This window comes from Bhargavaea sp. GQ12, from assembly GCF_059758705.1.
Genome location: NZ_JCAXEU010000004.1, coordinates 1 through 222532, shown reverse-complemented (window position 1 = coordinate 222532; position 222532 = coordinate 1). Strand labels below are relative to the sequence as shown.

At 54.9% G+C, this 222532-nt stretch carries 246 protein-coding genes, 6 tRNA genes, 1 pseudogene and 2 riboswitches (1 of these 255 cut by a window edge); of the genes and pseudogenes, 179 read left to right on the top strand and 74 right to left on the bottom strand.

What is annotated here, in order from left to right:
- From nagE to AC6CHQ_RS05775, 25 genes are all read left to right on the top strand, one after another.
- Positions 1-145 carry the 3' end of an N-acetylglucosamine-specific PTS transporter subunit IIBC gene (gene nagE, locus AC6CHQ_RS05895; RefSeq protein WP_498081125.1) on the top strand. It extends 1307 nt beyond the left edge of the window, so only the last 145 of its 1452 coding nucleotides appear in the window; its start codon lies beyond the left edge, outside the window; the stop codon is at positions 143-145.
- Positions 146-171: 26 nt separating this feature from the next.
- Positions 172-444, top strand: coding sequence for an HPr family phosphocarrier protein (locus AC6CHQ_RS05890; protein WP_498081124.1), 273 nt, complete (start codon positions 172-174; stop codon positions 442-444).
- A 102-nt stretch (positions 445-546) separates the two neighbouring features.
- Positions 547-672, top strand: a complete 126-nt coding sequence (locus tag AC6CHQ_RS05885; RefSeq protein ID WP_424237514.1) for a hypothetical protein — start codon at positions 547-549, stop codon at positions 670-672.
- Positions 673-705: 33 nt separating this feature from the next.
- The gene (locus AC6CHQ_RS05880) at positions 706-1077 is read left to right on the top strand and encodes a PaaI family thioesterase (RefSeq protein ID WP_498081123.1); all 372 of its coding nucleotides are present in this window, start codon (positions 706-708) and stop codon (positions 1075-1077) included.
- A 26-nt stretch (positions 1078-1103) separates the two neighbouring features.
- The gene (locus AC6CHQ_RS05875) at positions 1104-1904 is read left to right on the top strand and encodes an alpha/beta fold hydrolase (protein ID WP_498081122.1); all 801 of its coding nucleotides are present in this window, start codon (positions 1104-1106) and stop codon (positions 1902-1904) included.
- Positions 1905-2119: 215 nt separating this feature from the next.
- Entirely contained in the window at positions 2120-2839 is a 720-nt protein-coding gene (locus tag AC6CHQ_RS05870; protein WP_251238756.1) for a GntR family transcriptional regulator, read from the top strand.
- A gap of 28 nt (positions 2840-2867) precedes the next feature.
- Positions 2868-3422 (top strand): dihydrofolate reductase family protein, encoded by a 555-nt coding sequence (locus AC6CHQ_RS05865; RefSeq protein WP_498081121.1) that lies wholly within the window; start codon positions 2868-2870, stop codon positions 3420-3422.
- Positions 3423-3569: 147 nt separating this feature from the next.
- The gene (gene phnG, locus AC6CHQ_RS05860; RefSeq protein ID WP_251238754.1) at positions 3570-3992 is read left to right on the top strand and encodes a phosphonate C-P lyase system protein PhnG; all 423 of its coding nucleotides are present in this window, start codon (positions 3570-3572) and stop codon (positions 3990-3992) included.
- A 13-nt stretch (positions 3993-4005) separates the two neighbouring features.
- Entirely contained in the window at positions 4006-4614 is a 609-nt protein-coding gene (gene phnH, locus AC6CHQ_RS05855; protein ID WP_498081120.1) for a phosphonate C-P lyase system protein PhnH, read from the top strand.
- Positions 4602-5711 (top strand): carbon-phosphorus lyase complex subunit PhnI, encoded by a 1110-nt coding sequence (locus AC6CHQ_RS05850; protein WP_498081119.1) that lies wholly within the window; start codon positions 4602-4604, stop codon positions 5709-5711. The genes phnH and AC6CHQ_RS05850 overlap by 13 nt, the downstream gene beginning before the upstream one ends.
- Positions 5701-6567: an alpha-D-ribose 1-methylphosphonate 5-phosphate C-P-lyase PhnJ gene (locus AC6CHQ_RS05845; RefSeq protein ID WP_424237521.1), complete on the top strand. Its 867-nt coding sequence runs from the start codon at positions 5701-5703 to the stop codon at positions 6565-6567. Before AC6CHQ_RS05850 ends, AC6CHQ_RS05845 begins: the two co-directional genes overlap by 11 nt.
- The gene (locus tag AC6CHQ_RS05840) at positions 6554-7402 is read left to right on the top strand and encodes an ATP-binding cassette domain-containing protein (protein ID WP_251238750.1); all 849 of its coding nucleotides are present in this window, start codon (positions 6554-6556) and stop codon (positions 7400-7402) included. The genes AC6CHQ_RS05845 and AC6CHQ_RS05840 overlap by 14 nt, the downstream gene beginning before the upstream one ends.
- Before the next feature lie 15 nt (positions 7403-7417).
- Entirely contained in the window at positions 7418-8599 is a 1182-nt protein-coding gene (phnM, locus tag AC6CHQ_RS05835) for a phosphonate metabolism protein PhnM (RefSeq protein WP_498081118.1), read from the top strand.
- 15 nt (positions 8600-8614) lie between these two features.
- Entirely contained in the window at positions 8615-9328 is a 714-nt protein-coding gene (locus AC6CHQ_RS05830) for a phosphonate C-P lyase system protein PhnL (RefSeq protein ID WP_498081117.1), read from the top strand.
- The gene (locus AC6CHQ_RS05825; RefSeq protein WP_498081116.1) at positions 9325-10146 is read left to right on the top strand and encodes a PHP domain-containing protein; all 822 of its coding nucleotides are present in this window, start codon (positions 9325-9327) and stop codon (positions 10144-10146) included. Before AC6CHQ_RS05830 ends, AC6CHQ_RS05825 begins: the two co-directional genes overlap by 4 nt.
- A gap of 123 nt (positions 10147-10269) precedes the next feature.
- Complete coding sequence (locus AC6CHQ_RS05820; protein WP_498081115.1) at positions 10270-11295, top strand: PhnD/SsuA/transferrin family substrate-binding protein; 1026 nt, start codon at positions 10270-10272, stop codon at positions 11293-11295.
- Positions 11296-11386: 91 nt separating this feature from the next.
- A complete protein-coding gene (gene phnC / locus AC6CHQ_RS05815; RefSeq protein WP_498081114.1) occupies positions 11387-12163 on the top strand; it encodes a phosphonate ABC transporter ATP-binding protein in 777 nt (258 codons plus the stop codon).
- 14 nt (positions 12164-12177) lie between these two features.
- Entirely contained in the window at positions 12178-12963 is a 786-nt protein-coding gene (locus AC6CHQ_RS05810; RefSeq protein WP_498081113.1) for a PhnE/PtxC family ABC transporter permease, read from the top strand.
- Positions 12964-13815 carry an ABC transporter permease subunit gene (locus AC6CHQ_RS05805; RefSeq protein WP_498081112.1) on the top strand — a complete coding sequence of 284 codons (852 nt, stop codon included), beginning with the start codon at positions 12964-12966 and terminating at the stop codon, positions 13813-13815.
- 155 nt (positions 13816-13970) lie between these two features.
- Positions 13971-14474 (top strand): methylated-DNA--[protein]-cysteine S-methyltransferase, encoded by a 504-nt coding sequence (locus AC6CHQ_RS05800; protein ID WP_498081140.1) that lies wholly within the window; start codon positions 13971-13973, stop codon positions 14472-14474.
- Positions 14475-14868: 394 nt separating this feature from the next.
- Positions 14869-16203, top strand: coding sequence for a type I glutamate--ammonia ligase (gene glnA, locus AC6CHQ_RS05795; RefSeq protein WP_498081111.1), 1335 nt, complete (start codon positions 14869-14871; stop codon positions 16201-16203).
- 31 nt (positions 16204-16234) lie between these two features.
- A complete protein-coding gene (locus tag AC6CHQ_RS05790; RefSeq protein WP_498081110.1) occupies positions 16235-16534 on the top strand; it encodes a rhodanese-like domain-containing protein in 300 nt (99 codons plus the stop codon).
- A 259-nt stretch (positions 16535-16793) separates the two neighbouring features.
- Positions 16794-17519, top strand: a complete 726-nt coding sequence (locus AC6CHQ_RS05785) for an N-acetylmuramoyl-L-alanine amidase (RefSeq protein ID WP_092052740.1) — start codon at positions 16794-16796, stop codon at positions 17517-17519.
- A gap of 72 nt (positions 17520-17591) precedes the next feature.
- Positions 17592-18704: an iron-sulfur carrier protein/transcriptional regulator SalA gene (gene salA / locus AC6CHQ_RS05780; RefSeq protein ID WP_498081109.1), complete on the top strand. Its 1113-nt coding sequence runs from the start codon at positions 17592-17594 to the stop codon at positions 18702-18704.
- 205 nt (positions 18705-18909) lie between these two features.
- Positions 18910-19371, top strand: coding sequence for a GNAT family N-acetyltransferase (locus tag AC6CHQ_RS05775; protein ID WP_498081108.1), 462 nt, complete (start codon positions 18910-18912; stop codon positions 19369-19371).
- A gap of 31 nt (positions 19372-19402) precedes the next feature.
- Here the strand turns inward: AC6CHQ_RS05775 and AC6CHQ_RS05770 are convergent, their stop codons facing one another.
- On the bottom strand, positions 19403-19846 hold the full coding sequence (locus AC6CHQ_RS05770; protein WP_498081139.1) for a DinB family protein: 444 nt from the start codon (positions 19844-19846) through the stop codon (positions 19403-19405).
- Positions 19847-19949: 103 nt separating this feature from the next.
- Positions 19950-20567 carry a spore germination lipoprotein GerD gene (gene gerD, locus AC6CHQ_RS05765; protein ID WP_498081107.1) on the bottom strand — a complete coding sequence of 206 codons (618 nt, stop codon included), beginning with the start codon at positions 20565-20567 and terminating at the stop codon, positions 19950-19952.
- 131 nt (positions 20568-20698) lie between these two features.
- Between gerD and AC6CHQ_RS05760 the strand changes: the two genes are divergently transcribed.
- On the top strand, positions 20699-21412 hold the full coding sequence (locus AC6CHQ_RS05760) for a KinB-signaling pathway activation protein (protein WP_251238739.1): 714 nt from the start codon (positions 20699-20701) through the stop codon (positions 21410-21412).
- 42 nt (positions 21413-21454) lie between these two features.
- On the opposite strand, the gene AC6CHQ_RS05755 is transcribed toward AC6CHQ_RS05760, so the two are convergent.
- Positions 21455-22111, bottom strand: a complete 657-nt coding sequence (locus AC6CHQ_RS05755) for a polysaccharide deacetylase family protein (RefSeq protein WP_498081106.1) — start codon at positions 22109-22111, stop codon at positions 21455-21457.
- Between the two features lie 194 nt (positions 22112-22305).
- On the opposite strand from AC6CHQ_RS05755, the gene AC6CHQ_RS05750 reads away from it, so the two are divergent.
- The 15 genes from AC6CHQ_RS05750 to AC6CHQ_RS05680 all read left to right on the top strand — a co-directional run bounded on the left by AC6CHQ_RS05750 (position 22306) and on the right by AC6CHQ_RS05680 (position 35774).
- Positions 22306-22380, top strand: a tRNA-Asn gene (locus AC6CHQ_RS05750).
- Between the two features lie 20 nt (positions 22381-22400).
- Positions 22401-22473, top strand: a tRNA-Thr gene (locus AC6CHQ_RS05745).
- Positions 22474-22640: 167 nt separating this feature from the next.
- Positions 22641-23243 (top strand): lysozyme inhibitor LprI family protein, encoded by a 603-nt coding sequence (locus tag AC6CHQ_RS05740; protein WP_498081105.1) that lies wholly within the window; start codon positions 22641-22643, stop codon positions 23241-23243.
- A gap of 127 nt (positions 23244-23370) precedes the next feature.
- The gene (locus AC6CHQ_RS05735; RefSeq protein WP_498081104.1) at positions 23371-23844 is read left to right on the top strand and encodes a RidA family protein; all 474 of its coding nucleotides are present in this window, start codon (positions 23371-23373) and stop codon (positions 23842-23844) included.
- Between the two features lie 148 nt (positions 23845-23992).
- On the top strand, positions 23993-25150 hold the full coding sequence (locus AC6CHQ_RS05730; RefSeq protein WP_498081103.1) for an AAA family ATPase: 1158 nt from the start codon (positions 23993-23995) through the stop codon (positions 25148-25150).
- 11 nt (positions 25151-25161) lie between these two features.
- Positions 25162-26568: a vWA domain-containing protein gene (locus AC6CHQ_RS05725; RefSeq protein ID WP_498081102.1), complete on the top strand. Its 1407-nt coding sequence runs from the start codon at positions 25162-25164 to the stop codon at positions 26566-26568.
- Positions 26569-26636: 68 nt separating this feature from the next.
- Complete coding sequence (locus tag AC6CHQ_RS05720; RefSeq protein WP_092052705.1) at positions 26637-27071, top strand: YugN family protein; 435 nt, start codon at positions 26637-26639, stop codon at positions 27069-27071.
- A 295-nt stretch (positions 27072-27366) separates the two neighbouring features.
- The gene (locus tag AC6CHQ_RS05715) at positions 27367-28473 is read left to right on the top strand and encodes a D-TA family PLP-dependent enzyme (RefSeq protein ID WP_498081101.1); all 1107 of its coding nucleotides are present in this window, start codon (positions 27367-27369) and stop codon (positions 28471-28473) included.
- A gap of 99 nt (positions 28474-28572) precedes the next feature.
- Positions 28573-28684: riboswitch (SAM riboswitch) on the top strand.
- Positions 28685-28754: 70 nt separating this feature from the next.
- A riboswitch (SAM riboswitch) is annotated at positions 28755-28862 on the top strand.
- 80 nt (positions 28863-28942) lie between these two features.
- Positions 28943-29935, top strand: a complete 993-nt coding sequence (locus AC6CHQ_RS05710; RefSeq protein WP_498081100.1) for an aliphatic sulfonate ABC transporter substrate-binding protein — start codon at positions 28943-28945, stop codon at positions 29933-29935.
- A 6-nt stretch (positions 29936-29941) separates the two neighbouring features.
- Positions 29942-30775 (top strand): ABC transporter permease, encoded by an 834-nt coding sequence (locus AC6CHQ_RS05705; protein ID WP_498081099.1) that lies wholly within the window; start codon positions 29942-29944, stop codon positions 30773-30775.
- Positions 30776-30789: 14 nt separating this feature from the next.
- Positions 30790-31518 carry an ABC transporter ATP-binding protein gene (locus AC6CHQ_RS05700; protein ID WP_424237542.1) on the top strand — a complete coding sequence of 243 codons (729 nt, stop codon included), beginning with the start codon at positions 30790-30792 and terminating at the stop codon, positions 31516-31518.
- Between the two features lie 14 nt (positions 31519-31532).
- Positions 31533-33230, top strand: a complete 1698-nt coding sequence (gene acsA / locus AC6CHQ_RS05695; protein ID WP_498081098.1) for an acetate--CoA ligase — start codon at positions 31533-31535, stop codon at positions 33228-33230.
- Positions 33227-34045, top strand: a complete 819-nt coding sequence (locus tag AC6CHQ_RS05690; protein ID WP_498081097.1) for a MetQ/NlpA family ABC transporter substrate-binding protein — start codon at positions 33227-33229, stop codon at positions 34043-34045. Before acsA ends, AC6CHQ_RS05690 begins: the two co-directional genes overlap by 4 nt.
- An 11-nt stretch (positions 34046-34056) precedes the next feature.
- Complete coding sequence (locus AC6CHQ_RS05685; protein WP_092052682.1) at positions 34057-35106, top strand: methionine ABC transporter ATP-binding protein; 1050 nt, start codon at positions 34057-34059, stop codon at positions 35104-35106.
- 2 nt (positions 35107-35108) lie between these two features.
- Positions 35109-35774 (top strand): methionine ABC transporter permease, encoded by a 666-nt coding sequence (locus AC6CHQ_RS05680; protein WP_498081096.1) that lies wholly within the window; start codon positions 35109-35111, stop codon positions 35772-35774.
- Here AC6CHQ_RS05680 and AC6CHQ_RS05675 read toward each other — a convergent pair.
- Complete coding sequence (locus tag AC6CHQ_RS05675; RefSeq protein ID WP_498081095.1) at positions 35771-35932, bottom strand: hypothetical protein; 162 nt, start codon at positions 35930-35932, stop codon at positions 35771-35773. The two genes, AC6CHQ_RS05680 and AC6CHQ_RS05675, sit on opposite strands and share 4 nt — an antisense overlap.
- A gap of 33 nt (positions 35933-35965) precedes the next feature.
- Entirely contained in the window at positions 35966-36568 is a 603-nt protein-coding gene (locus tag AC6CHQ_RS05670) for an HD domain-containing protein (protein ID WP_498081094.1), read from the bottom strand.
- Positions 36569-36649: 81 nt separating this feature from the next.
- On the opposite strand from AC6CHQ_RS05670, the gene AC6CHQ_RS05665 reads away from it, so the two are divergent.
- The 5 genes from AC6CHQ_RS05665 (at position 36650) to AC6CHQ_RS05645 (ending at position 38198) form a co-directional block, all read left to right on the top strand.
- Positions 36650-37510: a pirin family protein gene (locus AC6CHQ_RS05665; RefSeq protein WP_498081093.1), complete on the top strand. Its 861-nt coding sequence runs from the start codon at positions 36650-36652 to the stop codon at positions 37508-37510.
- 304 nt (positions 37511-37814) lie between these two features.
- Positions 37815-37886 (top strand) — tRNA-Glu (locus AC6CHQ_RS05660).
- A gap of 5 nt (positions 37887-37891) precedes the next feature.
- Positions 37892-37975 (top strand) — tRNA-Tyr (locus AC6CHQ_RS05655).
- 60 nt (positions 37976-38035) lie between these two features.
- Positions 38036-38110: transfer RNA gene (locus AC6CHQ_RS05650), tRNA-Gln, on the top strand.
- A gap of 15 nt (positions 38111-38125) precedes the next feature.
- Positions 38126-38198: transfer RNA gene (locus AC6CHQ_RS05645), tRNA-Lys, on the top strand.
- Between the two features lie 47 nt (positions 38199-38245).
- On the opposite strand, the gene AC6CHQ_RS05640 is transcribed toward AC6CHQ_RS05645, so the two are convergent.
- Positions 38246-38929: a hypothetical protein gene (locus tag AC6CHQ_RS05640; RefSeq protein WP_498081092.1), complete on the bottom strand. Its 684-nt coding sequence runs from the start codon at positions 38927-38929 to the stop codon at positions 38246-38248.
- Between the two features lie 164 nt (positions 38930-39093).
- Between AC6CHQ_RS05640 and codA the strand changes: the two genes are divergently transcribed.
- Positions 39094-40353: a cytosine deaminase gene (gene codA, locus AC6CHQ_RS05635; RefSeq protein WP_498081091.1), complete on the top strand. Its 1260-nt coding sequence runs from the start codon at positions 39094-39096 to the stop codon at positions 40351-40353.
- Positions 40354-40386: 33 nt separating this feature from the next.
- Positions 40387-40962, top strand: coding sequence for a GNAT family N-acetyltransferase (locus tag AC6CHQ_RS05630; protein ID WP_498081090.1), 576 nt, complete (start codon positions 40387-40389; stop codon positions 40960-40962).
- A 40-nt stretch (positions 40963-41002) separates the two neighbouring features.
- Here AC6CHQ_RS05630 and AC6CHQ_RS05625 read toward each other — a convergent pair whose 3' ends face one another.
- Entirely contained in the window at positions 41003-41158 is a 156-nt protein-coding gene (locus AC6CHQ_RS05625; protein WP_498081089.1) for a hypothetical protein, read from the bottom strand.
- A 101-nt stretch (positions 41159-41259) separates the two neighbouring features.
- Here AC6CHQ_RS05625 and AC6CHQ_RS05620 point away from each other — a divergent pair, with 101 nt between their 5' ends.
- Positions 41260-41967, top strand: a complete 708-nt coding sequence (locus tag AC6CHQ_RS05620; RefSeq protein ID WP_498081088.1) for a DNA alkylation repair protein — start codon at positions 41260-41262, stop codon at positions 41965-41967.
- Between the two features lie 54 nt (positions 41968-42021).
- Here AC6CHQ_RS05620 and AC6CHQ_RS05615 read toward each other — a convergent pair whose 3' ends face one another.
- Positions 42022-42477 carry a VOC family protein gene (locus tag AC6CHQ_RS05615; protein ID WP_092052654.1) on the bottom strand — a complete coding sequence of 152 codons (456 nt, stop codon included), beginning with the start codon at positions 42475-42477 and terminating at the stop codon, positions 42022-42024.
- A gap of 154 nt (positions 42478-42631) precedes the next feature.
- Between AC6CHQ_RS05615 and rocF the strand changes: the two genes are divergently transcribed.
- The 3 genes from rocF to AC6CHQ_RS05600 all read left to right on the top strand — a co-directional run bounded on the left by rocF (position 42632) and on the right by AC6CHQ_RS05600 (position 44976).
- The gene (gene rocF / locus AC6CHQ_RS05610; RefSeq protein WP_498081087.1) at positions 42632-43537 is read left to right on the top strand and encodes an arginase; all 906 of its coding nucleotides are present in this window, start codon (positions 42632-42634) and stop codon (positions 43535-43537) included.
- Positions 43538-43755: 218 nt separating this feature from the next.
- Complete coding sequence (sigW, locus tag AC6CHQ_RS05605) at positions 43756-44319, top strand: RNA polymerase sigma factor SigW (RefSeq protein WP_092052647.1); 564 nt, start codon at positions 43756-43758, stop codon at positions 44317-44319.
- Positions 44320-44331: 12 nt separating this feature from the next.
- Entirely contained in the window at positions 44332-44976 is a 645-nt protein-coding gene (locus AC6CHQ_RS05600; RefSeq protein ID WP_498081086.1) for a zf-HC2 domain-containing protein, read from the top strand.
- Positions 44977-45133: 157 nt separating this feature from the next.
- Here the strand turns inward: AC6CHQ_RS05600 and AC6CHQ_RS05595 are convergent, their stop codons facing one another.
- Entirely contained in the window at positions 45134-46720 is a 1587-nt protein-coding gene (locus AC6CHQ_RS05595; protein ID WP_498081085.1) for a SulP family inorganic anion transporter, read from the bottom strand.
- A gap of 295 nt (positions 46721-47015) precedes the next feature.
- Here AC6CHQ_RS05595 and cdaA point away from each other — a divergent pair, with 295 nt between their 5' ends.
- The 10 genes from cdaA to AC6CHQ_RS05545 all read left to right on the top strand — a co-directional run bounded on the left by cdaA (position 47016) and on the right by AC6CHQ_RS05545 (position 58649).
- Positions 47016-47849 carry a diadenylate cyclase CdaA gene (gene cdaA / locus AC6CHQ_RS05590; protein WP_498081138.1) on the top strand — a complete coding sequence of 278 codons (834 nt, stop codon included), beginning with the start codon at positions 47016-47018 and terminating at the stop codon, positions 47847-47849.
- A gap of 1 nt (position 47850) precedes the next feature.
- The gene (locus AC6CHQ_RS05585; RefSeq protein WP_498081084.1) at positions 47851-49236 is read left to right on the top strand and encodes a CdaR family protein; all 1386 of its coding nucleotides are present in this window, start codon (positions 47851-47853) and stop codon (positions 49234-49236) included.
- Positions 49237-49273: 37 nt separating this feature from the next.
- Positions 49274-50626: a phosphoglucosamine mutase gene (gene glmM / locus AC6CHQ_RS05580; protein ID WP_498081083.1), complete on the top strand. Its 1353-nt coding sequence runs from the start codon at positions 49274-49276 to the stop codon at positions 50624-50626.
- 116 nt (positions 50627-50742) lie between these two features.
- Positions 50743-51480 (top strand): hypothetical protein, encoded by a 738-nt coding sequence (locus AC6CHQ_RS05575; protein ID WP_498081082.1) that lies wholly within the window; start codon positions 50743-50745, stop codon positions 51478-51480.
- Between the two features lie 243 nt (positions 51481-51723).
- A complete protein-coding gene (locus AC6CHQ_RS05570) occupies positions 51724-52818 on the top strand; it encodes a carbohydrate kinase (RefSeq protein WP_498081081.1) in 1095 nt (364 codons plus the stop codon).
- Complete coding sequence (locus AC6CHQ_RS05565; RefSeq protein WP_498081080.1) at positions 52815-53732, top strand: pseudouridine-5'-phosphate glycosidase; 918 nt, start codon at positions 52815-52817, stop codon at positions 53730-53732. Before AC6CHQ_RS05570 ends, AC6CHQ_RS05565 begins: the two co-directional genes overlap by 4 nt.
- Positions 53733-53901: 169 nt before the next feature.
- A complete protein-coding gene (locus tag AC6CHQ_RS05560) occupies positions 53902-54192 on the top strand; it encodes a YesK family protein (protein ID WP_498081079.1) in 291 nt (96 codons plus the stop codon).
- Positions 54193-54350: 158 nt separating this feature from the next.
- Positions 54351-54917 (top strand): TetR/AcrR family transcriptional regulator, encoded by a 567-nt coding sequence (locus tag AC6CHQ_RS05555; protein ID WP_498081078.1) that lies wholly within the window; start codon positions 54351-54353, stop codon positions 54915-54917.
- Between the two features lie 101 nt (positions 54918-55018).
- Complete coding sequence (locus AC6CHQ_RS05550) at positions 55019-58111, top strand: MMPL family transporter (protein ID WP_498081077.1); 3093 nt, start codon at positions 55019-55021, stop codon at positions 58109-58111.
- Positions 58112-58217: 106 nt separating this feature from the next.
- Positions 58218-58649, top strand: a complete 432-nt coding sequence (locus AC6CHQ_RS05545; RefSeq protein ID WP_498081076.1) for a VOC family protein — start codon at positions 58218-58220, stop codon at positions 58647-58649.
- Here the strand turns inward: AC6CHQ_RS05545 and AC6CHQ_RS05540 are convergent.
- Positions 58633-59055, bottom strand: coding sequence for a hypothetical protein (locus AC6CHQ_RS05540; RefSeq protein ID WP_498081075.1), 423 nt, complete (start codon positions 59053-59055; stop codon positions 58633-58635). The genes AC6CHQ_RS05545 and AC6CHQ_RS05540 overlap by 17 nt on opposite strands.
- Positions 59056-59180: 125 nt before the next feature.
- On the opposite strand from AC6CHQ_RS05540, the gene AC6CHQ_RS05535 reads away from it, so the two are divergent.
- Genes AC6CHQ_RS05535 through AC6CHQ_RS05525 form a run of 3 tightly spaced genes read left to right on the top strand, consistent with a single transcriptional unit; the run spans position 59181 to position 61114 of the window.
- Positions 59181-60047, top strand: a complete 867-nt coding sequence (locus AC6CHQ_RS05535) for a DUF4037 domain-containing protein (RefSeq protein ID WP_498081074.1) — start codon at positions 59181-59183, stop codon at positions 60045-60047.
- Positions 60025-60681 carry an HAD family hydrolase gene (locus AC6CHQ_RS05530; protein ID WP_498081073.1) on the top strand — a complete coding sequence of 219 codons (657 nt, stop codon included), beginning with the start codon at positions 60025-60027 and terminating at the stop codon, positions 60679-60681. Before AC6CHQ_RS05535 ends, AC6CHQ_RS05530 begins: the two co-directional genes overlap by 23 nt.
- A gap of 25 nt (positions 60682-60706) precedes the next feature.
- On the top strand, positions 60707-61114 hold the full coding sequence (locus AC6CHQ_RS05525; RefSeq protein ID WP_498081072.1) for a VOC family protein: 408 nt from the start codon (positions 60707-60709) through the stop codon (positions 61112-61114).
- Between the two features lie 17 nt (positions 61115-61131).
- Here the strand turns inward: AC6CHQ_RS05525 and AC6CHQ_RS05520 are convergent, their stop codons facing one another.
- Entirely contained in the window at positions 61132-61563 is a 432-nt protein-coding gene (locus AC6CHQ_RS05520; protein ID WP_251238706.1) for a hypothetical protein, read from the bottom strand.
- A 128-nt stretch (positions 61564-61691) separates the two neighbouring features.
- On the opposite strand from AC6CHQ_RS05520, the gene AC6CHQ_RS05515 reads away from it, so the two are divergent.
- From AC6CHQ_RS05515 to AC6CHQ_RS05505, 3 genes are all read left to right on the top strand, one after another.
- The gene (locus tag AC6CHQ_RS05515; protein ID WP_498081071.1) at positions 61692-62261 is read left to right on the top strand and encodes an HIT family protein; all 570 of its coding nucleotides are present in this window, start codon (positions 61692-61694) and stop codon (positions 62259-62261) included.
- Entirely contained in the window at positions 62258-62785 is a 528-nt protein-coding gene (locus AC6CHQ_RS05510; RefSeq protein WP_251238704.1) for a GNAT family N-acetyltransferase, read from the top strand. Before AC6CHQ_RS05515 ends, AC6CHQ_RS05510 begins: the two co-directional genes overlap by 4 nt.
- A gap of 66 nt (positions 62786-62851) precedes the next feature.
- Positions 62852-62989 (top strand): hypothetical protein, encoded by a 138-nt coding sequence (locus AC6CHQ_RS05505; RefSeq protein WP_177168336.1) that lies wholly within the window; start codon positions 62852-62854, stop codon positions 62987-62989.
- A gap of 132 nt (positions 62990-63121) precedes the next feature.
- On the opposite strand, the gene AC6CHQ_RS05500 is transcribed toward AC6CHQ_RS05505, so the two are convergent.
- The 5 genes from AC6CHQ_RS05500 to AC6CHQ_RS05480 all read right to left on the bottom strand — a co-directional run bounded on the left by AC6CHQ_RS05500 (position 63122) and on the right by AC6CHQ_RS05480 (position 67414).
- Positions 63122-63562, bottom strand: coding sequence for a YtoQ family protein (locus tag AC6CHQ_RS05500; RefSeq protein ID WP_092052587.1), 441 nt, complete (start codon positions 63560-63562; stop codon positions 63122-63124).
- 110 nt (positions 63563-63672) lie between these two features.
- Entirely contained in the window at positions 63673-64008 is a 336-nt protein-coding gene (locus AC6CHQ_RS05495; protein ID WP_498081070.1) for a hypothetical protein, read from the bottom strand.
- A 123-nt stretch (positions 64009-64131) separates the two neighbouring features.
- Positions 64132-66549 carry a heavy metal translocating P-type ATPase gene (locus tag AC6CHQ_RS05490; protein ID WP_498081069.1) on the bottom strand — a complete coding sequence of 806 codons (2418 nt, stop codon included), beginning with the start codon at positions 66547-66549 and terminating at the stop codon, positions 64132-64134.
- 54 nt (positions 66550-66603) lie between these two features.
- Complete coding sequence (copZ, locus tag AC6CHQ_RS05485; RefSeq protein WP_251238701.1) at positions 66604-66807, bottom strand: copper chaperone CopZ; 204 nt, start codon at positions 66805-66807, stop codon at positions 66604-66606.
- Between the two features lie 160 nt (positions 66808-66967).
- Positions 66968-67414, bottom strand: coding sequence for a CopY/TcrY family copper transport repressor (locus AC6CHQ_RS05480; RefSeq protein WP_251238700.1), 447 nt, complete (start codon positions 67412-67414; stop codon positions 66968-66970).
- A gap of 179 nt (positions 67415-67593) precedes the next feature.
- Between AC6CHQ_RS05480 and uvsE the strand changes: the two genes are divergently transcribed.
- The 3 genes from uvsE (at position 67594) to AC6CHQ_RS05465 (ending at position 69866) form a co-directional block, all read left to right on the top strand.
- On the top strand, positions 67594-68493 hold the full coding sequence (gene uvsE, locus AC6CHQ_RS05475) for a UV DNA damage repair endonuclease UvsE (protein WP_251238699.1): 900 nt from the start codon (positions 67594-67596) through the stop codon (positions 68491-68493).
- A gap of 253 nt (positions 68494-68746) precedes the next feature.
- Positions 68747-69490 (top strand): class I SAM-dependent methyltransferase, encoded by a 744-nt coding sequence (locus AC6CHQ_RS05470; protein ID WP_251238698.1) that lies wholly within the window; start codon positions 68747-68749, stop codon positions 69488-69490.
- Positions 69491-69503: 13 nt separating this feature from the next.
- Positions 69504-69866 (top strand): hypothetical protein, encoded by a 363-nt coding sequence (locus tag AC6CHQ_RS05465; RefSeq protein ID WP_092052563.1) that lies wholly within the window; start codon positions 69504-69506, stop codon positions 69864-69866.
- Positions 69867-70656: 790 nt separating this feature from the next.
- Here AC6CHQ_RS05465 and AC6CHQ_RS05460 read toward each other — a convergent pair.
- The 4 genes from AC6CHQ_RS05460 to AC6CHQ_RS05445 all read right to left on the bottom strand — a co-directional run bounded on the left by AC6CHQ_RS05460 (position 70657) and on the right by AC6CHQ_RS05445 (position 73627).
- Complete coding sequence (locus AC6CHQ_RS05460) at positions 70657-70989, bottom strand: hypothetical protein (protein ID WP_498081068.1); 333 nt, start codon at positions 70987-70989, stop codon at positions 70657-70659.
- Positions 70986-71738, bottom strand: a complete 753-nt coding sequence (locus AC6CHQ_RS05455) for a class I SAM-dependent methyltransferase (protein WP_498081067.1) — start codon at positions 71736-71738, stop codon at positions 70986-70988. Before AC6CHQ_RS05455 ends, AC6CHQ_RS05460 begins: the two co-directional genes overlap by 4 nt.
- Complete coding sequence (locus AC6CHQ_RS05450) at positions 71722-72276, bottom strand: DUF5412 family protein (RefSeq protein WP_498081066.1); 555 nt, start codon at positions 72274-72276, stop codon at positions 71722-71724. The genes AC6CHQ_RS05455 and AC6CHQ_RS05450 overlap by 17 nt, the downstream gene beginning before the upstream one ends.
- 142 nt (positions 72277-72418) lie before the next feature.
- On the bottom strand, positions 72419-73627 hold the full coding sequence (locus AC6CHQ_RS05445) for an MFS transporter (protein WP_498081065.1): 1209 nt from the start codon (positions 73625-73627) through the stop codon (positions 72419-72421).
- Between the two features lie 350 nt (positions 73628-73977).
- Between AC6CHQ_RS05445 and AC6CHQ_RS05440 the strand changes: the two genes are divergently transcribed.
- The 3 genes from AC6CHQ_RS05440 to AC6CHQ_RS05430 are packed head-to-tail and all read left to right on the top strand — an operon-like array spanning position 73978 to position 75199.
- The gene (locus AC6CHQ_RS05440) at positions 73978-74457 is read left to right on the top strand and encodes a DUF2975 domain-containing protein (protein WP_498081064.1); all 480 of its coding nucleotides are present in this window, start codon (positions 73978-73980) and stop codon (positions 74455-74457) included.
- A gap of 28 nt (positions 74458-74485) precedes the next feature.
- Complete coding sequence (locus AC6CHQ_RS05435) at positions 74486-74977, top strand: DUF2975 domain-containing protein (protein ID WP_498081063.1); 492 nt, start codon at positions 74486-74488, stop codon at positions 74975-74977.
- A gap of 12 nt (positions 74978-74989) precedes the next feature.
- Positions 74990-75199, top strand: a complete 210-nt coding sequence (locus AC6CHQ_RS05430) for a helix-turn-helix domain-containing protein (protein WP_498081062.1) — start codon at positions 74990-74992, stop codon at positions 75197-75199.
- A 286-nt stretch (positions 75200-75485) separates the two neighbouring features.
- Here the strand turns inward: AC6CHQ_RS05430 and AC6CHQ_RS05425 are convergent, their stop codons facing one another.
- On the bottom strand, positions 75486-76052 hold the full coding sequence (locus tag AC6CHQ_RS05425) for a recombinase family protein (RefSeq protein WP_498081061.1): 567 nt from the start codon (positions 76050-76052) through the stop codon (positions 75486-75488).
- A gap of 212 nt (positions 76053-76264) precedes the next feature.
- On the opposite strand from AC6CHQ_RS05425, the gene AC6CHQ_RS05420 reads away from it, so the two are divergent.
- The 7 genes from AC6CHQ_RS05420 (at position 76265) to AC6CHQ_RS05390 (ending at position 81279) form a co-directional block, all read left to right on the top strand.
- Positions 76265-77470 (top strand): acyl-CoA dehydrogenase family protein, encoded by a 1206-nt coding sequence (locus AC6CHQ_RS05420; RefSeq protein ID WP_498081060.1) that lies wholly within the window; start codon positions 76265-76267, stop codon positions 77468-77470.
- 55 nt (positions 77471-77525) lie between these two features.
- Positions 77526-78587 carry a catechol 2,3-dioxygenase gene (locus AC6CHQ_RS05415; protein ID WP_498081059.1) on the top strand — a complete coding sequence of 354 codons (1062 nt, stop codon included), beginning with the start codon at positions 77526-77528 and terminating at the stop codon, positions 78585-78587.
- A gap of 45 nt (positions 78588-78632) precedes the next feature.
- Entirely contained in the window at positions 78633-79469 is an 837-nt protein-coding gene (locus tag AC6CHQ_RS05410) for an alpha/beta fold hydrolase (protein ID WP_498081058.1), read from the top strand.
- A 108-nt stretch (positions 79470-79577) separates the two neighbouring features.
- Complete coding sequence (locus AC6CHQ_RS05405) at positions 79578-79997, top strand: hypothetical protein (protein ID WP_498081057.1); 420 nt, start codon at positions 79578-79580, stop codon at positions 79995-79997.
- A gap of 458 nt (positions 79998-80455) precedes the next feature.
- On the top strand, positions 80456-80689 hold the full coding sequence (locus AC6CHQ_RS05400; RefSeq protein ID WP_498081056.1) for a hypothetical protein: 234 nt from the start codon (positions 80456-80458) through the stop codon (positions 80687-80689).
- Between the two features lie 69 nt (positions 80690-80758).
- A complete protein-coding gene (locus AC6CHQ_RS05395) occupies positions 80759-81064 on the top strand; it encodes a hypothetical protein (RefSeq protein ID WP_498081055.1) in 306 nt (101 codons plus the stop codon).
- Positions 81061-81279: a hypothetical protein gene (locus tag AC6CHQ_RS05390; protein ID WP_498081054.1), complete on the top strand. Its 219-nt coding sequence runs from the start codon at positions 81061-81063 to the stop codon at positions 81277-81279. The genes AC6CHQ_RS05395 and AC6CHQ_RS05390 overlap by 4 nt, the downstream gene beginning before the upstream one ends.
- Before the next feature lie 43 nt (positions 81280-81322).
- Here the strand turns inward: AC6CHQ_RS05390 and AC6CHQ_RS05385 are convergent, their stop codons facing one another.
- Positions 81323-83146, bottom strand: a complete 1824-nt coding sequence (locus tag AC6CHQ_RS05385; protein ID WP_498081137.1) for a XylR N-terminal domain-containing protein — start codon at positions 83144-83146, stop codon at positions 81323-81325.
- A 291-nt stretch (positions 83147-83437) separates the two neighbouring features.
- Here AC6CHQ_RS05385 and AC6CHQ_RS05380 point away from each other — a divergent pair, with 291 nt between their 5' ends.
- The 6 genes from AC6CHQ_RS05380 to AC6CHQ_RS05355 all read left to right on the top strand — a co-directional run bounded on the left by AC6CHQ_RS05380 (position 83438) and on the right by AC6CHQ_RS05355 (position 87547).
- Complete coding sequence (locus AC6CHQ_RS05380; RefSeq protein WP_498081053.1) at positions 83438-83917, top strand: flavin reductase family protein; 480 nt, start codon at positions 83438-83440, stop codon at positions 83915-83917.
- A 16-nt stretch (positions 83918-83933) separates the two neighbouring features.
- The gene (locus AC6CHQ_RS05375; RefSeq protein WP_498081052.1) at positions 83934-84761 is read left to right on the top strand and encodes an adenylyltransferase/cytidyltransferase family protein; all 828 of its coding nucleotides are present in this window, start codon (positions 83934-83936) and stop codon (positions 84759-84761) included.
- Positions 84762-84772: 11 nt separating this feature from the next.
- Positions 84773-85549, top strand: a complete 777-nt coding sequence (locus AC6CHQ_RS05370; protein ID WP_498081051.1) for a 2-keto-4-pentenoate hydratase — start codon at positions 84773-84775, stop codon at positions 85547-85549.
- A gap of 113 nt (positions 85550-85662) precedes the next feature.
- Complete coding sequence (locus AC6CHQ_RS05365; protein ID WP_498081050.1) at positions 85663-86475, top strand: undecaprenyl-diphosphate phosphatase; 813 nt, start codon at positions 85663-85665, stop codon at positions 86473-86475.
- Positions 86476-86809: 334 nt separating this feature from the next.
- Complete coding sequence (locus tag AC6CHQ_RS05360) at positions 86810-87136, top strand: SRPBCC family protein (RefSeq protein ID WP_251238686.1); 327 nt, start codon at positions 86810-86812, stop codon at positions 87134-87136.
- Between the two features lie 15 nt (positions 87137-87151).
- Entirely contained in the window at positions 87152-87547 is a 396-nt protein-coding gene (locus AC6CHQ_RS05355; RefSeq protein WP_251238685.1) for a VOC family protein, read from the top strand.
- Between the two features lie 83 nt (positions 87548-87630).
- Here AC6CHQ_RS05355 and AC6CHQ_RS05350 read toward each other — a convergent pair whose 3' ends face one another.
- A complete protein-coding gene (locus tag AC6CHQ_RS05350) occupies positions 87631-88557 on the bottom strand; it encodes a DUF5655 domain-containing protein (protein ID WP_251238684.1) in 927 nt (308 codons plus the stop codon).
- Positions 88558-88780: 223 nt separating this feature from the next.
- Between AC6CHQ_RS05350 and AC6CHQ_RS05345 the strand changes: the two genes are divergently transcribed.
- Together AC6CHQ_RS05345 and AC6CHQ_RS05340 are read left to right on the top strand one after the other, a co-directional pair.
- The gene (locus AC6CHQ_RS05345) at positions 88781-89107 is read left to right on the top strand and encodes a nucleoside triphosphate pyrophosphohydrolase (protein ID WP_251238683.1); all 327 of its coding nucleotides are present in this window, start codon (positions 88781-88783) and stop codon (positions 89105-89107) included.
- On the top strand, positions 89100-91559 hold the full coding sequence (locus tag AC6CHQ_RS05340) for a DEAD/DEAH box helicase family protein (protein ID WP_251238682.1): 2460 nt from the start codon (positions 89100-89102) through the stop codon (positions 91557-91559). Before AC6CHQ_RS05345 ends, AC6CHQ_RS05340 begins: the two co-directional genes overlap by 8 nt.
- Positions 91560-91574: 15 nt before the next feature.
- Here AC6CHQ_RS05340 and AC6CHQ_RS05335 read toward each other — a convergent pair whose 3' ends face one another.
- On the bottom strand, positions 91575-92096 hold the full coding sequence (locus tag AC6CHQ_RS05335) for a hypothetical protein (protein WP_251238681.1): 522 nt from the start codon (positions 92094-92096) through the stop codon (positions 91575-91577).
- Positions 92097-92308: 212 nt separating this feature from the next.
- Between AC6CHQ_RS05335 and AC6CHQ_RS05330 the strand changes: the two genes are divergently transcribed.
- A complete protein-coding gene (locus AC6CHQ_RS05330; protein ID WP_251238680.1) occupies positions 92309-93154 on the top strand; it encodes a DUF1835 domain-containing protein in 846 nt (281 codons plus the stop codon).
- 49 nt (positions 93155-93203) lie between these two features.
- Here AC6CHQ_RS05330 and AC6CHQ_RS05325 read toward each other — a convergent pair whose 3' ends face one another.
- Together AC6CHQ_RS05325 and AC6CHQ_RS05320 are read right to left on the bottom strand one after the other, a co-directional pair.
- Complete coding sequence (locus AC6CHQ_RS05325) at positions 93204-93923, bottom strand: DUF6843 domain-containing protein (RefSeq protein ID WP_251238679.1); 720 nt, start codon at positions 93921-93923, stop codon at positions 93204-93206.
- A gap of 156 nt (positions 93924-94079) precedes the next feature.
- On the bottom strand, positions 94080-96191 hold the full coding sequence (locus AC6CHQ_RS05320; protein WP_251238678.1) for a catalase: 2112 nt from the start codon (positions 96189-96191) through the stop codon (positions 94080-94082).
- A gap of 159 nt (positions 96192-96350) precedes the next feature.
- Here AC6CHQ_RS05320 and AC6CHQ_RS05315 point away from each other — a divergent pair, with 159 nt between their 5' ends.
- The 4 genes from AC6CHQ_RS05315 to AC6CHQ_RS05300 all read left to right on the top strand — a co-directional run bounded on the left by AC6CHQ_RS05315 (position 96351) and on the right by AC6CHQ_RS05300 (position 100813).
- Entirely contained in the window at positions 96351-96656 is a 306-nt protein-coding gene (locus AC6CHQ_RS05315) for a monooxygenase (protein ID WP_251238677.1), read from the top strand.
- Between the two features lie 286 nt (positions 96657-96942).
- Entirely contained in the window at positions 96943-98493 is a 1551-nt protein-coding gene (locus AC6CHQ_RS05310) for a spore germination protein (RefSeq protein WP_251238676.1), read from the top strand.
- Complete coding sequence (locus AC6CHQ_RS05305) at positions 98490-99581, top strand: GerAB/ArcD/ProY family transporter (protein WP_498081049.1); 1092 nt, start codon at positions 98490-98492, stop codon at positions 99579-99581. Before AC6CHQ_RS05310 ends, AC6CHQ_RS05305 begins: the two co-directional genes overlap by 4 nt.
- Positions 99578-100813 carry a Ger(x)C family spore germination protein gene (locus tag AC6CHQ_RS05300; protein ID WP_251238674.1) on the top strand — a complete coding sequence of 412 codons (1236 nt, stop codon included), beginning with the start codon at positions 99578-99580 and terminating at the stop codon, positions 100811-100813. Before AC6CHQ_RS05305 ends, AC6CHQ_RS05300 begins: the two co-directional genes overlap by 4 nt.
- Positions 100814-100901: 88 nt before the next feature.
- Here the strand turns inward: AC6CHQ_RS05300 and AC6CHQ_RS05295 are convergent, their stop codons facing one another.
- From AC6CHQ_RS05295 to AC6CHQ_RS05280, 4 genes are all read right to left on the bottom strand, one after another.
- Positions 100902-101105: an alpha/beta-type small acid-soluble spore protein gene (locus AC6CHQ_RS05295; protein WP_092052450.1), complete on the bottom strand. Its 204-nt coding sequence runs from the start codon at positions 101103-101105 to the stop codon at positions 100902-100904.
- Positions 101106-101179: 74 nt separating this feature from the next.
- On the bottom strand, positions 101180-102106 hold the full coding sequence (locus tag AC6CHQ_RS05290) for a DsbA family protein (RefSeq protein ID WP_251238673.1): 927 nt from the start codon (positions 102104-102106) through the stop codon (positions 101180-101182).
- Complete coding sequence (locus tag AC6CHQ_RS05285) at positions 102106-102447, bottom strand: winged helix-turn-helix transcriptional regulator (RefSeq protein ID WP_251238672.1); 342 nt, start codon at positions 102445-102447, stop codon at positions 102106-102108. The genes AC6CHQ_RS05290 and AC6CHQ_RS05285 overlap by 1 nt, the downstream gene beginning before the upstream one ends.
- 232 nt (positions 102448-102679) lie before the next feature.
- The gene (locus AC6CHQ_RS05280; RefSeq protein WP_251238671.1) at positions 102680-104146 is read right to left on the bottom strand and encodes a SulP family inorganic anion transporter; all 1467 of its coding nucleotides are present in this window, start codon (positions 104144-104146) and stop codon (positions 102680-102682) included.
- A 124-nt stretch (positions 104147-104270) separates the two neighbouring features.
- On the opposite strand from AC6CHQ_RS05280, the gene AC6CHQ_RS05275 reads away from it, so the two are divergent.
- The 8 genes from AC6CHQ_RS05275 (at position 104271) to fosB (ending at position 108606) form a co-directional block, all read left to right on the top strand.
- Positions 104271-104825, top strand: coding sequence for a recombinase family protein (locus AC6CHQ_RS05275; RefSeq protein WP_251238670.1), 555 nt, complete (start codon positions 104271-104273; stop codon positions 104823-104825).
- 153 nt (positions 104826-104978) lie between these two features.
- Positions 104979-105287, top strand: coding sequence for an ArsR/SmtB family transcription factor (locus AC6CHQ_RS05270; protein WP_251238669.1), 309 nt, complete (start codon positions 104979-104981; stop codon positions 105285-105287).
- 25 nt (positions 105288-105312) lie between these two features.
- On the top strand, positions 105313-105735 hold the full coding sequence (gene arsC, locus AC6CHQ_RS05265) for an arsenate reductase (thioredoxin) (protein ID WP_251238668.1): 423 nt from the start codon (positions 105313-105315) through the stop codon (positions 105733-105735).
- Positions 105732-106013 (top strand): Fe-S cluster assembly protein HesB, encoded by a 282-nt coding sequence (locus tag AC6CHQ_RS05260; protein ID WP_251238667.1) that lies wholly within the window; start codon positions 105732-105734, stop codon positions 106011-106013. The genes arsC and AC6CHQ_RS05260 overlap by 4 nt, the downstream gene beginning before the upstream one ends.
- Positions 106013-106231 (top strand): hypothetical protein, encoded by a 219-nt coding sequence (locus tag AC6CHQ_RS05255; protein WP_251238666.1) that lies wholly within the window; start codon positions 106013-106015, stop codon positions 106229-106231. The genes AC6CHQ_RS05260 and AC6CHQ_RS05255 overlap by 1 nt, the downstream gene beginning before the upstream one ends.
- A 4-nt stretch (positions 106232-106235) precedes the next feature.
- Entirely contained in the window at positions 106236-107528 is a 1293-nt protein-coding gene (locus AC6CHQ_RS05250) for an FAD-dependent oxidoreductase (protein ID WP_251238665.1), read from the top strand.
- A 13-nt stretch (positions 107529-107541) separates the two neighbouring features.
- Positions 107542-108018 carry a GNAT family N-acetyltransferase gene (locus AC6CHQ_RS05245; RefSeq protein WP_092052413.1) on the top strand — a complete coding sequence of 159 codons (477 nt, stop codon included), beginning with the start codon at positions 107542-107544 and terminating at the stop codon, positions 108016-108018.
- Between the two features lie 165 nt (positions 108019-108183).
- On the top strand, positions 108184-108606 hold the full coding sequence (gene fosB, locus AC6CHQ_RS05240; protein WP_498081048.1) for a metallothiol transferase FosB: 423 nt from the start codon (positions 108184-108186) through the stop codon (positions 108604-108606).
- A gap of 180 nt (positions 108607-108786) precedes the next feature.
- Here fosB and AC6CHQ_RS05235 read toward each other — a convergent pair whose 3' ends face one another.
- The 3 genes from AC6CHQ_RS05235 to queF all read right to left on the bottom strand — a co-directional run bounded on the left by AC6CHQ_RS05235 (position 108787) and on the right by queF (position 110609).
- Positions 108787-109323, bottom strand: coding sequence for a VUT family protein (locus AC6CHQ_RS05235; protein WP_157294343.1), 537 nt, complete (start codon positions 109321-109323; stop codon positions 108787-108789).
- The gene (gene queC, locus AC6CHQ_RS05230) at positions 109320-110021 is read right to left on the bottom strand and encodes a 7-cyano-7-deazaguanine synthase QueC (RefSeq protein ID WP_251238664.1); all 702 of its coding nucleotides are present in this window, start codon (positions 110019-110021) and stop codon (positions 109320-109322) included. Before queC ends, AC6CHQ_RS05235 begins: the two co-directional genes overlap by 4 nt.
- A gap of 87 nt (positions 110022-110108) precedes the next feature.
- Positions 110109-110609 carry a preQ(1) synthase gene (gene queF, locus AC6CHQ_RS05225; RefSeq protein WP_251238663.1) on the bottom strand — a complete coding sequence of 167 codons (501 nt, stop codon included), beginning with the start codon at positions 110607-110609 and terminating at the stop codon, positions 110109-110111.
- Positions 110610-110885: 276 nt separating this feature from the next.
- On the opposite strand from queF, the gene AC6CHQ_RS05220 reads away from it, so the two are divergent.
- The 3 genes from AC6CHQ_RS05220 (at position 110886) to AC6CHQ_RS05210 (ending at position 112618) form a co-directional block, all read left to right on the top strand.
- On the top strand, positions 110886-111629 hold the full coding sequence (locus tag AC6CHQ_RS05220; RefSeq protein ID WP_251238662.1) for a pirin family protein: 744 nt from the start codon (positions 110886-110888) through the stop codon (positions 111627-111629).
- Between the two features lie 121 nt (positions 111630-111750).
- The gene (locus AC6CHQ_RS05215; protein WP_092052394.1) at positions 111751-112068 is read left to right on the top strand and encodes a PadR family transcriptional regulator; all 318 of its coding nucleotides are present in this window, start codon (positions 111751-111753) and stop codon (positions 112066-112068) included.
- Entirely contained in the window at positions 112055-112618 is a 564-nt protein-coding gene (locus AC6CHQ_RS05210; protein ID WP_498081047.1) for a DUF2812 domain-containing protein, read from the top strand. Before AC6CHQ_RS05215 ends, AC6CHQ_RS05210 begins: the two co-directional genes overlap by 14 nt.
- Positions 112619-112666: 48 nt before the next feature.
- Here AC6CHQ_RS05210 and AC6CHQ_RS05205 read toward each other — a convergent pair whose 3' ends face one another.
- Positions 112667-112996, bottom strand: coding sequence for a DUF3817 domain-containing protein (locus tag AC6CHQ_RS05205; RefSeq protein ID WP_251238660.1), 330 nt, complete (start codon positions 112994-112996; stop codon positions 112667-112669).
- Between the two features lie 153 nt (positions 112997-113149).
- On the opposite strand from AC6CHQ_RS05205, the gene AC6CHQ_RS05200 reads away from it, so the two are divergent.
- Complete coding sequence (locus AC6CHQ_RS05200) at positions 113150-113887, top strand: SDR family NAD(P)-dependent oxidoreductase (protein ID WP_251238659.1); 738 nt, start codon at positions 113150-113152, stop codon at positions 113885-113887.
- 46 nt (positions 113888-113933) lie between these two features.
- Here AC6CHQ_RS05200 and AC6CHQ_RS05195 read toward each other — a convergent pair whose 3' ends face one another.
- Positions 113934-114890 (bottom strand): arsenic resistance protein, encoded by a 957-nt coding sequence (locus AC6CHQ_RS05195; protein WP_498081046.1) that lies wholly within the window; start codon positions 114888-114890, stop codon positions 113934-113936.
- Positions 114891-115096: 206 nt separating this feature from the next.
- A complete protein-coding gene (locus AC6CHQ_RS05190; RefSeq protein ID WP_251238657.1) occupies positions 115097-115360 on the bottom strand; it encodes a hypothetical protein in 264 nt (87 codons plus the stop codon).
- A gap of 164 nt (positions 115361-115524) precedes the next feature.
- Between AC6CHQ_RS05190 and AC6CHQ_RS05185 the strand changes: the two genes are divergently transcribed.
- The 3 genes from AC6CHQ_RS05185 to AC6CHQ_RS05175 all read left to right on the top strand — a co-directional run bounded on the left by AC6CHQ_RS05185 (position 115525) and on the right by AC6CHQ_RS05175 (position 118794).
- The gene (locus AC6CHQ_RS05185) at positions 115525-117096 is read left to right on the top strand and encodes an amidohydrolase (protein WP_498081045.1); all 1572 of its coding nucleotides are present in this window, start codon (positions 115525-115527) and stop codon (positions 117094-117096) included.
- 284 nt (positions 117097-117380) lie between these two features.
- The gene (locus tag AC6CHQ_RS05180; RefSeq protein ID WP_498081044.1) at positions 117381-118601 is read left to right on the top strand and encodes a phosphotransferase; all 1221 of its coding nucleotides are present in this window, start codon (positions 117381-117383) and stop codon (positions 118599-118601) included.
- A gap of 4 nt (positions 118602-118605) precedes the next feature.
- Positions 118606-118794 carry a hypothetical protein gene (locus AC6CHQ_RS05175; protein ID WP_498081043.1) on the top strand — a complete coding sequence of 63 codons (189 nt, stop codon included), beginning with the start codon at positions 118606-118608 and terminating at the stop codon, positions 118792-118794.
- A 128-nt stretch (positions 118795-118922) separates the two neighbouring features.
- Here AC6CHQ_RS05175 and AC6CHQ_RS05170 read toward each other — a convergent pair whose 3' ends face one another.
- Positions 118923-119078 carry a YfhE family protein gene (locus AC6CHQ_RS05170; RefSeq protein ID WP_498081042.1) on the bottom strand — a complete coding sequence of 52 codons (156 nt, stop codon included), beginning with the start codon at positions 119076-119078 and terminating at the stop codon, positions 118923-118925.
- Between the two features lie 87 nt (positions 119079-119165).
- Here AC6CHQ_RS05170 and AC6CHQ_RS05165 point away from each other — a divergent pair, with 87 nt between their 5' ends.
- A complete protein-coding gene (locus AC6CHQ_RS05165; protein WP_498081041.1) occupies positions 119166-119363 on the top strand; it encodes a YwbE family protein in 198 nt (65 codons plus the stop codon).
- 144 nt (positions 119364-119507) lie between these two features.
- A complete protein-coding gene (locus tag AC6CHQ_RS05160; RefSeq protein ID WP_498081040.1) occupies positions 119508-120143 on the top strand; it encodes a DUF4352 domain-containing protein in 636 nt (211 codons plus the stop codon).
- A gap of 386 nt (positions 120144-120529) precedes the next feature.
- Here the strand turns inward: AC6CHQ_RS05160 and AC6CHQ_RS05155 are convergent, their stop codons facing one another.
- Complete coding sequence (locus AC6CHQ_RS05155) at positions 120530-120718, bottom strand: hypothetical protein (protein ID WP_498081039.1); 189 nt, start codon at positions 120716-120718, stop codon at positions 120530-120532.
- A gap of 13 nt (positions 120719-120731) precedes the next feature.
- Entirely contained in the window at positions 120732-120923 is a 192-nt protein-coding gene (locus AC6CHQ_RS05150; RefSeq protein ID WP_251238649.1) for a hypothetical protein, read from the bottom strand.
- A 171-nt stretch (positions 120924-121094) separates the two neighbouring features.
- On the opposite strand from AC6CHQ_RS05150, the gene AC6CHQ_RS05145 reads away from it, so the two are divergent.
- The 13 genes from AC6CHQ_RS05145 (at position 121095) to ssuE (ending at position 131202) form a co-directional block, all read left to right on the top strand.
- Positions 121095-122240, top strand: coding sequence for a substrate-binding domain-containing protein (locus AC6CHQ_RS05145; RefSeq protein ID WP_498081038.1), 1146 nt, complete (start codon positions 121095-121097; stop codon positions 122238-122240).
- A gap of 113 nt (positions 122241-122353) precedes the next feature.
- On the top strand, positions 122354-122572 hold the full coding sequence (locus AC6CHQ_RS05140) for a helix-turn-helix transcriptional regulator (protein WP_498081037.1): 219 nt from the start codon (positions 122354-122356) through the stop codon (positions 122570-122572).
- Positions 122569-122772, top strand: a complete 204-nt coding sequence (locus AC6CHQ_RS05135; protein WP_498081036.1) for a hypothetical protein — start codon at positions 122569-122571, stop codon at positions 122770-122772. The genes AC6CHQ_RS05140 and AC6CHQ_RS05135 overlap by 4 nt, the downstream gene beginning before the upstream one ends.
- Positions 122773-122943: 171 nt before the next feature.
- Positions 122944-123222 carry a DUF3784 domain-containing protein gene (locus AC6CHQ_RS05130; RefSeq protein WP_251238645.1) on the top strand — a complete coding sequence of 93 codons (279 nt, stop codon included), beginning with the start codon at positions 122944-122946 and terminating at the stop codon, positions 123220-123222.
- An 89-nt stretch (positions 123223-123311) separates the two neighbouring features.
- A complete protein-coding gene (locus AC6CHQ_RS05125) occupies positions 123312-124331 on the top strand; it encodes an NAD(P)H-dependent flavin oxidoreductase (RefSeq protein ID WP_251238644.1) in 1020 nt (339 codons plus the stop codon).
- The gene (locus AC6CHQ_RS05120) at positions 124328-124684 is read left to right on the top strand and encodes a cupin domain-containing protein (protein ID WP_498081035.1); all 357 of its coding nucleotides are present in this window, start codon (positions 124328-124330) and stop codon (positions 124682-124684) included. The genes AC6CHQ_RS05125 and AC6CHQ_RS05120 overlap by 4 nt, the downstream gene beginning before the upstream one ends.
- Before the next feature lie 124 nt (positions 124685-124808).
- Positions 124809-126446: a choice-of-anchor I family protein gene (locus AC6CHQ_RS05115; protein WP_498081034.1), complete on the top strand. Its 1638-nt coding sequence runs from the start codon at positions 124809-124811 to the stop codon at positions 126444-126446.
- Between the two features lie 184 nt (positions 126447-126630).
- The gene (locus tag AC6CHQ_RS05110) at positions 126631-127416 is read left to right on the top strand and encodes an amino acid ABC transporter ATP-binding protein (protein ID WP_251238641.1); all 786 of its coding nucleotides are present in this window, start codon (positions 126631-126633) and stop codon (positions 127414-127416) included.
- Between the two features lie 40 nt (positions 127417-127456).
- On the top strand, positions 127457-128128 hold the full coding sequence (locus AC6CHQ_RS05105) for an amino acid ABC transporter permease (RefSeq protein ID WP_251238640.1): 672 nt from the start codon (positions 127457-127459) through the stop codon (positions 128126-128128).
- Between the two features lie 21 nt (positions 128129-128149).
- Positions 128150-128950, top strand: coding sequence for a transporter substrate-binding domain-containing protein (locus AC6CHQ_RS05100; protein WP_498081033.1), 801 nt, complete (start codon positions 128150-128152; stop codon positions 128948-128950).
- Positions 128951-128968: 18 nt separating this feature from the next.
- Positions 128969-130300: an LLM class flavin-dependent oxidoreductase gene (locus AC6CHQ_RS05095; RefSeq protein ID WP_498081032.1), complete on the top strand. Its 1332-nt coding sequence runs from the start codon at positions 128969-128971 to the stop codon at positions 130298-130300.
- Between the two features lie 81 nt (positions 130301-130381).
- Positions 130382-130642 carry a glutaredoxin family protein gene (locus AC6CHQ_RS05090; RefSeq protein ID WP_251238637.1) on the top strand — a complete coding sequence of 87 codons (261 nt, stop codon included), beginning with the start codon at positions 130382-130384 and terminating at the stop codon, positions 130640-130642.
- Positions 130643-130659: 17 nt separating this feature from the next.
- Positions 130660-131202, top strand: coding sequence for an NADPH-dependent FMN reductase (gene ssuE, locus AC6CHQ_RS05085; protein WP_251238636.1), 543 nt, complete (start codon positions 130660-130662; stop codon positions 131200-131202).
- 58 nt (positions 131203-131260) lie between these two features.
- Here the strand turns inward: ssuE and AC6CHQ_RS05080 are convergent, their stop codons facing one another.
- The 3 genes from AC6CHQ_RS05080 to AC6CHQ_RS05070 form a co-directional block, all read right to left on the bottom strand.
- Entirely contained in the window at positions 131261-131896 is a 636-nt protein-coding gene (locus AC6CHQ_RS05080) for an O-methyltransferase (RefSeq protein ID WP_498081031.1), read from the bottom strand.
- A gap of 132 nt (positions 131897-132028) precedes the next feature.
- On the bottom strand, positions 132029-132934 hold the full coding sequence (locus AC6CHQ_RS05075) for a hypothetical protein (protein ID WP_251238634.1): 906 nt from the start codon (positions 132932-132934) through the stop codon (positions 132029-132031).
- On the bottom strand, positions 132934-133251 hold the full coding sequence (locus AC6CHQ_RS05070; protein WP_092052301.1) for a YbjQ family protein: 318 nt from the start codon (positions 133249-133251) through the stop codon (positions 132934-132936). The genes AC6CHQ_RS05075 and AC6CHQ_RS05070 overlap by 1 nt, the downstream gene beginning before the upstream one ends.
- A 406-nt stretch (positions 133252-133657) precedes the next feature.
- Between AC6CHQ_RS05070 and AC6CHQ_RS05065 the strand changes: the two genes are divergently transcribed.
- Positions 133658-134332 (top strand): C40 family peptidase, encoded by a 675-nt coding sequence (locus AC6CHQ_RS05065; protein ID WP_251238633.1) that lies wholly within the window; start codon positions 133658-133660, stop codon positions 134330-134332.
- A 65-nt stretch (positions 134333-134397) separates the two neighbouring features.
- Here the strand turns inward: AC6CHQ_RS05065 and AC6CHQ_RS05060 are convergent, their stop codons facing one another.
- Positions 134398-135279: a DMT family transporter gene (locus AC6CHQ_RS05060; protein WP_498081030.1), complete on the bottom strand. Its 882-nt coding sequence runs from the start codon at positions 135277-135279 to the stop codon at positions 134398-134400.
- A 522-nt stretch (positions 135280-135801) separates the two neighbouring features.
- Positions 135802-136173, bottom strand: coding sequence for a VOC family protein (locus AC6CHQ_RS05055; RefSeq protein WP_498081029.1), 372 nt, complete (start codon positions 136171-136173; stop codon positions 135802-135804).
- A gap of 934 nt (positions 136174-137107) precedes the next feature.
- Here AC6CHQ_RS05055 and AC6CHQ_RS05050 point away from each other — a divergent pair.
- Both AC6CHQ_RS05050 and AC6CHQ_RS05045 read left to right on the top strand, forming a co-directional pair.
- A complete protein-coding gene (locus AC6CHQ_RS05050) occupies positions 137108-139693 on the top strand; it encodes a DEAD/DEAH box helicase family protein (protein ID WP_498081028.1) in 2586 nt (861 codons plus the stop codon).
- Between the two features lie 336 nt (positions 139694-140029).
- Complete coding sequence (locus AC6CHQ_RS05045) at positions 140030-140575, top strand: GNAT family N-acetyltransferase (RefSeq protein ID WP_498081027.1); 546 nt, start codon at positions 140030-140032, stop codon at positions 140573-140575.
- A gap of 55 nt (positions 140576-140630) precedes the next feature.
- Here the strand turns inward: AC6CHQ_RS05045 and AC6CHQ_RS05040 are convergent, their stop codons facing one another.
- The 3 genes from AC6CHQ_RS05040 to AC6CHQ_RS05030 form a co-directional block, all read right to left on the bottom strand.
- Entirely contained in the window at positions 140631-141344 is a 714-nt protein-coding gene (locus AC6CHQ_RS05040) for a Crp/Fnr family transcriptional regulator (protein ID WP_498081026.1), read from the bottom strand.
- 113 nt (positions 141345-141457) lie between these two features.
- On the bottom strand, positions 141458-143362 hold the full coding sequence (locus tag AC6CHQ_RS05035) for a heavy metal translocating P-type ATPase (RefSeq protein WP_498081025.1): 1905 nt from the start codon (positions 143360-143362) through the stop codon (positions 141458-141460).
- A 34-nt stretch (positions 143363-143396) separates the two neighbouring features.
- Complete coding sequence (locus AC6CHQ_RS05030) at positions 143397-143618, bottom strand: heavy-metal-associated domain-containing protein (protein ID WP_092055475.1); 222 nt, start codon at positions 143616-143618, stop codon at positions 143397-143399.
- A 158-nt stretch (positions 143619-143776) separates the two neighbouring features.
- On the opposite strand from AC6CHQ_RS05030, the gene AC6CHQ_RS05025 reads away from it, so the two are divergent.
- Genes AC6CHQ_RS05025 through AC6CHQ_RS05015 form a run of 3 tightly spaced genes read left to right on the top strand, consistent with a single transcriptional unit; the run spans position 143777 to position 146676 of the window.
- Positions 143777-144826 (top strand): GGDEF domain-containing protein, encoded by a 1050-nt coding sequence (locus tag AC6CHQ_RS05025; RefSeq protein WP_498081024.1) that lies wholly within the window; start codon positions 143777-143779, stop codon positions 144824-144826.
- Positions 144827-144866: 40 nt separating this feature from the next.
- A complete protein-coding gene (locus AC6CHQ_RS05020) occupies positions 144867-145937 on the top strand; it encodes a GGDEF domain-containing protein (RefSeq protein ID WP_498081023.1) in 1071 nt (356 codons plus the stop codon).
- A 55-nt stretch (positions 145938-145992) separates the two neighbouring features.
- Positions 145993-146676 (top strand): phosphoribosylaminoimidazolesuccinocarboxamide synthase, encoded by a 684-nt coding sequence (locus AC6CHQ_RS05015; protein ID WP_251238625.1) that lies wholly within the window; start codon positions 145993-145995, stop codon positions 146674-146676.
- Positions 146677-146747: 71 nt separating this feature from the next.
- Here the strand turns inward: AC6CHQ_RS05015 and AC6CHQ_RS05010 are convergent, their stop codons facing one another.
- Complete coding sequence (locus tag AC6CHQ_RS05010; RefSeq protein WP_498081022.1) at positions 146748-147635, bottom strand: TetR/AcrR family transcriptional regulator; 888 nt, start codon at positions 147633-147635, stop codon at positions 146748-146750.
- A 163-nt stretch (positions 147636-147798) separates the two neighbouring features.
- On the opposite strand from AC6CHQ_RS05010, the gene AC6CHQ_RS05005 reads away from it, so the two are divergent.
- Both AC6CHQ_RS05005 and AC6CHQ_RS05000 read left to right on the top strand, forming a co-directional pair.
- On the top strand, positions 147799-150963 hold the full coding sequence (locus tag AC6CHQ_RS05005; RefSeq protein WP_498081021.1) for an efflux RND transporter permease subunit: 3165 nt from the start codon (positions 147799-147801) through the stop codon (positions 150961-150963).
- Between the two features lie 467 nt (positions 150964-151430).
- The gene (locus AC6CHQ_RS05000) at positions 151431-151988 is read left to right on the top strand and encodes a superoxide dismutase family protein (protein WP_498081020.1); all 558 of its coding nucleotides are present in this window, start codon (positions 151431-151433) and stop codon (positions 151986-151988) included.
- Between the two features lie 45 nt (positions 151989-152033).
- On the opposite strand, the gene AC6CHQ_RS04995 is transcribed toward AC6CHQ_RS05000, so the two are convergent.
- Positions 152034-153173 carry a CAP domain-containing protein gene (locus AC6CHQ_RS04995; RefSeq protein WP_251238622.1) on the bottom strand — a complete coding sequence of 380 codons (1140 nt, stop codon included), beginning with the start codon at positions 153171-153173 and terminating at the stop codon, positions 152034-152036.
- A gap of 128 nt (positions 153174-153301) precedes the next feature.
- Here AC6CHQ_RS04995 and AC6CHQ_RS04990 point away from each other — a divergent pair, with 128 nt between their 5' ends.
- Positions 153302-154264, top strand: coding sequence for a bile acid:sodium symporter family protein (locus AC6CHQ_RS04990; RefSeq protein ID WP_498081019.1), 963 nt, complete (start codon positions 153302-153304; stop codon positions 154262-154264).
- Positions 154265-154315: 51 nt separating this feature from the next.
- On the opposite strand, the gene AC6CHQ_RS04985 is transcribed toward AC6CHQ_RS04990, so the two are convergent.
- Positions 154316-155098, bottom strand: a complete 783-nt coding sequence (locus AC6CHQ_RS04985; protein ID WP_092055165.1) for an RsiV family protein — start codon at positions 155096-155098, stop codon at positions 154316-154318.
- Between the two features lie 271 nt (positions 155099-155369).
- A complete protein-coding gene (locus AC6CHQ_RS04980) occupies positions 155370-156515 on the bottom strand; it encodes a zinc-dependent alcohol dehydrogenase (protein ID WP_498081018.1) in 1146 nt (381 codons plus the stop codon).
- A 236-nt stretch (positions 156516-156751) separates the two neighbouring features.
- Here AC6CHQ_RS04980 and AC6CHQ_RS04975 point away from each other — a divergent pair, with 236 nt between their 5' ends.
- From AC6CHQ_RS04975 to AC6CHQ_RS04950, 6 genes are all read left to right on the top strand, one after another.
- Positions 156752-157393, top strand: a complete 642-nt coding sequence (locus AC6CHQ_RS04975) for a pentapeptide repeat-containing protein (RefSeq protein ID WP_498081017.1) — start codon at positions 156752-156754, stop codon at positions 157391-157393.
- Between the two features lie 18 nt (positions 157394-157411).
- The gene (locus AC6CHQ_RS04970; RefSeq protein ID WP_424237648.1) at positions 157412-157783 is read left to right on the top strand and encodes an iron chaperone; all 372 of its coding nucleotides are present in this window, start codon (positions 157412-157414) and stop codon (positions 157781-157783) included.
- A 76-nt stretch (positions 157784-157859) separates the two neighbouring features.
- Positions 157860-158327, top strand: coding sequence for a hypothetical protein (locus tag AC6CHQ_RS04965; protein ID WP_424237649.1), 468 nt, complete (start codon positions 157860-157862; stop codon positions 158325-158327).
- A gap of 214 nt (positions 158328-158541) precedes the next feature.
- Positions 158542-159453 (top strand): EamA family transporter, encoded by a 912-nt coding sequence (locus tag AC6CHQ_RS04960; RefSeq protein ID WP_251238619.1) that lies wholly within the window; start codon positions 158542-158544, stop codon positions 159451-159453.
- A gap of 178 nt (positions 159454-159631) precedes the next feature.
- The gene (locus tag AC6CHQ_RS04955; RefSeq protein ID WP_092055177.1) at positions 159632-159820 is read left to right on the top strand and encodes a hypothetical protein; all 189 of its coding nucleotides are present in this window, start codon (positions 159632-159634) and stop codon (positions 159818-159820) included.
- Positions 159821-159850: 30 nt separating this feature from the next.
- Positions 159851-160015, top strand: coding sequence for a hypothetical protein (locus AC6CHQ_RS04950; protein ID WP_251238618.1), 165 nt, complete (start codon positions 159851-159853; stop codon positions 160013-160015).
- A gap of 35 nt (positions 160016-160050) precedes the next feature.
- Here the strand turns inward: AC6CHQ_RS04950 and AC6CHQ_RS04945 are convergent, their stop codons facing one another.
- From AC6CHQ_RS04945 to AC6CHQ_RS04930, 4 genes are all read right to left on the bottom strand, one after another.
- Complete coding sequence (locus AC6CHQ_RS04945; protein ID WP_498081016.1) at positions 160051-160944, bottom strand: ABC transporter permease subunit; 894 nt, start codon at positions 160942-160944, stop codon at positions 160051-160053.
- The gene (locus AC6CHQ_RS04940; RefSeq protein WP_251238616.1) at positions 160941-161876 is read right to left on the bottom strand and encodes an ABC transporter permease subunit; all 936 of its coding nucleotides are present in this window, start codon (positions 161874-161876) and stop codon (positions 160941-160943) included. The genes AC6CHQ_RS04945 and AC6CHQ_RS04940 overlap by 4 nt, the downstream gene beginning before the upstream one ends.
- 141 nt (positions 161877-162017) lie before the next feature.
- On the bottom strand, positions 162018-164168 hold the full coding sequence (locus tag AC6CHQ_RS04935) for an MMPL family transporter (RefSeq protein ID WP_498081015.1): 2151 nt from the start codon (positions 164166-164168) through the stop codon (positions 162018-162020).
- A gap of 267 nt (positions 164169-164435) precedes the next feature.
- Entirely contained in the window at positions 164436-164933 is a 498-nt protein-coding gene (locus AC6CHQ_RS04930) for a CarD family transcriptional regulator (RefSeq protein ID WP_251238614.1), read from the bottom strand.
- A 145-nt stretch (positions 164934-165078) separates the two neighbouring features.
- Between AC6CHQ_RS04930 and AC6CHQ_RS04925 the strand changes: the two genes are divergently transcribed.
- Together AC6CHQ_RS04925 and AC6CHQ_RS04920 are read left to right on the top strand one after the other, a co-directional pair.
- Positions 165079-165519 carry a MarR family winged helix-turn-helix transcriptional regulator gene (locus AC6CHQ_RS04925; protein WP_251238613.1) on the top strand — a complete coding sequence of 147 codons (441 nt, stop codon included), beginning with the start codon at positions 165079-165081 and terminating at the stop codon, positions 165517-165519.
- A gap of 29 nt (positions 165520-165548) precedes the next feature.
- The gene (locus tag AC6CHQ_RS04920) at positions 165549-165770 is read left to right on the top strand and encodes a hypothetical protein (protein ID WP_092055191.1); all 222 of its coding nucleotides are present in this window, start codon (positions 165549-165551) and stop codon (positions 165768-165770) included.
- 56 nt (positions 165771-165826) lie between these two features.
- Here the strand turns inward: AC6CHQ_RS04920 and AC6CHQ_RS04915 are convergent, their stop codons facing one another.
- Positions 165827-166027 carry a cold-shock protein gene (locus tag AC6CHQ_RS04915; RefSeq protein WP_092055193.1) on the bottom strand — a complete coding sequence of 67 codons (201 nt, stop codon included), beginning with the start codon at positions 166025-166027 and terminating at the stop codon, positions 165827-165829.
- 275 nt (positions 166028-166302) lie between these two features.
- Here AC6CHQ_RS04915 and AC6CHQ_RS04910 point away from each other — a divergent pair, with 275 nt between their 5' ends.
- Together AC6CHQ_RS04910 and floT are read left to right on the top strand one after the other, a co-directional pair.
- Entirely contained in the window at positions 166303-166845 is a 543-nt protein-coding gene (locus tag AC6CHQ_RS04910) for an NfeD family protein (protein WP_424237652.1), read from the top strand.
- A 50-nt stretch (positions 166846-166895) separates the two neighbouring features.
- Entirely contained in the window at positions 166896-168461 is a 1566-nt protein-coding gene (gene floT / locus AC6CHQ_RS04905) for a flotillin lipid rafts scaffold protein FloT (protein ID WP_498081014.1), read from the top strand.
- A gap of 133 nt (positions 168462-168594) precedes the next feature.
- Here the strand turns inward: floT and AC6CHQ_RS04900 are convergent, their stop codons facing one another.
- A complete protein-coding gene (locus AC6CHQ_RS04900) occupies positions 168595-169023 on the bottom strand; it encodes a GtrA family protein (RefSeq protein ID WP_251238610.1) in 429 nt (142 codons plus the stop codon).
- Positions 169024-169232: 209 nt separating this feature from the next.
- Here AC6CHQ_RS04900 and AC6CHQ_RS04895 point away from each other — a divergent pair, with 209 nt between their 5' ends.
- From AC6CHQ_RS04895 to AC6CHQ_RS04885, 3 genes are read left to right on the top strand one after another with little or no spacing between them, the layout of a single operon-like run.
- Positions 169233-169931, top strand: a complete 699-nt coding sequence (locus tag AC6CHQ_RS04895; RefSeq protein ID WP_251238609.1) for an ABC transporter ATP-binding protein — start codon at positions 169233-169235, stop codon at positions 169929-169931.
- Complete coding sequence (locus tag AC6CHQ_RS04890) at positions 169921-171198, top strand: ABC transporter permease (RefSeq protein ID WP_251238608.1); 1278 nt, start codon at positions 169921-169923, stop codon at positions 171196-171198. The genes AC6CHQ_RS04895 and AC6CHQ_RS04890 overlap by 11 nt, the downstream gene beginning before the upstream one ends.
- A 3-nt stretch (positions 171199-171201) precedes the next feature.
- On the top strand, positions 171202-171609 hold the full coding sequence (locus tag AC6CHQ_RS04885) for a hypothetical protein (RefSeq protein ID WP_498081013.1): 408 nt from the start codon (positions 171202-171204) through the stop codon (positions 171607-171609).
- Positions 171610-171680: 71 nt separating this feature from the next.
- Here AC6CHQ_RS04885 and AC6CHQ_RS04880 read toward each other — a convergent pair whose 3' ends face one another.
- Entirely contained in the window at positions 171681-172133 is a 453-nt protein-coding gene (locus AC6CHQ_RS04880; RefSeq protein WP_498081012.1) for a GNAT family N-acetyltransferase, read from the bottom strand.
- A 178-nt stretch (positions 172134-172311) separates the two neighbouring features.
- On the opposite strand from AC6CHQ_RS04880, the gene fumC reads away from it, so the two are divergent.
- The 4 genes from fumC to AC6CHQ_RS04860 all read left to right on the top strand — a co-directional run bounded on the left by fumC (position 172312) and on the right by AC6CHQ_RS04860 (position 176017).
- Entirely contained in the window at positions 172312-173694 is a 1383-nt protein-coding gene (gene fumC / locus AC6CHQ_RS04875; protein ID WP_498081011.1) for a class II fumarate hydratase, read from the top strand.
- Between the two features lie 329 nt (positions 173695-174023).
- The gene (locus tag AC6CHQ_RS04870) at positions 174024-174572 is read left to right on the top strand and encodes a PCYCGC motif-containing (lipo)protein (protein ID WP_251240718.1); all 549 of its coding nucleotides are present in this window, start codon (positions 174024-174026) and stop codon (positions 174570-174572) included.
- 180 nt (positions 174573-174752) lie between these two features.
- Entirely contained in the window at positions 174753-175412 is a 660-nt protein-coding gene (locus AC6CHQ_RS04865; RefSeq protein WP_498081010.1) for a Dph6-related ATP pyrophosphatase, read from the top strand.
- Positions 175409-176017 (top strand): tetratricopeptide repeat protein, encoded by a 609-nt coding sequence (locus AC6CHQ_RS04860; RefSeq protein ID WP_498081009.1) that lies wholly within the window; start codon positions 175409-175411, stop codon positions 176015-176017. Before AC6CHQ_RS04865 ends, AC6CHQ_RS04860 begins: the two co-directional genes overlap by 4 nt.
- 48 nt (positions 176018-176065) lie before the next feature.
- Here AC6CHQ_RS04860 and AC6CHQ_RS04855 read toward each other — a convergent pair whose 3' ends face one another.
- From AC6CHQ_RS04855 to nfsA, 4 genes are all read right to left on the bottom strand, one after another.
- Complete coding sequence (locus AC6CHQ_RS04855; RefSeq protein WP_498081007.1) at positions 176066-176431, bottom strand: helix-turn-helix domain-containing protein; 366 nt, start codon at positions 176429-176431, stop codon at positions 176066-176068.
- A gap of 118 nt (positions 176432-176549) precedes the next feature.
- Positions 176550-177368 carry a purine-nucleoside phosphorylase gene (locus tag AC6CHQ_RS04850; RefSeq protein WP_498081006.1) on the bottom strand — a complete coding sequence of 273 codons (819 nt, stop codon included), beginning with the start codon at positions 177366-177368 and terminating at the stop codon, positions 176550-176552.
- An 82-nt stretch (positions 177369-177450) separates the two neighbouring features.
- Complete coding sequence (locus AC6CHQ_RS04845; RefSeq protein WP_498081005.1) at positions 177451-178629, bottom strand: class I SAM-dependent methyltransferase; 1179 nt, start codon at positions 178627-178629, stop codon at positions 177451-177453.
- 46 nt (positions 178630-178675) lie between these two features.
- Positions 178676-179407 carry an oxygen-insensitive NADPH nitroreductase gene (gene nfsA / locus AC6CHQ_RS04840; protein ID WP_251240723.1) on the bottom strand — a complete coding sequence of 244 codons (732 nt, stop codon included), beginning with the start codon at positions 179405-179407 and terminating at the stop codon, positions 178676-178678.
- Between the two features lie 128 nt (positions 179408-179535).
- Here nfsA and AC6CHQ_RS04835 point away from each other — a divergent pair, with 128 nt between their 5' ends.
- Together AC6CHQ_RS04835 and AC6CHQ_RS04830 are read left to right on the top strand one after the other, a co-directional pair.
- Positions 179536-181125 carry an FMN-binding glutamate synthase family protein gene (locus tag AC6CHQ_RS04835; RefSeq protein WP_251240724.1) on the top strand — a complete coding sequence of 530 codons (1590 nt, stop codon included), beginning with the start codon at positions 179536-179538 and terminating at the stop codon, positions 181123-181125.
- Positions 181126-181230: 105 nt separating this feature from the next.
- Entirely contained in the window at positions 181231-182895 is a 1665-nt protein-coding gene (locus AC6CHQ_RS04830; protein ID WP_349773667.1) for an AMP-binding protein, read from the top strand.
- Positions 182896-183080: 185 nt separating this feature from the next.
- Here the strand turns inward: AC6CHQ_RS04830 and AC6CHQ_RS04825 are convergent, their stop codons facing one another.
- Positions 183081-183452, bottom strand: coding sequence for a DUF2188 domain-containing protein (locus AC6CHQ_RS04825; RefSeq protein WP_424237662.1), 372 nt, complete (start codon positions 183450-183452; stop codon positions 183081-183083).
- A 321-nt stretch (positions 183453-183773) separates the two neighbouring features.
- Between AC6CHQ_RS04825 and putP the strand changes: the two genes are divergently transcribed.
- Positions 183774-185261 carry a sodium/proline symporter PutP gene (gene putP / locus AC6CHQ_RS04820; protein ID WP_251239524.1) on the top strand — a complete coding sequence of 496 codons (1488 nt, stop codon included), beginning with the start codon at positions 183774-183776 and terminating at the stop codon, positions 185259-185261.
- An 86-nt stretch (positions 185262-185347) separates the two neighbouring features.
- Here the strand turns inward: putP and AC6CHQ_RS04815 are convergent, their stop codons facing one another.
- Positions 185348-186916 carry a BCCT family transporter gene (locus AC6CHQ_RS04815; RefSeq protein ID WP_092055238.1) on the bottom strand — a complete coding sequence of 523 codons (1569 nt, stop codon included), beginning with the start codon at positions 186914-186916 and terminating at the stop codon, positions 185348-185350.
- 166 nt (positions 186917-187082) lie between these two features.
- Here AC6CHQ_RS04815 and AC6CHQ_RS04810 point away from each other — a divergent pair, with 166 nt between their 5' ends.
- The gene (locus AC6CHQ_RS04810; protein WP_424237664.1) at positions 187083-187784 is read left to right on the top strand and encodes a VOC family protein; all 702 of its coding nucleotides are present in this window, start codon (positions 187083-187085) and stop codon (positions 187782-187784) included.
- Positions 187785-187838: 54 nt separating this feature from the next.
- Positions 187839-189122 (top strand): GTPase HflX, encoded by a 1284-nt coding sequence (gene hflX, locus AC6CHQ_RS04805; RefSeq protein ID WP_424237665.1) that lies wholly within the window; start codon positions 187839-187841, stop codon positions 189120-189122.
- 64 nt (positions 189123-189186) lie between these two features.
- Here hflX and AC6CHQ_RS04800 read toward each other — a convergent pair whose 3' ends face one another.
- Together AC6CHQ_RS04800 and AC6CHQ_RS04795 are read right to left on the bottom strand one after the other, a co-directional pair.
- Positions 189187-190785: a glutathione ABC transporter substrate-binding protein gene (locus AC6CHQ_RS04800; protein ID WP_498081004.1), complete on the bottom strand. Its 1599-nt coding sequence runs from the start codon at positions 190783-190785 to the stop codon at positions 189187-189189.
- Positions 190786-191003: 218 nt separating this feature from the next.
- Positions 191004-192638, bottom strand: a complete 1635-nt coding sequence (locus AC6CHQ_RS04795) for a glutathione ABC transporter substrate-binding protein (RefSeq protein WP_498081003.1) — start codon at positions 192636-192638, stop codon at positions 191004-191006.
- A 322-nt stretch (positions 192639-192960) separates the two neighbouring features.
- Between AC6CHQ_RS04795 and nikC the strand changes: the two genes are divergently transcribed.
- Genes nikC through AC6CHQ_RS04775 form a run of 4 tightly spaced genes read left to right on the top strand, consistent with a single transcriptional unit; the run spans position 192961 to position 196875 of the window.
- Positions 192961-193854, top strand: a complete 894-nt coding sequence (gene nikC / locus AC6CHQ_RS04790) for a nickel transporter permease (RefSeq protein ID WP_498081002.1) — start codon at positions 192961-192963, stop codon at positions 193852-193854.
- A 15-nt stretch (positions 193855-193869) separates the two neighbouring features.
- A complete protein-coding gene (locus AC6CHQ_RS04785; protein WP_092055254.1) occupies positions 193870-194811 on the top strand; it encodes an ABC transporter permease in 942 nt (313 codons plus the stop codon).
- A 35-nt stretch (positions 194812-194846) separates the two neighbouring features.
- Positions 194847-195872 (top strand): ABC transporter ATP-binding protein, encoded by a 1026-nt coding sequence (locus tag AC6CHQ_RS04780; RefSeq protein WP_092055256.1) that lies wholly within the window; start codon positions 194847-194849, stop codon positions 195870-195872.
- Positions 195844-196875, top strand: coding sequence for an ABC transporter ATP-binding protein (locus AC6CHQ_RS04775; RefSeq protein WP_432803569.1), 1032 nt, complete (start codon positions 195844-195846; stop codon positions 196873-196875). Before AC6CHQ_RS04780 ends, AC6CHQ_RS04775 begins: the two co-directional genes overlap by 29 nt.
- 218 nt (positions 196876-197093) lie before the next feature.
- Here the strand turns inward: AC6CHQ_RS04775 and AC6CHQ_RS04770 are convergent, their stop codons facing one another.
- Both AC6CHQ_RS04770 and AC6CHQ_RS04765 read right to left on the bottom strand, forming a co-directional pair.
- A complete protein-coding gene (locus AC6CHQ_RS04770) occupies positions 197094-198155 on the bottom strand; it encodes a permease (RefSeq protein ID WP_498081001.1) in 1062 nt (353 codons plus the stop codon).
- Positions 198156-198258: 103 nt separating this feature from the next.
- Entirely contained in the window at positions 198259-199977 is a 1719-nt protein-coding gene (locus AC6CHQ_RS04765; RefSeq protein ID WP_092055262.1) for an ABC transporter ATP-binding protein, read from the bottom strand.
- A 164-nt stretch (positions 199978-200141) separates the two neighbouring features.
- On the opposite strand from AC6CHQ_RS04765, the gene AC6CHQ_RS04760 reads away from it, so the two are divergent.
- The 12 genes and pseudogenes from AC6CHQ_RS04760 to AC6CHQ_RS04705 form a co-directional block, all read left to right on the top strand.
- Positions 200142-201011 (top strand): DUF6612 family protein, encoded by an 870-nt coding sequence (locus AC6CHQ_RS04760; protein ID WP_498081000.1) that lies wholly within the window; start codon positions 200142-200144, stop codon positions 201009-201011.
- Positions 201012-201295: 284 nt separating this feature from the next.
- Complete coding sequence (locus tag AC6CHQ_RS04755) at positions 201296-202246, top strand: ABC transporter permease (protein WP_092055267.1); 951 nt, start codon at positions 201296-201298, stop codon at positions 202244-202246.
- Positions 202239-203189 (top strand): iron chelate uptake ABC transporter family permease subunit, encoded by a 951-nt coding sequence (locus AC6CHQ_RS04750; RefSeq protein WP_092055270.1) that lies wholly within the window; start codon positions 202239-202241, stop codon positions 203187-203189. The genes AC6CHQ_RS04755 and AC6CHQ_RS04750 overlap by 8 nt, the downstream gene beginning before the upstream one ends.
- Positions 203186-203947 carry an iron ABC transporter ATP-binding protein gene (locus AC6CHQ_RS04745; protein WP_251239513.1) on the top strand — a complete coding sequence of 254 codons (762 nt, stop codon included), beginning with the start codon at positions 203186-203188 and terminating at the stop codon, positions 203945-203947. Before AC6CHQ_RS04750 ends, AC6CHQ_RS04745 begins: the two co-directional genes overlap by 4 nt.
- Before the next feature lie 42 nt (positions 203948-203989).
- The gene (locus AC6CHQ_RS04740) at positions 203990-204961 is read left to right on the top strand and encodes a siderophore ABC transporter substrate-binding protein (protein WP_498080999.1); all 972 of its coding nucleotides are present in this window, start codon (positions 203990-203992) and stop codon (positions 204959-204961) included.
- 163 nt (positions 204962-205124) lie between these two features.
- Complete coding sequence (locus AC6CHQ_RS04735) at positions 205125-205727, top strand: phosphatase PAP2 family protein (RefSeq protein ID WP_251239511.1); 603 nt, start codon at positions 205125-205127, stop codon at positions 205725-205727.
- A gap of 73 nt (positions 205728-205800) precedes the next feature.
- Positions 205801-206469: a uracil-DNA glycosylase gene (locus AC6CHQ_RS04730; protein ID WP_498080998.1), complete on the top strand. Its 669-nt coding sequence runs from the start codon at positions 205801-205803 to the stop codon at positions 206467-206469.
- Between the two features lie 12 nt (positions 206470-206481).
- On the top strand, positions 206482-208179 hold the full coding sequence (locus tag AC6CHQ_RS04725) for a putative bifunctional diguanylate cyclase/phosphodiesterase (RefSeq protein WP_498080997.1): 1698 nt from the start codon (positions 206482-206484) through the stop codon (positions 208177-208179).
- 162 nt (positions 208180-208341) lie between these two features.
- Positions 208342-209151: a zinc transporter ZupT gene (gene zupT, locus AC6CHQ_RS04720; RefSeq protein ID WP_498080996.1), complete on the top strand. Its 810-nt coding sequence runs from the start codon at positions 208342-208344 to the stop codon at positions 209149-209151.
- A gap of 81 nt (positions 209152-209232) precedes the next feature.
- Entirely contained in the window at positions 209233-210456 is a 1224-nt protein-coding gene (locus tag AC6CHQ_RS04715) for an MFS transporter (protein ID WP_498080995.1), read from the top strand.
- 47 nt (positions 210457-210503) lie between these two features.
- Entirely contained in the window at positions 210504-210848 is a 345-nt protein-coding gene (locus tag AC6CHQ_RS04710) for a DUF6054 family protein (RefSeq protein WP_498080994.1), read from the top strand.
- A gap of 138 nt (positions 210849-210986) precedes the next feature.
- Positions 210987-211181 (top strand): annotated as a pseudogene (locus AC6CHQ_RS04705) (hypothetical protein); the annotation flags it as partial.
- 30 nt (positions 211182-211211) lie between these two features.
- Here the strand turns inward: AC6CHQ_RS04705 and AC6CHQ_RS04700 are convergent.
- Genes AC6CHQ_RS04700 through AC6CHQ_RS04685 form a run of 4 tightly spaced genes read right to left on the bottom strand, consistent with a single transcriptional unit; the run spans position 211212 to position 213464 of the window.
- Positions 211212-211724, bottom strand: coding sequence for a GNAT family N-acetyltransferase (locus AC6CHQ_RS04700; protein ID WP_498080993.1), 513 nt, complete (start codon positions 211722-211724; stop codon positions 211212-211214).
- 34 nt (positions 211725-211758) lie between these two features.
- Positions 211759-212328 (bottom strand): DUF7010 family protein, encoded by a 570-nt coding sequence (locus AC6CHQ_RS04695; protein WP_498080992.1) that lies wholly within the window; start codon positions 212326-212328, stop codon positions 211759-211761.
- 36 nt (positions 212329-212364) lie between these two features.
- Positions 212365-213156, bottom strand: a complete 792-nt coding sequence (locus tag AC6CHQ_RS04690) for an SGNH/GDSL hydrolase family protein (protein WP_498080991.1) — start codon at positions 213154-213156, stop codon at positions 212365-212367.
- Positions 213153-213464 (bottom strand): nucleotide pyrophosphohydrolase, encoded by a 312-nt coding sequence (locus AC6CHQ_RS04685; protein ID WP_498080990.1) that lies wholly within the window; start codon positions 213462-213464, stop codon positions 213153-213155. Before AC6CHQ_RS04685 ends, AC6CHQ_RS04690 begins: the two co-directional genes overlap by 4 nt.
- A gap of 101 nt (positions 213465-213565) precedes the next feature.
- Here AC6CHQ_RS04685 and AC6CHQ_RS04680 point away from each other — a divergent pair, with 101 nt between their 5' ends.
- The 5 genes from AC6CHQ_RS04680 (at position 213566) to AC6CHQ_RS04660 (ending at position 217677) form a co-directional block, all read left to right on the top strand.
- Positions 213566-214159: a DNA-3-methyladenine glycosylase gene (locus tag AC6CHQ_RS04680; RefSeq protein WP_498080989.1), complete on the top strand. Its 594-nt coding sequence runs from the start codon at positions 213566-213568 to the stop codon at positions 214157-214159.
- 60 nt (positions 214160-214219) lie between these two features.
- On the top strand, positions 214220-214738 hold the full coding sequence (locus AC6CHQ_RS04675; protein WP_498080988.1) for a type 1 glutamine amidotransferase domain-containing protein: 519 nt from the start codon (positions 214220-214222) through the stop codon (positions 214736-214738).
- Between the two features lie 210 nt (positions 214739-214948).
- Positions 214949-215281, top strand: coding sequence for an ArsR/SmtB family transcription factor (locus AC6CHQ_RS04670; RefSeq protein ID WP_498080987.1), 333 nt, complete (start codon positions 214949-214951; stop codon positions 215279-215281).
- On the top strand, positions 215278-216573 hold the full coding sequence (locus tag AC6CHQ_RS04665) for an arsenic transporter (protein WP_498080986.1): 1296 nt from the start codon (positions 215278-215280) through the stop codon (positions 216571-216573). The genes AC6CHQ_RS04670 and AC6CHQ_RS04665 overlap by 4 nt, the downstream gene beginning before the upstream one ends.
- A gap of 312 nt (positions 216574-216885) precedes the next feature.
- Entirely contained in the window at positions 216886-217677 is a 792-nt protein-coding gene (locus AC6CHQ_RS04660) for an alpha/beta fold hydrolase (protein ID WP_498080985.1), read from the top strand.
- Positions 217678-217800: 123 nt separating this feature from the next.
- Here AC6CHQ_RS04660 and hmpA read toward each other — a convergent pair whose 3' ends face one another.
- A complete protein-coding gene (hmpA, locus tag AC6CHQ_RS04655) occupies positions 217801-218985 on the bottom strand; it encodes an NO-inducible flavohemoprotein (protein ID WP_498080984.1) in 1185 nt (394 codons plus the stop codon).
- Between the two features lie 221 nt (positions 218986-219206).
- On the opposite strand from hmpA, the gene AC6CHQ_RS04650 reads away from it, so the two are divergent.
- From AC6CHQ_RS04650 to AC6CHQ_RS04640, 3 genes are all read left to right on the top strand, one after another.
- Positions 219207-219650 (top strand): RrF2 family transcriptional regulator, encoded by a 444-nt coding sequence (locus tag AC6CHQ_RS04650; protein WP_498080983.1) that lies wholly within the window; start codon positions 219207-219209, stop codon positions 219648-219650.
- Between the two features lie 49 nt (positions 219651-219699).
- Complete coding sequence (locus AC6CHQ_RS04645) at positions 219700-220629, top strand: manganese-dependent inorganic pyrophosphatase (RefSeq protein ID WP_498080982.1); 930 nt, start codon at positions 219700-219702, stop codon at positions 220627-220629.
- Positions 220630-220763: 134 nt separating this feature from the next.
- On the top strand, positions 220764-221630 hold the full coding sequence (locus tag AC6CHQ_RS04640) for a YitT family protein (RefSeq protein WP_498080981.1): 867 nt from the start codon (positions 220764-220766) through the stop codon (positions 221628-221630).
- 48 nt (positions 221631-221678) lie between these two features.
- On the opposite strand, the gene AC6CHQ_RS04635 is transcribed toward AC6CHQ_RS04640, so the two are convergent.
- Positions 221679-222467: an AAA family ATPase gene (locus AC6CHQ_RS04635; RefSeq protein WP_498080980.1), complete on the bottom strand. Its 789-nt coding sequence runs from the start codon at positions 222465-222467 to the stop codon at positions 221679-221681.
- Between the last annotated feature and the right edge of the window lie 65 nt (positions 222468-222532).

Here is a 222532-nt window from a genome sequence, read left to right as displayed (position 1 = left end):
GGACAAAGTCGACCAGCAGAAAATCAAATCCACCGGCGTACCGGGCATCAATGTCGTCGGCAAGCACAACATACAAGTAATCGTCGGCACGAGCGTCCAGTTTGTCGCCGATGAAGTCAAGAAACTCAATAATAAGAACGGATAATACACGTACCAACGGAGGCGTTCCATATGCAAAAGTCATTTAAAATCACAGCACCCGAGGGGCTTCATGCCCGTCCCGCCACTCAGCTTGTTTCGGCGGTCAACTCGCTGGACGCTGACATTCAGCTGATCCACGGCAGCAAGTCGGCCAACCTGAAGTCCATCATGGGCGTCATGGCACAGGCCGTCCCGCACGGCGCGGTCGTCACGGTCACCGCGGAAGGCGCCGACGCCGAAAAGGCGATCGAGAAAGTGACGGAGGTATTCGTCTCCCAGTCGCTCGGTGAAGAAACGGAATAAGAGTGAAGCGCTGCGGCAGTTGCTGCGGCGCTTTTTCTATGGTCAGCTGAATTTCCGATCGTGTGATCATGACAGAATAATTTAAAGGTGGTTCATCGGGTTATGGAGAAGTGGATTAAAGCAGTCATCGCAGTTTCTTTGCTGATCTTGGCAATAAACAGCTTTTTTATCGTGGGTTATCTAAAGAACATCACAGAGCTGATCGCGGGATTACTGAATGTGGTCTGAGGGTCAGGAGCTCTTGAAACAGGGGGGGATATCATGTGGATCCAACAGCCGTTTGATGAATTTCTGGGTTATACATACAACCGCCTGTCAGAGGAGGAAGTCGAGGTCGGGCTTGAAGTGAAGGACCTGTACGTGAACAGTGCCGGTGTCATCCATGGGGGCATCATCTCATCGCTTGCCGACGTGGCGATGTCGAACCTGATCCCGGCCGATGAAAACGGCGTCCAGCAGATGGTCACTGTTGATTTGAATGTGTCCTTTCTTAGGGCGGCAAGGGGGCAGTCACTGCGAGCGGTGGCGCGGCTGGAAAAGGACGGTCGCACACTTGTCCATGCGGTTTGCAAGGTCTATGACGAACAGGAGCGCCCCGTCGCCTCGGCAAAGGGGGTTTTTTGCAGGATATAAGGGAAAAGAAGTCGTGAGGTGATGGCATGCCCACATTCAAAAACGGAGACGTCTCTCTTTATTATGAAGAGCAGGGAAGCGGGGAACCGCTGATCATGCTGCACGGTCTCACGATGAATCATCTCCACTTCACTGTGGATATGGCCAGGCTGCGCCGGCACTTTTGTGTGATCGCCCTGGATGCGCGCGGCCACGGGAAGTCGGACAAGCCGGACGGCTATACGATCGGCGACCATATTAGCGATGTGCTTGCGCTCATGGACCATCTTGGGCTCGAGAAAACCGATCTGCTCGGGGTGTCGATGGGCAGCTATATTGCGCAGGGGGTTGCAATCCGGGCACCGGAGCGGGTGGAGCGGCTGATCCTGGTGTCGACAAAATCTCACGGGACCACGTCTTCCTCGCAGGCGCTTTTCGAGCGCCATGCGGAAGAACTGGAAGGGCTGGACTTCCGGGAAAAAATGAATGCCGCGTCCAAGTACATGTTCCGGAATCTGCTGGAAGTGGCAGACATCATGCAGAATGACGATCTGAACGTGCGGCTTACCAGAGAGCAGCAAAAAGCGGCGAATGAAGCGCTGAACGGATTTGACTTCAGGCCGGAACTCGGCATGGTCCGGGCAAAGACGCTCGTGATCGCCGGAAGCCATGACGGGCTCAACCCGCCGGAGGCCGGCCGTGAGACGGCGGCACTTATACCGGATTCCGTCTTCATGGAATTCCGGGAGTCCGGCCATCTGCCGAACATCGAGGAGCCCCGGCTGTTTTACTCCGTCGTAAAGGAGTTTCTCGATGATGACGGGGGCAATCCACCTCGGGGTTGGTGACCGGCGGATGTGAGTTTGAAGAAAGCAGTCCTCAGTTTGAAGATTACACCTCTGAGTTTGAAGAATACAGTCCCGAGTTTGAAGATTACACCCGTTCCACCCGAGATAAAGACGTTTCGAAGCCCCTCCGGCTCCGGAACGTCTTTTTGCTGTCAGTTTCGGAATACCGGTTCGTTCAGGTATGATAATGAAAAACCGCACGAGGAGCGAGAAAGATGGAAATCGAGAAAGAGGCACTGATCATCGACGAACTGTTTGAACTGCTGGAAAGCGGAACAATCCGGCCTGGCGGGAAGCTCCCGTCCGAAAATACATTGGCCGACCAGTATCGGGTGCCCCGCTATACCGTCCGGAATGCGCTCAACCATCTGGAGGAGCGGGGCCTGATTGAATCCGTGCAGGGGAAGGGCCGCTTCCTCAAGCCGGGTCCGGCCAGGATTCGGATCCCGCTCAGCGGCAAGACAAGCTTTACGGAGAAGATGAAGGAACTCGGCCGTACGCTGGAAACCACGGTCGTATCCTGTGAACGGAGTGACAACGGAGAAGCGGCACGGATTCTTGCGGCCTCTCCAGGAGACCCGGTCTGGCGGATCGGAAGGCTGCGCGTGGTGGACGGGGAGCCGATTGCGATCCACTACTCCCATGTGCTCCAGTTCAGGTTTCCCGAAATCGGAGCGGACGGGCCGGGCATCCGGTCGATGTTCGCATACTACCGGGAGCACGGCTACGGGGACTTCAAGAGCGGCAAGACCCTCATGAGCGTCGTCTTCCCCTCATCCCGCGAGCAGGAACTGCTCCGCTGCAGCCGCCTTGTCCCTCTCCTCGCCCTTGAGAGCAGCTGCCTGGACGGGCGTTCCGGCGATATGCTGGAATACACGCGGATCCTGTACCGGAGCGATACCTTCAAATACGATATTTCCGACATACAGGAATAGTGGAGCGGAAAGAAAGGGGAGCAGTCTAATGTCCGAACACGGAACGAGAAGGGTCCTGTTGGATCTGGCAGTCTCACTCGACGGGTTTATCGAAGGGAAAAATGGCGAAACGGACTGGTGCATCATGGAGCCCGATATGAGTTTCGATGAATTCCTCGACGGGATCGATACGATCCTTTATGGAAGGAAGAGCTATGACATGTGGGGCCAGTACGTCCCGGAAGAAGGGGCCTCCGAAGAAGAGCACGGCTTCTGGGAACGGATTCACAGCAAGGAAAAGATCGTGTTCTCAAGAACAAGGAACGGCGATGATGCGGTTTACGTCCATGAGGACATCCCGGGCACGGTCGCAAAGCTGAAGGCACAGCCGGGCAGGGACATCTGGCTGTACGGCGGAGCGGGACTGATCACCACCTTTATCAACGCGGGGCTCGTGGACGAATTCAGATTGTCCGTCCATCCCGTCGTGCTTGGCGAAGGCAAGCCGCTGTTCACAGATATTAGAGAGCGGCTGAACCTGAAACTGGACGGGACACGCACATTCACATCAGGCGTGGTCCAGCTGATCTATCATCGGAATTGAATTGTAATGTTGGCAAAACGGACTTCCGGAAAACCGGAGGTCCGTTTTTTTGATTGGCATACATCTTTACATTTCTTAACACAGCCTTAACCCGCGCTAAGTTGTTGCCAAGTTAGGATGAAATCAGCAGAGGAGGGAGAACCCGAAATGAAGCGCAGACGCATGACTGAAATCCTGATCGAAGGGAACCCGGAGCTGGCGGACCGGCTCGCATCTGAAATCAGGCATCACTATCCCGTACGGGAACTGGTCGCCCCCCGACAGGGCCTGACGATGATCAAGATGAGGGAGACGGCCAAACAGTCTCTGTTTTACCTGGGCGAAGTACTCGTGACAGAAGCCAAGGTCGAGGTTGGCGACCACATTGGGGTCGGCATCGTCGCGGGTGTCCGGGAAAAGCTGGCCGGTGATCTGGCGGTAATCGACGCGGCTTGCCGGGCCGGGCTGTCCGAGACGGCCGGATGGACCGCAATGCTTGAGGCGGAAGAGATCAGGCTGGCGGACCGGAAACACAGGGAGCTGGCAGCACTGGAAAAGACAAAAGTCCAATTCGACACGATGGAAGAGTGAGGGGGAGATCGCAATGCAACTTGATTCAGTGCATGACATCCAGAAAGTTTACCGTGAACTACTGCAGTGCATGGCCAGACCCGGGAAGGTCGCAGACATCCGGGAATCGGCGGCGAAGGCCGATTTTGTCCGGGAGTGCCATCCGGCGACGTTCCTCTTGATCCAGACAGTACTGGACGCGGAAGTCACATTCCATGTGCTCGGGGACCGTTCTGACGTCATACGCCGGAAGATCGCGGATTATACGTTTGCCGGGCACACTTCTGCTGAAGAAGCGGACTATATCATTGCACCGGCAGGGACCGGAGAACCGGAACTGCTGGAGGCGATTCGCGGCTGTAAGTCAGGCACTCTTGAGAACCCGCACCAGTCGGCCACGTGGATCATCGAGACCGGGACACTGGGAGGCTCTTCAGATTGGAAGTTGTCCGGTCCCGGCATCCGGGATGAAGCGCACGCTCCAATTGCCCTCAGTGAAGCATTTGTCCGCACACGGAACATGAAAACACAGGAGTTCCCGACGGGCATCGACCTCATCTTCACGGACGGCGACGGGAGCATCTCCTGCATCCCGCGCACGACGGCCATCACGGCGAAGGAGGAATCGGCATGGGCTATGTAGCGGTCAAAGGCGGGACGGATGCGATTGAAGCTTCCATCGACCGTCTGAAATACGAACGACTCAAAGGCGGCGAGCAGGTAGAGGTATCCGCGATCCTGTCTTCGATGAGGCTGCTGATCGATCAGGTCATGTCGGAAGCGAGCCTCTACGCTCCGGAGCTTGCGGCTCTCGCCATCAAGCAGGCGGAGGGCAGCATGGAGGAAGCGGTATTTCTTCTTCGGGCGCACCGCTCGACGCTGCCGCGGCTGTATTACAGCGAGACGGTGGAACCGGAGCGAATGCGTGTGGAGCGCCGGATCTCGGCAAGCTTCAAGGACATCCCCGGCGGACAGCTGCTCGGAGCGACCCATGACTACACGCATCGCCTGATCGATTTTTCCCTCCTCGAAGAATCGGAAAAAGAACGAAAGCAGTGGCTGGAGCAATATGAAGCGGAACTGTCCGCGCTGGAAAAGGCGACCGGCGACGGCACATACCCGAAAGTGGTGGAGTACCTGAGGGAAGAGGGGCTGTTCGAGACGTTCGAACCGGACGACACCGAGCCGGATGACGTCACGAAGAATGTCTTCCAGTTCCCCGCATCGCGCAGCGAGCGCCTGCAGATCCTCACGCGCGGACAGACCGGTGCGATCACGGCGCTCGGCTATGCTTCGCTCAGGGGTTACGGCCAGGTTCACCCGACCGTCGGGGAAGTCCGAATGGGACAACTGCCCATCACGGTCCCGGCGCACGGGGGAGATGGGGAGGACGATTCGTATTACATCGGATCGGTCCGTGCGACCGAGGTCGAGTCGTTTGTTCCGATGCCTACAAAAGGACCGGACGGCAAGCAGGAGCTCCGGTTCGAGATCGGCTACGGCATCTGCTACGGGCAGAACGAGACGAAGGCGATCGCCATGAGCATCCTGGACCAGTGCCTGGAGCATCCGGAAAGCGACGCCCCGTCCCATGACGAGGAGTTTGTCCTGCTCCACGTGGACACGGTGGAATCGACCGGATTCATCTCGCACCTGAAGATGCCGCACTACGTCACATTCCAGTCCAAGCTGGACAGCGTGCGCAACACGAGGAAAGGAAGGGACGCACATGAAAGCTGAACCGCAATTCGCCTTCCTGGATGAAGGCTCGAAAAAAGAGATCCGCAGGGCGACGCTGAAGGCGGTCGCCATACCGGGCTACCAGGTGCCGTTTGCCTCACGCGAGATGCCGATGGCGCGCGGCTGGGGAACGGGGGGCCTTCAGCTCACCTGCTCTCTAGTCGGCAAAGACGATGTGCTGAAAGTGATCGACCAGGGAGCCGATGAATCGGTCAACGCCGTCAGCATCAAAAAGCTGATCCGTGCGACGACGGGCATCCCGGTGACCGAGCGGACGGAGGAAGCATCACTGATCCAGTCACGCCACCGGATCCCTGAGGTCCCACTCACTGAAGAGCAAATCCTCGTGCTGCAGGTGCCGATGCCCGAACCGCTCCGCAAATATGAGAAAAAAGAATCCATCACGAAACGCCTTCACGCCGAGAGCGAATACAGCGGCGCGTGGCTCATGCTGTTCGAGCAGATCATGAAATACGGGCGAACGACGACGGGCGCCGACCACCCGGTCCTCGTCAACGGCCGTTACGTCATGGCCCCGAGCCCGATTCCACGTTTTGATAATCCTAAGATGGACCATTCCGAAGCATTGATTCTGCTCGGAGCCGGCAGGGAGAAGAAAATTTACGCGGTTCCGCCGTATACCGAGATCCGCTCCCTTGCCTTTGAAGACCACCCATTCGAGGGAGAAGACTTTTCCGGGAAGTCCTGCCGATTCTGCGGTGCAACGGGTGTCTTCCTGGATGAACTCTACATCCAAGAAACCGGCATGACGGAGCATCAGTGCAACGACACGAGCCACTGTGCGGACCGGCTCGAGCGCCAGGAAGAAAAAGAGGTGCAGCATGCAACGATTTGAAGAACGCCCCCTCCTCAAAGTGGAAAACCTGACCAAACAGTTTGGCCCGGGATGCGGTGAATGCAGCCAGCCCGGAAGGCCGGGACTCATCAAGAACTACTGCCCGTCCTGCGGCACGGTCTATGCCTGCAGCGACGTCTCCCTCGATGTGTACCCGGGAGAGATCCTCGGCATCGTCGGAGAGAGCGGCAGCGGAAAGTCGACCCTCATGCAATGTCTGTATTTTGACCAGGACGTCACATCCGGCACGCTGACGATCGACGATCCGGAACTGGCCGGGGAGAATTTGTTCGACGTCTCCTCCCAGCGCAAGCGGTATATCCGCAACCACAAATACGGCATGGTCTACCAGAACCCGGTAAAGGGCCTCCGGATGGACTTTTCCTCCATCAGCAACATCGCGGAAAAGCAGATCGCCGCGGGCGGCCGGCATGTCGGGCAGATGCAGTCCGCCGGGGAACGGCTCCTGGACGTCGTCAGCATCCCGCTGTTCCGGATGAAGGAAGAGCCGCGGAACTTCTCGGGCGGCATGCAGCAGCGGGTCCAGATCGCCAAGGCCCTTTCGAACGATCCGCCGATCCTGTTCCTCGACGAAGTGACGACAGGCCTTGACCTGTCGGTTCAGGCGGCCGTCATCGACCTGATCAAGCAGATCCAGCGCGACCTCGGCATCTCGATGATTGTCGTGTCACACGACTTGGCGGTGATCCGGATGCTCGCCGACCGGACACTTGTCATGCTGAACGGCCGGGTGATCGAGTCCGGCCTGACCGACCAGATCCTTGAAGACCCCAATCACGCATATACCCAGCAGCTGGTTTACTCGCTGCTGTAGGGAGGACGAAACCACATGCACATTCTGCATAACGGAAAGATCATTCTGGAAGACCGGATTCTTGAGGGAATGGCAGTTCTTGTCGAGGGAGACCGCATCGCCGACATCGTCCCGGAAGAGGAAATCGCACATTGGCCGGATGCGGAGCTGTTTGATGCCAATGGCGGCTACATCACGCCGGGATTCGTCGACATCCATTCGGACTATATCGAGACAATCGCGTCTCCGCGCCCCACAAGCATGATGGACTTTAACATGGCCCTGCGGGAAGCGGAAAAAATCCTGATCAACCACGGGATCACAACGATGTTCCATTCGCTGTCCTTCTACAAGGAAGACCTGTTTGCCCATAAACCGATCCGGCAGCCGGAAAACGTCCAGCGTCTTGTGGATGCCATCAGTTCGCAGCGCGACGGGCTCCATCTGATCCGCCACCGTCTTCACGCCCGCTTTGAGGTCGACAACATCGATGAAGTGGACACACTGATCCAAAACATCCAGGACGGGAAGGTCCATCTCCTGTCGTTCATGGACCACACGCCGGGACAGGGCCAGTACCGGGACCTTGAGATGTACCGGAACACCATGAAGGGCTACCGGGACATCTCGGACGAGGACGTGGGCGTCCTGATCGCCGAGCGCACGAGCCGCGAGCAGATGACGATCGAGCGCATCCAGGAAGTCGCCGAAATCGCAATCGCCCAGGGCATCGCGGTCGCCTCCCACGACGACGATCATGAAAAGAAGCTCGAGCTTGTCCGTTCGTACGGCACGACGATCAGCGAGTTCCCGATCACCCTGGATGTCGCAAAAAAAGCGAATGAACTGGGAATGGCGACGATCGTCGGCGCGCCAAACGTCCTCATGGGCGGCTCGCATTCAGGCAATTTGTCGGCTGCGGAAGCGATCCAGGAAGGCTGCGCGGACATCCTGTGCAGCGACTACTATCCGGCTGCCCTCCTGCATTCGATCTTCAAGCTGCACGACGAGTGCGGCCTGCCGCTCCACGAAGGATTTGCAAAAGTGACGATCCGACCGGCACAGGCCGTCAACATGGAACAGGAAATCGGTTCGGTCTGCCCGGGGAAAAAAGCGGATCTGCTCATTATCGAGCGGATGGACGACGGTTACCCGATGCTGAGCGCGACGATGGTCAACGGCGTGGTCGTCACCCGGACGAATTACCGGAAAAGCTGAGAGGAGGGGGACAATTTGGTCATGCTTGAAGTGAAAGATTTCGGCAAGCGGTTCACGAGCCACCATTTGAATACCACGAGGAAGGCGGTTGAAGGCATCAGCTTCAGCCTGGAGCAGGGCGGTTTCATCGGCATCGTCGGCAAGAGCGGAAGCGGCAAGTCAACGATCCTGAAAAGCATCTACCGGACTTATCTGCCCGATGAGGGGGAGATCTGGTTCGACTCTGAGCGGTTCGGCAGGATCGACCTGATGAAGGCGGAGGAGCGTCAGATCATCTGGCTGAGAAAGCATGAGATCGGCTACGTCTCGCAGTTCCTGAACGTTATGCCGCGTACAACGGCGAGGGAACTCGTCGAGCAGGCGCTCCTCGGGATGGGTGAATCGCCCGAGGCGGCTGCCATCAAGGCCGAACAGTCGCTCCGCCATTTCGATCTGGATGAGCGGCTGTGGGACACCTTCCCGAACACGTTCTCTGGCGGTGAGAAGCTTCGCCTGAACATCGCGATTGCGACGGTAAAAAAGCCGCGCCTTCTGCTGCTTGATGAACCGACCGCAAGCCTGGATTACCAATCCAAGCTGAAAGTCCGTGAAGTGATCGAGAAGCTCAAGGCGGACGGCACGACGCTCGTCGGCATCTTCCACGACCTTGAGTTCATGGAGGGGCTGTGCGACTGCGTGTATGACATGAATGAGAAGGCCCTTCGCGGAATGCCGGAGGTGCAGCGATGAAGGCGGATCTTCATGTCCACAGCCGGTATTCCGACGGGGCCGATTCGGTCCGGGAAGTGCTGCAGTGCGCAGCGGAAGCCGGAATCACCCACCTCAGTTTTGTCGACCACGACACGACGGATGGCCTGGAAGAGGCGCTTGCTTTAGGTGAAGAGTACGGGGTGACCGTCATCCCGGGTATCGAAATCTCAGCCTATGATTTTAAACGAAAGCGCAAAGTCCATATGCTGGGCTACAACTACGGAAGTGATGCCCGCCATCTCCGCGCCCTCTGTCGGCCGCTCCTGGAGCGGCGTCACCGGCACACACTGGAGCAGGCCGAGAAAATCCGGGAGACCGGCCTCCGGCTTGACGAGGAGCAGGTGCTCGCCATGGTTCCGGAAGGCGGCATCGTCTACAAGCAGCACCTGATGGACCTGCTGACGGCCCAGCCTTTTGAATCTGCAGACTACCAGCAGCTGTACCGCGCCCTGTTCAAGGACGGAGGGCCCGCCTCGGGGGACATCCGGTACATCGACGTGTTCGATGCCGTGCGTGCCATCAAAGCAGACGGCGGCTTCGCGGTCATCGCCCATCCCGGACAGCTTGATTCCTACGGGCTGATCCCGGAACTTGCAGCTGCAGGGCTCGACGGCATCGAACGCCATCACCCGGACCACACGCCGGAAGATTACGAACGTGTGGACCGGCTTGCAGCCGAATTCAGCCTGTTCACGACAGGCGGTTCTGATTTCCACGGGCGGTATGGCACTCCTGTCGAGCTTGGTGAATTCACCAGCCCTGACAACCCGCTGTTAATGTCGTGTAAACATTCTTAAAACAGTCTAAAGAAGCGCGCCAACCCATAGCCCCGCGGCCCGCTTCCGTGCTTCAATGAAGCTGAACCATACAGGATCTGCAGAATGGAAAAAGCCAAAACATCTGGAAAAGGGGATTGAATGATGAAAAAACGTTTCGGGCTGCTGCTTGCCGCTGCAGCGACTGCCGCACTTTTGGGAGCTTGTTCAGAAGGCGATGCAGAAAGCAATGATCAGGGAGATGACGTTGTCGACATCGTCTGGTATCCGAACGAATCCGGGAACGACCTGAAAGGCGCGCGCGATGCCATCGGTGCAGCGGTCGGGGAAGCCACCGGCAAAGAAGTCAAACACCACCTGACAACGGACTACGCCATCGCCATCGAAACGATCGTCAACAACAATGCCGAACTCGCCTTCATGGGCGCGCAGGGCTATATCGAGGCCAAAGAAGGCAACGATGCCATCGAACCGCTGGCCGTTCCGACAGGCCCGTCCGGCACGCTGGATGATGCCAAGTACCACTCCTGGATCGCGGTCGAGAAGGAAAACGCGGACGAATATAAGGACGGCGACGGATTCACGATCGACCCGATCGAAGGAAAGTCCTTCTCCTTCGTTTCCAACAGCTCGACTTCGGGCTTTGTCGTTCCATCCTCATCGATCCTGAACCACTTCTCCGACAAAGGGCTGAGCGAGGAAGACCTGATGGAGAGCGGTCCGTTCTTTGAACAGGTCCAGTTCGGCGGCTCCCACCAGGGTTCGGCTGTGAACCTGCTCAAAGGAACGGTTGATGCAGCAGCATTCTGCGATACTTGTGTGGATAACTACGTAGAAGTGGCCGAAGGAGAGGAAAACACGCCGGGTTCGGTCTACCGGGTCAAGGATGATGCAGCCGAGCCATTCCACACCGTGCCGGGTGAAGAATTCGTCCTCGTCAGCGTGACGCCTGTCCTGAACGCACCGTTTGTCGCCAACACGGATGTGCTGAGCGAAGAGGACTTCACTAAGATCCGTGACGCCTTCACCTCTGATGAAATGGCTGAAAACGAGGGAGTCTTCGTACCGGAAGACTCGGGAGAATCCGGCCTCTTCAAGAAATCGGACGGCGAACGTTTCGTGGAAGTGGAAGACAGCTGGTTCGACCCGATCCGCGAACTTTCCAACTAAGTTGATTGGTTCCCGGCCCGCGGGCACGGCTTTTTACCGGCCGGCGGGTCATTTTGCCAAGGCTATCTTAATAAGCAAAGGAGTTTTTTCAGTGGCATTACTGGTAGTGAACGGTCTGATGAAGTCATACCAGCCGGGCAATCCGATTCTGAAGGATGTCTCATTCTCCGTGGAAGCAGGGGAGTTTGTCGCGGTGATCGGCCCTTCGGGGGCGGGGAAATCCACGATGCTGCGCTGCCTGAACCGGATGGTCGACATCGGGGAGGGGCAGGTGTTCTTTGACGGCAAGGATGTCGGCGCGCAAAACAAAAAAGGCCTTCGGGACGTCCGCAAACACATCGGCATGGTTTTCCAGCATTATAACCTCGTCCCAAGGCTGACCGTCATCGAAAATGTCCTGCACGGTCGATTCGGATACAAGTCGACCCTGCAGGGGGTCCTCGGACGGTTCACGGAAGCGGAAAAGCGGAAGGCGTTTGAGCTTCTGGAAAAGCTCGGCATCGCCGAACACGCCTATAAGCGGTGCGACCAGCTGAGCGGCGGCCAGCAGCAGCGCGTCGGCATCTGCCGGGCGCTGATCCAGGATCCGAAAATCATCCTCTGCGATGAGCCGATCGCCTCGCTCGACCCGAACTCGTCCAAGGTGATCATGGACCATTTGAAGACGATCTCCATCGAGTTCGGCATCACGTGCATCGTCAACCTCCACCAAGTGGACGTGGCGAAGGACTATGCCAACCGGATCATCGGACTGAAAAAAGGCGAAGTCGTCTTTGACGGACCGAGCCCGCTGCTCACAGAGCGTTTCACCGATGAAATCTACGGCATGAAAACTGTCGTGGAGACCCGCGAACTGATCACTGTCTGAGGAGTCTGCCGCACATGAATGAAACCGTACTGAAAAAACGAAAATTCCAGATGACGCTGCTTTTTCTCGGAGTCATCGTCCTCACGTATCTGTCCGCATGGATCACCGACTACGGCTTCATCACCAGCCTTGAGGCGGTTCCCGGAGCGATGGCGTGGATGGCCTCCAACCTGCTTGTTAACGGGGAGGCGCTCGGCAAGCTGCCGGATATCATGGATAAGCTGATCGAGACCGTCTTTATGTCGATCGCCGCCACAACAATCGCCGCTGCACTGTCGCTGTTCCTTGCAATAATGGGTTCGAAGACGACGATGGTGAACCGGGCGTTCGGGAACTTCTCCCGCTTTGTCGCCTCGCTGTCGCGGAACATCCCGGTCGTGGCCTGGTCACTGATCCTTCTTCTTTCCTTTGGACAAAACTCTGTGACCGGATTCCTCGCACTGTTCGTCGGCACGGTCGGTTTCCTGACCCGGGCCTTTATCGAGACGATCGACGAAGCGGCACTTGGATCCGTCGAGGCGCTCCGGGCGACAGGCGCGACCTACTGGCAGATCGTCAGCAAGGCCGTCGTACCGCAGGGGCTCCCGCAGATGGTCAGCTGGGTGCTGTTCATGATCGAAACGAACATCCGCAGCGCGACACTTGTCGGTATCCTGACGGGCACGGGAATCGGCTACATGTTCGACATGTACTACAAGACGATGAACTACGAGGTGGTCGCGCTGATCACGATCACGATCGTACTGGCGGTCATCCTGATCGAGCTCCTCTCGACTAGAATCCGGAAGGTGATCCTGTAAATGCAGCAGATAACCCAACAACCGTCCGTCATCCGGCGCACACGGGCGGGCAAGATCAATATCCGCTCGGGCAACCGGGTCAGCCTGGTCCTGCGATCGACGCTCTGGGCATTGGGCGCACTGACGGTCCTCGCCTTCTTCTTCTTTGACTACACCGGCTTCCGGCCGCTTCAGGCGATCCCGGAAACCCTCTATAACCTGAAAGCGATGTTCCTTGAACCGAAACTCAGTCACTTCGGCTGGGGCGAGGCGGCTAGGCAGGTCGCGATCACGCTCGGACTCGGGGCGCTGGCCACAGTGTTCGGCGCAGTATTCGCCTTTTTCCTCGCGCTCGGCGCTGCGGAGAACCTGAGTGTTCCGTGGCTGTCCAAATCGATCCGTGTCGTCGTCGCGTTTGTCCGAGCGGTGCCGACAGTCCTGTGGGTCCTGATCTTCGCCATTGCGGCAGGGCTCGGCAGCGAGGCGGCCGTCCTCGGGATGCTGTTCCACTCGGTCGCCTATCTCGTGAAGGCCTTTTCGGAGGCGTTCGAGGAAGTCGATCCGAAGATCCTGGAGGCACTTCGCTCCACGGGTGCCGGGTGGTGGCAGACCGTCGTCCACGGCGTCGTGCCGTCCACATTCACCTATCTCCTGTCCTGGACCTTCCTCCGCTTCGAGATCAACTTCTCAGTGGCCGTCGCGATGGGCGCGGCCGCCGGAGCGGGCGGCATCGGATTCGAGCTCTTCATGGCTTCGGGCTTCTACTTCGACCTGCGTGAAGTCGGCATGATCACGTATATGATCCTGGCCATCGCCATCGTGCTCGAAGTGTTCTCAACACGCCTCAAGAGCCGGGTGTACTCGGCTGACTAAGCAGTACCCTCCCCTCTGTTATGAGGGGATTTTCATTTGGGTCACACGGGCAATTTCCGACAACCTTCGATTCATTTCCCGGGAAATATGTCGAGGGATCCCGAAAGTCATTGAGGTATAATGAAGGGACCTACAATAAAAGGGGAGGACGAATGATGGAAACGATCCGCTGGTCACAGCTCCAACAGGGGGACTGGGACCTCATCATCGCAGCGACGGACAAGGGACTCTGCTGGATCGGCTCAGAAGGGCGCGGTTTTGATGAGCTGGAACAATGGGCTGCCGCGCGTCGTCCAGGAGCTGAACTGGTCCGTGACGACGGGGCGCTTGACCTGTACAGGACACAGCTGGAGGAGTATTTTGACGGCAGCCGGACAGAGTTTGACATGCCGGTCGACCTCGGCGGCACCCCGTTCCAGCAGAAGGTCTGGCAGGCGCTCCGGGAAATCCCGTGCGGCAAAACCGTGACATATTCCGATATTGCGGAGCGCATCGGACGCCCGACCGCCGTCCGTGCTGTCGCCGCCGCCATCGGAGCCAACCCGGTGCTCATGCTCGTTCCGTGCCACCGGGTGATCGGCAAGAACGGCAAACTGACCGGTTTCCGAGGCGGCCTGTCGATGAAAAAACGGCTGCTTGCACTGGAAACGGGGGAGTAAGCGGGAAAAGCAGCGAAAGACCAGGAAAATCGGCTGAGAGTCCAGGCGGAGATCACGAAAGACCAGGCGATTCCCATGAGAGTCCAAGCAGAGACAACGAAAGACCTGAAACATTCATCAGTCGACGCTTGTCCGGACTCTTTCCCTGTGCTATTCTGATTGCCCGCTCCCTTTTTCATCCGCAGGAAGAATTAGGTAAATAAAACGCTTCCAATTTCATCCTTTTCCCATTTATGGGGAAGGGATTTTGTTTTACCTATTAGTTGGAAAAGAAAATCTCATTTCTTCAATAAAATTCCTGAAAATGTTCTTGCGTATGCCCTACTGCGACAGTATGATAAAAAAATGTGATGGCCGGGCGCCGTTGCAATACTGTAAAAGGAGAGTGGCTGAAATGGGTAAGTATACACGCGATGACATCTGGAAGTTTGTTGAGGTAGACAATGTGAATTTCATCCGCCTTCAATTCACCGACGTGCTCGGCACGATCAAAAACGTGGAGATCCCAGTCAGCCAGCTCGACAAGGCGCTCGACAACAAGATGATGTTCGACGGCTCTTCGATCGAAGGCTTTGTGAGGATCGAGGAATCCGATATGTATCTGTTTCCTGACCTCGACACGTGGATGGTATTCCCGTGGACAACAGGCAAGGGCAAGGTCGCGCGGCTGATCTGCGACATCTCCAAGGCGGACGGCACGCCGTTCGAGGGGGATCCGCGGAATAACCTGAAGCGCGTCCTGAAAGAGATGGAAGAAATGGGCTTCACCCACTTCAACCTCGGGCCGGAGCCGGAATTTTTCCTGTTCAAGCTCGACCATAATCTGCAACCGACGCTAGAGCTCAATGACAACGGCGGCTACTTCGACCTCGCGCCGACCGACCTCGGCGAGAACTGCCGCCGGGACATCGTGCTCGAGCTGGAAGAGATGGGCTTCGAGATCGAGGCGTCCCACCACGAAGTGGCACCGGGCCAGCATGAAATTGACTTCAAGTATGCGGACGCACTTGCCGCATGTGACAATATCCAGACATTCAAGCTCGTCGTCAAGACGATCGCGCGCAAGCACGGCCTGCATGCGACATTCATGCCGAAGCCGCTGTTCGGTGTCGCGGGATCCGGCATGCACTGCAACATCTCCCTTTTCAAGGGAGAAGAGAACGCGTTCTTCGACGAAGAAGGCCAGATGAAGCTGAGCGAAACCGCCTATAAATTCATGGCAGGCGTTCTCGAACACGTCCGCAGCTTCACGGCGGTCACGAATCCGACCGTCAACTCGTACAAGCGGCTCGTGCCGGGCTATGAGGCTCCGAGCTACGTGGCATGGAGCGCGCAGAACCGCAGCCCGCTCGTCCGTATCCCGGCTTCGCGCGGCCTGTCGACCCGGATCGAAGTCCGCTCCGTCGACCCGTCGGCAAACCCGTACTTGGCGCTGGCAGTTATCCTGAAGGCCGGTCTCGACGGCATCAAGCGGGACCTCGACGTCCCGGCCCCGGTCAACCGGAACCTGTATGAGATGACACCGGATGAGCTGGAGGAGGCCGGCATCGGCACGCTGCCGACCGACCTCGACCACGCGCTCAACGCCCTCCAGGACGACGAGACCATCATCGCCGCGCTCGGCAGCCATATCTACAACAACTACATGGCCGCCAAACGCATGGAGTGGGAACAATACCGCATGACCGTCCACCCTTGGGAGCGCGAGCAGTACATGAAGATGTACTGATACGTTACAATAAACCCCAGGAGGGATTGCCATGAACGAAATTTCAACGAAAGACCTGGAAGCCCGCCTCGACGCAGGCGAACAGCCGAACATGATCGACGTCCGCGAAGACGAGGAAGTCGCGGCCGGCATGATCCCGGGCGCGATCCACATCCCGCTCCAGGAAATTCCCGAGCGGCTCGGGGAACTGGATGCGGACAAGGAATACATCATCATCTGCCGCTCCGGCAACCGCAGCTCGATGGCCTGCAATTTCCTTGACGGCAACGGCTACAACGTAACGAATATGACCGGCGGCATGCTGGCGTGGGAAGGCGAAGTCATCGCCTGACCGACGGAACCGGCGCACCTTTAGGGTGTGCCGGTTATTTGTTAGGGACGGAAACCCGAGAGGGCCGGGGGTTGGTGATATTTCCCGGATCGGTGATGATATTTCCCGGGACATTGATGATCTTTCACCACCCCTTATTGATCTTTCGCCCGCAACCTCCCCGGCCAGCCCGAAAAGAACCCGTACCGCCCGTCTTCCGTCCAAGCATAGCCGGTCCAGCTCGGGCGTATGATGATGAAAAAGGCGGTGACCGTTACGCATGGGGAAGTTGAAGAGGCGGGTTGTGGTTCTTGCATTTATCCTGATCGCGTCCGCGGCGTTCCTGGCATATGAGACGTTCGCGTCGGACCGCGACTTTTTCCTGCCGGAGCCGATGGGCGGGGTGAAGGTCGTGATCGATCCGGGACACGGCGGACCGGACGGGGGCGCGTCTTCGGGAGATATCATCGAAGGCGATATTAACCTCGCAATTGCGAAGGAATTGGAAAAGCAGCTGAAGAAAAAGGGCGCGACTGTCATCATGACACGAACGAAAAGCGGGGATGCGCTCGCGGAGCGGGAGCCGGGGAAGGATTTCCCTTCGATCCGTGCCCGGAAGATGGCGGATCTGAAGCTTCGGGAACAGATTGCGATCGATGAGGAGCCTGATATGTTCCTGAGCATCCACGGAAACGCCGTGCCGGAGGAAAAGTGGCGCGGGGCGCAGGTGTTTTACCACCATGAAGGGCATCCGAAAAGTGAGCTTCTGGCAAAGGCGGTGCAGGGGTCGATCGTCGAGAACGTGAAGAACACGGAGCGGGAGGCGCTCGCCGTCCGTCAGGTGTACCTGCTGAAGAAAGTGCCGACACCGGCAGTGCTGATCGAGACCGGTTTCCTGAGCAATCCGGAGGAGCGCGGCCTGCTGACGGACGCGGGCTACCAGAAGAAAATGGCCTCCGCGATCGCGGACGGCGTATCGGATTATCTGTCGCAGGACGTCCAGTGAGCCGTCTGCTCGATTCGGCATTTCCCTATGGTATACTGTAGGTAGAAATGACCGGATTGGGAGTGTCTGAAATTGATTAATGAACAACAAATCCGGGAACTGGTCGGAGCACTTCAGGACCCGTTCCTTCATCGTACATTGGACGAGACCGGCGGCATCACCGAAGTCTCGATCAAAGAAGAAAAAGAGCATGCGAGCGTCAAGCTTGCGATTGCCAAGATCAACAACGCCGAACAGATGCAGCTCCAGATGAAAGTCGTCGACACGCTGAAAAAGGCCGGCGTGAAGACGGTCGGCATCCGTTTCGAAGAACTGCCGGCTGAGAAGCTCGAACAGTTCCGCGGCACGGCGGACGTTTCCGAGGCACAGGATATCCTGTCTCCACTGAATAAAGTGCAGATCATCTCGGTCGCATCCGGCAAGGGCGGCGTCGGCAAGTCGACGGTTTCCGTCAACCTTGCCGTCGCGCTTGCTCGTATGGGTAAAAAAGTCGGCCTCGTCGATGCCGATATCTACGGCTTCAGCGTACCGAACATGATGGGCATCGAGCAGAACCCGGTTGTCCGCGGCAACTCGATCATCCCGGTTGAGCGATTTGGCGTGAAGGTCATCTCGATGGACTTCTTCGTCGACCAGAACGCGCCCGTCGTCTGGCGCGGCCCGATGCTCGGAAAGGTGCTTGACCAGTTCTTCCGCGACGTGGAGTGGGGCGACCTTGACTTCCTCCTCCTCGACCTGCCTCCGGGCACGGGCGACGTGGCACTGGACGTCCACCAAATGCTGCCGACTTCGAAGGAACTGATCGTCACGACGCCTCACCCGACAGCCGCATTTGTCGCGGCGCGCGCGGGTGCGATGGCGCTCAAAACAGAACACGAAATTCTCGGCGTCGTCGAGAACATGTCGTGGTACGAGTCCAAGTCTGGCGAGAAGGAGTACGTCTTCGGCAAGGGCGGCGGCCCGAAACTGGCCGAAGAGCTCCGCACCGAACTGCTCGGCCAGATCCCGCTCGGCCAGCCGGACTGGGACGAAAACGACTTCGCCCCGTCCGTCTACGGCGAAGACCATCCGACAGGGAAGCTTTACGGTGAAATCGCCTCTAATATCGTGGCGAAGCTCGGCAAGGACAGCGAGCCTGCGCAAAACGAAGGCCCGGTCAGCCCGTTTGACCCTAAGAATAACTGATTTGACTCAGCAGCCGCTGCACCCGATGGGGGTGCGGCGGCTTTTGCTTTCATCACTTTCAACGTGCGAATCGTCACATTCGGAAGCCTATTCGTCACTTTCAGGGGGCGAATCGTCACTTTCGCAACCGCAGCCCTTTCCTGAAAGAGGAGCGAAGCCGCCCGCCGTCGAATGGTTCTTCATGCTTGGAAAGGGTGAACGAGATATGGAAATCCGTCCAATAGGCGAACAGGAATCCAAGGAGATCACGGGCTGGGCGTATCCGCCGCCGTACGATTTCTACAATATGGACGGAGAAGGGGCGGAGGAGCTCATAGGGTATGCAGCCGTCTTCGAAGATGGACGCCTCGTCGGCTTTTACTGCACAGGGGAGGAGGCCCGGGTGCCGGCGGGATACGGGGCAGGCGCCTATCCGGAAGGGGACGGAATCATCGATATCGGCCTCGGAATGAAGCCGGAGCGGACCGGCCGCGGGGAAGGGATGGCGTTTTTCACATACATCCTTGACCATTTGAGGGCGATCCGGTCACCCGCAGCCTTCCGTCTCACCGTGGCCGAATTTAACGAACGCGCCATCCGACTGTACCGGAAAGCCAGGTTCCGGGAGACCGGCACATTCACCCGTGGCGATACGCGGTTCATTGTCATGACAAAAGCGGAAATATAAAAATGGGGTTCCGGGCAGCCGGAACCCCGCTTTATTCGGTATCCAGCGCCTGCCGGATCTGCCGGAAGTGGTGCTGGTCGTGTGCAATCATTCCTTCAAAATATTCCCCGAGCGTCATCCGGCCTGAACCGATTTGGAATTCGCGGCTCCAGTCACCGTCCGGCAGATCGCGCAGTGCACCAATCAGCTGCCGGCGGACCGAGACCAACTCGTCTATTGTTTCATCCCGGCTTCGCTCGCGGCTATTCCGTGCGGAGCGTGCATTCAGCTTATCCGCATCCGGTCCCTCCGGCAATGGATCGCTCCCGAATAAATACGGTAGCCGCTGCTCCAGGATAAACCGGTCCCACGGTGCGAAATGACCGGCTACTTCCGCGATGGACCACTGGCCCGGACCGAGCTGCCGCCGCCATTCTTCTTCGGACAACCTGCTGAGCGACTGCATGAAACGGACAGATTCCTCGTTGTGCCAGATGATTTTCTGATGCGAGCATGATGCTTTCCCCTTTGTCTCCGATTATAAAGAAAACGGCCAAAAAGGACGCTCCCGGTATTTTCCGGATCGTCCTTTTTTGATGTCAGGAGCCTCCGCCCCCGCCGCCACTTTCTTCTTTTTTGCCGCTGCCTTCACCGCCGCCTCCGCTTTCACCGCCGCCCCCGCCGCCTTCTTTCTTGCCGGCTTCCTCGATCAGTTTCTGCCACTTTGAGGCGAGGGTTGGGGAATTGATCGTCTCTTCGACGACTTTTTTCATCTCCTCGCGCATGTCAGAGGATTTCATGACTTCACCGAGGGTCTTCTGCATTTCCGCCTGTCCGAACAAGGACTCCAGGTCCTTTTGAAAATCGGGATCTTTCATGAGCTGTTTCATGACGTCCTGTTGCTGCTCCTGCATCGATTTCGCAATGGTTTCCTTGAACTTCGGGTCCTCGAACTGCTTTTTCCAGAACTCCTTGCCCTTGTCTGACAGCATCGTTTCCTCGATTGAGGTCTTTACTTCCTCCTGTTCGAGGGCGACCATGTCCTTGAACTCCGGATCGGAGAGAAGATCGCGGATCGCTTTTTTGCCGTCCTCGGTCTGGAGGGCGTCGGTCACCATTTTTTTTGTCTCTTCATAGTTCGGGGCGGCCTGCCCGCCTCCGCATCCCGAAAGAAGGAGAAGAGCGAGTCCGGCCGGGAGGAACCGCTTCACACGCATCAAATCCTTTCCCGCCATCGTTTCAATTATTGTTCACAATTTGGCGCAGACTATGCGTGCGCAAAATAGATTTTTCGTGGCATCGTTGATACACTGAAGAATGGAAATGAAAAACGGAGGCTTAATCTGACGTGACAATACGCAACTGGTTTAAATTTTTCCTCAACGCACTTTTGATCGGGGGCGGCATCACCGGCCTCGTCGGTCTGATCGTGCGCTGGAACGATACGTTTTCTCCATTTATCCAGTCCGGGGAATATGGCGAATTCATCGCGGCATTTCTCTGGATGGTCTTTCTTGGTTTCACGATGAGCGTCGTGGCACAGATGGGCTTTTTCGCTTATCTGACGGTCCACCAGTTCGGCGTGAACATCTTCCGTTCCCTGACTCTATGGAATTGGGTGCAGATGCTTATCATCGCGGTCGTTTTGTTCGACCTCGTGTTCTTCCGCTTTGACATCACACAGGGCGACGGAAGCCGGACCGCCCTTTACCTGATGCTGCTCTTCTTCCTGATCGCCGTGCCTGCGCTGACAGCATGGCTGAAGGTGAAGATGACGGGCAAAAAGCACGTCCTCATTTCGTCGCTCTTTTTCATGATCGTCATCACGACGCTTGAATGGCTTCCTGCGCTGATGGTCCGGAGCGGCAACATCGACCAGTGGGTCACCATCCTGTTGTTCCCGCTCCTGGCCGTGAATATGTACCAGCTGCTCATGCTGCCGAAGTACAATGCCAAATCGGAAGAAGACATCAAAAAGCGCCAGGAGCGCCGCGAAGCCCGCAAACGGGCCGAAGCTGCTTCCGGCAATCCGAAACAAAAGAAAAAGCGGACCGCCCAGTGATGGGGGCCGCTGACACCCGGCAGATGCCGGGTGTTTTCTTGTTTACGGGAACTTCCTTTCCTTCGTCTCCACGCCGAACAGGACATCTTCGATGGCCAGGAATTCATTGGCTGACAGAAGTTCCGAAACTTTTTTCAGGTCGGTCCGCGCCTCCTGATGATGCTGGACCGACAAAATCAGGCCTTCCCGTTTTTTCGGCAGCTTGCCGCCATCCCATCTCATGGTCGACCCGAGCGCGTTCACCTCGGCTTTGAATAATTGATTTTGGAGTTTTTTCGGGAATTCTTCGTCGGATGTCCGGAAATAAAGCGGCTTGCGGCTGAAGTGAGCCTCGTAAATGGCAATCTGCTCATCCAACAGCTTCGGCTCGTCTTCATACAGTTTGCCTTCAGCTCCAAGCAGTCCGACCGGGATGTTCCGGTCGATCATCAGCTTGACCAGGTCCGGAGAGCGCTCCAGCCAGGCCGGATCGGCGAAGATGAGCGGATAAGGCGCCTGCAGTTCCTCAAGCCACGCCTTCACTTCCGAATCGCCGAACGACAGGTCGACCGTCACAGCGGCGCCGTGGCTGCCCTGCACGATCACATCAGGCTCCTGGGTGATGTTGAACACCGGAATGAGCGGCCCGCCGCCCGAAGACCGGACGAGCACAAATGCAGTAAACAGGAAAAACAGCCCAAACAGCAACAACTTCTTCAATTGGGGGCGCCCCTTTCCGTGAAACTCGCTCTTCTAGCTTATGCGGGGCAGGGGACGGGCATGAGCGTCGAGGAAGCAGTATAGAAACCGGGTAATCAGGACAAACTGAAACAGGTTCGGCAAACAAAAAAATAGGGTTGAAACGTACCGACCTCCTGTGTATAATGATATCTGTCGGTACGATATTTCAATATTCCGCAGTAGCTCAGTGGTAGAGCAATCGGCTGTTAACCGATCGGTCGTAGGTTCGAGTCCTACCTGCGGAGCCATTTTTATTTTCACTTAAAATGCTTCCATAGCTCAGTAGGCAGAGTGCTTCCATGGTAAGGAAGAGGTCGCCGGTTCGAGCCCGGCTGGAAGCTTACACGAAACGCCTGTCCCGTTTGGGGCAGGCGTTTTTCTTTATGAACTTGAACCCCTATTGATCTGGAAATCTACTAGAATTGGAGGGTTGAGGGATTGAAATAGAGAAGAATAAAAAAGTGATGCAATCTGTAAAATGAAACTTATAAGGGTTGGGGGCGCAGATATGAGAAAAGGCGAGTTAATGATCATACTAACGGCAGCCATGATAATCCTGGGGGCCTGCAACAGTCCCTCTACTAAAACGGATATCGAAATGGTTGATCAATCATCAACCAGTGGGACGTCAACGGTTGTTCGAGCGGACTTACCGGATGATGACACAACCATCGAACAAGAAGAGATTACATCAGAAAGCACTGAAACCAATCAAACGAACGGTCAGGAAGAAACGGCCAGCCATGCCGGCGAAATTAGCATCAAAGAGGAATACCTCCAGAAGCTGAGTGATGCAAAGGCCAAAGCGGACCAGCTAAAGGAAACCGATTCATCCACCTACGCCTTGAAAAAGGTGGCCAACGACAAGTGGGAGATTTGGGATGAACTGCTGAATGAGATCTACGGGGTTTTGCAGGAACAGCTGCCGCAAGACGAGATGGACCGACTAAGAGAAGAACAGAGAGAGTGGATCAAGTATAGAGATGAAACTGCATTGGAAGCATCGCTGAAATTCAAAGGCGGAACGCAGGAGCACCTGGAATATGTAATGGTTCTGGCCCAGCTTACCGAAGAACGATGCTATGAATTGGTTGAGGATTACATGAAGTGATTTTATCGCGGGAAAACGCTTGTCCCATTTGGGGCAGGCGGTTTTCTTGTTTGTGGGTTCTGATTAGACTTGATACTGTTTAATCTGAGCGCGTTTGTACGGATATAAAGATTGGGGGAGAAACGGAATGGATCGGATTGAAAATCGTTTGAATGAACTTGGCCTGGAGCTTCCGGAGGCTGTGGCGCCACTGTACAGTTATGTCCCGGTCACGATTCACCAGGGAACGGCATATGTAAGCGGCCAGGTTCCAAGGATCGGTGGGCACGTGCCTTATCCGGGGAAGGTCGGCAAAGACGTGACGGTTGAGCAGGCCCGTGAACTCGCCGAATACTGCGTGCTGAAAGGGCTTAGTGCTCTGAAAGCTAAAGTTGGAAGTCTCGACCGGGTGGAACGGGTGTTGAAGGTGACCGGCTTTGTCCAGACGGCACCGGGCTTTTATGAACCGTCGAAAGTCCTCGATGCGGCTTCCGAGCTGCTGGTGAAGATTTTCGGCGAGAAAGGGCGTCATGCCCGCTCTGCCATTGGTGTGGCGGAACTGCCGGACAATACCCCGGTTGAGATTGAGTTTATCTTTGCGGTAGATATTCCGGCAGAATAAATGTGGACCCAAAACGCTTGTCCCAAGGGATCGAGCGTTTTTCTATTGCCGTCAACAGACCCTTTGGCTTACTGCTTTCCAGATTAGGGAATGAGAAAGGTGGAAACGCTGATTGATACAGACAGCATGAGACAGGAGCAGTGGTGAGATGGAAAACAATCTTACAAAAATAGATGAAATTAAAGATGCGTTGAATGCGAGGTTCCAGGAGCGCGAAGCCGAGATCGAGGCGATCCTGGTCGCGGCGCTGGCGCGGCAGCATATCCTCATGATCGGTCCGGCCGGCACGGCGAAATCCGCGCTGGTCATGGAGCTTTCAAAGATGATTCAAGGGACACAGTATTTCCAGTGGCTGCTGACGAGGTTCAGCACGCCGGAGGAGCTGTTCGGCCCTTTGTCGCTGAAGGATTTGGAGCAGGGTGTCTACAAGCGGAATACGAAAAACAAGATGCCGGAGGCGCATGTGGCATTTCTTGACGAGATTTTCAAAGCGAACAGCGCGATCCTGAACAGCCTGCTGACTCTGCTGAATGAGCGGGTCTTTTACAATGACGGCACTCCTGTGCAGGTGCCGCTCATGTCGGTGATCGGGGCATCCAATGAATTTCCGGAGGACGGGGAGGGGCTTGAAGCCCTGTTCGACCGCTTCCTTTTACGCTTTGAAGTAGATTACATCGCCGATGAGGCGAATTTCATTGCGATGATGAAAGACTCGGGCCAGCATCAGCAGAGGCCGACGATGACTCTGGAGGAGCTGATCGATCTTCAGCACATGACGGATCAGGTCGCCATCCAGGACGAAGTCTATACGGCCCTGTTGAAAATCCGGAACGAGCTGCGGGATGAAGGGATCCGCCCTTCCGACCGCAGGTTCAAGCAGTCGCTGTCCCTCCTGCAGGCGAGGGCGCTGATCAACAAGCGCCAGACTGTATTGCCGGAAGACCTGATCCTCCTCGAACATTCCCTATGGGAGACGACCGACCAGAAAGAGACCGTCTGCATCATCGTGCGCAGGCACGCCCAGGACTCACTGGTCAAAACGCTTGATTCGATGAAGCGTGAGGCGAAGGATATCTTCGGGCGGGTCAGGAAAGACCCGTCGGCCGAGTATGGCATGGAAGCGTCCCAGAAGCTGAAAAAGCTTGAGGCTGACCTGGACCAGTTGAAAGTGCGCCATGAAGGCAGAGGCGAAGAAATCGACACGGTTCTCCTGAAAGTGAAGTCAATGCAGCAGGAACTCGCCGTGAACTCGATGTATGAAGGCGATAATGGCCAGGATACGTCCGGGATCTACTACAGAATGTGAGGCGATGCCGGATGAGTAAGCTGGACTTCGAAGAAAATATCTCTGTCCTGAACACAGACGCCTTCGACAAGAGGCGGTTCAAGGAAATCATGGAGATGTCGAAGGGGCTCCAAGAACTCAGGGATGATGCGGTCATGCCGACTTTTGAGCCGCTGCTCGGAGACATCTGGGCATCCCTGTACAAAATGAAGCCTTCCATCACGGAAGAGGACGCGGTCGGATCCCTTGCGGCCAACAAGCAGATCATGCAGGCGATCATGGCCGATCCGTCATTTGAATCGTTCCGGCATTTCACCCGGTTAAACGACTGGGCCTCCGCGATCAGCACACTCAAAACCGGTGAAAAGACCCACCAGTGGCTGGTTATGCAGACGGAAAAAGACAAGAGCCTGCGGGAGCAACTCAGGAATGTACGTGAACAGGCCAGCCGGCAGCAAGAGGAGCTAAATCCGGAAGCCCTTGCAGAAAGCCTGGAAGAATTCAACGAGAAGCTCAAGGAGACGATTGAATTCAATCTGGAAAGCTTCCAGCAATCGATGGATCAGGCGCGGGACGAGGCCCAGCAGGCCGGTGAATGGCTGAAGTCTCTCCTGGGCGGTAGCCGAGCGGGAAGCGGCGATGCGGAACTGAGGAAAGTCCCGTTGCGCGACAAGATCTACCTAGCGGAGAAAATTTCAACCGACCGCAGGCTGAAGGAAATTGCGGACTGGGCGGGACGGTTCAAGCAGACGGCCCGCAAAAAGCAGAAGACGAAGCAGACCGAGTCGGTGGCCAGGCAGGGTGTCACGACCGGGATTGACGTTGAAAACTTGCTGCCGGTCGAACTCAGCCTCTATACGCATCCGCTGACGAAGATGGATTTCCTCAGGCGCTTTTCTGAAAGGCAGACGATGCAATTTGAACTCAAAGGCCCCGAACATCTGAATAAAGGTCCAATCGTCATCTGCCTGGACCAGTCGGACAGCATGAGGGAGCTGGACACCCAGTCAAAAGGGTTTGTTCTCGCTCTGATGTCGATTGCGAAAAGACAGAAGCGGGACCTGTGCCTGATTTTGTTTTCATCCCAGGTCCGGCAGTTTGAATTCAGCAAAGGTGACATCAGCGCCTCTCAGATCGTCCGGCTCGCAGAAGCATTTCTTGGAGGCGGGACAAAATTCGAGCTTCCCCTTGGGGAAGCCTTGGAGGTCATCGGCGAAAGCCGATTTAAAGAGGCCGACCTCGTGTTTGTCACAGACGGGGAAGATCAGGTAACGGACGAATTCCTAGAGCAATTTCACCAATTAAAACGTGAGAAGGCTTTCCAGGTACTCTCTCTGCTCATCGGCACCAATCCGGAATCAGTCGAACCGTTTACCGACCGGGTGGTCCAGGTCAGTGATTTCAACGAAGAAGGCAGCTTTACCGCCTTTGAAGTCTAAGCTGAACGGGTATGCTCTCCTTTCCTTTTGTAAATGCTGAAAAGGAACAACACAGAGGAGGAGACAGCATGCTGAAGCTTCAGACACAACTTGAAGGGAAAGAGGCATCTTACGGCATTGTGAGCGACTGCATTCGTGACCTCGGCTATCATATGGGCGGAAACTGGGACTATGACCATGGCTGCTTTGACTATACCCTGTGCCAGGAAGGCGGAGAAACCATCTATGTCCGCCTTCCGTTCGTCGTCGTGGACGGCCAGCTGGATCACCCGTTTGCTACCATCAAGTTCGGCACGCCTTATGTGATCAAGCATGTGGTGCATGTAGGCCTGGATCATGACGGAAGTTCTTTGATGGATGCAACCGGCTTTAGCCAGTTCCAGAGTCCGGTTGATAAAGACGGGAACATCACCGATAAAAACAGGTGGATTCACGCAGGAGAAATGGCCGTGGAAGATCTCATGGACTGCATGCATTCGCAGGGATTATTGAAAACGAGCTGATATCGAAAACGCCCGTCCCGAGTGGACAGGCGTTTTTTCGTGTTGGGTGCCGCGAGGTTGTGTACTTTCGGGAAACGTTAGTGTGCTTTCGCGGGCGGATGGTGTACTTTCGGGAGCGTTTAGTGTACTTTCGCCAGCACTTGGTGTACTTTCGTGGCCGCTTAGTGTACTTTCGCGCCCACGCAACAGCTAGCCAGGCGACAAATCAGCCACCCCCCGACCTGTTCCATTGCCAAGCACTACATATTTGGGAGACAATGTTAATAGACTATTCAAACAAAAGGGGGAAGGGGATATGAACGTCAAGGAACTGGACACACCTGCACTGCTGATAGACCAAGAAATTCTTCACGAAAATATCCGCTTGATGCAAGCATACGCCGATGCAAACGGTGTGAAGCTACGGCCCCATACGAAGACACACAAGATGCCATATGTGGCCAGGCTGCAGGAGGAGGCAGGGGCATCAGGTATCACTGTCGCCAAAGCCGGCGAAGCGGAAGTGATGGCGGCACGGGGTCTGAACAATATATTCATCGCCAATCAGGTCGTCGGCAAGACAAAGCTCGAGCGGATCCGGAAACTGGCGGAGACGGCCGATGTTTCATTCGGTGTGGACAGCCCGGTCCAGATCAGACAGATTGAAGAGGTGTTTAGTGGTGCGCAGAAGCCGGCGCAGGTGCTTGTGGAAATCGAAGTCGGGGAGAAGCGGTCGGGGGTCATCGAGGAAAGAGATTTTCGTGTGTTGCTGGAAGAAATCCGCAGAAGTGAACACGTCCGCTTCCGCGGAGTCTTTTCCCACGACGGGCATACGTACAAAGCGGAAAATGCAGAACAATGCCGGGAACTTTTTGAGGAAGCCTCGGCACGGACGCTGCGGTTCGCGGAAATCGCCCGGAATGAGGGGATGGATCCGGAAACCGTGAGCATCGGTTCGACACCGCCATTTTTGCTTGGCTTCGATATCCCTGATGGCATTACAGAAATCCGACCTGGCACGTACGTTTTCATGGATGCGTCCCAGTCAAATGTACTCGGCCATTACGGCCGCTGCGCCGCCACGATCCTAACGACCGTCATCAGCAAGCCGACCCGCGAGCGCGTGATCACTGACGTCGGGGCGAAAGGCATCACCGCCCAGACCCGGAACACCGGCATCACAACCACAAAAGGGCTCGGTAAGATAAAAGAGTTCGACGGGGTCTACCTTGATGGTGTGTTCGACGAGCACGCCATCATCTACAACGAGGCCTTCAGCCGCCAGGTGGAGATCGGCGACAAAGTCCGGATCATCCCGAACCACATCTGCCCGGTGTGCAACCTGCATGAACGCGCCTGGCTTGTCTCCGGCAGTGAAGTCGTGGAAGAAATTCCGGTCGAGGCCAGGGGAAAACTGGGCTAATCCGACCAACGTCCTAAATTTCGGACTATTTGACCATTTATAAAAACTCGAGTTGACCAATGGGGATTCATCCTGTAAGATGGCAATCAAATCAAAATATTCTTATCAAGAGCGGCGGAGGGAACTGGCCCGACGATGCCCGGCAACCTTCAGGCGATGCCTGAAAGGTGCCACATCCAGCCGGACATCCATCTGTCCGGGAAGATAAGAGAGAACGGGACATTCGGCCTCTCTGATCATTCAGGGAGGCTTTTCGTATCCCATCAAAACTGAATAACAAATTCTTATCAAGAGCGGCGGAGGGACTGGCCCGACGATGCCCGGCAACCACCAGACGATGTCTGGAAAGGTGCTAATTCCTGTGGGAAGCAATTCCCAAGAGATAAGAAGAGGACGGAACACCCGCGCTCTCTTCTTAGAAGAGGGCGTTTTTTTAATCCGTACATACAACGAAGGGGAGAGGACAAACATGAAAAATACGAAAATCAAACTGCTCGGACTGACAGCGGCGGCACTATTGGCACTTGCGGGATGCTCATCATCCAACGCGGAGGAAGATGGGAACCCGGACAAGATCCGGGTCGACTACGCGCATTATTCGCCGACGAGTCTCGTACTGAAAAAGTTCGGTTGGCTGGAAGAGGAATTTGAGGAAGACGGCATCAAGGTCGAGTGGGCATTTAGCCAGGGCAGCAACAAGGCACTGGAATTCCTCAACAGCAACAGCGTCGACTTCGGTTCGGCAGCTGGAGCGGCTTCACTCATGTCCAAGGCGAACGGGGCGCCGATCCAGAACGTCTACATCGCTTCGAAGCCGGAATGGACGGCACTTGTCACAGATCCGGACTCCGGAATCGAGAGTGTGGAAGACCTAAAGGGCAAGAAAATCGCAGCGACGCTCGGCACGGATCCATACATCTTCCTGCTGCGCGCGCTGGATGAAGCAGGCCTGTCCGCTGATGACGTGGAGATCGTGAACCTGCAGCACGGCGACGGTGCAAGTTCCCTGACGACCGGAGCGGTCGATGCCTGGGCGGGCCTTGATCCGCATATGGCTCGGCTCGAAGTCGAGTCCGGCTCGGAGCTGTTCTACCGGAACGAAGACTTCAACACCTACAGCTTCCTGAACGTCCGTGAAGAGTTCGCGGAAAAGTATCCGGAGCATGTCGGGCGGGTGATCGAAGCTTACGAGAAGGCGCGCCAGTGGGTGCTCGACAACCCGGAAGAGGCGGCAGAACTGCTTGCGGAAGAGGCGGAGATCCCCCTTGAAGTCGCAGAAATCCAGATGGAGCGCAATGACTTCTCCGAACCTGTTCCGGGCGATGCGCAGCGTGAAGCCCTGATTGAAGCCGGGCGGATCCTGCAGGAAGGCGAAGTCATCAAGCCGGACGCGGATGTGGAGAAACTGACCGATGAACTGATCGACCCGGCATTCGCTGAGAAGGCGATCGGAGAGGAGTGACCGGACATGGTAAAACAGGCGATCTCAATTCCCGGCACAAGCCGGCAGACCAAGGAAAAAGCAAACGCCAAAACGGGGGGCGCCCAGAAAGTGTTGCTAGGAGGGATCCTGCCGCTGGTCATCGTCATCGTATGGGAGGCGCTCAGCCGGGCGGGGGTCTTCCCGTCCTACCAGCTGCCGGCGCCGAGCGTGATTTTGTCTACCATCACCGGAATGGTACAGGACGGTTCCCTCTGGAGCCATGTCGGCATCACGGTCTACCGGGTGTTCGCAGGCTTCCTGATCGGGGCGCTTGTCGCGGTTGTCCTCGGATCCGTCGTCGGGTTCTACAAAAAGGCGGAGCATGTGCTTGACCCGACCATCCAGGCTTTCCGCTCGATTCCGTCCCTTGCATGGGTTCCGCTTTTCATCCTCTGGATGGGGATCGGAGAGCCGTCCAAGGTGACGATGATCGCGGTCGGCGTGTTCTTTCCGGTTTACCTGAACACGGTGAGCGGTATCGCCGGCGTTGACCGAAAGCTGATCGAAGTCGGCCGCATGTATGGCCTGAATGCCTATCAGCTCGTCACGCGAGTCATCCTGCCGGCGGCGCTCCCGTCGTTCCTCACGGGGCTCCGGAGCGGGCTCGGACTCGGCTGGATGTTCGTCGTCGCAGCCGAACTGATGGGCGCAAGCCAGGGACTCGGCTACCTGCTCGTCGTCGGCCAGAACACGCTGTCGCCTGAGACGATCATCGCAAGCATCATCCTGTTCGCCGTGATCGGCAAGTTGTCCGACTGGGTTCTGAAAATCATCGAAGAGCGCGCGCTGCACTACCAGGACCGCGCGGTTCAATCATAAAGGGGGGCTTGGCCATGGCACTTGAACTGAAAAACGTCGGCCGCACATTCGACGGCCAGACAGCGGTGCGGAACGTGAACCTGTCCGCGGGAGAGGGCGAGATCATCGGACTTCTCGGTACAAGCGGCTGCGGGAAAAGCACGCTGCTCCGGGCGATTTCGGGACTGGACGGAAACTATGACGGAGAGATCCGCCTGAACGGCGAATTGGTGGATGGCGTGCAGGAGTCCGCGGGATTCATCTTCCAGGAGCCGAGGCTGTTCCCATGGCTGACGGTATTGGAGAACGCCACATTCGGGTTGTCCGGCAAGACCGGGGACAAGGAGAAAAAAGGACGTGAAATCCTCAGGAAAGTCGGACTCGGAGACAGCGAAAATCTTTATCCGAAAGAGCTGTCCGGCGGCATGGCGCAGCGCGTGGCGATTGCCCGTGCTCTCGTCACTTCCCCCGAGGTCCTGCTCCTGGACGAACCGTTCAGCGCGCTGGACGCCTTCACGAAGATGCAGCTGCAGGATCTCCTGCTCGACATCTGGAAAGAGGCGGGCACGACGATGGTGCTCGTCACCCACGACATCGACGAAGCCCTTTACCTGTGCGACAGGATTGTCATCCTTCGCGGCAGACCGGGGGAGATCGTGAGTGAAATCAACGTCGGGGAGCCGCGGCCGAGACCGCGCGGCAGCATCCGGCTTGCAGAACTGAAGACGGACATACTCGAGAACCTGGACCTGAGCCGGTCCTGAGAGGAGGAAACAGCATGACAATCGTAAAAGAAAAAGTCCTTGCGCCGCTGCCGGGCAACTATAACCTGGAGAACTATGACGAAATCCGCCGCACATTCACCTGGGAAGATGCCTCTTCCGAACTGTTCTGGAAGGCCGGGAAGGTTAACGCGGCCTATGCCACGGTCGACCGCCATGTCGACGAGGGCTACGGCGACAAGATTGCCCTTCATTACGCCAACGGGGATGAACGTCGGTCGCTGACATTCCGCGAGGTCAAGGAAAAGACGGACCACTATGCGCGGGTTCTGAAAAAGAACGGCGTGAAAAAAGGTGATCGGGTCTTTGTCTTCCTGCCGAAAACACCGGAATGCTACATCGCCATTTTGTCTGTCATCAAGATCGGCGCCATCGCCGGCCCGCTGTTTGAAGCGTTTATGGAAGAAGCGGTAAAGGACCGGATCAACGACTGCAGCGGCACGCTGCTCATCACCGACCGGGAGCTCGGCAAGCGCGTCCCGCGGGAAGAGATCCCGTCGCTTGAAACGGTTCTTTATGCGGATGAGATTGAAGCAGAGGAAATCGTAACGGTTCCGGGCGAGGAGCTGACCGAATGGGTCGGGCCTGAAGACGGCATGCTGATCCACTACACGAGCGGCTCCACCGGCAAGCCGAAGGGTGTCCTTCATGCGCACCGTGCCGTTTCCCACCATTATGTCTCGGGCAAATGGGTGCTCGATGTGAAGGATGACGACGTCTACTGGTGCACGTCCCACCCGGGCTGGGTGACCGGCAGCGTCTACGGCCTGTTCGCACCGTGGCTCAACCGGGCGACGGTCATCATCCAGGGCGGCCGCTTCAAGGCTGAAGACTGGTACCGCCTCATCGAGGAATTCGGCGTGACGATCTGGTACAGCGCGCCGACCGCCTTCCGGATGCTGCTGTCAAAGGGAGATGCGCTCAAACAGTTCGACCTTTCATCACTCCGTCACATCCTGAGCGTCGGCGAACCGCTGAACCCGGAAGTCATCCACTGGGCGTGGAACGAACTCGGCGTCCGCATTCACGACACATGGTGGATGACCGAAACCGGAGGACACCTGATCGTGAACCTGCCGGCCGAGCCGATCAAGCCCGGCTCGATGGGCCGCCCGTTCCCGGGCATCACCGTCGGCATCCTGGACGAAAACGGACGGGAACTGCCGCGCGGCGAAGTCGGCCAACTGGCGATTCGGACTCCATGGGCCGGCCTCATGAAGGAAATCTGGGGGAACAAAGACCGCTTCGACGCCTACTTTAAATACGAAGGCTGGTACCTGTCAGGCGACCTCGCCTACCAGGACGAGGACGACTACGTCTTCTTCCAGAGCCGCGACGATGACATGATCAACTCCTCCGGCGAACGCATCGGCCCGTTCGAAGTCGAAAGCAAGCTGATCGAGCACCCGGCCGTCGCTGAAGCCGGCGTCATCGGCAAGCCCGACCCGGTCCGCGGAGAAATCGTCAAAGCGTTCATCACGCTCCGCACGGGCTTCAGAGAGTCGGCCGAGCTGCTCGAAGACATCCGTGTATTCGTCAGGCAGGGCCTCGCCGCACATGCCGCTCCGCGCGAGATCGAAGTCATGGAAGAGCTGCCGAAAACAGTGATTTCCGGCAAGATCCTCCGCCGTGAGCTGAAGGCGCTGGAAGTTCAGCGGGCCGGGGAAGCGTCAGACAAAAGGGGGACGTCATGAATAAAAAAGTTGGAATCATCTTAACCGCTTTATTGCTGCTTGCAGGATGCTCAAGTTCAACTGCTTCCGAAGATAGTGAAGAACGGACCATAAAAATTGGCGTGACCGGCGGGCCTCCGGAGCAAATCACAGAAATAGTGAAGGAAGAAGCTGCAAAGGAAGGCATCGATTTGGAAGTGGTTAAATTTAATGACTATATCACGCCGAATAGGGCTTTAAGCAGCGGAGAGCTGGAACTGAACATGTTCCAGACCAAGCAGTTCCTGGAGAACTATATCGAGGATCGTAAGGATGCCCTCGCGATAGTCGGGACGACTTACAATAGTACGTATGGGATTTACTCCGAAAAATACGAGAGTCTTGATGAAATACCTGACGGCGCAACATTGGGCGTGATCAATGATCCCGTGAATGTCGGCCGCTCCCTCCTTCTGTATGAAGAGGTGGAATTGCTCCAGGTAGAGCAGACAGGCGGGCTCCCGAAGATGAAGGATATTAAGGAGAACCCCAAGAAATTCAAGTTCACGGAAATAGAAGGGCCACTTATGCTGCGCACACTGGGCAGCATCGATGCGGGCGTCGTGGCAAGCACACATGCGATCGATCAGGGGATCAATCCATTGGAAGAAGCGATCTATCTGGAGACCGGCATGGAATTCCCGATGGTGGTTGCGGCCAAGGAAGAGGACAAAGACGACCCTGATTATAAAAGAATTACGGAATTGTACCATTCGGATGCCGTAAAAGAGTTTATAGAAGAGAGATATGAAAACGTGATTGTTGTGACAGACGACCCTTTCCAACTGGATGAATAGGGGGAAATGCAATGATTGAACTGAAAAACATCAGCAAGACGTTTCATGATCGAAAAACAAAAGTGGATGCGTTGAAAAACATCAATATTGAGATTAATGAAGGGGAAATCTTCGGGATCATCGGATTCAGCGGAGCGGGCAAAAGCACGCTGCTCCGGATCATTAATCTTCTCGAAGAACCGACATCCGGTGAGGTGTCGATCAATGGGAGAAATTTACTGACCCTGAAGGAAAGGGAATTGCGGAATGTCAGGAAAAAGATCGGCATCATTTTTCAGCAATTTCACTTACTCTCCTCCTATAACGTATTTGATAATGTAGCTGAGATCTTGCGGATGAATGGTGTGTCGAAACAGGAGATCAATAAAAAGGTTAAAGATTTACTGTTGCTTGTTGGTCTGGAAGATAAGGCGAACCAATATCCGGCCAATCTTTCGGGCGGGCAAAAACAGCGCGTTGGGATTGCCCGGGCGTTGGCGATGGATCCGGATATCCTCCTGTGCGATGAGGCAACATCTGCTTTAGATCCGAAAACGACGGATTCCATTTTGAAATTGCTGCTGGATATTAATAAAAAGCTCGGTCTGACCATCGTTTTGATTACCCATGAGATGGATGTCATTAAAAAAGTCTGTGACCGGGTTGCCGTTATGGAAAAGGGAGAAATCGTTGAACAGGGGACTGTGCTCGATATTTTCAGCAATCCTGTTCAAGAAACGACCAATCATTTTGTAGGGAACGTTTACGAAAACATGATTACAGAGGAGATGCTGTCCGCGTTGCGGGGAGATGACCCATCCTATATTCTGCGGCTGGCATTCCGCGGGGATTCGGCTCTGGATCCCGTTTTGAGTGAGGTGGCTTCCAGCTACTCCGTCACTTCAAATATCGTCCATGGTTCCATTACGTATTTAAAGGGAACGCCGCTGGGGATTTTGTTCGTACATCTATCGGGTGATGCCGACAAATTAAAACAGGCCATTTCTTACCTCGAAGAAAAGGTATACCGTGTGGAAGTCATCAGGGAAATCAGCGGGAAGCCTAAGGAGGTATTGGTATAGCCATGTTGGATCGAATGGATGAGCTGGCTCCGTTGTTTGGCATCTCTTTATACGAGACGCTTGTCATGGTCATTGTTTCGCTGGTCATTGCGACCATCATCGGAATTCCTCTGGGGGTCCTGCTGGTCGTTACGAGGCCGAATCATTTATACCCCAACAAATGGATCTTCCAATTGTTAAACACAATCGTCAACATTATCCGGTCGCTTCCGTTTATCATCTTGATGCTTGCGATCATCCCGTTTACGGAGCTGATAGTCGGAACTTCCATCGGGATCCGGGGGGCCATTGTACCGCTCATCGTCTATATTGCCCCATACATTGCCAGACTCGTTGAAACAGCTTTCCTGGAAGTCAATTATGGAATCATCGAGGCGTATAGAGGGATGGGAGCTTCACGTTTTCAAATTGTCATCAGGATCATGCTGAGGGAAGCACGACCGGGAATCTTGCTTTGCATGACCATTGCCTTAATCGGTTTGATCGGCGCCACTGCAATGGCGGGTGTGATCGGGACAGGCGGACTCGGTGACCTGGCACTCAGATACGGCTATCAGCAATGGGATTTGCCGGTCATGTTTGGCACCGTCATTATCCTGATCGTACTCGTGCAGATCATCCAGTCCCTGGGGAACTATTTTGCAAAGAAATTGAAGATGTCGGCCTAATTGAACCCGGACGCAGTGAGATGTGCATTCGTCACTTTCAGGACGTGAATCGTCACTTTCAAGACGCGATTCGTCACTTTCAGGACGTGATTCGTCACTTTCACGGGCCGATTCGTCACTTTCGAGCCGCCAATCGTCACTTTCACTAAAATAGGCATCATCCGATTCGCTTTGGATGATGCCTCTCTTAATTAGCGCTTCCCGTCCCATTCATCCTGAAACTCCGCCAGAAACGCCTCCATATACCGGTGCCTTTCTTCCGCGATCCGCCTGGCTTCTTCCGTGTTCATCAGGTCCTTCAGCTTCAGCAATTTCTCATGAAAATGCGCGATGGAAGTGCCTGTGTCGCGGCCCGGGTCATGGATTGCCTGTCCCCGGTTGCCGCCGAAGGCGAATGTTCGTGCGATTCCGATGGCGCCGATCGCATCCAGCCGGTCGGCGTCCTGGACGACCATTCCCTCGATGGTTGATGGGCGCTTTGAGCCGTTCTTGCTGAAGGAGACTTCGTCGATAATCGTGCAGACAGTCTCAGCCTGGGCGGGCAAAACACCGTGCTCCTCCATGAACGCCCGCGCGTTCGGCAGCCCGTTGCCGGTGCCGAACAATTTCGGGTCGTCCGCATCATGGAGCATCGCAGCGAGCCCTACCAGTTCCCGGTCGGCACGTTCCGCTTCCGCGAGCCTCATTGCCATCCGGTACACCCGGAGCGTATGGTGGACGTCGTGCCCGGTCGCGTCCTCGCCGAACAGTCCGCTGATCCGTTCCAAAGCCGCCTTATATAAAGCCGGGTTCATCCGATCTCCCCCTTATGAGCAGTTCTCTCCATTCTACCATCCGCAAAGGAGTAAGATGGAAACACCAGGGGAGGGATTTCGATGCAACATTTCCAGCGTGATATAAAAGACCATTGGCGGGTGCGTTATCAGAACCCCGGCTTCCCGCATGTCCAGCAGGGCTGGGTGCTGCCGCCGGGGCAGGAGAAGTCGTTCGATCCGTTTATTGTCATGGCGGAAGACTGGTTCAAGCGGGGGACGTTCTCCGACCATCCGCACCGCGGTTTCCAGACGATCACCTACGTGATCGACGGCCGGCTCGAGCATATCGACAATGCCGGCGGCTATTCGGTGCTGGACGCAGGAGACGTGCAGTATATGAACGCCGGGTCCGGCGCCCGCCATGCGGAGGAGGCGTACGAGGACGACCTCATCCATACGCTACAGCTATGGCTGAATCTGCCGGAGCGGCTGAAGGGGTCAGATTCCTTCTATCAGAACATCCGAGTGGAAGACGCACCTGTTGCCGAGTTGGACGGCGGCGCGGTCAGGGTTTATTCCGGTGATGTTGCAGGCGTGAAAGGACCGATGGAAAGCCTCGTGCCGATCACGATGGCGGAAGTCTCGCTCCGGGAAGGCGCCGAGTACAAACACGTCCTGCCGGAAAACCACAACGGCTTTCTTTATGTGCTGGCTGGGGAACTGGTTGCGGGAGAATCCGGAACCGTCCTGTCAAAGACGGATATCGCCACGCTCACCTTCAATGAAGAAGGGGAGGAGTCAGCGCCAAGCGAACTGAAAATCCGAGCCAACAGCAGGACCCGCGCGCTGATCTATTCCGGCGTCCCGCTCCGCGAGAACGTCGTCGCCCATGGCCCGTTCGTCATGAATTCCGAAGACGAGATCCGCCAGGCTTTCTTCGACTACCAAGCCGGCAAATTCGGTCCGCCTGCTGTTAAATAAGGAATTAACAAGGCCCCGCCGGCGCGCGGGGTTTTGCAGTTGCAGAAAAGGGAAACGTTGCAGTAATGAGCTGAGACGTTGCGTTAATCAGCTGAGACGTTGCCATAACAGGATGAAACGTTGCCATACTAAGTTGAGGCGTTGCCATATGAGTAAAACGTTGCGATATAGTGGAGAAGCATCGCTGAATACCGCGAAAAACGCAGACGATAAAGCCGATCCAAAAATAAATATTCCGACTTCAAAAAATGGGTTGCATGGTCAGTTTTTCTTTGCTAATATAAACGTTGTCCGATTGAGACACGGCCCCTTGGTCAAGCGGTTAAGACACCGCCCTTTCACGGCGGTAACACGGGTTCGAATCCCGTAGGGGTCATATACGGAGGGGTAGCGAAGTGGCTAAACGCGGCGGACTGTAAATCCGCTCCTTCGGGTTCGGCAGTTCGAATCTGCCCCCCTCCACCACTTTTTATGTTTAAAATGCCCGTTCCCGGGTAACATTAAAAAGGCAACACTTCATAGCGTTGGGGTATAGCCAAGCGGTAAGGCAACGGACTTTGACTCCGTCATTCGTTGGTTCGAATCCAGCTACCCCAGCCATTTTTTTATTTTCATGAGCCATTAGCTCAGTTGGTAGAGCATCTGACTTTTAATCAGAGGGTCGCAGGTTCGAGCCCTGCATGGCTCATAACGGAACGCCTTCCCGGCAGCGGGAAGGCGTTTTTTCGTGTTTCTTTATGAATTCTCCATCCCGCCCATCTTGCGCTCCTTTCGATCCTCTTCGTCTTCCTTGCTGTCCCGCCTGACTTCCTGACCATCATCGGCTTCATTCATTTCCTCTGTGGCTTCTTCCATCTCTTCCATCTGCTCTTCGATTTCCTCCATCTCTTCCTGGTATTCCTCTTCAACCTCGGTGGTGGAAGGGAGGAACGGTTCGGTATTGTAGTCGACGCGCTTGCCGTAACGGAGCATCTCATAGATGATCATGCCGTTGTTGGGCATGCCGTTGATTGTTTTCATCGGAATGACATCGAACAGCACATAATAGAACTGGTAAAACAGGAACCGGTTCCAGAAGGTCACGTTCTCCGTGACGACATCGTTGGCCAGCAGCGCGTTCAGAATAAGCGCGGGAACAGCGTTGATCAGAATCGGCCCTGCGTATAGAAAGACATAAGCGAACTTGCCTTTTCGTTTCAGGTCATCATAAGAAAACCAGCTGTACAGATGATAATATTTGCGAACATCAAAAATCCAAAATTTGAATAACCGCGGACCTGACCCGATTGTCAGGCGGGGGTTCACTACGCCGAAGAGAGCGCCCGTAATGACATAGCCCAGCTCGCGCTGAAAGACGACGACCGGCAAAATGATAAATGCCGAGATAATCAGTGAAATCAGATCCTGAAGGCCGAACATCGGCATTCCCCCTTTCCGTCCGAGGACTCTACCCCTTCTCATACCCTTAAAACATCGGTGTATGACTGCCGTTTAATGGGAAGGCGTGTCCGAAGGGGCCAGGCGGGATTCCCTGTGCGAGATTGCTATAATGGATAGGAGATATTTGAGAGGGGGATTCGACGGTGATTCTGAATAACGCGAAGCTGTATGGCCAGGATGGCCTGTGGACAATCGATATTGAGGATGGACGGATCCTGTCGGTGACCGCCGCCGGAGAGACGGACGTATCGGGCAAGGATGTAAGAGACCTGGAAGGTAAACTGGTCCTGCCGCCTTATGTAGAGCCGCATATCCACCTCGACTACGTATTCACGGCAGGCACGCCGCGCTGGAGCAAGTCGGGTTCGGTCTTCGAGGGAATCGAAATCTGGGCAGAGCGCAAACAGCTGTTGAATGAAACAAAGGATGACCTGAAAAAGCGGGCGCTCCGGGCGATCGAGCTCCAGGTGAAGAGCGGCATCCAGCACGTCAGGACACATGTCGACGTCAGTGATCCGACACTCAAGGGCATGGAAGCGCTTCTTGAAGTGAAGGAGGAAGTGAAGCCATGGGTGGACCTCCAGCTTGTGGCGTTCCCTCAGGAAGGGCTGTACACGAAGCCGGAAGGCGAAGAGCTGCTGATCCGCGCAATCGAGATGGGCGCGGACGTCATCGGCGGCATCCCTCACTATGAGCTCACCCGTGAAGATGGCGTGAAATCGGTGATCCGGGCGCTTGAACTCGCAGAGGAGTACGGCAAGCTCGTTGATATCCACTGCGACGAGATCGACGATGACCAGTCGCGATACTTGGAAGTGCTGGCGGGAGAAGCGCTCCGCCGCGGCATGGGCGACCGGGTGACTGCAAGCCACACCACTGCGATGGCATCCTACAGCAACGCCTACACGTACAAGCTGTTCCAGACATTGAAACAGGCCGGCATCCATTTCGTGTCGCTGCCGAAGGCAAACCTGCATCTGCAGGGCCGCTTTGACGCCCATCCGGTCCGCCGCGGAGTGACCAGGGTCAAGGAAATGCTCGCGGAAGACATCAACGTCTGCTTCGGGCTGGATTCGATCGTGGACCCGTGGTACCCGCTCGGTAACGGCGAGCTGATGAGTGTCGTCGACGCAGGCCTCCACGCCTGCCACATGACCGATTATGCTCATATCGTGAAGGCGCTTGACCTGGTCAGTGTCAACGGGGCGAAGGCACTTCATCTCGGTGACGAAGAATACGGCGTGAAGGAAGGCAACCCGGCCAATCTCATCGTCATCAACGCCGACTCGGAATACGAAGCGGTCCGCACGCAGGCACCGGTTCTCCTGTCGATCCGGAACGGCGAAATGATCACAGAAACACAGCCGGCTGTAACAGAAACGACGTTCCGGCCGGAAGCATAAGCATAAGCTTAATCTGAAGAGAGAGGTGGACCCGTGAAGGTTCTCGAGTTGAATGGCGTCAGGCTCAGGAAGTTGGAGCGCAAAGATTTCGATGCGCTCTGGGAACTGTATTCACCGGATATCTTCTTTTTTATGCTGAACCAGGTCGAGACGAAAGACCGTTTTGACCAGTGGCTTGAAACCGGGATTACCGCGATGGAGACCGGGGACAGCTGCCTGGCGTTTGCAGTGGAGGACGCGGGTACGGAAGACATGATGGGGACGACCCGGATCTTCGGCATCGATCCGTTCAACAAGCTGTGCGAGATAGGCTCCACGTTCTACGGCAAGGAATACCAGCGAACCCATGTAAACACCACATCGAAGTACCTGTTGCTCCGCCACTGCTTCGAAGAAATGGATATGATCCGGGTCCAGTTCAAGACCGACTCGGAAAACGGACGGTCGCAAAAAGCGCTCGAGCGGATCGGGGCGAAGCTTGAAGGCGTCATGCGGAACGAACGCATCCGCTCCAACGGCAACCCGCGCGACGTCCATCTCTACTCGATCATCGACCGCGAATGGCCGGAAGTGAAACGGCGCTTGGAGCGGCTGATGGCCAGGGATTGAAGAAACCGGCATACCATCCGTAAAAGGAGGCATGCCGGTTTCATTTTCCGGTCAGATCATTTAATTTGGCTTCGATTCTGTCCAGCTGCTCTTTCCGTTTTCTGCGGGATCGGCTGAACAGCACAACAGCCGCGATGATGCCTGCAACAACTGCCAGGTAAAAAGTGATGACTAAAAGGTCACCCAGGTTGGTCAATGATCCCATCTCCCTTATCATATTGTTTATAGCCTAACTCACAAGCTGAATATGGAAAAGACTAGAAGCGATCAAAACAGGCGGGAAGGGAGTCATCCAATATGGATTTCGAAACAGTCATGCAGGAACTTGAATCCCTGGGCAAGGAACGCACGAAAAAGATGTACATGTCCAACGGCGCGCATGAGCCGCTTTTCGGTGTGGCGACCGGTGCGATGAAGCCGATGAAGAGAGCGATCAAGATCGATCAGAAGCTTGCTGAGGAACTGTACGCGACGGGCAATTATGATGCCATGTACTTCGCGGGGGTTATTGCCGATCCGAAGGCGATGACGGAAGCGGATTTTGACCGGTGGATGGATGCGGCGTATTTCTACATGCTGTCCGACTATGTGGTGGCCGTCACGCTTTCCGAGTCGCCTCTGGCACAGGAGATCGCCGACAAATGGATCGCAAGCGGCGAGGAGCTCAAGATGTCTGCGGGCTGGAGCTGTTATTGCTGGCTGCTCGGCAGCCGAAAGGACGATGAATTCTCCGAGGATAAGCTTTCATGGATGATGGAAACCGTGAAAAACGAGATTCATGATGCGCCGGAGCGGACCAAGTCGGCGATGAACAACTTCCTGTATACGGTAGGAATCTCTTACAGTCCTCTTAGTGAACAGGCACTCGAAACCGCACGGGAAGTCGGCACCGTCGAGCTGAAGCGGCCCAACAAAAAAAGCAGTTTCCTGAACGCCTCCGAAAACATCCGGAAGGACCTGGACAAAGGAAGGCTCGGATTCAAGCGAAGATATGTCCGGTGCTGAGACCGAAAAAAGCCTGTATCTGGGAGGAGGCGCCTCCTCAGATACAGGCTTTTATTATGTGTTCAGCTTTTCCCACTCGCTCAGTGTCATCCGTTCCGTCAGCTTGTTCGGATTGTCCATCTTGCATATGAACTCCAGGCTGTTGCCGTCCGGGTCGTTAAAGTGGATCTTGGCATGGGCATAGTCCTCTTGTGGCATCACAAACGGTTCGTCCGGACCAAATCCGAATGCCTCCCTTGGCTCGTATCCCCTTTCTCTTAACCAGCTGACAGCACCTTTCAACCCCTCGAGCGATACCTGGAAGGCGATGTGCCGGATAGATGGGTGATAGTCCAATTCGACTTTCTCAGATTGCCATAGACCCAGCCAGCTTTTGTCTTTTTCGATCCACAGAAAGGCCAGCCCCTCTCCGTGGGTGTGTGCAATTTCCAGCCCGAGGCCGGTGTAAAACTTAAGCGAGCGTTCCAGGTCACTGACCGGCAGATGGGCTTCATACAGTCCCATGATCATGCTTGGAATTTCCCCCTTTTTCCATGGTGTACACGACCATTATAACGGAACAGACTGACTCTTCCGATGAATAATTATCCTATTCTTTGTCCGGTTGAGCCATCTGCCTCTTTCAATTCATAATAGTAGCAAGATGTGAAAAGGGGGATGCAGCATGAACAGTCAGAAAGAAATTTCCATCATCGGAGTTCCGGCGGATTTCGGACAGAGCCGGCGCGGGGTAGACATGGGGCCGAGCGCAATCCGCTACGCGGGTGTCGTGGAGCGGATCGAGGCGTTGGGGCATATCGTAATGGATGAAGGGGATATTCCGGTCGACATGGATGCGCCGCGCGAAGTGTCGGGCACGAACCTGAAGAACCTGAAGGCAGTCACCGAAGGGAACCGGAAACTAGCCGAAAAGGTGTCTGAGACGGTCCGCGGCGGACGTTTCCCGCTGGTCCTAGGCGGCGATCACAGCATCGCGATCGGGACGTTGGCCGGACTGAACGAGCACTACAGCAACCTCGGGGTCATCTGGTATGACGCTCACACCGACCTGAATACAGCAGAGACGTCACCATCCGGGAACATCCACGGCATGCCGCTGGCCGTCGCGATGGGACTCGGCCACGGGGACCTGACCTCGATCGGCAGCGGGCCGAAGGTGAAGCCGGAAAATATCGTCGTCATCGGCGCGCGCTCCATCGATCCGGGAGAGCGTGAACTGGTAAAGGAAAAGGGCATCCGTGTGTATACGATGCATGAGATCGACCGGGACGGCATGACAGCAATCATGCAGGATGCCATCCGCTATCTGGAAGATCGAGGTGTCGACGGCGTGCACCTGTCGCTTGACCTGGACGGGCTGGATCCGCTTTACACTCCTGGTGTCGGCACTCCGGTGCAGGGCGGCCTCAGCTACCGGGAAAGCCACCTGGCGATGGAAATGCTCCACTCGGTCGGACGCATCACTTCAGCTGAATTTGTAGAAGTGAATCCGATCCTCGATGAGCGCAATAAAACAGCAAACGTCGCCGTCGGCCTGATGGGCTCATTGTTCGGCGAAACCTTGATTTAAAGGCGTTTTGAGCCGGTTCCCGACCAAGGGGACCGGTATTGTACTTTTTCAAGATTTTTAGATTTTCCTTTGATACAATGAAGTCAATAAGTGGGATTACAGTGTACGGTAAGACATGGGTGTTCTGAATTCAAACTTTTTCACAGAAAAAGTGAAACCCTTTGAAGCGCCCGTCCGTATACCAATTAGCCGCATGAAGCGGGGGGAAATCGAGAACAATGGAAGACATCGTCAAAAAAAGAATTAAACAAGTCCTGAAGGGGGACCAGTCGGCTTTCGAAGAAATCGTTTCCCTCTATCAGAACCGGCTTTACCAAGTATGCTATCGGATGCTGGGCAATCGGCATGAAGCCGAGGATATCGCGCAGGAGGCGTTCATCAGGGCGTACATCAACCTGCACACGTTCGACCAGAAGCGGAAGTTCTCTACATGGCTGTACCGCATCGCGACCAACCTCTGCATCGACCGGATCCGCAAGAAAAAACCGGATACGTTCCTTGACGCACCGGTGCCGGGGACCGACGGGCTGGATCATTACTCCAGCCTCGCCCATGATGCGCCGCTGCCGGAAGAGGAAGTCGAGAAGATGGAACAGCAGGAGCGGGTCCAGTATGAGATCAGCCGCCTGCCGGACAAATACCGGTCGGCGATTGTCCTGCGCTACATCGAGGAACTTCCGCTCCAGGAGATCAGCGAAATCCTTGAGCTGCCGCTGGGCACAGTGAAGACACGCATACATAGGGGCCGCGAAGCCCTTAGGAAACAAATGAAGAAGTTGTAGGAGGGAACCGGGATGAAACCGTGTCCGGAAGAATTTGTCCAGTACATGCATGATTATCTGGACGGGGAAATCACCCGCCGGGACGAACAGATTCTGAAAGAGCATCTCGAGCAATGTCCGGCCTGCCAGGAACATATGGACCAGCTTAGCCGTTCGGTCGCATTTCTGAGCAGCGCCTCGCACATCGAGGCACCCGAAGGATTTAGCAGCCGCATTATGGCCTCGCTGCCGAAAGAGCGCCAGAGTGCAGGCTTGCGCCGTTGGTTCGGCCGTCATCCGATGCTTGCCGCAGTGGCTATGTTCATGCTCCTTGCCGGGATTACCCTGTTCTCTAATTTCAATACATCCGACGGGCAGCTCGCCGTGTCCACACAGCCAAATCTCGTCGTCGAGGGGAACAAAGTCATCGTCCCCGAAGGCGAAAAGGTTGAAGGCGACCTTTTTGTGAGAAACGGTGAACTGCATATTGAAGGGGAGGTCGAAGGTGACGTCACCGTCATCAACGGCTCCAAATATATGGCCTCCACGGCCGTCGTTTCCGGCCGGATCGAAGAAATCGACCGGGCCTTCGAATGGCTCTGGTACACGATCAAGTCCGGCATCAAAGATGGCCTGTCCGTCTTTGAAGGCCCGGATGCCGGTGATGAGGAAGAGTAAGGCAAGCGCGCTGTAGGGCGCGCTCTGTGACTGCAGGCTTTGCCTGCAGTTTTTCATTTGCACCGATCAGGGGAAGTGACGAAAGACCAGACACCACGTCCAGAGTCGGACACACACCTAAAAAATCCGCCGCCCCATTCCGGGTCGGCGGATTTCTTTATTTCACCATATTCTCCGCACCGATCTTTTCATAAAGACCGCTTTTTCTCAGGAGGATTTTCTTCTCGTCCGGGATGCCCTGGAAAAGGAGGCGCACTCCCTGGCGTTCGGCGAGGTCATGTGCGAAGGAGAGGGCTGCGACGCCGCCCGCATCCAGCGCGGAAAGCCCGTGGAGCCGCAGCATCAGGACGTCGGAGCGGGTTTCCAGCAGTTTCTCGATTTCTTGTTCGAACACCTGGGCCGTACCGAAGAAGAGCGGGCCTTCCACTCTGGCCGTTCGTAACGACGATTCTTTCGGGATGCCGCTGTAGATATAGTCATCCGGCGTTGCCTCTGCCGGCCGGACTTTCAGCTTGCCGCTCATCTTTTTGAGGAAGGCGAGAACGGCGAGGAGGAAGCCGACCTGGACGCCGACGGTCAGGTTGACGAAGACGGTCAGAAGGAACGTCACCCACAACACAGCCGAGTCGCCGGTCTTCAGGTGGGAAATCTTAATGAACGAACGCAGGCCGCTCATGTTCCAGGCGACGAGCATGAGGATCGGCGCCATGCTGGCGAGCGGCACATGCGAGGCGAACGGCGCAAACAGCAACAGGACAAGCAGGACAAATACGCTCTGGACGACACCGGACAGCGGGCTGACGGCTCCCGCCCGGATGTTGGTTGCGGTGCGGGCGATGGCGCCGGTCGCCGGGATCCCGCCAAAAAGCGGGGCGGCCATGTTCGCAATTCCCTGTCCGAACAGTTCGCGGTTGGATGCAGACTTTTTGCCTCCGGCCATGTTATCGGCGACGACTGCGGACAGCAGCGACTCGATCGCACCGAGCGCCGCGATGATCAGGGCCGGCTGCCAGAGTTGGAGAATTTTGCTCCCGGTGATTTCGGGAAGACGGAACTCCGGCAACTGTTGTGGAATACCGCCATAGGCCGTCCCGATCGTCGGGAGGTGTCCTGGGTAGAAGATCACCGACACAAGTGTCGGGATCAGAAGGGCGGCCAGAAAAAGAGGGACGCGCGGCGCGATGCGGGGCAGGATCACGATGACCGCGAGCCCGATCGCCGCGGTCAGGAACGCATACCCGTTAAATGTGCCGAAGTTTCGCAGGAGTTCCCACATGTTCTCGTGGAAAAATTCCTTTCTTTCCACGCCCTTGAGGCCGAAGAAGTTGCCGATCTGGCCGGTAAAGATCGTGACGGCGATTCCCGCGGTGAACCCGATTGTCACCGCCCGCGGGACAAAGTGGATCAGGTCCCCGATCTTCAGAAACGACATGATGACAAGGAAAATTCCTGCCATGAAGCCGGCTACGAGCAGGTCCGAGTAGCCGTACTCCAGGACGATCGCGAGCAGGATCGGGATGAACGCGCCTGTCGGTCCTGCAATCTGGAAGCGGGAACCGCCGAGAAGCGCCACAAGAAGACCGGCGATCACTGTCGTATAGATACCGTATTCCGGCTTTACTCCGGAAGCGATCGCAAACGCCATGCCAAGCGGGATAGCGACAATCCCGACAGTGATGCCGGCGAGAATGTCCTTCCTTGCCGTTTGGCCATTCAGCGACTCGAAACGGCCCAAGTTCCTCATGATGATTCACACTCCGTTATATGATTTGAACGGGAACCTTTAATAAAGTCCCGATAATATACATGAATCATTATAAGTTAAAATGAGGAAATATGAAACAATATTATAGTACTATAGTTACAGCGCAACTACGCGGACAGCCCCATCAGCTTCCGCCCGGATCGCCGTGAAACAGAACCGTTCCGCCCGTCTTGCAATAGCCGTCTCCAACATCAAAAGGATATCGTTAAGGCGAGCGGGAGAACCATCCGGTATGGTATACTATCCGATATGCAAGCGTTTAGAAAAGGCGGGGATGCCTGTGGCGTTCTTTGAGCGTTTTACGGACCTGACATGGGTGGAAGTCCTGGTGAATATCCTGGACATTCTTCTGGTCTGGTACGTTCTTTATAAACTGATTACCATCATCAAGGGCACGAAGGCTGTCCAGCTGCTTAAAGGCGTGTTCGTCGTAGTCATCGCCTGGTTCGTCACGAAGGAACTCGGCCTGACGACGATGTACTGGATCATGGAGCAGGTGCTGACGTGGGGGTTCCTCGCAGTCATCATCATCTTCCAGCCGGAGCTCCGGCGCGCGCTCGAGCAGATCGGGCGCGGCAAGCTGTTTTCCAGGAGCAGCCTGGCGGAGGAAGAGGAACGGGACCGTCTTGTCGAGGCCGCCACGAAGTCGGTCGGCTATATGGCGAAGCGGCGCATCGGCGCGCTGATTTCGATCGAACGGGAGACCGGGCTGTCCGAGTACATCGAGACCGGTATCCCAATGAACTCGGAGCTGACTTCAGAACTCCTCATCAATATTTTCATCCCGAATACGCCGCTCCATGACGGGGCGGTCATCATCCAGCAGAACCGCATCGCCGCAGCGGGATGCTATCTGCCGCTTTCGGAAAGCCCGTTCATCTCTAAGGAGCTCGGCACGCGCCACCGCGCGGCGCTGGGGCTCAGCGAGGTGACGGACGCGATTACGATCGTCGTTTCCGAAGAGACGGGTGCCGTCAGCCTGACACGCAACGGCGATCTTCACCGCAACCTGCCGCCTGAGGAGTTCGAGACACTGCTCCGGAAGATGTGGTTCGGCCCTGCGCCTGAACCGCAGGCCGCCTCCAAGCGGAAACGGGGAGGGAAGTAGTATGGATAAGTTCATGGACAATCCGTGGTTTATCCGCGGCATCGCCCTGTTCTTTGCCGTTCTGATGTTCTTCGTTGTGCAGTCGGATGAAGAGCAGGGCAGCCGCGCAGCCGGCGGGACGGATATCGCCGTCCTGAAGGATGTGCCGGTGGAAGTGTATTTTGACGATGAAAATACTGTTGTCACGGGCGTGCCCGAGACCGTCAGCATGACGATCGAAGGGCCGGGCAACCTTGTCCGCACGACCCGTTCACTCAAAGACTTCACCCTGTTCGTCGACCTGCGCACGCTCACGATGGGCGCGCACAATGTCCGCGTGCAGACTGAGAATATTTCCGACAAGCTCGAGGTCTCCATTGATCCTGATACGGTCGATGTCGTCATCGAGGAGCGGATCAGCCGGGAGTTCAGGGTCGATCCTGAGATGAACGAACGGCTGCTTGCGGAAAACCATGTTATCAATTCACTTGAGGCGGATCCGTCGACCGTCATGGTCACCGGCGCCAAAAGCGTAGTTGAGTCGATCAGCTTCGTGAAGGCGTCGGTAACGGCGGACCCCGGAGTGGACGGGCCTCTTGAGCAGCAGGCAAGTGTCCGCGTACTTGACCGCGATCTGAATAAAATGAATGTCCTTGTCGAGCCGGCGGAAGTGACAGTCAGGGCCGACATCTCCGAGTATTCACGCTCTGTGCCAGTCTCGCTTCAGCAGTCCGGCACGCCTGGAGAAGATGTCACCATCGACGCCATCAACACGGCGACGGAGTCCGTCAAGCTGTTCGGCCCGAGGAACGTCCTGGATGAAATCGGGGAGCTTCCTGTCCCGGTCGATGTTTCAAAAGTGACCGCCAGCGGGAAATTGACCGTGGAACTCAAAAAACCGGCCGGCGTGACAAAGGTTTCGCCCGGCTCGATCGACGTCGATATCCGGGCGACGGTCAACGACAGCGATGAGGAAACAGCGGAAGCGCCGGATGAAACGGAAGAGCAGGTCGCCGATGCTGAACCGCCGGCGGAACCGGGAGAGACGGAAAGCCCGGCAGGCGGAACATCCGGCAACGGAGACACTGCCCAGAACAGCGGCACAGAAGACGGCGGGGATGCCGATGAAGAGGCGTCCGGAACACTTGAAGGGCTTGCAGTGGAAGTCCGGGGTCTTGAGGAAGGGCAGACCGGAGAGGTCATCCAGCCTGAAGGGCCGCTCTCCCTCAAGATCCAGGGGCCCAAAAGTGCCGTGGACAGCGCCAAATCCGGTGACTTTAAGCTATTCGTCAATGCAGGCGGCGTGAGCGAAGAAGAAGCTTCGCTCGTCGTGCATGTGGACGGGCCTTCCGGGATCAAAGCCGAACCGGCTCCCGGGCGGGTCACGGTCCGCATCGCCACTGCTTGAATACTATTGAACGTCAACAGTGAAGGAGAGAGTCATGATGGGTAAATACTTCGGAACAGACGGGGTGCGCGGTGTCGCCAATGAAGGCCTGACACCTGAACTTGCATTCAAGCTCGGCCGCTACGGCGGATATATCCTCACAAAACACGCATCCGGCAAACCGCAGGTGCTGATTGGACGCGATACACGCATTTCGGGCCAGATGCTCGAGAACGCCCTTGTGGCGGGACTTCTGTCGATCGGGGCGGATGTCATGCTCCTGGGCGTCATCAGCACGCCGGGCGTCGCTTATCTGACACGCGCGATGAGCGCGGATGCGGGTGTCATGATTTCCGCATCACATAACCCGGTCGAAGATAATGGCATCAAGTTCTTCGGCGGTGACGGCTACAAACTGAGCGATGAACAGGAAGCGGAAATCGAGGAACTCCTCGATAAGGAAACTGATGAACTGCCGCGTCCGGTCGGTGCCCATCTCGGCACGGTCACCGATTACAAGGAAGGCGGGCAAAAGTACATCCAGTACCTTAAGCAGACGGTCGATGAGGAATTCACGGGCATCCATGTTGCGCTTGACTGCGCGCACGGCGCCACATCGTCCCTCGCGACGCACCTGTTCGCTGACCTGGATGCAGACATCTCGTCGATGGGCTCTTCGCCGAACGGCCTGAACATCAACGACGGCTGCGGCTCGACCCATCCCGAAGTTCTGGCCGGGTTCGTCCAAGAAAAGGATGCGGACATCGGTCTCGCCTTTGACGGCGACGGTGACCGCCTGATCGCGGTCGACGAAAATGGCCAGATCGTCAATGGAGACCAGATCATGTTTATCCTGGCGCGCCACCTGAAAGAGGAAGGCCGTCTGAACAAGGACACGGTCGTCTCGACGATCATGAGCAACCTCGGGTTCTACAAGGCGATCGGAAACTATGACGTGAAGAGTGTCAAGACCGCAGTCGGCGACCGCTATGTCGTTGAAGAAATGAAAAAGAACGACTTCAACCTCGGCGGCGAGCAGTCCGGCCACATCATCATGCTCGACTACAACACGACCGGCGACGGCCTGCTGACCGCGCTCCAGCTCGTGAACGTCCTGAAGATGACCGGCCGCACGCTGTCGGACCTCGCATCGGATGTCCAGATGTACCCTCAGGAACTGGTGAATGTCCGCGTCACCGATAAGCATGCGGTCACGGACAACGCCAAAGTCGCCGCGGTCATCTCGGAAGTCGAGAAAGACATGGCGGGCAACGGCCGTGTGCTCGTCCGCCCTTCGGGCACCGAGCCGCTCGTGCGCGTCATGGTCGAAGCCCAGAGCGAAGAAGAGGCCGCCAGCTACGTCAGCCGCATCGCGGAAGTCGTGCGCGGAGAGATGGGCCTGGAAGCTTAATCGAATGAATCAGAGATCCGTCCGGAAAGAATTCCGGGCGGGTCTTTTTCATTCCGGTCGGAACGGGTAAAGAAGACGGAAAGAAGGAATGACTTCCGGGGAAGGAGCGGATGAGGATGGCGAAGTTAAGCTGGATCGCCCTGCCCGTCGCTATCCTGCTGGTGTTCGGAGCTTGCGGGCCGTCGGACGGGCAGGAGGAGACGCAGACGAATGATGACCCTGAACAGGTGAAGCAGGATGTGCTGGGGGATGTATGGGAGAGGGTCATGCAGGAATCCGGTGCCGAACCGAAGCTCCCGAGGGATCTGGAGACCGGCGACCAATATTTGACTGCCAGGGTGGCTGTGAATGCCGAAGGGTATGAAGTGTATTACTATCTGATGGATCAGCCTGTTCCCGTGGACGATCCGCAGCTGGAAGACCAGGCCCCTTATCTCATTGCGGATGCCATTGTCTTTGACAGTGCAGAGGGCGCGCGGGCAGGCGTAAACTATGAGCCCGAGATTCAGGCTGGGCAGCCTGCCGATCTCGGCACCGGCATCACCGGGTATATGGATGCCGGTGCCGGAAACATCCATCTCGTGTGGCATGAAGGACGATGGTCATTCCTCGTGCATCAGCGAAACAGTGAAGAAGCCGGGGACGAGATGATGCAGCTGGCACGGGATATTGTTGAAAAGCTGGAACAGAAGCGGCTGCCGGCCCCGCAGGAAGTTGGTGCCGGCACATTCGACATGAAGGGTGATGGCGCTGCAGCGCACAATCTGCAATGGCAGGCCGAGAACGTCGTGTATTCGGTCCGCTCAAGAGATCATCTCCAGCTGATCGACATCGTGGCCAATATGAATGAATAAAGAACTGTCCGCTTTATAGGGTTCGGTTCAGTTCAGCATAAGCAGGGTCTTTTATTAAACTGTCCGCTTTATAGGGTTCGGTTCATGGAGCCGGACGGTTTTTTCAAACAGGAAGTGGGCATGGTGAAGTAAGCAAGTGCCGCTTAGAATTTCGAACAATTGTTTACCTTTAAAACACTTGACGCATTTAAAGGCATAAGTTTATAATATAAACAAATGTTATTAAGAAAGGAGTGCGGGGGGATGAATGATAAAGAAGCGGCGATTGTTGAGCTGATCCGGCGGAACCCGTACCTTTCCCAGCAGGATATGGCAGAGACGCTTGGAATCTCGAGGCCTGCGCTGGCGAACCTGATATCCGGCCTGATGCGGCGCGGCATCATCCGGGGACGTGCTTATATCCTTTCTGAGGAAAACCGCGTCGTCGCGATTGGCGGGGCAAACGTCGACCGGAAGTTCCACCTCAAGGCATCCGTACAGGCGGGAACATCCAACCCGTCGACGGTCACCTCCTCGGTCGGAGGCGTGGCGCGAAACGTCGCGGAAAATATCGGGCGCCTTGGCCATCCGGTGACTCTTCTGACGGTCGCAGGCAATGACGCTGACTGGCAGCGCATTGAGCAGGCCACCGCGCCTCATGTGGAACTCGCACACACTGCGCTTCTTCCGGGGAGGACGACCGGCTCGTATTCCGCTGTCCTGGACCCTGACGGTGAGATGGCAATCGCGCTGGCCGATATGGACGTGTATGACGAACTGTCACCGGAATACATCGACGCCCATGCACCGGTCGTTCAGGGAGCGGCGCTCGCCGTGATCGACCTGAACTGCCCGAAGGAGACCGTCGCCCATGTGCAGGAGCTGTCCCGCCAGAGCGGAACTGAACTCGCGATTGTTCCGGTGTCGTCACCGAAGATGGACAGGATGCCGGACGATCTTGAAGGTGTCACCTGGTTTATCTGCAACCGGGACGAGGCGGAAGCCTATACCGGCATTTCGGTTAACGACGATGATTCCTGGAAAGAAGCGGTTCGGCTCTTATTGGAAAAAGGGGTCGTGAATGCAATTGTGACGGCCGGTTCAAAAGGGGTCATGGCGGGCAATGCGGACGGGATCCGGCATTACCCGGCAATCAGCAGTGTCCATGTGGAAGATGTGACCGGGGCGGGCGACGCGTTCGTTTCCGGTGTGCTCCACGGACACCTGACCGGCATGGCCTTTGAAGACAGAATTCGCTGCGGGCTCCTGAACGCGGCAAAGACACTTGCTTCAGGCGCAACGGTGCGCCCGGAGCTCTCGGCACAACAACTTAAAACTGAAATGGAGGAACTCCGATGAAACAATATCTCGAATTTTCCAAGGAAGTCAAAGAAGCGATTGAAGCAGGCAAGCCGATTGTGGCGCTTGAGTCGACGATCATCTCCCACGGTATGCCGTACCCTCAGAACGTACAGACAGCACGTGAAGTTGAGCAGATCGTCCGCGATGGCGGTGCGGTTCCTGCGACAATGGCACTGATCGACGGCAAGATCAAAATCGGCCTGTCCGATGACGAGCTTGAAATGTTCGGTAACGCAGACAACGTTGCAAAAGCATCCCGCCGTGACATCGGCTATTTGCTTGCAACGAAACAACTCGGCGCTACAACAGTCGCAGCGACAATGATCTGCGCAGATCTCGCCGGCATCCGGGTATTCGTGACCGGCGGTATCGGCGGCGTGCACCGTGGTGCCGAAACGACGATGGACATTTCCGCGGACCTTGATGAACTCGGCAAGACAAATGTCGCCGTCGTCTGCGCGGGAGCGAAGTCGATCCTCGACATCGGCCTCACACTCGAATACCTCGAAACAAAAGGTGTTCCGGTTGTCGGCTACGGCACGGACGAGCTGCCGGCATTCTTTACGCGCAAGAGCGGCTTCCCGCTCAGCATCAGCACGGACAGCGCAGAAGAAGTGGCGGGAATGCTGAAGGCGAAGTGGGATCTCGGCCTCGAAGGCGGAGCGGTCATCGCGAACCCGATTCCGGAAGAAGACGCACTCGACGATGACTTCATCAACGGCATCATCGAAAATGCCCTCAAGGAAGCGGAAGCGAACGGCATCTCCGGCAAAGAAACGACACCGTTCCTGCTTGGCAAAGTAAAGGAACTCACTGAAGGCAAGAGCCTCGTCGCCAACATCGCGCTCGTCAAACACAACGCAAAAGTCGGCACGGGAATTGCCGTTGCGTATAACGAACTGAACAACTGATTTTGGAAAAGCCGTCCGGATGGGCGGCTTTTGCTTTTGGGTGCGTGCCGGTGAACCCCATATCGGGTGAATCAACGGAGAGATTTTTGAATAATGTGTGTTATGTTTGTACAATGATCTTGAGAGGCGGGGAAGGGCAGAAACATCAGGTGGATATAGGGGGGATATGGTGGCAGGCTTTGAGGTTTTTATTTATATCGCACTGGGAGTGACACTGCTTTTGGTGATCGCGTCCATCATTCTGCAAAAGTCGATGCCGGCAAAGAAAACTCAACTTCTCAAATTTGGGTACTTGGGTCTTCTTGTAATCAGCATCGGAATATTGATTTTCAGCTTCTATATCGGTGCCTGGGAAGGGATCGGATATGGATTTATGGCCGTTTCCATTTTCGTCGGTACTGTATTGGGCGTTCTTATAAACAGCATGGTCAATTCCGTTATTCTCAGCAAAAATAAATAACGGATTGGCTTTTTCTTTCGGGTGAGAATTCCCAAATCGGGATGGGTGTATCTGCAGGCTTCATCGGTCATGCCTCTTGCAATTATGAAGAAGCGGATTATAATAGTGGAATGAACGTTCATTCCGGACCGTCATGCCGGAAGAACAGGAGGGGTCTTATGGCGGAAAACAAGCATGAAAATATACTGAGGGCCGCGCAGAAGCTGTTTGCCGAGCGCGGATATGACGGGACGACGGTGCCGATGATCGCAGAAGAGGCGAAGGTCGGCGCGGGGACGATTTACCGATATTTTGAGAACAAGCAGAAGCTTGTCAACGAGCTGTTCCGCGGCTCCGTGGCGCAGTTTGCGGCAACGCTCCAGGCCGGTTTTCCGGAGCAGAAGGATTTCAGGGAAAAGTTCCGGCACGTCTTTTACCAACTGATCCGCTATTCCCGCGAGCAGCCTGAAGCTTTCAGGTTCATCAACGCGACGGTAAACGCCTATTTCCTCGATGAGCAGAGCAAGTCGGATTTCGAAGGCTTCATGGACTTTATCGAACGCCATCTCGATGAGGGGAAAGAAGCAGGTCTGCTGCGCAATCTGCCGTCACAGGCATTTATCGCCATCGTCTACGGGACGATTTTTCATCTGTCCCGGACGTTCGAAGACGGAATACTGCAGCCGGAGGATGAACTGCTGGCAGGCATTGAGAAAAGTTGTTGGGATGCCATCAGCGCAGACTGATGGCTTTCCCGGATGAAGCGGAATGAATACTCATTCCGGAAAAACCCAAAACGGAATGAACATTCATTCCACTTTGTGCACTATAGACGAAAGGTGATCCAATGATGAAAACAAAGACAGCAAGAATTACGGCACTCGTACTATGGCTGGCGGCCACAGTGCTGGCCGTCGTCACGATGCCGGACATGGAGCAGCTGGTCCGGGAAAAAGGGCAAATCACGATTCCCGATTCATTCCAGAGTGTCGTCGCTGATGAGATGGCGAAAGATTTGAGCGGTGACGGTGACCGCTATGAGCTGATCGCCGTCTTTAACAGCGGCAATGGGGAGGCGCTGACCGAAACCCAGAAAGAAGAGATCCGGTCGGTCATCGAAGGGCTGGAATCGGAAAGGGAAGATCTCGGCATCACCGATCTGCTGACGCCGTTTGACAGCGAGCAGGCGGAGGCACAGCTTGCATCCGAAGACGGAACGACCTACCTGACCCAGATCTCGGTCGACCAGAAGCAGGGCGAGCTCAAGGACGTACGGACAGACATCCGGGAAGCGGTTCAGGCGGACGGCATCGACACGTATCTGACCGGGGCCGGACTGATTTCCGATGACTTCTCGAGCTCGACTCAGGACGGAGTGAAAAAGACCGAACTGATCGCTGTCATCTTTATCGTGCTCATTCTGATCGCAGTGTTCCGCTCGCCGGTCGTGCCGTTTATCTCGCTGCTCGGCGTCGGGGTGTCGTACCTAGTCTCGCTCGGCGTCGTCACACAGATGGTCGATAAGTGGGACTTCCCGTTCTCGAACTTCACGCAAGTGTTCCTTGTGGTCATCCTGTTCGGAATCGGGACCGACTATAACATCTTGCTGTTTACGCGCTTCAAGGAGGAACTGAGCCGCCAGGAAAGCAAGGTCGCCGCCCTTCTTGAAACGTATCGGACCGCAGGGAAGACGGTGCTCTACAGCGGTGTCGCAGTCATGATCGGCGTGGCGGTGCTCGCACTTGCCGAGTTCTCGCTGTATCAGTCGACATCTGCGATCGGCATTGGCGTCGCGGTGCTGCTGCTTGTTCTCATGACGCTGAATCCGTTCTTTATGGCACTGCTCGGCCGGAAGATGTTCTGGCCTTCCAAGAAGTTCGAGGGGCACGGCGACAGCAAGCTCTGGCATTTCCTGTCCAAACAGTCGGTGCTCAGGCCGTTTCTCGCACTGCTGTTCACACTCGCGGTCTGTGTGCCGTTCATCCTCCTGCATGACGGGACGCTGAACTACAATGACCTGTATGAAGTGGATGACAAATATGAGTCCAAGCAGGGTATCAACGTCATTGAAAAGCATTTTGAACCGGGCTTCTCGTCTCCGGCGACCATTATGATCCATACAGATGAACCGATGGATTCGCAGGAAGCGCTGAAGACATTGGATGAACTGGCCGGCAAGATCGGCAAGGTCGATGGTGTCTCCAAAGTGCTGGCACCGACCCGTCCGGCAGGCGAGCGCATCGGAGAGCTGTATATCGATGACCAGTCGAGGACGCTCAACAGCGGACTCGGCGACGCAAAGTCGGGCGTCGAGGAAATTCGCGGGGGCCTGACCGATGCGGAAGGGCAGGTCGGCAGCGGAAGCAGCACCGACCTCTCGAATGTCCAGCGCCTGATCGACGGCACCGGCGAACTCAGAAGGGGTGCCGCGTCGCTCCAGGATGCGCTCGGCCAGGTAACGACAGGGATGCAGAATGGTGCATCCGGTGCCGGCGAGATCCGTCAGGGCCTCTCCTCGGTAAATGAAAATGTGCAGACCCTCCAAAACGGTGTCGCCGAGCTTCACAGCGGTTACACCGCAATCGAATCGGGCCTCGGTTCGTTCACGGAGTACTTTAATGGCATCCGTGAGGCGGTGGCCGGTGCCCAGGGCGCGTTCGGCCAGATCGAGGCTTCACTGAACGCCTTGATCGAGAGCAATCCGGACATGGCGCAGGATCCGAATGTCCAGCAGGCACTCGGAACGGCCAAAGTGGCTCAGGAACAGCTGGGCGGCCTGACCGCGCAATTGGACGAGATGACACCACAGTATGAGGGCGCGCTTGCCCGCTTCCGTGAAGCGAACGCGTCGCTCCAGTCCGTGGAAGACGGCCTTGCTGCCCTGCAGACAGGGGTAGGCCAGCTGCAGTCGGGTGCATCTGAACTGGAATCTGGCTTGAATGACGGGGCAGCCGGTGCCGGGCGCATCCAGCAGGAATCCGGCGGACTCGCAACCGGTCTGGATACAGTCAATAACGGTCAGCAGCAGCTGATGGCCGGACTTTCCGACCTTCAGGAAAAGATGGGCCAGCTCCAGTCGGGGCTTGCCGCAAGCACGGAAGGCCTCGGGCAGGTCAGCGAAGGGTTGGAAGAAGCACAGAGCTACCTCGGCGGCCTGAGCGACTCGGAAGCGTCCGGAACATTCTTCGTTCCGGAAGACATTCTGGAAGGCGGGGACTTCCAGGAGGCGCTCGACATGTACATGTCGCCTGACCGGAAGACCGCCCGGATGACGGTCATCCTCGACGTCAACCCGTTCTCCGCAGAAGCGATGGATGTCGTCCAGGTGGTCCGTGATCAGGCACAATCGGCGATAAAAGGCACCGAACTGGCGGATGCGGACATGGCCGTCGGCGGCAAGTCTTCGCAGAATGCTGACCTTCAGGAAATGTCGGCGGGAGACTTTAGCCGGACCGCGGCAATCATGCTGATCGGCATTGCGATTGTGCTGATCTTCATCACACGCTCCGTTCTCCAGCCGATTTTCATCATCGTCTCGCTGATCTTGGCTTACTTCCCGGCACTCGGCGCGACGGAGATGCTGAGCAGCTGGTTCCTCGGAATGGGCGAACTTGGCTGGAACGTTCCGTTCTTCAGCTTTATCATGATCGTCGCACTGGGCGTCGACTACAGCATCTTCCTCATGATGCGCTATAAGGAAACCGACGGCGATCCGAAGCGCGCGATCGTCGACGCGTCCCGCCACATGGGCAGCGTCGTCATCTCGGCCGCAATCATCCTCGGGGGCACCTTCGCCGCACTGATCCCGTCGGGTATCCTGACGCTCATTCAGGTAGCGATTGTTGTCATCGTAGGACTCGTGCTCCTGGCCTTTGTCATGATGCCGATCTTGCTTCCGGCACTGATTGCGCTGTCGAACAGGACGAAAGAAGAGAATTAAGTGAGAAAGCCTCCGAACCGTTAGTGGTTTGGAGGCTTTTGCTGTCAGAAGGAGAACTGGAAAGGGAAAGAGAATGTTACTGAACAAGGTTTCAGGGGGGATGCAAGTGAGCGGACAATTGTTGAGAGTGGGGACCATCTACATTCCGGTGATGGATGTGGACCGTTCGTCAAGATGGTACGAGGATCACCTGGATGCGGAAATCAGTTACCGGGATGAGGACAAAGCGATCATCAACCTTGCGGGACAAAGCTTCTTTCTTGTGAAAGCGGCGGAAGGTGAGCGGGCGAACTTCACCGATATCCACGGTGAGGAGCGGTTTTCGCTGACCTTTGAAGTGGACGGCCTGGAGGCTCTCGAGTCGATTCACCAGGAATTCACGGATAAAGGAATCCGCGTTGGTGACATCGAGGACCGGGGCCATGCCGGGCGAAACTTCGTGTTTGCCGATCCGGACGGCAACCGGTTCGACGTATGGAGTGAACTGAGCCCGGTCTATAAAGAACTCATTCAGCAGAGTTTCAGATCCAACGCCTGATCAGTGCGCCGACGACCCATCCGAACACGGCGTGGGCGAGCGTCCACCAGATCCACGCCTCGCCGTCCGAGAAATCGGGCGGCTGCCCGGAAAGTGCGGTGAGTGAAAACAGCAGTCCGCCGCCGATGGAATAGACCGCGACATACGGCAGGATCTGCTTTTCCATCCCGAACGGCCGGAGCAGGAAATACAGCACGACCGCGCTTACGATGCAGGTGATGTTGTGGAACATGAACCCGACCAGCCAGACCGGTTCCCATGTGTTCACGACAGGTATGTAGTCAAAGTTGAACAGAAGCACGTACGCCGGGCTCCCGGTTACCCATTGGATCACCTTCATGACCGCGATCAGTACCAAACCCGCGATGAATCCGATGAGTGCCAGCTTTCCGATCGTTTTTATCATTTGGCCACCCCGCACTTAATAGAATAGTTTTCTATTCCCCGGAGAGGGCCGGGAAAACGCTTGTTGTGACGAAGAAATGCACAGATGAGTTTAGTGGAAGTCAATCATGAAGGGAGTTGGGGAGGATGGATCATCAGACGGAATGGAGACTGGACGCAGCCAGAAACCTCGCGGAGAAGCTAAAAGGGAAAGCCGGCATCCGGGCGATACTGGTCGGCGGCTCCGCAGCGCGGGGCTATTCTGACGTGTACTCGGACCTGGAACTGATCGCTTATTGGGACCGGCAGCCCAACAAAGAAGAAAAGCGTGCCATCGCCGGGGAACTGGGTGCAGTCCACCGGTATCCGAAAATCGACCACGGCCATGAGAGCGCCCTTGAGATCGAAGGCTTTCCTGTGGACCTCTGGCATAAATCTGTGTCGGAGGAAGAGGGGATCCTGGACCGGGTTCTCGTTGAGTCCAGCACAGACCTTGGAGCAAATAATATCATCGACACAGTACGCACAGGCCTCCCCCTGTATGGGGAAGAGCTGGTCCGGAAGTGGCAAGAAAGGACAGACCAGTACCCGGACGAACTGGCCCGCCGCTTCCTGGACGAATACCTGCCTCACTTCCATCTGCGCCAGCTCCACTTCGCTGCCCGCCGCAATAATCCCGCGGCCTTCTACAACATCATGAGCAACATCCAATCCAGTCTCTTCATCGTTCTGCTCGCGCTGAACGGCTCTTACTTCCCGACCTACAAATGGATGTTCAAGCGGCTTCACGAACTTCCGGTCAAGCCGGAAAACCTGGAGTGGCGGCTGAGGGAGATGTACAGGGAGTCCCCGACTGAGGCTGCTGCAAGAATGCAGGAAGTGCTTGAAGAAACGTTGCAGCTTGTGGAAGCGCAGTATCCGGATCTTGATACCGAATTTGCCAGGTACGGCGTGGACCAGCCCGTGCCGGAGCGGTTTTCCGACAGTCCGCTTGGGCGAAATCAAAAAAGATAAGGAGAGGATCCGCATCTACAAAACCATTATCTTTGATGTCGACGGAACACTGATTGATACGGAAAAAGCCGTCTTGGGTTCGCTTCAAAAAATGCTGAAAGAAGACTACGGCAAACAGATGCAGCTGGAAGAGTTGGCGTTTGTTCTTGGAATTCCGGGGTCCAGGTCACTGCCCAAGCTGGATATCATGGATATCGAGCAGGCGAACAAGCGCTGGAATCGTTTCATGAAAGAGTTCTATCATGAAATCGAGGTGTTCGATGGGATTAAGGAAGTACTGGGGACCTTGGAGGACCGGGACCTGGTACTCGGCATCGTGACTTCAAAAACGAATCAGGAAATCATAGACGACTTCGAGCCGTTCGGGCTTTCGGGTTATATGACGCACACAGTCTCCGCCGATGACACCGTAAAACACAAACCCAACCCGGATCCACTATTGAAGTTTCTTGAGATTTCAAGCGCCGATCCTAAGACGGCGATCTACATAGGGGACACGGTTTACGACTATGAATGTGCACGGGATGCCGGCATCGACTTCGGTCTGGCCTTGTGGGGCTGCAAACATCCGGAGAAGATTTCCGCGACGTACAACTTTGAGAAACCCCAGGATATCATGCGCATACTGGAGTAAGAGGACTCTTCAAGGGGAGAGTTGAATGGATGACCAAAATGGCAAAACGATTCGGGTTCACCTATATTGCAACGATTTGGAGAGGATGAAGTGGTTTTATACTGAAATCCTTCATTTAAATCTTATCTGGGAAAGTGAAAACTCGATTGCCTTTAAGATAGGTGAGCATCAATTAAGTATTGGTTTCCATAAGGATTTCGAGCCATTAACTCCTTCATTTTCAATTCAACCAGGATGGGAGGGAGGTACAGTACCAAGGACAGGCTGGTCGATAGAGTGTGAACAAGAGGATTTTAATGAAATTGTGCGCTCGGTGATTAATCATGGTGTAACAAGCTATTTTAATAAACCCGAATGGAAAGGCTATTGGAGCTTTCCCATATTAGACCCTATGAATCATACAATCGAAATTACTTGTACAGAAAATGTTTAAGGTTTGATGGGAACGCATTAATCTTTTTCCCGGAATAGCCATCCCAGCACCGCACCGTAAAGCGCATGTCCCGCGAGCCACCAGGCGAGAGACACCCAGTCGGCAGGTGACGGAGTGCGGCCGGAAAAGGAAGTGACCGGCCAGATCAAGGCGCCGATCAGCGTATTCACAGTGACGAGCCAGACGATGATGCGGTTGCCGAGCATCCGCATCCGCCGGATGAGCCATAAGAGAATTGTCGCGAGGATGACCGAGACGATCAGATGGAAGAGGAATTCTACAGATGCCGGATAGGTGAAGGCGTTCACGCCCGGTATATAGTCGACATTCATGAGGAGCGTATACACACGCCGGCCGCTCTGTTCCTCAACCGCCCACAAAAAAGCCCCGAGCAGGATACCGCTGATAATGCCGGCTCCGATGCCATGCCAAATCCACATCCGACTCATTCCGGTCACCTCCCATCTTTCTCCAATTGTACAGGAATGGGAGATGATTGGGAACTGGGGCAGCGGGAGGAGGTCCGCCGGCGATTTCGTCATTCAGACCTTAGGTTTCCGCATTCGGATGCTTAATCTTGTCATTCACAGTTGGCTTCAAAGTGAATGACGAAACTGGAGAGCGGAATGACGAGATTACCGGCACGAATGACGAGACTACCGGCACGAATGACGAAATTGCCAATCCGAATGACGAAATTGGAGAGACAATCAACTGGTTTGAAAGGGGAATAGCTATGCCGACCTGTATTTTTTGCGACATCATCAATAGGCAAGCCGAGGGGCATATCATCTATGAGGACGACCTCGTCTGCTGTTTCCTTGATAAGTACCCGATCAACCCGGGGCACATCCTCATCGTGCCAAAGCGGCATGCGGTAGAGTTCACTGATGTGGATCCGGACAGCCTGCATGCGGTGATCCTTGCCGCGCAAAAGGCTGCGAAGGCAATCGAATCATCCTTTGGGACGGACGGCATCACCGTCATGCAGAACAACGGGATATTCAAAGATGTGGAGCATTATCATATGCACATCGTTCCGCGGTACAAAGGGGACGGATTCGGCTGGGTTGAGCCTGATATTGATGTGTCTTCAATCGATTTTGACTCCCTTGAAAAGAAGATCAGAGGAGCTATGGCAGAATGAGGCTGGAGACTGCCCGATGTGTATTGGAGCCGCCGGAGGCTGGTGATCTGGAGGCGGTCAAATCACTTTATGGAAGTGAGCAGGTGCGTGCATATCTGGGCGGAATAAGAACTGGCGCTGAAGTGGAGCGGGCCTTCGCTGACATACTGGAGAATCCCGATAGTTACTGGTTGGTTCGCCATAAGGATGACGGGGTATTCATGGGCACCGTCTCACTGGACCTTCACCATGACGGGGAGGCCCAGGAGGTCTCTTATCAGCTTCTGCCGAAGTTTTGGGGCAGGGGCCTCGGGAGTGAAGTAGCAGGCGAAGTCATCCGCCATGCCTTCTGCAACCTTGGGCAGAATCGGTTGCTTGCAGAAACTCAAACTGCCAACACTGTCTCCCGCCGGTTGCTGGAGCGGCTTGGGATGAAAGAGGAGAGACGAGTGGAACGATTCGGGGAACAGCAGGTGATCTATTCGCTGAGTCGGGAAAGTTTCAGGAAGGATGATCCGCAGCCGATTTCGTCATTCGAGCTCTAGGTTTCATCATTCATCGGCTCAATCTCGTCATTCCCTCGGTTGATTTCGTCATTCGTGGCTATATTTGTGGTGAATGACGAAACTGGAGGACGGAATGACGAGATTACCGGCACGAATGACGAAATTGCCAATCTGAATGACGAAATCGGTAACCATAAAAAAGCCGTCCGGCGCCTGCCGGACGGCTTCATCTGTCTACATTAAATCCAATCATTCACATAGGCCATCAGCCCGAGCACCGCTCCGACTGCACCACCAAAGAAGATGAAATAACGGGTGCGGATGTCAGCGAGGCTGAACGATTTATTCTCATTCTCCATAATTGGATGCCTCCACTTAGTCAAAGATATACTTGAGCGCTTTGATCGCCTGGTCGCAGTTTTCCACGGTGGCGCTTGCCTTGCGGGAAAGTTCCTTTAGCGCGTGGATGTGCTGCTCCGGACGGATAAGGATGAGCGGCTTGCCGAGCGCGACCGCAGCGCTTGCGTCCATTGCGGTGTTCCATTGCTTGTATTTCTCACCGAACAGCGCGATGACGAGATCTGACTTCTGCATGAGCACCTCGGTGCGCAGGTTGTTGAAGCTCGATGCCGCCCAGTCTTTGTAGAACGGTCCCGGCTGCTCGCCGATGATCTCTTCGCCGATGTTGTCGGAGCGGTCATGGTTCTCCTGAGGCCCGACAAAGTCGATCGGCAGATTCAGGGCAGCTACTTTCTGTTTGATTTCATCCCGCCAGGACGAGTGGATCTCTCCGGCCAAATACACAGTCAAACGCATATGTATCCCCTCCACAGAAAATTCAGTCTGATTCATTGTATCATGAATGGCTGAGCGATGGCGAAATTAGAACCACACAGCAGACTGCATGAGTGGCTTTCCTGCTTCACTCAGATGGAGATAGCAACGATATAAATGTACCCGGCCACCATAAGGAGGATCAACGCGATTCCTGTCCACGCAATGTGCAGAATGCCATACGAATGAAGGACGAGAAGGATATAGAATGTGATGGCGAGCCCGATTACGGCCACATCGTAGAAACGAAAATCGAGGAAAAGCAGAATCACCCTGATGAGAAGGAGAGTTGCGAGCGCTCCTGATACCGTTCCGATGAATCTGGGTACCCGCAGGCTGTGGAATAGCCAATCAATCAAGAAACCGCCGACCGAACTGATCAGTGCCGAAAAGACCAACAGAATAATCAGGTTTAGGTAGATGAACACTTCACACTTGCCTCCTTACCTTCACCAGGGTCATTCATGACTGTATGTACAGGACGATCCATCAAGGACAGGGTTACAGAAACACCCAATTTAAAAAGCACCCAAAGCGGGTGCTCGTAATCGTTATTTCGATAACTTCACTCTCTGCAGCCGAAGCGCGTTCAGGACGACTGACACGGAGCTGAATGCCATCGCGGCGCCCGCGACCCAAGGGGCGAGGAGGCCTGCTGCGGCAATCGGGATGCCGGCGCTGTTGTAGGCAAATGCCCAGAACAGGTTCTGTTTGATGTTGCGCATCGTTTTGCGGCTCATCAGGATGGCGTCTGCGATGCTGTTCAGGTCGCCGCGGATCAGTGTGATGTCGGCGGCTTCCATCGCGACGTCCGTGCCTGTGCCGATTGCCATGCCGACATCTGCGGTGGCAAGGGCGGGGGCGTCGTTGATGCCGTCGCCGACCATGGCGACTTTCTTGCCTTGTTGCTGGAGCTTCTCGACTTCCTTCGCTTTGCCTTCCGGAAGCACTTCGGCGATGACCGCATCGACGCCGACCTGTTTTCCGATCGTCTGAGCCGTGCGTTCGTTGTCGCCGGTCATCATGATGACCTGAATGCCCATGTCCTTCAGGCGTTTGATGGCTTCGACGGACGTTTCCTTGACGGTGTCGGCGACGGCGACCATCCCGGCGTACTGGCCGTTGATGGCAGCGGTCATGGCCGTCTTGCCTTCGCGCTCCAATTCTTCCATGACAGGGAGGACTGACTGCACATCGATGCCGTATTCCTGCATCAGTTTGCGTGTGCCGATGATAACTCCTTGTCCGTCGACGGTCGCGATGACGCCATGGCCAGGAACCGCTTCGAAGAATTGCACAGCGCCGAGCGTGACTCCTCTATCCGTGACGCCCTGTACAATAGCTTCAGCCAGCGGGTGTTCGGACTGCTTCTCGGCCGCGCCGATCAGCGAGAGGAAGGCCGCTTCATCTTGGCCGTCCGCCACACGGACATCGGTCAGCACGGGCTTGCCGTGAGTGACCGTACCGGTCTTGTCGACGACGACCGTATCGATGCCTTGTGTTTGCTCAAGGTGTTCGCCTCCCTTGAACAGGATGCCGTATTCGGCTGCCCGACCGGAGCCCGCCATGATGGAGGTCGGGGTCGCAAGTCCGAGGGCACATGGGCAGGCGATGACCAGGATGGCGATCAGCACTTCAAGGGCCGGCGTGAATTCGCCCGGCTGGACGAAGAAAAACCAGGCGAGAAATGCCAGGACGGCGATGCCGACGACGATCGGGACAAAGATTCCTGAAATCTTATCCGCCATGCGTTGAATCGGCGCCTTGGAGCCTTGTGCATCTTCGACGACTTTGATGATCTGGGCGAGCGCGGTGTCGCGCCCGACCTTGGTCGCGGTCATCTTAATGAACCCGTTTTTGTTGATGGTGGATCCGAAAAGCGCGTCTCCGGCCTGCTTGTCGACCGGAAGGCTCTCGCCGGACAGCATCGATTCATCCACAGCCGTGCTGCCTTCGAGCATATCACCGTCGACCGGAATCTTTTCGCCAGGCTTCACGAGGATCGTGTCATCGACAATGACTTCATCAAGCGGAATGTCTTTTTCCGTTCCATCTCTCAGGACGGTCGCGGTCTTGGCCTGGAGTCCCATGAGCTTCTTGATTGCCTCGGATGAACGTCCTTTTGCTTTCGCTTCAAACAGTTTCCCGAGGACGATCAGCGTGATAAGCACGGCACTTGTCTCAAAGTATAAGTGCGGCGCATGACCGGTTCCCGCAGTCGCGATCGCCTGATAGACACTGTAGAAGTAAGCGGCGGAGGTGCCCATCGCGACGAGAACGTCCATGTTCGCGCTGCCGTTGCGGAGTGCCTTATAGGCGCCCACATAGAACTGCTTGCCGATGATGAACTGGACCGGAGTGGCAAGCGCCATCTGCACCCACGGATTCATCAGGATCTCCGGCACGTACATGAACGACGTGAAGGAGAAGTGTGCAAACATCGTCCAGAGCAGCGGCAGGGAAAGGATCAGGGAAGCGATGAATTTGTGCTGCTGATCTTTGATGTGCTGTTCCCGGTAATCAACCGGCTCCTCGCCGTCCTGCTTCTGATGCGCCCCGTAACCGAGCTTTTCCACTTTCTCAATGATATCCCGGATGGATACTTCAGAAGGGTTGTATTCAATGGTTGCCCGTTCAAGGGCCAGGTTGACGTTTGCCGACGCCACGCCGTCCATCCTGTTCAGCCCTTTTTCGACGCGTGTCGAGCACGCGGCGCACGTCATTCCGGTAATCTCGAATTCTGCTTTCTGTTTGACGACCCCGTAGCCGAGGGCTTCGATTTTCTTCTCGAAATCTGCTTCGCTCAGTTTGGCCGGATCATATGTGATCGAGGAGCTCTCGAGGGCCAGGTTGACGGACGCCTGCTCGACGCCTTCCATCCTGTTCAGCCCTTTTTCGATGCGGGTTGCACAAGCCGCGCACGTCATCCCGGTGATCTGGATGTTGGCTTCTTTCGCTGAAACAGTCATCTTCGTTCCACCTTTCTCTCATACCACTAAGGGGTATGTTTTTGATAAAAGAAATCAGGCTACGTCGTAACCCTGCTCAATGGTCTCTTTGATCGCTGTTGGGGAACTCGTCGCTTCGTCGTAGGAGACGGACACTTGTGCGTTCTGCAGATCCACCTTCACCTGCCGGACACCCGGGAGTTCCCCGACGCTTCCTTCAATAGCATTTACACAATGGCCGCACGACATGCCGCGGACCCCAAGAGTCGTTTCTTTCATTATAAATCCTCCTTGATTGTTTACAAACTTGTCAGCTTCTGAGCCGTTGTTTGCGTTTGTAAACGTGAATTTTCAAGTGTATTTCATACATACGAGTAGGGGGTATACAAATGGCAGAAAAGAGGTCCTATTACACAACACGTAATAAGACAGTTGAAATTCAATGATGGTGGACATTGCAATGGCACTGCCCGGGAACGCAATTGCACGGAACCTCTTCCACGGCGTGTGCCTTCTTCGCCTCGAGAACTTCCTGGAGAAGGGCGATGTCCCGATGGCTTAGCGTAGCCTCTGACAGAACACCCGCTATCGTCTTTCCGACTTCTTTATTGCACACATGGCTGAAAAACTCACCCAGCGAATGGCGGACAAATTCGTTCTCGCCGACTTTCGCGGAATACAGGTACCGCCGTCCTTCCGTTTCGGTGTTCAGCATCCCTTTATTGACGAGCCGCCCGATGAAGGTTTTGGTCGTTCCCGGCTTCCAGCCCATCTTCTTCACCAAAATCTCGATGATCTCTTTGCTGGATACCTTGCCATGTGCCCAGATGACCCGCATGACTTCCCATTCGGAATCGGTCACTTTGAAATCTGTTTCCGTGCTCATCGGCAACGCTCCCTTCAAGAACATGTAGCTTTGATTCAAGTTTACGTTTGTAAACGAAGGAAGTCAAGGACAAATGCCCGGCTGATTTTAAAGGAGGAGAAATTGCCATCCCCCGGTAAAATCATGATGAAGGGGTAAAGATATTCAAGAGACGCAGGACCGGATGGGAGGACGGCAGCATGAAAGTGGGCTATGCCTGCATCAATACAACTTTAAAAGGCGGCTTCCGCACGTGCCGCGTGGCGACAGTGGAGAAGGAGGGCGAGCGAATTCTTAAAGAGTTGACGCTCGCCAATCTGCGCCACACAAAGAAAATCATCGGGTGGAACATCGTGCACGGCATCGGATTTTACCGTCTGAGCAGCGACCTGATCGTACTCGCGACGCATCCGGTGAACACGTGGGACTGGGCGAATGACCCCGACGTGCAGGAAGTCTGCGGGGAGATCAAAGCCCTTCGGGACAAATTCAATCTGCGGATTTCCATGCATCCAGGCCAGTACTCGGTGCTGAACTCACCCAACCCTGAAGTCGTCAGGAAAACGCATGAGGACCTCGAGCACCATGCGACGCTCATGGAACTGACCGGGGCGGAGGACATGATCCTCCATCTCGGCGGGAAATACGGCGATCCGGAAGCTGCGCTTGGGCGGTTGATTGACGAGACGGAGCGGCTCCCGGATTGGATCCGCACTAAGTTGCGCTATGAGAACGACGACCGGACGTATAACCTGTCCGATGTTTTGTATGTCTGCGAAGCGGCCGGCATCCCAGCCTGCTTCGACATCCACCACCACCGCTGCCATCCGGCGGACGAACCGCTGGACGAGCTGCTGCCTCGCGTCTGGAAAACGTGGGAGCGGGTGGGCATACCGAAGATCCACATCAGTTCCGGACGCGACCGCCCTGACGACCGTCCGCACCATAACTACATCGTGCCCGAAGACCTCGACTGGCTGCTTGAGGAACTGGACGGAAAGGACGTCGACATCATGGTCGAGGCGAAGATGAAGGAACAGGCGGCACTCGGCGTGATCGAAATGCTGAAGGAGCGGGGGATCGAGGTGAATCAGCCGTAAGCGGGGAGAGGCCGCGGCGTTCGGGAGCTTAGTGTACTTTCACGAGCAGGTTGTGTACTTTCGGGACCGCTTTGTGTACTTTCGCGGGTCGATGGTGTACTTTTGAGGACCGTTAGTGTACTTTCAGCAAAATCGTCGATCAGAAAAGGACCATCAATGGCGATGGTCCTTTTTGCATGGCCTTTCATAAAGTGGTGCAGGGATCTTAGGAATCGTAAGATAGACGTAAACCATATGCGAAGGGGGAATCCATATGAGTCATGAGGAGCGTTTTTACGACAAAGTCGGAAAGATAAATGGATGGGATTTTGGTGATTTAAAAGTATTCTCCGAAGGGGTGGAATGGGACTTTGTTCAAGAGGTGAAGAGCAGGTGCAACCAGACTGATATGCTGTTGGATATCGGCACGGGCGGCGGAGAATATCTGTTGAAGCTTTCCCCTTCACTGCTTTTGGCAATCGGAATTGACTTATCCAACGAAATGATCAAAACAGCCAAAACGAACCTTCGGAATTCAACTGTTTCCAACGTCAGGTTCTTTCAAATGCCAGCTGAGGCGCTGCAATTTCCGGATGAATTGTTTGATATGGTTACGAGCCGCCACGCTCCTTTTTCTTCGAATGAAGTCTATCGTGTGTTAAAGGCCGGCGGACTTTTTATGACACAGCAGGTAAGTGAATCCGATAAATCGAATATCAAAAAGGCATTTGGCCGTGGCCAGTCCCTGGATGAAAAAGATAGAACACTACAAGAACGGTACATACAAGAGTTGCAGGTGGCCGGGTTTTCCCATGTCCAGGCATTTGAATATGATGCGACGGAATACTATGAGCGGCCTGAAGATCTGCTTTTCTTATTGAAGCATACCCCCATCGTTCCGGACTTCGGCCGGGATCAGAATGACTTCAAGGTCCTGAATGAGTTTATTGAAACAAACACAACTGAAAAGGGAATCCGGACAAATTCCAAAAGGTTTTTGATTATCGCGAAGAAATAAAGGAGGGGGATAGATGGGTGCCAAGAAAATAGGCGGAGTGCTCCTGATTATTCTGATCATCGGATACTTCATCTATGATATTTCCAAGAACACAACCTATGAAGAACTGGTCACTGAGCTGATTGATGAGAACGAAACGGTCGAACAGATCTCGTTTTATAGCGATGTTCCCTATATGACGAGCACGGTACATACGGCAATCCATGATCAGGACCTGATCAGCGAGATCATGACAACCGATATGAAGATGAAAAGAATCTCACCCTATGAACTCCCGGCAATCACCAGTACGATGGTGATCCAAACCGATCGGCAAGATTACAAGGTCGGCTTTGATGCAAACAGCATCATGATCGGTTCGATCGCTACATGGTGACGGACGACTATTTGAATGCCATTGAAAGAGTTTTAATAAGAGAAGATCTGGATTGGGAAATCATCGAATACACACCGTTCATCTGGTAAAAGGGGCTGTCCGAAAAGTATATTTCCAACATAAAAAGCAAACAGCAGTGGCTCTGGTCGCTTTCCGGGGGCGTTGCCTCAGCCGGCGCCAGTACGCAGACTGGCGTCTGTGCGCATCGCAAAGCGTTGCGCAACATCCGGAGTCTTCGGCTAACGCTATTCCCGCAGGACAGGGAAGCTTCCTCGAACAAGCCTCGCACGAAGGAAATGCGAAGCATTTTCGAGGAGTCTCCCGACGCCACTGCTGCTTGCCATAGATACAAGTATTTAATTACTTATTGGACAGCCCCTTGTTGATGATGTTCATTTGTGTCGAGACTCAGCAATTAAACCTCTTTGTTCTTGTGTGGACTGTCCCACAGCCAGGTTGCCACCCGGACAAACGCCAAGATGAATACGGACTTCATCAGATTAGAGATCCAGTTTACTGAACCAAACTGAACCCAGTCATAGACAACAAAAAACAGAAACAACAGTATGGAAAATATGATGAAAATGCGGGCTTTGCGTTTCATAAAAATCCTCCAAAGAGCTGCGATATAAAACGATGTACGGCGATAATAACTAGAGCAAGATAAATAAACTTGTTCTTTATTAGCAGTGAAATTCCCTCCGGCTTTAAAATTCAGCAGGTTGCAACCTTTGATAATATGAATGCACCGAGTATTTAAAACGTCTCCCTGCTGGCCGAATCGTCCCGTTTAAATAAACGATATAGAAAAGTTAATAGAGCGAGGAGTGCGGTGACTCCGGTCGAAATAAGAATGCCGATATCCCGGTAGCTCCAGTACCCCGACCAATAGGGCACCCATCAGGATAGTGTCCAGAAATTTGAAGCCTTTATGGTCAAAGACGGTATCCAGGTCTTTTGCAATCGTCTTGTTTAAGATCTCCCGGACAAGGCCAAGGGCGAGCAACACAAGAATCGCTTCCAACTCTGAAGTGCGTTGGAACACCATGACGATTGCGGAGACCGCTGACAGGTAAAACAAAAGCTCTAAGGTGATTTTCCATTGGTTGGCGGTGATGATCATGATTCATCTCTCCGGCAAACACACACCATCTGGCCGCTTTCCGCTTGCAAGGGGCGCCCACTCCAGTCCCCGTACATGTTCTCCAGCCGGAAGCCGTGCTGCCGGAGGAGCCGTTCCAGTTCGAGCGGATAGGTGTAGCGGAGTGAGATGGCATCCTGGCCGAGTGGTGCGCCGTCTTCGGTGAACTTCTCCGTCGTGCAATGAAGGATCTGTGTGACGGGGTCATAGGTCTCGGTGTGAACCTCTCGTATCCGGCAACCGCCGGTTTCCGCATCCTCTTCATAACGGTCCGGTACGGCGAGTTCCGATGGCACGGGATTCCGCGTGTCGAAGATGAACCGGCCGCCTGGCTCGAGATGGCGCCGGACGCTTTCCATCATCCGGTCCTGATCCTCATTCGTAAGAAAGTGCTGGAACGAGTTGCCCGCCATGACGATGAGGAGTGCGGAAACAGAAAGGTCGAGTGATCGGCAGTCCTGCTGGAGGAAGCGGACGGGCAGTCCTTGTTCCGCCGCTTTCTCCCGGGCACGCTCGAGCATCCCCTCATGCAGGTCGACGCCGGTCACTTCATAACCGGCTTCTGCGACCGGGAGCGAAATCCTGCCTGTGCCGCATGCTAGGTCGATGACCACTGAACCGGGTGCGGGCAAGTGCCCAAGAATGAACCGGGTATCTGCGTCGTAACCGCCGTACTGCCTGTCATACTGAAGCGGATCATTATAGATTTCCAGGTTATCCGTTGTCTTCATGGAATCCCTTCCCCTCAATGCAAGTTTCATAGTTTCTCTTCACCAAAAAGCTTCCACAAGCCTTCCCGGTGTCATGATAGAGTTCCTTATCGACCTCAAGTTCAGTGCTGCGGTTGGATTCAGGATAGCCCGGCTCTTCATTCGTGACGGATAGGAGGCCTTCATCCGCCCATTGGACATCAAAGCGGCTGTTGGCTTCCGCGTAGTAGACGGTTTTTGGCTTGCCGCCTTCCGCCGTAACATCCACCCAGACCGTAACGCCGCCGGCCGCTCCGCCATACGGACGATAAAAGGCGCTTGCGGTGTATCGGCCGGAAGGGGAATCAAGCGGCTCCATGTAGGATTCTCCTCCGCTGCGGTCGAACGGCTGGAATTGCGTTTCATAAATCAAAAGACCGGTGGCGACTGCCGCGAGTCCCAGAAATGCGGAGAGCATCCCTTTTGTAACCTTCTTCCGCGCAAGCAGCCGGACCAGCAGCAAGATGCCGGCCAGAGCGGCACAAAGTACAAATAGTGAGATCAGCAGAAAGCTTCCCATCTTTATCCCCCAAATCCCCCTGTTATTTCCACTATACTGTAATATCAGAGTTCAATGTAGAGGAAATTGGAATCATTCCGACAAAAAGCCCCCGCCGGATCACTTTAATATGATCGGTGGGGGCTTCATTGTTTTTTGGTACTCATGCACTTTCCGCTTCAAAGTACCCGGCCTTCTTGCGGTCAAATACCGATACGGAAAGGGCAATGGCAAGCACAATTGCAATTAGCGCAAAGACGATTGCGGCCCCTTGCACGCTAAACCATTCCGCGAAAAGGCCAAGCAGGAGGGTGAAGGCAATCTGCAGGACGTTCTGGAAGATCATAGCCAGGCTGCCGACTCTTCCCATGAGCGCGGTCGGCACGTTGCGCTGGTAGAACGTGTCGTAGCCGGCGTTGCTGAAGGCCATGAAGATGCCGAGCAGGATGAAGGAGATCATCGCCGGATAAAAGCCGGCTGAGCTATAGAATGCCGCATACGCCGCCATCGTCAGTACAGTTCCGAATCCGAGATAGGCCTGCAGGGACAGCTTCTTCGCGAATGCGGCGGAAAGTGATGCCCCGATGAGGGACCCGGCTCCCGCAATGCTTACGAGCAGCCCGTACTTCTGGTCACCGAGTGCCAGGTCCTGTTTGATGAACGTCACTTCCTGGGAGTCGAGTGCGAATGCCAGCATGAGCGCGATTTGGAATATCAGATAGATGCGGAAGAAAAAAGGCTCCGATCGGATAAAACGGGTGACTTCACCGAAGTCATCTCGCACCATCCGCCATCCAAACCGTCCGGAGGGGGCACCCGTTTCTTTTGGTACCGGCAGAAGCGCAATGGCTGCGGCACAAAGAAAGAATGTTGCGCTGTTCAGGAAAACCGTCCATGTCGTCCCGACAGTCAAGATCAGAACACCGGCAAGTGCCGGGCCGATCAGGAACGCACCGGAATTCATCATCCCCATGAACGAATTGAATCGCTTGCGATCACCTTCCGGGACAAGCTTCGTGATGACGAATGTCGAACTTGGCCCGAAAAACGTCCCTGTCGCGTTGGTCAGGAAGACAAGCAGGTAGACAATCCAGATCGATCCGGCGAACGGCATCATGAAGACAAGCAGTCCCCGGATGAGGTCGGAGGCGATCATGAGCCGCTTCTTGTCGGAGCGGTCAATCACCGATCCGGCGAACAGGCTCATCAGAACTCGCGCCGACGGTCCAACGACATAGAGAAGGGCGACTGCCGCTGCCGAACCGGTCATGTCGAGCACAAGCAGATTCAGCGCGATCAGATAAATCCAGTTGCCGAACTGAGACACCCCGATGCCTCCGATCAACAACCCGTATAACGTACTCCGCCTCATCCCCATCCCCCCGGAAAAACGTGTTAACCCAACTATACTGCAAGGACAGAAGGATAAGGAGATAGGATTATTGCAATTTTAATACATCGGATAGCTTCCGAACGTGCAATCTGGGCGGTCGAATATGCAAACTCGCAGCTCCAACGTGCAGACTCGCGGCCCCAACGTGCAATCTTAAGCACCGAACGTGCAAACTCACCCGTCGGCCCTTCAACGTGCTGCTGCCCGACGAGGGTGCAGCATGTTTGTGGTGTTGGGGAAAAGTTTTTTCGTTTTCCAATCATTATTTATTGATATTCGATATACATTTATCTATAATCGAGAAGAATCAATGGGAAGAGGTGTGCTTGATGAAGAGGGGATCGACGTTATTCCTGAAGCTCACTTTGGTGGTGATGGGCCTGCCGGTGCTTGCGGTCGCCCTTCAACTTAGCATCGAAGTATCGCTTGACCTGATCCGCGGAGAAGCACTGCCATTTGCGGATTGGGGACTGTTTGCCGTATTGGCCGGATCGGCGGTGCCTTACCTTATGGCGTTGCGCGAGGCGTGGCGGCTGCTGGGGCTGATTGACAACAGGGAGGCGTTCTCGGAGCCTGCCATCCTGGCATTGCGGAAGATCCGTCACTGTGCCGCGATTGTCGCCGTCATGTTTGCACTCGGCTTTCCCGTATTCGTCGAGCTTTCCCGGATTGAAGAAGCCCCCGGCCTGGTCGTCATCGGCATGGGCATCGTCGGGATTTCGGTCGTAATCGCCGTTTTCTCGGCGGTACTCGGGCATCTTCTGAAACAGGCCATCTCCATCCAGGCGGAAAATGAATTGATTGTCTGATCCATCAATAAGAAACGAGGTGCACGATATGAAAAAAGGTTCTACGTTGCTTCTGAGGCTTGCAGTCATCGTAATAGGCATTCCGGTGCTCCTGATTGCGGTCCTGATCCTTCCGAAAATTGTCCTGGAAACAATGGGCTATATCGGCGAAGGGATGCAGCTGCCTTGGATCGTCCTCAGCCTGATGGCGATCATGTACATTTCGGCCATCCCGTTTTACATGGCCCTTTACCAGGCATTGAAGCTCCTGGGCTACATCGACCGAAACGAAGCGTTCTCGGAGCTGTCGGTCGAGTCGCTCAAGAAAATCCGCAACTATGCCTTCACGATTAGCGCCCTGTATGCGGCGGGACTGCCGTTCATCTTCATGATCGCGGAATGGGATGACGCCCCCGGCCTTGCCCTGCTTGGGTTGGTCATCGTCGGCGCGTCGCTCGTGATCGCCGTCTTCGCCGCGGTGCTCCAGAGGCTGCTGAAACAGGCGATCGACATCAAACACGAAAACGATCTGACGGTCTGAGGAGGGAGCCAAATGCCAATTATTATTAATCTCGACGTCATGCTCGCCAAGCGCAAGATGAGCGTCACCGAACTCTCCGGAAAAGTCGGCGTCACGATGGCCAACCTGTCCATCCTGAAAAACGGCAAGGCCAAGGCCGTCCGCTTCTCGACGCTCGAAGCCATCTGCAAGGCGCTCGACTGCCAGCCAGGGGATATCTTGGAGTACCGGGAAGAGGAATAGGAGCCGGGCGCATGGCATGGTGTACTTTCGGGCACGGATGGTGTACTTTCAAGGACTCTTGGTGTACTTTCGCGAGCCGATCGTGTACGTTCACCACATATAGAGGAATCATGAGGAAAGGGACCATCCGCGACGGATGGTCCCTTTGTGATGGAGTTCATTAAGTGGAGCATGGTCGAATGACGAAATCGGCGACACGAATGACGAAACTGTGGCCACGAATGACGAAATCGGCGACACGAATGACGAAACTGCACGCCTGAATGACGAGATCGCGGCCGCAGACTTAAGACGGCTCTCCCGGCAGCTTATCACGTCCGGACACCCCCGGAAACTCGATCACCTGCGCAGAAGCCGGCCGCTCGTACAAACTCATGAGCTCCACCGGTGTCTTCCTCAAGCGGTAGCTCATCGTCACGCGGTCCCACTCAGCGCCGAACTTGATTTCGTATTCATCCCGGAGCGCGCGCATCATGAATTCCAGGTACGTCATGTCATTCCGATTTTCCCTCGAATACACCTTTTCCGGCGTGATGATCCGGATGCCCCGGGCCATCATCAGGCCCATCATCGTGTCCCAGTCGAACTTGATGCCGAGCCCGAATGAGTGGATGTGCCGCGTGACGATGGCGTCAAACTCGCCCATGTCGGCCCAGCGCAACAGTTCCATCGCGGCTTCATTTCGCTTGTAGCTGCTCGCTTCATAAAACAGGTCATAGTCGCAGCGCCCCTCGACCATGCGCAAGAGGAGCTCTTCGTTGTCATCGGCCGAGGCGTGGAGCGGCGCGCGCCCCCAATAGGTCGAGCGGACATATACGGCGGCTTTCCGGATTGGCGGCAGTTGAATGGTCATAGCTGATCTCCTCCAATAGATTCTGAGATGAACCTAGTGTGGGAGATTCAGCGGGGGATTATACATGACCATGTGACAGACCTCTTTCGTACATATCGTGCGAAAATAATCGGAATCTTCATACAAACAGTGGGTACTCTTGTTTCTTCGGCCTCCCTATACTATGACATAAGCTATTCGGTTGATAGCGCTTACAAATGAGGAGGAGACGTATGAGACAACCTAACGTACTTCAGAAGCCCTTGGAACGTGAAGAGCTATTGCGCAGAGCAAAGGAACTTGGTGAACTGGCGGAACAGCATTCCCTACAGTCGGATAAAGACGGAAAACTGCCGGATGTCGTCATAGAGAAAATGAAAGAAGCGGAATTCCATATGCTGATGCGGCCGAAAACATACGGTGGCCAGGAACTGGACTTCAAGACGTTCGGCGATATTATCCGGACGGTCGCGTACCACAGCGTGCCCGCCGCATGGATCACTTACTTCGCGATCATCCATGAAACATGGCCGGCGTTTCTCCCGAAAGAGGGCCGGGACAAGCTCTTCGGCAGAGGGGAGCTCATGGCGGACGTGTTCGCGCCGGTCGGTCAGGTCGAGGATGCGGACGACGGGGAAGGATACATCGTCAGCGGGACTTGGAACTTCTGCAGTGGCGTTCTTTGGTGTGACTGGATCGCACTCGGTGCCATCCACAAGATGCGGGACGGGGAAAATCCTGAACTGAGCCTGTTCATCGTCCACAAAGACGACACCGAAATCATCGAGAACTGGGACACGCTCGGCCTCCGGGGAACCGGCAGCAATGCGGTCAAGCTGGACAAAGTGTATGTGGCACCGCACATGGTCTTCCCGATCAGCCGGGTTGTCCAGGGCGCAACCGCGCCTGACGGTAACTATGAGCCGGACTACCAGATCTTCAACGTCCCTTATCTCGCCTACTTCCTGTCCGGATTCGCGCAGGTGGCCATCGGCGGCCTGAACCGACTCGTCGACGATTACATCGAGAAGACAAAAGGCCGCGTCCGGATCTACAACAACAAGAAAAACGAGAAAGACGGAAGCAGCGGCCAGCGGAATATCGGCGAGATCAAGATGGAATTCAACGCGCTCAAAAACATCGCGGATGAACTGCTTGAAAAGCTCCAGGGCTACCGGGCAGAGGGCACCCGTGTCCTAGAAGAGGAAGAGCGCGAGCAGCTGTTCGCGATGCGCGGATACGTCGCGAAAAATTCCGCGGAACTGGCCACACGCATCATCATCAACCTCGGGGGCAACGCGCTCTACCGGAATGGCCAGTCCGAACGGTTTGTCCGTGACCTGATCGCGGTCGCCGCGCACCCGACACACCTGTACGAAGATGCCATGGTCGGCTACGGCAAGACGATCCTCGGCTTCGACGGCCACCCGATGTGGTAAGCCGCAACCTTTAATCCTGAATCGAATCCAATCAACCAAAATAGGGGGAGTTCACATGAAGCGAGAAGAACCATTGTTTGATGTCGCGCAACTGGCGCACCTGGAGATCTACAGCCCGAAAATCGAGGAGTCCGTGGCGTTCTTCAGAGAGATTCTCGGGATGAGCGTTGCGGCACGCGAAGGGAAGTCCGTCTACATGCGTGCCTATGAGGATCACTATCACAACACGCTGAAGATCACGGACCACCATGAAGCGGGCCTCGGCCACCTGTCGCTGCGGGCGACTTCGCCGAATGCGCTGGAGCGCCGGGTGAAGGAACTCGAGGAAAAGGGCTACGGCATCGGCTGGATCGACGGGGATATCGGCCATGGGCCGGCCTACCAGTTCAAGTCGCCTGATGGCCACCTCATGGAGATCTTCTATGAAGTGGAATACTTTGAAGCGCCCGAAGAAGAAAAGACGAAGCTCCTGAACCGTCCGCAGCGCCGCCCGAACATCGGCGTGCCGGTCCGCCGGCTGGACCACATCAACCTGCTGTCCAGCAACCCGCGCGAAACCGTCGAATTCCTGGAAGCGCTGCTCGGCTTCAAGGTCAATGAGCGCATCCTGGACGAGGACAACAACGACATCGCGGCTTGGACGAGTGTCACGAACCTCGCGCACGACATTGCGGTCATGGGCGACGCGCTCGGCGAAAAAGGCCGCCTGCACCACATCTGCTACTGGTACGGCTATCCGCAGTCGCTGACGGACGTCGCGGACCTCCTGATCGAACGCGGCTTCGAGATCGAAGCAGGACCGCTCAAGCACGGCGTCTCCCAGGCCTCCTGCCTCTACGTCTGCGAACCGGGCGGCAACCGTGTGGAACTGTTTGGCGACGCGGGCTACCTCATCTTTGACCCGGACTGGAAAACCGTCGAGTGGAAAGGAAAAGACCTTGAGAAAGCCATCATCTGGCAGGGCGCTGCTGAACTGCCTGCTGACTTCTTCCGCTACGGGACACCAGTACGCGAAGAGAAAGTGCCGGCCATCGCCGGACAGACGCCGATCGAGGAAGAGACCGAAGACGTCCGCTCCGTGACGGTAGAAGAGTCGAAAGAACAGGCGAACGTTTAATAAACGCAACAACCAAAGCAGCAAAAGCAGAAGGAGGCTATTCTCTTGGTCGCAACTGAGGAACTGACTGAAAAACGCATGAAGATCAACGGCATCGAGACGAATTATCTCGAAGCGGGCTCCGGCACGGAAACGATGATCCTGATCCACGGCTCCGGCCCGGGGGTCTCCGCCTACGCCAACTGGCGACTGGTCATCCCGCGCCTGAGCGAATCGCTTCACGTATTCGCCCCGGACGTGGTCGGATTCGGCAAAACCGCCAAACTGGAGAAGGACGAGTATTCCCTCGACAACTGGGTCAACCACCTGATCGGCTTTATCGAGGAAGTGGCGGACGGCCCTGTGTACCTCGTCGGCAACTCGTTCGGCGGAGCGATGGCGCTCCACATTGCCCACAGACGTCCAGATCTCGTCAAGAAGCTGATCCTGATGGGCTCCGTAGGGGTGGAGCACAAGGTCTCTTACGGCCTCAGCAAAGTGTGGGGATACGACCCGAGCATCGAAAACATGCGCCATCTGATTGAACTGTTCTCCTATGATGAAGCCGCGGCAAAGAACGAAGAACTCGTCCGTTTGCGCTACGAGGCAAGCATGGAACCTGAGACGAAGGAAGCCTTCCACGCCATGTTCTATGAGAACCAGCAGGAGCGGGTGAACGAACTCTCGCTGTCAGAAGAAGAACTCAAAAATCTGAAGACCGAGACCCTGCTTTTCCACGGACTCAACGACCAGGTCATCCTGTTCGAAGACACCAGCTACAAGCTTGTGCAACTGCTGCCCAATGCGGAACTCCACCTCTTCAACCAATGCGGACACTGGACGCAGATCGAGAAAACAGAGCCGTTCATCAACCACATCCTGGCGTTTGTAAACGGGAAATAAACAGAGGAAAGACCGCCAAATCGGCTATGATTTGGCGGTCTTTTCATTGGGTGGGGGGATGGGTGAATCAATCAACTATGGTAAAATTATGGAAAGGAGGCGTTGCCTTTGCTAAGATTCCTTTCTGCTTCAGGATCCGCAATTATATTCACGGCATTGCTGTGCTTGTTTCAATACACACCAAAAGGCGAGGTGGAGCCCGGAGTCTACCATTTCGGACTGGGCGAACTGTTTACGATTAATCTGATTTATATCGCACCGATCTATTTAACGTTGGGAATCGGCGTGTCCTGGACGGCTGATCAGTACATCAGCGGCAAGTTCGGGAAACTGAGGGCATATGTTCTGAGTGGAGCCGGAATCACGGGACTGATCGCGATTCTGACGATGCAGGATGACTTCATTCTTCCGGCACTCCTGCTCTCTGGCCTGCTTGGAGCTGCCGCTGCGCTGGTTTACTGGCTGACCGAATTATGGGTGGGCCGGATATGTAAGAAGAGCCGACACGTGCATCGTGTTCGGGCATAGCCAGGTGATTGGGAGGGGGGAAGAATAGATGGGCGCTGATCGCAGGAACCGGAGAAAGTGGCCATTCAGCTTTTTCGGCTTAGGTTATTTGGTTGTGGGAACCATCTTAAATTTGCTGTTCGGTCCAGGCCCATTTGTGCCTTCCATATGGTCTTACTTAACCGTTGCCATCGTAGCGGTGTTGATAGATATTGTGATCTTCCTCTATAAAAAAATCAGATCAACAGGGAAAAGGCCTAAGGAGAGATGAGAATTGGAGTTTTTGATAACAGTCGCTGCAATTGGAGGAATAATATTTATTGTGTTTATTGTTGCTTACGCAAATGCATTAAAAAGTACTAACAAAAAGAAATAATTATTGGGCTAAGTTTTCATATAAGGGAGTGCGGGATAAAAGCCGTCTTTTGCTTAAAGGCAAGGTGCATGCGAAATGGTATTGAGGATGTGGGGGTGGTGGCATGAAGAAAGATATTAAGATTGGTTATTATGAGCTGGATGCGAGAGGAAAGTTTATCCGATCGCTTTGGAGTGGCTTTTTAGCTTTGCTTTTTCTGTATTGGGCTGTTTGGTGTGTACCTGCACATCCTTCGTTAGACAATGAGTTTATTAAAGTAGAGGTTCCGATTTTAACTACGCTGCTTTACCTCGCAAGCTTAGTCTATAAGTACAGAAAGTGGAAAAAAGAATCTTAAAGCAAGTTCAAACGTCCAGTTGACCAGCACCCGCATTTGGGGGAGTACATAAAAAATGGGGATGAAGCCATGTGGATTCTATTAGGTGTTTTCGCGATCGCGTCAACAATGACAAATCTTTATCTGTATCGAGCAGGGAAGGATGATAGGCTGGCCATGGCGATGGGGTTATCGCTCACAGCTTTGACCCTTTGTGCAGAATATAGCCTGGTATCCGATTGGGTGGAAGCGGAAGACTGGGCAGCGCTGATGGATGTCGTGCCTGGCATGGAACGGGCGTTATGGGGGCTGACCATCATTTCGATTTTGCTGAATATCTCGCCGCTTCTTTTGGAGCTAAGAGGCAAGCCAGTTAAAGGGAGGAGGTTTGGGTGAGCCTGCTGTATCTCAACATAGCGGTTGCATTGATTGCTTTGGTGCTGAAGATGACGCTCGACTTATTTTCAATCGGCGTGGTCTTCTTTGTCCTGCCGATCATCTTCTCGCTTTATGGCCTTCAACTCATCAAAAACCACAAGAGAAAAGAAAGTTATATTATTATAGGAATCACTACCACCTTAACGCTGCTTGCGCTGAGCAGTTTCCAGTAATCAAAGGCCTGCCGATCCCTCACAATTCGGCAGGCTTTCGTGTTTAGATCTTCCCCTTTGCCTTCAGCACATTCAGCGCCATGTAGACGGAAAACAGGCGCTTGGTGTCGTCGAGTTCGACGTCGAGGAGTTCGCTGATTTTGCCGAGGCGGTAGCGCAGGCCGCTGATTGACATGGAGATGGCTTTGGCGGTGGCGTTGATGTTCATGCCGTTCTCGATGTAGTCACGGAGCGTGGTGATCAGCTCCAGGCTTTTGTCTTCCTTCAGCAGCACGCCAAGCTGGTTGTTGACGAACCGGTCCAGCGTCTTTTCGTTGGAAATCTTGAAAAGGATGCTTTCGACGCCAAGCTCCTCGTAGTACAGAATCCACTTGTCGTCGCTTTTCGCATTCAGCGCGGTCAGCGTCTCGCTGTACAGGACGGGCAGTTCCTCGAGGCTATCCGCCACGGAGCTGGCGCCGACGTAGAAGGACAGGCCCTTAAAGCGTTTTTCGCAATGCTTCAGCAGTTTGTTGATGAAGGTTGTCCGGTCGGCAAAGCAGTTCAGGCAGCTGGAATAGTCGATGACGATCAGGATGTTCCCGGAGCGGTGGGAGACGATCGCGTTGATGCCCCGCTCCTTCAGGAACAGATTCAGGTGGCGGAAAAGCTTTTCGCTGATCTCCACTTCCGAGCTCAGGTCGGCTTGGTCGATGTTCCGTTCGAGCGTCAGCATCCAGTAGTCCGACTCCAGGTCCAGTTCCAGGTAACGGGCGACCTGATACAGTTCCTCCTTGTCCATCTTTTCATCCAGGATATCGCTCAAAAAGCTCCGCCTGATGTTCTGTTCCGTCTGGAGCTTGATGTTCTCGTTCATCAGGATGATGGAGGAAGTGAGTGATGCCTGGTCGATGATCATGCGTTCCAGTTCAGTGGGTTCCTGGCCGTTATGGTAGAGGAACGAGCAGAATCCCTTGATCTCGTTTTCGAACAGGATCGGGGTCCTGAGAATCCCCCGGCCGTGGGAAAGCTGCGTGAAGCAGGTTGTGTCCGTCCCGAGCGTCTTCAGGTCCAGATTGAGGTCGATGTCCCCGGAGCGGGCGATGATCCGGTGCTTTTCGTCCTCGATGAATGTAGGCAGCCCCGCCTTCTCGCAAAGGAGGTCCGTAATCTTCTGGAGCTCCTGCGTGGACAGCAGTTCCTCGATCAGCTCCTTGTGGATGTCATTGGCCTTCGTCAGATAGTCCCGCTCCGTCTTCAGCTTGGCCGTGACCTCGTCCAGTTCCTTGATCATGCTCGAAGACTGGTAGTAGCGATATTCGTTCCGGTCCTCTTCGTCCCATTTTTCGACCGGCATGCAGACGATCTCGCAGCGCTCGTGTCCCATCGCCTCGCACTTCGTTTCCTTCACGAGGATCGGCTTCTGCAGGGCGGTGGACAGGTAGCCGCTCGCATACCCGCACAGCGTATGGCAGACGGGCTCGTCGCTCAGCCTGTTGGTCCGCTTGTATTCATCCGCTTCGTACGACTTGGACCAGAGCGCCTTGATGTAGTCGACATGGCCGTCTTCGCCGAACCGGATATCGTCCACGATGACCTCGTCCAGGTAGCCGTGGATCACATGGAATTTGGGGCCGGCTTCGACCAGCTCCGTCTCGTCTTTCCACTCGAAATTCCGGACCTTTTCGCCCTCGCTCACGCCCGTGTGCCAGCCGTAACGGATGAACACGCCTTTCGCCCGGTCTTCGCCGATGCTTGCGACGAGCTCCCGCTTCAGGGCGGACAGCGCCGTCACGGGAATGCTGATCAGCCGGTCATGGAAGATCTTCATCGTCTGTTCCGTGGGCAGTTCAAACACGTCATGAAGCTTCGCTTTGTTTGCCATCATTTTCAATCATATCCACTCCTTTGATCTGAACGCTCTTACTAACGGATTGCCGGGGGAATTCGTGTCTTTCATACGAAGAATCCGTCCAACTTGGTAGTTTTCGTGGGTAAACGACGACTGACGGAGGTGGTAGGATGTATGTAATCAAATCAGAGTCCTTGATTTATCGGAGTAGTTGGTAGCGGTTACATTATAGTTCGGAACATATTTTTTTACAACATGTTGTCTGTAAATTTGAAATGTTGAGTATTTAGTCGCATGGACTCTGATCAAACCAAGGAGGGGATTGGAATGGATGATCGTCAGTTCAGAAATGCAATGGGGAAGTTTGCCACCGGAGTCAATGTAATCGCAACGGAAACGGACGGGGAAGCGTATGGAATGACCGCCAATGCGTTCATGTCCGTATCGCTCGACCCGAAGCTGATCGTGATCTCGATCGGCCATCAGGCCAAGATGCTGGAGCGCATTCGTCAGAGCGGCAAGTTCTCGGTGAACGTCCTTTCCTGTGAGCAGCAGGAAGTGTCCATGATTTTCGCCGGCCAGAAAAAGACCGAGGAACAATTTGAATTCGAGCGCCTCGGGGACACGCCGGTCGTGAAGGGCGCGCTTTGCCAGCTGTCGTGCGAAGTCTACAACGAACATACGGAAGGGGACCATGTGCTCTTTATCGGCAAGGTGAATGACATGGCCCTGGCGGACGGGGATCCGCTCATCTTCAACTGCGGCAAGTACCGCCGCCTCGAAGAATTCGCCGAAGCTGTCCAGTAAAAAAGGGGTGGAAGGCATGGAGATCATCATCCTGAACGAAGCCAATCTCGCCGACTGGCAGGAAAAAGCGCGCCCGAACGTCATCGCACTCGGCTTTTTCGACGGCGTACACAAAGGGCACCAGAAAGTCATCAAGACGGCCAGGCGCAAAGCCGACCGGGCCGGCGTTCTGCTGGATGTGATGAGCTTCTTTCCTCATCCCAAGACGGTGCTGTCCGGCGGCAAGGTGAAGGTGGACTATCTGATCCCGCTCGAGGAAAAAGCGCGGCTCCTGGAAGAGATGGGCGTCGACCGGTTCTATATCGTCACATTCACGAAAGCCTTCGCCTCACTGAGTCCTGAAGCCTATGTGGAGCAGTACCTGCTCAAGTTCGGCACGGTCCATGCGGTCGCAGGCTACGACTTTTCGTACGGGTTCAAGGGAGTGGGGACGATCGACCGCCTGTTCGCGGACTCGGGCGGCCGGATCGGAGTGTCAAAGGTGGAGGAAGTCCAGTACCGCCGCGAGAAGATCAGCTCGACCCGCATCCGGGCTGCGATACTTGATGGACGGATCGCTGAAGTGAGGCAGCTGCTCGGCAGATGCTACACGACACGCGCTGAAGTGTCGGGAGGAAGTCTCAAGCTCAAGGAGTACTATATGCTGCCGCGGAGCGGCATCTATGACGTCCGGATCGGCACGGGGAGCGCGTGGCATGACTCGCAGATCTACGTGGACAGCGACCGGCAGACCATCTCGTTTATGAAAAAATGCTTGCTGAAGCACATTGACCAACAGGAAATCGCCATCGAGTGGCAGAGGTGGGTAGCCAACCATTCCCTCTACCACTCCGTGGCGCAATAGGGGGCAGGAACATGCTGGCTACAGAACAACTCGGAAATCAGATCTACCGCGCGGAGAAGACCGGGCAGCCGATTGCGCCGCTGACGGAAACCTATCCGGACCTCACGCCGGACCAGGCGTATGCCGCGCAGTTGGAATACGTGCGGAAACGGCAGGCGGACGGAGCGGTCGTCAAAGGCAAGAAGATCGGCCTCACGAGCAAGGCGATGCAGGACATGCTCGGTGTCGACCGGCCGGACTACGGCCACCTGTTCGACGACATGATCTTCACGGAAGGCGAGCCTGTCGATACAAGCCGTCTGATCGCGCCGAGGGTGGAGTTCGAGATCGCCTTTGTCCTGAAAGAGGACATTGACGGCGCCAACGCGTCGCTGGAGACTGTTGCGAATGCCATCGATTACGTCGTGCCGGCAGCCGAGATCATCGACAGCCGGATCAAAGATTGGAAAATCAAGTTCGAGGACACCGTCGCCGACAACGGTTCTTCTGCCGGAGCGGTGTTCGGGAAACAGCAGGTGAAGCTGGACGAGATCGACCTTCCGTCGGTAAAGATGGAAGTCTTCAAGAACGGCGAGAAACTGGATGAAGGCTTCGGCTCCGCCGTGCTCGGAAACCCGCTCGAAGCCGTCGTCTGGCTGGCAAAGGCCCTTCACGAGTACGGCATCCCGCTGAAAGCCGGGGAAGCGGTGCTTGCAGGCGCCCTCACGAAAGCGGTCGACGTCCAGCCGGGTGACCGGTTCAAGGCGACGTTTGAAAATCTTGGCGATGTGGACGTTTCGTTTTCCTGAAACACACAATTAAACAGTCATGACAAAAAGCCTTCGAATCCCGAAGGCTTTTCGTAGTTTCTTCCACCGGGAATGTTGTATAAAATGGGGAGGGGTTTTACAAGGAGGACAACATGGAAACAGATTTGATATTGATCATCAAGATGATCGTGATCGGGCTCGTCCAGGGTTTTACCGAACCGATTCCGGTATCGTCCAGCGGCCATGTCATGGTGGCGAGCGAACTGCTCGGGCTGGGGGAGCAGGGCTTCACGTTCGCGATCCTGACCAATACCGCTTCGCTGCTCGCCATCCTGTTTATCTACCGGCAGGATATCGCAAGGCTCGCGGTCAACTCGCTGAACTACCTGAAAACGAAAGATGACCGATACAAGAGCGATTTCCGCTTTGTCTGCTTTATCGTCATCGGCACCATTCCCGCAGGCGCCCTCGGCTTTTTGCTGAACGACTACATCGCGGAAAACGTCAGCATGACGGTGATCGCGATCATGCTGTTCATCACGGGGATCGCCCTGTGGCTGATCCGCAATATGAAAGGCACCAAAGGGGAAGGCGACCTGACGGTAAAGGACGCCATCCTCGTCGGATTCGGTCAGGCTGCGGCACTGACACCGGGCATCAGCCGCTCCGGCGCGACCATCATCTCGGCAATCGCCGTCGGCATGAAACAGGAAACCGCACTCCGGTTCTCATTCATGCTCTACATCCCCGTGAGCCTCGGCGGCCTGGTGCTGGGCGTTGAGGATTTCATGGATGAACCGAACAAAGCGGACCTGATGATCCCTTATCTCGCCGCATTTGTCGCGACCCTGTTCATGACCTACTTTGCGCTCAAGTGGTTCATGGGCGTCATGAAAAGCGGGAAGCTCGTCTACTTTACATACTACTGCTTTATCGCAGGGATCCTGCTGCTGATCTTTTTCTGATAGGTGAAATAAAAAAGGAGTCTCTTCGAACGGCCTGATTTCAGGCGTTTCGGAGGGACTTCCTTTTCTATGGCGGCCTTTTCCTTCAGCTCATTCTCGGGATTTATATAGAAGAAATCTTGGATTCAGAAAGGGCTTCACCAACCCCGAGTCGAATTGGACAGGGAAGTACTTGGGCAGGAGGACGGAGGGACAGCGTTGAGTATTGAGTTCGAAGTGGAACGGGATTTCCGTGTGCAGAAGGAGCGGCTGTATGACGCGCTGCTAGATCTGGAGGCCGCGGAACATTGGATGCAGGGGGCTCGTCGGGATCGAGCGTCAGGACGTCGGACCGATGCGGGAAGGCAGCACCTGGATCGAGACGAGGAAGATGTACGGGTCAAAAGCGTCCGAGCATTTCGAAGTCGTGGAACTCGTGCCCAACGAGAAGATCGTGCTGAAAGTCGACGGGACAAAAGGCACGACAGGGAAGGGGGAGTACCTCTTCACGTATCGGGTCGGCGGGACGGGCGACCAGTCCAACGTCCACCTGCACGGCGAGATCGGAGGGCTCACCGGCCTGACGAAGATGTTCGGCAAGATGATGGCCGGCCCATTCAAGAAAGCCACGGCGAAAGACCTGGATGCACTAAAGGATTATCTGGAATCCAACCAGGGATAGGAAGGGGAATGCAAGATGGGGAAAGTCGTACACTTTGAGATCCACGTTAACGATATGGAGCAGGCGAAGAAATTCTACGGGGAAGTATTCGGATGGACGTTCGAAGACTGGAGCGAATACGCTGGCATGCCGTACTTCGGGGCCGTGACCGGAAGCAAGGAGGAACACGGCATCGACGGCGCCCTCATGCAGCGCCAGAGCCCGCCGCCGTCCCCAGGCCAGCCGCTCAGCGGATTCGCCTGCACGATGGGCGTTGAGGACTACGACGCCACGGAAGAAAAGATTCTCGCAAACGGCGGCACCGTCGCCCTCCCGAAATACGCCCTCCCCGGCATGGCCTGGCAAGGCTACTACACCGACCCGGAAGGCAACCTCTTTGGGATTCATCAGACGGATGAGAATGCGAAATAAATAAAACAAAAACCGCCGAGAAGTACGGCGGTTTTTCTGATATAGGTCATCAGCATGAACTATAGTCTTTACTTCGAATTCAGTTAACTAACATCGTATGCCATATCTATAAGGCGTTTAGCCTTTTCAATATCCTCATCGTCAGAAATAACAACTTCCAAATCACCCGTACCGTAATGCCCGATGTTAGTTACATCACGGGTAAAGCCTTCTTCTAATGTAATTGTGTCGGGTTTAACTTTCAAATAAAGTAGTATCTTTACTGAATGAGGATGTATTTCTACACAAGCAAAATTCTTGATGCGTTTAAATGCAATATAATGTTTAAGGATTTTTATCTGGACATCATCACCAAGTGCCAACATATATGCTTTTATCGTTTCAAATCTATCACTTAATTCCATATTAGCTTGCTCCAAATAATCAGAAACAGTTTTTACTTTAGTACTTCGGTTTATTGCGCTTGTTGCCTTATTAACCTCCTCACTTATATGAACTGTTTGTGCGGTTGTAGCGTTTACTAGATCAAGTAAAATAAAGCCATCGTTGTAGTGCTTGTATTGGTAGAGCTCAATATTTCTGTTTATTTGTTGCACAGCGTGTTCATCGTATTTAGTAAAACCCCCAGCAATACAAAGTAGACGGGGACTACTCCAATCAATGGAATCTGCAACTGCTTCCCCGTACTTACGTAAAGTCATTAGTTCAAATTCCGCTTTATGATCAAGTAACCAATCTAAGTAGAAGAGTCCTTGATTAATCACGTTTTCATTAACTGAACGCTTATATTCAATAATTACTGGTGAATGATTCTCATCTATGCCTAGAGTATCTATCCGTCCAGCATGACGTTTTCCAGTACTATATTCGGAAGCTAAAAAGCGTACGCCTAAAAAGGTTTCAAGGTGCCGCTCCATCATGTGTTGTAAGGATTTCTCTACCGCAACAGATTGTCCTTCTAATTCATCTACGGATTCCCCGTTAAGCCTAAACAATTTAATATCTCCCAAAATAGAACACTCCTTATGGAAAAGATTATACCATTATTAATTTGTGGTTTTAACTTGAGTGAATTCCGCATTTGCCATAGACACCAAAATTTTAAGAGGGAAGTCGAAGGTTTTTCTGTTGGTACCGTATGAATACAGAAGGGTTAAGGCCTTTTTTCGGTCCCGTTCAAGAAAACCCTCTATAATGGAAGAAAAGCAACAGATGATTGAGGAGGAACCAAACATGCCCATCCACAACAAACTCGTACGTGACCGGATTCCGGAGATCATCGAACTGGCAGGCAAGGAACCAAAAACACGGATCCTGAATGATGACGAATACATGCAGGAACTGAGGAAGAAAATCGGAGAAGAATACGAAGAATACCTCGCAGCAGAGAACGCAGTCGCGGCCGTCGAGGAGCTCGCAGATATGCTCGAACTTATCTACGCAACCGCCGCCGCACACGGCGCTACCCCTCACCAACTGGACATGATCCGTGAGGAAAAGGCGAAGAAGCGGGGCGTGTTTGATGAGAAGATCTATCTGATCGAGGTAGTTGATGACTAAGCTGCAACTCATCACGTCCGAGCTTATCCGGCATCTAGAAAAACTGTCGGGTGATGCGGAGGAGATCCACTGGATGACCGCCTTCACGATGAAGTCGGGTGTCCGGAAGGTGTTGCCGTTTCTGAAAGCGGCTTCAAATCGTGGTTCTTCAATTAAGCTTCTAACGGGTGATTATCTGTACATCTCCCAGCCGGAAGCATTGGAGCTCTTGCTCAAGGAGCTTCCTGAGGCCGAGATTAGGTTATGGAAGAGCGGCGGAGCCAGCTTTCATCCGAAGGCGTACCTGTTCCGGGGGAGAGAGGATAATCATCACCTCATCGTCGGCTCATCGAATCTGTCGAAGTCGGCACTGACTTCAGGAGTCGAGTGGAATCTGTTGGCCCCTTCAAAAGCGGATAACCAGGTGTTCGAAGAGGCGGAAGATCAGTTTCTGAAGTTGTTTTACCATGAGTCGACAATCTCGCTAAACCCTGAGACTCTCGCGGAGTATAAGGAGAATCATCGGGAAGCCAATCGCCAACGGCCATTCAGTATGGCCTGGTCAGCGGAAGAAGAGACCGAGATGATGCTTGGGCCGGGTGAAGCCCAGGAAATCGCGGAAAGCGGCGTTGACTATGAAACGAAACCTGCCTCCGCCGAACCGCTGCAGCCCCGTCCCGCCCAGCAGATGGCTCTGGATGCGCTAGAAACGACGATGGAAGAGGAGTATGATCGGGCGATGGTCGTACTCGCGACTGGGCTTGGTAAGACGTACCTTGCCGCATTCTTTGCCAGGAAGTTCAAGAGGGTACTTTTCATCGCTCACAGAGAAGAGATTCTCCGGCAGGCACAGCAATCCTTTCTGCATGTTCATCAGGACAAAACTAGCGGTTTCTTTAATGCTGCCGAAAAAGAAACGGAAGCGGACTTTGTCTTCGCTTCCGTCTATACGCTCGGCAGCCGCCATAACATGGAGCGGTTCAAGCCGGATAACTTCGATTTGATTGTCGTCGATGAGTTTCATCATGCCGCGGCGCCTACATATGAGCGTGTAATCGAGTACTTCCAACCGAAGTTCCTGCTTGGCATCACTGCCACACCGGACCGGATGGACAACAAGGACGTTTATGCCATCTGCGACGGGAATGTCGCTATCTCGATTCATTTCCTGGAGGCGATTGAGCGCGGCTGGCTTTCGCCGTTCCGGTATTATGGCGTCTATGACGACACCGACTACTCGCAGATTACCTGGCGGGGAACCCGTTATGACGAAGAGGAATTGCTCGCGCTACAGCTCAGGGAAGACTTTGCGCAAAAGATCTTCCAAGGATATATGGAGCACAGGCAGACCCGTACTATCGTGTTCTGCTCATCTGTCCGCCAGGCCACTTTCATGAACGACTATTTCCGCAGACAGGGAATTCGTTCGATGGTGCTGCACGGTCAGACGCCTGCAGAAGAGCGACGGAAAGCCACCGACCGCCTTGAATTAGGTGAACTGGAAGCCATCTTCACTGTTGACCTGTTTAATGAAGGCGTCGACATACCGAAGGTGGATACACTGCTCTTTATCCGCCCGACCGAATCACTTACAGTCTACACACAGCAGATCGGCCGCGGGCTTCGGCTGGCAGACGGGAAGTCCCACTGCGTCATCATCGACTTTATCGGCAACTACCGGAACGCGGATGTGAAGCTCGCGGTCTTTGATGAAACAGGAGAGTACGGAGAAAAGCGTGGCCGCTTTGCAGAACCGGCCGTGCCGGAAGTTTGTGAGTTCAATCTTGACCTTCAGGTTATCAATCTGCTTAAGGAGATGGCACGAAAACGCGTGCCCCGGAGGGATGCGCTCATCGCAGCCTACTTTGATCTGAAACGGGAGCTAGGCAGGCGACCGGAATACCTGGAATTTCACCTGCAGGCAGATGCCGACTCTAAGGCAGTTAAGCAGGAATTCGGAAGCTACTTTGGCATGCTGACGTATGCCGGAGAACTGAGCGAGGAAGAAATGCAGGTCTGGGAGAGGTATAAGGACTGGTTTATCGAAGTCGAGAAGACAGAGATGAATAAAAGCTATAAGATGGTCGTTCTATTATACATGCTTTCAAGAGGTCCAAAGCATTGGACATATCCCGTAGCACCTGAAGAGGTTGCGCCGTTCTTCCATCGGTATCTTACTGAAAAGGAATACCGGAAAAAGGTTGACCTCGACAGCAAAAAAGGTCAGGGTCTAATTGAGTATAATGAGAGTAGAGTATCAATACTTATTGCGGAAATGCCGATGACAATGTGGAGCGGGAGTGAGAAGGCAGATATGGTGATTTTCGAAGAGAATCGCTTCTCGATTCAACTCCCTCAGCCTTCCGGAGAACAAGTTGCTCTCCTCTATGACTGGACTGAACAGACAGCGAATTTTCGGTTACATGAGCATTTTGAGCGAAAGATGAAGAAAAGAAAAGCGGGCGTCCAGTAACATGGATGCCCGCTTTTAATCGATTTCCGGCCGTATTCCCCAAGCATCCACAATGCTGGAGTAGAAAAATAGTGGGTTCTTAGAGTTGGGATGATAAGTGGAGTTCTGAAACAACGTTTCCCTGATCTCGTTTGAGGTGTCCTTGCCCGACACGTAGAGCCTCGGGTAGTCGAGCATCAGGTGCTGCCTGATCTCCTCTACTGTGGCAAGGCCTCCCCGATGCTTGAGGATTTCGATCAAGATGCGGAGCGGCAGTTCATCTGGCCAGATACTCCAGAGACCTGAGCCGATTCCTTTGGGTGCATAAAAGAGGTCATAGCTGTCCCATCTGAACGTGCCCCTAAAGATCTCGCAGTCGCTTGAATGGCGATAGATGATGTTGCGGATGATGGCTTCCTCATCCTGATAGTGCCGGATGGCCGGTTCGTGGTTGCGGACATATGTATAGATGTTATCCAGGTGGCAGATGGGTCCGTGTGCTTTAATGGCATCCTGGATGGCTGTCAGGATGGCTTGCTGGTTGGACTGGATGGACATTGTTATACCTCCTTCCCTTTGAAGAACTTCTTCGCGGTCTTCTTATGTACATCATATCTGAAGTATCGGAATTTTTCCTGGACAGGTTTTGTTGGCGTCTTCGGGCAGAAGATGCTTGGCCGACCCAAAGCGTTCTGGTTAGAAGAGAATAAATGGAACGTTTCTATCGCCGCCCCCGTAAAGATAGAGAGTTATTGAAGGGGGATTTTGTGATGATTCATATTGTCTTCGGCGAATCTGCCGCCGGTGCGCTCCGACATGCATTCAGAAAGACAGACGACGAAGTCATCGGCTTTCCGGGGGATTTGTCGGTGGGACCGATCGACGGCATTGACAGGCCTGCGGGGATTGCCCGGCGGTTTGATTGGGAACGGGAAACGTTCCATGAAATGTTTCGCGGACCGGACGGCAGTGAAGCCGTGTTTCGGAATGCGGTGGAGCGGCTGGCGGGTCTTCCTGACGGGGTGCGGGTGACGGTCTGGACATGCGAGAATGCAACCGAACAGATCGGCCTCAGGCTGGCCTGTTATTTGTTGAGAGGCCGGGAGGTGGACGTGCAGACGGTCAATACCCATCGGGCGATGCTCGAGGCTCCCGGTGTGCCCGGCGTGACAGTCGAGATCCGTCATTCGGGTGAGCTGTCCACTGAGCAGCTGCGTTCATTCTATAAGACGCATTGCGAAGCTTTGCCGGAGGCGCGACGGCATTTGCTTGCCGAGGAGGGGGAAGCCCTTCTCAATACACCCGGCCTGGTGCGCTCGTGGCAGGATGGCTCCATCGTCCATGCTCCCGAATCGCGGGATGATGCATTCATCCTTTCCTGTGTGGAACGGGGACTGGACCAGTCGGACGGGGAGTGGGTGCTGGCCATCCGGGTCGTCGGCGAGGCGATGGGGCATGCAATCCAGACGGTCAGCGACGGATGGTTCGAGTCGCGGATCCGGGCCCTTGTCCGGAGCGGCCGGCTGGAAGCGGAGGGGGATCTGGAGTCGATCAGGATGTACAAGGTGCGGCTGGCGGGACGGCAACCGCAATCCGATCAAGCGGTTCTTAGATGAGGGACCGTTTTTCGTATTGCGCGTTCTCTCGTACAGCGGCAGCCGCTCCCTACCGCGGAATCTCAAGTGCGGGGCATCCCTCAGTTAACACGTCCTCGTCACCGATTAGTTGGTAATAGTAGGTCCGCTCCGGCTTGCCTTCTTCCTTCATCGAACCATTGGCCCCGAACCGGATCTTTTCCTGTGGAAGTTCCTGCATGGTGTTTCCGGCTTGATCCACATAAAATGCCCTGGATCGGTATGAACCTGAGTGTTCTTCGCTCACCCAGCCGAAGTCCATCGGGGAGGACGTATCGATGATTCCGTCTTCGGGGACGTGATAGACGATTTCATTGTCTTCGATTTTCAGGGGTGGGGCGCCTTCGACCTCATAGTTGACCAGGACGCATCCTTCGAAGCCCATCGGCAGAAGATAGGTCTGGTCGGCGCCTTTTTGGCTGGAGACTAGGAATAGGAAGAAAGGCCCGGCAACCAATATGACCGATGCCGAGATGCCTGCCCAGCGTGTGAAGCGTCCGGTTTGATCATGCCAAAGGCCAATGAAAAGAACATAGACGAGGAACGCCAGTCCTGCCGTCGCTGCCGAATAAAAACCGAATCTGAAGAAAGACATCATGAAATAACCGAGAAGCAGCGTCACGGCGCTTCCTGATAGAAACGGCAGCACTCCGGTTTGCAGATACTTGCGAATGAACTTACGGGCAGCAAACCCGATTCCGGCGCTGACGAGCACTGAAAAGGCGACGACATACAGAATGGATAAGTACAAGGACACCCACACTCCTGTTCCGCATCAGTTTGTTTGTTGGATGTAACTGTAAACGTCCGGACGCGGCGGCAGGTTCCCTGTAGGCTTTGGGAATCTGTGCGTACAATAAAAAACTGCCTCAGACCAGCTTCCGCCGAAATCTGAGACAGTCCGTTCTTACGTCCGATTCCAAAACCTCATCGTCCCGATTGCCTCCACAAACTCCTCGCCAAAGTTCGGGTTATCCGCCGCGAAGACGACGCCGGCGAGGTTGTTTTGCGGGGTGGCCTGGACGAAGTTGTTCGCGTCCGAGGCGACGCCGATCGGCTTGAAGTGGGTGTAGGCGACGCGGATGAAGTCGACCGTGTCCCGGTTGAATTTGTCCTGGTTTTTGGCGCTGCCGCCGACGACGTAAAGCGAGTCGACGAGGTACGGGCTGTACGTGATGAAGGTTTCGTCGACCTTGAGTGTCGAGCCGTCGGATGCCTGGACCGGGTTGAGGGTGTCGGAGATGATGGCGACAAAGACACCGTTCTCCTTCAGGGTTGCCAGGGTCTGGCCGACTTCTTGGCTGTCGTAGCCATCACCGATGATGACGCCGACTTTCTGGGTGGCCGCATATTTCGGCGTGCTGTATTGGCTGAGGGAGTTGTAGCGTTCTTCGGCGTCCACTTGGGAGTTGTTCGAGCGCCGGACACCGATGTTGTCGGCGACGACGGCGGCCATGCCTTCGTCGACCTTGGCGAGGATGTCGACGTTCTGTTCGCGCACGGAGACGTTCCTGCACCGGCCGAGCTGGTAGCTGAGCGCCTCGATCGTGTGCTGCTTCTCGATCGGGGTGAGGGAGTTCCAGAAGATCCTCGGCTGCGAGAACCAGTCATTGAACGACTCGCTCCGGGCCCGGATCTTATGGCCTTCGACATACTGAGGATAGTACTCGTAGCCGCCTTCCTCGACCGGGACGGTGTACGGGGTGTTGTCCGCGAGCGAGTTCTGGTGGTAGTTCACCTGATCCGTGTCGATCCGGTAGCGCATGTAGCCGCGCCGGGTGTTGTTCGTGAACGGACAGAGCGGACGGTTGATCGGGAGGTCCTGGAAATTGTTGCTGCCGAGCCGGTGGTACTGGGTGTCCTGGTAGGCCATGAGGCGGCCCTGCAGGACCGGGTCGTTCGAGAAGTCGATGCCCGGCACGACGTTACCCGGGTTGAAGGCGACCTGCTCGGACTCGGCGTGTTCGTTCGAGATGTTGCGGTTGAGCGTCATCTTGCCGATCAGCTTGACCGGGACGATCTCCTCCGGCCAGAACTTCGCCGGATCGAGCACGTCAAAGTCGAATTTGAACTCGTCTTCCATCGAGATCAGCTGGACGCCGAGCTCATATTCCGGATAGTAACCCTTGTCGATCGCCTCGCGGAGGTCGCGGCGGTGGAAGTCCGGATCGAGCCCGCCGATTTTGATCGCTTCATCCTGAAGCAGCGAGTGGACGCCGAGCACCGGCTTCCAGACAAACCGCACGAATGTCGCGACGCCTTCCGCGTTCACGAACAGGTACGTGTTGATCGACCACGACTCCATCATCCGGTAGCTTCGGAGGATGCCGCGGTCCGACATGACCCATAGGGTCATGTGGAGGGCTTCCTGATTGTTCGCCACATAGTCCCAGAACCGGTCGTGGGCGCCGGTCGCAGTCGGGATGCCGTCATCCGACTTGGCCTGGTAGGCGTGGATCACATCCGGGAACTTCATGGCGTCCTGGTTGATCAGGACCGGCATCGCGATCGTCGTCAGGTCATAGTTGCCTTCCTCGGTGTAGAACTTCACGCCCTTGCATCGGAGGTCGCGCGCGGTGTCGTAAGAGCCCCGAGGACCCTGCACGGTGGAGAAGCGGACGAACGTCGGTGTCTTCTTGCCTGGCTCCTGGAGGAAGCCGGCTTTCGTGAACTCTGCCATCGACTCATAGCACTCGAACTCGCCATACGCGCCGTAGCCCCGCGCGTGGACGACCCGCTCCGGAATCTCCTCACGCAGGAAGTGGGTCATCTTCTCGAAGTACTGATAATCCTGCCGGAGCGCCGGGCCGCGGACGCCTGCCTTCAGCTGCTCGGAGTCGCCGGCCCGCTTCACCGATGCGTTCGTCGTCATCGGATTGCCGGTGTTCCGGATGCGGTACTCGTCTAGTTGCTCCTGCTTGGGATTGTCGGGACCTTCGAACGCTTCCAGGCCTTTGTAGTCGTCGCTGCCTTCGCCGCCCTGGCCTTCGTTTTCCGGCCCTGGAGGAAACCGATCCATGTCATCACCCGTCCTTTCATTTTCCATTCGCCTGTAAATGTATGCGGAAGGGAAGGGCAATATTCTCTTCACCGGAAGGCTTTCCAAGCAAATGGCTGATGATTCAGGGAAATGGGTGTGCGGGGAGGTATAATGGAAAAAGGAAATGGAGGTTATCATATGCCAGTACTGCTGCAAGTTGATTTCAAGACAGACGGGCCATTTGGCAAGGAAATGTCCGAAGCCTATGCGGACCTTGCAAAAAGCATCACCGGAGAACCGGGCTTCCTGTGGAAAATCTGGACGGAAAACGAAGAAAACAAGGAAGCCGGCGGCATCTACCTGTTCGATACGAAACAGCACGCCGAGGACTACCTCACGATGCACATCGCCCGCCTCGAAAGCTTCGGCATCACCGGCATCCGCGGAAGGATCTTTGATGTTAATGGCCCGCTGACGGAGATGACATCGGGACCTGTAAAGTGAATGGTAAGTTTATTCGTAATGATTTCGCCTTACATGATTTGGATTGAAGCGGAAGGCGGTGACTCCAGCGGGAATAGCATGAGCTGAAGACCCCGCAGGAGCGAAGTGACGAGGAGGCTAAAGCCATGCCCGCGGAAAGCCGCCTGGAGCGGAAATTCCGATTGTAGTGATTCCGGCACCTTGCCGGAATCACTTTTTTTGCCCAAAACTCTGAGAAAATGGTTAACTGAAAGTTTTTCAGTGCATCCTTCATCTATGAATCCAGCCCTACAGGGGAGGCGCAAAGATGAGTGATTTCCTTAAAAAGCTGTTCAGCGATCCTGCAGAGGGCAGTGTCCCCATGAATCAGGTCCCGAAAGAGCCCTTTTCCGATCAGCTTGATGACAATATCAGGCAGCTGGAAGAGCTGTTTCTCGTGCCCAAAAATGACGCCCTGAAGTCCAGAGCGATGAAGATTCCTTCCGTCAACCGCCGCGCGACGGTGCTGTTTGTCGCGGGGGCGGCAGACACCGACATGATCAATGACCATGTGATCAGGCCCCTCCTGGCGTCGCGACTGGACGGGGAAGGGCAACTGGTCGGCGAAATCAAAGACAACATCCTGACGGTCTCCGGCAGCGAGGTGATTGCCGACTTCCGGGAAGCGGTCCGGCGGCTGATCAACGGCAGCGCGATTATCCTGATTGACGGCGAGAAAAGTGCCATCGCGGCGGATACCGCTGGATTCGAGAAGCGCTCTGTTGGCGAACCGACCCGGGAAATCGTCGTCAAGGGGCCAAACCATGCTTTCGTGGAAGCGGTTGACGTCAACAAATCGCTGATCCGCAGGCAGCTGAAAGATCACCGGCTCGTATCCGAGACCGTGACCGTCGGGAACGAATCCCCGCAGGACGTGTCGGTCCTGTACCTGGATAACATTGCTGATAAGGAACTTGTCCGGAACGTGAAGGACCGCCTTGCGAAAGTGGACAAGGATGCGATCCTGACGCTGGCCGCCCTGGAGGAACTGATCGAGGAACGCCCTTACTCACTGTTCCCGTCGACGGTGACGACGGAGCGGCCGGACCGGGCCAGTTCCTTCTTGCTGGAAGGCCATGTCGTGCTCCTCATGGACAACTCGCCCGATGCGCTCATCGCACCGATCACGTTCTGGTCGCTGTTCCATACGGCGGAAGACCATTTCCTGCGATGGGCATACGGGAACTTCGCGCGGATTATGCGGCTCATTGCGCTATTTATTGCCCTGCTTGTACCGGCGCTTTATCTGGCTGTCATCACATTCCACCCGGAGATGATTCCGACCGACCTGCTGTTGGCAATCGCAGGGACGCGGGAAAGGGTGCCATTCCCGTCGTTTCTGGAGCTGCTTCTCCTGGAAATCACGTTCGAAATCTTGAGGGAGGCTGGTCTCCGGGTGCCGACGCCTCTCGGGCCTACGATGGGGATTGTCGGCGCCCTGATCCTCGGGCAGGCAGCGGTTGAGGCCAATCTGGTCAGCCCGTTGCTGGTCGTTGTGATCGCCATCACCGGTCTGTCTTCCTTCGCCTTGCCGGATCTCGGTCTCAGCGTCATGGTCCGCCTCCTGCGTTTCGGCTTTTTGTTCGCCGCCCACTTGCTTGGTTTTGTCGGGATTGCCCTCGGATTTGCGGCTCTGCTGGCTTATGCCGTGTCGATCAAATCTTTCGGCGTGCCGTTTTTCTCTCCGCTCACTCCTCATATGCCGTCTTCCCGGGACCTGTTTTTACGGCCCATTCTTAAGAAGCAATGGCAGCGTCCCGAGTCACTGAGTCCGCAGGAGGACAAGCGGGTTGAACAGAGAGGAGGGGACGGCTCATGATCCGGGTATCCGACGGAAAAATCGGGGGCAGGGAGTTTTTCGCCATCTTGTACGCGATGATGGCGATCCGCGTCACGAACTCCACACCTAATCTTCTGCTGGACACGGGACTCACGGCCGCCTGGGTGATGCCGCTGCTTTCCGCTGCGTTTTTATTCGGACCCTTGCTGCTACTGCTTCCATTAATGAAGAAACATAACACCGGCCTGATTGAGTTACTCAACAACCTGACCGGAAACTTGTTCGGGCGGTTGATTACACTCGCCCTGTTTGTGGCCATCTTCTCTTCGACCTCGATCAATGGCCGGAACTATGTGGACATCGTCACCACGATGTATTATGCGGAGACATCCGTCCTTTACCTGTTGGTGGTGCTGATTCTTGGCGCATCGTTCTTTATCGCCCATAGGGGGCTTGAGGCGATCGGCAGGATGGCACTGTTCGTCGTTCCGATTTTCCTGCTGACCTCGATTCTGCTGGTTGCCGGCGTTGCGGAGCAACTCAACTATCTGTACGTGTTTCCGATCGCAGGATCGGGAGCGGGAGAGTTGTTCAAGGGAAGTTTGACGTACAGCGCATTCTATGGAGACATCATCCTCGTCGGCATTTTGTATACCTATGTGCGGACACATCGGGCGTTCCAGAAAGCGGCGATTTGGGGGCTGTGGGTACCGGCGGTCAAAATGGCCGTGTTTCTCGCGGTCTTTGTGATGATGTTTGACTATCCTGCCGTGCAGAACATCGCATATCCATATCATCATCTGACGCGTATGGCGACGCTTGGTTCGTTGGCCAATCATGTGGAATCGATCTTCCTGGCACTCTGGTTTGTCGGGTCCGCCCTCCACTTCGCCATATACCTTTATCTGTCCGCTTACCTGCTTGGAAAAGCGATCGGCTACAAGAAGTTTGAACTGCTTTTACTACCGCTTGCGGGAACCGCAGTCGTGCTGGGCATGATTCCGGACAACAATCTTCAGGGAGAGCGTTGGAGGACGCTGCTTCTCGAGGTCAGCTCAGGGATGTTCCTGCTGTTGCCCGTTCTGTTATGGATATTGGACCGTTTCGGAAAGAAGGGGAAGCAATGAGAAGGATCGGATGGAAAGTCGGGATGTTGTTTGCGGTTTTATTCCTGGCAGGTTGCGGGGAGCGGCTGGAACTGGAGCAGCAGGCATTCGTCGTCGCAATAGGACTCGACAAAGGGGAAAAGAGAAATCTGATTGACGTGACCTTCCAGATCTCCAACCCACAGGTCAATACGTCCCAGGCGGCGGAAGCGCAGACCGAACCTCCGTCAGACATCGTCACGATCACCGCCCCGGATCTGCTGTCCGCCAAGGAGCTGGCGCAGTCCTCCTTATCGAGGAAGATCACCTTCAGCCATCTGAAGACGATCATCATAGGAGAAGAACTGGCGAGGGACGATCTGTTCAAACATGTAATCGGTTCGGCCATCATCGATCCTGAGATGAGAAGGGAAGCGATGATGATCATCTCGAAAGAGCCGGCGCAGGACTTTATCCATCAAAACAAGCCGACGATGGAAACGCGTCCTCACAAGTATTACGCATTCATGGAGGGAAACTGGGAGCATACCGGCTATGTGCCGCTTTCCGACCTGAACACCTTCTACCAGAGGACGGATGGTGAACTGTTTTTGGCGGCATATGCCACTGCCCAAACAGAGCCGGAGGTGCAAGAGGACGACGACGCGTACTTGGCAGGTGAGGTGCCTCAGCTTTCGGGGTACCCTGTCCAGATGATGGGCTCAGCCATCTTACAAAAAGGCCGCATGATCGGAACGCTGGATGGGGAAGAAACCCGTTTTTCACTCCTTCTAAGAAGAAAGAACCTGATCGAGTCGATGACTGCCAGCTTCCCCGACCCTACGAAAGAGGAATACCGGCTGACCGTTGTGTTCAGCAGAACAGAAAATACCAAGATCCGCATCGATACAGACAGGTCCCCGGCCAAGATTGATGTGAATGTCCCCCTAAAGATGCGCATCAATTCCAACCTCTCTCTGCAGGACTTTACACGCAACGAAAAAAAGCAGAAGAAACTGGTCAAATCCGTCGAAGAACGATTGGAGAAAAAGTCCGATGAGCTGATCGCAAAGCTGCAGGAAGAATACGGGGGAGAGCCGTTTGTCTGGTACGCGGCCGCCAGAAAGAACTTCTGGACGATGAAGGAGTTTGAAGACTATGGCTGGGACCGGCAATTTGCCGAAGCCGATGTCGACATCAAATTTGTTGTTGAAATCGAAAGCTTCGGCGAGCAGATCCGCCCGCCGAGTCTGAAAAAGGATGAAACCGAATAGGAAAAACAAAACCGCCGGAAGGGTTGAAGGCCCTCCGGCGGTTCTTGTTTACATAGCGGATTAAAGTTCAGGACAGACTAAGGGCGGGTTACTGGCCGCCGTTTTTCATTTGCTGCTGGGCTTGGGCGATCAGGCGCTTCGTGATTTCTCCGCCGACGGAACCGTTGGCACGCGCTGTCGCATTTTCACCCAGCTGGACGCCGAATTCTTGTGCAATCTCTTCCTTCATCTGGTCGAGTGCCTGGCGTACGCCCGGTACAACGAGTTTGTTGGAATTGTTGTTGTTTGGCATGTTTGTCTCGCCTCCTTTGTGCAGTTAGAATAACCGCTGGAGACAAAACGATTCGATGAGATATTTTCCAGTGCTTACTTCAGCAGGAAAATCGTTTCGCCGAGCACCTCTTCCGTTTCAAAAGAGCCTTCAGGAAGCTCGCTCGCGACGAAGCTGTCCACTTCGGCCTGCTGGATATTGTAGAGGACTTCAATCTCTTTGGAGAAGAGCCGCTTTTCTTTCCCCAGGACGGCCTGGAGTTTCGGTGTGTCCGCGGCGACCGGCGCACCTTCGGTAAGGACTTGTTTCAGGGCTTCTTCGTATGCCTCGAGCGGGCGGGCACCGACGATTTTCACGCCCTGCTGTTCCTTGTTCACGAGGACGATTGTCGGGAAACCGCGGGCGCCGAGCGTGGCCGCCTTACGGAAGTCCTCTTGGAGAAGCTGCTGCGCTTCTGGTGTTTCGGATTCCTTCACGATGGCGTCTCCATCAAGGCCGAGTCCGTCGACAATTTCCTTCAGGACGCCGGCGTCGGAAATGTTGCGGTTAAAGGCGAACAGTTCCTCGCGGGCACGGCGCAGGAAAACAGGCGCAAGAGACGGGTCGTATTTTTGGACGGTCTTGAACACGCGGGACGGGATGAACGATGATGTGACAGGATCCGTGTGCCAGAGCGAGCCGTCGATCGGCATCCGGCTGTGCTCGCCGACCTCCCGCCAATGGGACGCGACGTCTGCCGGCCCGGAAATCCCGTTGGCGCGGTCGGCGAATCCGTCCCATTTCTCGAGCAGGCCGCCCATGACCGTATGGACGTTCAGGTGGTCGGCATAGCGCTCGGTGAATGCGCGGAACTGAGGCTCAAGCGCCCAGCAGTGCGAGCAGATCGGGTCGGTCACATAGTACAGGTCGACTTTTTCCTTTGGCTTGCTGAAGTCGAGCATTTGAAAGCCGGTCGTGTTTTCCTCTCCCGGCACGCCGCATACGCCGGTTTCCATGTCGCAGATCAGATTGTTCTTGTTCATCATAGTTCCTCCTTTGTTGGGGTGAGTTGGACGTCGAGATGCTGTTGGGCCCATTCCTGGATCGGCTTCAGGCTTTCAGCGAGCGCCGCGCCTTTGTCGGTCAGTCGGTAACGGATGCTGACAGACGGTTCCTGGTGGACGGTCTTTTCGATGAGGCCGGCTTCGGCCAGTTCGGTGAGCTTGAGCGAAAGTGCACGGGGCGTCATGCCCGTGAGGTCCTGCTTCATCTCCGAGAAGTGTGCGGCATGGTTTTCGCGCGACCACAGATAGTGGACCAGCTGGCCGTTCCACTTCTTGCCGAGGATCTGGAACGCGGCCTCCATATAGGGACAGGTCTGCAAGGGCACTCCTCCTTTGGTGTAATTGCGATGTTGTATACTTAGTATATCAAGTATAAAAAATATATCAAGAGGTGTGATTACGAAAGATCATCGTCGGTGAGGCGGGTGAGTTTGCACATTCGCCCTTCGAGATTGCATAATCACACCCCGAGACTGCACGTTCGACCTGCGAGATTACACGTTCACAACAAAAGAAGCATGCAGCCCGGCCCGGCTGCATGCTGTTTAGCGCTTATTCGGTTGTGGCCGCGATGGCCGTTTCGTTCGTGTAGACGGCCTGCCTGTCGATGATCCGCCGGCTGGAGGCGTTCAGGCCCTGGATGGTGACGTCGTTGCCGTTTTCCCTGAGTTTCAGGACGGCCTTGTCGATCGCGCCGACCGCCGAGTCATCCCATACATGGGAGTCAGTGAAGTCGATGCGGATGTCCTGATCTTTCTCCGTCAGGTCGATGCCTGCGAGGAAGTCCTCGACCGAGGCGAAGAACAGCTGGCCCTGCACGCTGTAAAGGATGCCGGCGTCCGTCAGCTTTTTCTCGACCTTGATCTTGGAGATTTTGACAACGAAGAAGATCGCGCTCAGGATCACGCCGGCGATGACGCCTTTGGACAGGTCGTGTGTAGCCACGACGATTCCCATTGTGACGACCATGACCGCAGCGTCCGTTTTCGGCGCTTTCCTGAGGTAGGAGAACGAGCCCCAGTCGAACGTGCCGATCGATACCATGATCATGATGCCGACCAGGACCGGCATCGGAATCTGGACGACGAGGTCGCCGAGGACGATGATCAGGAACATGAGCAGAAGTCCCGCCGTCAGCGTGGACAGCCTGCCGCGCCCGCCGCTTTTCACGTTGATGACCGATTGGCCGATCATCGCGCAGCCCGCCATGCCGCCGAAGAATCCGTTGATGACGTTCGCGATGCCCTGGCCGCGCGCTTCTTTGTTTTTGTTGCTTCCCGTGTCCGTCATGTCGTCGACGATCTGTGAAGTGAGGAGTGACTCCAGCAGACCGACGATCGCGAGTGCGAGCGAGTATGGGAAGATGATCGCGAGTGTTTCCAGGTTAAATGGAACGTTCGGGATGAGGAATGCCGGAAGAGTCTGCGAAATCGTACCAAGATCGCCGACCGTACGGAGCTCGAGCCCCGAGAAGATCGCCACTGCCGTCAGGATGACGATCGCGATCAGCGGAGCGGGAATCGCGCGGAAAAACCGCGGGACGATATAAACGATCGCGAGCGTAATCGCGACAAATACATAGGTCATATTATTGATGCCAAGGAAATGCGGCACCTGCGCCATGAAGATCAGGATCGCCAGCGAGTTGACGAAGCCGATCATGACGGCACGCGGGATGAACTTCATCAGCTTCGCGATCTTCAGCACACCGAAGAGGATCTGGATGACCCCGGTGAGGATCGTTGCTGCAAGAAGGTAGTCCAGCCCGTGCTCGCGGACAAGCGGCACCATGAGAAGCGCCATCGCGCCGGTCGCCGCGGAGATCATACCAGGCCGGCCGCCGACAAAGGCGATGATGACCGCGATGCAGAAGGAGGCATATAAGCCGACCATCGGATCCACGCCTGCTATGATGGAAAAGGCGATCGCCTCGGGAATCAGGGCAAGGGCGACTACGGTCCCCGCCAGGATGTCCCCGCGGACGTTGCCGAACCATTCTTTCTTTAGAGTATCTATCAATCGGTACACCTCTTTATTGTAATCTGACTGACACATTCTAACATCGTTTGTTCCAAAAGGGAACCCTTTTGGACCTGGATTCGTTTATAATGGGAACGAAGCTTTTCCGGAAAGGAAGTCTATAATGAACTACGCATATATCCGTTGCCTGCCGTCCGACCGTGATATGGCAGCGCAAAAGGAGACGCTCAGTACCCATCCTGTCGATGAATGGGTGAAGGAAGAGGAGTACCAGATCAATGATGCGCTGGATGCGCTTCTGGAACGGGTCGGAGCAGGTGATGTAATTTACGTCCAATCGCTCGTCACGCTCGCCCATTCGCCGGCGCATCTTATGGTGGTGCTCGAGCAGGTGTCCGAGAAAAAGGCCGTGATCCGGTTCCACCGCGAGGAGATCGACTCCGATCAGCCGCTCTCGTTGAATCTGGAGCAGATGGTGCGCATGTTCACGGAGTTCCAGTCTGAAACGGTGAGCCTCGCGACCAAGACCGGCATCGACCGTGCGCGGGAAAAGGGCGTCTCCACCGGACGCCCGCGAAAAAAGGACAAAAACGTTCGCGAAGCACTCCGGATGTACCGCTCCAACCTGTATACGTTGGCAGAAATCCGCGAGAAAACGAACATCTCGAAAACGACGCTCTACCGTTATCTCGCATTGGAGAAGGACGGGGACGAATGAGGAAAGCACACGGGGCTGCCGCGTGCTTTTTCGTTTTGGGGCAGGAGTGGCGGCGAAAGTACACAACCGTAATATATAAGCATTTAATTATTTACAGATGAATTCCGCAGGTGTACTCTATACATAAGCAAACAGTTATATAAGGAGGCCCACATGGATATTCAGCTGATGGAGAAGCAATTAAAGGCGCTCGCTGACAGCAACCGGCTGAAGGTGCTTTCCTGCCTGAAGAGCGGGGAAGTGTGCGTCTGTGAGTTTGTCGATGTGCTCGGCATTTCACAGCCGGCCGTCAGCCAGCATCTGCGCAAGCTGAAGGAAGCCGGCATTGTCAGCGAGCGCAAAAGGGGCACGTGGAAGCATTACCGGCTGGCGGAAGAACTGACGCCGGTTGTCCGGACAGTCATTGATGAGCTTGAAGCGACCGAAGCCTGCGTGTGCGGCTCCGCTGAAGTTTCATGCTGAGCCGATATCAGAGGAGGAACCGATCATGACGAAAAAACTGCTTTATTTCCTGTGCACGGGCAACTCGTGCCGCAGCCAGATTGCCGAAGGATTCGGCAAGAAGTACCTCGGGGACGAATGGGAAGTGAAAAGCGCGGGTGTCGAGGCGCACGGGCTGAATCCAAGAGCCGTTGAGACGATGGCCGAAGCGGGAATCGACATCTCCGGGCAGACGTCCGATATTCTCGATATGGAAACGATGAATCGCTCGGACTTTATCGTGACGCTGTGCGGCGACGCCGCGGACCGCTGCCCGATCACGCCGCCGTCGATCCGCCGGGAGCACTGGGGCTTTGACGATCCGGCAAAAGCGACCGGTACGGAAGAAGAAATCATGGCGGAATTCCGCCGCGTTCGCGACGAGATTGGCGAGCGCATCCGGAAGTTTGCGGAGGAGGAATCGAAATGAATGTCTCACCAGAAGGAAAAGCGTTTCTGACAGAGGTACAGGCCAAACAGCCTGACAAGACGATCCGTTTCTACGGCGTCCCGGGATGCTGCGGCGTCAACATGGGCGCTGAGCTTGCGGTGCCTGCCGACGGAGATGAACAGATGGAACTGGAAGGGATCCGGTTCGCCGTCGATCCGCAGGTGAAGGCAATGCTGGCGGACGTGACGGTCCACGCGGAAGAAAACGAAGGGGAGATGGGGCTGATGCTGGTCGGCTACCAGCCCGGGAGCTGCTGATGGTCGTCAAGAACGCGGGCGCACTGTCGCCGGACTACTTCTTGTCATACCTGCGGCTGCTCCTGTCCACCCGGGCTGGTTCCTTGGAAGAAGCGAAGAAGCTGACCGAAGAGCAGTTTTTCCGGGGCGACCTGAACCGCTACGGAGTGTACACGAAAGCGGCCTATGAAGAGGCCCTGAAGCGAATCTGCAATGACCCCATCCAAGAAGAGGTGTAGACGTATGGAATTGAAAATCATCCAACCCGCTGCCTGCTGTGATCCGTCCACGGGATGCTGCGAGCCGGATCTGCCAGTTGCAATCATCGGAGCGGGCCCGATTGGCCTCGCGGCTGCCGCCCACCTGAAAGAGCGTGGCGTGCCGTTCTTCATTCTGGAAAAAGGGAGCATCGCCGAAAATGTACGCACGTGGGAACATGTCACGCTGTTCTCCCCGTGGCGGTACAATGTCGACGAAGCAGCGGGACGTCTGCTTGAACAAACAGGCTGGCAGAAGCCGGAACCGGAAAAGCTGCCGACCGGAGTGGAGCTGATCGGGGAATACTTGGAGCCGCTTGCGAAGCTGCTCGCACCGGATATTTGGGAACGCCATGAAGTCGTCGCGATTGCCCGGGACGGGATCGACCGTATGAAGTCGGCCGGACGAGCTTCGAAGCCGTTCCTGATCTATGCGGAAACACCCGACGGCACGAGGGAAATGAAGGCCGGAGCGGTGATCGACGCAACCGGCACCTGGGGCAATCCGAATCCTGCCCTCAGCACCGGCGTCTTGCTGAAGGCCGAGAAGGAGCTTGCGGACCGCATCGATTACGGGATTCCGGACGTTCTTGCGCATGAGGAGCAGTATGCGGACCGCCGCATCGCCGTGGTCGGCGGCGGACATTCGGCCATCAATTCCCTGCTGAGTCTGATGAAGCTCAAGGATCGGCATCCGGAGACGCAGATTACCTGGATACTTCGCAAAAAGCGCGTGGAAGACGCATTCGGCGGCGGACAAGATGACGAGCTCGAAGCCCGCGGGGAACTCGGCAGCCGGATCGCCGGATACGTGCGGGACGGCCGGGTTGAAGTGGTCACTCCGTTCCGGATCACAGGAATCCGGGAAGCGGACGGCATCGTGCTTTCATCAGACGGCAAGGACCTGGCACCGTTTGACCGGCTGATCGTCAACACGGGCAGCCGTCCGGAATTCGGTTTCCACCGAGAGCTCCGGTTTGAATCGGAAGCAATCACCGAGGCCGTGCCTGCACTGGCACCGCTGATCGACCCGAACCTCCACAGCTGCGGAAGCGTCCCGGCGCACGGTGAGAAAGAGCTCCGCCAACCGGAGGAAGGCTTCTACATCGTCGGCTCGAAATCGTACGGCCGCGCACCGACCTTCCTGATGGCGACCGGCTATGAGCAAGTCCGCTCGGTGGCGGCATCTCTTGCCGGAGACCGGGAAGCCGCGGATAATGTACAGTTGGTGCTGCCGGAAACCGGCGTCTGCCATAGTGGCGCCGGCGGCTGCTGCTGAGGGGAGCGCGCCTATGATCCGGAAGGTGAGAAGTGAAGATTTCGAGGACGTGCTGGAGATTTACCGGGAAGGCATGGCTACGGGCATCGCGACATTCGAGACCCGTGTGCCTTCCGAAGATGGCTGGGACCGGAAATTCCATCCTGAGCTCCGGTTTGTCTATGAAGACGGCGGAAAGATCCTCGGCTGGGTGTCGCTCACGCCGTTCTCCGCGCGTAACGCATACCGCGGTGTCGGTGAAGTGAGTGTTTACGTAAAGCATGGGGCGGGGGGATCCGGCATCGGCACAAGCCTGCTGCGCCATCTTGAAGAAGAAGCGCGCCGGGCAGGATATTGGACACTGCAGGCCGCCATCTTCGAAGAGAATACCGCAAGTATCCGTCTGCATGAAAAGTGCGGGTTCCGCATCGTCGGCGTGCGTGAGAAAATCGCGATGCGCGACGGCGTTTGGCACAATAATGTGCTTATGGAGAAAAGGATCGTGGAATGAATGGAAGAAGCATGCGGCCCAGGGAGGCTGCATGCTTCTATTTTGAGGGGCGGAATTCGCGAGATTGCACATTCGTGTCTCGAGTTTACACAATCATGGAGCGAGATTACATATTCACGCCGTGAGACTACACATTCATAATGGAGGCAGGGAGGAGGAGCGAAGGTGACCATCAAGGGAATCAATCATTATTTGTTTTCGGTGTCCAACCTGGAGCGGTCGATTAAGTTTTACAGCGATGTGTTCGGGGCGAAGCTGCTTGTCAAGGGCAGATCTACTGCCTATTTTGACCTGAACGGGATGTGGCTGGCGCTCAATGAGGAGCCGGACATTCCTCGGAATGAAATCCATGAGTCGTATACACACATTGCCTTCACGGTTGATGAAGCTGACTTCGACGGCGAGGTCACCAGGCTCAGGGAGCTCGGCGTGAACATCCTGCCGGGCCGTGAACGGAATGAGCGGGACCGCAAGTCCGTTTACTTTACCGACCCGGACGGCCACAAGTTCGAGTTCCATACCGGGACACTGGAAGATCGGCTGGATTATTACCGGCAGGAAAAGCCACACATGACGTTTTATGAATGAAAATAAGCATGCAGCCCGTGTCGGGCGGCATGCTTATTTTTTGTCTGTGGGAGCGGGATTTTTCATGAAAGTACACTAAGGCAGCGCGAAAGTACACTAAGCGTCTGCGAAAGTACAGTAAGCTTGACCGAAAGTACACCATCGCCTGTTAAAAGTACACTATCCCGCCGCCCCCTCACATCAGGACTGAACCGGTACCGCACGGAATCCGCGCATCTGGCCAAGGATCAGTGCGCCGACGGTCTGGACGGCGGACTTCGCGATCACCTGGCTGAGGATGGCGACCGGGACGGCTTCCCACGGGATGAATCCGGCGCCGATCGGGCTCATGCCGACGATGACGAAGACGGCCGAGTCCAGGATGCCGCCGACGATGCCGCTGTAGAACACGCGCCAGACGAACGACACTTTCAGGCGCGAGTAGATTTCCGTATCCGCCGACTCGGCGATGATAAATGCGAGCGCCGAAGCGGCGACGATTGCCAGCGTGTCCCCAAGGATAAAGGAGACCGTCGCGGACAGGACGAGCGCGATCACAATAAACATGTAGGTCTTCTTGCGGCCGTACTTGTTCTGGACGAGGTCGCGGAAGATGAACGTTGCCCCGGCAAACAGGGTGCCTACCGGGATGATGAAAATCCCGAATTCAAGCGGCATGAGCGCTGCGGTGGCGACGTTGGCGATGACAATCGAGATGAGGTAAAGGAAGATTCTCATGGCAGCGCCACCTCCTCAGCCGATCCGCCCGCCGGGAGTACGGTTCCGCTTTTCTTTACAAGGAAGGTTTCAAGGCCTTTCCTGCGCAGGCGGCACGCCGGGCACTCGCCGCAGCCGTCGGCCTGGATGCCGTTGTAGCAGGTGAGCGTCTTCGTGCGGACGTAGTCGAGCTTGCCGAGCCGGTCGGACAGTTCCCAGACCTGGGATTTGTCGAGCCACATGAGCGGCGTGTGAATGACGAACTGGTCGTCCATTGCGAGGTTGAGCGTGACGTTCAGCGATTTCACGAATGCATCGCGGCAGTCGGGATAGCCGCTGAAGTCGGTCTCGGAGACGCCTGTGACGATATGCTTCGCGCCGATCTGGCGGGCAAGGATCCCTGCGAATGAGAAGAAAAGCAGGTTCCGTCCCGGCACAAAGGTGGACGGGAGCCCCCCGTCATCGCCGTCAGCGACTTCAATCCCGGTATCCGTCAGCGCACTTGGCGCGAGCTGGCTGATCAGCGACATGTCGAGGACGTGGTGCTTCACCCCAAGTTCTCCCGCGATGTTTTTGGCACATTCCACCTCGAGGGCATGGCGCTGGCCGTAGTTGAATGTCACGGCCTCCACTTCGGCAAATTGTTCCAGTGCCCAGAACAGGCAGGTCGTGCTGTCCTGGCCGCCGCTGAACACGACGACCGCTTTTTCTTGTTTCACAATAAATGATCTCCTTTGAGTGAAAACAGCGGCGCTGTTTCCCTTAGTTTTTTAGAGAAGGTCGCTAAGAACTTCTTCCGGGGCGGGTCAGCGGTTTGTGATCGTCTCCGGGTTCATGTCGTGGTTCATCAGACGGTAGCTGGCGATCTCCTCATACTTCGTTCCCGGACGGCCGTAGTTGCACCACGGGTCGATCGAGATGCCGCCGCGAGGGGTGAACTTGCCCCAAACCTCGATGTAGCGCGGGTCGAGCAGCTTGATGAGGTCGTTCATGATGATGTTCACGCAGTCCTCGTGGAAATCGCCGTGGTTGCGGAAGCTGAACAGGTACAGCTTCAGCGACTTGCTTTCGACGAGTTTTTTGTCCGGGATGAACGAGATGTACATCGTCGCAAAGTCGGGCTGTCCGGTGATCGGGCACAGGCTCGTGAATTCCGGGCAGTTGAACTTCACGAAATAATCGCGGTTCGAGTGGAGATTATCCACCGCCTCCAGCACTTCCGGCGCGTATTCCATTGAGTATTGGGTATTCTGATTCCCCAGCAGGGTCAGATCCTTTAATCCTTGTTCTTGGCTTCTGCCAGACATAATAAAAAAGCCTCCTTGTGGTCATGCGCCCGGCATGCTCAAGAGAGGCTTTAGCGTTCCCATAAAAAACAAAAAGCCGTGTCCGGCATGGACATGGCTTGAATCGTCATGAATCCATAGTTTTTTATAGAGGGTATCCGCTATGAACCTCTCCCGGCGAGTCCGGGCATTTAGTTGTCGTTATTATGATATAGAAAATTATCGCTCCGGGCAAGTTTGTTTTGTCCGCGAGGTTCCTGAGATACACTTCATCTAACAACTTCTGGGGGGAGAACGATGGACATTTACCGGGGCAGCCAGGCATTTCCGGCGGGCGGCAAGTTTTTCAGCCTTAAGGTGAACCGTCCTGGCCTGGTCAATCAAGACAGAGACAGCGATGACTATTCATTCGGGCCATTGGCGCGGTTTGACCATGCCACCATCAAGAAAGGCACGAAGATCAAGATGCATGAGCATGTGAACGATGAGATTCTGAGCTACATCGGATCCGGGCGGTTGCTGCACCGGGATTCTGACGGGCAGGAAGAGATGCTGGAGCCGGGCCGGCACATGATGATGAACGCGGGCAAGAGCTTTTTCCACGAGGAGTCGGCACCGCACGAAGACGTTGAGATGCTGCAGATCCTGATCCGTCCGGAAAAGGCGGACTTGGAACCGCTCGTCCGGTTCTGGGAAGCAGGCGAACCTGGAGACGACGGCTGGACGCTCATCGGCGGGCCATCGGATTCAGGTGCGCCGCTTGAGATCCGCCAGCGAGTGGCCGTTTATGAAGCGAAGGCGGATGCCGGAGCGGAACTGACCGTACCGGACGTGCATGGATACACGCCGTGGCTATATGTGTTCGAAGGCAGTATCCGGGTAGGCGGGGAAGTCCTCGGAAAAGGGGACGGGGTGAGCGGTACTGCGGGTGAGCTATCAGAACTCGAGATTCTTGAGACCGCAGTGCTTGTGCTGTTCCTCGTGGACTTAGATGCCGAAATGACCGATACAGGCACGATCAGCGGAATGAAGAGAATGTGAAACCAGGCAGCCAGCCCAATCGGACTGGCTGCTTTTTTTTCTGAATATAGATTGACTACTCAGTTGAACTGAACTATTATTAAGTCAGGCTATATAGTTGGACTGAATAGAGGTTGAAGCGATGAAACATCCATTATTGCCGTTGTCTGAAACGATGCATTACATTTTATTGGCTCTGCGTGAGCCGCTCCACGGTTATGCCGTCATGCAGAAAATCGAAGAAATGAGTCATGGTTCCGTTATTTTGGCGGCTGGTACGTTATACGGGGCGATCGAAAACTTGAGTAAACACGGTTGGATCGAGCCTGTGGGGAAGTCAGGTCGGAGAAAGATTTATGGGATTACTGCTGAAGGTCTCGAAGTGTTGAAGGTTGAACAAAAAAGGCTGTTGCACATTTTATCCTTGTACGAAGGAAGTGAGCCGGATGAAGAGGTTTAAGCTGTTCTTCAATATCGAAAAAGAAGAGCAATGGCTGAACGGGCAACTGCAAGAAGGTTATCGCTGTACAGGAATTAGCGGATTGGGCATCTACACCTTTGAAAAAACGGATAAGAACTATGTGATGCGGCTTGATTACCAGGGGCATTTAAGCAAGGAGAAGTTCGGGGAGTATAAAGGGATGTACGAGGACTTTGGCTGGGATTACATTGACGGTTCTACACTCAGCGGCATCCGGTACTGGCAAAAAGAATCGGCTGATCAAGATGTGATCTTCTCAGATCGCCAATCACAGGGCAGTTATTACAAGCGGCTGATGAACTATTCGCTGTGGCTGGGCATGCTCTGTCTGTTTTATTCGTTGATGCTCTACACGGATTCAAATCTGTACCACGAAGGCCTTTGGAGCATGGAAGGCTCCTTGTTCTTGAAAGCATTTCTGTTTGAAACCCCGTTTGTCCTGTTGAAGTTGCTGCCGGCGCTGATGGTTGTTCTGTTGGGGATCAGCTATTATCAGGCTTACCGGAAGTACTCAATATTAAAGGTTTAATGAAAAAGGCAGCCTGTCCACGGAGGACGGCTGCCTTTCCTATATGGATCACGAGACCACCTGAATACTGGTCTCTTCCTCTCGTTCCTTCTGCATTTTCTTGAACTTCCGGTCGAGGAAGAAGTTCGCGAATGGTACGAATGCGGCTGCGACGCCAAGCACCGACCAGATGATGTTCCAGCGAACCACGATCTGTGCCAGGAGGAGGGCAAGGACGTACGTGACGAAGATGCCGCCGTGGATCGCGCCGACAATCGAGACGGCAAGCGGCATGCCCGCCATGTATTTCATCGGCATCGCGATGAACAGCAGGACCAGCAGCGACACACCGTCAGCAATCCCCACGGCCCGCACAAATTTCAGTGCAGAGATGGACAATGGATACTCCTCCTTTCGTTTTGTTTCTTTCAGTATAGGGGAAACTCAGAAACGTGTCCCGGTCGGGATGCTCCGTTTTGAGCAGAAGCTTTGACGATTTGGTGAAAAAGAGTTATCTTGAATTCGAGGGATATAATAAAGGAGTGTTGCGGAATGGGTAAACTTGATGGAAAAGTGGCATTGGTGACAGGCGGCGCGTCCGGAATCGGAAAAGCATCGGCCCTTCTGTTCGCAAAGGAAGGCGCGAAAATCGTCATCGCTGACCTGAACGAAGAAAAAGGCCAGGAAGTGATGGAAGAACTCACGAACTCCGGCACGGAAGCACTGTTCGTGAAGACGAACGTCACGAGCGAAGACGACGTCCAGAACCTGTTCAAGGAAGCGGCAGAGCAGTTCGGCCAAGTCGATGTCGTCTTCAACAACGCGGGCATCGGCGTCAACAAGCCGTCTGATGAGCTCACATACGAAGAATGGCGCCGGACGGTCAGTGTCGACCTCGACGGGGTCTTCCTCGTTGCGCGCGAAGCATTGCGCGGTTTCCTGAAAACCGGCGGCGGTGTCATGGTCAATACCGCTTCGATGTACGGCCATGTCGGCGTCGCACAAAACGCGCCGTATGCGGCAGCGAAGGGCGGCGTCGTCAACCTTACACGCGGGCTGGCGGTCGAATATGCGGACCGCAACATCCGCGTCAACGCCATCTGCCCGGGCTTCATCGACACGCCGATCATTCCGGAAGACATGAAGCAAGGCCTGCGTGATGCCACACCAGTGGGCCGTCTTGGTGAAGCGGACGAAATCGCGAAAGCGGTCCTGTTCCTCGCGTCCGACGACTCCAGCTTTATGACAGGCTCAAGCCTGATCGTCGACGGCGGATACACAGCGCAGTAATAGAACGGCAACAAGCCCCCGAACCGATTTGGTTAGGGGGCTTGTTTCATTTAACCAGCTTGGGCACCCATCGGATGTAGAGGAGTTCACCGGCAAGCTCCACAATCGTCTGCGTGACAATGACGGCCGCGACCAATGTGCTTGCGTCACCAGGAAGTGCCAGGGCGAGGGGGAGAACGACAAGCGAATTACGGGTGGACCCGCTAAACACCAGCGCGCGGCCGGCCCCGGTGTCGAGTCCCATTCGTTTGGCGATGAATCTGGAAATGACCGGCATGATGACCATGAAGGCGATATAGAGTGGAATGACTTTTATGATTTCGTCCGCAAACGTCGAGACCTTGCCGATCTGGGAAGCGACGACGACAAAAAGAGTCAGCGCCATGAACGGGACGGGCAGCCATGCCGACAGGTTAATCAGACGTTCACCAGCCGATGATTTTCTCGCCCACAGCTGGACGGCAATGGCGATGCCGAGCGGAATTACAATCAGGCCAAAAAACGCCTCCAGGAACGGCCCGGATTGGACGATGCCTGCCGCGGAATCTCCCAAGAAGAGCCAGAGGTAGACCGGCAACAGAATCATTTGTGTCATGAAGAGGATCGGTGTCGACATCAGGACCAGCTTTTCGTTTCCCCTGCCGAGCGCCGTGAACACAATGACATAATCAATGCAGGGTGTCAGCAAAACCAGGAAAAACCCAAGAAGCAGCGGCGGGTGATCCGGCAGGAATCTGGAAAGGAGCCACACTACTACCGGGACTGCAATATAATTCGTGAGCAATACCGCGGCGAGATAACGCCGATTATTGAACGCATCTTTCAGCGACACAAACGGGATCTGCGAGAACATGCTGTACATGAGGATGGCGATAATGATTGTGATGGAACCGCCGATCCGGCTGGCAAGTTCAGGTGCCATGAAGCCGAAAAAGAACGCGGCGGCAAGGACAACGATGTAAAGCAGTACCTGGTTATTTTCTAATTTCTCTCTGTTCAGCATTCGTGATGATCCCCCAGTAGCGATGTACTGTAGCAACTGTATCATAAGCATGCTTGAGCCAGGGCGCCTTGGGAAATGCGACAAAAAAGAGCCTCCGCTTCCTCTTTGAAAGGATTCGGAGACTCTCCATTAAAATATATATGTTTTTCATACGCGAACTTCCAGAAGTCGTGTGCGAACCCAATTGGCACTTCTGAATGCGCGAATCAGTCCTTTCCCCCGGCCGTTCGGCGTTTCAACATTTCACCGGATTGGAGATCGAACCGTTCGACAGTCCGTTCTCCGGACTGTCGATGAAAGACGACTTTCATGAGGCAAGCTTCTTTATGGCTGAACGCATGGACCGTCACGTAATTCTTTTCTTCATACATATGGATAGGAACGTAGCCATAGAGCTTCTTCTGCTCATCCATCCAGTCTGCCGTCAAGCTGTCGGTCAGTGTGGCGATGGACCTTTGGTCTTCTTCCATAATCCTCTCCCTTTCGAGGGAACGCTTAGTAAGCTTATAGGTCTTATAGATAGAAGTAAAGTTTAAAGGAGCAAGCAGGTAACAATTCGCCTTAATCCATTCACACTTTACCTGTCTGAAAAGTGCTACACTAAAAGAAAAATCGGTTCATTGGAGGAATGGGTATGAAGACGCTCTGGCACGGGGGAACGTTTGTGACGATGGAACAGGAAGGGCACGCGGTCAAGGCGGTGCTCGTGGAGGACGGCCGTATTATCGCGACCGGTACATATGAAGAGCTGAAGGATCAGGCAGACCGGGAGGAAAATGTCGGCGGGGCAGTTGTCTATCCGGGGTTTGTCGATACGCACATGCACCTGATCGGCCACGGCCGGCAGCTGCTGAGCAACAATTTGTCCGCGGTGACGTCATCGGAGGAGTTGCTCGCGATTATGCGAAGGGCGGCGGATGCGGTGCCGGAAGGCTCGTGGGTGCTCGGCGAGGGCTGGGATGAGAACCTGTTCCCGGACCGCCATATCCCGACGCTTGCGGAACTGGATGCCGTGACGGACAAGCCGATGATGCTGAAGCGGACTTGCCGGCATATGATCCTCGCGAACTCGGCGGCGCTGGAGCTTGCGGGCATCACGAAGGAGACACCAGACCCGGAGGGCGGCGTCATCGTGCGTGACGCGGATGGACACCCGACCGGTTTCCTGAAAGAGGATGCGCAGGATCTGGTCGAGTCGATTGTCCCGCACCCTACTGAGGAAGCGATCCGTGCTGCGCTTGAAGCGGCGGTCGATGACCTTGTATCGATGGGGCTGACAGGGGGCCATACGGATGACCTCGGTTACTTTGGCGGCTATGAGAATCCGATGAAGGCGTTCCATGAAGTGCTGGGAGAGGGCAAGCGAAAGTTCCGCGCGCATCTCCTGCGCCGCTCGACCGTGTTCGAGGACATGATGAAAGCGGATGTGGCTTACAGCACGTGGGCGGAGCCCGGTGCGATGAAGTTCTTTATCGACGGTGCGCTCGGCGGCAAGACCGCGGCGCTGTCGGAGGATTACTCGGATGACCCGGGCAACCGCGGCACATTCGTTGTCACCCAGGAGGAGACGGAAGAACTGGTGCGCCTAGCGCGGAGCCACGGCGAGGCGATCGCGGTGCACGTCATCGGTGACGCGGCAGCGGAGATGGCAATTGAAGCGATCGAGAAGTACCCGTGCCCGGCAGGCAAGCGCGACCGTCTGATCCATGTGTGCGTGCTGCGCGAGGATCTGGTGGATCGTATGGAGAAGCTCCCGGTCATCCTCGACATCCAGCCGATCTTCGTCGGCTCGGACTTCCCATGGGCGGAAGATCGGCTCGGACCGGAGCGGCTTGAGTGGGCCTATGCATGGAAAAAGCTGATGGACCGCGGGTTCATCTGCGGAGGTGGTTCCGATACCCCTGTTGATTCCCCGGACCCACTCCTTGGCATCTATACCGCAGTTGCCCGCAAGCTTCCGAACGACCCGAAAGAGGGCGGCTACCTGCCCGAAGAGAAGCTTTCCCGCTACGAGGCGCTTCGCCTTTATACGACCGAGGCGGCAAAAGTGCTCGGCCAACAAGACATCCGCGGCAAGATCGCCCCGGGCCACTTTGCCGACTTCACCGTCATCGATGCCGACCTGGAGCGAGTGGCCGAAGACGATATTGTGAAGGCGAATGTCCTGATGACCGTGGTTGACGGGAATGTGCAGTTCAGGAAGTGAGTGCGGGCGGAAGAGGGAGCGGTAGGGCGGCGTAACACTCGCGCGGTGTTCCGTAACATTCACGCCCTGACGGCTCACGTCTATTCCGTTCCCGCCACTCGGCAGAAGGATCTCGACACTCACGGGTCCAATCTCGCCACTCAATGATGGAATCCCGACACTCACCAGTCGGATCCCGCCACTCGCGGGAATCCCGGAATGTTCACATGAATGGCTACACTCAACACCACAACCAGACGGCCGGACCCTCGGGGGTCGGCTGCCCAACAATAGGAGGGATGGCCATGGCCTCAGCGGCGCGGCCGATCCGCAATTATTTGCCGGGGCTGCTCGTCCTGGCGGGCGGGCTATACACGGTGTATTACTACTATATGTATTGGCTTCGGGTCTACGGGGCGCTTTGCATTCCTGGTTACGGAGATCCAATCAAAGTGGAAGTGACACGGGGAATCTGGATTAGGCTGGATGCGATCCTGTTCCCGACGGTGTTCGGGGTGATTCTGGCGCTGCTCGGGGTCATGCTCATCTGGAAAAAGAAATTCGGGGCGGCGGTTGTTGCGCTTGTGCTGAGCGCGACGGTCATCAACTGGCCGGCTTTCATCATGATTGCCGGAGGTGCCCTGCTCGGCCTGCTGTTCTGGAGGAAGACCCTGTTGCCGACCATCGATCTTCCCGATAAGACGATGGAATGGCTAAATGAGGAGACAGGGGCACCCGTCCTGAAATCGTTCCGGCGACTGCCGTCGGAACGGCTTGTCTACTCGTTCCGCAGCGGGGACGGCGTAAACTTTGTCGTGAAAGAAATGGTCTCGGCCAAAGAGGCGGAGCGGGAATTGAATGCCCTGACTGCCGCGGCTGACCGCGAAATTCCTGTCCCGGAAGCGAAAGCCATCGACGGCCGTTTCCTCCTGATGTTGCAACTGGACGGGTTCCCGTTTTTACAGCCGCTCGATTTTGAGGCTTGGATTGATGAAATTGCGGGTATATTATCCAACACCCACTCGGCCCATATTCCGGAAATTCAGGCAAGCCGGCGGGATGCGGAGCCGTTCATTCCCGGATGGGCCTTTGACCGGGCCAACTGGGAGCAGGCTGCCCGGATTTTCCGGGAGGAGGCAGCTGACGCCTCATCGGTCTTTATCCACGGTGACTTTGAACCGGCCAACGTGCTGTTCCGTGACGGCCGTGTGAGCGGCGTGACCGGATGGACCCATGCGGGAAGCGGTCCGGCCCAGCTGGACGTCGGCCGCATGCGGGTTGCGCTCGAGCTGATCCATGGAGGGAATGTGGCGGACCGGTTCCTGGGGACGTATAAAAATTTGTCGAAAAACCGAGGCTTTGAATACAGCCGCTACTGGGACCTTTTGGCGGTATATGGCTGGCTGGAACAGGATCCGGGGGACATTGCCTCCCACTGGAGACGGTTTGGCATCACCACTCTTTCTGAGGATGAAGTGATGCGCCGCCTTGAACGGTTTGTGAAATTCATGACAGATAAGGAGTGAGGCAGTGAAGGATATCGGGATCCTTCTTCTGTTTATCGTCCTCGGTGCCATCATTGCCGTGACGGGAGCCGGAGCCGAATCCATGATGCTTAGAATCGGTTCCACGCTGCTTGCAGGTTTGCTTGGAGTGGTGGCACTGATCGCGGGGATTCAGACTGTGGCCGGAAACAAGGAGAAATACAGCAAAAGGTAAAAAATTCAGTTTATTTGATTATTTCTCCGGTGAATAGGGAATGCTTCACGATAAGTCGTTCCGCTGGTGCGGGGCGGCTTTGCTGTGCCCGCGAAAAGGCCGCCATCCTGCACGGGTGGCGGCTGCTTTCATTTTCCCTGTTGGCGGTTGCCCGGTTGACTTTCTTTTTTGCCAGCGGCATCCGCACGCTTGAACTCATCCTGATACAGCACTTCCTGCGTGTCGCGGAGGCCGTTGTTCGTCTCGGCCATGCGCTCATGCGGTTCACGATTTCCTTTCTTCAATCCAACCACTCCCTTCGAATCCATAGGTTCTCCCGTTACAGAACCGCTTAAACGTGGTACAACGTAGTAAGGAAGGAGCGGATTTGAATGAAAGACGGCAAAACCCGCGCGGACGTGAAGCCCGGCCAGCGTGTGAAAATCGTACTCAAGAAAGATCAGCGGACGGGCGCGCTGACTGAAGGTATTGTGAAGGACCTTCTTACAAATTCACCGACCCACCCTCACGGCATCAAGGTACGCCTGGAGGACGGACAGGTCGGGCGAGTCAAGGAAATTAGCGAATAACGGGAATGGCGCATGCGGACAGCCGCATGCGTTTTTTCAATCCTTAACAAACTCCTTAAATGCGCTTCATATGCCCTTCATACGGGCGGGGTATGGTGGGACCAAACAGGGCAGAAGGATTCACGGACACAGGGAGGATGCGAAATGAGACGGCTGTTGGTGATCGGGCTTGCGACGTTGTTCTTTTCGGGATGCATGATGGATGTGACCGCGCCGGTGGAACAGGCGCCGCCGGATCAGCAGGTGGAGGCGGCTGTCCTTCAGGAGAAATCAATGTTGGAGATGCCGGCCTATTACGGGGACTACCGGCCTAATCCGCATGTACCCGATGACCGGCAGCTCAGGAAACCCGGCCAGGTAATGAGCGACAGCCGCGGTGAATTGCAAGTGCTGAAGGCGACCGGCGAGCAGAAGCAGCTGAGTGCGGGTCCGGCGGAAGTGACCGTACGCGATGCTAAGATCCTCCGATATGAGCCTGACTCCAGCCTGACGGCCCATTACCGCAAGTTTACACATGAGCCGGAATTCACACTGGTTAAGCTGTTTGTCGAGGTCCGGAATACAGGAGAGGAGCCGGTCCGATTCGATCCGGTGGATGAGATTGTGGCAGACACGGGCGAAACACTGCTCTGGGAAGAGGAGATTTACCAGGAAGGACTTGGGGGCGAGATTGCACCGGGTGAGGTAAAGGCCGGGAACATCGGTTTTGTTTTGCGGGAAGAGGGGACGGACGTGCTGACCATCCACGCGGACGGCATTGAATTCGAGATTGGATTCTAGAATACACGGACGGGGACTTGCATGTAATGAACAGAGGAGGCGCATTCGATGAGCTTCATACGGCGATTCCTGTTCCGCAGGATGGCACAGGAAACCTGGGAGCCTGCCCGCTTCCGGAAAAAGAAAGTGGGCATCCCAATCAGGCGCAGGGGATGACGGGGGACGGACGCATGCAGGCGGCATGCGTTTTTTTATGCTTTGGTCATTGAGCGGCGCGAAATAGCCATTGCGACGCGAACTCGAGGGTTGCCGTCGTGAACTTGCGTGATGCGGTCGCGAAATCCCGGGTTGCCGCCGCGAATTTGTCCCATGGCGACGCGGATATGCAAGTTGCCGTCGCGAAACACACGGCCACACAAAAACCCGCATGTTCCTGACATGCGGGTTCACGCCGGGCGCTGCTTCCTGATCTTTCGCTCGGTGATCCAGTTGCCGATGACTCCAGTCCAGAGGAGGCCGAGGAACCACCAGCGGTAATCATCGTAAAAACTCCGCCCGATATCGAAAAACGCCAAAACGATCGGAATCACGCCGATGATCATCAACGCAAAAAAGAAATTGCTCAGTCTTTTCATGTAATCACCTTCTTTAGGATACGTTACGCTGCTTCGAATTTTTCCTGTCAATCAGCCAGTTGCCGATCAGGCCGGTCCAGAGTGCGCCGAGGAACCACCAGCGGTAATCATTGTAAAAGCCCCGTCCGATATCGAGGAACGCGAAGACCACTGCAAGGACGCCGACCAGTGACAGGATTCGGAAAAAGATGCTCAGTTTTTTCATGTAATCACCTTTTCGCGGATGGCTTGGCGGGCTCGCGCACAGATTTCTATGCACACTCCCTTCCCGCTTCCATCCAATACTCTTGTTCTTATTCTACACGAAATAAGGATTGCGGGGCGGCACCCTTTATGCAATAGTTGGAAATATCAATGGGCAATGGGGGTACCTTTTATGAAGCGAGCGGGGCAGGTGTTGGGGTTTATCGGGATTGTGATCTTCATTTTGTTCCTGTCGGCGCCTTTGCTGTTTATGGTGCTGTTCGCCGGTGGCCAGGCGTGGTTCCCGGTAACGGTTGCGGGTGTGCTGGCGGTGATTCTTTGGTTCGGCTTTATGGTATTTGGAGTCCGGCGGAAAAAGATCGTGCTCGGCATCCCGCTGGCACTTATAGGCATCGGCTTTCTCATCGCATCACCATCGCTTTACAAACTGACCAAGCCGGCCGTGCATGCTGACGGTGTGGACCTGTATGAGTACGCGCCGTTCGTGGAGGGAACCAAGGCGGTGTCGCTGAATGCGCCTGCCTCTTTTAAGATGGAAGGCGATCTGCCCGTAATCGACGGCGCTACGGCGCTTTATCCGCTGTACGCTTCATTCGCACAGGCGGTGTATCCAGAGAAGGACTATCAACCGTACATGAGTGAAGTGATGTCGAACCGGACCGGTCAGGCTTACGAGAGCCTGATCAACGGTGAAGTGGACCTGATCTTCGTTGCCGGCCCCTCGGATGCCCAGCTGGAGCGGGCGAGGCGGGCAGGAAAAGAACTCAAGCTGACGCCGATCGGCAGGGAGGCATTCGTCTTTTTCGTGAACGAAGATAATCCGGTTGAAAGTCTCTCCCAGGAGGAGATTCGCGGTATCTACTCCGGTGAGATCACCAACTGGAAGGACGTCGGGGGCCGGAGCAAGGAGATCCGCGCCTACCAGCGGCCGCCTGACAGTGGCAGCCAGACGGCACTTGAAGCATTCATGGGAGACACACCGATCATGGCGGCCCCAACCGAACAGACCGCGGACCTCATGAGCGGCATCATCGAAGACGTCGCCGACTACCGCAACTACGGCGGCGCAATCGGCTACACATTCCGGTTTTATTCCCAAACCATGCTTGGGAATGACAAGGTTCGGCTGCTCGCTGTCGACGGCGTGGAGCCGACGGCAGACAACATCCGCTCCGGCGACTATCCGATCGTCAATGAACTGTACGCCATTACCGCAGGCACCGACAATCCGAACGTCGGGCCGTTCATCGACTGGATCCTGTCGGAGGAAGGGCAGGAGATTGTGGAGAGGACGGGGTATGTGGGAATCCAACATTAAATCAGAAACACTAACCCGGTCACTGTTGGCCGGGATTTTTTGCATGTCAGGTTGTCGTATATAAATGACATATGTATAATATAAGTGACAAGTATCCGCTTGGAGGGACTTTTGTGAAAGACGTGATACTGAAGAACGCGGTAAAGCTGAAACGGGTCGAACGGGGGGATCTCACCCAGAGGGAACTGGCCAAGCAGGTCGGTGTGACACGGCAGACAATGAATCTGATCGAAGCCCAGAAATACAATCCGACGATCAAGGTCTGTCTGCAGATTGCGAAGGTGCTGGATGCAAAATTGGATGAACTGTTCTGGATGGAGGATGAGGCATGAAAGGGTTATTCACATATTTCCCTGCAGTTGGCCTGCTGCTGCTCCTTTTTATTCTTGAGGACTCAATTCTGAAATGGATCGCGATCGCTGCCGGAGCGGTGCTGATTGCCGTGGCCAAGTGGCAGCGTTCCAAGATGAAGGAAGAAGAGATTGAATACGACGATCGGGTCAATGCGAATATCACCAAGTGGTCTCTCTGAACGCTGTTTGTAACGAATGCTCTGCTGCTCGGATGGCTTGCCTTGGATATTCAAGGCACGTTGCCTGTGGACTTGTCTTCGGACACCCTATTCGTATATGTGCTGATTTCCTTGTTCGTGCCTTTTTATATCATCCCGGCTATTGCAAAAAGATTTTAAGGAGGAAGACGGATGACCGTAGATTTGATTGTAATCGGACTGATTTTCCTTGTCTTGGGGTATTTGATCGGTGTAAAGAAAATGACTTTTCTGCTTGCAGGATTTAATGAGCAGCGTGTACAAGACAAGGAAAAACTCGGCCTGCTTGTCGGCGGCGCACAGGGAGCTTTGGGAACCATCATGCTGATTGCCGGCTTGCTTGGTGCAGCGCCTGCCCAGCCGTTTATCGTCGGGAGTGTGATTGTGCTGCTGGTGTTCGTTGTCTTTGTGAATGTCAAAATGGTGGGATGAAGAAATCGGCCTGTTTTCCTGCCGAAGAGAAGGATAGCCGGAGCCGAAAGTTGAATAGCGTACGGGGAAGCAATTGAGGAGGGACAGTCATGGACCATTCATGGTGGAAAGCACTCGAGATGGACTATCCGATCATCCAGGCGCCGATGGCCGGTTCGACCACGCCGGAGTTTGTCGCGGCGTGCCTGGAGGCGGGGATTCTCGGTTCGCTTGGTGCGGGTTATATGACGGCGGAGGAAACGCGGTCGGCAATCCGAAAGATCCGGAATCTCTCTGATAAGCCGTTCAACGTCAATCTGTTCGTGCCGGAGCGTCCGGAGCGGGACGAGGCGGTGATCGGAGAGGCGCAACGGGCGCTGGCACCTTTTCGGGAGGAGCTCGGGCTGTCCGGGGAAACTCCGGCGCTGAGCGAGAGCGAGTTTTCGCGCCAGGTGGACGTCTTGATCGACGAAGGCGTTGAGGTCGTATCATTTACGTTCGGGCTGCCCGGTGAAGAGACGGTGCGGAAGCTGAAAGACGCCGGCGCCTTGCTGATGGGTACGGCGACATCTCCGGAAGAGGCTGTGGAAGCGGAGCGGAACGGGATGGACGCGGTTGTGCTGCAGGGCAAGGAAGCGGGCGGCCACCGGGGTGCGTTTATCGGAGATGACCGCTTCCTGACGCTCCGTGAACTGCTGGGCCAGGCCAAACTGACGGTGCCGGTCATCGCCGCCGGGGGTATCCATGACGCGGAGACGGTCCGAGCGGCGCTGGGTGCCGGTGCTTCCGCCGTCCAGGTCGGGACTGCGCTGCTCGTCACGGAAGAAAGCGGCGCGAACGCCCTACATAAGGAAGCGATCCTGAACTCCTCGGAAGGCGAGACGGTGATCACCAAGGCATTCAGCGGCAAAAACGCGCGCGGGCTCAACAACCGTTTTATCGAGGAAATGGCAGAAGCCGCCATCGCTCCGTATCCGATCCAGAACGATTTGACCAAACCGATCCGCTCTGCAGCCGGCAAGCAGGGCAAAGCGGGCCTGCTGTCGCTCTGGTCGGGTGAAAACGGATGGAAAGCCAGGCGAGGCAAGGTTTCCGAAATCGTCAGAAGACTGATCGGTGAAGAGCAATGAAATTCTTTGGATTTGATGCGGACACAGCTAAGCCTGTCACACATGGCGGATCCGACTTTGCCATCCAGCCGTTTGTCCGCTCCGGAGGCCGCTTTCAGACCGCACTGATGACACTCGGGGAAAAAGGCGTCATCGGGTATCATCAGGCAGCCGTCCCGCAGCTGCTGATCGTGCTGAGTGGCAACGGCACCGTCTGCAATGAAGAAAAGCGGTACGTCCCTGTCCGGGAAGGCTCGGCTGTCTTTTGGGACAAGGGCGAGTGGCATGAGACCCGCTCGGAAAAAGGGATGACCGCCCTTGTCATCGAAGGGGAGGGACTAGAGGAAAACGACGTCCTCCTGGAAATACATTGAATCCATCCTTCCGCTCACTGCGGAGGGATTTTCTAATGGACGGATCTTTAACACGCCCTCAACAAACTCTCAACATTCGATTGATACGCTCTCCATTGAATGCATTTGAGTGGGGGGAACCGGAGTGAAGTTCAGGAATATCGTATGGACGGGTGTGGCCGCCGCCGGGCTGCTGATTGCGGGCGGACAAAGCTATAAGGTACTCGGGGAGAAGCCGGCATTTTATCAGTATCAGGGCGGTCATCTGATTGCCACGCAGATCGGGCAGTACGACAGCGGTTCGGGTGAAGGCGGGACGGAGATCCTTGCCTACGACGAGAAGCTGAAGCGGGCGTTCGTGACGAACGGGGAAGAGTCGGCAATCGATGTGGTGTCATTCGAGCGGCTGGAATCGGGCGTATCCAAGCACATGAAGCGGCTTGACCGCATCCATCTCGCCGAATTTGATATCCGCGATGTGGACGACATCACGAGTGTGGCTGTACACCCTGAACGGGACCTGGTCGCTCTGTCGGTCGTCAGCGATCCGAAGACCGACCCGGGCTATGTTGTATTGCTGACGAAGGACGGAAAATTCGTCGATAACATCAAGGTTGGCGCGCTGCCGGACATGGTGACGTTCACGCCGGACGGCAAAAAATTGCTCGTTGCCAACGAAGGCGAACCGGCAGATGACTATTCGGTCGATCCGGAAGGCAGCATTTCCGTCATCGACCTGGACACACTCGCTGCTAAGACGCTGACGTTTGAAGGCGCGCCGCTGGATGACAAGGTCCGCGTCTCTTCAGAAGGAAGCGTCCTTCAGCAACTGGAGCCGGAGTACATCACGGTATCCGACGACAGCAAAACAGCGTTCGTGACGCTCCAGGAAAACAACGCGATTGCGACGGTCGATCTGGAGAACGAAACGATCATCGATGTCAAAGGGCTCGGCGTGAAGAATCACTCGCTCCCGGGCAATGAACTCGACGGGAAAGAAAATGGCGAGACGAAACTGGAGCGGCTTCCGCTCCTCGGTCTTTATATGCCGGATGCGATCGATACGTTCACAGCCGGCGGCGAGACCTACATCGTGACGCCGAACGAAGGCGACGCGAGGGACTATGATGCGTATTCCGAAGAAGCCGATATCGGCGACATTGCGGACCTGATCAGGCTTAACGTAGATCATTACAAAGGATTCAACCAGAAGCAGCTGGACCGCCTTGTGGACAAGGGGCTGCTGGATGAATTGGCAGATACGAAAATTACGCTTGAGAACGGTTTAAACGAAGATGGCGAATACGAGGCGCTCTATACATACGGCGGACGCAGCTTCTCCATCTTTGACGCCGAAACGATGGAACTCGTCTATGACAGCGGAAATGAGTTTGAAAAGATCACCTCAAAGGCGCTTCCGGAATTCTTCAATACGACAAACGATGAAATAGCGTATGATGACCGCAGTTCTTCCAAAGGACCGGAACCGGAAACCGTCGTCACCGGTGACATCAACGGCAAGACGTATGCCTTCATCGCCCTGGAGCGCACGAGCGGCATCATGGTGTATGACCTGAGCCGTCCGGAAAAACCGAAGTTTGTGACGTTCATCACGAGCCGCGACTTTAGTGAAGACGTGAAGGGGGATGTCTCTCCGGAAGGCCTGCAATTTATCCCGGCCGATGCCAGTCCGACCGGCAAGCCGCTGCTTGCTGCGACCCATGAAGTATCAGGGACGGTTGCGGTATATGAGTTTGAATCAACCAAAGGGAAAAAGAAATAAATAGTGGAGTTTAAATTTGTCCCTGCTGCAGTGCAAAAACTGCAGTGGGGTTTTCTTTTATTCCAATAAAACGCTTACATTTATAAAGTGGGAAAATTTCATTGACGATAATGAAATATCACACTATACTAACTGCTATTAAACCTACTAACCTTATCGGGTTAATTGTAGTAGGAGGAATCACATGATTAAGGTCACGGATCTGAAAAAGAGCTTTAACGGCACAGAGGTGCTGAAAGGCATAAATTTTGAAGTGAATGATGGGGAAGTGGTGGTCATCATCGGGCCTTCGGGGTCCGGCAAGTCCACAATGCTCCGCTGTCTTAACTTTCTCGAGCGCCCCGACTCCGGTCTGATCCAGATCGGCGATCAGACGGTTGATGCCAAATCCGCCAAGCGTGCAGACATCAACCGTCTGCGTATGCAGACGTCCATGGTGTTCCAGCACTATAACCTGTTCAAGAACAAGACGGCTCTCCAAAATGTGGCGCATGCGCTGATCGTCGCCAAAAAGATGAAAAAGAGCGACGCATATGAACAAAGCCGGGCATTGCTGAAGGAAGTCGGGCTGTCGGATAAAGAGGACAACTATCCGGTCGCCCTGTCCGGCGGCCAGCAGCAGCGTGTCGGGATTGCCCGTGCGCTTGCGGTCAGCCCGTATGCCATCCTGTTCGATGAGCCGACCTCCTCACTTGACCCTGAATGGGTGGGGGAAGTGCTCCGGGTCATCGCCCGCATTGCAGAAGAACGGAAAACGATGGTGATCGTCACCCACGAAATGGAGTTCGCCCGCGAAATCGCGGACCGAGTCGTGTTCATGGCGGATGGGTTTGTGGTCGAGGAAGGCGCGCCCGAAGAAATCTTCGACCACCCGAAAAACGAGCGGACAAAGAAATTCCTGCAAAGCTACAGAAACTCGTCTGCCCGCCGGGAGGCGACCCCGGCAAGCAGCAGCGCCGGGGTGGTCTGATGGCTCAGCGCGTTAATTTAATGGTTGGCGGTGTGTGTATATGAATTTTGACCTCGGTTACATGATTGAAATTATCCCGGAACTGCTTAAGTATTTGCCGATGACGCTGTATCTCGCGATTACATCGATGATCATCGCGGTGATGATCGGCGTGATACTTGCATTGATCCTGGTAAACAAAACGCCGGGCATTCTGCAGATTGCCAAAGTATATATCTCCTTTTTCCGCGGCACTCCTGCTCTTGTCCAACTGCTATTGATTTACTTTGGTCTTCCTCAGCTGTTCCCTGCAATGAATGAAATGTCCGCCGCGACTGCCGCGATCATCGCGTTCAGTCTGAACACCTCTGCCTATCTCGCCGAGATCTTCCGGGCGGGACTTCAATCGGTCGACAAGGGACAGGCGGAGGCTGCAGTGTCGGTCGGCATGACCTACGCGCAAGCCATGAGAGGGATCGTCATTCCCCAGGCCGTGCGTAACGCCATCCCGGCAACCGGAAACATCTTCATCGGGCTGATCAAAAACTCGTCGCTCGCGTTTACGATCGGCGTCACGGAACTGTTGGCTCAAGGCAAGCTGATGGCGACGGCCAACCTGAGATTCTTCGAGGCATATCTCGCTGTCGGCCTCATCTATTGGGCGCTGACAATTATGTACAACTGGCTCCAGCAATGGTATGAACACCGGATCGGCAAGCCGTACCGGGTCTGAAACTAAAGGGGGATTTATCCAATGAAAAAACTTAAATACACGCTGGTCCTTCTTGCGATGGTTGCTCTTCTTGCGGCATGCGGAAGCAGCGAGGCAAGCGAAAGCGGAGACTCCGATCAAAAGGTCGTCAAGATCGGCGCGACACCTGACGGGTACCCGCAGTATTTCAAGGAAGACGGCGAACTCAAAGGCTTCAGCGTCGATGTCATCGAAGCGATCTATGAGGAACTGGGCTACGAAGTCCAGTGGGAAGTGACGGACTGGACCGGCGTGCTCGCGAGCATGGAGACCGGCAAGATTGACACGGTCGCCAACTTCGCAGCTACGCCTGAGCGGGGAGAGAAGTACAACTTCTCCGATCCGTACTACAACTCGAAGGCTGTATTGGCAACCGGTGAAGACCAGGCTGAAATCTCATTTGACGAACTGAAAAAAGGACAGATCGCCGTCATCATGGGAACCAACTATCCGAACGTCCTGACGGCGGCTTATCCGGATGAAGAGTTTGACTTCGTCACGTACGAATCGGCGGATGTCGTCTATTCCGATGTAGGCAGCGGGAAAATCGATGCATTCGTCCATGGCAGGGAAATCCTCGCGGCGCAGGTCAATGAAAAAGGCCTGCCGCTCCGTGTGGTCGGCGAGCCGTTCGGCGATCAGCCGGTGGCACTGCCGTTCAAGAAAACCGAAGAGGGCGACAAGATGATCGAAGAGGTCAACGGGGCGCTCGAGAAGCTCCGCGAGGACAGCACAATCTCCGAGCTGTCGGAGAAATGGTACGGCATGGACCTGCTTGAAGACAGCAACACGGCACAGAACTAAGGAAGAAGGGAATCGGACATGACGAAAAAACAGATCAATCTCGGGATTCTGCTTTATGGCCCGGGTGCCCATATGAATTCCTGGAAAGCACCGGACGTTCCGGCTGACGGCAGCATCAACCTCGACCATTACGTGAACATCACGAAGAAAGCGGAGAATGCCGGCTTTGCATTTGCGTTTATCGCGGACGGGCTTTATATCGATGAGAAGTCGATTCCGCATTTCCAGAACCGCTTCGAGCCGCTGACGCTCCTGTCGGCACTCGCCATGGTCACATCGAAAATCGGCCTCGTCGGAACGGTCTCGACGACGTACAGCGAGCCATTTAACATTGCCCGCCAGTTCGCGTCGCTCGACAAGCTCAGCGGCGGCCGCGCCGGCTGGAATGTCGTGACCTCCCCACTCGAGGGCAGCGCGGAAAACTTCAACCGGGGCAACCACCCGGAGCACGCCCTCCGATATGAGATGGCTGCCGAGTATGTTGACGTCGTCCAAGGGCTGTGGGACTCGTGGGAAGACGATGCCTTTGTCCGGGACCGTGAAACCGGCAAGTTCTCCGACTTCTCCAAGATGCACAGGCTCAATCATAAAGGCAAGTTCTTCAAGGCGCAGGGCCCGCTCAACATCCAGCGCTCCGAACAGGGCCAACCGGTCATCTTCCAGGCAGGTGCCTCGAAGACCGGCATGAACTTTGCCGCCGAGTACGGGGAAGCGATCTTCACGATCAGCGGCCCCATCGAAAAGGCGAAGGCGCAATACCGTGAACTCAAGCAGGCGGCCGTTGAAAAAGGGCGACGTGCGGAAGACCTCCTGATCTTCCCGTCACTGTCTCCGATCATCGGCCCGACTGAAGAGGCGGCGGAGCGGAAGTACGAAGAAATCAAGAACCTGCTGTCTGTCGAGGAAGCCCTGACGTTCCTCAGCCGGTATTTTGACCACTTCGACTTCAGCGGATTCCCGCTGGATGAGCCGTTCCCGGACATCGGCGACGTCGGCAAAAACGCTTTCCGGTCCACGACCGACGAGATCAAGCGGATGGCGAAGGAAGAAAACCTAACACTCCGGGAAGTGGCGATGCGCATTGCGACGCCGAAAGATCCGTTCTTCGGTTCGTACGAACAGGTCGCCGACCGCATGATCCAGTGGATCGACGAAGAGGCGGCAGACGGGTTCATGCTGAACCTTCAGGTGCTGGGTGACCAGTACGATGAATTCATCAATCATGTCCTCCCGATCCTCGAAGAAAAGGGATACTACAACCGCGCCGGCAACGGCGGGACCCTTCGGGAAACGCTCGGCCTGCCGTTCAAGGAAAACCGGTATCAGGCGAAGCCGTCAGAGATCTACTGAACAAATGGGAGGCGCCGGCCGCCTCCCGTCATACATAACAGGAGAAAAGCTTTTCTCCGAAAAAGAAAGGAAGCGTCCTACATGTCCAAAGAAGATCTGTCCATTGTCGTCTGGTCCAAGCAGGGCTGCAGCTACTGCGGCGAAGCCAAGGAGTACCTCGAGAAAAACGGTTATGAGTACCGCACGGTCGACGTCACGGAGCACGACGACCGCCGGGATATCCTTGACGCCAAATACGGCGTGCGCCATGTGCCGGTCATCGAGATCGGCCGCGGGAACCGGTACGAAGCGGTCACGGAAGTCGGCGTCGAGCACTTGGAAAGTGCGCTCGGCAGGCTGTGAAGAAAGAAGGGATCGGAATGAGTGATATCGTCATCTTGTCGGGCAGCCCATCGGAAAATTCCAGGTCGGAGAAGGTCCTCCGTTATGTGGGCGAGCGACTGGAGCAGCAAGAGTTCTCCGTTACGCATATTTCAGTCAAGGATGTGCCGGCTGAGGACCTGATATTCGGCAACTTCAAGAGCCCGGACGTGATCCGCATTGCAGAACAGGTCGGGCAGGCGAAAGGCGTCATCGTCGGTACGCCGGTGTATAAGGCGGCCTATTCGGGTGTGCTTAAGGCGCTGATCGATCTCATGCCGCAGGACATCCTGGAAGACACGCCGGTGCTTCCGGTCATGACCGGCGGCAGCATGTCCCATCTGCTCGCGCTGGAATACGCGCTTAAACCGCTGCTGGCCACGCTGAAAGGTGTCAACCTCAAGGGGCTGTACTATATGGACAGCCAGCTGGACAAATCGGCGGAACAACCGATCATCGATGAAGATGCCTTTTTGCGCACGGAAAAACAGCTGGACTACTTTATCCGGAAAGTCGGCCGGGAACAATCTGCTCGCGTGTGACCCAAACAAAAAACAATCCCCCTCAGCAGGGCAGAGTGCCTCTGAGGGGGATGTTTCGTTATTTTACTTTGGAGACGGTCAATCCATCCCCGATCGGAATCAGCAGGGACTCCAGCTTTGGATGGTTCGCGACCGTTTTGTTGAAGGCTTTCATAATCTCGGTGTTACGGGTGGGCTCTGCGGATTCATCCGCGACAGTGCCGCGGGCGAGAACATTGTCGCAGACAATCAGCGAGCCGCTTTCCGCGATCCGGATGCAGGCCTCGAGATAATTTTCGTAGTTCTCCTTGTCGGCATCGATAAAGAAAAAGTCGAACGTCTCGCCTTGGCCGGCCAGCTGTTCCAGGCTGTCAAGAGCGGGTCCTGTCATGTAGGTGACCCGGTCGCCGAAGCCGGCTTTGGTCAGATTGCTTTTGGCCAGATTGGCATAGTCTTCGATCAGTTCAAGTGAAGTGAGCGTGCCGCCTTCGTTCATGCCCCGCGCGAGGCAGATGCCGCTGTAGCCGCCGAGCGCACCGATTTCCAGAACACGTTTGGCTCCGGTAATCGCAGCAAGCATCGTCAGCAGTTTCCCCGAAGCGGGCGGGACTGATATCTGACGCATATCGTTTCCTTCGATGGAGGCAAGAACTTCATCTAGTTGTGAATCAGGATTGGTAAAAATGGATTCAATGTAGTCGTTGATCTTTTCCATGGCTCTCTCCTTCGGCTATCATCCTTGTTGAAGTATTCCAGTTATGGTATTCAGATTTCCCCGGACTTTGGCTTTAAAACAAAAGATGATTTTATTGAACATCTCATCTCCCGGTTCCTGAACTTGATGGATTCATGCGCCGCCCATGTCATATAGATAAAGGTCGGGCCCGTCCAGCATGAGAAGCTTGGAACCACGGGTGGCGGGTCGGTGGGGGGACAGCGTACTTCCGTCCTGTTTCAGGAGAGCCGTTACTCCGCGACGGACGTAAGACCGCCCCCTCCTTTCCGTGTGGATCAGACAGTTATCTCTGATAAATGAAATCCTCTCATCATCAAGCAACATCAGGGAAGTCATGACCTCAGTTGAATAATGGGAGGTTACCTCATTCTCTGTGATTCCAATATCCTCGCCAGTATGATAGGAAATGGCGACTCGGTCGCGATCAACTGTAAAGTCTGAGCAATCAAACAGGAAGAGACCTTCGCCTTCCTGGTGTCCCCAAACCTTACGACCTTCCGCATCCCATTTCACCAGCCCGGCACTACCCAGCGGAATGTCCCACCCATAGTTTCCGAAAATACCTTCATCAAAATAACCGCACCAAATGTGATTGTCTTCGGTGACCGATAATTTCCCGATCCCGTCGCCCAGGCAGAACTCTCGGACAAGGTTGCCATCGTGCCCGAACACCCGTGCATTCTTCTCGATATTTCCGTCTCCGTGGTTATAGGAACGCGCTGAACAGAGCAACAGGTTCTCTCCATCGTCGATTGGTTCAAAAAAATGGTAGTTCCATTTCTCGCCCGGAAAGTCGAAAGCGTGCTTATTGCCGTCTCGGATGATGATTCCCCGATAAGTTCGCGTTTCCTCGGTAATAGTTGGCACAAACTGACCGTCAATGTAGTCTGGAACATCCTCTGCAAGCAGCACGCATAGCTCGCCTTTTGCACCGATTGAGACATTGAGTGGTATATATCCGTCTATCTCTTTTTCCAGATTGAAAACAGGAGAGAGCCGGACGCATTTGTCCGCCATCAGTCCCTATAGGTGACGGCTGTGCCCGTTGCGATGCACATCATCATGCCTTCACGGAGTGTTTCGAAGTCGAGGTCGACACCGATCACGGCATTTGCGCCGAGGCGCTTCGCACGGTCCTGCATTTCCCGGAGCGCGATCTCGCGGCCTTCCGCGAGCTTGTTCTCATACGCCGAGCTGCGGCCGCCGATCACGTCCGTCACCGAAGCGAAAATGTCCCGCACCACGTTCGCCCCCATGATCGCTTCTCCGACCACAATCCCGTGATACGTCTCGATCTTCTTGCCTTCCAGAGAATTCGTTGTCGTCACCAGCATGATGAATCCCTCCATTTTCTTAATACCAGTTGTACGCTTCGGCGGACCGGAACGTTTCATCTTAATAAAATCTTCATGATTTTATGAGGGGAACTTTCACATTTGGAGCGTATGGTGGAAGAAGAAAGCGGATAATCGTGGGGAAATGATTTGCGTAACATTCACGGGTGGTTGCGTAACATGCAGGACCGTTTGCATATCATTCAGGAGCATTTGCTTAACATTCAAAGCGGCAACGCCATCATCCGTAAATTTTTTCTTGAATTGGGGCGTAAGCCTGAAACGTCAGGCACTGCTCGCCCGTATAGTGTAATAACGGGATTGACGGTCCCGGTGCGGAATCGGTCTGGAGGCTGAGATGGATTCACGCCGGAGGCCGTTTTGGAAAAGGAGGGTCCGGTCCACAATGAAGATAACGAATGACAAGGCCGGGCCGGCGTTCCAAAGCGGGCCGGGGCCGGATAACGGGGGGAACACCATCGTGAAGGAGATCTATATCGTACTGACCGATACGGGGACTGTGCTGTCTAAAATTATCCGCCGATATACGGGCTGCCCGCTGAACCACGTCTCGATCGCATTTGATGAGCAGCTTGAGGAGATGTACAGCTTTGGCCGGGTGCAGCAGCGCAATCCGTTTTCGGGCGGATTCGTAAAGGAGCGGGCGGGCGAAGGGCTTTTAAAAGACGCACAATGCGCGGTGTTCCGGTTCCGCGTGACGGAGGACGAGCTCGGGCAGATCAAAGCACGCATCCTGGAGATCGATCGCGAGCGTAACCGCTACACGTATAACTTTATCGGCCTGATAGGCGTCATCCTGAACCGGGAAATCTGCCGAAAGCGCGCGTACTTCTGCTCGCAGTTCGTCGTGGAAATGCTCGCATCGGCCGGCATCAAAATCACCGACGAGCCGGCCTGGCGCGCGCAGGCCCGGCACTTTACCCAGTCGAGCCAGCTGGAGCCGGTGTATAAAGGGCCGCTCCAAGAGTACGTGGCACCGGGGAACCTCATCACCATCAAATCACGCCGCGGCATCCGGGCACGCCTGCCCCGCGTTCCATTTAGAAGGGCAGCATCCTGATCAATCAAAAACACGCACAGGGCCGGGGCCTTGTGCGTGTTTTTTCATGTGGTTGATCATCCCCATCAGTGTTCGGTCTGCACGCCTCTCTTCATCCGGAATGCCGGCTTAATCTCAGCCACAAGCACGGCGACCAGAATCAGCGCCGCTCCGAACACCATCCGGCCGGTCATGACATCGTTGATGAACAGGACGGCCAGCACAGAGCCGAAGAACGACTCCAGTGACAGGATGACGGCCGCCTTTGTCGGTGTCGTGTAGCGGAATGCGAGATTCTGGCAGACGTAGGCGATCGTCGTCGAGAAGACGGCAAGATAAACGACCGACCAGATCGCTTCATTGGAGGGACTCGCCGGGAAGCCGCCCTGGAAAAGGACAGCCACTGTGCTGAGGAGAGCCGCCGTCGTGAACTGGACGATGGTCAGCGCCAGGGCGTCCTCCTTTTTAACAAACATGTTCGTATAGAAGATATCAAATGCAAACCCGACCGCGCACAGCAGGGTGAGCAGGTCGCCGATATTGATGGTGAACGAGCCCTGCAGCGACAGGAACGCAATACCGGTGAGCGCAATGACGGAAGCCATCAGTTCATGCCGGTCGATCCGCCGCCGGTATACGAGGTAGGCAATCACCGGCACGATGACGACGTTGACCGCCGTCAGGAACGCGTTCTTGGAAGGCGTCGTATATTCAAGGCCGACCGTCTGCAACGCGAATGCCACAAACAGGATCGTCCCGAGCACCGCGCCTTTCCAAAGCACGGACTTCGAGATCAGCCGGAGCTTCTTGTAGAAGAGGACCGTGATGATCAGCGTGCCCAGGAGGAACCGCCCGGCCATCACCTCATACGCCGTCAGATGCTCGAGCGCAATCGCAGTCATGACAAATCCGCTTCCCCAGACGATGGCGGTGATGAGAAGCAGAATGTCCCCGATATACCGTTTCATGGCCGACCCTCCCCGTAATTTCATTCTTTTAATATATCATGTGGGTGAAGAGTCGAGAGGGTCAAATTGGCTTAATATCTGACGGCAGGACTTATCCACGGTCAAATAAAAGCAGATGCATCCCTTATCCCCGGACTTATCCCGACATTCCACAGCCAAAATCCAATTTTGGGATGGAATCCGTTGATAACCCGAATATCCACAGCCGTTTTACAGGAGTGGAGAGAAGTTCTCCACAATGCAACAAGTCAAAGACTGCCCTTGTTTTTAGTTTTCATGGGCGTCGTTTCCGAGAAAACGCGTGGGCACTAAGTTCCAGCAATATATGCAGGAACTAAAATACCAAAGTCATTTGAATTAACTGCTGGAGAAAAGGTTCTGGGTGCATCCTAACGGAACAAAACACATGGTTGAATATATAACTAAAGGTGCTCCCACACATGGTATTCCTATAAATAGGCAAACCCGCAGGGACTCCTTCCTGCGGGTTTATTGCCTATTGCTTAGACCGCCTTGGACTCATTACCAGTGTACTTGAAGTTTATTTCCATTCGGGTCGTAAAAGTGGAAATAGGCATGGCCGTGATCCTCTTTAATATCCTCGACCTTAACATGATGATCGATTAAGTGTTGATGAAAACTGGATAATTCCGGACTCGTAAAGCCGATGCTGAATTCTTGTTCTTGATCAATCGTGAAATGTGCATATGTTTCATCTTCGGTAGGAACTAAAATCAGCAGGAAAGGTCCTTCATTTACTTTAATGATTGCACGCTCATCCGTAGTGTTTAGCAGCTGGAGCCCTAATACATCCCTATACCATCGTGCGGACAGTTCTAAATCTTTTACAGGAATTCTAATGTAATGTACTTGTTCAATAAATGATTGACCCATCGCCTTCGCTCCTTTTTTCAAGCGGCATATTAAATTAGTTCCATTTCTATATACCTTGTTCCTTTAACGGAACGATAAATTTACTATGACGGGCTTTCAGGATGGTGAATGATGAAAAGCTTTATATCTAAACTCGCAACACTTTTATGTACAGCAATATTTGGTGCCGTTTATATTGCTGTCATTTTATTTCCTCCAGTAGAGAATTTCATTACGGTAATTTATTACACTTGCATGATGTACCCGGTCATATTGTTATACATGTTACCGGGCATTCCGGTTTCATATCTGGTCGATTTCATTAAAAAACGTACAGGCAAGACACATCTTCTTTATTCGGCCGGAATGTACCTGGTGATAAGTTTTATCCTTTTCTATGTGCCCTTCATATTGATTCAAAAGGGAACTTCCGTTCATGCGATGTTTTACTTTTTAGTGATCCCTTTCATTTATGGTGTTTTGGAGCTCCCCATTAGAAAGAAGCTATCAATTGTTTAACCCGCAGGGAAGTTTCTCTGCGGTGGACATGCGAAATCAATTTTTCTCATTGGTTGAAGCCTTTTTGTTTCTTATATATCTATATATATTAATAGCCACATTGATAGGGAGAGTTATTGCAAGTGCTAGTACAAATGATGCAGTTTGAGGGAGAAACATTTGTGGGCCAAAGAAAAAGTTCAAGATTGCAACCACTCCCAATGCACCTAAAGCAACTAAAGTATATGACCAATAATATGTCCAACCCGTCTTTTTGTTATGTTCTATGTTAACAATTCCCCCTTTTTCTAGAAGATTAATGAATTCGCTCTGGCTAAATCAATTATTTCTCGCAAGTTCCAAATTTTATCTATTCCATTTATTATACTGAAGAAAATTGGATTTAAAACCCGCAGGGACACCTCCCTGCGGGTTTGATAGGATTAGGAGAAGAATGATGTGGTTGACGGGAGGAGGCAAGCAGATGGAGGAGTTTCCGGTGGCAATGAAGTTCCCCCATCCTTGGCGGTCTTATCAAGAAGAGGTGTTGTCGGAACTTGATCAGCACTTGGAAAACGGGCATCTCCATCTGGTCGCGCCGCCGGGTTCGGGGAAGACGGTGCTGGGGCTGGAGGTGATGCGACGGATCGGCAGGCGGACGCTGATTGTCGCACCGACGATTGCGCTCCGTGAGCAGTGGACGGACCGGCTCACCGACCTGTTCCTGGAGGGGGTGCGGCCGGACTGGCTGTCGTCTGATCTTTCGTCGCCAGGATTTGTGACGGTGACGACGTATCAGTCGCTTCACGCGCTGTTCAAGGCCGGCGGGGAAGGGCCGCTGCTCGCCGAAGGTTTCGGGACGATTGTGTTGGACGAGGCGCATCACCTGCGGACTTCCTGGTGGAAGACGATGATGGACATAAAGGAGGGGCTGGGAAACCCGGCGGTTGTCGCGCTGACCGCGACGCCTCCTTATGACGAGTCGCCGGCCGGCTGGCAGCGGTACGTTTCGCTGTGCGGACCGATCGATCTGGAAATTCCGGTCGCCTCGCTCGTGAAGGCGGGCGACTTGTGTCCGCATCAGGATTATATCCGGTTTACCGTTCCGTCGGCCGATGAGCTCTCTGAGATTTTGGCGTTCCGGGAACGGACGGATGAATTCCTGGTTGAGTTGCGGGAAGACGGGGAATTCATCCGCTATCTCGAGCAGCACCGGTGGATTGCTGCGACGGAGGCCCATGTCGAAGAGATCCTCGGGTTGCCCGCGGTGTTTTCGGCGATGCTGATGGTATTGAAGGAAAGCGGTTCGGAGGCGTACCGGGAGGCGCTGCCGCTGATCGGCATGCCGGAGGAGACGATGCCGGCGCTTGACCGCAGCTGGATGGAGGAGCTGCTGACGGGGCTGTTGTTCAGGCTGGGGGACGAAGAAAAGGAAACGGTCAAACGTCTGCGTAAGAGGCTGTCTTGGATCGGGGCGATCCACCGGCGCTCCGTTTACCTGACGTCCACGCCGGCGATCAGCCGCGCGCTTGTCCAGAGCCAATCGAAACTCAAGGCGGTTGCGAAAACCGTCCGTCTTGAAAAAGAGATCTTGGGTGACCGGCTGCGCATGGTCATTCTGACAGATTACATACGGGCGGATGACATGCCGTCAGCGCCCGGCGATGAAAAGCCGCTGACCCGGATCGGCGCGGTTCCGGTGTTTGAGATGCTGCGGCGGACGTTGGGCGACCAAGTGAAGCCGGCCATTCTCACGGGATCGATTGCGGTTGTGCCGGCAACAGCCGCGTCAAGGCTGGAAGGGGCGGTTTCGCTACCGCATGATCCGTCGTTCGTGCGGATCCCCGTGAACGATGCGAACCGGCAGGGGATGGTCGCGGCCGTCACTGAGCTTCTTGAAAAAGGGGAAATTGACGTGCTCACCGGTACGGCTGCTCTACTTGGCGAGGGTTGGGACGCACCATGCGTGAACTCGCTCATCATGGCGTCCTATGTCGGTTCGTACATGCTGTCCAACCAGATGCGCGGCCGGGCGATCCGACGCAACCCGGCTGACCGGGACAAGACGGCGTCGATCTGGCATCTCGTCACCGTCGACCGCGATGCGGAGGACGGCGGCGATGACTGGCGTTCGCTCGTCCGCCGGTTCCGCTCGCTTGCGGGGCCGGGGGCGGAGCGGGATGTGATCGAGACGGGCATCGGCCGGCTCGCGGTCGGGGAGCCTCCTTTTTCAATGGAGGAGATCGATCATTTGAACGCTGAAATGGAGCGTAGGGCCCGCTCGCGGGAAACACTCCGGGAACGATGGATGCGGGCAGTCGATTCAGGCAGCCAGATGGTGGAGGAGGCGGTCCTGCCGCGCCGCTCCGTTCCGAGGCCGTTTTATCTCGACAATACGCTGAAGGGACTTTTGTATGTGGCGGGATTTACCGCGGCCGGTGCTGCTTGGGACGCGGGCGGCTGGATCCGCCAGCTGACCGACACGCCGTTTGGAGAGTCTACCCTCTGGGGCGGGCTCGCCGGACTTGCGGTCGCCGCGCCGTCATTCTGGCGAGCGGGCCGTCTTTACGTGCGGCATCCTTCCGTCGAGTCGAGCCTACAAGAAATCGCGGAAGCGCTGCACGCTGCGATGCACCAGAGTGGGATGCTTGCCGGTCCTGCAGAAGAGGATGACTTCCGGGTCACCGATGACGGGCAGGGCTATTACACGTGTTGGCTTTCCGCCGGCACGACCCATGAGAAGACCCGGTTCATGAACGCGCTCGCCGAACTGCTCGGGCCCATTGAGAATCCGCGCTATCTGATTGTCAGGCGCTCCCACGGTTTCGGAAAGCGGACCGATATCCATGCCGTGCCGGAGGAACTGGGACGGAAAAAGGAGACCGCGGAGATGTTCCTGGAAGAATGGAAAAAGCGTGTCGGCCGGGCCGAGCTGATCTACACGCGAACGCCCGTAGGCAGGAGGCAGTTGCTTGAAGCGAGAATGCGCGCGCTGTCCGCTGCATTCATCCCGGAACCCGAGCGCATCAGCGGATGGCGTTAAAGTTATCCACGGGTGTCCGGATGCCTGCACGGTCCGAATCATCGGGTTATCCCCGTCCTCCACAGAAAAATCCGACTTTTGCACGTGAATCCGGGGATAACCCGCTTATCCACAGGCTGTTTCATGAAGCCGCCAAGAGTTCTCCACAACAAAGACGCCGAGGCCAATTGGCCCGGCGTCTTTGTTCAAGTCACCAGCAACACCATCTGATGCAGGTGTCCGTCTTAGGGAATGAAGCAATCATCTATGAACTAGAAGGAAACCGACTGAATTCGCCGAATACAAATCTAGCGGCGGAAGGCCAAAGATTGGAGCAGATAAGGGGGAGGGAACAAGTTGTTCATACATAAGATAAACGAGGACCTATCGTTAAAACTAATAGATTTAAGAGATAGCGAAAGCGTATTTGAATTAACCGACAAGTCAAGAGACCATTTGAAAGCATGGCTGCCTTGGTTGGATTTTACTACAAAAATCGAAGATACTACAGAATTTATTAAAGGATGCTTAAAGGGTTTTGCTGAAAACAAGAGCTTGACTTCTGTTGTTTTATTTAAGGGAGAAATTGTTGGAGTTGCCGGCTACAATCATATTAACTGGTCAAATAAAACTGCCTATATCGGTTATTGGCTTGGAGAAGGATATCAGGGACATGGAATAATGACCGAAGTGGCTAAAACATTGACCGATTATGCTTTTGATGAATTAGGTCTTAATAAAGTTGAAATAAGAGCTGCTGTCGGCAATAAGAAAAGCAGGGCGATTCCAGAGAGATTAAACTATGTAAATGAAGGATGTATTAGACAAGCAGAGTGGTTGTATGACCATTATGTAGATCACGTTGTATATGGAATGTTGGCCGAAGAATGGAAAGGGAAATAGGTTCATCAAACGGGTTTACAAAAAGACGCCGAGGCCAACTGGCCCAGCGTCTTTTTTACACCAACAGCAGCGCATCCATATCCAAGATTTCAATCTCTTTCTGACCATTCTGCCGGATCCACCCCGCATCCTCGAACTCCGCGAATTTGCGGCTGATCGTCTCGGGCGTCGTGCCGAGATGGGACGCCAGGTCCTTCCTCGTCATCGGCAGCCTGATGGTCGGGGAGTTCAGCCGATCCGACAGTTCGGCGAGGTACATGGCGATACGGGTGTCGGCGGGTTCCGTGGCGAAGCTCGCCGCCTGCTTTTCGGAGTGACCGAGCCGGCGGGCGAACTCATCCATAATGCGGAGCGAGATGGTCGGGTACTTTAGGAGAAACGACTGCAAGTCTCTCCGTCCGAGTGTGCAGAGTTCCGTTTTCTCCAACGCCTCCGCGTAGGAATCATGGACCGTCTCATTAAAGACGGCGAGCTCTCCGGTAAAGTCGCCGGGCCCGAGGATGCGGACGAGCTGTTCCTTGCCGTTGTCGGACAGGCGGTAAATTTTCACCCGTCCTTTATGGACGATATACAGCCGGTCGGAGGTTTCGCCTGCCGAGTAGACCGTTTCGCCGCGCATTACCTGTCTGGGAACGACTGTCCGGACAATCTCCCGGAGTTCCGCATCATCCAGATGATTAAAGATCGGCACGATTGAAATGCACATCTCTTGAGCATGGTCTGATTCAGCGTGCGCGCAGGAGGCGCACTGCATCGGTTCCTGTTCCATCCGGCTCCGCCCCTTTCCCCAATTTCGTCATTCGAGCCGTCAATCTCGTCATTCGGCCGCTCGATCTCGTCATTCGACTCCCAATCTCGTCATTCGCCAGCGCCCCGTCTATTTCACTCCACCATAGCCGGCTGCGGCCCGAACGGTTCCACGCCGCCAGGCATCCGTTCCTTCTTACTGCCATTATACCGGACCAGCCTGATGGCGTTGAGGATGACGATCAGGACGCTGAGTTCGTGGATCAGCATGCCGGAGGCGAGGAAGATCTTGCCGAGCAGGACGCCGGCGAGCAGCAAGAAGACGGTGCCGACGGCGAACCAGGTGTTCTGTTTCATGTTGCGGACGGTGGCTTTGGCGAGCGAGCGGGCATGGGCGAACTGGTCGAGCCGGTCGGCCATGAGAACGACGTCGGCGGTTTCCATCGAGATGTCCGTGCCGCCGGCGCCCATCGCGATGCCGATATCGGCAGTGGCGATCGCCGGTGCGTCATTGACCCCGTCGCCGGCCATCGCGACCTGGCGCCCGCCGTCTTTCAGCTTTTTCACGAATGCGACTTTGTCTTCGGGGAGAAGTTCGGCGTGTACTTCATCCAGGCCGAGCTGTCTGCCGACGAGCGCGGCAGCGTGGCGGTTGTCGCCGGTGAGCATGATGATCTGCTTGACGCCGCTGGCGCGGAGCCGGCGGATGGCGTCTTTGGCTTCCGGTCGGATCTGGTCGGCGATGGAGATCAGTCCGCGGAGCTGTCCGTCAACCGCGGCGAAGATTGCCGTGTTGCCGGCCTTTTCACGCGAGATGGCCGAGGCATCCGCTTCCGGCGGAATCATGATGCCATTTTCGCCCATCAGTTTACGCGTGCCTGCAATGACACGCTTACCGCCAACCGTCGCCGCGAGGCCGTGCCCTTTGATGATTTCAACCTCATCCGGCCGTTCCAGTCCATTTATCCGGCGTCTTTCGGCCTCCTCGACAATCGTGCGCCCGAGGTGGTGTTCCGAAGCGGTTTCCGCTGCGGCAACGATCCGTAGCAGTTCGCCGGCGTCTTCGCCGAAGGCATCAACCGCAGTTACTTCCGGCCGGCCTTTCGTCAGTGTGCCGGTCTTGTCGAATACGACCGTATCAATTTTTGCGAGGGCTTCCACTGATTCGCCGCCCTTGAACAGGACGCCGTTTTTGGCGCCGTTGCCGATGCCGGCGACGATCGAGACCGGTGCCGAGATGACGAGCGCACCCGGGCAGGCAATCACGAGGAACGTGAGGGTCAGTTCAATGTTGCGGGTGAACAAGTAAACGATGATCGACAGGATGACAATGCCCGGCGTGTAGATGTTCGCAAACTTCTCAAGGAACTGCTGGGTCTTTGTTTTCGAGTCCTGTGCTTCTTCGACGAGTTCGATGATCCGCGCGAACGTGGTGTCATCACCTGTCTTTTCGGCGATGACTTCCAGGAAGCCGCTTTCGACGATGGTCCCGCTAAAGACGGTGTCGCCGTCCGCTTTTGCAGCCGGAACCGATTCTCCGGTGATCGCCGCTTCGTTCAGGTGTGCCTGTCCGCCTGCGACCCGCCCGTCGACCGGCACTTTGCCGCCGGTGCGGATGAGGACACGGTCGCCGGTTTCCACTTCATTGGCGGGGATGACCATTTCGCGTCCGTCCCGCACAACGTTTGCTTCCTGAGGCGCCATGTCTACAAGGTCTTTAAGCGACTTGCGTGTTTTCTCGAGTGTCCGCGCTTCAAGATAAGCGCCGAACAGGAACAGGAACGTGACGGCAGCCGACTCGACATACTCACCGATGAACAGCGCCCCGACAACGGCAATCGTGACGAGCAGCTCGATGCTGAAGGCTTTCATGCGGAGTGCCTGCAGCGCCTTCAGGGCGATTGGCACACCCGCGATGATGGTGGAGACAATCAGCGTAGAGGACTTGAGTTCCTGAGAACCTGTGAAGTGAAAGAAGATGGCCAGGGCCAGGAGGCCGCCGGTGACGGCCGTGATCCAGGCTTTTTGTTTGCCTGTCATTTTATTTCACACCTTTCCTGATTTGGCGGGCAGCTTACGAAACTTTCTTCGAAAGGACCGGATATCCGAGTTTCTTCACTGTACCTTCGATCTCTTCCGCGCTGACTTTCCCGTCGTCGAACCTGGCCTTCACCTTGCCGGAGTTGAACAACACCTTCGCCTGCTCCACGCCGTCCATCTTGCCGAGGGCACCTTCAATTTTCTTGATACAGCTCGGGCAAGTGAGGGCTTCCATCTGAAGGACAACTTGTTTCATTTCGATTCCTCCCTGTCTGTTGTTGTCTTTATTATCGGATGAATCCGGAACGGCGGCCTTGATGCCCGTCAAGAAATGCAGATTATTTTCCTGTCCGAGCGTTTTTCCACTCCTGTTGGGGAATACGAAAAGTAATACATGCGGGAGGAGGGGTGCGGATGGAAACCGAGCAGCAACATTTCTCTGACATGAAGAGGCGGGTATATAAGATCGTTTTGCCGGTCCTTGCGCTGTCGCTTGGGATGAGCCTGTTCTTGTCAGTCAACGAAGGGCTGCTGCTGACGATCAATCTGGTCCTGCTCATCGGCATGCTGTTTGCCTGGCTCCTTTTATCCACCAGGTTTCCGCTGGTGGCCATCGAGTGGTGGCTGCTCATCCTCGCCGTCATCTACCTTGCCACGATGATCGTTCAGGGCATCTATGTTCAGATGCTTGATCTTGGCGAAGGGTCGCTTGGTGATTTCATCGTCTGGCTGCCCCTCATCACCTTGGCGATGTTCCTTATTTTCGATCGGATACAGGCGATGATCGCCAATGCCATTCTGCTGGTTGTCCTGCTCATACCGGCGCTCCCGGTGCTCGGACGGCTCAGGTCTGAACAGATTGAGTCGCTGATTCTCTTCTACGCGGGGATCATCGTCTACACAAGCCTCGCCTATTTTCTCCACCAGCTCTACCGGCGGCGTGCAGAGCAAAATGCGATGCTGCGGTTCGCCTATATTGATGCTCTCACAGGTATTGCGAACCGGCATCGGATCGACAATTGGCTCATAGAGAAGACCGAGGCGGGGGAACGGGACGGCTCTCTTTTCTCGGTCCTTTTTTTCGATCTTGATCATTTCAAGGACATCAATGATGTTTATGGCCACAAAACCGGAGATGATGTCCTGCGGCAGCTGGCTGAAGTCGTGGGGAAGGAAGTGGGACAGGGGGATCTGTTCGGGCGTTGGGGCGGTGAGGAGTTCATCGTCCTCACCGACACTGGCGAGGGACCCGCATTCATGCTTGCTGAGCAATTGAGAAAGGCGATTGAAAACCATGATTTCGGCATTGCCGGAAACGTAACAGCGAGCTTCGGCCTGTCCGTAAACAGGCCGGGCGACACAGCCGAGTCTGTGCTGTCCCGTGCCGATGAGCGCATGTACCGCTCCAAACAGGCAGGCCGTAACCGGGTCACCGGCCGCACAATGGAAAGCGGGCAAGGGTGAAGAAGAGACGGCCATGACCGCAACGGAAGGAGGAGTGATGATGAGTGCCGAGCAGCGGTTCAACGAATTAAAGCGGCGAGTCTATCTGTTTATCCTGCCGACCATCGCGGCGGCTTTTACCCTGAACATTCTCATCGCCGGAGAGATCCTTCTGATGCAGATCATCCATTCCGTGCTCTTGATCGGGATTGTGGCCTGCTGGGTTCTTTTGTGGACGCGGGTGCCGCTGATCGTACCCGAACTGATCATCCTCACATCTTCCCTCGTCTATTTGTTGGCCGCTATCCTGAGCTCCCTGTTTGTCGATATGCTGGCGGAGGGAGAGCCCGGGCTCGGGGACTTCATCCTTTACATGCCGCTGACCCTTATCCTTGGATTTCTCATCCTTGAGAGGAAGCAGGCTGTAATCGCCTGCTTTACGCTCCTGCTATTTCTGATTGCTCCTGCTGTTCCGGTGTGGGGCAGCCTCAGCCGTTCCCAGACAGATTCGCTGATCACGCTGTACGTCAGCCTGTTCATGTATACCTTCCTTTCTTTTCTTCTACATATCCTTTACCGGCGGCGTGCTGAACAGCGGGCAATCGCCCGGTTTGCTTATATCGACGCCCTGACCGGGGCGGCGAACCGTCACCGGGTGGACGGGTGGCTGACTGAAAAAGTCGAGCAGGCTGACCGGGATGGGACCGAGTTTGCGGTCATCCTCTTTGACCTCGACCATTTCAAGAAAGTAAATGAAGGTTGCGGGTACAAAAAAGGGGATGATATCATCCGGCAAATTGCCGATCTGGTGCGTACCGAATTGGGGGCCGGTGATCTGTTCGGACGGTGGGAAGACGAGGAGTTCGTTGTCATCACGGATGGGGAGGTGCCGCATGCGATGGAACTGGCAGAGCGGCTTCGTGCTGCCATCGGGACTCATGACTTCGGGACGGCCTGCAAAGTGACCGCGAGTTTCGGGGTTGCGGGAGAGCTTCCGGGCGATACGCCGGAACGCCTCCTGAACCGCGCCGATGAGCGGATGTATCATTCCAAGCGGACCGGGCGTAACCGGGTGACAGGGGAGACGGCAGAAGATCTGAAAAAGACGAAAAATATCGATGTAAGCATTTAATATCGTTCGCCTTTCCGTTATAATTGGGTCAGAAGATCCGAAAGAGGTGGACTGTGTGGAGCGGATTTACGAAGGGAAGACCAAAGATGTCTATGAGCTGGAGGACGGGACAATCCAGCTGAAGTTCAAGGATGACGTGACCGGGGAAGACGGGGTGTTCGATCCTGGAGCCAATACGGTCGGTCTGACGATCGAGGGAGCCGGACGCGCCGGTCTCCGCATGACGGAATACTTTTTCGGTAAGCTGGCAGAGGCCGGCATTCCGACGCATTTCATCGGGGCGGACCTGGACAACCAGACCATGAACGTCCGAAAAGCGGACGTATTCGGCAAGGGGCTTGAAGTGATCTGCCGGTATCGTGCAGTCGGAAGCTTCCTGCGCCGCTACGGGGCCTATGCGGAAGAAGGACAGCGGCTCGATGCCTTTGTCGAAGTGACGATCAAGGATGATGAGCGCCAGGACCCGCCGATCAGCAAAGATGCCCTCGTCGCCCTCGGCATCCTGGAAGCCGGGGAATATGACACACTCAAGTCGCTCACCAAGCAGATTTCCGGCGTCGTAAAAGATGAGCTTGCCGATCGGGGGCTCGATCTGTACGACATCAAGCTTGAATTCGGCCGCGACGCCAAAACCGGTGAAGTCCTCCTGATCGATGAGATCTCCGGTGGCAATATGCGCGTATACAAAGAAGGCGAATATGTGGAACCTCTAAAGCTCGAACAGCTGCTGTTCGGGTGAGACGATACGAAAAAAGCACCTGCCCGGAAATGGGTCAGGTGCTTTTTGGACTGGATACCTTGCCAGATCCGTCAATTGAGTGTATCCGTCCCGAACTTCTCCTCCAGACGGCGGAGGCAGTTTCCAAATTCCGGGTAGGGACGGAAAATGGCGAGGACGCCCCGGATTGCGGTGACATCGGCACTTGGGCCTGCATCGGCCTGTGTCCCCAGAAAGTCGAGGCTCGATGACAGGTACTGGGCGGTCGCGCGGGGAAGCGCCAGGCCGGACAGAATGGTGCGCATCCCATCAATGACCCCTGCTGTATCCGTCTCCTCATCGCCTTCCGCGAAAAAGGAGAACAGCGTCCGCACCGTCTCGTCGTCAAGAAGCGGCCGGTAGGTTCCGGCAAGAAATTCCTCTGCTGCCTGGCCGGTCATCCGGACGATGAGTTCGGCCAGTGCCTTCGGATAAAGGGCCTGGGGATTCGAGATGAACTGCTGCATATAGTTGTTTTTGATGCCTTCCGTGATGACGGAGATGTCGTGGATAAATGGGCGGATTGCCTGGCCGTACATCGAGGTGAGCTGTTCTCGGTACCATTCGGCCTGTGACACCCGGAGTTCTTCGATAAAGCGGATCAGTTCGGGATTCAGGCTGTAGGCCTGGTCACGGACAACCATCGCGATAAAGTCGGTGTGGCGTTGGATCTGGGAGATCTGGACCTCGGTCTGGCGCAGGAAGTTATCCTTGGCGGACAGCGCAGGGTCGACTGCATTCTCCATTTCCTCCTGGATCAGTGAGGTGTAATACCTGAAGATCTCTACTTGAAGAGCATCCTTTGATTTGAAGTGTAGATAGAAGGCGCCTTTTGAAATTCCGGCATGGGCGGCGATTTCCTGGATCGAGGTGCCGTGGAATCCTTTTTCCGTGAAAAGGGCGATCGCCGCCTCGATGATGCGCTTCTTGGTTTCGTTCATGGGCTTGGTCCTCCTTTGACCGGACGGTCAGTAAAACCAGTATAGCAGAATAAAAATGGATAAAGTGTGACAACTGGCTCATATGATTGTATCCGGTTGCTGTTTCCTTTATCCTAATAGAGGTAAACTGACCGGTCAGTCACAGGAACGGAGGAAAGCAAGATTGAAAAAGATCATCAACTTTTCCATCAACAATAAGTTCGCCATCTGGCTTCTGACGATCATGGCCATTGCTGCGGGGATCTATTCTGCAGCCACCATGAAGCAGGAGTCGATGCCGGACATCACGGTACCGGTCGTGTCGGTCATGACCGTCTATCCGGGTGCGTCACCGGATGAGGTTGCCGATTCGGTCACCGTCCCGGTCGAGCAGAGTCTGAGGAATGTCGAGGGTGTGAAATCGATCCTCTCCTCCTCGATGGAGAACATCTCTTCCATCCAACTCGAGTTCGATTTTGAGAAAGACATGGACCGGGCGGTCACGGAAGTGGAGGGCGTCCTGAAAAACGTCTCGCTTCCGGATGATGCACAGGATCCGGCAATCTCCCGGATCAGCATTAATGCCTTCCCGGTCGTCGCCCTCAGCATCACCGGCAACGGCCAGGACCTCGACGAACTGACGGAAATCGCCGTCAAGGACATTGTCCCGGCAATGGAAGAAGTCGAAGGGGTTGGCAATATCCAGGCAAGCGGCCAGAAGTCGAAAGAAGTCCGGATCGACTTCGACGATGCCAAGCTTGCCGAGGCAGGCCTCGACCGCGAAACGGTCACGGGAATCATCCAAGGATCCAACATCGCCTTCCCGCTCGGGCTGAACCAGCTTGACGGCTCAATGAAGAATGTTGTGATCGACGGATCCATCGCTTCGCTCGAGGCGCTGGAAAACCTGCAGATTCCGGCAGTTCCGTCCCAGGGAGCCGGCCAGCCGGGTGCTGATGGCGCGCAAGCCGGCCAAGGTGCCGGTGCAGGCCAGGCAGCTCCAGGCGCAGGTGCGATGCCTCCGGCTGCCATGACAGGACTTCCGACAGTTGCCCTTTCCGATGTGGCGACCATCGAAGTCATTAACGAGTCCGAGTCGATCTCCCGCACAAACGGGGAAGACTCGATCGGCATCCAGGTCGTCAAGAGCCCTGACGCCAACACGGTCGATGTCGTCAACGGAATTAAAGATGAAGCCAAGAAACTGGAAGAAGACTATGGCGTGGATATCGCCGTTACGTTTGACCAGGGTGAGCCGATTGAACAGTCAGTCGAAACGATGCTGTCGAAGGCGCTCTTCGGTGCGCTGTTCGCGATCATTATCATCCTGCTTTTCCTGAGAAGCATCAAGACAACGTTCATCGCGGTCATTTCGATCCCGCTGTCGCTTCTCCTCGCGCTGCTTGTCCTGAACTGGATGGACATCACACTGAACATTATGACGCTCGGCGCGCTCACGGTCGCGATCGGGCGGGTCATCGACGACTCGATCGTTGTCGTCGAGAACATCTACCGCAGGATGCACCTGCCGGAAGAGCCGCTTAAGGGCAAGAAACTGATCCTTGAGGCAACGAAGGAAATGTTCGTTCCGATTGCATCCTCGACGATTGTCACGATCGCGGTCTTCTTGCCGCTCGCACTCGTTTCCGGCCAGGTCGGCGAAATGTTCCTGCCGTTCGCGCTTGCGGTCGTGTTCGCCCTTCTCGGATCACTTCTCGTCGCAATCACGGTCGTACCGATGCTGTCGCACTCGCTGTTCAAGAAGCAGCTTTACGGCAACCGGAACGGCGTCGCGAAAAAGACCGAGAAGCCGGGACGCCTTGCCAAGTGGTACACGGGCATCCTGGAATGGGCGCTTAATCACAAATGGATCACGGGCGGCATCTCGGTCCTGCTCCTAGCGGCGAGTTTTCTGCTCGTCCCTCTGATCGGGGTCACATTCATCCCTGAAGAAGAACAGAAAGTGGTCATGGCGACCTACAATCCGGAAGCCGGCCAGCCTGAAGAAGAAACACTTGAAATCGTCTCCCGCGCCGAAGAGCTTCTTGAAGATCGGAAGGGCGTCACGTCCTATCAGTTCTCGATCGAAGGAGCCGGAGGCGGAATGGGCATGATGATGGGCGGCGGCGCAAACTCCGCACTGTTCTTCATCGAGTATGATTCCGACTTCGAAAACTTCTCGGAAGAGCCGAAAAAACTCGTTGAGTCACTGAACAAAGAATCCGAAAAAGGCGAATGGGGCTCGATGGACTTCACGTCCATGAGCGGCGGTTTCGAACTGTTCGTCTATGCAGACAACGAAGACGATCTGAAAGCCACATCCGACCAAGTTGAAGAGATTCTGAACAACACGGACGGCCTGGAAGCGGTCGAAAGCGACCTGACGGAAGCGTACGATCAGTACACCTTCGTCACTGACCAGCAGCGCCTCGCCGAACTCGGCCTGACCACTGCGCAGATCGGCATGGCGCTGAACGAGGGCAACCAGGGAGCGGCTCTCACCTCCGTCAAACATGACGGCGAGACGCTTGACGTCTTTGTCGCCGTCGAAGAAAAGGAATTCGGCACGTTTGAATCCCTTGAAACAACTGAAGTCCCGACCGCTCTAGGCGGCACGGTCCAGCTCGGCGAAATTGCCGAAGTCGAGGAAGGCGAAGCACCGACGACGGTGACCCGCCGGAACGGCAAGCTGTACACGACCGTATCTGCTGAAGTGACCGGCAAGGATTCCACGGCGATTTCCCGCGAAGTCCAGGAAGAAGTGGACGGACTGGATCTCCCTGCGGGTTCAACTGTTGAATTTGGCGGTATCACCGAACAGATCAACGAGTCGTTCACGCAGCTCGGCCTTGCCATGCTGGCGGCGATCGCCATTGTCTACTTCGTGCTCGTCGTGACATTCGGCGGCGCACTGGCACCATTCGCGATCCTGTTCTCGCTGCCATTCGCCCTGATTGGAAGCTTCGTGGCTCTCTGGATTGCGGACGAACCGATCTCGGTGTCCGTCATGATCGGCGCGCTCATGCTGATCGGGATTGTCGTCACGAACGCGATCGTCCTCATCGACCGCGTCATCCACAAGGAAAACGAAGGCGAAACGACGCGTCAGGCTCTGCTTGAAGCCGGCGCCACCCGTCTCCGCCCGATCCTGATGACGGCGCTCGCAACGATCTTCGCCCTGATCCCGCTCGCCATCGGATCCGAAGGCGGCGGCCTGATCTCCAAAGGACTCGGCATCACGGTCATCGGCGGCCTCGTCAGCTCGACGTTGCTGACGCTGCTCATCGTACCGATCGTGTACGAAGTCCTCGCGAAGTTCCGCAAGAAGCCAATGGTCGAACCTGAATAAGTTGTGCAGACACCTGTCCCTTCGGGGGCGGGTGCTTTTTTGGTGTTTGAGTTGCCGCATGGGTTGGGAAGTTGCCAGATGGGCCGTGAAGTTGCCACATGGGTTGCGGAGTTGCCATATGGGTCGGGAAGTTGCCGCATGGGTTGGGAAGTTGCCATATGGGCCGTGGAGTTGCCATATGGGTTGCGGAGTTGCCACATGGGGCGCCGCCATACTCCAAACATGCGCCCCATACTCCAAATGGCGCCGCCATACTCCAACCGTGCGTCCCATACTCCAACCGTGCGTCCCATACCCCAAATGGCGCCGCCATACTCCAACCGTGCACCCCATACTCCAAATGCCGCCGCCATACTCCAACCGTGCGCTCCATACTCCAAATTCCACTGCCACCGTCGCCTCAGTGCCCGGCCGATGAATACCTTTTCTCCGCCTTGACCATCCTCAAAGGAAGGAGGAGGAAACAAATGAAAAAGTGGATATACGGAGCGGCTGCCGCAGCCGTAATCCTTTCCGGATGCGGGATGCAGATGGGGAAGGAAGAGAAGATTCCGGTTATGAGCGAAGGGGTGACGACCGCCGTTGAATCGGACCTGATCAATACAGAAGGTGAGACGGTCGGGACGGTACTTCTCACGGGAGGCAAGCAGGGGACCGGCATCCGCATCACCGCGGAGGGGCTGGAACCCGGAGTGAAGGCGATCCATATCCATGAGAAGGGTGAGTGCACACCGCCTGACTTCAAGTCCGCCGGTGCTCACTACAATCCGGATCAGAAGGAGCATGGATTTGATAATCCGAAAGGTTTCCATGCCGGCGATCTTCCGAACATTGAAGTGGACGAAGAGGGCAAGGTGGACCTTGAGACGGTGTCGGAGTATCTTTCCCTGAAGGAGGGACATCCCGGCTATGTGCTGGATGAAGACGGCAGCGCAGTCGTTGTCCATGCAGGGCCGGATGACTACAAGACGGATCCGGCCGGGAATTCCGGCGACCGTATCGCCTGCGCCGCATTCAATAAATGAGGAACACAAAAAACCGCACGCGTCCGGCGTGCGGTTTTCCTCTGTTCATTTAAACAGGAAGTTTTCCGTATAGTAAGGCTGGTCTTCGCCATTGAAGGCCACCCCCACCCCGAGCATGCGGAAGTCTTCGTTCAGGATATTTTTCCGGTGGCCAAGCGAGTTCATGAGGCCTTCGTGGGCGAAGATGCTGCTCGGCTGTCCGTAGGCGAGGTTTTCGCCTGCGCCGCGGAACTGGATGCCGTCTTCCGCCATGCGGTCAAACGGTGACTGGCCCTGCTGGTTTTCGTGGGCGAAGTAGTCGTTCACAGCCATGTCCTCGCTGTGCCGCACAGCAGTGGAGGCGGTGCGCCCGTCCCAGTCGAGGGCGCCATAGCCGTGTGCCACGCGCGCGGCGTTCGTCAGATCGAACAGCTGCCGCTCGAAGCCTTCCTTCAGATCCGCATCGGCGGCTCCGTACAATGCATCCTGCGATTGCTCAAGTTCCTTTTCTATGATCTGGACGGCCGTCACAGTATCGTTCCGGTGGAGGTCATAGAAGATGGTCACATAGCTGCCGTCCAGCTCGAACACGTCATACTCGCCGTTGCTCTGGATCAGGAACGCGCTGCGCCCCTTTACGATCCGGTCGAGCGGGCGCCCGTATTCCGCGCGGACCGACGCTTTCTGGGAGCCGTAGGCGATGCCGCTCGCGGAAGCGATGATGTCCTGGTTGGTATATAGCCCGTTGACGCGTCCTTCTGGGTCGAACGACACCATCGCGAAGTTATGATAGCCGTCATGGTAGGCGTGCCATTCGACGCCGTATTCGTTCATCGTGGAGCGGGCGGGTTCACCGAGTTCTGCCTGGACGACTTCCCGGGTGTCCCCGATCCCGATGTTGTGCACGGTGACCGGGACGGATTCCGGACGCTCGAGCTCCGGCTTCTCGGCCTCTCCGCCGGAAGTCTGTCGTGCCCGCTCGTCCTTCACGGACTGCTCCAGCTTGGCGTAAAGGGAATTGGCCCCTTGATTCAGCTTGCCGAGGGCCTGGTCGAACGCGGGCTGTCCGCCAATATCTGCTATCAGTGCATCCACCCGGTCCAGGAATGACAGATCGACGACGCGGGAAAGCGGCTCTTCCCAGAGCGGCCGGGCGATGAAAACGATGACGGCCAGCAGGATCAATCCGAACAACCGTTTCACCATGCACAATCACCTCCTTTATCTTTCCATTTTACCACCAACATCGGACATTCATGCATCCGTCTGTTCGAAAGCTGCAGGTTCCAGGGGTATAATGGTCACCAACGATACAGAGAGAGAAGGAATCACGCATGCTGGAACGTTTCGACGGCTTCCTGAAAAAGGGGATGCCGGTCATCACGCCGCTCTGTCTGGTTGCCGGCGTGCTGCTTGCAGATATGGGAAGCCGGCTCCTGGGTCTTGTCCCATGGATATTTGCCCTCATGACGTTTGCGGGCAGCCTTGGGATGCGGGTAATGGACTTGAAGAATGCGGTGCGCCATCCGCTGGCCGCATTGTTGAGTCTGGCCTTTCTTCATTTGCTCATCCCGGCCTGGGCCTACCTGTTTTCAGTGCTGGTTTTCGATGATCACCTTCTGACTATCGGGTTTGTCCTGTCGGCGGCCGTGCCGACAGGGGTTTCAAGCATCATCTGGGTCAGCATCTACCGGGGGAACCTGGCGCTCTGCCTGTCGATCATTCTCATCGACACCATGCTTGCCCCGCTGATTATCCCGGCCACGCTCTTTGTGGTGGCGGGACAGGGGGTACCGGTGAATGGAGGTGCGCTTGTCCTGGATCTGCTGCTGATGGTCGTCCTGCCTTCGCTCGCGGGACTCTTGCTGAACGAGTGGACCAAAGGGGGGGCGGGAAAGCGGCTCGGCCCCAGGCTTTCACCGGTATCAAAGCTGTCAATCTTCGCAATCGTGCTCATCAACAGCAGTGTGATCGCGCCTTATCTGAAGGATTTTGACCTGGAACTGTTCAAGATTTTGGGGGGAGTCCTGCTGCTTGCCGCAACCGGATATGCGTTTGCGCTGCTGGTCGGGGAGAAAGTTTGGAAACACAGCCCGGACATCTCTGTCATGTTCGTCTTTAACGGAGGCATGCGGAATATCGCCCTCGGGGTCGTCATCGCGACCGTCTATTTCCCGGCGAAAGTCGCGCTGCCGGTGGTCTGCGGCATGCTGTTCCAGCAGGTGCTGGCGGCTGTTTTCGGCAAAGTGATCGAACGGCGCCACCGCCGCATGGAAGTTGACGGGCATATTGTGTGAAAAGGAAGGGAAAAGAAAAAAGACCCGTCTTGGGGTCTTGGATTAGCCGGGTCACAGCCGTCCGGCGTATTCCTCTTTCAGGAAACCGCGCAGTTGATCGAGCGGTATGTCCGCACGGACGATTCCTACGGCACCGGCTGCGACTTCATATTCATCGAAATAAACGGAGATCCGGTCCTCTCGAATGGCCCATTTCCAGGAGGACGGGTCATTTAGTGCCATGGTGAGAAGATCTTCGAAAAGATTTTCTTCCAGCGGCTCCTGGGAGAGGATTTCGGCCCGCACCAGTTTCTGGATCGCCTCGCCATCAGCCGTCAGATCAAACAGATCCGACAGTTCGACAATCTGGCCTTGTACCGGATCGATGTTGAACGGCTTGATTTTCGTAATGCCGTTCGTGCCCCCGGTGTACTGGTAGGAGGTGTAAAGCAGGCTGTAGAGCGCCCCGGCATGGGGCAATTCCTCTGCCGTAAGCTTCAGATGGGCACGCTCCCCGTTTTCGAGTTGTTCTTTATATTTATCGACGCTGCCTTCAAAGAGGGCTTTTTGCTCGTCGATCCACTTGGTGATCGGCTTCTCCACGTTGGAGTGGTCCGCCGACACCGTATTGATGTCCATTGTGTACCATTTCGTCTCTTCTATTACCGTCTGAAGGCGGAGGCCCCCGATTGTATCCCGGGCCTCCGTGACGGCCGCGTCCGCAATGCCTGAATCCTCACCGATCGCAGCCGGTTCGTCGGTCTGCGAGAAGGCGAATCCGAACACCGTGAACAGGGCCAGCACAGCCAAAATGGTCCATGCAGGCCAGCCCGGCCGCTTCATTCGCGTATTCATGGATGTAAATCAGCCCTTCTATTTTTTGGCCACCCGTTATTTATATGGTTCGGGTGACCCCCCTATTAATTCGTCAAGTATACCATTGATTCCCTTGAAAAGGGAGGGAAAATGACAAAAGCATGCGTGGGTGCAGGCTTTGTGACAATTCCGGCAAAGGCGGAATGGATTTTAATATCCCGAGAGTTGTACAATTATTTCCGCCCGGAACACTTTTTTCCGGCATACAAAAAAGGCTTCCCGGTAATCGGAAAGCCCTTTTCAGAGACGGTTACGGTTTCAGGATGACTTTGGTGCATTCATCACCATGCTCGAAAAAGGTCTTGTAGGCAACCGGAGCTTCTTCGAGCGGGACAATATGGGAGATGATCTCGGTCGGATCAAGCTTGTGTTCCGTGATCATCTTGAACAGCTCCGGCATCAGGTGCGGGACAGGTGCCTGCCCGGACTTGATCGTGACGTTGCGCTCAAAGAAGCGCCCAAGAGGGAATGCGTTGTACCACAGGCCGTAAACGCCGGTAAGCTGGACAGTGCCGAAGCGGCGCACGGCGCGGTGTGCGGTACGGAGCGCGGTGAGCGAGCCGCCGTGGACCTTCAGCTTCTGCTGCACTTTCTCGGGAGCGGTCTTCTCGCCGTCCATGCCAACGCAGTCGATGACGACATCGGCGCCGCCGGATGTAAGTTCCTTGAGATAGTTGCCGGTCTCTTCCGGGTCGCGATAGGTGACCGTCTCGACTTTGTTCATCTCCCTTGCTTTTGCCAGGCGGTAAGGGACGTTATCGACACCGATGACCCGCTTGGCGCCCATCATCCAGGCGAACTTCTGGGTCATGAGGCCGATCGGGCCGCATCCAAGCACGATGACCGTGTCTCCCTTTTTCACGCCGGAGTGGAGTACGCTCCAGTAGGCGGTCGGGAGGACGTCAGACATGAAGAGGACAGCTTCATCCGGTACTTCGGCCGATTCCGGGATAACAAATGGCAGGAAGTTTCCGAATGGCACGCGCATGTACTCGGCCTGTCCGCCCGGGTGGTTGCCGAACATTTCCGTGTAGCCGAAATAGCCGCCGAAGTCGGTGCCCGGTGTCGGATTCGTATCGGGGTGGTCACATTGGCTCTCCATGTCATGCGTGCAGTACCAGCATTCGCCGCAGGCCACGTTGAACGGGATGACGACCCTGTCACCCTTTTTCACTTTTGTCACGGCGGGGCCGACTTCTTCGACGATGCCCATCGGTTCGTGTCCAATGACATATCCCGGACGTGTCATGATGGAACCGGCGTAGATGTGCAGATCCGAGCCGCAGATGGCTGTGGAGGTGATGCGGATGATGATGTCATCGTCTTTCTCAATCTTCGGTGTTTCCACATTCTTGACCTGGATGTCCTTGGTACCCTGGAAAGTGACGGCTCTCATTGAACAAACTCCTCCTTTAAGGTGTCTTCTTCATAAGTTTCCGGTTTCCATGCCGGATAAACGCCGGGGATGCGCCGGAGCGGACGGACAGGTATACTTGGAACATGAAAACCCGCAATCGGCGGGCCTGGAGGAGAGCGCATGATTTTCGGAATGGACAGTGTGCCGATGTGGTTTTACGTACTCGCAATCTGCGTGGTAATCCTGTTCATCATCCTTTCCGAGTGGTGGACAAGATGACCGACATAAAGGTCCGGGCGCCAAAAATAAATAAGTTACTGCCGGAATCCGGGTGGGAAGAGGCATTTGACGAAGAGGATGCTTCCGTCAGAGCGGTGTGTGTGGAAGGCGGGCAGGCAACCTCGGACGGCCGTGTCATTTTCGATGGTGTCCTGTTCCGGAAAACCGACTTCCGCGGTTTTCGCGCACCCGCTTCAGAATTGCTGGATGTCGTATTCGAAGGATGTGACCTGTCGAATGCGGACTTTTCCCGCTCTTCGCTGCACCGTTGTGAGTTCCGCGGGACCAAGCTGACCGGTGCTATCTTCAGCGAATCGATGCTTCGGGACGTAAAATTTTCGGACTGCGGCGGTCGCTACTCGAGCTTCAACTTCTCCAAGTTGCGCCAAGTGGTCTTTGAAGGATGCGAGCTGGAATCTGCGGACTTCGTCGACTGTTCCATGAAGGGCGTTGCATTCGGAAGAAACCGGCTCGATGACATCAGTTTCCTCGATACCTCGCTTGATGGCATCGACCTGACGAAAGCGGAGTTCAGCCGAATCACGGTCACGCCGTCGAAGCTCCCGGGATGCAAAGTGACACGTGAGCAGGCGATCGGATTTGCACGGACATTCGGGCTGGTCGTGGAGGAAGATTAAAAGACAGGAGGTGCACCTATGGAGGCGTTTGCCGGATTTCTGAAAGGCATCGACAATCAGGATCACCGGGACCGGACGGAGGAAGTGCTCCGTTGGGTTGCCGATACCTTCCCCGGCCTTGAGCCGGTGATCAAGTGGAACCAGCCGATGTTCACGGATCACGGCACGTACATCATCGGCTTCAGCGTCGCCAAAAACCACTTGTCCGTCGCCCCTGAACAGGCAGCGATGATCGAGTTCGCTGATGACATCGGGGCTGCAGGATTTGCACATACGAAGGAACTGGTACGCATGCCGTGGAAAAAGGAGATGGATTACGGACTGCTCCGTAAGTTCATAGAGTTCAACATTGAAGACAAAGCGGACTGCACGACTTTCTGGCGGAGTTGAAAGAGGGCGAGTGCCCGGCGAATCCGAAGGGACTGCATTCCATCAATACAGGAAAAGACAAGGAAGGTGTTTTAGCATGCTCAGTTTTCAAGAAAAAGAAGCCATCATTGCAAAATTTCCGGAACTGACCCGGAAGGAAGTATCAATGGGCCGAGTGAACTATCATTTCGAAGAATCGCTTCATGAGAAGAAAATTGTCGTGCGTCACCTGCACGAAAACGGCAATGGATTCGTTTATGTCGGCAAGCTCCCGCAGTATGAGGCTGACAAAAAAGGCTTTATCAACATCCGGGATTTCTCAGCGGAGGAAATGGAAGAAGTGCTTGCGGAAGCGATCCGCTATCTTTCGAGTGATCCTGCAGGAGAGCCTGTCGACGAGGTTTGGGTGAATCGTGAAGGCACTCAACTCCACCTAAAGGAAGAGAACGGCTACTTCAACCTGTATTTCAAAGAAAACCTGGAGGAAGGGTTCGGCTCTGCGAAAGAAGCCCATGTCTATCTGAATGAAGAAGGTTTCCGCCTGCAATCGGGAGGCGCCCGTTAAATGGACGGGAAAAAGTTTGTGATGGCGTTCATCGCCATCTTTATCCTCGTCATTATCGGCGTCCTGCTGAGTTTCTGGGTATTCTACGAAGTGGATCAGTGAGCGAGGCAGTCTGCCCGTTCTGTGCAAAACAGCGATGACACCATCAAGAGAGGCGCTTTCCTGAAACGGAAGCGTCTTATTGTTTGACCGGGGAAATGGAAGGTGAAGTGTGTTGGGGGATGCTGCAAGAAGAACAGGATTCCTGCTTGTGATTATCGGCGCCACTTTATGGGGCGTCGGCGGCACGGTCGCCCAAAAACTTTTTCAGGAGTATGGGATTGAGGTCAATTGGCTGGTTTCGACGCGGCTGCTGATCGCCGGGGTGCTTTTGCTCGGCATCCAGTTTTTCCTGAAAGACCGCTCCCAGGTCCTGGGTGTCTGGAAAGAAAAACGGACCGGCGCTCAACTCGTCGTTTTCGGACTTCTCGGCATGCTGGCGGTCCAATATACATATATGGCCTCTATCCGGCACGGCAATGCCGCGGTGGCCACATTGCTCCAATACCTGGCGCCGGTCATGATCATTTTCTGGCTGGTCATCCGCCGGCAGACTGTATTCGGCCGGCAGGATCTGGTTACGGTTGTCCTTGCGCTGGGTGGCTGTTTTCTTTTGTTGACCAACGGCTCGCTCTCAGGTCTTTCCGTGCCGGCTCCGGCCATTATCTGGGGCGTTCTCTCAGGGGTCTCCCTGGCTTTCTACACGCTGTATGCCATCCCGCTTCTCGCGAGGTACGACTCTTTGGTCATTGTCGGCTGGGCGATGGTCATCGGCGGGGTTGCGCTGAGCTTTATCCATCCGCCCTGGCGGATCGGCCTGTCGGGTCTGACGGCGGAAGCTTTCGGCTACATCGCATTTGTCATCATCTTCGGCACGATGATCGCTTTCTGGTTTTACATCGAGAGCCTGCAGAGCCTGCTGCCGAAGGAAACCAGTCTTCTGGGAAGCCTCGAACCGCTTGCCGCCGTACTGACGACGGTTTTCTGGCTGAACGAGCCGTTCGGCGGGTTCCAATGGGCCGGGACGGCTGCCATCATCGCCATGATTGTCTTTATGGCGTTCAGCAAGAAACCCGCAGCGGAGTAGCGGATGTTGCAGGGAAATTATGCTAGGATGGAATAAAGAGGCTGTAAAGCAGGAGGTGGGTCAGATGGACAAGCGGAAAAACATCATTCGATTCCTTTTGTTCGGGGCCGGGTTCCTGCTCGGGGTCCTGTTGTTTTCAAATCTTTTCGGATGGTGGTAAACAGGGGGGAAGGGCTAAATGGAATTAATGAAACTGATCAGATTTCCGATGATGTTATTTGTGGTCGCATGCATCTGGCAATCGGTGGGGCCGGGTGAGATTCGGCTTGCCGATAATCTGGGCGTGGCCCTGGCCGCCTTCGTAATCCTGGCAATCTGGGAGTGGGCTAACAAACCGAGTCCATGGGAACAGAGCCGGCAATCCTGATGCATAGGCGGGTGTAAAGGGGGCTGCATCATGAGGTGGGCAATGGGATGCTTATTTATCCTGATTGGCTCCTTTATCTTCGTTCTGACGATTGATGGGCTTGGGATCATCGGAACACTGTTGAAAATCCTTTTGGGCATCGGCTGCTTTTACATTGCGGGCCTGTTCATCCCGGAAAAAAAGGAAAGCAGCTGACCGTCACGGGTCGGCTGCTTTTCATTTGCTGCAATTTAGATTTCACGCCGTACCTTCCTGGCCTGAAGCTTTTTCAGGCCTTCTGCCAACAGGTAAAAGCCGATGATGGAAAACGTCATCGCGACCAGCGCGGCAATCGGAATCCACTGGGCCGAATAGATGTCCTGCTGAAGATTGCTTAAAAGAACAGGCCAAGAATCGGATGTTTCGACGGCCCGGTAACTCCTGTCCATTTGCGAGAAGAATTGCTGATTGACGTAAATGCCAATGACGCCCAATTGGACGAGCAGGATCATCGACCGGCCCGCTTCCATCGGAGTCGTAATGACGAGTTCCCTCACAAGGGACGGCCAATAATAATTCTTGAATAGCGTCCATCTGCTGCCTCCGTTTGTGATGGCGGCCTCCATGTAGGTCTGTTTCCGCTGTTGTTGCAGGTTTTCGTAAAACACCATGGCCAACCTCCCGACCTCGACGGCCGAGATGATGACGAGCACCCAGAAGGACCGGTGATCGGAGAACATCACGCCGGGAATCGCCAGCAAAATGCAGATGATGAAGATCGTCGGCATAAATGAAAAGAAGGAGTTCCACAGATTCATCAGAAAGCGCAGGCTCTTCAAGTAAAACGCGCCTATTGAAATGAGAAGGGCTGCCACTATGCGAACTGCCACAATCACGCCGAGTATGTAGAAAGTCTCCCTGGCCCCGATGATCACCTTGGACCAGAGATCCACTCCCTTCCGGTCCGTTCCGATGAGAAAATCGTCGGACGGCGGGATGGGGGGAGCGAGCAGCGTGCCATCCGAATCCCTCAAAACGAGCGTCCGGTCCATCGAGCCATCCACCAATGGCAGATAAGGGCCGAATAAGATCATGATCAGTATGGTTCCGATCATGGCGGATCCGATCCATAATGTCCGGTTCATCGTTCATCCTCCAGTGGCGAAATGGCTGAACGAGCCACCCCTGACACGATGCTGAAGGCCAGGATCACAAGGGTGAACATGAAGATATAGCCGATTTGCGAAATGATATTCGGGGAGATGAGCGCGCCGACATAAAAATTGGTCGAACTCCCGAGCGTATGATACATGTAAAAGGCCGCACCCCTGTATTCCGTGAACACTTCAACGATAAACAGATTCGAAAGGGTGTAGAGGACCATGGTGTTGGAGTACGCCAGTATTTTCGGCAGGCCGTTTTTCAGCATGTGCCGATACAAGATTTTCAGTTCTCCGGTCCCTTTTGAGCGCGCGGTGCGGATATAGTCCAGGCCCTGCTCGGTCTCAAGCGTCTTGAATGTGATATTCGCGATGAACATGACCGGATAAATCGACAGGTAAAGGATATTCATCAGGACATTATCGATTTTATCGTGACCGAACAGATCGATCTCGACCAGGCCGTAGCTTTGAAGGAGGAGCACCATCAGTTGAATAAAAACGATGATGGCGATATCCGGCACAGACAAAAAGCCGATGGTGGCCGGCTGTCCGATGAACTTCGCCTTTGTTTTTCTTACGTTGAAATCGAAAATTCCTTTGGCGATGCCAACGAAGAATCCGATGAGGATGGCCGGCATGAAAATGAGCATACTCCGCAAAAAGACGGATGTGACCTGGTCCACGATCGGGCGGCCTGCTTCATCCGTGCCCAGCCCTCCGGTTTCGTAAATGTACGTGTAGAAGGATTGGATATTGGCGACGTGGTTCTGGATTTGGTAGTCATAAGTGGCACCCATGAACGAGCCGCCTCGTCCCTCCTCAAAAACGGTGTCCATCGGGATGAGAAGAAGCAATACAAGAATCACGAATGAGAAAAGCCAGACGGCTGTCCGGAGTGAGATGGTTTTGATCAAGAAGAAACACCCCTGTATGTAAAAGGAACTATTTCATAAATTATACTACAAGAGTAATTCTAATTATCTAGAAATTGGCGATAAAAATGAAAGCGGCTGCTCCGGAATCGGGCAAGCCGCTTTTGTCAGGTTAGATTTTACTTAATGCCAATTCCCGCCCTTATAAGGCCCTTTCCGGAACGGCATCCACCAGTTCCACTTGCCGAACAGCTTCATGAGGCTCGGCACGAGGAGGAGTCGGATGATCGTGGCATCGATGGCGACGGCGATCGCAATGCCGACACCGATCTGCTTGACCGGCATGACTTCGGTGAACGCGAAGGCACCGGTGAGAACGATCATGATCAGTGCCGCGGACGTGATGATCTTGCTTGTCGCAGCAAGGCCTTCGACGGTTGCGCGGTCGTTGTCATAGTCCTTCGTGTACTCTTCCTGGATACGCGAGATGAGGAACACCTCATAGTCCATGCTGAGTCCGAAGACGAGACTAAAGACGAGTACCGGGATGATCAGCGCAATCGTGCCCGCTTCCAGGCCGAAGTGACCGTACTGGAAGATGTAGACGAGCGCGCCAAATGCCGCGGACAGGCCGATGACGTTCATGATAATCGCCTTCAGCGGAATCAGGACGGAGCGGAACGCGATCATCAGGATGATGTACGTCGAGACGATGATGATCGCGAGCACGTAGATGATCTTGTCCCAGATCTCATCAAAGATTTCCTGGTTGAATTTCGGATAGCCGCCGACTGAGAGGTTCCACTCGGTATCCTTTTCCGCCCAGTCGCGCGCCCACTCCTGGGCCTCGGCCGACGCGCCTTCCGGCTTCAGGGTGACCGGGACGAGGAGCGAGTCGCCTTCGATAAAGGAATTGAGGAGCGGCTCGACAGCTGCGGCAGTCTCCGGCATCTGGGTGGCCTGCAGCCAGGTGTCGGCATCTTCGATCTCGCCTTCGGTGAAGATAGTGGAGACTTCATCGGTGCGGCGGTCATCGAGAAGAGCGTCCTGCAGTTTCTCGATTTCGCGGATGCCATCTTCGTCTTCCCAACCGCCCTCGCGCTCTGCAATGAGGTAGGCCGTGGAGTTGGACAGGCCGAATTCAACTTCGATCTTCTCGAACGCCTGGCGGGTATCATTGGACGCCGGGAGCGAGTCCATCTCCGGAATGGTCAGTTCCATGTCCTTTACCGGAATCATGAAGACTCCGAGGATAAGGAGGGCGCCGATTGTGACAAGAACGGGACGCTTAATGACACGTTCCGCAAACTTGCGCCAGCCGCTCGCGCCTTCCTCTTTCACCTTGAGGATGGTCCACTTGTTCAGCCGGTCGCCGAGAACGAGCAGAACGGCCGGAAGCAGGGTGAGTGACGACAGGACGGCCAGCGAGACGACCGCCATGCCGCCGACGCCGATGTTCTTGAACAGGTCGATCTGGATGATGAACAGGGCACCCAGTCCGATAAACACACAGAACGCCGAAAACAGGACAGATCGTCCCGCGGTGAGGATCGTTGTCCGGACTGCTCCCTCGACCGACTGCTTTTTCCGTTCCTCGCGGTAACGGTTGATGAACAGAAGCGAGAAGTCGATGCTCAGTGCAAGTCCGAGCATCGGCACGATGTTCAGCATGAAAATTGACAGGTCCATCGATTGGCCGATCAAAGTCATCGTGCCGAATGTCGTGATGATCGTGGCGATCCCGACAAAGAACGGCACAAGTGCCGCGACGACCGAACCGAATGCGAGAAGCAAGACGACAAGCGCGATTGGCAGTCCGATCGCTTCCGCTTTGACCAGGTCGCGCTGGCTCGCTTTGTTAATGTCTTCGCTGATCGCGGTGCCGCCGGTAAGGACGGCGCCGTCATGATCGGCGGTTTCCTGGATGGCGGAAACCGCTTCACTCATATCCGCGTTTTCTTCAAAATGAAGAAGCGCGTAGGACAGTTCCTCAGTGTAGAGGGAGCCGTCCTCCAGTGGAGAGACGATCTCCTCTGCGAGTCCGAGATCCTCTACGTCCGAGACGGCCGTCTTGATTTCCTCATCAGTCATGTTTTCAAAGACGAGGAACATCGTCTCCGCCGGCAGGCCGAATTCATCCGTCAGGCGGTCGGCCACTTGTTCATATTCCCCGTCCATCCGGAACCCGTCCCCCTCGAGGACGCCAGGCAGCTGAACTGCCTGGTAGGCCATGAACCCGGCGATCAGAATCCAGACCGCGATGACCCACTTCGGGAACCGGATGACGAAATTCGCTAACGTGCGCAAAAGGCTTCTTCCTTTCAGGTCAATCATAGATTGTTTTTCTCCAATAGTTTACATGAGAGGAAGAGGGTTTGTCGTGCGGGAAGTGCGGGCGTTAAAGAGGGGGAATGGAGGCGAAAGTACACCAAGCCGATGCGAAAGTACACCAAGACGATGCGAAAGTACATCAAGCTGGCGCGAAAGTACACCAAGCCGATGTGAAAGTACACCAAGCCGGCGAGATGATGCCCGCGCGGGTGCGCGGCTCTTCCCACAAAAAAACGCACCCCGTTTCCGGGATGCGTTTTGCGTTACGTGTTATTGAGGGACTCCGGCCAGGAGCTGCTCTTCCACCTGTTCCGCCACGTCATCCACGGTGGTGCCGAGGGACATGGCCATCTCCCTGAACAGAAGACTTTGGACAGTGTTCAGGATTTTGCGGTCCTGATCGTACATTTTCTGGTCAGTGTTGAGTTTTTTGTCCATAAGGGCGCCGGCCACGGCAGCGATCTTTTCCCTCTCGCCCGTTTGGACAAGGTTATGATAGGTGCGTGCCCGCTGCTTTGCGTCGTCGATCCACTCGATGTCCCCTCTTCCGAACACCTCGAGCAGCTCTTCGGCTTCGGAACGGTCCATGGTCCTCATGACTTTTTTCTTTTTTGCATCCACCGGCGTGCTGATCTTTAGCGACGTCTCGGAAAGGGGATGGATCACATAATACAGCCGTTTCTCGCCAAACAGATCCTTTTCACAAATGTCATCGATTCTGCATAGTCCGTGCTCTGCGTAGATAACAACATCACCAATCTCAAACATCCGCATGGCCTCCTTATGGTATTTCGTCAACCTGGTTTACATTCAGTATACGCCAGCTTGCGGGATTTGTCAATTTAGTTGACAATGTGCCGCATGCTTGTCATGATAAACCCGTTAATGATTGGCCGAAGAGAGGAATGTTGATATGTCGGACATACGCCGCCTGGATTTGATCGATTTATTGGGGGAGCGGCACTTCCAGCTTCGCCGCCTCGCGGAGGAACGCTGGAATAAACGGGGAGACCTTCCCATTTCCAATTCGGAATGGTTCCTCATGGCGAGGATCGATGGAGGAGAACCGACCATCGCCGAGGTGAGCAGGCAGGTGGATATCACCCGCCAGGCAACCCACAAGCTGATCCGCAAAATGTCAGAAAAGGGTCTTGTCGAAGTAGCTGATGATGAGCGGAATAAAAAAGTGAAGCGCGTCCGGCTGACTGAGCTTGGACACGAGTGCTATAGGAAGAATGAACGGCTGAAATTGGAACTGGAAGAGAAAATCGCCGAGGCAATCGGGCCCGACAGTGTTGCAGCGCTTAAGGAGATCCTGGCGGTGGATTGGGAACTAAAGAATAGGGAACCGTAAGGTAAGAGTCATTATGGGAGGGAATCCGATTGAGGAATCTGTCATTGGCCGAGAAGATCCTTTTCGGGATTGCATTGGTGATCCTGGTGGCTTCCATATTCAACCGAGAGCTGTTCAGGTTCATGTTCCTCGCATTTGCGATCGCCTTCGTCTACCGGGTCATCCGGCCGAAGGAAGGGGAAAAGCGGGGATGGAACCTCCTGATCGTGGCACTGCTGCTGATGGGCTTCCTGCTCGCCAATCCTTATTGAATACAAAAAAACGCCGTCTCCCGAGGGAGACGGCGTTTTGGGATGGAAGTCTCAGATTAGATCTTGGAGACGTTCGCAGCTTGAAGTCCGCGTGGGCCTTCTTCGATTTCGAATTCTACTTCCTGACCTTCATCAAGGGACTTGAAGCCGTCTTGCTGGATAGCGGAGAAGTGTACGAATACATCGTCGCCATCTTCGCGCTCGATGAAACCGAAGCCTTTTTCTGCGTTAAACCATTTTACTTTACCTTGTTCCATGTTTGTTTCCTCCTTGGTGCCGTTCGACACACATGTGTTACTATCCTTGCTCAAGTCTTGATGTGTCAGGATGAACTGAAATCCATCCGAACGTCATTGCCGAACAAAAATAATTCTTCTACATCATAACAGCCCATCCAGATCATTGCAAGGGAAATGATTAAGACTTTTGAGAAGACAGACCTCTGTCTTCTTCATCCGATTTTTGAGAAATTTTTGAAACCATTCAAATCCTTATGACGTATATAAGGTAAGCAAACAGAGGAGGTGGGAGGATGAGTGTATTCGGGCTTCCGGTGGAGCAGCTGTACCTGATTATCTTGGTCACAGCGGGGCTGGCAACCGTACTTTATCTGTTTTTCGGGGATGTGGCGGACGGTGCCGGGGAGGCGCTGCCTTTCCTGAATCCGGCGGTCATCCTGGCATTCATTACATTTTTGTCGGCTTCCGGGTTCATCTTCGAGAATGTGACAGAGCTCGGCAGCGGAGTGATCCTGGGTGTGTCGGCGGGCATCTCGGCAGTACTGTCGTTTCTTCTTTATTTCTTTGTTCTTCTGCCGCTCAAGTCAGCCGAGGCGTCGACTGCCTACACTGAGGAATCGCTCCTCGGCCAGGTCGGGCGCGTAATTACGCCGGTTCCCGAGGATGGGTTCGGGGAAATCGTCATCGAGACGGTGAACGGTCTGATCTCGAAGCGTGCGGCTGGCCTGGAAAATACCGCAATCGATTACGACAAGAAAGTGCTGATCATCGAAATCAGCGATGGCACGCTTATCGTTAAGGAATACGAGCCGCTCCGGTTCAGGGAATTGTCATGAACATCTCCTCCAGCTGTTCTGCTTATATCTGATAAAAGGGGGCAACACATATGGTTTGGATTGCAGTCGGGATTGTTGCATTTGTGCTTCTGGCCATTATCGGTGTCTATGTGACGCGCTACCGCACCGCGGGGCCGGACGAGGCGCTGATCGTCACGGGAAGCTATCTCGGTTCGAAAACAGTGCACACGGATGAAGCGGGCAACAAGATCAAGATCATCCGCGGGGGCGGAACATTCGTCTTCCCGGTGTTCCAGCAGGCAGAACCGCTAAGCTTGCTGTCGAGCAAGCTCGAAGTGACGACGCCGGAAGTGTACACCGAGCAGGGCGTGCCGGTCATGGCGGACGGCACGGCGATCATCAAGATCGGCGGTTCGATCTCCGAGATCGCCACCGCTGCCGAGCAGTTTCTCGGCAAGGCCAAGGAAGACCGTGAGAATGAAGCGAAGGAAGTGCTGGAAGGGCACCTCCGCTCGATTCTCGGTTCAATGACTGTAGAAGAAATCTACAAAAACCGTGATAAGTTCTCCCAGGAAGTGCAGCGCGTCGCCTCACATGACCTCGCGAAAATGGGCCTCGTGATCGTTTCCTTCACTATCAAAGATGTACGCGATAAAAACGGCTACCTTGACTCGCTCGGGAAGCCGCGGATCGCCCAGGTCAAACGCGATGCCGATATTGCGACGGCGGAAGCGGAAAAGGAAACACGCATCAAGCGCGCCGAGGCGGACAAGGAAGCCAAGCGGGCGGAACTGTACCGCGCGACCGAAATCGCCGAGTCCGAGAAGGAAAACCAGCTGAAGGTGGCGGAATACCGCCGTGAGCAGGACGTCGCGAAAGCGCGCGCCGACCAGGCTTACGAGCTGGAATCCGCCCGCGCCAAGCAGGAAGTCACCGAGCAGGAGATGCAGGTGCGCATCATCGAGCGTCAGAAGCAGATCGAGCTCGAGGAAAAGGAAATCCAGCGCCGGGAGCGCCAATACGACTCCGAGGTCAAGAAAAAGGCCGACGCCGACCGCTACGCCGTAGAGCAGAGTGCTGCCGCCGACAAGGCCAAGCAGCTTGCCGAAGCCGATGCAGAGAAATACCGTATCGAAGCACGCGCGAAAGCCGATGCCGAAAAGATCCGCCTCGACGGGATCGCCAAAGCAGAATCCGAGCGCGCGCAGGGTGAATCGGAAGCGGATGTCATCCGCCTGAAAGGCCTTGCCGAGGCGGAAGCCAAGCGCAAGATCGCGGAGGCGTTCGAGCAGTACGGCCAGGCCGCGGTGCTCGACATGATCGTCAAGATGCTGCCGGAATACGCGAAAAACGTCGCGACACCGCTCAGCAACATCGACAAACTCACCGTCGTCGACACAGGCGGCGGGGAAGGCGGAGGAGCCAACCGTGTCACAGGCTATGCCACCGGCCTCATGACGAGCCTTCAGGAATCACTCAAGGCCAGCTCAGGCATCGACGTGAAGGAAATGCTCGAAAACTACTCCGGCAAGCATAACCTGCGCCCGAGCCTCGATGACATCGCTTTTGAGATGAAGGAGAAGCGGGAAAAGGAAACGGCGGACGGTTCCGATGAGGAGTCACCGACGGAAGATGTGGAAAAGGTGGAAGTATGATTAAGTGAACGAACCCGGAGTCTGTGCCGCATGTGCATGGATTTCGGGTTTGCTTTATTTAAAACAGAACACTACCCCTGCTCAGAAAGAATCATTTCCGGGCAGGGGTTTTATTGATGGCGCGCTGATGAACTCAATGAAACTGACGGTCGCCTTGCTTTCCAGCAAACACCCACGCCCGCTGGATAAGGAATCCTGCGATGAACAGGCCGAAGTCGACGAAGACTTTCAGGAGCGTTTCATTGATAAACCGGAACAGGAAGTGGAGTCCGGTGACGAGCGCTGCGGAAGCTGCCATGTTGAAGAGGACGAGCGCCGCATACTTCAGGAATGAATTTTTCGACCCCGATTTAAAGACGAGCCGCCGGTTGACGGTATAGTTGAACACTGCGGACATCGTCCGGGCGATCACCGTCGCAAACGTGATGTACATGACCGGCGAGTCTTCCTCGAGCCACCTCGAGAACACCCAGAACAGGCCGATGTCGATGGCGAATGAGGCGACGGCCGACAGGGTGAACCAGCTGAAGGTGCGGTACGTCTCTTTCTGGATTTTCTTCATGGCCGCACCTCCTTTTTATATTCTCATACCCGTAGGGAAGCCGGGTGAATCGGTGCGGGAAGGTCTAAATTAGGGGGAACGTGTAAACTCGGCCGGCCAATGTAAACACTCGGCTTCCCACCTTAAGAAAATCTTCATTTTCCCCCTTCCTATTCCTTCAGATTCTCCCCCTATACTGAAATCACCAACCACTTATTGGAGGAATGAACATGATCGAAGTGAAGGAGCTGTCCCACTCGTTTCGGGTCGGCAAGAAGGAAAAAGAGACGGAAGTGCCCGTCTTAAAAGAACTGTCATTGAAGGCGCGGGACGGGGAGATCGTATCGATTGTCGGCCGGAGCGGATCGGGGAAATCGACGCTTCTTCACATCCTGGCAGGATTCCTGCAGCCGGATGCGGGCCGGGTGCTTGTAGACGGGACGGATCTCACTGCAATGAATGAAGCGCAGCGCGCGGCATTCAGGCTGGACCGTTTCGGGTTCGTCTTTCAGAATTTCCAGCTGATGCCCGGACTGACGGCGTTCGAGAACATCGAGCTGCCGCTGACGCTGAAGGGCGTGCCGGCGGCAGAGCGCAAGCGGAAAGTGGAGGTGTTGCTGGAAAACACCGGCCTCACGGAAATCCGGGGCCATTATCCGAACGAACTGTCTGGCGGGCAGCAGCAACGGGTCGGCATCGCACGGGCTCTCATCACCGAGCCGCCGGTCATCTTTGCGGATGAACCGACAGGAAGCCTCGACTCCGAGACCGAGCAGGACATCCTGAATCTGATTTTGTCACTCAACCGGAAGTATGGCATCACGTTCGTCATCATCACGCATGACGACGAGGTCGCGGCCATCGCGAACCGACAGTACCGGATGCACGACGGTGAACTTACGGAAGGGGGCCTCCGCCATGTCGTTTAAGGATCAGATCGGATTTGTCCGCCAGCATATACGGCGGAACCGGCTCCGGGTGTTCATGACAGTGCTGGCTGCGACGATGGGCACAGCGTTCCTGATCGTCCTCGCGTCGGTCGGTTTCGGGCTCCAGAAGACGATCAAGGATGATATACTGTCGAACCAAATGGTGACCCAGATTGAAGTGTACAGCGAAGACATGACCGACGCGAAGACTGATGCAATGAAGGAGATCGATCACGTCGAGGCTGTCGTCCACCGCAAGCAGCCCGTGCCGGTGGTGATGGGCGAAGTGGAGGGCCACACCGGCAGCATGAACACGCACTTCACAAATTTCGGCGATGAACAGGCATCCGGCTTCAAGCTTGCGGAAGGCCGGTTCCCGGAAAATCAGGGTGAAGTGATTGTCGGCTCGAAATTCGCCCAGCAACTCGTCGATGAAAGTGTGGAAACCGCTGAAGACGAAGAGCCTGCTTATTATGAGGGGGAGCTGATCGGCAAGACAGTGAATCTGTCGTTTTCTGAAGCGGAGGATGGAGCGGAAACGGTGCCGCTTACCATTGTCGGTATTAAAGAGGAGCCGGGCAAGGACTGGGCATTCGACGGTTATCTCTACGTCGACCAGTCGCTGATCGGAGAAATGGAAACGGCTTACGCGGCAACGTCCGCAGACCTGCCCGAAGAGGAAGACATGCCGTTCACAAGCAGTCAGGTGAACGTGTATGCGGATGATCTCGCAAATGTAAAAGCGATCACACAGACGCTGAAGAACGACGGGTACTCGGTGTATTCCGTCTCCGAGGAGATTGAGCAGATCGACGTGTTCTTCCTCGCGCTCAAGGCCGGACTCATCTTTGTCGGGACAATCGCGATCCTCATCGCGTCAATCGGCATCTTTAACACGATGACGATGGCGGTCACGGAGCGGACGCGTGAAATCGGCGTCATGAAAGCGCTCGGCGCCGGACCGAAACTGATCCAGAGGCTGTTCCTTATGGAAAGCGCATGGATCGGGATTGTCGGCACGGTCATTGCGGTCGTGATTTCCTACGGCGTGAGTTTTGCGGCCAATGCCATTCTCCCGATTGTTGTAGACGCAGCGCTCGGCGGCGAAACAGGCGACTCGTTCGATGTGACGTTCTCCGTCATCCCGTGGCAGCTCGTCCTGATTGCATCCGCGATCTCGTTGACAGTAGCCATGATCTCCGGCTGGCGTCCGGCGCGTAAGGCGACGAAAACCGATGTCATTGGTGCGTTGCGGCATGAGCTTTAATAGATGAAAAAGGCATCCGCGGTGTCGGATGCCTTTTCCTATGTAAGAGCCTGCCCGCCGTTGCCGGTCGGGCGGCCTGTTTTATCCTATTCGGAAACGGCGGCTGCGATGCGTCCTCACCCGATAAAAAACGGCCACAGTGACGGCGCCCACTCCGCCCAGCAGGAGGATGCCGAACAGATCGAGAACCAGGTTGGCAGAGGATTCGATGTTCGGAGCATTCATTACTATATAGAGGAGGGCGCCAAAAAGCGTGCCATAGAAGATGAAATTGCCAAGAGACGAGCGCGGGTCGTATTTGATGGGCATTTCTCCGAGCAGGGAGCCGATGAACGCGAACGGAATTCCGAACATGAGCAGGTATATTATGATGAAATAGTCAAGGTCACCTGTTGTACCATTGAAAAATGATATCGCCACAATCGCCAGCATGACCGTGCCGCACATAGTCAAGTATGATGCGAGAAAGGCGGACAGGAATCTCATTGGGCACCCGGATCCAGTTCATAATGATAGAAGGCCACTTCCCGTACATATCCGTTTTTCTCGTACAGGCGCTGTGCCGCGTGGTTATCCACCGCCGTGCTAAGACTGATGCCGGCCGCTCCGGTATCCAGCGCCAATTCCTTCGCTTTCTGGAGCAGCAGCTTCCCGATTCCATGTTTACGGGCGTTTGCATCCACATACAGGTCATTCAGGGTCCAGGCATTTTTCATGGAAATCGATGAAAACGTCGGATACAGCTGGGTGAATCCCAGGTATTCATTGTCCTTGTTTCTGACGGTGAAAATGATGGACTCTTCGTTCTCCAGTCGTGCTCGGATATAGCTTTTGGCCCCTTCCGGATCGGATGGCTGGCGGTAAAATTCCCGATACAGATTGAACAGGCGCGACACGCCTTCCAGATCTTCAAAAGTGGCTTGATAGGCTTCCATTATGTATCCTCCCAGAAAATCAGTCGTCTTATAAAAGATGAAACTAAGAATAACAGAAGATATCAAAAATTGTCTAATCGGCTCTGCCGGTCGGTTGTCCCTTCTATTGTTTATTGACCGGAAATGTAGCAAAATAGAGAAGGATTGAATTTCAGCAGACCCGAAAGGATGAGGAATGATGGAATACCGCATTGAACGCGATACGATCGGCGAGATCCAGGTACCTGCGGACAAGCTTTGGGGCGCTCAGACCCAGCGAAGCAAGCAGAACTTCAAAATCGGCTGGGAGAAAATGCCGATGGAAGTCGTCCGTGCATTCGCCAACCTGAAAAAGGCGGCAGCGATCACAAGCAATGAGCTCGGCAACCTGTCCGATGCGAAGGCAAAGGCAATTGCAGCAGCAGCTGATGAAGTAATCGAAGGCAAGCTCGACGACAACTTCCCGCTCGTCGTATGGCAGACCGGTTCCGGTACGCAGTCGAACATGAACATGAACGAGGTGCTTGCTCACCGAGGCAATCAGCTGCTTGAAGAGTGGGGCGAGGAAGACCGCCTCCACCCGAACGATGACATCAACAAGTCCCAGTCGTCGAACGATACATATCCGACGGCGCTTCACGTTTCCGCAGTCGTTGCCGTTCTGAACGATCTTCTTCCGGCTATCGACAAGCTAAAGTCGACGCTTGAAGACAAGTCGAAGCAGTTCGACGATATCATTAAGATCGGCCGTACACACCTGCAGGATGCGACACCGCTCACACTCGGCCAGGAAATCAGCGGCTGGGTGCGCATGCTTGAAAAAGACCGCGTCATGATCGAAACTGCAGTCGAACAAATGAAAGAACTTGCAATCGGCGGCACCGCGGTCGGTACAGGTCTGAACGCGCCTGCAGGATTCGGCGAGAAAGTTGCGGTACAAATCTCCAAACAGGTCGGCATCGAGTTCACCTCTGCGGAGAACAAATTCCACGCGTTGACAAGCTATGACGAAGCCGTCTTCACGCACGGCGCGATCAAAGCACTCGCGGCGGACCTCATGAAGATTGCAAACGACGTGCGCTGGCTCGCCAGCGGCCCGCGTTCCGGCATCGGCGAGATCACGATCCCTGCCAACGAGCCGGGCAGCTCGATCATGCCGGGCAAAGTCAACCCGACACAGAGCGAAGCACTGACTATGGTCGTTGCTCAGGTAATGGGCAATGACGCAACAATCGGTTTTGCCGCAAGCCAGGGCAACTTCGAGCTGAACGTCTTCAAGCCGGTCATCGCTTATAACTTCCTCCAGTCGGTGCGCCTGCTGACTGACGGAATCATCAGCTTCAACGACAACTGCGCAGTCGGCATCGAGCCGAACCACGAGAAAATCCAGGAGCTTCTGGACAACTCGCTCATGCTCGTTACCGCGCTAAACCCGCATATCGGCTATGAAAACGCGGCGAAAATCGCGAAGACCGCCCACGCGGAAGGCTCGACTCTGAAAGAAGCGGCGATCAAGTCCGGACTCCTGACAGAAGAGCAGTTTAATGAATGGGTCGTTCCGTCGAAAATGATCGGACGATAATTAATTGAAGCAGCCGGGGACTCGGGTCCCCGGCTGTTTTTATATAGAGATTTTTCGTGATGAGTGGGGGGCGGTTTCGTCATTCAGACCGGTAATTTCGTCATTCATGGCCGGAGTCTCGTCATTCATCGTCGGGACATACGCGAATGACGAAATTGGGAAGCGGAATGACGAAATCGGAGACGCGAATGGCGAAATTAAACCAACGAATGACGAAACCGGACGATTCTATCCCAGAACCTTGGCCAGAGCGAATACGGATGTCACTTTTTGCTCACAGCATCTCGTCGCATGTTGCGGTATAGTGGTACGCAAAGGAGTGATCCCACGTGAAGAAACGGTTCATCTATATACTCGCGGCGCTCGGGCTTGTTTTGTCCGCATGCGGCAACGAGGCGGCAGGTGAGACGGATACCCATGAGGATGAGGCCTCCCATGAAGGACATGACCACGCGGCTCCGGCCGAGCGGCAAGTGAAGGAAGGCCAGACGGTGCTGCCGAACGGCGACCTCCAGGAAGTTACCGCTTCGGCGGAGGAACTGCCGTCGTTCCTCGATGACAAACCGGAAGACATGCAGCTGGTTTATCAGGTCGCGGGCTCCGCGACGGAAATCCTTGAATGGATGCCTTGCTACTGCGGCTGCGGGGATAGTGCCGGGCACAAAAGCAACATGAACTGCTTCATCTCGGAAGTCCGCGAAGACGGTTCGATTGTCTGGGATGACCATGGCACGCGCTGCCTCGTATGCCTGGAAATTGCGGTGGAATCCGTGAAGATGTTCCAGGACGGAATGTCCCTCAAGGAAATCCGTGAGGCGATCGACGAGACTTATAACGAAGGCTATGCAGAGCCGACTCCTACGCCGATGCCGGTGTAAGGGGGAAGCGGGGCGCGGATGCGCCCCGCTTTTTTAGATTGAGTAAAACACGTTGCGGTCTCGAGCCTGCACATTGCCGTCGCGAAATCCGCACTTACGGCCGCGAAATCACTCCATGCGCTACAAAATTACTCCCGGCAATCCCTTATGCTACACTTTCCCTAAAAGGGGGCTTACTCGATGGACAACCAATCATTTTTCGCATCCTGGAGCGGGGGCAAGGATTCGGCGCTCGCCCTATACCGGGCGATCCAAAACGGCGGCAGGCCGGAGCGCCTTCTGACGATGTTCGACAGCGAAGGGGACCGTTCGAAGTCGCATGCGGTGAGTGAGGCGATTATCCGTGCGCAGGCTGACGCAATCGGCATCCCGCTTGTGATCCGGCGCGCCGGTTGGACGGATTATAAGGAGCAATTCCTTTCGGGGCTGGATGAGATGAAGGCGGCGGGCATCACGACAGGCGTGTTCGGGGACATCGACCTGGATGATCACCGGAAATGGGTGGCCGACACATGTGCGGAGCGGGGCATCGAAGCGGTTCATCCGCTCTGGGGCATGGAACGGACAGAAGTGGTCCGCGCCTTTCTGGATGCCGGTTTCCGGGCGACCGTCGTCGTCGGACACGATGAGAGATTCCCGTCCAAATGGGTCGGGCGCGCATTCGACCAAGAATTAATCACAGACATGGAAAGCCGCGGAATCGACCCGTGCGGGGAGGCCGGCGAGTTCCACACGCTCGTGACGGACGGTCCCATCTTTAATTATCCGCTCCGCCTCATTCAGACCGCCCACATGAAACGGGACGGCTATTCATTTGCGCGGATGGAGCTGGCAAAATGAAAGAGGCGTTTGAGGCATTCGAGCGGGAGGACTGGACGGAAGCGGAGCGGCTTTACCGCGCGCATCTTGCCGACCCGGAACAAAAAGAGAACGCGATGCATATGCTCGCGTTCACCCTGGCGATGAAGAAGGAATACGACGGGGCACGCGCCCTCTACGAAGAGTTGCTCGGTAGGGCGGAACAGCACGAAAACGATGAAGCCGCCTCCATCGCGATGCACCAGCTCGCAATGGTCTGCCGGATGGAAGGGAACGCACCGATCGCGAGAAAGTGGCTGGAACGGGAGCGGAACCTCCGCCGTGACCGTCTCCCAGATGATCACGCCGGCCACTCCGCCAACGCCTACGAATTCGGCGAAGCAGCACTTCTGGAAGGGAATCTCGAAGAAGCGATCGGGGCCTTCCGCTTGGCACTCCGTGAAGGAAAAAAGGCGGGAGACGACATCTGTATCGCCTGTGCCTGGAGGGGAATCGGACAGACGAGTTCATGGTATGGTCACGACCCCGGGCCTGCCTACGAGCAAAGCATCGCCGCCTTCAAGAGAGCCGGGGATGCCAAAGGCGAAGAAGAAGTGCGCCGCCTGCTGGAGCAACATTCCGGATGAAAGCAAAATAAAAAAGCACCGATGATCGGCGCTTTTTTCGGTGGTCAGTCAGACGACTGTATAGTCCTTGGGACGGACAGTCCGCTGTGTCCGGATGAAGGTCATCGCATCCAATAGTTCATCCTTCGACAACCGTCGGCCGTCCAGACTCAGCTCGTAATTTTGGAGCATGTCGTCGGCCGCCTTTTTAATATCCACAGAAACGGGTTCGCGGTTCAGAAGATAGTCAGTGGTCACATGGAAGTGGTCTGCAAGGGCAATCAATTGAGGGTAGGTCGGCAGTTTCTTGTCGAGCTCGAACGTCCAGATCAGGCTTTTAGCGACGCCAATCGTCTCTGCCAACTGATCAGGGGATACGCCGTGCTGGATCCGGAGGGCTTTTAGCCGCTCGCCGAATGTGAGGGTTTCTTTCAATGCTAACACCTTTCTGTCAATAAAAATTAGAAAATTTGAATTCCTTTGACAGCATATCATATATTGCAGAAAAAATAAAACGACAACCCTCAAAGGGCTGTCGTTTTTTGTCGGACTATCAGATTTCTTTGAGAACACCTTTTACAAGGCCGGCAAATTTAGTCCGGACTTGTGCGGCAACTTCAATCACTTCGTCATGGCTGAGCGGCTGGTCAAGGATGCCCGCTGCCATGTTGGTGAGGCAGGAGATGCCGAGGACGTTCATACCGCCGTGCGCCGCAACGATCACTTCCGGCACGGTCGACATGCCGACCGCGTCCGCGCCGAGCGTGCGGATCATGCGAATTTCTGCAGGCGTTTCATACGTCGGGCCGCTCCACCACGCGTAGACGCCTTCGCGGAGACTGAAGCCGAGGCTGTCTGCCACACTGAATGCCTTTGTCTGCAATTCCTTGCTGTACACCTGTGTCAGATCCGGAAAGCGGGTGCCGAGCTCATCGTGGTTCGGCCCGATCAGCGGGTTGGTGCCCGTCAGGTTCAGGTGATCGGTGATCAGCATGAGATCCCCTGGGCTGAAGTCCTTGTTCACCGAGCCGCAGGCGTTCGTGATGACGAGGTCATTGATGCCGAGCGCCTTCATGACACGGACCGGGAACGTGACATCTTCGAGCGAATAGCCCTCGTAATAGTGGTAGCGGCCCTTCATTGCCGCCACGGTTCTGCCGTTCAGCTTGCCGATGACGAACTCGTTGGCATGTCCGACAGCGGATGATGTAGCGAAATGCGGAATGTCCGCATAGGGGATGCTGACGGCTTCTTCAATCTCATCGGCCAGTGACCCGAGGCCGGAGCCGAGGATCAGGCCGACTGTCGGCTGGTGGTCCGTCTTGTCTTTTATAAATGATGTGGCTTCCCAAATCTTGTGGAACAGGTCCATCTGAATCTCTCCTCTTTGTAAGGGCGGCACAAGCAGCCCGTTTCATACAGTATTGATACCCGCACGGACAAATCCGGAATCCTCAGCCGAGGACCGGAGCGAGTTCTTTTTTCAATTCGCGTTCCATGAACGGTTCCGCGCCGAGCATGTCCCGGAAGGCTTTGTACCGGGCCACCCGCCCGTCATCGGCTGCTCGTCCGGTTTTGTAGGCGCGGATCATGATGTTTTTCGGTGTATGCGCCATGTCGATAAATTCCAACAGCTGCGCATCATACCCGAGCAGGTTCAGCAGCTCGGCCCGGATCGAGTCGGTCGCCAGCGCCGCGAAGCGCTCCTTGATGAGTCCGTGCTGGAGCATGACACCCAGTTCAGGCGAGTCCAGCTGGCTGAACAGCTCGTGCTGGCAGCACGGCACGCTCAGGATGACATCCGCATTCCATCGGACGGCGCGGGCAAGTGCCATATCGGTGGCGACGTCGCATGCATGAAGCGTCACGACCATGTCGACCGCCGTCTCGTCATTATAATCGTTGATGTCGCCGACGAGAAACTCCAGGTCTTCCCCGTAGCCGAGATCGGATGCGATTTGCCGGCATTCTTCGATGACTTCCTTTTTCAGATCTAGACCGGTCACCCGGACGTCGAGCTCCTTTTCAATCCTCAGGTAGTGGTAAAGGGCAAACGTCAAATACGACTTGCCGGATCCGAAATCGAGGATGCGGATCGTCCGGTCCGTCGGCAGATGGGCGAGGCTGTCGGCAATGTACTCGGTGAACCGGTTGATCTGCCGGAACTTGTCCATCTTGCCCTTTTTCACTTTCCCGTCCTCGGTCTGAACGCCGAGCCGGACGAGAAACGGATACGGCTTGCCTTCCTCGAGGATGTACTGCTTTTTCCGGTTGTGGGAGAGGTTCGGTGCCGCTTTCGTTTCGGTCCGGTCGGACTTCCAGGAGACCTTCAGCTTCTTCGAGAGCCGGACCTGCACGTCTTCGCCGGTGAACGATGCCTGCATCTGGCGGAACTCCCGGAAGAGGCCGTCCAGGACAGGGCGCACTTCTCCGGCCGGCACGTTTTCGTGCTTCAGGACACGCTCGTATTGGTATTCGAACTGGATATGGAGTTCCCCTCGGAGCTCGACTGGCTTCAGTTTGATGCGCTGCAGCCCTTCCGACTTGAGCCTGGGCTGGCTGATTGTCGCCTTGGCCAGCTTGCCGTCCTCCATGCGGGAGGCAAGCGCATCGATCATCTCTTCAAATTCCATGGTCTATCCTCCTTTCTGATTGAGGTCGTGCGTACTCGATGTCACATTACTCGAACTTGAATCCCTGCTTGGCCAGGAATTCCTTCAGGTGCATACGGCGTGGAGCTTTAAGGAACTCCGCCATGTCGCCTGACCATGTGGCGTCTTTCCGGTTGCTGCCGCGGCTCAGATAGTAGTCGTTCATCTTCCGGTCGTATTCCGGCAGCTGTTCTTCATACTTTTTACTGTCGTACTCATTCTCATGCAGGATGGAAGCGACCGGAAGGCGAGGTTTTACTTCGTTGCGGAATTTCGGTACGCCGATGGTCATGCCGTAAAGCGGGGCAACCCCTTCCGGCAGGCCGAGAACTTGGCTGATTTCTTCTGGCGCATTGCGCACACCGCCGATATAGCAGATGCCGTAGCCTTCCGATTCCGCTGCAACCGCGACATTCTGTGCAAATAGGGCCGTATCCGTCACGCCGACAACGAGCGCCTCGGCGTTCGAGTAGACGATTTTCTCATCCTGGAGGGCTGCCGCCGCTTCCAGCCGGCGGAAATCCATGCAGAACACAAGCGCCGCACCGGCAGTCAGGAACTGCTTCGGGTTTTTTGAGAGTTCCGCGAGTGCTTCGCGCTTTGCCGGATCGGTCACATGGATGACCGAGTACGCCTGGACAAAATGTGAGCTCGCCGCATGCTGCCCGGCGCTGACGAGCCGCTCGACCGTTTCCCGGCTGAGCGTGACATCCTCATAATCGCGCACGGAGGAGTGCGAGTTAAGCAGATCAATGACCATTGATAAAAGACCCCTTTCAGGTTTTTATGTGTATGCATCACTCCATAGCTTATCAAAAGAGTTTTAGGGTAAACAATTTTCGAGGTCTGCACATTCCGAAATACATATGGAAAGGGGAGAAAGAGAAGATGAATACTTTTTTTGAGAACGTCTCACTCACAGCCATGATTTTGTTTATCCTGCTCGTCATCGTTCCTGCCGTGACGCTGGTCTGGCTGTTTTTCTATGACCGCGGACAGAAGCAGCACTCGATCCTGCGGAATTTCCCGATCCTCGGCCGGGTCCGCTATTTTCTCGAGCAGACGGGCCCCGAGTTCAGGCAGTATCTGTTCTCCGACGACAATAGCGGAAAGCCGTTCAGCCGGGAGGAATACTTGCATATGGTGCTGCCCGGGAAGTATAAAAGCTCTCTGATCGGCTTTGGTTCGAAGCGGGATTTCGAAGAACCCGGCTACTATATCCGAAACGCGATGTTCACAAAACAGAATGAAGAGATGCGCGTCGACAACTCTGATCTCGTCGACACCCGCCACTATGTGATCGACGACGAAGGGCTGTTCACGCGCCGTGAGCATATGGAAGATGCTCCGGCTCTGCCGTGGCTGCTGCCGCCGGATGATGCAGTCGTGATCGGTCCTGATTGCCGGGAACCGTTCCATGTGCGCAGTCTGCTCGGCCAGTCGGCGATGAGCTTCGGATCGCTTGGGAAAAATGCCATCACCGCGCTCTCGAAAGGAATCGGGATGGCGAAAGGCGCCTGGATGAACACCGGAGAAGGAGGCCTGTCGGATTATCATCTTTCCGGCGGACCGGAAATCATCGCCCAGATCAGCTCGGGCCTCTTCGGCTACCGAACACCTGAAGGGGAATTCGATATCGAAAAGGTCAAAGAAAAGGCGGCCATCGCGAATGTGCGTGCCTTTGAACTGAAGCTGGCCCAAGGTGCGAAGATGCGGGGCGGCCACGTTGAAGGAGAGAAAGTGACCGAGGAAATCGCCAAGATCCGGACCGTCGAGCCGTATACGACCATCAACAGCCCAAACCGGTTCCGGGAGTTTGAGGATTATCCATCGATGTTCGAGTTTATCGGGGAAATCCGGGAAGCCGGCGGAAAGCCTGTCGGCATCAAGGTGGTCATCGGCAGCAAGGGAGAGGCTGATGAACTGGCCGGCTGGATGAAGAAAACCGGGAAAGGCCCGGATTTCATTTCGGTTGACGGGTCGGAAGGGGGTTCCGGCGCGACCTATCAGGACCTCGCAGACAGCCTTGGCCTGCCGATCAGGACAGCCCTCACCATTCTTGATGACTCTCTCCGTGAACACGGGGTCCGCGACCGGGTGAAGATCATCGCCTCCGGCAAGATCACAACTCCGGACAAAGCGGCCGTCGCACTTGCGCTCGGTGCCGATCTCGTCCAGGTCGCACGCGGGTTCATGATTTCCGTCGGGTGCATCATGGCGCTGAAGTGCCATACGAACGAATGCCCGGCAGGGGTCGCGACGACTGATGAGGACCTTCAGCGGGCATTGGTCGTAGACGAGAAAAAGTACCGCGTCACAAACTATATCCTGACGATGCGCGAGGGGCTTTTCCGCATTGCAGCGGCGGCCGGACTCGATTCTCCGACCAAGCTGGACCGAACTCATCTCGTTTATCTGGACGAACGGGGGCGCGCCTATCCGGTGCAAGGTCATGATGAGCATCTGCGCGCGCAATAATCGATCACCACGCCGTCCTCCGGGCGGCGTGTTCCCTTTATCCAAACAGCTTCCAATAAACTTTCGAAACCCTCAGAAAAATGTGGTAACATACTGTTGAAAACGATTTCAAAAGGGGGCGTTTGGATGGCACTGCTCAACAAAACTGTCGGAGAGGTGGTCCGGGAGAAGGCGAGGCAATTCCCGGATGTGGAAGCCTACGTTTATCCGGAGCATGGAATCCGGAAAACCTACCGGGAGTTTGATGAAGAGACGGACCGTCTGGCGAAAGCTTATCTCGGGATGGGGATCAAAAAAGGGGAACATGTCGCCATTTGGAGTGACAACAAGCGCCAGTGGTTCCTGAGCCAGTTCGCGACCGGCAAGATGGGAGCCGTGCTCGTGACGGTGAATACCAACTATCAGGCCGCGGAACTTGAGTATCTGCTAAAGCAGTCCGAGTCGACGACGCTCATCCTGGACGAGGGGTTCAAGGGGACGAGCTATATCGACATCATCCGACAGGTATGCCCGGAGGCCGAGGTCTCGGAAAAGGGCGAGATCTCGTGCAAGAACCTCCCGCATCTGAAGCGCATTATCCTCATGACGGAACGGGACGAGCGGGGGATGTTCAAGTGGTCCGAGTTTGAGGCGAAGGCCGACGGTGTCACGGATGAAGAATTAGAGGCCGTGTTCCGGTCACTTGATCCGGAGGACACCATCAACATGCAGTACACATCAGGCACGACCGGCTTCCCGAAGGGCGTCATGCTGACGCATAATAACATCGTCAATAACGCGCAGCTGATCGGAGACCGGATGAAGCTGACGGAGAAGGACCGGCTGTGCATCCCTGTCCCGTTTTTCCACTGCTTCGGCTGCGTGCTCAGCACACTGACGGCCGTCACGCACGCGTCGACTTCGGTGATTATTGAGCAGTTTAATCCGCTTACTGTGCTGAAAGCCGTGCAGGATGAGAAATGCACAGCGCTCAATGGGGTTCCGACGATGTTCATCGCGGAGCTCCAGCATCCGGAGTTCAAGAACTTCGATACGTCCTCTCTCCGGACGGGCATCATGGCCGGCTCCACATGTCCGATCGAGGTGATGAAGCAGGTCATCAACGAAATGGGTGCCGATGAAATCACCATCTGCTACGGCCAGACGGAATCGTCGCCCGTCATTACGCAAACCACGACGGATGATCCGATCGAGAAGCGCGTGGCGACTGTCGGCAAGCCGCACCCATATGTCGAAGTGAAGATCATCGACCCGGCGACCGGCAAGGAAGTCCCGCAGGGTGAGCCAGGTGAGCTGTGCACACGGGGCTACCACGTGATGAAAGGCTACTATAATAATGAAGAAGCGACCCGCAAGGCGATCGATGAGAATGGCTGGCTCCATACCGGCGACATCGCCGTCATGGATGAAGACGGCTATCTAGACATCACGGGCCGCATCAAAGACATGGTCATCCGAGGCGGGGAGAACATCTACCCGCGCGAAATCGAGGAATTCCTCTACACGCATCCGTCTGTGAGCGATGTCCAGGTGATCGGCGTGCCGGATCCGAAATACGGCGAGGAGCTCATGGCCTGGATCATTCTGAAGCCGGGCGCTGAAGAAACGGCCGAGTCGGTCCGGGAATACTGCAAAGGGAAAATCTCCTTCCATAAGATTCCGCGCTATATCGAGTTCACCGAAGAATATCCGATGACCGCTTCAGGCAAAATCCAGAAATTCAAGCTCCGGGAGATGTCCGAGGAACGCACGGGCATCGGAGCGAAGTAAAGGGAAAAACCGTCCCGGCATGGTGCCGGGACGGCTTTTTTATGCGGAGCGTTGGCTATGTTAACGTTTCAGTCCTGTATCGCAACGTCTCAGTGGAGTATGTTAACGTCTCAATGAAATATCGTAACGTTTCACCCCATTGCATCTGCAAACGGGAAAAAAGACCGCATCCCGTGCGGTCTTCTTCACCCTTCATACAGCGTATCTTCTAGTTCTCCGTCACCCTTATAGATCTTCAATACGCCGTTTTGATCATTGACGCGCGGCTTGGCTTTTTCGAGAAGATCATCTTTCGTTTCCTCGCGCAGAATGGCGCGGTCGCTGCCCTTTTTATGGAGCACCCACTCCTCGCCGTCCTCCCTGACTTCATACACCGTCCGCCCGTCATCATCGTCCCCATGCACGTATTCACGGGCCTGGTCCATCGCAATCGGGATGGCGCGGTCGTCTTCGTATCCGTCGCGCACAAGCGCATTGGCGATTTCAATCGCTTTTTCCTTCACCGGTTCGTCCAGATTTTTAAACGAGTCCGGATAATCCTGTTTGGTCCATGGCATTCCGGGTCGCCTCCTTATACATAAGGAAATTCCCCGCGAGGATTAACCTAAACCTTTCCGGCATACATGACCGGGCTCCTCATATGCAGACAGTTTCCACCGCCATTCGCGATACTTTTACGGCAACTGCCCATGGATCATTATCCGACATGCCTTATGTCATTGCCGGTCGATTTCCCGGGAAATATTCAATGTCATCCGATTTCATCGTACTCCGGTTCGACAGTCTGCGATTATCTGCAATACACTCCGCCAATTCTCCGAAAAAGCAGGCATGTTGTCATAGGACATATGATAGGATAGCAGGTAAGGGGGGATAAGATGACAGATACAACGTTCAAACTCATTGCCATACTAATTTACTTGGCGCTAATGCTGTTCATCGGCTGGTACGGTTACCGGAAAACAGCGAATCTGTCCGATTATATGTTGGGTGGACGCCAGCTCGGTCCGGCCGTCAGTGCGCTGAGCGCCGGTGCTTCAGACATGTCAGGATGGCTCCTGATGGGATTCCCGGGTGCGATTTACCTGTCAGGCCTGGGGGAGGCTTGGATCGGAATTGGCCTGACGATCGGGGCATATCTGAATTGGCTTTACGTGGCACCAAGACTTCGGGTGTATACCCAGGTATCTGCGGATTCAATCACCATTCCAAGTTATCTGCAGAGCCGGCTTAAGGACCGCTCGTCACTTCTTAGGATCGCCTCGGGTATCATTATTCTGGCCTTCTTCACCTTTTACGTGTCATCGGGCATGGTTGCAGGGGGCGTCTTTTTCCAGAGCTCGTTTGGACTCAGCTATCATACAGGTCTGATCGTCGTTTCTGCAGTCGTCCTGGCTTATACGCTCTTTGGCGGGTTCCTGGCAGTCAGCTATACGGACTTTGTACAGGGGCTCATCATGTTTGCAGCACTTATTCTGGTGCCGGTTGTCGGTGTCTTTATCACCGGTGGACCGGCAGAGACGCTGTCGAGTATCCGGGAAGCCAGTCCTGATCATTTGAGCCTGATTGCGGGAACTACTGCAGCCGGGATTATTTCTTCCATAGCCTGGGGACTTGGTTACTTTGGACAGCCGCATATTATTGTCCGCTTCATGGCCATCCGGACAGTGAAAGAAACCCGCTCGGCCCGGCGGATCGGCATCGGGTGGATGCTTCTCAGCCTGCTTGGGGCGACAGCGACTGCTCTGGTTGGCGTCGCGTATTTCCAGCAGAATCCGAACATGTCACTCACGGATCCAGAAGCTGTTTTCATTGATCTCGGCCAGATTATTTTCCACCCGTTTATTGCGGGTGTCATCCTGGCAGCTGTATTGGCAGCGATCATGAGTACGATATCCTCACAGCTGCTGGTCACGTCTTCTGCTCTTGTCGAAGATATCTATAAAGCGGTCTTCAGGTCCGATGCGCCTGAGCAGCGATATGTATGGTATGGACGCATCGCCGTGCTATTAACTGCAGTTATCGCGTTCATCCTTTCATGGGAACAGAATGACACCATTCTTAAGCTCGTATCATTTGCATGGGCAGGTTTTGGTGCGGCGTTTGGTCCGATTATCCTGCTATCGCTTTACTGGCGCAAGTTGACTGCCCAGGGAGCGCTGTGGGGCATGATCACCGGAGCCATCGTCGTCATGATCTGGGGCAATGTCGATGCGCTGACAGGTATGCTTTATGAGATTGTGCCGGGCTTCATCTTAAGCCTTCTGGTGGCTGTTCTGGTGAGCAATGCGACCTACCGGCCGAATGAAGAAATTGAGCGTGAATTCAACGAAACGCTCGAGACACTTGAGCGTGAACAGAAATAAGCAAGTATCCGGGGAGCCATTGGTTTCCCGGATCTTTTAATGTGAAACAAAAAACCGATCCGGCAAACGGCCGGATCGGTTTCACTTTATTTTTTGGAGCGCTCCACTTTTTCTTTTTTCGACAGGTTCTCAAGTCTCTGGAACCGGTTAAGGTCCCGCTTGCGGATCGGCAAAGGTTCTCTTTTCAGCAAAATGATCATCGAGAACATCAGCATGATGAGGATGATACCGAATGGCAGAGCCGAGGCGAGCGATGCGGTCTCCAGTCCATTGATACCTCCTGTGAAGAGGAGTACGCCTGCGATGGAGCCCATCAGAACGCCCCAGATCAGCTTGGCAGGCATCTTTGGATTCAGTGAACCGCCAGAAGTCATACTCGCCAGGATGTATGTAGCGGAGTCGGCAGATGTCACGATGAAGGTGAAAATCAGCAGGATGGCAAGGACTGAAAGAAGGCCTGAGAACGGCAGAGTCTGCTCGAACGTCGTAAACAGGGCAGATGTCACGTCCTGGTTGACCATCTCCGCGATGTTCGTTCCGTTGTTCAGGTCACTGTAGATTGCTGTGCCCCCGAACACCGCCATCCAGAACATAGCGATGGCAGGCGGGATGATCAGTGTACCGATAATGAATTCCCTGATAGTCCGGCCACGCGACACACGTGCGACAAATGCACCGATGAACGGCGACCAGGCCATAACCCATGCCCAGTAGAATACGGTCCATTCCTGGACCCAAAGCCTGTCCTTATAAGGCTCAAGCCGCAGGCTGTACTGAACAAAGTTCGTGATGTAGTCACCGAGCCCGACAACAAAGGTTTCAAGGATAAAGACAGTCGGTCCTGCAAAGAAGGTGAACAGCAGGAGGCCAAGGGCAAGCCCTAGGTTGAGGTTGCTGAGATAACGGATACCTTTGTGCAATCCGGTCGTCGATGACAACAGATAAGCGACCATCATGACCGCGATGATGCCGAGCTGGACATATGGAGAAATCTCAATGCCGGCGACAGCGTTTAGTCCGCCGTTCATCTGGAGTACACCCAATCCGATTGATGTAGCCATCCCCATGATTGTCGCAATCACGGCAAGGATGTCAATCGTGTTCTTGACCGGTTTCGACGATCCGACAATCGGCTCGAGGGCAGTTGAGATGAGACCGGTTTTCTTCTTGCGGAACTGGAGGAAAGCGATGACAAGTCCGGTGAGCGTAAACATGACCCACTGATGCATGCCCCAGTGGAACATTGAGTAACCCATGGCATTGCGGGCGGTTTCTTCAGTCATCGGTTCCAGGTCTTCAAAAGCCGGATTGAACATATGGCTCATCGGCTCGGCTACTCCCCAGAAGACAAGCCCGGCACCAAAACCGGCCGAAAACAGCATGGCAGTCCAGGTGAAAAATGAGAACTCCGGTTTTTCATCTTCCGCGCCGAGACGGATACTGCCGTATTTACTGATTGCGATACCCAATAAGAACACGATAAAGATAAAGACGGCCAGCAGATAGAACCAGCTGAATGTATCAATGGTGAAATCGTAGATTACGGTGGCGACCGATGCAAATCCATCCGGCACGACGGCTCCGATGACAACCAGAGCAAGAATAAATAATGCAGATACAACAAACACTGGATTTTTCCAATTTGATCTGTCCATGTTCCTCTCCTTCAGAAATTGTTTTATTATGTATTATCGACATAATAGATGTATACCCGAGGGTAACGAAGATGAACGGGGTCTTCAAGGCTAAAACGGAAATTGACGGAAAAGTTAGGTCCAATTGACTAGGTGTTTTCGGAAAAAATAGAAAGGAGAGGTTAAATTGAAACTTGACCATGCAGTTTATTTCAGCAATCAGACGCCCGAGGAAGATGCAGCCGCATGGAAGGAGAAGGGGATGAACGGTGCTCCGGGCGGAAGTCATGAGCAGTGGGGAACTCAGAATGCGCTTTACTACGTGCGGAATGCCTATATTGAAGCGTTGTCAGTTGAAAAGCCGGAAATCGCCCAGACGACCCTTCAGCCTTTGGCACGACTCCTGACCCATGACTTGAAGAAATATGGCCCCGGCTGGGGAACGATCTGTCTTCGCCCAGGAGATTTGTATCAGTTCGAAAAGCGATTAAATGAGCAGGGATACAAGACGACAGGCGTGCAGGAGGCATCCAGGCGGACTGCTTCGGGCAGTCTGCTCGAATGGAAACTGCTCTTCATTGACGAGGAGATCGGTGATGATCTGCCGAATCCATTCTTTATCGACTGGGGAATGGAGGATGAGGTGCGCATGAAGCAACTGCTTGATGCAGGTACGATACCGGAGGAGAACCTGTCTCATCGTCTGGAAGAAGTTGTTTTCAGCGTCCGGGATCCGCAAGCAACCGCGATCCGATGGGCAAAGATGCTCGGACTCAGCCGTACGGAAGATAACCGGATCAAACTCGGGAATGCAGAACTTGTCTTTACACAGGGTGAAGGGCCGGAGCGGCTTTCGGATGTCCGCATCTCACGCGACAGCGTGCACTGAAGTGTTCCAGGACGGGTATACTTATAGCAGGCAGCAATTACTGGAGGGGTTTTTATGGAAGAAAGAATAGAACGCGCGGTGCTGGTCGGCGTCCGTCTCGACGACGATGGACAGTTTGATTATTCGATGGAGGAACTGGCCAGCCTGGCACAGGCCTGCGGCGTAGAAGTGTCGGGCACGGTCACCCAAAATCTCGAGCGACCGAATCCGAGCCACTATATCGGATCGGGGAAAGTGAAGGAAATCCTCATGTTCCATGATGAGACGGATTCCAATCTTGTCATCTTCAATGATGAACTGTCTCCATCGCAGATCCGCAACCTCGAAACGGAGCTCGATACTAAGGTCATCGACCGGACGATGCTGATCCTGGATATTTTCGCGAGAAGGGCGAAGACACGGGAAGCGCAATTGCAGGTCGAGCTTGCTCAGCTGCAGTACATGCTTCCTCGGCTTGTCGGCCTCCGGGCTTCGCTCAGCCGGCAGGCGGGTTCGACAGGCGGCGGCGTGGCGACGCGCGGTCCCGGTGAGACGAAGCTTGAACTTGACCGCCGGAGAATCGAGGATCAGATTGCACGCCTCCGCCGTGAACTGGAATCGGTGAAGAGCCACCGGGAGACGCAGCGGAAGCGGCGGGTAAAGCGTGATGTGCCGGTCGTCTCGCTTGTCGGCTACACGAATGCGGGCAAATCGACGATCATGAACGCCATGCTTGCCGGCATCGGGGACGGGGCGGGCAGGCATGTGCTCGAGCAGGACATGCTGTTTGCAACGCTGGATACCTCGGTTAGGAATATCCAGCTGCAGGATAACCGTGAGTTCCTTCTGACTGATACAGTCGGATTCGTCGGCAAACTGCCCCATCATCTCGTGAAGGCTTTCCGTTCGACACTCGAGGAGGCGGCGGATGCCGACGTGCTCCTGCATGTCGTCGATGTGTCCCACCCGGAGCACCGCTACATGATGGACGTCACCGAGGACACGCTTGCGGACATCGGCATCGAAGGTATACCGGAAATCCAGGTTTACAATAAGTCCGACCTGGCAGGCCTGGAGCATCCCCGAAAGCAGGGGGACGGCATCTGGATCTCGGCCAAGCAATCTGATGATATCTCAGTGTTATTGGAAATGATCGCTTCAAAAATATTCGGTGACCAGGTACGGGTCAACCTGCTGATCCCATTTGGCCGGGGGGATATCGTCTCTTATCTGAATGAGCATGCAGATGTGAAGGAAACCGAGTACACGGAAGATGGCACTCTCATCGATGTAGAACTGAGGGAAGCCGACCGGGAACGCTTTAGTGAATTCATCGCTCCGCCAGAGACGGCAGAATAATTCTCGATATCTTCATCAACAAAAAACTCCCTGCCGCAAAGGCGGAAGGGAGTTTTTTCATGGATTACTCTGAAAGGGTCACGTCTTTCAGCTGATAGTAGCCGCTGGCATCGACGCTGAATCCTTCAACATTGTTGGCAACACCGGTCAGGTACTCCTGGTGGTGAATGTAGGAGATCGGAGCTTCTTCAATCAGGATCTGCTGTAGCTGGTCGTAGATCTCTTTGCGCTTCGCTTCATCGATTTCTGCGCGGCCGGCATCCAGAAGCTTGTCGACTTCAGGATTGCCGTAGAATGCCTTGTTTGCTCCCGTCCCTTTTTGAGAAGAATGGAAGAGGGAGTAGAGTCCGTTGTCAGCGTCACCGGTCGCGTTGGACCAGCCCAGCTGGTACATGTCCTGGTCTCCGGCTGTCAGGGTCTCCAGATAGGAGCCGAACTCCATCTGCTCGACTTTGACGTCGATGTTCAGTTCCTTGAGCTTCTGCTGGAGGAGGACAGCGATATCGATCCGCTGCGGGTTATCATTGGTGATGATGGTCGTCTCGAAGCCGTCGCCGTATCCGGCTTCTTCAAGGAGTTTTTTCGCTTCTTCCGGATTGTATCCGAGGCCTTTGATGTTTTTATCATAAGCGAAGGTGCCAGGGGATAGCGGACCGTGGGCAGGAACGCCATAACCTTCATAGATGCCGTTTACGATCTCTTCGTTGTCGATCATCATCGAGATGGCCTGACGGACGCGGACATCGTTGAACGGTTCTTTTTCTGTGTTGAATCCGACAAACGACAAGGCGCGGGAAAGCTGCTTGTTGACGGTTCCGTAATCGCCGCCTTCAATCTGTGCCACTTCGTTCGGCTGGAGCGGGTCGATAATATGGGCATTGCCGGTTTCGAGTTCTGCAAGGCGTGTCGCGCTTTCCGGAATGACCTTGAATGTAACGGAGTCCACTTTAGGCGCGCCGTTCCAGTAGTCTTCGTTTTTCGCGAGTTTGACGGCAACACCCGGATCCCAGCTTTCGAATTTGAAGAAACCGGTGCCGACCGGGTGTTGGTTAATGGCAGAGCCCGGCTCTTCACCATTTTCCATCGCGGCATAGTCTTCATCAATCAGCTTAGGGCTGATGATGGCACCGCCGGAGTGGGACAGGTGGGAGAGGAGCGGCGAGAACGGATAAGCCGTTTTGATCTGTACAGTGTGGTCATCGATGACTTCCACACTCTCAAGCATTTCATACAGATAGGCTTTCCCGGATGCCACTTTCGGGTCGCGTACACGGTCGAAGGTCTTCTTGACCGCTTCAGCGGTGAAATCTGTTCCGTCGTGGAATTTCACTCCTTCACGGAGCTTGAACTCCCACGTCGTCTCATCGATCGTTTTCCACTCTGTCGCCAGGCTTGGAACGATTTCATTTTCGTCGTTCAGTTCGACAAGCGTGTCGAAAAGATTGTTATGGATATTGTTGGACGGAACATCGTTCGAGCCCTGAGGATCCAGTGTCGAGGCATCTGACAGAACTGCCAGAATCAGGTCTCCGCCGGCTGCCGTGCCGCCTTCTCCTGAGCTGCTGTCATCACCGGCGTCATCTTGGCTGCCGCCGGCACATGCTGCAAGGAACATGGACAGCACGAGGGTGAGGATCAGGAGCAGTTTTGTGTTTTTTCTCATGTTGTTTCCCCCTTTGTCATCGCTTTTTATCGTTAAATGCGATATTTCTGAAATATATCACACAAACCTGACGGGAACAATAGAGATTCAACAGCTAAAAATTCCTAAAAATATGGACAGCGTTTTCAAAGCTGTAAGGACTCTAGCTTCTTCCTTCAAAAAGATATTTACAAACATAAAAGAGCCCTCCCGCAAAAGTGGGAGGGCTCTCAGCCGGATTACTCGGACAGAGTGACGTTCTTCAGCTGGTAGATACCGGATGTATCGATATCGAAGCCTTCGACGCCGTTAGCAAGACCTGTCAGGTACTCCTGGTGGTGGATATAAACCATTGGCGCGTCTTCGATCAGATGCTCCTGGACCTTGTTGTAGATCTCAGTACGGGCATCAGGATCGGTTTCCTGACGGCCTTCGTCGAGAAGTTTGTCGACTTCAGGGTTCTCGTAGAACGAGCGGTTGCCCGGGTCGCCCTTCTGGGACGAGTGGAAGAGTGCATACATGCCGTAGTCCGCGTCGCCAGTCGGGTTGGACCATCCGAGGATGAACATGTCATGTTCGCCTGCAGCCGTCTGGTCGAGGTACGTACCGAATTCCATCTGTTCGATCTGGACATCGATGCCTACCGCTTTCAGCTCCTGCTGGAGAAGGACTGCTGCGTCGACACGCTGCGGGTTGTCGTTTGTCCAGATAGTTGTGGAGAAGCCGTCTGCATAGCCTGCTTCTTCAAGCAGCTTTTTCGCTTCTTCAACGTTGTACTCAAGTGGCTTTGCGTCTTCATTGTAACCGAAGATACCAGGCGCCAGAGGGCCTTTTGCCGGGATACCGAATCCTTCGTAAACACCGGAGATGATGTCATCCTTGTTTACAAGCATCGAGATCGCCTGACGTACGCGGACGTCGTTGAATGGCTCTTTTTCTGTGTTGAAGCCGATGTACGAGAGGCTCGAGGATGGCTTCTGGTGTACCGTTCCGTTGCCGGAGTCATTGATTTGCTGAACTTCGTTCGGCTGAACCGGGTCGATGATGTGAGCGTTGCCCGTTTCGAGCTCTGCCACACGAGTCGCCGCTTCAGGGACGACCTTGAATGTGACGGAGTCGACCTTAGCCGGTTCGTTCCAGTAGTCTTCGTTCTTCGTGAGCTTGATCTCAGAGCCCGGGTTCCAGCTTTCAAACTTGAAGTAGCCGGTGCCTACTGGGTTCTCGGAGATGACGGAGCCAGGCTCTTCGCCGTTCTCCATTGCCGCATAGTCCTCATCGATGGACTTAGGGCTGATGATGCTGCCGCCATTATGGGACAGGTGAGCAAGGAGTGGTGCGAACGGATACGCTGTCTTGATCTGGACAGTGTAGTCATCCACAACATCCACGCTCTCGATCATTTCAAAGAGGAAGAAGCGAGGCGATGCGATTTCAGGATCGCGTACGCGGTCAAGGCTTTTCTTGACTGCATCAGCGGTGAATTCTTCGCCGTCATGGAAGGTAACGCCTTCCTGGAGTTTGAATTCCCAAGTTGTATCGTCGATTGCGTTCCATTCCGTCGCGAGGCCAGGCTCGATTTCGTTGTCGTCGTTACGGTTGACGAGTGTTTCGAAAATATTGGCCTGGATGTTAGAGGACGGAACATCGTTCGATCCTGCCGGGTCAAGAGAAGAAGCATCGGAAAGGACAGCAAGGATCAGGTCTCCGCCTTCGCCGCCACCATCAGTGGTGCCTTCTTCGCCTTGGTTGCCATCGTCTGTGCCGCTGTCGCTGTCGGAAGCGCTGTCATCTCCGCCGCCGGCACATGCCGCGAGGAACATGGAGACGACGAGCAGCAAGATCAAGAGCAACAAAGAGCTGCGCTTATTCTTCATGTAATTTCTCCCCCTATTATGTTTTTGATATTGCGCAATCGACCGCAATATTCAGAAAGAATATACCATACCAAATTGTTGAAGACAATAGCTGTTCTAAGAAAACGATAAACGTTCGTAACATATTGTATAGAACCGCCGACGCTTCACTCTGATAGCGTAAAAAAGCCAATTTGGAAGTATACCAATTTGCCACTCTTTTTGTACTTTTCCGTCATTAAATATAAAGTGTCGAATTTGCATTATTCATGTTAAACTATCGATTAGTGTAATTGAGAAAAAGGCGGCATCCGTTTGCCGTCCTGGGGAAAGAGGGATCAATATGTCTGAGCAAACAGCCGGAGCCTCCAAGAGTGAAAGGGCTTACAATCCTCGCCTCGAACTTTATAAAGGCTTTTGGAAGCGATTCAAAAAGAATAAGTCGGCGCTTGTTGGCGGAATTGTTGTGCTGTTTTTCATTTTTCTCGCCATTTTCGGCCCGATGCTGGTCAACACCGACCCGAACGCCACGGATATCACCAATAAGCTGCAGCCTCCATCCGCGGAAAACTGGTTCGGAACGGATAACTACGGTCGTGATATTTTCTCGCGGATTATCCACGGGACAGGCCTTACCCTGATCGTCGGTTTTGTCTCTGTCATGATCGGCGGAATCATCGGTGTCCTGTTCGGGATTGTCGCCGGCTATTACGGCGGCAGGATCGATACGATTATTATGCGTATCATGGACATTCTTCTCGCCTTCCCGGGGATTCTCCTCGCTCTTGCGATTGTGAGTGTCCTCGGCGGCAGTATCCAGAATATGATCATCGCGATCGGGATTTTCTCGATCCCGGCATTTGCCCGGATCGTTCGCGGATCGACCTTGTCTGTCCGCCGCCTTGAGTACATCGACGCCATGAGGGCGCTCGGTGCATCCGACTTCCGGATCATCTTCAAGCATGTCCTGCCTAACGTCCTGTCGCCGATCATTGTCCAGGCGACGCTCAGGATCGCGACCGCGGTCCTGACTGCAGCCGGCCTGTCGTTCCTCGGCCTCGGTGCGCAGCCGCCGACACCTGAGTGGGGCGCCATGCTTTCTGCCGGACGTTCGTACATGGCGGAGTCGCCGCACATGATTCTGATTCCGGGGATTGCCATCGTCCTCGTCGTTCTTGCATTCAATATCTTCGGTGACGGGCTGCGCGATGCGCTTGACCCGAAAGCGAACAAATAAGGAGGGGGAAGCGAAATGCTAAAATACATCATCCGGCGGGTCCTCCAGACCATTCCGGTACTGATCGGTGTCTCCATTCTCGTCTTCTCCCTGATGCACCTGATCCCGGGCAACCCGGCCCAGATCATCGCAGGGGAAGGCGCTTCGGAACAGACAGTCAGGCAGATCGAGGAACGCCTCGGCCTGAATGACCCGATCCATATTCAATACTTCAACTATATGAGCGGCGTCCTTCAGGGCGACCTCGGAAATTCCGTCCGGAGCGGCCGTGCCGTTTCCGATGAGATCGGGGCCCGGTTCTGGGTCACGGTGGAATTATCATTCTATGCCACAATCCTCGCCGTCTTTATCGGGCTGATGGCGGGGATCATATCGGCGGTACGGCGCTATACCGTAGCCGATACGGCCATCATGGTTATCGCCCTGTTCGGGTTATCCATGCCGAACTTCTGGCTCGGACTCGTACTGATTGACTGGTTCGCCGTCGGGGCGGGCTGGCTGCCGGAATGGGCGAAACTGCGTCCGTCCGGCTGGGGCGACAGCTGGCGGCAGGTGATTCTTCCGGTCATCACGCTCGGAACCGGCGGAGCGGCGATCATCGCCCGGATGACGCGCTCCTCGATGCTTGAAGTCATTAACCAAGACTATATCCGGACTGCACGCGCCAAGGGACTCACCGACCGTATCGTCACGTACCGGCACGCGCTGAAGAACGCGCTTATTCCGGTTGTCACCGTAGTCGGTCTCGAGTTCGGCGGTTTCCTTGGCGGAGCGGTCCTGACAGAGACGATCTTTGCCATCAACGGCATGGGCCGCCTCACAGTGCAGGCCATCACCCAGCGGGACTTCCCGATTGTTCAGGGTGCGGTGCTCGTTCTGTCTGTCCTGTTCGTCTTCGTTAACCTGATAGTCGATATCTCATATAAGCTGCTCAACAAGCGGATCGACCTGAACTGATCGGTCCCGGCCAACGGCCCAAGGAGGAAAGATCATTGGAAGAAACGATATTGGATGTGCGCGGATTGCGCACCTCTTTCTTCACGGACGAGGGGGAAGTCAAGGCCGTCGACGGCGTGAGCTTCTCCGTCCCGAAAGGTAAAACAATAGGAATCGTGGGCGAGTCGGGCTCCGGCAAAAGTATCACCTCTTTGTCGATCCTCCGGCTTCTCGCGGAAAATGGCAAAGTGGTCGACGGGGAAGTCCTCTTCAAGGGGGAGAACATCCTCGACTACTCCGAAAAGCAGATGCGTGGGCTGCGGGGAAACAAAATCTCGATGATATTCCAGGAACCGATGACCTCGCTGAACCCGGTCTTCACGGTCGGCCAGCAAATTTCGGAATCTCTTACTACCCACCAGGGCATGAACAAAAAACAGGCGATGGCAAAATCTGTCGACCTGCTGAAGCTGGTCGGTATCCCGTCTCCTGAAAAGCGAGTTACGCAATATCCTTATGAACTGTCAGGTGGTATGCGTCAGCGTGTCATGATCGCCATGGCGCTTGCCTGCAACCCTGAAATCCTCGTCGCGGACGAGCCGACAACCGCGCTCGACGTGACGATCCAAGCACAGATCCTCGGCCTGATCAAGGATCTCCAGAACCGTCTCGGCATGTCTGTGATTTTCATTACCCACGACCTTGGTGTCGTTGCGGAAACTTGCGACTATGTGGCGGTCATGTACGCAGGCCAGGTCGTCGAATATAGTGATGTACGGACACTATTCCGCCGGCCGCGACACCCGTATACGATCGGGCTGCTGAAATCGTTGCCGCGGCCTGACGCGGATCAGGAAAAACTTGTCCCGATCCACGGCATGGTCCCGTCACCGTTCAAGATGCCGACAGGCTGCCGGTTTGCGCCTCGCTGTCCGGCGGCGACGGATCTGTGCCGCGAAAAACTGCCTGACCTGTTCGATGACGGGGAAGGCAACCAGGTCCGCTGCTGGATCTACGATGAAGAATGGCCGGGGCCAAAGGAGGTGGATGTCTTTGGAGAAGAAAGAATTGCTAAAGGTTGAGGGACTGAAGCAGTATTTCCCGATCAAAGGGGGCTTCTTCGGACGTACGGTCAACCACGTCAAGGCGGTCGACGACATCAGCTTCACGGTATATGAAGGGGAGACGGTCAGTATCGTCGGCGAGTCCGGATGCGGTAAGTCCACAACCGGACGTGCCATCCTCCGACTTGAGGAGCCATCAGATGGCAAGGTCTATTTTGAAGGCACCGACCTCGCTTCACTGTCAAAGTCGGAAATGCGGAAACACCGGAAGGATCTCCAGATCATCTTCCAGGATCCGTATGCCTCAATCAACCCGCGCCAGGCGGTTTCGGATGTCCTCAATGAAGCCATGGAAATCCAGAATGTGCTTCCGAGAAAAGAACGGCGCAAGCGAATCATCGAACTGCTTGAAACAGTCGGGCTCAATGGCAGCCAGGCAGACCGTTTCCCGCATGAATTCTCCGGAGGGCAGCGCCAGCGGATCGGCATTGCCCGCGCGCTATCTGTAAACCCTAAGCTCATCATCTGTGACGAAGCCGTATCGGCACTTGACGTTTCAATCCAGGCGCAGGTGCTGAACCTGCTGGACGAGCTGCAGGAAGAGTATGGTCTCACTTATCTGTTCATCTCCCATGACCTCGGCGTCGTCCGCCACATTTCGGACCGCGTCATCGTCATGTACCTCGGGAAGATCATGGAGATCGGGGACAAAAAGTCGATTTTTGATAACCCGAAACACCCGTATACGAAAGCGCTGCTGTCGGCGATCCCTGTGCCGGATCCGGATCGCGAACGGGAACATATCGTTCTCCGCGGAGACGTGCCTTCCCCGATCGATCCGCCGACGGGCTGCCGCTTCCATACCCGCTGCCCGTTCGCCCAGGACAAATGCCGGACAGATGTTCCTGAACTCAAGGTGCATGACGGTATGCGCGAAGGCCACGAAGCTGCCTGCCATTTCGTCGAAGAGATCGAAAGCGGCCAGCTCAAACCGAACTATATGGAAACTGCATCCTTCTAAGGATCCAAACCCGCTGCCGGAAAGGCAGCGGGTTTTCTTTTGGGAAGAAGGAGAGTTGCAACAAGGGGTGAGGAGTTGAAGTATGGGCAGTGAAATTGAAACAAGGAAATTGGATAGAGAGCCCGGACCTGCAACATACGAAACGGACGTACAGCAATAAATTCCGCCAATCAAAAATCCCCGCTCCGTCACCCGGAGCGGGGGCTCAAAAACACTGATTACAAGATCCACATGCCGACGAGGCCGCAGAGGACACCGAGCAAGATAACGGCTGCGCCGACGAACCAGAGGACTTTCCTCGGGAACGCACCCGCGACGAGGATCAGCGATGGCAGGCTGATGGCCGGCAGGGTGATGAGCAGGGCAGCGGCAGGGCCTGTGCCGAGCCCGGCAGACATGAATGCCTGGATGATCGGGATTTCGGCCGCTGTCGGGATGACGAACAGCATGCCGCCGATCGCGAAGAGCAGGATCATGAGCAGCGAATTTCCTGATGCGCCTTCGAGCAACGGGAAAAGCCACGGGCGGATTGCCGCGATCAGCAGGACGGACAGGAAGTAGGCCGGGATGATGAACAGCGCCATACGGCCCATGCTTTTCAGCCAGCGGGAAAGGAAGCTGCCTTCTTCGGGAGCGGCCGCCGCTTCTGTTTCTTCAACTTTCCGGGCGAGTTCTTCAGGCGCCGGCTGCGGAGCGAAACGGTTCGCCAGGTAGCTGATGCCGAACACGAGCAGGATGCCGAAGACAGCACGCAGCAGGGTGAATTCCCAGGACAGGACGAACGTCATGAAAATGAGGACCGCCGGATTCAGCACCGGGTTACCGAGCCAGAAGGCAAGTGCCGCTCCGATCGAGACATTCTTTTTCCGGAGCCCCGCTGCGACGGGCGCCGCGCAGCACGTGCACATCATACCGGGCAGGCTTGTGAGGCCGCCGATTGCGGTGCTGCCGAATGATGTCTTGCCGAGTGTGCGAAGAAGCCAGTCTGCCGGAATCAGTACCTGGACAAGGGAGCCGAGGACAATTCCGAGAACGGCTGCTTTCCAGACGGCGAGAAAGTAAGTGACGGTGTACGACCATGTGCTTTCCCAGGAGAATGTCCCGGCCTCTGCCGGGTCCCCGAGGATGGAATCACCGATCGACTGTGTCGTGATGGCGGTGATGCTTTTGTCTACGTATGGAATCCACTTCACATAAGCAAGCCCGATAATGGCGACGAGCAGGAAGATGGCTACATATAAAATCGTCCGTTTTCTGTCGGACGGAGCAGTGGTGTTCAAGGTCAGGACCTCCTAAAAATGATAACCGGAATAGTATACCACTTTAATCCGGATTCTTCATAGCGAGAATGAAAATCCCCCGCATTTTAAGCGGGGGGATCCATCATGCTTCCTGGAACTGAATGTTGTGCAGGTTGGCGAAGACACCGCCTTTTTGGACGAGTTCTTCGTATTCTCCGTCTTCTGCGATTCCGTCCTTTGTCACGACGACAACACGGTCGGCGTTCCGGATCGTGGCCAGGCGATGGGCGATCACAAGGGTCGTACGGTTTTCGGACAGTTCCTCTAGGGATTGCTGGATGATTCGCTCCGTCTCGGTGTCCAGCGCGGAAGTGGCTTCATCCAGGATCAGGATCGGAGGGTTTTTCAGGAACATGCGGGCGATGGCCAGCCGCTGCTTCTGGCCGCCGGAAAGCTTTAGCCCGCGCTCGCCGATCTGAGTTTCATAGCCGTCCGGAAGCTCCGTGACGAATTCTTCAAGATGGGCTTTGCGTGCGGCTTCATAAACTTCCTCATCGGTTGCGCCCAGCTTTCCGTAGGCAATGTTCTCAAAAATGGTACCGGTGAAGAGGAACACATCCTGCTGTACGATTCCGATCTGGGAACGGAGCGAGCGCATCGTCATGTCGCGGACATCCATGCCGTCGATGGAAATCGAGCCGCTGTCGACATCATAGAAACGCGGAATAAGCGAGCAGATTGTCGTCTTCCCTGCACCCGAAGGGCCGACGAATGCGACGGTCTGCCCCGCCCGGATCGACAGGCTGATGTCATTCAGGACGGACTTCGAGCCGTCATAGGCGAATGCGACCCGGTCAAATCGGATATTGCCGTTCAGATGGGAAACTTCTACCGCATCGGGGCGGTCAAGCACTTCGGGTTCTTCATCCAGCAACTCGCGGAATCGCCGGAATCCGGCCATTCCTTTCGGGTACATTTCGAGAAGTGCAGCGATCTTGTCCACCGGCTTGATCAGAACGTTGACGAACAGAACGAAGCTGACAAGCTCTCCGTAGGACAGGCGGTCATTAAAGGTAAACCAGGCGCCTACCACAAGGACAAGCAGCGTAACGAGGCGGGTCATCATGTACATGCTGGAATGCGTCCAGGCCATGACTTTGTAGGCGGCAACCTTCGCGTGCCGGAAACGGCCGTTGTCACTGCGGAAGCGGGACATCTCGAATGATTCGTTCGTAAATGACTGCACGACGCGGACCCCGGAGACGCTGTCCTCAACCCGGGCATTTACATCGGCGATGCGGCTGTACATGTTGCGCCACGCTTTGTTCATCTTCGTATTACAGAATGTGATGACCGCGACGAGGAACGGGATCATGATGATCGTGATCAGCGCAAGCTCCGGATTGATCGTGTACATGATCGAGAAGGCCCCGATGATGGTCATGATGGCGATGAAGATGTCCTCAGGACCGTGGTGGGCAAGTTCGCCGATGTCGAACAGGTCGTTGGTGATGCGGCTCATGATGTGTCCGGTCTTCGTGTTATCGAAAAACCGGAACGACTGCCGCTGCACATGGTTGAACAGCTGCTGGCGCATGTCTGTCTCAATATTGATCCCGAGCTTGTGGCCAAGGTAAGCGACGATGAACTGCAGGAATGTACTGAGAAGATAGACACCGAGCAGCAGAAGGCTGACCCAGACAATCCGTCCCCAGTCCCCTGTCGGCAGCAGCTCATCGATGAACCACTGCACGGCGACTGGAAATGCAAGTTCGAGCAATGCGACAAAAACTGCGCTTGAGAAGTCAATCATGAACAGCCGCTTATGCGGTTTATAATAGGAAAAGAATTGCTTGAGCATGGGGATCCTCCATTCGGATACTTCGGCTTCCGTCATTATAGCCGAAGCAGAAAGATTCCGGAAGGCGTTGGGACTTTTGTCGGGTTTCAGCGAAAAGGCGGAACTTTCGCCGGGGTGTCGCCGTATTACGGACTGTACACAATCCAGAGAGGCGGTAATTCTATATGAAGAAACTCTTGATGGCCATGGCGGCCGGAACTCTGACACTTGGTCTGGCGGCGTGCGGCGAAACGGCCGAACCGACGGAAGGAACCCCGGAAGATAAGCAGAGCGACCTGACGGCGGAGGAAGTATACGAGAAAGCGCTGATCGCTTCCCAGGAAATGAAGAGCACCGAGGTGGCGCTCGAAATGGATCAGAAGATCTCAATACCTTCCCAGGAAGTGGAGATGAACACGAACACCAACATGGATATGGAAATGACGCTGGATCCGATGGCACTGCATCAGAAAGGCACGATGGCCATGAGCGCCGCAGGCGGTGAAGAGATGTCGATGGAAATCGAAGCCTATATGACTGAAGACGGAACAATGTACTTGCTCGATCCGCAGGCTGGCCAGTGGATGAAGATGACCGGAGCGATTCCTGAACTTGACCAACTGACCCAGAATCAGCCGGATCCTTCCGAGCAGCTTGAGCAGCTTCAGGAATATGCAAAAGACATGAAGTTCGAGCAAAACGAGAACGAGTACATCCTGAAGCTCACGGCCGACGGGGAGAAGTTCAATGAGCTGATCAAGCAGACACTTCAGGAGCAGCTTCCGCCTGAAGCGCTCGAGCAGATGGGCGAAGAAGAGCAGAACGCACTAGAGAACATGAGCATCAATGAACTGGAGTACGAAATGTACGTTGACAAGGAAACTTTCAACATGACAGCGATGAACATGGTCATGGCGATGACGATGGAAGAGCAGGGTGAGGAACTCAACATCGATATGGATTCAAAGACAACCTACTCGAACATCAATGGAATCGAGAAAATCGAGATTCCTCAGGAAATCATCGACTCCGCAGTCGAACTCCCACAGCAATAATCACAAGAAAAACCGCAGCCGGGTGCTGCGGTTTTTCTTATGATTGTGAGATTTAAGCACTGTAATTCCGCCTGAACAAGCAGAAATGAATGTTGTCCGAAAAATCGCACTTCCTTCACCTGAAATCTAATTAATAATCATTCTAATCTAACTGATAATCATTTTCATTTAAGCTTTGACTTCCCATTAACGCGTGCTATAATAGCAATTGCAAGGGTGGTGAGAATGATTTTCAACAGAACATTCTCAATCGCCTTTCAAATCGCAGTGCATCGGGGATAGCCATGAAGACACGTTACTTGATTGCGGGACTCATTCTCCTGTCGTTCACATCATTGTTCGTCGGAGTGAGCAGCATCACACCAATGGACCTCTTGGATTGGAGTTCCGAAGAAACCCAAATATTTTTGATCAGCCGTGTTCCTCGGCTCGTAGCCATCCTGTTGGCTGGGGCGGGCATGAGTGTCGCCGGCATGATCATGCAACAGTTGAGCCGGAACAAGTTTGTTTCGCCGACAACAGCAGGAACACTGGATGCGACCCGACTGGGGATTCTCGTTTCCATGCTCCTGTTCACGAATGCAACGTTGCTCGAGCAGATGGCCATCTCGTTTGCATTCGCCCTTGCCGGTACACTCTTGTTTATGCAGATCTTGGACCGCATCAAGTTCAAAGATGCGATTTTCATCCCGCTGGTCGGGCTCATGTTCGGGAACATATTGTCGTCACTGACGACATTCTTCGCCTATCGGTCGAATGTGATCCAGAACATGTCCTCCTGGCTGCAGGGAGATTTCTCCATGATCATGTCAGGGCGCTATGAGCTTCTGTACATCAGCGTCCCGATCCTGGTTTTGGCCTACGTTTATGCAAACCGATTTACGGTTGCAGGCATGGGCGAGGATTTCTCCAGGAACCTCGGGCTCAACTACAAGTTCGTCGTGAACTTCGGGCTGATTCTCGTCGCTTTGGTGACGGTAACTGTCGTCCTCACGGTCGGCATGATTCCGTTTCTCGGACTCATCATCCCCAACATCGTCTCCATCATGAAAGGGGACAATCTTGAGAAGACTTTGCCGCACACGGCACTCATGGGAGCAATATTCCTGCTTATCTGTGACATTCTCGGGCGTGTGCTGATTTATCCATATGAAATTTCCATCAGCTTGATGGTCGGGGTCATCGGCAGCGGCATCTTCCTCTACCTGCTGTTCAGGAGGAAAGCTTATGCGTGATTCTACAAAACTCATCATTCTGTATGCGCTGGCGGCGCTCTCTGTCGGTCTGTATCTCTTCCATGATCTGAACGGCAGCTACGATTACGCCCTTCCGAGAAGGGGTGTGAAAGTTGCGGCCATGGCCGTGACCGGTGTCGCTATCGCATACGCCACGGTCGTCTTCCAGACGATCACCCAGAACCGTATCCTGACGCCGAGCATCATGGGGCTGGATTCGCTCTACATGCTGATCCAGACGCTCATCATCTTCTTCCTGGGCTCCACCCATGTGACGGTCGTCAATAAGCAGGTCAACTTCCTGCTGTCGGTCGCAGCGATGATCATCTTCGCGCTGCTGCTCTACCAGCTCCTCTTCAAGAAGGGGAATCGGCCGGTGTATTTCCTGCTTCTGGTCGGAATCATCGTCGGAACCTTTTTCGGAAGCATCTCGACATTCCTTCAGGTGCTGATCGATCCGAACGAGTTCCTGACCGTCCAGGATGCGATGTTTGCCAGCTTCAACAATGTCAATTCAGATCTGGTCTGGCTCTCCATCGCGGTGGTCGGCGTCTGCATCGTCATCGGCTGGCGTCAGCTCAGAATCATGGACGTCATTTCGCTCGGCCGGGATATCTCCATCAACCTGGGCGTACCGTATGACAGAATGGTGCGCGGCACCCTGATCCTGTCGTCGGTGCTGATCGCCGTCTCCACGGCGCTTGTCGGCCCGATCACGTTCTTTGGGCTGATCGTCGCGAACCTGAGCTACCAGTTCCTGAAGTCCTATAAGCACTCGGTTACGCTTGCGGGTGCAGCCGGCCTGAGTCTGATCCTCCTCATCGGGGGACAGTGGGTCGTCGAGCGCATCTTCACCTTCTCGACCACTCTGAGTGTCATCATCAACTTCGCCGGCGGCGTATATTTCATCTATCTACTACTTAAGGAGAGTCGATCCGCATGATTCAAGTTCGTGAGCTGTCCAAGTTTTATGGAAAAAAAGCCGTCGTCGAAAAGGTATCGGTCAACATTCAGCGCGGTCAGATCACTTCGTTCATCGGACCGAACGGGGCGGGCAAGTCGACCCTGCTCTCCATGGTGAGCCGCCTGCTTGATGCAGATACAGGAGAAGTGCTTGTCGACAAGGATGACGTTCGCAAGATGAAATCCAACGATTTCGCCAAACGCGTATCAATCCTGAAACAATCCAACTTCATGAATGTCCGCCTGACGGTACGGGAACTCGTTTCTTTTGGACGCTTCCCGCATTCCAAGGGTCGTCTGAATGAGGAAGATATCCGTATCGTTGACCAAGCGATCGAGTATATGGAATTGGGCGATATGGAAGACAGTTATCTGGATGAATTGTCCGGAGGCCAACGCCAGCGCGCATTCATTTCGATGGTCATCGCCCAGGACACCGAATACGTCCTTCTCGATGAACCACTCAACAACCTCGACATGAAGCACTCCGTTCAGATCATGAAAATCCTCCGGCGTCTCGTGGATGAACTCGGCAAGACTGTCATTATCGTCCTGCACGACATCAACTTCGCATCGGTTTATTCCGACCGGATTGTTGCGCTGAAGGACGGACGGGTCGTCAAGGACGGTCCGACCGAAGACATCATCAACTCCGAGTCGCTCAAAGAAATCTATGACATGGACATTCCGATCAAGCAGATGAGTAACTGCCGGATCTGTGTATACTTCAATTCATGAAAAACACATAATTAGTCGAATAGGAAAGATGAGGGATTCTATATGAAAAAGTTCACATTTCTTGCCATGCTGATGGCGTTTATTCTGATCTTGGGTGCCTGCGGCAGCGACAACGCAGAAGAAGCAGAAGAAAACAGCGGCACATCCGGTGAAGCAGCCGAGGAAACAACCGAAGACAGCAAATCAGTGACAATCGAGCATGAACTTGGTGAAGCAACCATCGAAGGCACTCCTGAGAAAGTCGTCGTCTTTGACTTCGGCATCTTGGATACACTTGATGAGCTCGGTGTAGATGTAGCCGGCCTTCCTCAGGCAAGCGTACCGGGTTATCTCGAGCAGTACGCATCGGATGACTACACGAACGTCGGGAGCCTGAAAGAGCCTGACTTCGAGGCGATCCACTCACTCCAGCCGGATGTTATCTTTATCTCCGGCCGCCAGGCTCAGCTGTATGACCAATTCGCTGAAATCGCACCGACTGTCTACATCCCGATTGATACAACAAACTACGTGGAATCCTTCAAAGAAAACATGAACACCGTCGCTGAGATCTTCGGCAAAGAAGATGAAATGAACAAGGAACTAGAAGATATCGACGGCCGCATTGCTGCTATCCAGGAAAAGACTTCCGGATCTGAAGAAAAAGGACTGATCGTCCTTGGCACACAGAGCAAGGTCAGCGCATATGGCCCGGCATCCCGGTTTGGCCTGATCCATGACGTCTTCGGCGTGAAGCCGGCTGATGAAGGCATCGAATCGTCGACCCACGGCCAGAACATCACTTTTGAATACATCCTCGACACGAACCCGGACATTCTCTATGTCATCGACCGTGACGCTGCAATCGGCGAGGATTCGAGCGTGAAGGAATCGTTCGAGAACGATCTTGTACAAAAGACAAATGCCTACAAGAATGACAAGATTCATTATCTGAACGGTGAATACTGGTACCTCTCCGGAGGCGGCCTCCAATCGATGAAAGAGATGATCTCCGAAATCGAAGGAAGCCTCTGATCGGTTCCGCACAAGCACCCTGCCAAGCGCAGGGTGCTTTTTGCGCCGAAAAATAAAATTTGCAGAAATCACATTTTCGGGCATCTCTTTTGATCCTGCGGGTATTGACAATGGCTCACGTGATAAAATGGAGGAAGAGAATTCACGGGTTGGGGGAGTTAGGTTGGGAAACTACAGATGGAAAATCGGAGTCATGGTTGCCGCAGCGGCTCTTTTCGCCCTGTTGGCGATTTATCATGATGCCCCTTCGTTGCAGGCGTTCGACCGCGCCATGGACGGATGGCTCGGCGGCATAACTTGGTTTGAACCATTCAGTTTCCTCGGAAATCCGTCAACAATTGTCACGGTCTGTCTGATTGTCATCGTCCTGTTGCTGATCAGGCGTTCGCCGCGTGATGCGCTGTTTATTGTTCTGGCGGCGGGCGTGGGATACGCTGTTAATGAAGGGCTCAAAGAGTGGTTTGCAAGACCTCGGCCGGACAGGCCGGGGCAGCTTGAAAGCTATAGCTTTCCATCGGGCCATGCGCAGATGGGGCTGCTTTATGTATGTTCTATCGCAATCGTTGCCGTCAGGCGGGTCCGGGAACGCCATTGGCGCGGGCTGCTGATTTCAGCTGCTGCTTTGCTCATCGCAGGCATGGGATTGTCCCGCATCGCACTCGGGCGACATTACGCGACAGATGTGCTGGCGGGCTGGGCCGCCGGCACGGCTTATCTGTTTTTGCTGCTGATCCTGTTTTCTTCCTGGAAGAAGGACAGATCATAATCCGTGGAATCCCTGATTGTTAAGGATTCCGTGCATGTGGTATAGATAAGGGATAGCAGGAAAGAAGTGATGGATGTACAGAATCAGCGAAGAGCTCGCGGAACTAGGGCGAGAGCGGATGGGAGACGCGCCGGTCGAAGGGTTCGTTTATGGGCAGGGACCTGAAACGCCGGAACTCATGCTCGTCGGTGAGGCACCGGGGGAGTTTGAACTTGTGGACGGTATTCCCTTTATCGGCCGTGCGGGGAAAGAGCTCATGAAATCACTCGCCTCGATCGGACTGCGCCGCGAAGATGTCTATATTACAAGTGCCGTACGCAGCCGGCCATACCGTTGGGGCACGAAAAAGGAGCGCGACGGTACACTCACTGAGCGCAAGTATAATCGGGCTCCTACGGCAAAGGAGATTCTTGCCCATGCCCCGCTCCTGGATGCGGAAATGCGGGATGTGAGGCCGAAACTGATCGTTACGCTCGGCAACATCGGCCTGCAGCGCCTGCTCGGCAAAAGCTATAAAGTATCGGATGTGCACGGTCAGCTGATTGAGGCGCCGGTTCAGTATCTTGCGGACCCGGATGACACCCTTTATAGCCTGACACGGGATGTCAGGACAATCATTCCGACATTCCACCCGGCATCGGTGTTCTATAACCCTTCGCTGCGCGAAAAGGTGGAGCAAGATTGGCTGTTGATCGGCAGGACGCTTCAGAAGCATACTGGAAATGATCCGGACATCCTGTGAAGGAGGTGGAAGATGATGAGGAAGCACGGCAATGAAGGTGCGGGTCAGGGTCCGGCAGGAGGTCCTTTGGATGAGCAGGATGCCGTCCGCATCATGAGCGGCCTGGCCGGTGCTTTTTATGTACTGGACGGGGAGTCGAATTTCGTTTATATCAATGAAATGGCTTCCCGGATCCTGGGCAGGGAAGGCGACAGTCTTGTGGGGAAAAACGCCTGGACGGAATTTCCCGAAGTTGTTTCTGAAGGCCTCAAGGAGATGTACGACCGGATCCGTAAAACAGGGATCGCTGAGACAACAGAAATATATTATCAACCGGCCGGGCTCTGGCTGCAGGTGGATGCCCAGGAAATCGGGGGTGGGCGGATCGCTGTTTTGTTCCGTGACATCAGCCGGTACAAGGAAGCGGAGGCCCGGCTGGAGGTGCTCGCTTTCAGGGACGACCTGACCGGCCTTCCGAACCGCCGTTCCGCTATTGAAATGATAGAAGAAAATATTCAGGCCGGAAAGCCGTTTTCCGTCGTGCTCTTCGACATCGACAGCTTTCGCCAGCTGAACGACCTTCACGGACATGATGCGGGGGACTACTATATCCGGCAGATCGCGGAACGGTTGCTGGGCACGATGCAGGAAGAGGATGTGATTACCCGAGTCGGAGGGGATGAGTTTCTCTTCCTGACAAAGCGGAAAGATCCGGATGACCTGCACCAGTGGGTCCGGGAAATGTTCAGGCAGACTGAAACTTCCGTACGGATCAACGGCAATGTGAGCTTCTCTGCCTCTGCGAGCATAGGAATCAGTCGCTACCCGGAGGATGGAACGACATCAGCCGAGATTCTCAGTATGGCGGATACCGCAATGCACGAGTCCAAAATGAAAAGGGGCAGCTGCTACCTGCTTTTCCATGATGAGATGAAGACCAGAATCGAACGCAAACGAGTGATTGAGGATGATCTCTTTTCGGGTGATTTCATGAAAAAGGGATTCCATTGTGTTTTGCAGCCCCAGCTTGATGGAACAAACGGCCGGCTGATCGGGATCGAGACATTGTCGAGGTGGAACCATCCCGAGCTCGGTGCCCTGTCACCCTATGAGTTCATCCCAATCGCAGAGGAGAGCGGGAAAATCAGGGAGATGACGATTCACCTTCTCAACCTTGTCTTTTCTGAAGGGAAGCGCTGGACGGAGAAATACGGCGGCTTTCCGCGGCTCGCCGTCAACGTGACATCCCATCTCCTGGATGACAAAGCCTTCTACGGTACCGTGATGAGAATGCTCCGAAAGTGGAAAATACCGCCTGACCGGTTTGAAATCGAAATCACGGAGTGGAAGGAGATCCTCAACTCGGATCTTGTCCTGTCCAACTTGAGGAAATGCCGCAGCCAAGGGATTTCTGTTGCCATTGATGACTTCGGCACCGGCTTTTCCGGCCTGTCCTATCTGACGAATTTTCCGGTCGACAAAATCAAGATCGACCGCTTTTTCGTCGCCGGCATCGGCATGATCAGCAAATCGGAAGCAATTCTCAGGTCAATCGCTTCTCTCGCGGAGGGGCTGGACTGCGAATTGATCGCTGAAGGCGTCGAGACCGAAGAACAGCTCCAGTTTCTGCTTGAGATCGGGTGCCGGGGCATCCAGGGCTATTACTATGACGCACCACTCCCGCCACAGCAATTCGAAGAAAAGTATATGAAGGCCTCACTATCATGCTGAGCAGGTCGTTCCGCGCCGTGTGCGCGGTTTTTTTGCGTGGATTGAAGGCCGTTCCATTTCAGTCATTTTAGCGGTATTCAGAAATTTTTCATCAAATAAGTTGCACAAGGGAAACTTTCTGACATATAATAGCATCATCTTAAACAGAAAGCGGATGGTTGAATGGAAGGAAACATCTGGATCGCATTCGGCCTGACACTGTTTGCGGGGTTGGCAACGGGCATCGGAAGCTTGCTTGCATTCTTTACTTCCCGGACAAACACGAAATTCCTGTCAGCTTCACTTGGGTTTTCTGCAGGAGTGATGATCTATGTCTCGCTTGTCGAAATCTTCGTCAAGGCAAAAGACGAATTGACCTATGAGCTCGGCGCTACACCGGGTTACTGGGCGACACTTGCGGGATTCTTCGGAGGAATGTTGCTGATTGCTTTGATTGACCACTTTATCCCGTCTACCGGCAACCCGCATGATGTGAAGAGTGTCGAAGACATCGGAACGGGACCGACAAATGATGAATATGCGAGATTAAAGAAAATGGGGATCTTCACTGCGCTGGCGATCGCCATCCATAACTTCCCGGAGGGGATCGCCACATTTACTTCCGCTCTGCAGGACCCGGCGCTCGGAGTGGCGATTGCAATTGCGGTGGCGATCCACAATATTCCGGAGGGCATCGCGGTATCCGTTCCAATGTACTTTGCGACAGGTGACAGGAAGCAGGCGTTCAAGCTCAGCTTCCTGTCGGGACTTGCCGAGCCGGCCGGAGCGGTGATCGCCTTTCTGATCCTCATGCCGTTTTTGAACGGGATCATGTTCGGCATCATCTTTGCAGCTGTCGCGGGAATCATGGTGTTCATCTCACTGGATGAACTGCTGCCGGCCGCACAGAAATTCGACGAGGCGCACATCTCGATCTATGGCCTGATTGCGGGCATGGCCGTCATGGCCATCAGCCTCGTACTCATTACATGATGGATATTGTCAAACGGCGATGCACATTGTATAGTTATGGAGTCCACAAAACTATACAACTGTAAAGACAGGTGAATATAAATGGCTGCTCATACAAACCGGCAGGCGGCACAGCCTGCCATTTCACGCAATAAACTGCTCGGCACCGCCGGGCTGGCCTGGATGTTCGATGCAATGGATGTAGGCATACTGTCATTTGTCATTGCTGCACTCGCCGTCGACTGGGCGCTGACACCCGGAGAAATGGGGTGGATCGGCAGTGTCAACTCAATCGGCATGGCCGTCGGGGCCTTCGCATTCGGAATCCTGGCCGACCGGATCGGACGCAAGAAGGTCTTTATCCTGACCTTGGTCCTGTTTTCTCTGGCGAGCGGTCTGTCGGCCGCAACTACGGGACTCGCCGCCTTCCTCGTCCTGCGTTTCATTGTCGGGGCGGGGCTCGGCGGGGAACTTCCGGTCGCTTCCACACTTGTTTCGGAAAGTGTCGGCGCGAAAGAACGGGGGCGTGTGGTCGTCCTGCTTGAGAGCTTCTGGGCGGCAGGCTGGCTGATCGCAGCTCTGATTTCATATTTTGTCATTCCGGATTACGGCTGGCGTATCGCGCTTGTCCTCACGGCACTTCCTGCCCTTTATGCGATTTATTTGCGTATCCACCTTCCGGACTCGCCGGAGTTCACGGCGAAAAAGGAAAAGCGGGGGAGCATCGCCTCTAACATGAAGGCTCTATTCTCGGCAAAATACCGCAGGGCGACCATCATGCTCTGGATTGTCTGGTTCACGGTTGTCTTTTCTTACTACGGGATGTTCCTTTGGCTTCCGAGCGTGATGGTCATGAAAGGCTTCGACCTGATCCATAGCTTCGGTTACGTCCTCCTCATGACGATGGCGCAGTTGCCGGGATACTTTACCGCAGCCTGGCTGATTGAAAAGGTTGGGCGCAAGTTCGTCCTGAGCGTCTTCATGATTGGCACGGCGATTAGTGCCCTCGTATTCGGTAACGCGGACACGACTTGGCTCCTGCTCACAGCCGGCGCATTTCTCAGCTTCTTTAATCTGGGAGCGTGGGGCGCACTGTACGCCTACTCGCCCGAGCAGTATCCGACCATTATCCGGGGAACCGGTACGGGGACGGCTGCTGCCGTCGGGCGGGTCGGTGGCATATTCGGGCCGTTGCTTGTCGGATCGCTTGCCGGAGCCGGTGTCGGACTTGGCCTGATCTTCAGCATCTTCACCGGCGCAGTCCTGATCGGGGCCGCGGCCGTGCTGATTCTCGGTACCGAGACTAAACAGATCGAATTGGAATGAAACCGTAACACCCCCTTTTCCGTAAAAAGCGAAAAGGGGGTTTTCTGATGGAAACGAGAGATCTCTTTGTGTCGGTCAGCCCGTCGCGTGCGGCGGATGTTGTCATCGATGCCCTGACCATCGGTTCGGTAAGCGGCCGGATCGTCGACCAATATACAAGAAGTGCGGATGGCCGGGAAATGGTTGTCCTGATCATGGAGAAATATTTTATGAGAACAAGCAACCGCGCCACCCTAACGATGATTGCGGACAACTTTGACGGCGAGGGCCGAACGAAGGTCCGGCTGACAGGTTCAGGCGGCGGAAACGGGGCTTTCATGAAATTTGACTGGGGTGCCGCAGCTAGTTTTTCCGGGAAAGCGGAAGAGGCATTGGAGCAGTATCGGGTCTGAGCGGCACACTGGAGTTCGGGTCTGAAAAGAAGAAAAACCGGACTTAGGATTGTGGCTTCGGACTTAGAACGCTGCGTTCGGACTTATAATGCCAAATACGGACTTAGCGCACCGATTTCGGACTTAGGATATCAGCTACTGATCATCGTGGATTTTGACAAGCATGATGAGGTCAGCCATCCGAAAGTCCATAACGGATTCAAGCATGAGGAACTGAAGAACCGATTATCTCATGCAGGCTTTAATCCGCTTGAAATCCGTACTTTCCATCATGGAGAACGTATCTTCATGAACCGGGATGCTTCCATGTTCATCTCCATCAGCAACAAATAAAGCACGCCGGGGAAAGGCTCCCGGCGTGCTTCATTTATCGCTCCATTCATAATGAGTGAACCTCATGGTCTCATTGTTCATAAGAAATTCCTGGTCATCCGTTCCGGTATGAAGGAATCCATTTTTCTCAAGGACTTTGCAGGAGGCAATGTTCGCAGTGGTGGTTTTGGCGAGAATCCTACGAACTCTAATGTGGCCTGCAAGCTGGAGCAATTCTGACAGCGCAAGGGAGGCCACGCCTTTTCCGGCATGCATTTTGGCGACCCGGTAGCCGAGCTCGGCAGTTCCGGTCCCGGTATCGATGTCGGTCAAGTTCATTCTGCCGAGGATCCGGTCGCCCTCATCCTTGATAAGATAAAAGAAGGAAGTACCGGCAACCTGTTCTTCAAGCAGATTGCCGAGCCGCTCCAGAAACACTTCTTCTTGATAATAATCGTCGCCGCGGCTTGGTACTGCGGTTTCGAAGAATTCCCTGTTTTCGGCTTCAAATACATAAAGCGGCCTGGCGTCCTCTCTCTTGAGCGGTTCCAACCGAATGTTCATCCGCATATTCTCCTTTTTAAAAAAAAGAGCCGATTTAAACGGCTCTTTTCTCCATTCCGGCAATGCCGGATTTCTTTTTATAATCTGCGAGCAGCCACACGTTCAGCGCGGCCAGAAGGATCAGGAAAGAGAGGGGGACAGTCCACAGGTTGTCCGGCGCGGCTGCCCATCCTACGAGGGTGGATACAATCGCCATGACCGGGGCCATGATGTAATAGGCTTTCGTGTCATACAGCCAGCCGTACGGGAGGAAGTGCGCCCCTGCTATCACGGCAAAGACAAACACCATCGCTTCAGGACGGCTTCCGAGTGCCCAGAAGACGAGCGGAAAGTAAGCAAACTGGGCAAGGTTGCACACCAGGCCGAGACTTCCAAGCGGATTATCAGCCGACTTCCAGTCGGCTTTCAGCAATCCGGCTAGCCCGACGGCCACCGGAAACAGAAGGCCGGTCAGCGCGAGCAGGGCAATGTTCTGGAGCCGCAGTTCGATCGGCAATAAAAAGGCGGCGGTGATCAGCGTCCAGACAACGATTCCGGAAAGCAGGAAAGGCAGCCCATTTTTGTTGCGCAGTGCAAGATCTTGCTTCATCGATTGCAGGTCCATCATAAATCCCCCCAGTGTGAATTTCCCCCAAAATCCTTACTTGGCAGTGAGATGAGGCCAGATGACTTCCGCCCAGAGCGAATATCCGAGATCGTTCGGATGAATACCGTCTTTCAATGTTTCCGGCAGCTCGACCCCCCGCTGCTTCATGAGCGCGAGCATTTCATCATGGATGTTAATGTATGCCCAGCCTTTTTCCCCGATGAAGGTTTGCGTGCCGTAGATATAGTCGGTGAAGCGAAGGCCAAGTGCGTTCACCGGCGGTCCGAATTTGTTTTCGGTGATCGGGTTCGGCGAGATGAAGAGGATCCGTGCTTCGGGCAACGCCTCCGAGTAAAGGGTGTGCAGCTGCTCCAGTGATGCATAGGTGTCTTCAAGTGAGACATTCTTATTATGATTGTTGATGACGGATGTTTCGATGATGAGGACATCCGGCCGGCCGGCGATAATCGGACCGGTCACTTCGTCTTCAAGAATCCTGACGGAGGTGTAGCCCGAGTGTCCGTGGTTTTCGATTTTTAATGTTTTAAGTGACGGATAGGCCGTGCGCAGGTGTGCCTGTGTAAGCGCACGCCATGTCTTGGACTGGTTGGAAGCGCCTGAACCTTTCGTGACGCTGCTGCCGGTGACGGCCATGCGTGCTTCACCGTTCGTGAGCGCGCGGAAGACAAGATAATCCGCGGCAGGCTGGCCGGGATTTTTCAGCGGGTCGACCGATTCGACCTTTACGACGTCGGCGGATGCCCTGCCGCCTTTTCCTTCCGGACGGAAAAGGAGCAGGAGCACGCCTGCTGCGGCCAGCAGCAAAAAGAACTTGACCTGTTTCATTCGTGCTCACCCGCCGGGACCGGGTACTTGAGTGCATTTTTTTGGAGCTTGGCACGCGCGGCAGCGTCCAGGTCAAAGCCCGCGACATCTGCCAGCTGGAGCAGGTAGATATAGACATCCGCCGCTTCTTCCATGATGCCTTCGCGGTTTTGTTCGACAGCCTGCTTGCCCGGCAGCCACTGGAAATGTTCCAGAAGTTCAGATGCCTCTAGCGAGACGGAGATGGCGAGGTTCCGGGCATCACGGTTACCGTCCGTCCAGCCGCGGGCTTTATTGAAGTCGAGGATCTCCTCGGTGAGTGTCTTCATGGTGGATGTTTCCCCCTAAATCTGTTTGATTTGAGTATAACCGAAAACGGGTAGACAATGAATGGAAGAATGTTGCGTTTTCATGAAAGGAAGGGTGACAAATGTACAGGCCGATCGATCCGGATTTTTTCAAGAAGCCTGTTCTGGAACTGGCGCCCGCGCTGCTCGGACAGTACATCGTTCACGAGACGCCGGAGGGTCTTGTTGCCGCACGGATCGTTGAGACGGAGGCCTACCACGGACCGGAAGACCGTGCGGCCCACAGCTTCAACAACCGCCGGACAAAGCGGACGGATGTGATGTTTGCGGACCCCGGCCGCATTTATACGTACCAGATGCACACCCATACGCTCATGAATGTAGTGGCCGGGGAGGAGGGAACACCGCATGCGGTCCTGATCCGCGGAGCGGAGCCCGTGGAAGGGCTTGAGCTCATGCAGGACCGTCGGGGCTGGCATCTGAAGATTCCTGATCTCACGAACGGACCGGGCAAGCTGTCAAAGGCGCTCGGTGTCACGATGGAGTCATACGGCGGACTCTGGTATGAGGAACCGCTTTTTATCGCGCCCGGGCCGGGCCATGGCGGAGAATTGCAGGCAGGCCCGCGGGTCGGTATCGGGAACTCGGGGGAAGCCGTCCACTATCCTTGGCGTTTTTTCGAAAAGGGCAATGCGTTTGTCTCCAAGTATCGCTGATGTTTAAGTGAGGATGAGACGGGAAGAGTAGAAAGGGACATTCATAAAGGAGTGATCAGATTGGCTAAAATTGCAACGGTCATCACGGACATGTTTGAGGACAGCGAATACACGGACCCGGCGAAAGCATTCAAGGACGCGGGCCATGAAGTGGTCACGATCGAGAAGGAAGCCGGCAAGACTGTAGAAGGCAAGCAGGGCCAGGCGAAGGTTACTGTCGACAAGGGAATCGGTGAAGTCAGCGCTTCCGATTACGACGCCCTCTTCATTCCCGGCGGATTCTCTCCCGACCAACTCCGCGCGGACGAGCGTTTTGTCAGCTTCGCGAAAGAGTTCATGGACGCCAAGAAACCGGTATTGGCCATCTGCCACGGACCGCAGCTATTGATCACGGCAAAGGCGCTGGAAGGTCGCAATGCGACCGGCTACACATCGATTGCGCAGGACATGAAGTATGCCGGCGCGAAATTCGAAGACTCCGAAGTCGTCGTTTGCCAGGACCAGCTCGTCACGAGCCGTCAGCCGGATGATATTCCGGCGTTCAATCGCGAATCGTTGCGGGTGCTGGAAGGAAAATAAGTTCTGATGATGATGCGCGCCCTCAGCGGCGCGCTTTTTTGGGTGGGAGAAAAGCGGGAGCGCACTTAGGACTCGGCTGAGCGCGCATAGAATCGTCAGAAGCGCGCATAGAACTCTATGCGCGCTCGTATGCAACGTTTATATAAGTATTGACTTATGTGTCTTCTGACCAATACAATAAACCGGTATTCTTTTATTGGAGGGATTCCGGTGGAACTGACGGAACTGGAAACATTCTTGAAAGCTGCGGGCGACGGCTCACGGCTGAAAATATTGCAGCAACTCACTTCCGGCCCGGTGTGTGTCTGTGACCTGACGCCGCTTGTCGGATTGACGCAGCCGGCGGTGAGCCAGCATCTGAAGCGGCTGAAGGATGCTGGTATCGTAACCGGAGAAAAGCGTGGTCGCTGGACATTCTGGTCGCTTGATCAGTTGCATCCGCTGCACGATATCATGGTCGGTCTGCTATCCAGGGTGTCGGCTCCCGGGCGGACGGTCGCCGACCTTGAAGCAACCGGTGAGAAAGGATGCTGCGGGGCATGATGGCCTGGCTTGCAGCACTCATTTTCCTTGTCACGCTCGTATTCGTGATCTGGCAGCCGAAGGGACTGTCGATTGGCTGGTCTGCGATTGCCGGAGCGGTCGTCGCTCTGCTTGCAGGTGTCGTCAGCCTGCAGGACGTTTGGGATGTGACGGGCATTGTCTGGAATGCGACGCTCACCTTCGTCGCGCTGATCCTGATCTCACTCATCCTCGATGAGATCGGCTTCTTTGAATGGGCGGCGCTCCATATGGCGCGTTTTGCCAAAGGGAGCGGGCTCCGGATGTTCTTCCTCGTCACGCTGTTGGGTGCAATCGTTGCGGCGCTGTTCGCCAATGACGGAGCGGCACTGATCATCACGCCGATTGTGCTGGCGATGATGCGGGCGCTCGACTTCAAGGACAAACTCATTTTGCCATTTATCATGGCTTCGGGATTCATCGCCGATACGGCGTCGTTGCCGCTCGTGATCTCAAACCTCGTGAACATCGTCTCGGCCGACTTTTTCGGCATCGGATTTTCCGAGTATGCCTCCCGTATGCTCGTGCCGAACTTGTTCAGTGTAGGAGCGAGCATGATTGTGCTTTATCTGTACTTCGGAAAAAGCATCCCGAAGCGGTTTGATGCTTCCAAATTGGCGGAACCCCGCTCGGCTATCCGTGACATGAAGCTGTTCCGCCTTTCCTGGGCGGTCATCGCGGTGCTACTCGCCGGCTACTTCTTGAGCGAGGCGCTCGGCATGCCGGTTTCGATCATCGCGGGAATCGTCGCCATCCTGTTCCTGGCCATTTCCGCGCCGAGCAAGGCGGTGGATGAAAAAGCCGTCGTGAAGGGAGCCCCATGGGCGATTGTCTTCTTCTCGATCGGAATGTATGTCGTCGTTTATGGACTGCGTAACGCAGGCCTCACGGATGTGCTTGCGTCCCTCATTGAATGGACGACGAGCCATGGCCTGTACGCGGCCACTGTCGGCATGGGCTTTATCGCGGCGATCTTGTCATCGGTCATGAACAATATGCCGACCGTCATGATTGACGCATTGGCCATCCAGGATGCAGATGTGCCGGAAAGCGTAAGGGAAGCGCTGATCTACGCGAACGTCATCGGTTCCGATCTCGGGCCGAAGATGACGCCGATCGGATCGCTTGCGACGCTTCTCTGGCTCCATGTCTTGTCGCTGAAGGGCGTCAAAATCTCTTGGGGCTATTATTTCAAAGTCGGAATCGTTCTGACGATTCCTGTCCTATTCATCACGCTGACCGGCCTTTATCTATGGCTGGAAGTGCTTAATTGAGGGGAAACGTCCTTCAATTAAATGAAAGTGCGCCTTCCGGGGCGCATTTTTTATGTCTCTTAAACTCCGTCAGCGAAGTTATTCTAGTAATAAAGGTGGCGGCCGGTGAAAATGCGGTAAGTGAGCAATAGGGACGTTGTGCTGCCTACGGTTTTTCTTGTGGAGACACGGGGTAGTAAAGAAGAGTCAAAGAAAAAATGTCAATGAATATTCAACATTCTTGAAATAACATCCAATTTAAGATTGTTATCCAATGAAAAGTATTTGCAGACATGTTTAAATAATAGCAACCGTATTGAAGGGAAGATCTCCATGCTCCACTACAAGACCTACATCAAAGGGGACAATCATCCGTGGGTGACTTTCATCCACGGGGCGGGCGGCAGTTCGTCCGTCTGGTTCAAGCAGATCAAGGAATTCCGGAAAGCGCATAACGTCCTGCTCCTCGACCTCCGTGGCCATGGTCGCTCTGAGAGGGGCCGGTGGAAAAAGGGAGATTCGTTCCGCGAAGTGGCGGATGATGTCGTAGAGGTAATGGACAAGCTTGGCATCAGCAGGTCGCATATGATCGGCATGTCACTTGGGACCATTGTTGCGCAGACATTAGCGGAAAGGCATCCGGGTAGGGTCAAGTCACTGATCCTGGGCGGCGCGGTCATTGGGCTTGATATCCGGACCAAGCTCCTGCTTTGGGCAGGAAATACATTTAAACGGTTCGTCCCTTATATGCTTCTGTATAAGCTCTTTGCCTACATCATCATGCCGAAAAAAGAACACGAGGAATCCCGGCTCGCCTTCGTCAACCAGGCAAAAAAAATGTGCCAGAAGGAGTTTGTGAAGTGGTTCTCGCTCACAAAGCTCATTAACCCATATCTTGCGCGTCTGCAGTCGACGACGACCTGTGTGCCGACGCTATTTTTGATGGGGGAGGAAGACTATTTGTTTATCCCGCCCGTCGAAGAAGTGGTCGGCCGCAGCGAGAAGTTCCGGCTGATTACAATCAGGAACTCGGGACATGTCTGTAACATTGACCAGCCGGATGAGTTCAATCGCCATTCGATCCGGTATATCCGGGAAATGGAGTCCGCGCAAGGTGTGGCATAAACTTCGGAAGCGGTTGGCCGACTGACTGTTAAGCAAGCGCCTGTAAATGTTAATCCAAATCCCCACACCATGCAGAAATAAACCCCGACCGGGATTTCCGGTCGGGGTTTTGCAATGCTTACATTACGCCGTGGTGGCTTCGAGTTCGGCTGCAGGGCCGAAGAATTCGTAGTGGATCTTGCCGACAGGCACGCCGATCGCTTTTAGTTCGTGGATCATGGCGTTCATGAACGGTGCAGGGCCGCACAGGTAGATGTCGCTGCCTTCGATGACACGGCCTGCGAGGTAGTCACGGTCCAGGAAGCCTTCGGTATCGGAGTAACGCACCGAGTAAGAGGCATTGTCGTTGCCTGCCGCCATTTCGCGGAGGTCGCCGTCAAACGCCTGGAGCTGCGGGTTGCGCGCGGAGTGGATAAATGCCGCTTTGCGCTCCGGCTGGTTGCGGGTGATGTGGTCGAACATGGCCATCATTGGCGTGAGGCCGACACCGCCGCTGATCAGCGTGACAGGTGTTGCCGCTTCCGTATCGAGGAAGAAGTCACCCGCAGGGGCGCTGACTTCGATGGTATCGCCGACATTGACGCTCCGGTGCAGGAATGTCGAGACCTTGCCTTCCGGGTTGCACTCGTCTTCACGCTTGACGGAGATGCGGAACATGTCTTCCTGCGGCGCGCGGGACAGGCTGTATTGACGGATCATCAGGTACTTCTCGCCGGGGATTGTCACGCGGACAGTCAGGTACTGGCCGGGCTTGTAAGTCGGGACACCCTTGCCGTCTGCAGGCTTCAGATAGAAGGAGGTGATGACGTCGCTTTCTTCAACTTTCTTCGCAACCGTAAAGTCTTTGAAGCCGTCCCAGCCGTTTTCTGCATTCGCGGCTTCATCGTACATGGACTTCTCAACCCCGATAAAGGCATCCGCGATCACACCGTAAGCTTCTCCCCAGGCATTGAGGATCTCAGGTGTAGCTGCATCGCCGAGTACTTCCTTGATCGCGCCAAGAAGGTGATGGCCGACAATCGGATAGTGTTCCGGGCGAACGTCGAGTCCGCGGTGCTTGTGGGCGATCTGGACCACAGCGGGAACGATCACTTCAAGATTGTCGATGTATTTTGCTGCGGCAAGCACCGTATTGGCAAGTGCCGTCTGCTGGCGGCCGCGTGATTGATTGGCGTGGTTGAAGATGTTCAGGAGTTCAGGGTGAGCTTCAAACATGTTTTTATAGAAAACTGTAGTAATCGTCTTGCCGTGTTGTTCAAGTACAGGGACGGTGGATTTCACGATATCGATTGTCTTTTGGGAAAGCATGTTTACAACTCCCTTTCGGTTGTTTGGATTGGTTATTCTTGATCTGTCTCAATCATATTCCCGTAAAAGTCCAAAAGCAATATATAAAATACATGTTTAAAACGCTGTCAGAATTCAGTCACATTCCATTCAATAAACCGTCAAAATTAACTGAAAGCCTATTTCTTTCATGGATTGGCGACAAGCGCTTATAATATGGATGGAAAGGCGAGTGACTATGCGTGAGAATGACGATGTATACGGATTACGCGCTGCGTGTCCTCATGTATCTCGGTGCGAAAAAAGACGGTGAGTTATCTACAATTCAGGGCATTTCGGATGCTTACGGAATTTCAAAGAACCATTTGATGAAAGTCACACACAAGCTCGGCCAATTGGGGTATGTGGAAACTGTCCGTGGCCGCGGCGGTGGAGTGAGGCTCGCCGTGCCGCCGGAAGAGATCAACATCGGGACGGTCGTGCGCCAGACCGAGGATGATTTCAATATTGTCGAATGCTTCAGCTCCACGGCGAACCGGTGCGTGCTCAGTCCGGTCTGCGGTCTTCGGAGTACGCTGAATCAGGCGCTGCTGGCATATCTGGCGGTGCTTGACCAACATACGCTCGCTGATTTTATCATCAATAAAGAAGATCTCGGTGCGTTATTATCAGGCCGGGAGATGTGATAGAATAAGGAAGGAAAATTTGAACTAGACGGTCAGGAGTGAATCATCAATGTCTAAAGTACTGGTTTTCGGACATAAGAATCCGGATACGGACTCGATCACGTCGGCAATCGCCTACGCGCATCTGAAGAAGGAACTTGGTCTGGACGCAGAAGCGGTCCGCCTCGGCGATGTGAATGATGAGACGGCTTACGCACTTGAGAAGTTCGGCTTCGAGGCGCCGCGTCCCGTCACAAACGTCGCGGGGGAAGTGGATGGCGTGATCCTCGTCGACCACAACGAGTTCCAGCAAAGCGCGGATGATATCGCGGACGTGAAAATTCTCGAAGTTGTCGACCATCACCGGATCGCGAACTTCGAGACGGCGGATCCGCTCTACTACCGTGCAGAACCTGTAGGCTGCACGGCGACAATCCTGAATAAGCTATACAAAGAAAATGGTGTCGAAATCCCTGCAGACATCGCAGGACTGATGCTGTCGGCGATCATCTCCGACTCGCTGCTCTTCAAGTCCCCGACATTCACCGGCGAAGACCGCAAAGCGGCTGATGAACTTGCCGAAATTGCCGGTGTTGATGCAGAAGAGTACGGGCTCGCGATGCTGAAGGCGGGAGCAGACCTCAGCAGGAAGACACTTGAAGAACTCGTGAACATGGATGCGAAGGAATTTGAGATGGGTGGCAAGAAAGTCGTCATCGCCCAGGTCAACACTGTCGACATCAATGACGTCCTCGGCCGCAAAAAAGAGCTGGAAGATCTGCTCTACCGCGTCATTGCGGAGCGCGAGCTGGGCCTTTACATGTTGGCGATTACGGATATCCTGAATAACGATTCGACCGTGCTTGTTCTCGGCAGCGAAGCACAGGCGGCATGCGGCGCATTCAACGTACCGCTGGAAGACAACCTGGCCCTGCTGAAGGGGATCGTATCCCGCAAGAAGCAGATTGTCCCGGTTCTGACAGAAGCCCTGTCCAAATAAGAAGAGCATTAAAGCCCCGGCATGCCGGGGCTTTAGCTGTCATTGTGAAAGAATGGGAAAATAGGTTGCATCACGGTATGTCTTATCTTCATAATTTAACAAGGGCAACTGCCTCAGAAAGAGGAGTTTAGTAGATGTCAGAATCCAAACGGAAGTTTCTCTCTGAATCCATCCCGGTCCAGCTGTTCCTGATCACGGCGGGTGCCATCATCGCTGCCATTGGACTGGAGCTTTTCCTGGTCCCGAATGATATCCTGGACGGCGGGGTGATCGGACTGTCGATCATCCTGTCCAATCTGACGCCGCTTTCGCTGAGCCTGTTCATCATCATCCTGAACATACCGTTCATTATCCTCGGATACAAGCGGATGGGGATGAGGTTCACGGTCAATGCGCTTTACGGCATCATCGTGCTGTCCTTTGCGACCGGTTACCTGCACCGGTTCGACGTAGTGACAGATGACCTGTTCCTCGCGACAGTGATTGGTGCGGTCATCCTGGGATTCGGGGTCGGACTCGTCATGCGGATGGGCGGGGCGCTGGACGGCACGGAGATCCTGGCGATCCTGATCAGCAAGCGTCGTCCGATTTCCGTCGGGCAGACGGTCATGATCATGAACGTCTTCATCTTTATCCTGGCGGGTCTGCTCGTATTCACTTGGGAGACGACGTTCTATTCGATGATCACTTACTTTATCGCCTCGAAGGTGATCGATATGGTTGTCGAAGGGACGGAAGAGTCCCTGTCGGTCATGGTCATTTCCGAACATGCGGAGGAGTTGGCGAAGAGCCTGATTGAAAATGTTGGCCGGGGTGTCACGTTCCTGAACGGGGAGGGCGCGTTTACCAACGATTCGAAGAAAGTGATCTACGTCGTGGTGGACCGGCTCGAGATGGCGGATGTACGGACGGCGATCCGCGAAGCGGACCCGGAAGCATTTGTCATCGTTCAGCGTGTCAGCGAAATCTCCGGAAGCAACTTCAAGACACCAGTCCATTAATAGAGTCACCCGGCCCCTTTACTCAGGGTCGGGTGATTTTCAATATGATCAGCCGAACAGATGCCTCAGGTACCGTTCCGGCGCATTTAGAAAGTCTTTCGTCATCCGGACGTGCTCGATCTCGTCGAACGATACCGGCTCAAGACGGCCGCCGCGGATTTCATAAAGGTCTGCGCCGGGATAGGCCATGATGATCGGGGAATGGGTGGAAATCAGGAACTGGGCGCCTTCTTCGACCATCTCATGTAGCATCGCGAGAAGGGTCAGCTGCTTGGAAGGAGAAAGGGGTGCCTCGGGCTCATCCAGAATGTAAAAACCATCCGGCCGGAAACGGGCGGTGAACAGGTCCAGGAAGCTCTCGCCGTGGGAGCGGAACTCAAGCCCTTCACCATAAAGATTCCGCAGCTCAGCGTACGTTCTGGCATACGGTTGCGCTTCAAGGCTATGAGGGTCCCGGCTCCTGATTTCTTCCAGTGTCTCCCGGGCATCTTCGCGCATCCGGGAAACAGCGATGGTGTAGGTGACGAAGTCCAATGCCCGGAAGAAAAAGCCCTTGCGGGATTTGATCGACCAGCTGAGCGTGAGATGGTCCGCAATTTCTCTTGCGTGTTCAAGGGCAGGGTTCCCTTCGATCGGCTCGCGGCTGATCAGGATGCTGTCCGCCGCAGCGGCGATGCCTTCAAGGAGTGTCGTTTTTCCTGTGCCATTGTCGCCGGCAATAATCGTGACCGGTGAGCGGAACGTGAAAGAGTCGAATTCCCTGACAACCGGGAGCCCAAACGGAAACCGGTCTGCCGCCGGCATTGGCTTTTTTAGTCGGATCTGTTTCAGAATCATCATCGGCACCCCTTTTCCTATCACTCTAGCAGAAGTGGGTGCAGCGGCACATCCCCAAAAAAAAT

Bases quoted from the DNA above. Each gene is read 5' to 3' on its own strand.
- AC6CHQ_RS05890 (WP_498081124.1), top strand. From the start codon at position 172: ATGCAAAAGTCATTTAAAATCACAGCACCCGAGGGGCTTCATGCCCGT.
- AC6CHQ_RS05885 (WP_424237514.1), top strand. From the start codon at position 547: ATGGAGAAGTGGATTAAAGCAGTCATCGCAGTTTCTTTGCTGATCTTG.
- AC6CHQ_RS05880 (WP_498081123.1), top strand. From the start codon at position 706: ATGTGGATCCAACAGCCGTTTGATGAATTTCTGGGTTATACATACAAC.
- AC6CHQ_RS05875 (WP_498081122.1), top strand. From the start codon at position 1,104: ATGCCCACATTCAAAAACGGAGACGTCTCTCTTTATTATGAAGAGCAG.
- AC6CHQ_RS05870 (WP_251238756.1), top strand. From the start codon at position 2,120: ATGGAAATCGAGAAAGAGGCACTGATCATCGACGAACTGTTTGAACTG.
- AC6CHQ_RS05865 (WP_498081121.1), top strand. From the start codon at position 2,868: ATGTCCGAACACGGAACGAGAAGGGTCCTGTTGGATCTGGCAGTCTCA.
- phnG (WP_251238754.1), top strand. From the start codon at position 3,570: ATGAAGCGCAGACGCATGACTGAAATCCTGATCGAAGGGAACCCGGAG.
- phnH (WP_498081120.1), top strand. From the start codon at position 4,006: ATGCAACTTGATTCAGTGCATGACATCCAGAAAGTTTACCGTGAACTA.
- AC6CHQ_RS05850 (WP_498081119.1), top strand. From the start codon at position 4,602: ATGGGCTATGTAGCGGTCAAAGGCGGGACGGATGCGATTGAAGCTTCC.
- AC6CHQ_RS05845 (WP_424237521.1), top strand. From the start codon at position 5,701: ATGAAAGCTGAACCGCAATTCGCCTTCCTGGATGAAGGCTCGAAAAAA.
- AC6CHQ_RS05840 (WP_251238750.1), top strand. From the start codon at position 6,554: ATGCAACGATTTGAAGAACGCCCCCTCCTCAAAGTGGAAAACCTGACC.
- phnM (WP_498081118.1), top strand. From the start codon at position 7,418: ATGCACATTCTGCATAACGGAAAGATCATTCTGGAAGACCGGATTCTT.
- AC6CHQ_RS05825 (WP_498081116.1), top strand. From the start codon at position 9,325: ATGAAGGCGGATCTTCATGTCCACAGCCGGTATTCCGACGGGGCCGAT.
- AC6CHQ_RS05820 (WP_498081115.1), top strand. From the start codon at position 10,270: ATGAAAAAACGTTTCGGGCTGCTGCTTGCCGCTGCAGCGACTGCCGCA.
- AC6CHQ_RS05810 (WP_498081113.1), top strand. From the start codon at position 12,178: ATGAATGAAACCGTACTGAAAAAACGAAAATTCCAGATGACGCTGCTT.
- AC6CHQ_RS05805 (WP_498081112.1), top strand. From the start codon at position 12,964: ATGCAGCAGATAACCCAACAACCGTCCGTCATCCGGCGCACACGGGCG.
- AC6CHQ_RS05800 (WP_498081140.1), top strand. From the start codon at position 13,971: ATGGAAACGATCCGCTGGTCACAGCTCCAACAGGGGGACTGGGACCTC.
- glnA (WP_498081111.1), top strand. From the start codon at position 14,869: ATGGGTAAGTATACACGCGATGACATCTGGAAGTTTGTTGAGGTAGAC.
- AC6CHQ_RS05790 (WP_498081110.1), top strand. From the start codon at position 16,235: ATGAACGAAATTTCAACGAAAGACCTGGAAGCCCGCCTCGACGCAGGC.
- AC6CHQ_RS05785 (WP_092052740.1), top strand. From the start codon at position 16,794: ATGGGGAAGTTGAAGAGGCGGGTTGTGGTTCTTGCATTTATCCTGATC.
- AC6CHQ_RS05775 (WP_498081108.1), top strand. From the start codon at position 18,910: ATGGAAATCCGTCCAATAGGCGAACAGGAATCCAAGGAGATCACGGGC.
- gerD (WP_498081107.1), bottom strand. From the start codon at position 20,567: ATGCGTGTGAAGCGGTTCCTCCCGGCCGGACTCGCTCTTCTCCTTCTT.
- AC6CHQ_RS05740 (WP_498081105.1), top strand. From the start codon at position 22,641: ATGAGAAAAGGCGAGTTAATGATCATACTAACGGCAGCCATGATAATC.
- AC6CHQ_RS05735 (WP_498081104.1), top strand. From the start codon at position 23,371: ATGGATCGGATTGAAAATCGTTTGAATGAACTTGGCCTGGAGCTTCCG.
- AC6CHQ_RS05730 (WP_498081103.1), top strand. From the start codon at position 23,993: ATGGAAAACAATCTTACAAAAATAGATGAAATTAAAGATGCGTTGAAT.
- AC6CHQ_RS05725 (WP_498081102.1), top strand. From the start codon at position 25,162: ATGAGTAAGCTGGACTTCGAAGAAAATATCTCTGTCCTGAACACAGAC.
- AC6CHQ_RS05720 (WP_092052705.1), top strand. From the start codon at position 26,637: ATGCTGAAGCTTCAGACACAACTTGAAGGGAAAGAGGCATCTTACGGC.
- AC6CHQ_RS05715 (WP_498081101.1), top strand. From the start codon at position 27,367: ATGAACGTCAAGGAACTGGACACACCTGCACTGCTGATAGACCAAGAA.
- AC6CHQ_RS05710 (WP_498081100.1), top strand. From the start codon at position 28,943: ATGAAAAATACGAAAATCAAACTGCTCGGACTGACAGCGGCGGCACTA.
- AC6CHQ_RS05705 (WP_498081099.1), top strand. From the start codon at position 29,942: ATGGTAAAACAGGCGATCTCAATTCCCGGCACAAGCCGGCAGACCAAG.
- AC6CHQ_RS05700 (WP_424237542.1), top strand. From the start codon at position 30,790: ATGGCACTTGAACTGAAAAACGTCGGCCGCACATTCGACGGCCAGACA.
- acsA (WP_498081098.1), top strand. From the start codon at position 31,533: ATGACAATCGTAAAAGAAAAAGTCCTTGCGCCGCTGCCGGGCAACTAT.
- AC6CHQ_RS05690 (WP_498081097.1), top strand. From the start codon at position 33,227: ATGAATAAAAAAGTTGGAATCATCTTAACCGCTTTATTGCTGCTTGCA.
- AC6CHQ_RS05685 (WP_092052682.1), top strand. From the start codon at position 34,057: ATGATTGAACTGAAAAACATCAGCAAGACGTTTCATGATCGAAAAACA.
- AC6CHQ_RS05680 (WP_498081096.1), top strand. From the start codon at position 35,109: ATGTTGGATCGAATGGATGAGCTGGCTCCGTTGTTTGGCATCTCTTTA.
- AC6CHQ_RS05675 (WP_498081095.1), bottom strand. From the start codon at position 35,932: ATGCCTATTTTAGTGAAAGTGACGATTGGCGGCTCGAAAGTGACGAAT.
- AC6CHQ_RS05670 (WP_498081094.1), bottom strand. From the start codon at position 36,568: ATGAACCCGGCTTTATATAAGGCGGCTTTGGAACGGATCAGCGGACTG.
- AC6CHQ_RS05665 (WP_498081093.1), top strand. From the start codon at position 36,650: ATGCAACATTTCCAGCGTGATATAAAAGACCATTGGCGGGTGCGTTAT.
- AC6CHQ_RS05640 (WP_498081092.1), bottom strand. From the start codon at position 38,929: ATGTTCGGCCTTCAGGATCTGATTTCACTGATTATCTCGGCATTTATC.
- AC6CHQ_RS05620 (WP_498081088.1), top strand. From the start codon at position 41,260: ATGGATTTCGAAACAGTCATGCAGGAACTTGAATCCCTGGGCAAGGAA.
- AC6CHQ_RS05615 (WP_092052654.1), bottom strand. From the start codon at position 42,477: ATGATCATGGGACTGTATGAAGCCCATCTGCCGGTCAGTGACCTGGAA.
- rocF (WP_498081087.1), top strand. From the start codon at position 42,632: ATGAACAGTCAGAAAGAAATTTCCATCATCGGAGTTCCGGCGGATTTC.
- sigW (WP_092052647.1), top strand. From the start codon at position 43,756: ATGGAAGACATCGTCAAAAAAAGAATTAAACAAGTCCTGAAGGGGGAC.
- AC6CHQ_RS05600 (WP_498081086.1), top strand. From the start codon at position 44,332: ATGAAACCGTGTCCGGAAGAATTTGTCCAGTACATGCATGATTATCTG.
- AC6CHQ_RS05595 (WP_498081085.1), bottom strand. From the start codon at position 46,720: ATGAGGAACTTGGGCCGTTTCGAGTCGCTGAATGGCCAAACGGCAAGG.
- cdaA (WP_498081138.1), top strand. From the start codon at position 47,016: ATGCCTGTGGCGTTCTTTGAGCGTTTTACGGACCTGACATGGGTGGAA.
- AC6CHQ_RS05585 (WP_498081084.1), top strand. From the start codon at position 47,851: ATGGATAAGTTCATGGACAATCCGTGGTTTATCCGCGGCATCGCCCTG.
- glmM (WP_498081083.1), top strand. From the start codon at position 49,274: ATGGGTAAATACTTCGGAACAGACGGGGTGCGCGGTGTCGCCAATGAA.
- AC6CHQ_RS05575 (WP_498081082.1), top strand. From the start codon at position 50,743: ATGGCGAAGTTAAGCTGGATCGCCCTGCCCGTCGCTATCCTGCTGGTG.
- AC6CHQ_RS05570 (WP_498081081.1), top strand. From the start codon at position 51,724: ATGAATGATAAAGAAGCGGCGATTGTTGAGCTGATCCGGCGGAACCCG.
- AC6CHQ_RS05565 (WP_498081080.1), top strand. From the start codon at position 52,815: ATGAAACAATATCTCGAATTTTCCAAGGAAGTCAAAGAAGCGATTGAA.
- AC6CHQ_RS05555 (WP_498081078.1), top strand. From the start codon at position 54,351: ATGGCGGAAAACAAGCATGAAAATATACTGAGGGCCGCGCAGAAGCTG.
- AC6CHQ_RS05550 (WP_498081077.1), top strand. From the start codon at position 55,019: ATGATGAAAACAAAGACAGCAAGAATTACGGCACTCGTACTATGGCTG.
- AC6CHQ_RS05540 (WP_498081075.1), bottom strand. From the start codon at position 59,055: ATGATAAAAACGATCGGAAAGCTGGCACTCATCGGATTCATCGCGGGT.
- AC6CHQ_RS05535 (WP_498081074.1), top strand. From the start codon at position 59,181: ATGGATCATCAGACGGAATGGAGACTGGACGCAGCCAGAAACCTCGCG.
- AC6CHQ_RS05525 (WP_498081072.1), top strand. From the start codon at position 60,707: ATGGATGACCAAAATGGCAAAACGATTCGGGTTCACCTATATTGCAAC.
- AC6CHQ_RS05520 (WP_251238706.1), bottom strand. From the start codon at position 61,563: ATGAGTCGGATGTGGATTTGGCATGGCATCGGAGCCGGCATTATCAGC.
- AC6CHQ_RS05510 (WP_251238704.1), top strand. From the start codon at position 62,258: ATGAGGCTGGAGACTGCCCGATGTGTATTGGAGCCGCCGGAGGCTGGT.
- AC6CHQ_RS05500 (WP_092052587.1), bottom strand. From the start codon at position 63,562: ATGCGTTTGACTGTGTATTTGGCCGGAGAGATCCACTCGTCCTGGCGG.
- AC6CHQ_RS05490 (WP_498081069.1), bottom strand. From the start codon at position 66,549: ATGACTGTTTCAGCGAAAGAAGCCAACATCCAGATCACCGGGATGACG.
- copZ (WP_251238701.1), bottom strand. From the start codon at position 66,807: ATGAAAGAAACGACTCTTGGGGTCCGCGGCATGTCGTGCGGCCATTGT.
- AC6CHQ_RS05480 (WP_251238700.1), bottom strand. From the start codon at position 67,414: ATGAGCACGGAAACAGATTTCAAAGTGACCGATTCCGAATGGGAAGTC.
- uvsE (WP_251238699.1), top strand. From the start codon at position 67,594: ATGAAAGTGGGCTATGCCTGCATCAATACAACTTTAAAAGGCGGCTTC.
- AC6CHQ_RS05470 (WP_251238698.1), top strand. From the start codon at position 68,747: ATGAGTCATGAGGAGCGTTTTTACGACAAAGTCGGAAAGATAAATGGA.
- AC6CHQ_RS05465 (WP_092052563.1), top strand. From the start codon at position 69,504: ATGGGTGCCAAGAAAATAGGCGGAGTGCTCCTGATTATTCTGATCATC.
- AC6CHQ_RS05460 (WP_498081068.1), bottom strand. From the start codon at position 70,989: ATGATCATCACCGCCAACCAATGGAAAATCACCTTAGAGCTTTTGTTT.
- AC6CHQ_RS05455 (WP_498081067.1), bottom strand. From the start codon at position 71,738: ATGAAGACAACGGATAACCTGGAAATCTATAATGATCCGCTTCAGTAT.
- AC6CHQ_RS05450 (WP_498081066.1), bottom strand. From the start codon at position 72,276: ATGGGAAGCTTTCTGCTGATCTCACTATTTGTACTTTGTGCCGCTCTG.
- AC6CHQ_RS05445 (WP_498081065.1), bottom strand. From the start codon at position 73,627: ATGAGGCGGAGTACGTTATACGGGTTGTTGATCGGAGGCATCGGGGTG.
- AC6CHQ_RS05440 (WP_498081064.1), top strand. From the start codon at position 73,978: ATGAAGAGGGGATCGACGTTATTCCTGAAGCTCACTTTGGTGGTGATG.
- AC6CHQ_RS05435 (WP_498081063.1), top strand. From the start codon at position 74,486: ATGAAAAAAGGTTCTACGTTGCTTCTGAGGCTTGCAGTCATCGTAATA.
- AC6CHQ_RS05430 (WP_498081062.1), top strand. From the start codon at position 74,990: ATGCCAATTATTATTAATCTCGACGTCATGCTCGCCAAGCGCAAGATG.
- AC6CHQ_RS05425 (WP_498081061.1), bottom strand. From the start codon at position 76,052: ATGACCATTCAACTGCCGCCAATCCGGAAAGCCGCCGTATATGTCCGC.
- AC6CHQ_RS05420 (WP_498081060.1), top strand. From the start codon at position 76,265: ATGAGACAACCTAACGTACTTCAGAAGCCCTTGGAACGTGAAGAGCTA.
- AC6CHQ_RS05415 (WP_498081059.1), top strand. From the start codon at position 77,526: ATGAAGCGAGAAGAACCATTGTTTGATGTCGCGCAACTGGCGCACCTG.
- AC6CHQ_RS05400 (WP_498081056.1), top strand. From the start codon at position 80,456: ATGAAGAAAGATATTAAGATTGGTTATTATGAGCTGGATGCGAGAGGA.
- AC6CHQ_RS05395 (WP_498081055.1), top strand. From the start codon at position 80,759: ATGTGGATTCTATTAGGTGTTTTCGCGATCGCGTCAACAATGACAAAT.
- AC6CHQ_RS05385 (WP_498081137.1), bottom strand. From the start codon at position 83,146: ATGATGGCAAACAAAGCGAAGCTTCATGACGTGTTTGAACTGCCCACG.
- AC6CHQ_RS05380 (WP_498081053.1), top strand. From the start codon at position 83,438: ATGGATGATCGTCAGTTCAGAAATGCAATGGGGAAGTTTGCCACCGGA.
- AC6CHQ_RS05375 (WP_498081052.1), top strand. From the start codon at position 83,934: ATGGAGATCATCATCCTGAACGAAGCCAATCTCGCCGACTGGCAGGAA.
- AC6CHQ_RS05370 (WP_498081051.1), top strand. From the start codon at position 84,773: ATGCTGGCTACAGAACAACTCGGAAATCAGATCTACCGCGCGGAGAAG.
- AC6CHQ_RS05365 (WP_498081050.1), top strand. From the start codon at position 85,663: ATGGAAACAGATTTGATATTGATCATCAAGATGATCGTGATCGGGCTC.
- AC6CHQ_RS05360 (WP_251238686.1), top strand. From the start codon at position 86,810: ATGCGGGAAGGCAGCACCTGGATCGAGACGAGGAAGATGTACGGGTCA.
- AC6CHQ_RS05355 (WP_251238685.1), top strand. From the start codon at position 87,152: ATGGGGAAAGTCGTACACTTTGAGATCCACGTTAACGATATGGAGCAG.
- AC6CHQ_RS05345 (WP_251238683.1), top strand. From the start codon at position 88,781: ATGCCCATCCACAACAAACTCGTACGTGACCGGATTCCGGAGATCATC.
- AC6CHQ_RS05340 (WP_251238682.1), top strand. From the start codon at position 89,100: ATGACTAAGCTGCAACTCATCACGTCCGAGCTTATCCGGCATCTAGAA.
- AC6CHQ_RS05335 (WP_251238681.1), bottom strand. From the start codon at position 92,096: ATGTCCATCCAGTCCAACCAGCAAGCCATCCTGACAGCCATCCAGGAT.
- AC6CHQ_RS05330 (WP_251238680.1), top strand. From the start codon at position 92,309: ATGATTCATATTGTCTTCGGCGAATCTGCCGCCGGTGCGCTCCGACAT.
- AC6CHQ_RS05320 (WP_251238678.1), bottom strand. From the start codon at position 96,191: ATGGATCGGTTTCCTCCAGGGCCGGAAAACGAAGGCCAGGGCGGCGAA.
- AC6CHQ_RS05315 (WP_251238677.1), top strand. From the start codon at position 96,351: ATGCCAGTACTGCTGCAAGTTGATTTCAAGACAGACGGGCCATTTGGC.
- AC6CHQ_RS05310 (WP_251238676.1), top strand. From the start codon at position 96,943: ATGAGTGATTTCCTTAAAAAGCTGTTCAGCGATCCTGCAGAGGGCAGT.
- AC6CHQ_RS05305 (WP_498081049.1), top strand. From the start codon at position 98,490: ATGATCCGGGTATCCGACGGAAAAATCGGGGGCAGGGAGTTTTTCGCC.
- AC6CHQ_RS05300 (WP_251238674.1), top strand. From the start codon at position 99,578: ATGAGAAGGATCGGATGGAAAGTCGGGATGTTGTTTGCGGTTTTATTC.
- AC6CHQ_RS05295 (WP_092052450.1), bottom strand. From the start codon at position 101,105: ATGCCAAACAACAACAATTCCAACAAACTCGTTGTACCGGGCGTACGC.
- AC6CHQ_RS05290 (WP_251238673.1), bottom strand. From the start codon at position 102,106: ATGAACAAGAACAATCTGATCTGCGACATGGAAACCGGCGTATGCGGC.
- AC6CHQ_RS05275 (WP_251238670.1), top strand. From the start codon at position 104,271: ATGAACTACGCATATATCCGTTGCCTGCCGTCCGACCGTGATATGGCA.
- AC6CHQ_RS05270 (WP_251238669.1), top strand. From the start codon at position 104,979: ATGGATATTCAGCTGATGGAGAAGCAATTAAAGGCGCTCGCTGACAGC.
- arsC (WP_251238668.1), top strand. From the start codon at position 105,313: ATGACGAAAAAACTGCTTTATTTCCTGTGCACGGGCAACTCGTGCCGC.
- AC6CHQ_RS05260 (WP_251238667.1), top strand. From the start codon at position 105,732: ATGAATGTCTCACCAGAAGGAAAAGCGTTTCTGACAGAGGTACAGGCC.
- AC6CHQ_RS05255 (WP_251238666.1), top strand. From the start codon at position 106,013: ATGGTCGTCAAGAACGCGGGCGCACTGTCGCCGGACTACTTCTTGTCA.
- AC6CHQ_RS05250 (WP_251238665.1), top strand. From the start codon at position 106,236: ATGGAATTGAAAATCATCCAACCCGCTGCCTGCTGTGATCCGTCCACG.
- AC6CHQ_RS05245 (WP_092052413.1), top strand. From the start codon at position 107,542: ATGATCCGGAAGGTGAGAAGTGAAGATTTCGAGGACGTGCTGGAGATT.
- AC6CHQ_RS05235 (WP_157294343.1), bottom strand. From the start codon at position 109,323: ATGAGAATCTTCCTTTACCTCATCTCGATTGTCATCGCCAACGTCGCC.
- queF (WP_251238663.1), bottom strand. From the start codon at position 110,609: ATGTCTGGCAGAAGCCAAGAACAAGGATTAAAGGATCTGACCCTGCTG.
- AC6CHQ_RS05220 (WP_251238662.1), top strand. From the start codon at position 110,886: ATGGACATTTACCGGGGCAGCCAGGCATTTCCGGCGGGCGGCAAGTTT.
- AC6CHQ_RS05215 (WP_092052394.1), top strand. From the start codon at position 111,751: ATGAAACATCCATTATTGCCGTTGTCTGAAACGATGCATTACATTTTA.
- AC6CHQ_RS05210 (WP_498081047.1), top strand. From the start codon at position 112,055: ATGAAGAGGTTTAAGCTGTTCTTCAATATCGAAAAAGAAGAGCAATGG.
- AC6CHQ_RS05200 (WP_251238659.1), top strand. From the start codon at position 113,150: ATGGGTAAACTTGATGGAAAAGTGGCATTGGTGACAGGCGGCGCGTCC.
- AC6CHQ_RS05195 (WP_498081046.1), bottom strand. From the start codon at position 114,890: ATGCTGAACAGAGAGAAATTAGAAAATAACCAGGTACTGCTTTACATC.
- AC6CHQ_RS05190 (WP_251238657.1), bottom strand. From the start codon at position 115,360: ATGGAAGAAGACCAAAGGTCCATCGCCACACTGACCGACAGCTTGACG.
- AC6CHQ_RS05185 (WP_498081045.1), top strand. From the start codon at position 115,525: ATGAAGACGCTCTGGCACGGGGGAACGTTTGTGACGATGGAACAGGAA.
- AC6CHQ_RS05180 (WP_498081044.1), top strand. From the start codon at position 117,381: ATGGCCTCAGCGGCGCGGCCGATCCGCAATTATTTGCCGGGGCTGCTC.
- AC6CHQ_RS05165 (WP_498081041.1), top strand. From the start codon at position 119,166: ATGAAAGACGGCAAAACCCGCGCGGACGTGAAGCCCGGCCAGCGTGTG.
- AC6CHQ_RS05160 (WP_498081040.1), top strand. From the start codon at position 119,508: ATGAGACGGCTGTTGGTGATCGGGCTTGCGACGTTGTTCTTTTCGGGA.
- AC6CHQ_RS05155 (WP_498081039.1), bottom strand. From the start codon at position 120,718: ATGAAAAGACTGAGCAATTTCTTTTTTGCGTTGATGATCATCGGCGTG.
- AC6CHQ_RS05150 (WP_251238649.1), bottom strand. From the start codon at position 120,923: ATGAAAAAACTGAGCATCTTTTTCCGAATCCTGTCACTGGTCGGCGTC.
- AC6CHQ_RS05145 (WP_498081038.1), top strand. From the start codon at position 121,095: ATGAAGCGAGCGGGGCAGGTGTTGGGGTTTATCGGGATTGTGATCTTC.
- AC6CHQ_RS05135 (WP_498081036.1), top strand. From the start codon at position 122,569: ATGAAAGGGTTATTCACATATTTCCCTGCAGTTGGCCTGCTGCTGCTC.
- AC6CHQ_RS05130 (WP_251238645.1), top strand. From the start codon at position 122,944: ATGACCGTAGATTTGATTGTAATCGGACTGATTTTCCTTGTCTTGGGG.
- AC6CHQ_RS05125 (WP_251238644.1), top strand. From the start codon at position 123,312: ATGGACCATTCATGGTGGAAAGCACTCGAGATGGACTATCCGATCATC.
- AC6CHQ_RS05120 (WP_498081035.1), top strand. From the start codon at position 124,328: ATGAAATTCTTTGGATTTGATGCGGACACAGCTAAGCCTGTCACACAT.
- AC6CHQ_RS05110 (WP_251238641.1), top strand. From the start codon at position 126,631: ATGATTAAGGTCACGGATCTGAAAAAGAGCTTTAACGGCACAGAGGTG.
- AC6CHQ_RS05105 (WP_251238640.1), top strand. From the start codon at position 127,457: ATGAATTTTGACCTCGGTTACATGATTGAAATTATCCCGGAACTGCTT.
- AC6CHQ_RS05100 (WP_498081033.1), top strand. From the start codon at position 128,150: ATGAAAAAACTTAAATACACGCTGGTCCTTCTTGCGATGGTTGCTCTT.
- AC6CHQ_RS05095 (WP_498081032.1), top strand. From the start codon at position 128,969: ATGACGAAAAAACAGATCAATCTCGGGATTCTGCTTTATGGCCCGGGT.
- AC6CHQ_RS05090 (WP_251238637.1), top strand. From the start codon at position 130,382: ATGTCCAAAGAAGATCTGTCCATTGTCGTCTGGTCCAAGCAGGGCTGC.
- ssuE (WP_251238636.1), top strand. From the start codon at position 130,660: ATGAGTGATATCGTCATCTTGTCGGGCAGCCCATCGGAAAATTCCAGG.
- AC6CHQ_RS05080 (WP_498081031.1), bottom strand. From the start codon at position 131,896: ATGGAAAAGATCAACGACTACATTGAATCCATTTTTACCAATCCTGAT.
- AC6CHQ_RS05075 (WP_251238634.1), bottom strand. From the start codon at position 132,934: ATGGCGGACAAATGCGTCCGGCTCTCTCCTGTTTTCAATCTGGAAAAA.
- AC6CHQ_RS05070 (WP_092052301.1), bottom strand. From the start codon at position 133,251: ATGCTGGTGACGACAACGAATTCTCTGGAAGGCAAGAAGATCGAGACG.
- AC6CHQ_RS05065 (WP_251238633.1), top strand. From the start codon at position 133,658: ATGAAGATAACGAATGACAAGGCCGGGCCGGCGTTCCAAAGCGGGCCG.
- AC6CHQ_RS05060 (WP_498081030.1), bottom strand. From the start codon at position 135,279: ATGAAACGGTATATCGGGGACATTCTGCTTCTCATCACCGCCATCGTC.
- AC6CHQ_RS05055 (WP_498081029.1), bottom strand. From the start codon at position 136,173: ATGGGTCAATCATTTATTGAACAAGTACATTACATTAGAATTCCTGTA.
- AC6CHQ_RS05050 (WP_498081028.1), top strand. From the start codon at position 137,108: ATGTGGTTGACGGGAGGAGGCAAGCAGATGGAGGAGTTTCCGGTGGCA.
- AC6CHQ_RS05040 (WP_498081026.1), bottom strand. From the start codon at position 141,344: ATGGAACAGGAACCGATGCAGTGCGCCTCCTGCGCGCACGCTGAATCA.
- AC6CHQ_RS05035 (WP_498081025.1), bottom strand. From the start codon at position 143,362: ATGACAGGCAAACAAAAAGCCTGGATCACGGCCGTCACCGGCGGCCTC.
- AC6CHQ_RS05030 (WP_092055475.1), bottom strand. From the start codon at position 143,618: ATGAAACAAGTTGTCCTTCAGATGGAAGCCCTCACTTGCCCGAGCTGT.
- AC6CHQ_RS05025 (WP_498081024.1), top strand. From the start codon at position 143,777: ATGGAAACCGAGCAGCAACATTTCTCTGACATGAAGAGGCGGGTATAT.
- AC6CHQ_RS05020 (WP_498081023.1), top strand. From the start codon at position 144,867: ATGAGTGCCGAGCAGCGGTTCAACGAATTAAAGCGGCGAGTCTATCTG.
- AC6CHQ_RS05010 (WP_498081022.1), bottom strand. From the start codon at position 147,635: ATGAACGAAACCAAGAAGCGCATCATCGAGGCGGCGATCGCCCTTTTC.
- AC6CHQ_RS05000 (WP_498081020.1), top strand. From the start codon at position 151,431: ATGAAAAAGTGGATATACGGAGCGGCTGCCGCAGCCGTAATCCTTTCC.
- AC6CHQ_RS04995 (WP_251238622.1), bottom strand. From the start codon at position 153,173: ATGGTGAAACGGTTGTTCGGATTGATCCTGCTGGCCGTCATCGTTTTC.
- AC6CHQ_RS04990 (WP_498081019.1), top strand. From the start codon at position 153,302: ATGCTGGAACGTTTCGACGGCTTCCTGAAAAAGGGGATGCCGGTCATC.
- AC6CHQ_RS04985 (WP_092055165.1), bottom strand. From the start codon at position 155,098: ATGAATACGCGAATGAAGCGGCCGGGCTGGCCTGCATGGACCATTTTG.
- AC6CHQ_RS04980 (WP_498081018.1), bottom strand. From the start codon at position 156,515: ATGAGAGCCGTCACTTTCCAGGGTACCAAGGACATCCAGGTCAAGAAT.
- AC6CHQ_RS04975 (WP_498081017.1), top strand. From the start codon at position 156,752: ATGACCGACATAAAGGTCCGGGCGCCAAAAATAAATAAGTTACTGCCG.
- AC6CHQ_RS04970 (WP_424237648.1), top strand. From the start codon at position 157,412: ATGGAGGCGTTTGCCGGATTTCTGAAAGGCATCGACAATCAGGATCAC.
- AC6CHQ_RS04965 (WP_424237649.1), top strand. From the start codon at position 157,860: ATGCTCAGTTTTCAAGAAAAAGAAGCCATCATTGCAAAATTTCCGGAA.
- AC6CHQ_RS04955 (WP_092055177.1), top strand. From the start codon at position 159,632: ATGGAATTAATGAAACTGATCAGATTTCCGATGATGTTATTTGTGGTC.
- AC6CHQ_RS04950 (WP_251238618.1), top strand. From the start codon at position 159,851: ATGAGGTGGGCAATGGGATGCTTATTTATCCTGATTGGCTCCTTTATC.
- AC6CHQ_RS04945 (WP_498081016.1), bottom strand. From the start codon at position 160,944: ATGAACCGGACATTATGGATCGGATCCGCCATGATCGGAACCATACTG.
- AC6CHQ_RS04935 (WP_498081015.1), bottom strand. From the start codon at position 164,168: ATGATTGACCTGAAAGGAAGAAGCCTTTTGCGCACGTTAGCGAATTTC.
- AC6CHQ_RS04930 (WP_251238614.1), bottom strand. From the start codon at position 164,933: ATGTTTGAGATTGGTGATGTTGTTATCTACGCAGAGCACGGACTATGC.
- AC6CHQ_RS04925 (WP_251238613.1), top strand. From the start codon at position 165,079: ATGTCGGACATACGCCGCCTGGATTTGATCGATTTATTGGGGGAGCGG.
- AC6CHQ_RS04915 (WP_092055193.1), bottom strand. From the start codon at position 166,027: ATGGAACAAGGTAAAGTAAAATGGTTTAACGCAGAAAAAGGCTTCGGT.
- AC6CHQ_RS04910 (WP_424237652.1), top strand. From the start codon at position 166,303: ATGAGTGTATTCGGGCTTCCGGTGGAGCAGCTGTACCTGATTATCTTG.
- floT (WP_498081014.1), top strand. From the start codon at position 166,896: ATGGTTTGGATTGCAGTCGGGATTGTTGCATTTGTGCTTCTGGCCATT.
- AC6CHQ_RS04900 (WP_251238610.1), bottom strand. From the start codon at position 169,023: ATGAAGAAAATCCAGAAAGAGACGTACCGCACCTTCAGCTGGTTCACC.
- AC6CHQ_RS04895 (WP_251238609.1), top strand. From the start codon at position 169,233: ATGATCGAAGTGAAGGAGCTGTCCCACTCGTTTCGGGTCGGCAAGAAG.
- AC6CHQ_RS04890 (WP_251238608.1), top strand. From the start codon at position 169,921: ATGTCGTTTAAGGATCAGATCGGATTTGTCCGCCAGCATATACGGCGG.
- AC6CHQ_RS04885 (WP_498081013.1), top strand. From the start codon at position 171,202: ATGAAAAAGGCATCCGCGGTGTCGGATGCCTTTTCCTATGTAAGAGCC.
- AC6CHQ_RS04880 (WP_498081012.1), bottom strand. From the start codon at position 172,133: ATGGAAGCCTATCAAGCCACTTTTGAAGATCTGGAAGGCGTGTCGCGC.
- fumC (WP_498081011.1), top strand. From the start codon at position 172,312: ATGGAATACCGCATTGAACGCGATACGATCGGCGAGATCCAGGTACCT.
- AC6CHQ_RS04865 (WP_498081010.1), top strand. From the start codon at position 174,753: ATGGACAACCAATCATTTTTCGCATCCTGGAGCGGGGGCAAGGATTCG.
- AC6CHQ_RS04860 (WP_498081009.1), top strand. From the start codon at position 175,409: ATGAAAGAGGCGTTTGAGGCATTCGAGCGGGAGGACTGGACGGAAGCG.
- AC6CHQ_RS04850 (WP_498081006.1), bottom strand. From the start codon at position 177,368: ATGGACCTGTTCCACAAGATTTGGGAAGCCACATCATTTATAAAAGAC.
- AC6CHQ_RS04845 (WP_498081005.1), bottom strand. From the start codon at position 178,629: ATGGAATTTGAAGAGATGATCGATGCGCTTGCCTCCCGCATGGAGGAC.
- nfsA (WP_251240723.1), bottom strand. From the start codon at position 179,407: ATGGTCATTGATCTGCTTAACTCGCACTCCTCCGTGCGCGATTATGAG.
- AC6CHQ_RS04835 (WP_251240724.1), top strand. From the start codon at position 179,536: ATGAATACTTTTTTTGAGAACGTCTCACTCACAGCCATGATTTTGTTT.
- AC6CHQ_RS04825 (WP_424237662.1), bottom strand. From the start codon at position 183,452: ATGCCATGGACCAAACAGGATTATCCGGACTCGTTTAAAAATCTGGAC.
- putP (WP_251239524.1), top strand. From the start codon at position 183,774: ATGACAGATACAACGTTCAAACTCATTGCCATACTAATTTACTTGGCG.
- AC6CHQ_RS04815 (WP_092055238.1), bottom strand. From the start codon at position 186,916: ATGGACAGATCAAATTGGAAAAATCCAGTGTTTGTTGTATCTGCATTA.
- hflX (WP_424237665.1), top strand. From the start codon at position 187,839: ATGGAAGAAAGAATAGAACGCGCGGTGCTGGTCGGCGTCCGTCTCGAC.
- AC6CHQ_RS04800 (WP_498081004.1), bottom strand. From the start codon at position 190,785: ATGAGAAAAAACACAAAACTGCTCCTGATCCTCACCCTCGTGCTGTCC.
- AC6CHQ_RS04795 (WP_498081003.1), bottom strand. From the start codon at position 192,638: ATGAAGAATAAGCGCAGCTCTTTGTTGCTCTTGATCTTGCTGCTCGTC.
- nikC (WP_498081002.1), top strand. From the start codon at position 192,961: ATGTCTGAGCAAACAGCCGGAGCCTCCAAGAGTGAAAGGGCTTACAAT.
- AC6CHQ_RS04785 (WP_092055254.1), top strand. From the start codon at position 193,870: ATGCTAAAATACATCATCCGGCGGGTCCTCCAGACCATTCCGGTACTG.
- AC6CHQ_RS04765 (WP_092055262.1), bottom strand. From the start codon at position 199,977: ATGCTCAAGCAATTCTTTTCCTATTATAAACCGCATAAGCGGCTGTTC.
- AC6CHQ_RS04760 (WP_498081000.1), top strand. From the start codon at position 200,142: ATGAAGAAACTCTTGATGGCCATGGCGGCCGGAACTCTGACACTTGGT.
- AC6CHQ_RS04755 (WP_092055267.1), top strand. From the start codon at position 201,296: ATGAAGACACGTTACTTGATTGCGGGACTCATTCTCCTGTCGTTCACA.
- AC6CHQ_RS04750 (WP_092055270.1), top strand. From the start codon at position 202,239: ATGCGTGATTCTACAAAACTCATCATTCTGTATGCGCTGGCGGCGCTC.
- AC6CHQ_RS04745 (WP_251239513.1), top strand. From the start codon at position 203,186: ATGATTCAAGTTCGTGAGCTGTCCAAGTTTTATGGAAAAAAAGCCGTC.
- AC6CHQ_RS04740 (WP_498080999.1), top strand. From the start codon at position 203,990: ATGAAAAAGTTCACATTTCTTGCCATGCTGATGGCGTTTATTCTGATC.
- AC6CHQ_RS04730 (WP_498080998.1), top strand. From the start codon at position 205,801: ATGTACAGAATCAGCGAAGAGCTCGCGGAACTAGGGCGAGAGCGGATG.
- AC6CHQ_RS04725 (WP_498080997.1), top strand. From the start codon at position 206,482: ATGATGAGGAAGCACGGCAATGAAGGTGCGGGTCAGGGTCCGGCAGGA.
- zupT (WP_498080996.1), top strand. From the start codon at position 208,342: ATGGAAGGAAACATCTGGATCGCATTCGGCCTGACACTGTTTGCGGGG.
- AC6CHQ_RS04715 (WP_498080995.1), top strand. From the start codon at position 209,233: ATGGCTGCTCATACAAACCGGCAGGCGGCACAGCCTGCCATTTCACGC.
- AC6CHQ_RS04710 (WP_498080994.1), top strand. From the start codon at position 210,504: ATGGAAACGAGAGATCTCTTTGTGTCGGTCAGCCCGTCGCGTGCGGCG.
- AC6CHQ_RS04700 (WP_498080993.1), bottom strand. From the start codon at position 211,724: ATGAACATTCGGTTGGAACCGCTCAAGAGAGAGGACGCCAGGCCGCTT.
- AC6CHQ_RS04695 (WP_498080992.1), bottom strand. From the start codon at position 212,328: ATGGACCTGCAATCGATGAAGCAAGATCTTGCACTGCGCAACAAAAAT.
- AC6CHQ_RS04690 (WP_498080991.1), bottom strand. From the start codon at position 213,156: ATGAAACAGGTCAAGTTCTTTTTGCTGCTGGCCGCAGCAGGCGTGCTC.
- AC6CHQ_RS04685 (WP_498080990.1), bottom strand. From the start codon at position 213,464: ATGAAGACACTCACCGAGGAGATCCTCGACTTCAATAAAGCCCGCGGC.
- AC6CHQ_RS04680 (WP_498080989.1), top strand. From the start codon at position 213,566: ATGTACAGGCCGATCGATCCGGATTTTTTCAAGAAGCCTGTTCTGGAA.
- AC6CHQ_RS04665 (WP_498080986.1), top strand. From the start codon at position 215,278: ATGATGGCCTGGCTTGCAGCACTCATTTTCCTTGTCACGCTCGTATTC.
- AC6CHQ_RS04660 (WP_498080985.1), top strand. From the start codon at position 216,886: ATGCTCCACTACAAGACCTACATCAAAGGGGACAATCATCCGTGGGTG.
- hmpA (WP_498080984.1), bottom strand. From the start codon at position 218,985: ATGCTTTCCCAAAAGACAATCGATATCGTGAAATCCACCGTCCCTGTA.
- AC6CHQ_RS04645 (WP_498080982.1), top strand. From the start codon at position 219,700: ATGTCTAAAGTACTGGTTTTCGGACATAAGAATCCGGATACGGACTCG.
- AC6CHQ_RS04640 (WP_498080981.1), top strand. From the start codon at position 220,764: ATGTCAGAATCCAAACGGAAGTTTCTCTCTGAATCCATCCCGGTCCAG.
- AC6CHQ_RS04635 (WP_498080980.1), bottom strand. From the start codon at position 222,467: ATGATTCTGAAACAGATCCGACTAAAAAAGCCAATGCCGGCGGCAGAC.